The 230686-nt window shown below is 53.9% G+C and carries 184 protein-coding genes and 28 pseudogenes (1 of these 212 running past the window's edge); 101 read left to right on the top strand and 111 right to left on the bottom strand.

From position 1 onward, the window contains the following. Nucleotides 1–57: 57 nt before the first annotated feature. The 3 genes from KRAC_RS60485 to KRAC_RS60480 form a co-directional block, all read right to left on the bottom strand. On the bottom strand, nt 58–1209 hold the full coding sequence (locus tag KRAC_RS60485; protein WP_007903886.1) for an ATP-binding protein: 1152 nt from the start codon (nt 1207–1209) through the stop codon (nt 58–60). Nucleotides 1210–1973: 764 nt separating this feature from the next. Further along, a complete protein-coding gene (locus KRAC_RS01310) occupies nt 1974–3152 on the bottom strand; it encodes an RNA-guided endonuclease InsQ/TnpB family protein (protein ID WP_007903885.1) in 1179 nt (392 codons plus the stop codon). 168 nt (nt 3153–3320) lie between these two features. After that, the gene (locus tag KRAC_RS60480; RefSeq protein ID WP_007903884.1) at nt 3321–4193 is read right to left on the bottom strand and encodes an aminoglycoside phosphotransferase family protein; all 873 of its coding nucleotides are present in this window, start codon (nt 4191–4193) and stop codon (nt 3321–3323) included. Nucleotides 4194–4522: 329 nt separating this feature from the next. Here KRAC_RS60480 and KRAC_RS79175 point away from each other — a divergent pair. Then, nucleotides 4523–5729, top strand: a pseudogene (locus KRAC_RS79175) (RNA-guided endonuclease InsQ/TnpB family protein). A 114-nt stretch (nt 5730–5843) separates the two neighbouring features. Continuing rightward, the gene (locus KRAC_RS01295; RefSeq protein WP_052567839.1) at nt 5844–6548 is read left to right on the top strand and encodes a GH25 family lysozyme; all 705 of its coding nucleotides are present in this window, start codon (nt 5844–5846) and stop codon (nt 6546–6548) included. Nucleotides 6549–6942: 394 nt separating this feature from the next. Here KRAC_RS01295 and KRAC_RS79170 read toward each other — a convergent pair whose 3' ends face one another. After that, nucleotides 6943–7308, bottom strand: a complete 366-nt coding sequence (locus KRAC_RS79170; RefSeq protein WP_420795788.1) for a DUF7694 domain-containing protein — start codon at nt 7306–7308, stop codon at nt 6943–6945. On the opposite strand from KRAC_RS79170, the pseudogene KRAC_RS01285 reads away from it, so the two are divergent. Both KRAC_RS01285 and KRAC_RS01280 read left to right on the top strand, forming a co-directional pair. Further along, nucleotides 7210–7737, top strand: a pseudogene (locus KRAC_RS01285) (transposase); the annotation flags it as partial. The gene KRAC_RS79170 and the pseudogene KRAC_RS01285 sit on opposite strands and share 99 nt — an antisense overlap. Before the next feature lie 90 nt (nt 7738–7827). Next, nucleotides 7828–8877, top strand: coding sequence for a leucine-rich repeat domain-containing protein (locus tag KRAC_RS01280; protein WP_007903882.1), 1050 nt, complete (start codon nt 7828–7830; stop codon nt 8875–8877). On the opposite strand, the gene KRAC_RS75185 is transcribed toward KRAC_RS01280, so the two are convergent. From KRAC_RS75185 to KRAC_RS01260, 4 genes are all read right to left on the bottom strand, one after another. Continuing rightward, nucleotides 8871–9308 carry a hypothetical protein gene (locus tag KRAC_RS75185; RefSeq protein ID WP_007903881.1) on the bottom strand — a complete coding sequence of 146 codons (438 nt, stop codon included), beginning with the start codon at nt 9306–9308 and terminating at the stop codon, nt 8871–8873. The genes KRAC_RS01280 and KRAC_RS75185 overlap by 7 nt on opposite strands. Then, nucleotides 9302–9673, bottom strand: coding sequence for a hypothetical protein (locus KRAC_RS01270; RefSeq protein ID WP_157506252.1), 372 nt, complete (start codon nt 9671–9673; stop codon nt 9302–9304). Before KRAC_RS01270 ends, KRAC_RS75185 begins: the two co-directional genes overlap by 7 nt. Continuing rightward, the gene (locus KRAC_RS01265; protein WP_040441713.1) at nt 9639–9959 is read right to left on the bottom strand and encodes a hypothetical protein; all 321 of its coding nucleotides are present in this window, start codon (nt 9957–9959) and stop codon (nt 9639–9641) included. Before KRAC_RS01265 ends, KRAC_RS01270 begins: the two co-directional genes overlap by 35 nt. Before the next feature lie 572 nt (nt 9960–10531). Next, complete coding sequence (locus tag KRAC_RS01260) at nt 10532–11548, bottom strand: synaptic vesicle VAT-1 family membrane protein (RefSeq protein ID WP_007903879.1); 1017 nt, start codon at nt 11546–11548, stop codon at nt 10532–10534. 417 nt (nt 11549–11965) lie between these two features. On the opposite strand from KRAC_RS01260, the gene iscB (KRAC_RS01255) reads away from it, so the two are divergent. The 3 genes and pseudogenes from iscB (KRAC_RS01255) to KRAC_RS65030 all read left to right on the top strand — a co-directional run. Further along, the gene (gene iscB, locus KRAC_RS01255; RefSeq protein WP_007903878.1) at nt 11966–13282 is read left to right on the top strand and encodes an RNA-guided endonuclease IscB; all 1317 of its coding nucleotides are present in this window, start codon (nt 11966–11968) and stop codon (nt 13280–13282) included. Nucleotides 13283–13319: 37 nt separating this feature from the next. Then, entirely contained in the window at nt 13320–13472 is a 153-nt protein-coding gene (locus tag KRAC_RS73530; RefSeq protein WP_169460841.1) for a hypothetical protein, read from the top strand. 234 nt (nt 13473–13706) lie between these two features. Beyond that, a pseudogene (locus tag KRAC_RS65030) lies at nt 13707–14051 on the top strand (helix-turn-helix domain-containing protein); the annotation flags it as partial. Nucleotides 14052–14064: 13 nt separating this feature from the next. On the opposite strand, the gene KRAC_RS01250 reads toward KRAC_RS65030, so the two are convergent. Then, on the bottom strand, nt 14065–14424 hold the full coding sequence (locus KRAC_RS01250) for a YciI family protein (RefSeq protein WP_007903876.1): 360 nt from the start codon (nt 14422–14424) through the stop codon (nt 14065–14067). 599 nt (nt 14425–15023) lie between these two features. Between KRAC_RS01250 and KRAC_RS01240 the strand changes: the two genes are divergently transcribed. The 4 genes and pseudogenes from KRAC_RS01240 (at nt 15024) to KRAC_RS01235 (ending at nt 20432) form a co-directional block, all read left to right on the top strand. After that, complete coding sequence (locus tag KRAC_RS01240) at nt 15024–18689, top strand: PAS domain S-box protein (RefSeq protein ID WP_007903873.1); 3666 nt, start codon at nt 15024–15026, stop codon at nt 18687–18689. A gap of 412 nt (nt 18690–19101) precedes the next feature. Then, a pseudogene (locus KRAC_RS79165) lies at nt 19102–19275 on the top strand (WD40 repeat domain-containing protein); the annotation flags it as partial. A 30-nt stretch (nt 19276–19305) separates the two neighbouring features. Continuing rightward, nucleotides 19306–19635, top strand: coding sequence for a WD40 repeat domain-containing protein (locus tag KRAC_RS79160; RefSeq protein ID WP_420795787.1), 330 nt, complete (start codon nt 19306–19308; stop codon nt 19633–19635). 137 nt (nt 19636–19772) lie between these two features. Continuing rightward, entirely contained in the window at nt 19773–20432 is a 660-nt protein-coding gene (locus KRAC_RS01235) for a DUF1963 domain-containing protein (RefSeq protein ID WP_007903871.1), read from the top strand. 6 nt (nt 20433–20438) lie between these two features. On the opposite strand, the gene KRAC_RS68800 is transcribed toward KRAC_RS01235, so the two are convergent. Continuing rightward, nucleotides 20439–21540 (bottom strand): IS630 family transposase gene (locus tag KRAC_RS68800; protein WP_085954384.1). Its coding sequence is split into 2 segments (ribosomal slippage): nt 20439–21126 and nt 21125–21540, totalling 1104 coding nucleotides; the frame shifts between segments, so codons are not numbered across the junction. 58 nt (nt 21541–21598) lie between these two features. Further along, nucleotides 21599–22366 carry a hypothetical protein gene (locus KRAC_RS01220; RefSeq protein WP_007903865.1) on the bottom strand — a complete coding sequence of 256 codons (768 nt, stop codon included), beginning with the start codon at nt 22364–22366 and terminating at the stop codon, nt 21599–21601. A 276-nt stretch (nt 22367–22642) separates the two neighbouring features. Here KRAC_RS01220 and KRAC_RS75180 point away from each other — a divergent pair, with 276 nt between their 5' ends. From KRAC_RS75180 to KRAC_RS01200, 6 genes are all read left to right on the top strand, one after another. Beyond that, nucleotides 22643–22888 carry a hypothetical protein gene (locus tag KRAC_RS75180; RefSeq protein ID WP_052567837.1) on the top strand — a complete coding sequence of 82 codons (246 nt, stop codon included), beginning with the start codon at nt 22643–22645 and terminating at the stop codon, nt 22886–22888. A gap of 10 nt (nt 22889–22898) precedes the next feature. Next, nucleotides 22899–23345, top strand: a complete 447-nt coding sequence (locus KRAC_RS75175) for a hypothetical protein (protein WP_244421914.1) — start codon at nt 22899–22901, stop codon at nt 23343–23345. A 582-nt stretch (nt 23346–23927) separates the two neighbouring features. Further along, nucleotides 23928–25724 (top strand): group II intron reverse transcriptase/maturase, encoded by a 1797-nt coding sequence (gene ltrA, locus KRAC_RS01210; protein WP_007903864.1) that lies wholly within the window; start codon nt 23928–23930, stop codon nt 25722–25724. Continuing rightward, complete coding sequence (locus KRAC_RS01205) at nt 25717–26151, top strand: IS200/IS605 family accessory protein TnpB-related protein (RefSeq protein ID WP_040441709.1); 435 nt, start codon at nt 25717–25719, stop codon at nt 26149–26151. Before ltrA (KRAC_RS01210) ends, KRAC_RS01205 begins: the two co-directional genes overlap by 8 nt. Then, complete coding sequence (locus tag KRAC_RS75170; RefSeq protein ID WP_244421913.1) at nt 26130–26303, top strand: hypothetical protein; 174 nt, start codon at nt 26130–26132, stop codon at nt 26301–26303. The genes KRAC_RS01205 and KRAC_RS75170 overlap by 22 nt, the downstream gene beginning before the upstream one ends. Nucleotides 26304–27045: 742 nt before the next feature. After that, complete coding sequence (locus KRAC_RS01200; RefSeq protein WP_007903862.1) at nt 27046–27984, top strand: LLM class F420-dependent oxidoreductase; 939 nt, start codon at nt 27046–27048, stop codon at nt 27982–27984. Between the two features lie 34 nt (nt 27985–28018). On the opposite strand, the gene KRAC_RS01195 is transcribed toward KRAC_RS01200, so the two are convergent. Next, the gene (locus KRAC_RS01195; protein WP_007903861.1) at nt 28019–29038 is read right to left on the bottom strand and encodes an RNA-guided endonuclease InsQ/TnpB family protein; all 1020 of its coding nucleotides are present in this window, start codon (nt 29036–29038) and stop codon (nt 28019–28021) included. A 28-nt stretch (nt 29039–29066) separates the two neighbouring features. Between KRAC_RS01195 and KRAC_RS75165 the strand changes: the two genes are divergently transcribed. The 3 genes from KRAC_RS75165 to KRAC_RS75155 all read left to right on the top strand — a co-directional run bounded on the left by KRAC_RS75165 (nt 29067) and on the right by KRAC_RS75155 (nt 31952). Next, nucleotides 29067–29597 carry an RNA-guided endonuclease InsQ/TnpB family protein gene (locus tag KRAC_RS75165; RefSeq protein WP_075164134.1) on the top strand — a complete coding sequence of 177 codons (531 nt, stop codon included), beginning with the start codon at nt 29067–29069 and terminating at the stop codon, nt 29595–29597. A 571-nt stretch (nt 29598–30168) separates the two neighbouring features. Beyond that, nucleotides 30169–30945: a reverse transcriptase domain-containing protein gene (locus KRAC_RS75160; protein ID WP_244421912.1), complete on the top strand. Its 777-nt coding sequence runs from the start codon at nt 30169–30171 to the stop codon at nt 30943–30945. Next, complete coding sequence (locus KRAC_RS75155; protein WP_052567831.1) at nt 30900–31952, top strand: group II intron reverse transcriptase/maturase; 1053 nt, start codon at nt 30900–30902, stop codon at nt 31950–31952. The genes KRAC_RS75160 and KRAC_RS75155 overlap by 46 nt, the downstream gene beginning before the upstream one ends. A 553-nt stretch (nt 31953–32505) precedes the next feature. Here the strand turns inward: KRAC_RS75155 and KRAC_RS65005 are convergent. The 3 genes from KRAC_RS65005 to KRAC_RS70525 all read right to left on the bottom strand — a co-directional run bounded on the left by KRAC_RS65005 (nt 32506) and on the right by KRAC_RS70525 (nt 33619). Then, nucleotides 32506–32733, bottom strand: coding sequence for a hypothetical protein (locus KRAC_RS65005; protein ID WP_007903857.1), 228 nt, complete (start codon nt 32731–32733; stop codon nt 32506–32508). Nucleotides 32734–33145: 412 nt separating this feature from the next. Next, the gene (locus KRAC_RS01175; RefSeq protein ID WP_040441705.1) at nt 33146–33394 is read right to left on the bottom strand and encodes a hypothetical protein; all 249 of its coding nucleotides are present in this window, start codon (nt 33392–33394) and stop codon (nt 33146–33148) included. Nucleotides 33395–33451: 57 nt separating this feature from the next. Further along, nucleotides 33452–33619 (bottom strand): hypothetical protein, encoded by a 168-nt coding sequence (locus KRAC_RS70525; protein WP_157506249.1) that lies wholly within the window; start codon nt 33617–33619, stop codon nt 33452–33454. On the opposite strand from KRAC_RS70525, the gene KRAC_RS01170 reads away from it, so the two are divergent. After that, nucleotides 33612–35219 (top strand): recombinase family protein, encoded by a 1608-nt coding sequence (locus KRAC_RS01170; protein WP_007903844.1) that lies wholly within the window; start codon nt 33612–33614, stop codon nt 35217–35219. The two genes, KRAC_RS70525 and KRAC_RS01170, sit on opposite strands and share 8 nt — an antisense overlap. Nucleotides 35220–35384: 165 nt before the next feature. Beyond that, nucleotides 35385–38384, top strand: coding sequence for a Tn3 family transposase (locus KRAC_RS01165; protein ID WP_007903842.1), 3000 nt, complete (start codon nt 35385–35387; stop codon nt 38382–38384). 338 nt (nt 38385–38722) lie between these two features. Here KRAC_RS01165 and KRAC_RS01160 read toward each other — a convergent pair whose 3' ends face one another. The 5 genes from KRAC_RS01160 to KRAC_RS60450 all read right to left on the bottom strand — a co-directional run bounded on the left by KRAC_RS01160 (nt 38723) and on the right by KRAC_RS60450 (nt 44685). Further along, complete coding sequence (locus KRAC_RS01160) at nt 38723–42055, bottom strand: PAS domain S-box protein (protein ID WP_007903841.1); 3333 nt, start codon at nt 42053–42055, stop codon at nt 38723–38725. Nucleotides 42056–42388: 333 nt separating this feature from the next. Continuing rightward, complete coding sequence (locus KRAC_RS01155) at nt 42389–42619, bottom strand: cupin domain-containing protein (RefSeq protein ID WP_007903840.1); 231 nt, start codon at nt 42617–42619, stop codon at nt 42389–42391. A 172-nt stretch (nt 42620–42791) separates the two neighbouring features. After that, entirely contained in the window at nt 42792–43823 is a 1032-nt protein-coding gene (locus tag KRAC_RS01150) for a zinc-binding dehydrogenase (protein ID WP_007903839.1), read from the bottom strand. Between the two features lie 85 nt (nt 43824–43908). Continuing rightward, nucleotides 43909–44127, bottom strand: coding sequence for a hypothetical protein (locus KRAC_RS01145; protein ID WP_007903837.1), 219 nt, complete (start codon nt 44125–44127; stop codon nt 43909–43911). 48 nt (nt 44128–44175) lie between these two features. Then, nucleotides 44176–44685 carry a DUF302 domain-containing protein gene (locus KRAC_RS60450; RefSeq protein ID WP_007903836.1) on the bottom strand — a complete coding sequence of 170 codons (510 nt, stop codon included), beginning with the start codon at nt 44683–44685 and terminating at the stop codon, nt 44176–44178. Nucleotides 44686–45173: 488 nt separating this feature from the next. Between KRAC_RS60450 and KRAC_RS01135 the strand changes: the two genes are divergently transcribed. The 5 genes and pseudogenes from KRAC_RS01135 to KRAC_RS01115 all read left to right on the top strand — a co-directional run bounded on the left by KRAC_RS01135 (nt 45174) and on the right by KRAC_RS01115 (nt 49364). After that, entirely contained in the window at nt 45174–45755 is a 582-nt protein-coding gene (locus KRAC_RS01135; protein WP_007903835.1) for a CGNR zinc finger domain-containing protein, read from the top strand. A 395-nt stretch (nt 45756–46150) separates the two neighbouring features. Further along, nucleotides 46151–46873 (top strand): hypothetical protein, encoded by a 723-nt coding sequence (locus tag KRAC_RS01130; RefSeq protein ID WP_040441703.1) that lies wholly within the window; start codon nt 46151–46153, stop codon nt 46871–46873. Between the two features lie 420 nt (nt 46874–47293). Beyond that, a pseudogene (locus KRAC_RS75150) lies at nt 47294–47620 on the top strand (recombinase family protein); the annotation flags it as partial. Further along, nucleotides 47590–48936: an IS701 family transposase gene (locus KRAC_RS01120; protein ID WP_007903831.1), complete on the top strand. Its 1347-nt coding sequence runs from the start codon at nt 47590–47592 to the stop codon at nt 48934–48936. The pseudogene KRAC_RS75150 and the gene KRAC_RS01120, both read left to right, overlap by 31 nt. Nucleotides 48937–48995: 59 nt before the next feature. Next, nucleotides 48996–49364, top strand: coding sequence for a recombinase family protein (locus tag KRAC_RS01115; protein ID WP_244421911.1), 369 nt, complete (start codon nt 48996–48998; stop codon nt 49362–49364). On the opposite strand, the gene KRAC_RS01110 is transcribed toward KRAC_RS01115, so the two are convergent. The 5 genes and pseudogenes from KRAC_RS01110 to KRAC_RS01090 all read right to left on the bottom strand — a co-directional run bounded on the left by KRAC_RS01110 (nt 49354) and on the right by KRAC_RS01090 (nt 53239). Then, complete coding sequence (locus tag KRAC_RS01110) at nt 49354–50316, bottom strand: tyrosine-type recombinase/integrase (RefSeq protein WP_007903829.1); 963 nt, start codon at nt 50314–50316, stop codon at nt 49354–49356. The two genes, KRAC_RS01115 and KRAC_RS01110, sit on opposite strands and share 11 nt — an antisense overlap. A 175-nt stretch (nt 50317–50491) precedes the next feature. Beyond that, nucleotides 50492–50716 (bottom strand): asparagine synthase-related protein, encoded by a 225-nt coding sequence (locus tag KRAC_RS78035; protein ID WP_274532073.1) that lies wholly within the window; start codon nt 50714–50716, stop codon nt 50492–50494. A gap of 130 nt (nt 50717–50846) precedes the next feature. Beyond that, nucleotides 50847–50978, bottom strand: a pseudogene (locus tag KRAC_RS78030) (asparagine synthase-related protein); the annotation flags it as partial. A gap of 180 nt (nt 50979–51158) precedes the next feature. Then, nucleotides 51159–52667, bottom strand: a complete 1509-nt coding sequence (locus KRAC_RS01095) for a YncE family protein (RefSeq protein ID WP_007903823.1) — start codon at nt 52665–52667, stop codon at nt 51159–51161. 86 nt (nt 52668–52753) lie between these two features. Next, on the bottom strand, nt 52754–53239 hold the full coding sequence (locus tag KRAC_RS01090; protein ID WP_007903821.1) for a DUF305 domain-containing protein: 486 nt from the start codon (nt 53237–53239) through the stop codon (nt 52754–52756). A gap of 1178 nt (nt 53240–54417) precedes the next feature. On the opposite strand from KRAC_RS01090, the gene KRAC_RS01085 reads away from it, so the two are divergent. After that, nucleotides 54418–54993 (top strand): IS4/Tn5 family transposase DNA-binding protein, encoded by a 576-nt coding sequence (locus KRAC_RS01085; RefSeq protein WP_007903818.1) that lies wholly within the window; start codon nt 54418–54420, stop codon nt 54991–54993. 97 nt (nt 54994–55090) lie between these two features. Here KRAC_RS01085 and KRAC_RS65000 read toward each other — a convergent pair. Both KRAC_RS65000 and KRAC_RS01070 read right to left on the bottom strand, forming a co-directional pair. After that, nucleotides 55091–56401 (bottom strand): annotated as a pseudogene (locus KRAC_RS65000) (RNA-guided endonuclease InsQ/TnpB family protein). After that, a complete protein-coding gene (locus tag KRAC_RS01070; RefSeq protein WP_007903817.1) occupies nt 56361–56990 on the bottom strand; it encodes an IS607 family transposase in 630 nt (209 codons plus the stop codon). The pseudogene KRAC_RS65000 and the gene KRAC_RS01070 overlap by 41 nt, the downstream one beginning before the upstream one ends. A 1069-nt stretch (nt 56991–58059) precedes the next feature. Between KRAC_RS01070 and KRAC_RS01065 the strand changes: the two genes are divergently transcribed. Then, nucleotides 58060–58860: an inositol monophosphatase family protein gene (locus tag KRAC_RS01065; RefSeq protein ID WP_007903814.1), complete on the top strand. Its 801-nt coding sequence runs from the start codon at nt 58060–58062 to the stop codon at nt 58858–58860. A gap of 192 nt (nt 58861–59052) precedes the next feature. On the opposite strand, the gene KRAC_RS01060 is transcribed toward KRAC_RS01065, so the two are convergent. After that, on the bottom strand, nt 59053–60057 hold the full coding sequence (locus KRAC_RS01060) for an aldo/keto reductase (protein WP_007903806.1): 1005 nt from the start codon (nt 60055–60057) through the stop codon (nt 59053–59055). A gap of 518 nt (nt 60058–60575) precedes the next feature. Here KRAC_RS01060 and KRAC_RS01055 point away from each other — a divergent pair. From KRAC_RS01055 to KRAC_RS01015, 9 genes and pseudogenes are all read left to right on the top strand, one after another. Beyond that, nucleotides 60576–61190, top strand: coding sequence for an IS607 family transposase (locus KRAC_RS01055; RefSeq protein ID WP_007903805.1), 615 nt, complete (start codon nt 60576–60578; stop codon nt 61188–61190). Next, a pseudogene (locus KRAC_RS01050) lies at nt 61162–62079 on the top strand (RNA-guided endonuclease InsQ/TnpB family protein); the annotation flags it as partial. The gene KRAC_RS01055 and the pseudogene KRAC_RS01050, both read left to right, overlap by 29 nt. A 151-nt stretch (nt 62080–62230) precedes the next feature. Then, on the top strand, nt 62231–62932 hold the full coding sequence (locus KRAC_RS01045; protein WP_052567827.1) for a transposase: 702 nt from the start codon (nt 62231–62233) through the stop codon (nt 62930–62932). 582 nt (nt 62933–63514) lie between these two features. Then, a complete protein-coding gene (ltrA, locus tag KRAC_RS01040) occupies nt 63515–65311 on the top strand; it encodes a group II intron reverse transcriptase/maturase (RefSeq protein WP_007903803.1) in 1797 nt (598 codons plus the stop codon). Beyond that, on the top strand, nt 65304–65885 hold the full coding sequence (locus KRAC_RS01035) for an IS200/IS605 family accessory protein TnpB-related protein (protein WP_052567826.1): 582 nt from the start codon (nt 65304–65306) through the stop codon (nt 65883–65885). Before ltrA (KRAC_RS01040) ends, KRAC_RS01035 begins: the two co-directional genes overlap by 8 nt. 40 nt (nt 65886–65925) lie before the next feature. After that, nucleotides 65926–66270: pseudogene (locus KRAC_RS64995) on the top strand (zinc ribbon domain-containing protein); the annotation flags it as partial. A 303-nt stretch (nt 66271–66573) separates the two neighbouring features. Beyond that, nucleotides 66574–67863, top strand: coding sequence for an RNA-guided endonuclease IscB (gene iscB / locus KRAC_RS01025; RefSeq protein WP_007903802.1), 1290 nt, complete (start codon nt 66574–66576; stop codon nt 67861–67863). A gap of 32 nt (nt 67864–67895) precedes the next feature. Beyond that, on the top strand, nt 67896–69500 hold the full coding sequence (locus KRAC_RS01020) for a UxaA family hydrolase (protein WP_007903794.1): 1605 nt from the start codon (nt 67896–67898) through the stop codon (nt 69498–69500). Between the two features lie 290 nt (nt 69501–69790). Continuing rightward, nucleotides 69791–70612 carry an IS5 family transposase gene (locus KRAC_RS01015; RefSeq protein ID WP_007903793.1) on the top strand — a complete coding sequence of 274 codons (822 nt, stop codon included), beginning with the start codon at nt 69791–69793 and terminating at the stop codon, nt 70610–70612. On the opposite strand, the gene KRAC_RS01010 is transcribed toward KRAC_RS01015, so the two are convergent. After that, nucleotides 70602–71270, bottom strand: a complete 669-nt coding sequence (locus KRAC_RS01010) for a Type 1 glutamine amidotransferase-like domain-containing protein (RefSeq protein WP_007903790.1) — start codon at nt 71268–71270, stop codon at nt 70602–70604. The two genes, KRAC_RS01015 and KRAC_RS01010, sit on opposite strands and share 11 nt — an antisense overlap. 974 nt (nt 71271–72244) lie before the next feature. Continuing rightward, a complete protein-coding gene (locus KRAC_RS01000; RefSeq protein WP_007903789.1) occupies nt 72245–73042 on the bottom strand; it encodes a DUF899 family protein in 798 nt (265 codons plus the stop codon). Between the two features lie 914 nt (nt 73043–73956). Between KRAC_RS01000 and KRAC_RS64990 the strand changes: the two genes are divergently transcribed. Beyond that, nucleotides 73957–74703, top strand: coding sequence for a reverse transcriptase N-terminal domain-containing protein (locus tag KRAC_RS64990; protein ID WP_244421910.1), 747 nt, complete (start codon nt 73957–73959; stop codon nt 74701–74703). A gap of 522 nt (nt 74704–75225) precedes the next feature. Here the strand turns inward: KRAC_RS64990 and KRAC_RS79155 are convergent. The 3 genes and pseudogenes from KRAC_RS79155 to KRAC_RS00990 form a co-directional block, all read right to left on the bottom strand. Beyond that, a pseudogene (locus KRAC_RS79155) lies at nt 75226–75360 on the bottom strand (recombinase zinc beta ribbon domain-containing protein); the annotation flags it as partial. A gap of 118 nt (nt 75361–75478) precedes the next feature. Further along, nucleotides 75479–76321, bottom strand: a pseudogene (locus tag KRAC_RS79150) (recombinase family protein); the annotation flags it as partial. Beyond that, nucleotides 76314–76517 (bottom strand): hypothetical protein, encoded by a 204-nt coding sequence (locus KRAC_RS00990; protein WP_007903786.1) that lies wholly within the window; start codon nt 76515–76517, stop codon nt 76314–76316. The pseudogene KRAC_RS79150 and the gene KRAC_RS00990, both read right to left, overlap by 8 nt. Between KRAC_RS00990 and KRAC_RS78025 the strand changes: the two are divergent. The 3 genes and pseudogenes from KRAC_RS78025 to KRAC_RS00980 form a co-directional block, all read left to right on the top strand. Beyond that, nucleotides 76516–76938, top strand: a pseudogene (locus tag KRAC_RS78025) (reverse transcriptase/maturase family protein); the annotation flags it as partial. The gene KRAC_RS00990 and the pseudogene KRAC_RS78025 overlap by 2 nt on opposite strands. Before the next feature lie 90 nt (nt 76939–77028). Beyond that, nucleotides 77029–77739: a group II intron maturase-specific domain-containing protein gene (locus tag KRAC_RS75135; protein ID WP_244422079.1), complete on the top strand. Its 711-nt coding sequence runs from the start codon at nt 77029–77031 to the stop codon at nt 77737–77739. 126 nt (nt 77740–77865) lie between these two features. Further along, complete coding sequence (locus KRAC_RS00980; protein WP_007903785.1) at nt 77866–78432, top strand: recombinase family protein; 567 nt, start codon at nt 77866–77868, stop codon at nt 78430–78432. Between the two features lie 230 nt (nt 78433–78662). Here KRAC_RS00980 and KRAC_RS75130 read toward each other — a convergent pair whose 3' ends face one another. From KRAC_RS75130 to KRAC_RS75120, 3 genes are read right to left on the bottom strand one after another with little or no spacing between them, the layout of a single operon-like run. After that, nucleotides 78663–79307, bottom strand: a complete 645-nt coding sequence (locus KRAC_RS75130) for a transposase (RefSeq protein ID WP_040441691.1) — start codon at nt 79305–79307, stop codon at nt 78663–78665. A 13-nt stretch (nt 79308–79320) separates the two neighbouring features. Next, a complete protein-coding gene (locus KRAC_RS75125) occupies nt 79321–79713 on the bottom strand; it encodes a hypothetical protein (protein ID WP_244421909.1) in 393 nt (130 codons plus the stop codon). Beyond that, entirely contained in the window at nt 79688–79993 is a 306-nt protein-coding gene (locus KRAC_RS75120; protein WP_040441687.1) for a hypothetical protein, read from the bottom strand. The genes KRAC_RS75125 and KRAC_RS75120 overlap by 26 nt, the downstream gene beginning before the upstream one ends. 106 nt (nt 79994–80099) lie before the next feature. Here KRAC_RS75120 and KRAC_RS00960 point away from each other — a divergent pair, with 106 nt between their 5' ends. Then, nucleotides 80100–80387, top strand: a complete 288-nt coding sequence (locus KRAC_RS00960; protein ID WP_244421908.1) for a hypothetical protein — start codon at nt 80100–80102, stop codon at nt 80385–80387. Nucleotides 80388–80504: 117 nt separating this feature from the next. Here the strand turns inward: KRAC_RS00960 and purD are convergent, their stop codons facing one another. The 6 genes and pseudogenes from purD to KRAC_RS00935 all read right to left on the bottom strand — a co-directional run. Further along, entirely contained in the window at nt 80505–81776 is a 1272-nt protein-coding gene (gene purD / locus KRAC_RS00955) for a phosphoribosylamine--glycine ligase (RefSeq protein ID WP_007903776.1), read from the bottom strand. A gap of 425 nt (nt 81777–82201) precedes the next feature. Next, entirely contained in the window at nt 82202–82372 is a 171-nt protein-coding gene (locus KRAC_RS73515; protein ID WP_169460831.1) for a hypothetical protein, read from the bottom strand. A gap of 6 nt (nt 82373–82378) precedes the next feature. After that, nucleotides 82379–82582, bottom strand: a pseudogene (locus KRAC_RS79145) (IS66 family transposase); the annotation flags it as partial. Continuing rightward, nucleotides 82557–83684, bottom strand: a pseudogene (gene tnpC / locus KRAC_RS00945) (IS66 family transposase); the annotation flags it as partial. The pseudogenes tnpC and KRAC_RS79145, both read right to left, overlap by 26 nt. 288 nt (nt 83685–83972) lie before the next feature. After that, nucleotides 83973–84281, bottom strand: coding sequence for a hypothetical protein (locus KRAC_RS00940; protein ID WP_007903775.1), 309 nt, complete (start codon nt 84279–84281; stop codon nt 83973–83975). 583 nt (nt 84282–84864) lie between these two features. After that, nucleotides 84865–85167: pseudogene (locus KRAC_RS00935) on the bottom strand (IS5/IS1182 family transposase); the annotation flags it as partial. Between the two features lie 127 nt (nt 85168–85294). Between KRAC_RS00935 and KRAC_RS00930 the strand changes: the two are divergent. Further along, nucleotides 85295–86911 (top strand): ISL3 family transposase, encoded by a 1617-nt coding sequence (locus KRAC_RS00930; RefSeq protein WP_007903774.1) that lies wholly within the window; start codon nt 85295–85297, stop codon nt 86909–86911. Here the strand turns inward: KRAC_RS00930 and KRAC_RS00925 are convergent. From KRAC_RS00925 to KRAC_RS00900, 6 genes and pseudogenes are all read right to left on the bottom strand, one after another. Further along, complete coding sequence (locus tag KRAC_RS00925; RefSeq protein WP_007903773.1) at nt 86908–88068, bottom strand: aspartyl protease family protein; 1161 nt, start codon at nt 88066–88068, stop codon at nt 86908–86910. The genes KRAC_RS00930 and KRAC_RS00925 overlap by 4 nt on opposite strands. Before the next feature lie 196 nt (nt 88069–88264). Beyond that, nucleotides 88265–88600: pseudogene (locus tag KRAC_RS70110) on the bottom strand (transposase); the annotation flags it as partial. A gap of 273 nt (nt 88601–88873) precedes the next feature. Then, nucleotides 88874–89683: an ABC transporter permease gene (locus tag KRAC_RS00915; RefSeq protein WP_007903771.1), complete on the bottom strand. Its 810-nt coding sequence runs from the start codon at nt 89681–89683 to the stop codon at nt 88874–88876. Further along, nucleotides 89680–90639, bottom strand: coding sequence for an ABC transporter ATP-binding protein (locus KRAC_RS00910; protein ID WP_007903770.1), 960 nt, complete (start codon nt 90637–90639; stop codon nt 89680–89682). Before KRAC_RS00910 ends, KRAC_RS00915 begins: the two co-directional genes overlap by 4 nt. Nucleotides 90640–90939: 300 nt before the next feature. Further along, nucleotides 90940–91602 carry a response regulator gene (locus KRAC_RS00905; RefSeq protein WP_007903769.1) on the bottom strand — a complete coding sequence of 221 codons (663 nt, stop codon included), beginning with the start codon at nt 91600–91602 and terminating at the stop codon, nt 90940–90942. A gap of 7 nt (nt 91603–91609) precedes the next feature. Beyond that, nucleotides 91610–93109 (bottom strand): sensor histidine kinase, encoded by a 1500-nt coding sequence (locus KRAC_RS00900; protein ID WP_083814460.1) that lies wholly within the window; start codon nt 93107–93109, stop codon nt 91610–91612. 1624 nt (nt 93110–94733) lie between these two features. Between KRAC_RS00900 and KRAC_RS00895 the strand changes: the two genes are divergently transcribed. Both KRAC_RS00895 and KRAC_RS00890 read left to right on the top strand, forming a co-directional pair. Further along, on the top strand, nt 94734–95714 hold the full coding sequence (locus KRAC_RS00895) for a WD40 repeat domain-containing protein (protein ID WP_211221228.1): 981 nt from the start codon (nt 94734–94736) through the stop codon (nt 95712–95714). A gap of 548 nt (nt 95715–96262) precedes the next feature. After that, a complete protein-coding gene (locus tag KRAC_RS00890) occupies nt 96263–96982 on the top strand; it encodes an alpha/beta fold hydrolase (protein ID WP_007903766.1) in 720 nt (239 codons plus the stop codon). Nucleotides 96983–97313: 331 nt separating this feature from the next. Here the strand turns inward: KRAC_RS00890 and KRAC_RS00885 are convergent, their stop codons facing one another. Then, complete coding sequence (locus tag KRAC_RS00885) at nt 97314–97934, bottom strand: VOC family protein (protein WP_007903765.1); 621 nt, start codon at nt 97932–97934, stop codon at nt 97314–97316. A 729-nt stretch (nt 97935–98663) separates the two neighbouring features. Here KRAC_RS00885 and KRAC_RS00875 point away from each other — a divergent pair. Further along, nucleotides 98664–99077, top strand: a pseudogene (locus KRAC_RS00875) (reverse transcriptase N-terminal domain-containing protein); the annotation flags it as partial. Between the two features lie 60 nt (nt 99078–99137). On the opposite strand, the gene KRAC_RS64980 reads toward KRAC_RS00875, so the two are convergent. Beyond that, a complete protein-coding gene (locus tag KRAC_RS64980) occupies nt 99138–99743 on the bottom strand; it encodes a hypothetical protein (protein WP_211221227.1) in 606 nt (201 codons plus the stop codon). Here KRAC_RS64980 and KRAC_RS00870 point away from each other — a divergent pair. Beyond that, entirely contained in the window at nt 99685–100554 is an 870-nt protein-coding gene (locus tag KRAC_RS00870; protein ID WP_157506246.1) for an IS110 family RNA-guided transposase, read from the top strand. The two genes, KRAC_RS64980 and KRAC_RS00870, sit on opposite strands and share 59 nt — an antisense overlap. Further along, nucleotides 100514–100882, top strand: a complete 369-nt coding sequence (locus KRAC_RS78020) for an IS110 family transposase (protein ID WP_075164130.1) — start codon at nt 100514–100516, stop codon at nt 100880–100882. Before KRAC_RS00870 ends, KRAC_RS78020 begins: the two co-directional genes overlap by 41 nt. A 227-nt stretch (nt 100883–101109) precedes the next feature. Here the strand turns inward: KRAC_RS78020 and KRAC_RS00865 are convergent, their stop codons facing one another. Beyond that, on the bottom strand, nt 101110–103113 hold the full coding sequence (locus KRAC_RS00865; protein ID WP_157506245.1) for an NACHT domain-containing protein: 2004 nt from the start codon (nt 103111–103113) through the stop codon (nt 101110–101112). Between the two features lie 338 nt (nt 103114–103451). On the opposite strand from KRAC_RS00865, the gene KRAC_RS00860 reads away from it, so the two are divergent. Then, on the top strand, nt 103452–104780 hold the full coding sequence (locus KRAC_RS00860) for an integrase core domain-containing protein (protein ID WP_007903757.1): 1329 nt from the start codon (nt 103452–103454) through the stop codon (nt 104778–104780). A gap of 132 nt (nt 104781–104912) precedes the next feature. Here the strand turns inward: KRAC_RS00860 and KRAC_RS00855 are convergent, their stop codons facing one another. Next, complete coding sequence (locus tag KRAC_RS00855) at nt 104913–105221, bottom strand: hypothetical protein (protein ID WP_007903753.1); 309 nt, start codon at nt 105219–105221, stop codon at nt 104913–104915. Between the two features lie 195 nt (nt 105222–105416). Between KRAC_RS00855 and KRAC_RS00850 the strand changes: the two genes are divergently transcribed. Continuing rightward, a complete protein-coding gene (locus tag KRAC_RS00850) occupies nt 105417–106313 on the top strand; it encodes a transglutaminase-like domain-containing protein (protein WP_007903752.1) in 897 nt (298 codons plus the stop codon). Between the two features lie 529 nt (nt 106314–106842). Here the strand turns inward: KRAC_RS00850 and KRAC_RS00845 are convergent. From KRAC_RS00845 to KRAC_RS00810, 8 genes are all read right to left on the bottom strand, one after another. Beyond that, entirely contained in the window at nt 106843–107526 is a 684-nt protein-coding gene (locus tag KRAC_RS00845) for a TetR/AcrR family transcriptional regulator C-terminal domain-containing protein (protein ID WP_007903751.1), read from the bottom strand. A gap of 179 nt (nt 107527–107705) precedes the next feature. Next, nucleotides 107706–108476, bottom strand: a complete 771-nt coding sequence (locus tag KRAC_RS00840; RefSeq protein WP_157506244.1) for an NAD(P)-dependent oxidoreductase — start codon at nt 108474–108476, stop codon at nt 107706–107708. 55 nt (nt 108477–108531) lie between these two features. Next, nucleotides 108532–109443, bottom strand: a complete 912-nt coding sequence (locus KRAC_RS00835; protein ID WP_007903749.1) for an SDR family NAD(P)-dependent oxidoreductase — start codon at nt 109441–109443, stop codon at nt 108532–108534. An 18-nt stretch (nt 109444–109461) separates the two neighbouring features. Next, a complete protein-coding gene (locus KRAC_RS00830; protein ID WP_007903748.1) occupies nt 109462–109899 on the bottom strand; it encodes a MerR family transcriptional regulator in 438 nt (145 codons plus the stop codon). A 247-nt stretch (nt 109900–110146) separates the two neighbouring features. Beyond that, the gene (locus KRAC_RS00825; protein ID WP_040441678.1) at nt 110147–112750 is read right to left on the bottom strand and encodes a PAS domain S-box protein; all 2604 of its coding nucleotides are present in this window, start codon (nt 112748–112750) and stop codon (nt 110147–110149) included. Between the two features lie 268 nt (nt 112751–113018). Beyond that, entirely contained in the window at nt 113019–113417 is a 399-nt protein-coding gene (locus KRAC_RS00820) for a response regulator (protein ID WP_007903746.1), read from the bottom strand. Nucleotides 113418–113426: 9 nt separating this feature from the next. Next, complete coding sequence (locus KRAC_RS78985) at nt 113427–113762, bottom strand: ATP-binding protein (protein WP_040441677.1); 336 nt, start codon at nt 113760–113762, stop codon at nt 113427–113429. 3 nt (nt 113763–113765) lie between these two features. Then, on the bottom strand, nt 113766–114941 hold the full coding sequence (locus KRAC_RS00810; protein WP_338010096.1) for a PAS domain-containing protein: 1176 nt from the start codon (nt 114939–114941) through the stop codon (nt 113766–113768). Between the two features lie 430 nt (nt 114942–115371). On the opposite strand from KRAC_RS00810, the gene KRAC_RS00805 reads away from it, so the two are divergent. Further along, nucleotides 115372–118188, top strand: a complete 2817-nt coding sequence (locus KRAC_RS00805; protein WP_007903745.1) for a winged helix-turn-helix domain-containing protein — start codon at nt 115372–115374, stop codon at nt 118186–118188. A 153-nt stretch (nt 118189–118341) separates the two neighbouring features. Here KRAC_RS00805 and KRAC_RS00800 read toward each other — a convergent pair whose 3' ends face one another. Then, a complete protein-coding gene (locus KRAC_RS00800) occupies nt 118342–119892 on the bottom strand; it encodes a hypothetical protein (RefSeq protein WP_007903739.1) in 1551 nt (516 codons plus the stop codon). Nucleotides 119893–120401: 509 nt separating this feature from the next. On the opposite strand from KRAC_RS00800, the gene argB reads away from it, so the two are divergent. The 3 genes from argB to argC all read left to right on the top strand — a co-directional run bounded on the left by argB (nt 120402) and on the right by argC (nt 123730). Then, nucleotides 120402–121268, top strand: coding sequence for an acetylglutamate kinase (argB, locus tag KRAC_RS00795; protein WP_007903738.1), 867 nt, complete (start codon nt 120402–120404; stop codon nt 121266–121268). A gap of 62 nt (nt 121269–121330) precedes the next feature. Continuing rightward, entirely contained in the window at nt 121331–122488 is a 1158-nt protein-coding gene (argJ, locus tag KRAC_RS00790) for a bifunctional glutamate N-acetyltransferase/amino-acid acetyltransferase ArgJ (RefSeq protein ID WP_007903737.1), read from the top strand. Between the two features lie 153 nt (nt 122489–122641). Then, the gene (argC, locus tag KRAC_RS00785; protein WP_007903736.1) at nt 122642–123730 is read left to right on the top strand and encodes an N-acetyl-gamma-glutamyl-phosphate reductase; all 1089 of its coding nucleotides are present in this window, start codon (nt 122642–122644) and stop codon (nt 123728–123730) included. 824 nt (nt 123731–124554) lie between these two features. Here the strand turns inward: argC and KRAC_RS00775 are convergent. Next, nucleotides 124555–124962: a VOC family protein gene (locus KRAC_RS00775; protein WP_007903730.1), complete on the bottom strand. Its 408-nt coding sequence runs from the start codon at nt 124960–124962 to the stop codon at nt 124555–124557. A gap of 475 nt (nt 124963–125437) precedes the next feature. Here KRAC_RS00775 and KRAC_RS75115 point away from each other — a divergent pair, with 475 nt between their 5' ends. From KRAC_RS75115 to KRAC_RS75105, 3 genes and pseudogenes are all read left to right on the top strand, one after another. Then, a complete protein-coding gene (locus KRAC_RS75115; RefSeq protein WP_052567823.1) occupies nt 125438–125644 on the top strand; it encodes a sigma factor in 207 nt (68 codons plus the stop codon). A 12-nt stretch (nt 125645–125656) separates the two neighbouring features. Then, a pseudogene (locus KRAC_RS78015) lies at nt 125657–125887 on the top strand (sigma factor-like helix-turn-helix DNA-binding protein); the annotation flags it as partial. Nucleotides 125888–125920: 33 nt separating this feature from the next. Beyond that, nucleotides 125921–126340 (top strand): sigma-70 family RNA polymerase sigma factor family protein, encoded by a 420-nt coding sequence (locus KRAC_RS75105; protein WP_052567822.1) that lies wholly within the window; start codon nt 125921–125923, stop codon nt 126338–126340. 392 nt (nt 126341–126732) lie between these two features. Here KRAC_RS75105 and KRAC_RS70505 read toward each other — a convergent pair whose 3' ends face one another. From KRAC_RS70505 to KRAC_RS00740, 3 genes and pseudogenes are all read right to left on the bottom strand, one after another. Then, nucleotides 126733–127134: a hypothetical protein gene (locus KRAC_RS70505; protein WP_157506243.1), complete on the bottom strand. Its 402-nt coding sequence runs from the start codon at nt 127132–127134 to the stop codon at nt 126733–126735. Nucleotides 127135–127175: 41 nt separating this feature from the next. Next, nucleotides 127176–128716, bottom strand: a pseudogene (locus KRAC_RS64970) (nuclease/transposase family protein). Nucleotides 128717–129206: 490 nt separating this feature from the next. Then, nucleotides 129207–130088 (bottom strand): sigma-70 family RNA polymerase sigma factor, encoded by an 882-nt coding sequence (locus tag KRAC_RS00740; RefSeq protein WP_007903726.1) that lies wholly within the window; start codon nt 130086–130088, stop codon nt 129207–129209. Nucleotides 130089–130395: 307 nt separating this feature from the next. On the opposite strand from KRAC_RS00740, the gene KRAC_RS78010 reads away from it, so the two are divergent. The 3 genes from KRAC_RS78010 to KRAC_RS00730 all read left to right on the top strand — a co-directional run bounded on the left by KRAC_RS78010 (nt 130396) and on the right by KRAC_RS00730 (nt 131430). Further along, the gene (locus KRAC_RS78010; protein WP_274532072.1) at nt 130396–130524 is read left to right on the top strand and encodes a hypothetical protein; all 129 of its coding nucleotides are present in this window, start codon (nt 130396–130398) and stop codon (nt 130522–130524) included. Between the two features lie 410 nt (nt 130525–130934). Then, the gene (locus tag KRAC_RS00735) at nt 130935–131171 is read left to right on the top strand and encodes an NAD(P)H-binding protein (RefSeq protein ID WP_040441665.1); all 237 of its coding nucleotides are present in this window, start codon (nt 130935–130937) and stop codon (nt 131169–131171) included. Further along, complete coding sequence (locus KRAC_RS00730; RefSeq protein ID WP_040441664.1) at nt 131161–131430, top strand: SDR family NAD(P)-dependent oxidoreductase; 270 nt, start codon at nt 131161–131163, stop codon at nt 131428–131430. Before KRAC_RS00735 ends, KRAC_RS00730 begins: the two co-directional genes overlap by 11 nt. Here KRAC_RS00730 and KRAC_RS00725 read toward each other — a convergent pair. Then, a pseudogene (locus KRAC_RS00725) lies at nt 131424–132780 on the bottom strand (RNA-guided endonuclease InsQ/TnpB family protein). The gene KRAC_RS00730 and the pseudogene KRAC_RS00725 sit on opposite strands and share 7 nt — an antisense overlap. A gap of 116 nt (nt 132781–132896) precedes the next feature. Between KRAC_RS00725 and KRAC_RS00720 the strand changes: the two are divergent. The 3 genes from KRAC_RS00720 to KRAC_RS00705 all read left to right on the top strand — a co-directional run bounded on the left by KRAC_RS00720 (nt 132897) and on the right by KRAC_RS00705 (nt 136117). After that, complete coding sequence (locus tag KRAC_RS00720) at nt 132897–133511, top strand: SDR family NAD(P)-dependent oxidoreductase (protein ID WP_083814457.1); 615 nt, start codon at nt 132897–132899, stop codon at nt 133509–133511. A gap of 425 nt (nt 133512–133936) precedes the next feature. Further along, nucleotides 133937–135313 carry an FAD-binding oxidoreductase gene (locus tag KRAC_RS00710; RefSeq protein WP_007903723.1) on the top strand — a complete coding sequence of 459 codons (1377 nt, stop codon included), beginning with the start codon at nt 133937–133939 and terminating at the stop codon, nt 135311–135313. Between the two features lie 357 nt (nt 135314–135670). Beyond that, complete coding sequence (locus tag KRAC_RS00705) at nt 135671–136117, top strand: YybH family protein (protein WP_007903721.1); 447 nt, start codon at nt 135671–135673, stop codon at nt 136115–136117. On the opposite strand, the gene KRAC_RS00700 is transcribed toward KRAC_RS00705, so the two are convergent. The 7 genes from KRAC_RS00700 to KRAC_RS00675 form a co-directional block, all read right to left on the bottom strand. Continuing rightward, entirely contained in the window at nt 136107–136349 is a 243-nt protein-coding gene (locus KRAC_RS00700) for a hypothetical protein (RefSeq protein WP_007903720.1), read from the bottom strand. The genes KRAC_RS00705 and KRAC_RS00700 overlap by 11 nt on opposite strands. Nucleotides 136350–136413: 64 nt before the next feature. Then, entirely contained in the window at nt 136414–137199 is a 786-nt protein-coding gene (locus KRAC_RS00695) for a hypothetical protein (protein ID WP_007903719.1), read from the bottom strand. 235 nt (nt 137200–137434) lie between these two features. Continuing rightward, nucleotides 137435–138691 (bottom strand): MFS transporter, encoded by a 1257-nt coding sequence (locus tag KRAC_RS00690; protein ID WP_040441661.1) that lies wholly within the window; start codon nt 138689–138691, stop codon nt 137435–137437. Between the two features lie 210 nt (nt 138692–138901). After that, nucleotides 138902–139078, bottom strand: coding sequence for a hypothetical protein (locus KRAC_RS70500; RefSeq protein ID WP_007903717.1), 177 nt, complete (start codon nt 139076–139078; stop codon nt 138902–138904). A gap of 66 nt (nt 139079–139144) precedes the next feature. Next, the gene (locus KRAC_RS00685) at nt 139145–141184 is read right to left on the bottom strand and encodes a prolyl oligopeptidase family serine peptidase (protein WP_007903716.1); all 2040 of its coding nucleotides are present in this window, start codon (nt 141182–141184) and stop codon (nt 139145–139147) included. Nucleotides 141185–141287: 103 nt separating this feature from the next. Then, nucleotides 141288–141887: an SMI1/KNR4 family protein gene (locus tag KRAC_RS00680; protein WP_007903715.1), complete on the bottom strand. Its 600-nt coding sequence runs from the start codon at nt 141885–141887 to the stop codon at nt 141288–141290. Between the two features lie 179 nt (nt 141888–142066). Further along, complete coding sequence (locus tag KRAC_RS00675) at nt 142067–142333, bottom strand: hypothetical protein (RefSeq protein WP_007903712.1); 267 nt, start codon at nt 142331–142333, stop codon at nt 142067–142069. A gap of 279 nt (nt 142334–142612) precedes the next feature. Between KRAC_RS00675 and KRAC_RS00670 the strand changes: the two genes are divergently transcribed. Next, entirely contained in the window at nt 142613–143143 is a 531-nt protein-coding gene (locus KRAC_RS00670) for a DinB family protein (protein WP_007903711.1), read from the top strand. 68 nt (nt 143144–143211) lie between these two features. Further along, nucleotides 143212–143652: a GNAT family N-acetyltransferase gene (locus KRAC_RS00665; RefSeq protein WP_007903709.1), complete on the top strand. Its 441-nt coding sequence runs from the start codon at nt 143212–143214 to the stop codon at nt 143650–143652. A gap of 210 nt (nt 143653–143862) precedes the next feature. Here KRAC_RS00665 and KRAC_RS00660 read toward each other — a convergent pair. Together KRAC_RS00660 and KRAC_RS00650 are read right to left on the bottom strand one after the other, a co-directional pair. Further along, nucleotides 143863–145264 (bottom strand): annotated as a pseudogene (locus tag KRAC_RS00660) (ISKra4 family transposase). A 255-nt stretch (nt 145265–145519) separates the two neighbouring features. Further along, entirely contained in the window at nt 145520–146929 is a 1410-nt protein-coding gene (locus tag KRAC_RS00650) for an ISKra4-like element ISKra2 family transposase (protein WP_007903706.1), read from the bottom strand. Nucleotides 146930–147628: 699 nt separating this feature from the next. Between KRAC_RS00650 and KRAC_RS00640 the strand changes: the two genes are divergently transcribed. Next, a complete protein-coding gene (locus KRAC_RS00640; RefSeq protein WP_157506241.1) occupies nt 147629–148012 on the top strand; it encodes a pentapeptide repeat-containing protein in 384 nt (127 codons plus the stop codon). Nucleotides 148013–148033: 21 nt separating this feature from the next. Beyond that, nucleotides 148034–148273, top strand: a complete 240-nt coding sequence (infA, locus tag KRAC_RS00635) for a translation initiation factor IF-1 (protein WP_007903704.1) — start codon at nt 148034–148036, stop codon at nt 148271–148273. Between the two features lie 90 nt (nt 148274–148363). Here the strand turns inward: infA and KRAC_RS00630 are convergent, their stop codons facing one another. The 10 genes and pseudogenes from KRAC_RS00630 to KRAC_RS00585 all read right to left on the bottom strand — a co-directional run bounded on the left by KRAC_RS00630 (nt 148364) and on the right by KRAC_RS00585 (nt 165328). Then, entirely contained in the window at nt 148364–148564 is a 201-nt protein-coding gene (locus tag KRAC_RS00630; protein ID WP_420795772.1) for a hypothetical protein, read from the bottom strand. A gap of 1 nt (nt 148565) precedes the next feature. Beyond that, complete coding sequence (locus tag KRAC_RS00625; RefSeq protein WP_007903699.1) at nt 148566–149951, bottom strand: IS701 family transposase; 1386 nt, start codon at nt 149949–149951, stop codon at nt 148566–148568. 101 nt (nt 149952–150052) lie between these two features. After that, the gene (locus KRAC_RS00620; protein WP_007903697.1) at nt 150053–151831 is read right to left on the bottom strand and encodes an ABC transporter ATP-binding protein; all 1779 of its coding nucleotides are present in this window, start codon (nt 151829–151831) and stop codon (nt 150053–150055) included. Beyond that, complete coding sequence (locus tag KRAC_RS00615) at nt 151828–153621, bottom strand: ABC transporter ATP-binding protein (RefSeq protein WP_007903688.1); 1794 nt, start codon at nt 153619–153621, stop codon at nt 151828–151830. The genes KRAC_RS00620 and KRAC_RS00615 overlap by 4 nt, the downstream gene beginning before the upstream one ends. A gap of 661 nt (nt 153622–154282) precedes the next feature. Then, entirely contained in the window at nt 154283–156157 is a 1875-nt protein-coding gene (locus KRAC_RS00610) for a glycosyltransferase (RefSeq protein ID WP_169460836.1), read from the bottom strand. Between the two features lie 326 nt (nt 156158–156483). After that, a complete protein-coding gene (locus tag KRAC_RS00605; protein WP_007903686.1) occupies nt 156484–157971 on the bottom strand; it encodes an ArnT family glycosyltransferase in 1488 nt (495 codons plus the stop codon). Nucleotides 157972–158186: 215 nt separating this feature from the next. After that, nucleotides 158187–159293 carry an endo-1,4-beta-xylanase gene (locus KRAC_RS00600; protein ID WP_007903684.1) on the bottom strand — a complete coding sequence of 369 codons (1107 nt, stop codon included), beginning with the start codon at nt 159291–159293 and terminating at the stop codon, nt 158187–158189. A gap of 56 nt (nt 159294–159349) precedes the next feature. Then, nucleotides 159350–160657 (bottom strand): annotated as a pseudogene (locus KRAC_RS00595) (RNA-guided endonuclease InsQ/TnpB family protein). A gap of 617 nt (nt 160658–161274) precedes the next feature. Then, nucleotides 161275–162510, bottom strand: coding sequence for an MFS transporter (locus KRAC_RS00590; RefSeq protein ID WP_040441654.1), 1236 nt, complete (start codon nt 162508–162510; stop codon nt 161275–161277). A gap of 442 nt (nt 162511–162952) precedes the next feature. Then, nucleotides 162953–165328, bottom strand: coding sequence for a xanthine dehydrogenase family protein molybdopterin-binding subunit (locus KRAC_RS00585; protein WP_007903679.1), 2376 nt, complete (start codon nt 165326–165328; stop codon nt 162953–162955). Nucleotides 165329–165611: 283 nt separating this feature from the next. Here KRAC_RS00585 and KRAC_RS00580 point away from each other — a divergent pair, with 283 nt between their 5' ends. The 16 genes and pseudogenes from KRAC_RS00580 (at nt 165612) to KRAC_RS00505 (ending at nt 182296) form a co-directional block, all read left to right on the top strand. Then, nucleotides 165612–166310, top strand: coding sequence for a FadR/GntR family transcriptional regulator (locus KRAC_RS00580; RefSeq protein WP_007903678.1), 699 nt, complete (start codon nt 165612–165614; stop codon nt 166308–166310). 53 nt (nt 166311–166363) lie between these two features. Beyond that, on the top strand, nt 166364–167245 hold the full coding sequence (locus KRAC_RS00575; protein WP_007903677.1) for an NAD(P)-dependent oxidoreductase: 882 nt from the start codon (nt 166364–166366) through the stop codon (nt 167243–167245). Nucleotides 167246–167263: 18 nt separating this feature from the next. Then, on the top strand, nt 167264–168277 hold the full coding sequence (locus KRAC_RS00570; RefSeq protein WP_007903676.1) for a thiamine pyrophosphate-dependent dehydrogenase E1 component subunit alpha: 1014 nt from the start codon (nt 167264–167266) through the stop codon (nt 168275–168277). Further along, a complete protein-coding gene (locus tag KRAC_RS00565; protein WP_007903674.1) occupies nt 168270–169277 on the top strand; it encodes an alpha-ketoacid dehydrogenase subunit beta in 1008 nt (335 codons plus the stop codon). The genes KRAC_RS00570 and KRAC_RS00565 overlap by 8 nt, the downstream gene beginning before the upstream one ends. A 24-nt stretch (nt 169278–169301) precedes the next feature. Continuing rightward, entirely contained in the window at nt 169302–170603 is a 1302-nt protein-coding gene (locus KRAC_RS00560; protein WP_007903670.1) for a M24 family metallopeptidase, read from the top strand. Nucleotides 170604–170683: 80 nt separating this feature from the next. Next, nucleotides 170684–171991 (top strand): dihydrolipoamide acetyltransferase family protein, encoded by a 1308-nt coding sequence (locus KRAC_RS00555; RefSeq protein ID WP_007903669.1) that lies wholly within the window; start codon nt 170684–170686, stop codon nt 171989–171991. A 192-nt stretch (nt 171992–172183) separates the two neighbouring features. Next, nucleotides 172184–173434 carry an amino acid ABC transporter substrate-binding protein gene (locus tag KRAC_RS00550; protein WP_007903668.1) on the top strand — a complete coding sequence of 417 codons (1251 nt, stop codon included), beginning with the start codon at nt 172184–172186 and terminating at the stop codon, nt 173432–173434. A 173-nt stretch (nt 173435–173607) separates the two neighbouring features. Beyond that, nucleotides 173608–174486, top strand: a complete 879-nt coding sequence (locus KRAC_RS00545; protein WP_007903667.1) for a branched-chain amino acid ABC transporter permease — start codon at nt 173608–173610, stop codon at nt 174484–174486. Continuing rightward, nucleotides 174483–175544 (top strand): branched-chain amino acid ABC transporter permease, encoded by a 1062-nt coding sequence (locus KRAC_RS00540; protein ID WP_007903665.1) that lies wholly within the window; start codon nt 174483–174485, stop codon nt 175542–175544. The genes KRAC_RS00545 and KRAC_RS00540 overlap by 4 nt, the downstream gene beginning before the upstream one ends. Beyond that, nucleotides 175541–176272 (top strand): ABC transporter ATP-binding protein, encoded by a 732-nt coding sequence (locus tag KRAC_RS00535; RefSeq protein ID WP_007903664.1) that lies wholly within the window; start codon nt 175541–175543, stop codon nt 176270–176272. Before KRAC_RS00540 ends, KRAC_RS00535 begins: the two co-directional genes overlap by 4 nt. Before the next feature lie 4 nt (nt 176273–176276). Then, nucleotides 176277–176999 carry an ABC transporter ATP-binding protein gene (locus tag KRAC_RS00530; RefSeq protein ID WP_007903661.1) on the top strand — a complete coding sequence of 241 codons (723 nt, stop codon included), beginning with the start codon at nt 176277–176279 and terminating at the stop codon, nt 176997–176999. Nucleotides 177000–177042: 43 nt separating this feature from the next. Next, nucleotides 177043–177713: pseudogene (locus tag KRAC_RS64960) on the top strand (RNA-guided endonuclease InsQ/TnpB family protein); the annotation flags it as partial. Nucleotides 177714–178680: 967 nt separating this feature from the next. Further along, nucleotides 178681–178863: a hypothetical protein gene (locus KRAC_RS00520; protein ID WP_007903656.1), complete on the top strand. Its 183-nt coding sequence runs from the start codon at nt 178681–178683 to the stop codon at nt 178861–178863. Between the two features lie 787 nt (nt 178864–179650). Then, nucleotides 179651–179806, top strand: a pseudogene (locus KRAC_RS75100) (RNA-guided endonuclease InsQ/TnpB family protein); the annotation flags it as partial. Nucleotides 179807–179840: 34 nt separating this feature from the next. Then, a complete protein-coding gene (locus tag KRAC_RS00510; RefSeq protein WP_007903646.1) occupies nt 179841–180905 on the top strand; it encodes an alpha/beta hydrolase family protein in 1065 nt (354 codons plus the stop codon). A gap of 143 nt (nt 180906–181048) precedes the next feature. Continuing rightward, nucleotides 181049–182296 (top strand): NAD(P)/FAD-dependent oxidoreductase, encoded by a 1248-nt coding sequence (locus KRAC_RS00505; RefSeq protein ID WP_007903644.1) that lies wholly within the window; start codon nt 181049–181051, stop codon nt 182294–182296. Nucleotides 182297–182471: 175 nt separating this feature from the next. On the opposite strand, the gene KRAC_RS00500 is transcribed toward KRAC_RS00505, so the two are convergent. After that, a complete protein-coding gene (locus KRAC_RS00500) occupies nt 182472–182939 on the bottom strand; it encodes a CBS domain-containing protein (protein ID WP_007903643.1) in 468 nt (155 codons plus the stop codon). A 123-nt stretch (nt 182940–183062) separates the two neighbouring features. Continuing rightward, the gene (locus tag KRAC_RS00495; RefSeq protein ID WP_007903642.1) at nt 183063–183887 is read right to left on the bottom strand and encodes a 3-keto-alpha-glucoside-1,2-lyase-like domain-containing protein; all 825 of its coding nucleotides are present in this window, start codon (nt 183885–183887) and stop codon (nt 183063–183065) included. 292 nt (nt 183888–184179) lie between these two features. Between KRAC_RS00495 and KRAC_RS00490 the strand changes: the two genes are divergently transcribed. Further along, a complete protein-coding gene (locus KRAC_RS00490) occupies nt 184180–185256 on the top strand; it encodes an alcohol dehydrogenase catalytic domain-containing protein (protein ID WP_007903641.1) in 1077 nt (358 codons plus the stop codon). Here the strand turns inward: KRAC_RS00490 and KRAC_RS00485 are convergent. Both KRAC_RS00485 and KRAC_RS00480 read right to left on the bottom strand, forming a co-directional pair. After that, nucleotides 185165–185812, bottom strand: coding sequence for a TetR/AcrR family transcriptional regulator (locus KRAC_RS00485; RefSeq protein ID WP_007903640.1), 648 nt, complete (start codon nt 185810–185812; stop codon nt 185165–185167). The two genes, KRAC_RS00490 and KRAC_RS00485, sit on opposite strands and share 92 nt — an antisense overlap. Nucleotides 185813–185943: 131 nt before the next feature. Next, a complete protein-coding gene (locus KRAC_RS00480) occupies nt 185944–186588 on the bottom strand; it encodes a ThuA domain-containing protein (protein ID WP_007903639.1) in 645 nt (214 codons plus the stop codon). Between the two features lie 154 nt (nt 186589–186742). Here KRAC_RS00480 and KRAC_RS00475 point away from each other — a divergent pair, with 154 nt between their 5' ends. The 3 genes from KRAC_RS00475 to KRAC_RS00465 are packed head-to-tail and all read left to right on the top strand — an operon-like array spanning nt 186743 to nt 190788. Further along, nucleotides 186743–187777, top strand: a complete 1035-nt coding sequence (locus KRAC_RS00475) for a Gfo/Idh/MocA family protein (protein WP_007903638.1) — start codon at nt 186743–186745, stop codon at nt 187775–187777. A 30-nt stretch (nt 187778–187807) separates the two neighbouring features. Then, complete coding sequence (locus KRAC_RS60410) at nt 187808–188380, top strand: LutC/YkgG family protein (protein ID WP_007903637.1); 573 nt, start codon at nt 187808–187810, stop codon at nt 188378–188380. 53 nt (nt 188381–188433) lie between these two features. Further along, complete coding sequence (locus KRAC_RS00465) at nt 188434–190788, top strand: LUD domain-containing protein (protein WP_007903636.1); 2355 nt, start codon at nt 188434–188436, stop codon at nt 190786–190788. 55 nt (nt 190789–190843) lie between these two features. Here the strand turns inward: KRAC_RS00465 and KRAC_RS60405 are convergent, their stop codons facing one another. After that, a complete protein-coding gene (locus KRAC_RS60405) occupies nt 190844–191338 on the bottom strand; it encodes a class I SAM-dependent methyltransferase (RefSeq protein WP_274532097.1) in 495 nt (164 codons plus the stop codon). A gap of 989 nt (nt 191339–192327) precedes the next feature. Between KRAC_RS60405 and KRAC_RS60395 the strand changes: the two genes are divergently transcribed. Both KRAC_RS60395 and KRAC_RS00450 read left to right on the top strand, forming a co-directional pair. Continuing rightward, nucleotides 192328–194016: a DEAD/DEAH box helicase gene (locus KRAC_RS60395; protein WP_007903634.1), complete on the top strand. Its 1689-nt coding sequence runs from the start codon at nt 192328–192330 to the stop codon at nt 194014–194016. Nucleotides 194017–194228: 212 nt separating this feature from the next. Next, on the top strand, nt 194229–194963 hold the full coding sequence (locus KRAC_RS00450) for an HAD family hydrolase (protein WP_007903633.1): 735 nt from the start codon (nt 194229–194231) through the stop codon (nt 194961–194963). A gap of 16 nt (nt 194964–194979) precedes the next feature. Here KRAC_RS00450 and leuA read toward each other — a convergent pair whose 3' ends face one another. Beyond that, nucleotides 194980–196662: a 2-isopropylmalate synthase gene (gene leuA, locus KRAC_RS00445; protein WP_040442612.1), complete on the bottom strand. Its 1683-nt coding sequence runs from the start codon at nt 196660–196662 to the stop codon at nt 194980–194982. 676 nt (nt 196663–197338) lie between these two features. On the opposite strand from leuA, the gene KRAC_RS00440 reads away from it, so the two are divergent. Both KRAC_RS00440 and KRAC_RS00435 read left to right on the top strand, forming a co-directional pair. After that, nucleotides 197339–198184 (top strand): helix-turn-helix domain-containing protein, encoded by an 846-nt coding sequence (locus tag KRAC_RS00440; RefSeq protein WP_052567816.1) that lies wholly within the window; start codon nt 197339–197341, stop codon nt 198182–198184. Nucleotides 198185–198273: 89 nt separating this feature from the next. Next, nucleotides 198274–198672: an ankyrin repeat domain-containing protein gene (locus KRAC_RS00435; RefSeq protein WP_007903624.1), complete on the top strand. Its 399-nt coding sequence runs from the start codon at nt 198274–198276 to the stop codon at nt 198670–198672. Nucleotides 198673–198754: 82 nt separating this feature from the next. On the opposite strand, the gene KRAC_RS00430 is transcribed toward KRAC_RS00435, so the two are convergent. Next, nucleotides 198755–199996 carry a coiled-coil domain-containing protein gene (locus KRAC_RS00430; protein ID WP_007903622.1) on the bottom strand — a complete coding sequence of 414 codons (1242 nt, stop codon included), beginning with the start codon at nt 199994–199996 and terminating at the stop codon, nt 198755–198757. A 234-nt stretch (nt 199997–200230) separates the two neighbouring features. Here KRAC_RS00430 and KRAC_RS00425 point away from each other — a divergent pair, with 234 nt between their 5' ends. Then, nucleotides 200231–200872, top strand: a complete 642-nt coding sequence (locus KRAC_RS00425; protein ID WP_007903620.1) for a hypothetical protein — start codon at nt 200231–200233, stop codon at nt 200870–200872. Between the two features lie 657 nt (nt 200873–201529). On the opposite strand, the gene KRAC_RS00420 is transcribed toward KRAC_RS00425, so the two are convergent. The 15 genes and pseudogenes from KRAC_RS00420 to vanH form a co-directional block, all read right to left on the bottom strand. Next, nucleotides 201530–202768, bottom strand: a complete 1239-nt coding sequence (locus KRAC_RS00420; protein ID WP_007903615.1) for an IS110 family RNA-guided transposase — start codon at nt 202766–202768, stop codon at nt 201530–201532. Between the two features lie 463 nt (nt 202769–203231). After that, nucleotides 203232–203863 (bottom strand): annotated as a pseudogene (locus tag KRAC_RS78005) (Tn3 family transposase). Beyond that, nucleotides 203856–204905: a Tn3 family transposase gene (locus KRAC_RS78000; RefSeq protein WP_052567813.1), complete on the bottom strand. Its 1050-nt coding sequence runs from the start codon at nt 204903–204905 to the stop codon at nt 203856–203858. The pseudogene KRAC_RS78005 and the gene KRAC_RS78000 overlap by 8 nt, the downstream one beginning before the upstream one ends. 13 nt (nt 204906–204918) lie before the next feature. Continuing rightward, nucleotides 204919–205425: a DUF4158 domain-containing protein gene (locus KRAC_RS60380; RefSeq protein ID WP_052567812.1), complete on the bottom strand. Its 507-nt coding sequence runs from the start codon at nt 205423–205425 to the stop codon at nt 204919–204921. 222 nt (nt 205426–205647) lie between these two features. Continuing rightward, nucleotides 205648–207033 carry an ISNCY-like element ISKra7 family transposase gene (locus tag KRAC_RS00405; RefSeq protein WP_007903612.1) on the bottom strand — a complete coding sequence of 462 codons (1386 nt, stop codon included), beginning with the start codon at nt 207031–207033 and terminating at the stop codon, nt 205648–205650. A 270-nt stretch (nt 207034–207303) separates the two neighbouring features. Continuing rightward, nucleotides 207304–208271, bottom strand: a pseudogene (locus KRAC_RS75090) (UDP-N-acetylglucosamine 1-carboxyvinyltransferase). A 26-nt stretch (nt 208272–208297) separates the two neighbouring features. Beyond that, nucleotides 208298–208672, bottom strand: coding sequence for a helix-turn-helix domain-containing protein (locus tag KRAC_RS74305; RefSeq protein ID WP_075164123.1), 375 nt, complete (start codon nt 208670–208672; stop codon nt 208298–208300). 187 nt (nt 208673–208859) lie between these two features. After that, complete coding sequence (locus KRAC_RS00390; protein WP_007903594.1) at nt 208860–210008, bottom strand: D-alanine--D-alanine ligase family protein; 1149 nt, start codon at nt 210006–210008, stop codon at nt 208860–208862. A gap of 31 nt (nt 210009–210039) precedes the next feature. Further along, nucleotides 210040–211413, bottom strand: coding sequence for a transposase (locus KRAC_RS00385; RefSeq protein WP_007903593.1), 1374 nt, complete (start codon nt 211411–211413; stop codon nt 210040–210042). A gap of 126 nt (nt 211414–211539) precedes the next feature. Further along, complete coding sequence (locus KRAC_RS00380) at nt 211540–212964, bottom strand: UDP-N-acetylmuramoyl-tripeptide--D-alanyl-D-alanine ligase (protein ID WP_007903592.1); 1425 nt, start codon at nt 212962–212964, stop codon at nt 211540–211542. Between the two features lie 733 nt (nt 212965–213697). After that, entirely contained in the window at nt 213698–214144 is a 447-nt protein-coding gene (locus tag KRAC_RS00375) for a GNAT family N-acetyltransferase (protein ID WP_007903588.1), read from the bottom strand. 18 nt (nt 214145–214162) lie between these two features. Further along, complete coding sequence (locus tag KRAC_RS00370; protein ID WP_007903587.1) at nt 214163–214597, bottom strand: GNAT family N-acetyltransferase; 435 nt, start codon at nt 214595–214597, stop codon at nt 214163–214165. A gap of 18 nt (nt 214598–214615) precedes the next feature. Then, a complete protein-coding gene (locus tag KRAC_RS00365) occupies nt 214616–215608 on the bottom strand; it encodes a dipeptidase (protein WP_157506238.1) in 993 nt (330 codons plus the stop codon). A 31-nt stretch (nt 215609–215639) separates the two neighbouring features. After that, nucleotides 215640–216686: a D-alanine--(R)-lactate ligase VanA-Sc gene (vanA-Sc, locus tag KRAC_RS00360; RefSeq protein WP_007903585.1), complete on the bottom strand. Its 1047-nt coding sequence runs from the start codon at nt 216684–216686 to the stop codon at nt 215640–215642. 15 nt (nt 216687–216701) lie between these two features. Beyond that, on the bottom strand, nt 216702–217700 hold the full coding sequence (gene vanH / locus KRAC_RS00355; RefSeq protein WP_007903583.1) for a D-lactate dehydrogenase VanH: 999 nt from the start codon (nt 217698–217700) through the stop codon (nt 216702–216704). A 261-nt stretch (nt 217701–217961) separates the two neighbouring features. On the opposite strand from vanH, the gene KRAC_RS60375 reads away from it, so the two are divergent. Together KRAC_RS60375 and KRAC_RS64935 are read left to right on the top strand one after the other, a co-directional pair. Further along, the gene (locus KRAC_RS60375) at nt 217962–219074 is read left to right on the top strand and encodes a M15 family metallopeptidase (RefSeq protein ID WP_007903582.1); all 1113 of its coding nucleotides are present in this window, start codon (nt 217962–217964) and stop codon (nt 219072–219074) included. Between the two features lie 47 nt (nt 219075–219121). Then, a complete protein-coding gene (locus KRAC_RS64935) occupies nt 219122–219838 on the top strand; it encodes a C39 family peptidase (protein WP_007903580.1) in 717 nt (238 codons plus the stop codon). 121 nt (nt 219839–219959) lie between these two features. Here KRAC_RS64935 and KRAC_RS00335 read toward each other — a convergent pair whose 3' ends face one another. Together KRAC_RS00335 and KRAC_RS79140 are read right to left on the bottom strand one after the other, a co-directional pair. Beyond that, nucleotides 219960–221495 (bottom strand): zinc ribbon domain-containing protein, encoded by a 1536-nt coding sequence (locus KRAC_RS00335; RefSeq protein ID WP_007903578.1) that lies wholly within the window; start codon nt 221493–221495, stop codon nt 219960–219962. 210 nt (nt 221496–221705) lie between these two features. After that, nucleotides 221706–221819, bottom strand: coding sequence for a glycosyltransferase (locus KRAC_RS79140; protein WP_083814451.1), 114 nt, complete (start codon nt 221817–221819; stop codon nt 221706–221708). A gap of 100 nt (nt 221820–221919) precedes the next feature. Between KRAC_RS79140 and KRAC_RS00330 the strand changes: the two genes are divergently transcribed. From KRAC_RS00330 to KRAC_RS00315, 3 genes are all read left to right on the top strand, one after another. Then, nucleotides 221920–222600, top strand: a complete 681-nt coding sequence (locus tag KRAC_RS00330; RefSeq protein WP_007903577.1) for a response regulator transcription factor — start codon at nt 221920–221922, stop codon at nt 222598–222600. Then, nucleotides 222597–223700 (top strand): sensor histidine kinase, encoded by a 1104-nt coding sequence (locus KRAC_RS00325; RefSeq protein WP_007903576.1) that lies wholly within the window; start codon nt 222597–222599, stop codon nt 223698–223700. The genes KRAC_RS00330 and KRAC_RS00325 overlap by 4 nt, the downstream gene beginning before the upstream one ends. Nucleotides 223701–224595: 895 nt before the next feature. Continuing rightward, the gene (locus KRAC_RS00315; protein WP_007903575.1) at nt 224596–224835 is read left to right on the top strand and encodes a hypothetical protein; all 240 of its coding nucleotides are present in this window, start codon (nt 224596–224598) and stop codon (nt 224833–224835) included. 583 nt (nt 224836–225418) lie between these two features. Here the strand turns inward: KRAC_RS00315 and KRAC_RS00300 are convergent. Together KRAC_RS00300 and KRAC_RS00295 are read right to left on the bottom strand one after the other, a co-directional pair. Next, nucleotides 225419–227659: a PAS domain-containing sensor histidine kinase gene (locus KRAC_RS00300; protein WP_040441641.1), complete on the bottom strand. Its 2241-nt coding sequence runs from the start codon at nt 227657–227659 to the stop codon at nt 225419–225421. 601 nt (nt 227660–228260) lie between these two features. After that, nucleotides 228261–228670, bottom strand: a pseudogene (locus KRAC_RS00295) (carboxymuconolactone decarboxylase family protein). A gap of 77 nt (nt 228671–228747) precedes the next feature. Between KRAC_RS00295 and KRAC_RS00285 the strand changes: the two are divergent. From KRAC_RS00285 to KRAC_RS60370, 3 genes and pseudogenes are all read left to right on the top strand, one after another. Then, a pseudogene (locus KRAC_RS00285) lies at nt 228748–229910 on the top strand (IS3 family transposase). Nucleotides 229911–230015: 105 nt separating this feature from the next. Further along, complete coding sequence (locus tag KRAC_RS00280; protein WP_040441639.1) at nt 230016–230570, top strand: hypothetical protein; 555 nt, start codon at nt 230016–230018, stop codon at nt 230568–230570. An 11-nt stretch (nt 230571–230581) separates the two neighbouring features. After that, on the top strand, nt 230582–230686 hold the beginning of the coding sequence (locus KRAC_RS60370) for a GGDEF domain-containing protein (RefSeq protein ID WP_169460835.1). Its footprint extends 954 nt past the window's final position; only the first 105 of its 1059 coding nucleotides appear in the window; its start codon is at nt 230582–230584; its stop codon lies beyond the right edge, outside the window.

Raw genomic sequence — 230686 nt, 5'->3', positions numbered from 1 at the left:
GAAAGTAGAGTGCACATCTGGCTCGTTGAAGTCAGGCACCCATGCTGGAATGGTCTCCTACGTGGCGGATACGTGCAAAGGAAGCGAAACTGAGAAGATTGATCCTTTCCCCTCCTCACTGCTCACCGTGATTTCTCCTCCATGATGCTTGATGATCTCACGTGCAATGTATAAGCCCAGACCGAGTCCGGGAACATCGTTCTGCTTGGACGTATCAACACGATAGAAACGCTCAAAGAGTCGGTCCTGGCGCTCCTTGGGAATGCCAATCCCAACATCTTGGATGCGCACAAAAGCTCCATCTTGCACGGTCTCCAGGGAGATATCCACATGGTCTGCCTGAGGGGAATATTTGATGGCGTTGCTCAACAGATTGATAAAGACCTGTCCCAGTTTGTCCCGGTCCCCACTAATTGTCGCATGCGAGGCTCCATGAATCATTAACCTATGGCCTGGGCTCGTCAGTTGTGCCGTTTCAACAATCTCGTTGATCAACGCATCCAGATCAAAAGGTTCTTTGGCATAGCCCAATCTCCCTGCCTGTATTTTGGAGACATCTAACAGATCATTGATCAAGCAGGTCAACGTTCGCACCTGCCCTTCCATTCGTGTGAGCATTTGTTCTGCCATGAAACTATCGTTCTCAGTCAGTTTCTTTCTCAGATGAGAGGATAAGAGCGTCAGGGCAGTCAATGGAGATTTCAACTCATGGCTGGCGATACTGATAAATTCATCTTTGCGTTGCTCCAACTCTTTGCGCTCGGTAATGTCGATATGGGCAACCACCGCCCCTGCATTTCCTGGAAGAGGGGTGACGCTCATCAGGTACCAACTCTGCCGCGCTGACGAAAAACAGGGGTATTCTAAAGTAAATGAGGATTGTCTTCCTCCCAGGACCGCCTCAATACCTGCGAAAGCTTCTGGAGCCTCTTCAGCAGATGTTCCCTGTGCGTGTTTACACACGTCCAGGTAATTCATCCCTATCCCGGTACGTGCCAGTTGGTCAGGTGAACAGGATTCTCGCGCCTGGCGTCTCCATGCTTCATTGACAATGTGAACTCTTCCGTTGGTATCCAGAACTGCCATCATGACCGTCACTGAGTCTAAAATGGCTTGGGCAAGAAAGTCACGAGCTTCCTGGTTCTTGGCAAAAAGACCATCAAGACGTCCGAAACGTTGCTGGCTTTCCCCATATGGTTCATGCAGCATGCAACTACCTTCCTGGATAAAAAGGGATGCGCTTCTGTCTCCATCAATCTCTTCCCCATTGTAAGATGCATCTCTTTCCACTCTTAGTACTATAGGAGTTCCATTATAGGAGTTCCATCCAAGCTGAACAGAAGCTTCAAAAAAGGAGGCCATTCCAGCATGGGTGCCTGGCTTCAACGAGAGCGAACATTATTGTTGGTGCACACCTACTGATGCGTTGGGTTTCGCTTTTGCCTCTTACAGATGGTTTTTTGCTACAAAGTCATCTTATGCCTGGCTCAAAAGAAACTCTCTGGCATGAGTATTCGATGGTTCGTGCAACGGTCTTTGTATGAACTGTCGAACATTTCCTCTCCTCACGCTCGTTTGCGTTCGAGGGATGGTACAAAATACCAAGGGCACCGTTGTCAGACTCTACATATGAGTATGTGAAGTGGTGGTGACGAGTATAAGAACATGCAGTTTGCCTGCTTGTCGCGCTTAGAAGCTACACGTACGAGTCCCCTTTGGGGGTGACAGTGTTGAGAGGGAGCAACAATATAGCCAGGCGTTATCACTTCTCGTGTTACCTCTGAACTAATTGTTCATTGAAGGTTTGCTTTCGCTGTTCCTCCCGTCGGGGTCCTTCACAGTTTTAACAACAGCTTGAGAATCCCTCTGCTCCGATTAATGTAGGAAAACGTATGCACGCATAGCTCTCCCACAGCTTTCGTTGTTGCTGCTTCACTCGTAGGTGCCTCAACGTGACCAGCACATTTTTGGTCTTACCCCGCGTCCACAGCCAAGTTTGCGTCTTCGTCCGAGCCAGTACCGGAGACGGCTTGATCAATCAGCCCGATCAAGCGGAGGGCTTCACGCAGGATATTCAACGCTGCGTTATGATCTCTCTCCTGCCCGAATTGATAGTACGCACATGTGGGGTTCTGGCAGAGGAACACGCGGTCCGACAACTGCATGTTTTCCCACTTCCAATCGCAACCATGGCAGGTTTTACTCGATGGAAAGAAGCGATCCACTTTGATCACCTGCCCGCCTCGCTGCTCCATTTTGCTGGTAAGCAGAGAACGCAGTTTGCCTAACGCCGCATCCGAAAATGACCGAGCCAGCGTGCGATTCTTGAGCAACCCTTTGAGGTGGAGATCCTCAATGCCAATGATCCCGTAAGCATTGGCAAGCTTGGTGGTCAGCTTGTGGAGCACATCATCGCGTAAACAGGTAATCCGATAATGCAGCCGTGCTACCTGTCTGCGTGCTTTCTCTCGGTTCTTTGATCCGAGTTTCCGACGATGCAGGCGCTTGTTTGCCCGACGCAATTTCTTGAGCGCTGTTTTGAGGAAAGCTTGGTTCTCAATTCCCTCACCGGTACTCAAGGTTGCCAAGTGGTTGAGTCCGACATCGATGCCACACGCAGCCGGTTTCTTCGCCGGGATCGCATCTGGGAGCTCGACCTGGATGGACACAAACCACCAGTCTGCCGTTTTGGTAATACGCGCGCCTATCACGTTGCCCACAAAGCGCAATGTCTCTGCCATATTCACCCAGCCGAGTTTGGGTATCCAGATCCGATGGTCCCCAAGCTCAAATTGATCATTGGCGAGATAAAAGCTCAGTTTGCTTTTCTTCTTGCTCTTGAATGTGGGCCGACCGGTCTTGTTTCCCTGTTTCAAGCCGTCAAAATACGCGGCCCAGGCTTTTGCCAGGTCGAGGAACGGCTGATCGGAGGCATTCTTGGTAACCTCCCAGGTCCAGGGGTACTCTTGCCGTCGAATCTGGTTGAATTGCTTCTTCAATTTCAAAGCGGTTGGGTTCTCGCCCGCTTGATACTGTCGGTTCCATTCTGCCAGTGCCCAGTTCCAGGTAAATCGAGCAACACCTGCAGCTCTGACAAAATAGCCTTTCTGCTCTTCTGTTGGATGGAGGCGTATCTTATGCGCGCGAATCATTGCCCATCTCTCCTGATAGACGTCAAAACCCCTTATTTCTTCTAGCATAGAACATTTTTTCACATCTGTCTATGAGAAGGTCCTTTCTGGGCATATTGCCACGCTTTACCTCCATTCTCCTCTCTTTTTGAGAACTGTTGAAAACTCTTTTCCCAACAAACTGAACATTTAGCGAGCAGAATGAGAGCGGTATGCGATCTCCTGAAGTAGCGCGTGTCCTCTGGTGATGTAGCGCTCACTCGTTGTTTGATCATGATAGCGCAGTGACCAATCCACCTGGCGAAGGATCAGGTGAGCCAGATAGATGCTCAGAAGTTTGAGCGAAGCTCGCTCTAAGGCGTAATTCCAAAGTCGCTCACGCACTTCAACACTCTCGTAGGAATAAAATAACAAGGTGGCAATATCAAAGACGCAATCGCCTGCTCCAAAGCCATCCCAATCAACAACCCCGCTGATCTGTTTCTCCTCAATGAGAATGTTCGCGTGCTGGAAATCCCCGTGGACGATATCAGTCGTGTGGTGAGGCTCATCTTGATGCGACATTACCAGGGCTTGAAGTGTTTGCAGGAGTTCAGCAGTACCAGATGAATGCTGCTGCAAGGATTCGTGAAGACAGTATCCATCTCCACCCCAAAGCACGGTATTGATCACTTCCTGGTGCCAATCTTTCCGACCGGGGATGGCTCGCCCTCTCTGGAGTTCATTGAGCTCAAGCAAGCGAGGCAAAAGCGTTGATGGAAGCTGGCGTACAGGAGAGCCGGGGAGAGCGCTCTGAATACTGTAGATGCCTTCAGGGATGCTTCCAATGAGCAGATAGTATGGTGCTGGATAGCCGAGGCTTCGTAACAGATCTGTGACTGCTTTTGCTCCTTGCATCCACTCTACGTTGTCAGCCCCTGGTGCCCATTTGAGCACCCACCGTCTGCTCAGATGATCCGTCACGGCAAAAGCTCCCTGCTCGCCGTCTGGATATTTTTCAAGGAATGTAAAGGTTGTCTGGTGGAGTGCGTTCATGCGTTGAAGGAGTTCTACTGGCTTCATGGTATCTTCCTTCCTCTTTTCTAGCTCATTCAAGCATATCATGGCTCCCTGGAACTCGACAACATTTCTTCTGTTTTTTCTCTGCTCACGTGCGTCTACAGCGAGATGTCCATAGGCATGGTATACAGCGGCGCACAGAAAGATCGACCCATTGTGATACTATGCATTTGTATGCTTTTTTATGCCTCGGTGGACTCAGGCAGCAGATCAAGACGATTCGTGTGTTAAAATCTTTCCTAAGAAATAGTGCCATAAATTGTCAAATATTGACATATACTGGCATTTATAGTACAATACAGGGGAAATAAAAGGAAAAGAGGTGCTGTAGGATGCAACTCGTTGAGCGGCATATCATCTGCAAAGGTGATTCTCGGTATACTGCCATCGATGCAGCCTCCTTCGCCTCCAAAAACCTCTATAATCTCGCGAACTACCACATGCGCCAATCCTTCATCCATACGGGTACGTACCTCAGTATAGCTGAGGTCTATCATCTGGTGAAGGACACCCAAGCCTACCAAGCCTTGCCGCGTAAAGTGAGCAATGATGTCCTTCGGCTTCTTGAGAAGAACTGGAAGTCGTTTCGTAAAGGGCTTGCAGCGTGGTTTGAAGATCCATCGAAGTTTCAAGGTCGTCCTAAGCTGCCTCGCGTACAAAGACAAACAAAAGGGGCGCAATATCCTCATTTACGATAGACAAGCTCTCTCGAAGAAAGCCCTCAAGAAGCGAGGAATGATTGCTCCATCACAACTGGGAATCGAGATTCCTACCAAACAGAACAACGTCAAACAAGCTCGTATCATTCCTCGTAGTGGGTTCTATATTATGGAAGTGGTCTACGAACAAGAACCCAAACACGCAGGAGTTGATCCTTTGCTCGTCGCTGGTATCGATATTGGATTGAACAACGTAGCAACGCTAACATCAAACAAAGCAGGCTTTACGCCTCTGCTGGTTAACGGGCGTCCGCTGAAGCACATCAACCAATGGTATAACAAAGAATGTGCAAGGTTACAGTGCCATCTCAGCAAGCACAAGCGTCATACCTCCACTCGTTTAGAACGCCTTACCCAGAAGCGCACACGCAAAATTGATCATTACTTGCACACCCAAAGCCATCGTATCATCGAGCATCTCGTTGAGGAAGGTATAGGAACAGTCGTAATCGGGAAGAACGATGGGTGGAAGCAAGAAATCAACATAGGGAAGCGCAACAATCAACAGTTTGTGCAAATTCCCTTTGCTCGCTTCATTGATATGCTCAACTAGAAAGCAGAATTGGTGGGAATACATGTGATCCTCCAAGAAGAAAGCCACACCAGTAAGTGTAGCTTTCTTGATCTTGAGCCAATTTGCCATCATGAGCACTACCTGGGCAAACGCATCAAACGCGGCTTGTTTCGTACCAGTACTGGCAGGCGTATCAATGCCGATGTGAATGGCAGCCTCAACATTATCCGAAAAGCAATCCCTGACTCCTTCGGGCAAGGGATCGTGGGCGTGGCAGTCCGTCCAGTGGGTGCTCCCACATACTGAGCAATGCCTGTCATTGTTTAGGTGAACTGTTATCATCTCTATAGATACATCCCATCGGAGGTGACATCCTTGAACAAGACACGGGAATTTCTGAGAAGAAGAGTATGGCGAGTTGTGCTTGTCCTGTTTTGTCTGCTGATAGTGGCCATTTTGTTGTATACGGGGATCATCTGGCCGAACTCCTGGTTTGTGTCGAAGAACAATGTGCAGGGCCTTGATGTGTCGAGCTATCAGAAGCAGATTGATTGGAAACGCGTTGCCCAAACAGGCAGATACACGTTTGTGTTCATTAAAGCGACCGAGGGCAAAACGTATCAGGACGCCTATTTTCGGGCGAACTGGCGTGGGGCAAAAGAGCAGGGGCTGCTTCGGGGTGCATATCATTTCTATACAGCGTCCTTGAACGGTGCTGAGCAGGCAGATAATTACATCAATATGGTCCCCAAAGAAGCCGGGATGCTGCCACCCGTGTTGGATCTGGAAGTATCCGGTAAGGATCGCCAGGCGATGCTACAAGAAATCAACGTGTTTCTTCAGCGGCTGGAACACCACTATGGTATGAAACCCATTATTTACACGGATCTCACTCGATACGCAGAATATATCAAAGGGCATTTTGAGGATTATGTCATCTGGATCGGTGAAGCCCTTTTCCCGATCCAATGGAGCAATGTCACCAATTGGGCGTTCTGGCAGTATTGTGATCGTGGACATGTCCCCGGAATATCGGAGCCTGTTGACTTAAATGTCTTTTCCGCAGGAAGAGACAAACTTCTTGAACTCGCATACCAATCCATCTCCTACAGAGGTTTGCAGTGAGCATTGAGCCGTGCAGTAGCTACAGAGGCCCACGCACAAAGGATCAACCTTTCGGTATACTTTTGTAGGTTGTGCCTGACCGCTGGGAAATAGTGCGATATTTAGCTTGTAGTAGTCAACTGAGTGCGTGTTGCTCGCGCTCGGTGTTCACTTTGCTTTCTTGTTAGGAAGGCTCGTCAGGATGGATACCAGAAATGTCCCGAAAGCTTCTTCTTACGTCTCAAGCTTGCCGCATCTCTCTAAGTCACTAAAATTTCTTCAGAACCTTAAATTACCAAAAATTTGTATTCTGCTATTTGTGGAATTGGCATGCGTGTTTCGAAACACGCATGCCAATTCCTCCGGGTGTCACGCTCTTTAGAGCCTGTATCCGGAGGAATGTCGCATTATACGTTCAGGAACGCCTACGTTGTTCTTTTTGGAGAAGTGCTCTCATTTCTTCTTCGGAAAGACAATCAGCCGGGCGTTCATTGGCCGGCCATGGCTCTTGTCGCGCGTCACCAATGGTTACTTCGGTGACCAGGCGCCGGGTAAACCCAAATGGGAAGCGGAACGCGGGATCATCGATGGTCCACAGGTGGTAGTGATTCGCGGTGTCTACTTCCCGTGAGCGAGCGGGAAACAGTTCGACGCCTTCACATTCAGGCCCCACGAGTTCATCTTTGATGCGCACAAACAGGTCAAAGGCCGCAAGCGCCACATTCTGGTGGATAGACTTGGACCACTGCTCTCTGTCTATATTACTCCTGCAGATGTGCATGATAGTAAAGGGGCTCGATGCTTGCTCGCTGGACTCGCCCCAGTGCTGCCACGTCTGACAAAGATCTGGGCCGATGCGGCTTATCGTGGACAGGATTTGGCGACGTGGTGTCAAACTGAGGGGGGATGGGATCTCGAAGTCGTGGAACGTGCCCCTGGCCAACATGGGTTTAGCATCCAGCCTCGCAGATGGGTCGTAGAGCGTTCATTGTCCTGGATTTCCCACAACAGAAGAATGAGCAAAGAGTACGAACGAAAAGTCCCAACGAGTGAAACCCTGATCCAGGTGACGATAATTCGCCTGCTGCTCACTCGTCTAGGGGCGCAAAAGCGGACTAACTCTCAGCATGCGTCTTCAATCTCTTTGCAACACACACCTTCACTGGAAGACGCATTCCTCATTTCTTTGAAAGTAAGTCTTTTTAAGTGATATAGTGGAGTGTAATACACTATGAGGATTATTTACATTTCATAGAGATAACGATGAATTATTGAAAGCAATACCGAAGTGAGGACATGTATGGAAAATAGTTCAGGTGATCAGGCTATTGTTGAGTTGTTAATTTCTATCTATAAAGTTATCCCTAATGATGTAAAGTATGACGATCTGGGAAACCTTATTACTTTAGATATTTCAGATAAAGGTCTTACACAGGTGCCAGCAGAACTGGGGCAGTTGCGTAGCCTGCAAGAGCTCTATTTGTTCGGGAACCAATTGAGAGAGGTGCCAGCAGAACTGGGGCAGTTGCGTAGCCTGCAAGAGCTCTATTTGGCCGGGAACCAACTGAGGGAGGTGCCAGCAGAACTGGGGCAGTTGCGTAGCCTGCAAGAGCTCTACTTATCCGGGAACCAATTGACGGGGATACCAACTGAACTGGGGCAGTTGCGTGGCCTGCAAGAGCTCTACTTATCCGGGAACCAATTGAGAGAGGTGCCAACTGAACTGGGGCAGTTGCGTGACCTGCATATGCTCGATTTATCCGGGAACCAACTGAGGGAGGTGCCAGCAGAACTGGGGCAGTTGCGTGACCTGCATATGCTCGATTTATCCGGGAACCAACTGAGGGAGGTGCCAGCAGAACTGGGGCAGTTGAGTCGTCTGGAAAAGCTCTATTTGGCCGGGAACCAACTGAGAGAGGTGCCAGCAGAACTGGGGCAGTTGCGTGGCCTGCAAGAGCTCTACTTATCTGGGAACCAATTGAGAGAGGTGCCAACTGAACTGGGGCAGTTGCGTGACCTGCAAGAGCTCGATTTGTCCGGGAACCAATTGACGGGGATACCAACTGAACTGGGGCAGTTGTGTGGACTGCAAGATCTCTATTTGGCCGGGAACCAACTGAGGGAGGTGCCAGCAGAACTGGGGCAGTTGCGTGACCTGCATATGCTCGATTTATCCGGGAACCAACTGAGGGAGGTGCCAGCAGAACTGGGGCAGTTGAGTCGCCTGCACGCATTTTGCATAGAAGACAATGACCAACTTTTAACCCCGCCGTCTGAAATTGTTTCGCAAGGAACAATTGCTATCCTTACATTTTTACAGAGAATGTGGCGAGAAAGCCCCGGTCATTGATGCCTGACACTTATACACAAATCATGAAGGATGGAGACGGGCGGCGAGATGAACGCCCTCCAAGACGTCCATGACCCGCATCCATCCTTTCCATAAGGTCTGCCATCCTGGTGGTCCATCACTCTTCCGGTCGAGGTAGCCCCCAGACGGGCAATCGCGCGCCACAAGTGCTTGGCTGTCACAATGTTGCGGTGACGGTGATCCAACAAGATCACGGCCTGGATGGCCTCTTGAGAAACCACATTCTCCGCAGGGATCTCGGTGGCTTGCTGTGCCGCTTGTCGTATTAGCAACAGGCGCAAGGCAATGGGAGTGAGGATGGCTAACAGGTTCCATTGGGCCTGCATGCTTTGCAGATTGTGCTGCTCCATCCGACAGCCAGTTTTGAGTGCCTTGTGGAAGTCCTCCAGTAGCCAACGCCAGCCTACCATTGCACCACCTCCCATGCCTCGCTTGGGCAAGTGATCGGCAGCGTGGTCAACAAGATCCATTCTAACGGTTCTTGCCCTTGCGGTGGGGACGGTTCCCAAACCCGGACGACCCAGGCGACAATCTCCGTTTTGCGCAAACAGGCTCCGTTCACAGGTGGCTGTACTCGCACCTTTTGAAAATTCATCTGTAAGAGTGCTTCTCGCTTGGGCTGAGAATGCTGGGCAGGAATGTGCACCAGATGGGCATCTCCACCAGGGAGGGCACGAGCCAGGATTTTGAGATGCCCTTCGTCGAGCCCAGCTTGCACATCCTCTTGGGAAATCTCCACGTTACGATCCTGGGCCACTCGCAACACACGCGTCATACCCGAGATCCTCACACGTCTGCCAAAACGTGTAGACATCGCTGCCGCTATCGCTTACATAGATCCATTGGTGATGCTCAGGCACTCGTCCGATCTGTCGCACACTCTCTTCCCAGACATGGGATTCTCGCTCTCTCTTTTTTCGCTCTACTTTGGTTTCCCCAACGGGAGCAAGCTGACGAATGAAGGGTTCCAGGGTCATACATCCCAAGATCTGCTGGTTGTGCGGATTCATTGCAAGCACGGTGTGCAAACTGAAGCCAATATCTTTTTTACTATTGCCCATCGGCCCTCGTCCTTTGAGTGCGTCGTGGATCCCCCAATTCGGCTGCTCCGAAGGTCTGGGCGGCCCACGTCGGCATGCTGCAAAGGTTCTTGTCCCATGAGCCTTCCTCCTTGGCTTTTTCACGCTTTTCTTTTCAGCACGCCAAAACTTGTGTATAAGTGTCAGTGCTTTAGCATGGGGAGTCTTCAGCACTGTCTGTTCGATGCTGGGCAAGCAAGCTTGCTGGGTGGGTCGATCAACGTCGCTATGTGTTGCGTTCCTGCCTTGATCCAGTCAGTCATAGTTATGTGATTGAGGTAAGGGAACGTGATACTCCGGGAAATTCCTGGCTCTTGGAGGATGCAGATCAGATGCTTCGATGGATGCGATGGTATCGTTCTTCTCAGGTCGAGCAACGATCGCCATAAAAACGAGCATGAGGCGTTGTGCCAGACCTATGGATTTCGTATAGACAATGTGTCCGCATTCATGGTAAGGGCATAGTTGCGAGAGAGCCGAAAAACAGAGTGTGTCCTTACCCCAAAGGACTGAAGGAGATACATACCGGGTAGAAACAGTGCCATCTTCTCCCTCTATGGCTCCAGGAGAACCTTGCCGATTGCCTTGCGGTCGTGCAGATACTGGTGAGCAGCCGGCGCCTGGGCAAAAGGAAAGGTGCGATCGATCTGAGGTGCAAGCTTACCCTCTCCATACCAGGCAAGGATCTGTTCGGCCCAACCACGCACCAGGTGAGGCTTGTGCCAGAGATGCCCCACATTCACCCCAAGAACCCCCTTGTTTTCGTCCATCAAGCGCAGAGGCGTGAAGCGTGGCATGGTCAGCACCAGGCGCAACAGCGACGGGAGGGAGCGGCGATGTCCGGGGGCGAGGCTGCTGACACCAAAGGTCAGCAGTCGTCCCGTGGGGGCGAGCAGGCCATAGCTTTGTCGCCAGGAGGGACCGCCCTGAGAATCTAACACGATCTCTACGCCCTCACCCCTGCTGATCTGTTGGATCTCCTTGAGCACTCCTGCACTCCGAGAGTCGATGGCGTGATCTAGCCCACGGGAACGCAACCACGCATGCTTGGTAGCAGATGCTATCCCAATGGTTTCCGCGCCGTAGATTCGGCAAATATCCAGTGCAGCCAGCCCAATACCGCCGGCAGCGCTCTGGATCACGACGCGGTCCCCCTGGTGGAGCGAACCCATGACGACGAGCAGTTGATAGGCGGTGACATAGTTGACGAGCATTCCTGCCCCCACTTGCGCACTCATCTGTGGAGGACGCGCAAAGGCAGTGAGAGCAGGTACACAGACGACATCGGCATATCCGCCGAAGTGCGTGAGAGCCAGGACATGCTGGCCGATCTGAAACTCCGTGACCCCTTCACCCAGGGCATCGACCGTCCCGGCCACCTCATAGCCGACGACACAGGGGATTTTGGGCGCGTCGGGATAGAGGCCCATCCGCGCCATCAGGTCGGCGAAGTTGATGCCGCTGGCTTCCACCCGAATACGCACCTCCCCGGGCCGTGGAGTGGGATCAGGCGCCTCGCGCACCTGCAAGACTTCTGGTGGACCAGCTTTGGTAATCCAGACCTGTCGCATGGAATTCGCTCTCCTCATATGGTTGCCTTTTTCCGCTTTCTGCTCTAGTATAACACCTGGAAGCCTTCAGGCGTGTCAGCGACCCCACCGGGAAACCGGGGGGCTTGTGGGAGACTTCCCTGAGTGGTCTTGGCTGCAAGCCCCGATGCTGACCAGCCCCCGGTGTGCTTGCACACCGGAGCCGTTCAGAAGGAGCGCGAAAAAGCAGACCCTGGAGTGGCTTTTCCAGCTCCCGGCTCTTTAATTGCTCAGTTAAACAGGTTGATGGGGTGTCCAAAGCCAGTGCTGAGCAAAGATCGCCGCTTCTGACACCCGGGCGAGGAAAACATTACCGTTCGTGTGTGCTGGACAGGAAGGCGCACACCAACGCGATGCCTCATTACGAGGCCCCCGCAAGGGGAGAACAGGAACAAAACCATGTCGCGTGTATTGATTGTGGATGCAGAGCGCAAGCCGCTCATGCCCTGCACTCCTGCCCGCGCCCGTCTTCTGCTCAAGGCGGGCAAGGCAGCCATCTTGCGTCGCTTTCCCTTTGTGCTGATGTTGCGCGAGGCGAGGCCGGAGGCAGTGGTGGAGCCGCTGCGCGTCAAACTCGATCCTGGGGCCAAAACCAGCGGCATTGCCGTGCTCCATGAACAGTCAGGGGAGGTGATGTGGGCGGCGGAGCTGACTCATCGAAGCCCGCAGATCCGCGAGGCGCTCGCGAAGCGGCGTGCTGTGCGCCGATCTCGACGCAGCCGCCATACCCGCTACCGTGCGGCACGGTTTGCCAATCGGAGGCGGCCCAAAGGGTGGCTCGCGCCCTCGCTTGAGAGCCGCGTACTTCACCTGCTGACCTGGGTCAAGCGCCTGTCGCGCTGGTGTCCGGTTGGCGCGCTCTCCTTGGAACTCGTGCGCTTTGATCTTGCGTTGCTGCAGAACCCTTCCATTGAGGGGATCGAATACCAACGCGGAACCTTGTGGGGAACAGAAGTGCGCCAGTATCTGCTCACCAAATGGCAGCATCGATGCACGTATTGCCAGGCGAGCGAGGTGCCATTGGAAATCGACCATGTGTCTCCCCGTTCGAAAGATGGATCGGATCGCATCGCAAATCTCGTCATCGCGTGTCGGCCCTGTAACCAAGCCAAAGGCGATCACCCCCTTGAGTCATTTCTGGCAAACCGGCCAGACGTGCTCACTCGCGTGCAGGCGCAGCGTCGCGCCCCACTGCATGATGCAGCGGCGGTCAATAGCACGCGCTGGCAGCTGTATGAGCGCCTCAAGGCCCTTGATTTGCCGGTCGAGACGGGGTCTGGCGGCCTGACCAAGTGGAACCGACAAAGCCGAAACCTTCCTAAGACCCACTGGATCGATGCCGCATGCACAGGGCGATCAACGCCAGAACGCCTCCAGATCCGGCATGTTCGTCCCTGGCTGATTCAGGCACAGGGGCGGCAGGCTCGTCGCATGGTCAATGTGGATAAACGGGGGTTCCCACGAGGAAAAGCCAAAGGACCCAGCTGCATCTGCGGATTGAGGACAGGCGATCTGGTTCGTGCGGTGGTCACGAAAGGCAAGAAGATCGGCACCTATGTCGGGCGTGTGGCGATCAAGTCGGATGGGTACTTGAAACTGAGAGGGCGTCCGTTCGGCATGGTCGAGGGAATTCACGCACGATATTGTCGGCCGGTCCATCGCAACGATGGCTACGCTTACGCGCAAGGAGAGGCGGCACTTCCTCCCCAGGCGTGAACGCCGGGGCTTCCGTGCCGCCGTTTGGTGAAGAGACGTGGTCTCCTCGATCCAGCGCTTTCTCTTGAAGCAACAAGGGCTTCAAGCGGAAAACCAGGAAGAGCAATACTCCGCTGACGACATATGTGCCACCCTGAACATTGAGAAGGAGTACCGGCCCGAGGCGGTTGCCCAATGCGCCTGCGAGTAGCATTCCGACTAGGCTCACCATACCATTGGCCGCCAGCATCGCGCCAAAGATGCGGCCTCGCAATGTATCCTCGACCAATGTTTGAAAGAGTTTTCAACAGTTCTCAAAAAGAGAGGAGAATGGAGGTAAAGCGTGGCAATATGCCCATAAAGCACCTTCTCATAGACAGATGTGAAAAAATGTTCTATGCTAGAAGAAATAAGGGGTTTTGACGTCTATCAGGAGAGGTGGGCAATGATTCGCGCGCATAAGATACGCCTCCATCCAACAGAAGAGCAGAAAGGCTATTTTGTCAGAGCTGCAGGTGTTGCTCGATTTACCTGGAACTGGGCACTGGCAGAATGGAACCGACAGTATCAAGCGGGCGAGAACCCAACCGCTTTGAAATTGAAGAAGCAATTCAACTAGATCCGACGGCAAGAGTACCCCTGGACCTGGGAGGTTACCAAGAATGCCTCCGATCAGCCGTTCCTCGACCTGGCAAAAGCCTGGGCCGCGTATTTTGACGGCTTGAAAAAGGGAAACAAGACCGGTCGGCCCACATTCAAGAGCAAGAAGAAAAGCAAACTGAGCTTTTATCGGTCATGGAGTGCTACTCCTCTACCATGGGCCAGATCTCGACCACCGGGTGGCCTGGCGTGTGGACAGACCATGTCTTGGCGAGTTGCAACGCTTCATCAAGATCGGCCACCTCAATCTCAGCCAAACCACCAATCACTTCTGTGCCCTCAAGGAAGGGGCCATCAGTCACGAGCGGTTGACTGCCTGCGCCAAAATGGACGCTGGTGACGGTATGGGGCAGATGGAGTCCATAGCTCTTACGAATCTGAGCGCTGTGTTCGGCTATCCACTGACTGGCCTGCGCACGCTTGTAGGCGCGAGCCTCATCAGACAGCGCCTGCCATGCTTCCAGATCCTGGGAAGCTGCGCAAAACAAAAGCACGTATTTCATGATATTATTCTTTCCGTTCTTGACGTTTCTCTATCAAAGGGTGCTAAGCATTCCGCCTTTATACATACGACGAATAGGCATGATCTAAAAAGGACATCCTTCCAGCGAATTGGCGCAAGATCCGTCGACAAGAAGCGATAACACCAGATCATGTGCTCTCGCGTACTTGCTACTCATCACAAGCTGGATTTTTTGCACACTGCAGATCTCCTTCAGCTCAGGAAGCAGGCAGTAAACCCCCAAAGTGGGCATCAGCCTGATAATGTTGGGGTTTACACCCAGGCCCGTGAGAAAGAACGGAACGACCAACAACACGAAGCCACCACTGACGCTCGCAAGAACGTTTTTCTCTAAGAGAAGAAGCAAAAGGAGCAGCGTTCTCAGCACTGTTTCCTCACGTTTCGAGGATGCTCTGCTTCTTGAGCGTCTCTCGTGGTTGCTCGTTCTCTTGTTCTTTCGAGACCTGGTACTGGAGTCCAGTCCAGCTTGCTTGTTTCTCACAGATATCACATCATTTCACTAGACGTGCTTTCGGTTCGAGCAGGAATGCATTTTCGTTCTCAGGGATGGGGGGTACGTGAAAGGGAGGCTACCACCGTATGTCCAATGCCAAGCAGACCAAGCGTGTCACTCCTGGGTCGCGTGAGACGCTCCTCCACATGCTTGAGACCCTTCCTGATGCCGTATTTGTCGTCGATGACACTGAGACCATTGTCTATGCCAATGCGAGCGCCCAGACGCTCTCCAGAACCACGCGAGAGGAGGTCTGTGGCACGTCCTTGTGGTGTGGCGCGCCCCACCTGGTCAGCCCGTCGCTCTACCAGGCCGTCCACAAGGCCAAACAGACTCGCGAACCAACCGAAGTGGAGTATGTGTCTCCCGCCACCAACAGCTGGCTGCACGTCTCTCTCTCACCGACAGACGAAGGACTCGCGCTCTTTTTCCATAAAAACCTGGAACCACCACACTTCCAGGATGCTTTGAGCCGGAACGAACAGATGTATCGGGATCTCCTGGAAAGCTTCTCTGACGGAGTCACGATCGTGACTCCTGACGGACTGGTCCTCGACATCAATCAGCGTCCTCTGGCCGATGCGCACCTCCGACGGGAGCAGGTGGTGGGCACACCGTTGACCGACCTGCCTGCGTGGTCTTCTGACCTGGTGGTTCAAGAGCACTTGCGCGCAGCCATTGCCAGAGCCAGGCAGGGAGAAATTGTGCGCTTTGAGGCCAGAATCCATCCACGAACTGACCTGTCCCTGGACATTTTGATGACGATTACCGCCCATCGTGATGCCAGCCAGCAGATCGAGTATCTCATCTGTGCAGGTCGGGATATCACCGAACGCAAACACGCCGAAGACGAACTACGTGTCCTGATCGATGCCATCCCCCAACTTGTCTGGATGGCACGCCCCGATGGCTCGCGTGAATACAGTAACCGACGCTGGTGTGACTCTACCGACATGACCGCTGAACAATACCAAGGCGACGGCTGGCTCCAGGCCATCCACCCCGATGACCAACAACGCATCCTGGAGGTGTGGCAGCGTGCCGTCCAAACCGACAGGCCCTATGAAACAGAACTGCGCCTGCGCCATGGCACGACCGGAGCCTATCGCTGGTTCCTTGTCCGAGCAATGCCTTACAAGGATGATCAGGGGACGATCCTGAAATGGTTTGGCACCTGCACTGACATCGAGGAGCAGAAACGAGCCGAGCAGAAGCTCAAAGAAAGCGAGGAAAACTGGCGCGTGCTGGCCGAAACGGTTCCACAGTTGGTGTGGACGACCTCGCCAGATGGATCGGTGGAGTACTGGAATCAACGGTGGTATGACTATAGTGGTTCCTCCCCCGAACACGCATTGGGCCATGGATGGAGCCAGTTTTTACACCCGGACGATCTTGAGCACACCTTAACGGTCTGGCATCATGCGCTTGCCTCGGGTGAAGCCTATGAGATCGAATATCGTCTCAGGGATGACCAAACGGGAGCCTATCGCTGGTTCTTAGCCCGCGGCACGCCGGTGCGCGATGAAGCAGGTCAGATCGTCAAATGGTTTGGCACCTGCACCGATATTCATGACAAAAAGCAGGCCGAAGCAGAACTGCGTGTCCTGATCGATGCTATCCCCCAATTTGTCTGGATCGCAGGACCTGATGGGTCGATCACCTACAACAATCAACGCTTGATCGACTTTCTGGCAATGACCCACGAACAGGCCGAAGGAGCTGGCTGGATGGCGGGTGTGCATCCTGATGACCGACAACGAGTATGGGAGGCGTGGCAGACCTCCATCGAGACAGGGGTGCCCTATGAAGTGGAACATCGCTTGCAAGACGGCACCAGTGGAGCCTATCGCTGGTTTCTGGTCCGAGGCGTGCCGCAGCGTAATGCCCAGGGCACGATCCTGCATTGGGTTGGCACCTGCACCGATATTCATGACAAAAAGCAGGCTGAAGAGGAACTGCGTGCCCTGATCGATGCCATCCCCCAGCTGGTCTGGACCGGGCGACCGGACGGCTATCGTGACTCGTTTAATCAACGCTGGCGCGACTATACTGGCCTGAGCACCGAAGGGGCCCAGGGGGAGGGATGGCTCCAGTGCCTCCATCCTGAGGACCGGCAACGCGTCCTCTCCGTGTGGCAGCGCGCCGTCCAGACCGGCGGGGTGTATGAAATAGAACTGCGCCTGCGCCATGGCACGACCGGGGAGTATCGCTGGTTCTTAGCTCGCGCCATGCCAGTGCGTAATGAATCCGGCCAGATCCTCAAATGGTTTGGCACTAGCACCGACATTGAGGAGCAGAAACGAGCCGAGCAGCAACTCAAAGAAAGCGAGGAGAACTGGCGCGTGCTGGCCGAGACGCTGCCACAGTTTGTGTGGACCATGTTCCCCAATGGCCGTCTCGATTACTTGAATCAGCGCTGGTGTGACTATACCGGGTTCACGCCTGAGCACATGCAAAGCGACCGATGGGCTCATCTCCAGTTCATCCATCCCGATGATCGCGAAGGCAACCGAGCGCTCTGGCAGCAGACCCTCGAAACAGGTGAACCCTTTGAGAGCAAACATCGTCTCAGAAATGGTCAAACGGGAGCCTATCGCTGGGTCTTAGCCCGCGCCATGCCAGTGCGTGATGAAACCGGACAGATCGTTAAGTGGTTTGGCACCGGCACCGACATCGAGGACCAGAAACGGATGGAGGAAGCCTTACGCCAGAGTCAGGAGCGCGCGAGCGTCCTGATGAATTCCAACATTATCGGGATCTTTCTCGCAGAAGGTGACCAGATTGTGGATGCCAACGATAGTTTCCTCCGCATGACCGGATATACACGAGAAGACCTGCGTACCGGGAACATGAGTTGGATACGCATGACGTCTCCAGACTATCTGGCTCGCACCAGGCAAGCACAACAGGAACTTGACACCCAGCAGTATCTGGAGCCCTACGAGAAAGAGTATCTGTGTAAAGATGGCAGCTGCTTTCCTGTGCTTGTGGGTAGCGTCGCCTTCCAGCATAACTCGCGCCAATGTATCAGCTTTGTGCTGGATAATTCGGCCCGCAAGGAACTGGAACAACGCAAAGATGACTTTATCAGTATGGCCAGCCATGAACTGAGGAACCCGCTCGCAGCGTTAAAGATGCAGACCCAACTGGTGCGAAAACGCCTGGAAAAGCAATCCCATCACGAGGCTGCCACAGCGCTTTTCAGGATGGAGGGACCCGTCAAGCAACTTGAACGCCTGATTGGCGAGTTATTGGATGTCTCCAAGATCCAGGCGGGCAAACTGGAGTATCGGCAGGAGACGGTCGATCTCGATGCGTTGCTCCACGAGGTGGCCGACACGATGCAGCAGCTCAGTACGACACATGCCATTGTGGTGCGTGGTGCGGCCCCCTCCTCACTCGTCGGGGACAAAGACCGGCTCGGACAGGTCTTCACCAACCTGATCAGTAATGCTATCAAGTACTCTCCCGGCGCAGAAATGGTTGAGATGGACCTCGACGCCTCCCCAGAGACGGCCATCATCCGTGTGCACGATCATGGCCTGGGCATCCCACAAGAACAGTGCGACAAGATTTTTGAGCGGTTCTATCGGGCCACTGGTCCCAAGCAGAAGGCGATCCCCGGCCTGGGCATGGGGTTGTACATTGTGGCGGAGATCGTCAAGCGTCATGGGGGAGCCATTACGGTGGACAGCGAAGTCGGGAAAGGATCGACCTTTACGGTGACCCTTCCCTGCAAGTGCGATGCCTGAGCAGGGAAAGCACACGACGCGCGTCATCGGGGGTTGTGGTGCAGCGGAACAGGAACGTGGTTGAAGGCCAATTCGAGCGCGAGAGCGTCTCGGAGAAGCGGTAATACATGTAAAAAAGAGCAGAGAGAGGGCGAAATCAGCGATCCAACGCTTTTTCTCTGTGTTGTTCACCCGCTCTGTAAGCCAGGCCAGAGCTTCGACCACGTTTCTGTTCCGCTGCACCACCTACCCCGTTCACTCCTTTGAGGAACGCAACACTCGTTGCGCGCGACGTCCCAATGTACAAGATGTCGATGGAAGAAGCGACATGGGGAGTGGCATTGTCAGGATGACGAACACCGCTTCCCATGATTCACGTCAATTTCCCATCCTTCAGTTCAAAATCTGACCACCCTTGAGTTAATTTACCAGTAGTCATGATGGGACCTTGCTTGCCAGTGGTGGAGAGGATGGCGCTACTCGCATATGGAATGCAAGTACAGGTGTTGTTCTGAGAGAACTGCATGCGCATATGCAAGGGATTCGCGCGTTAGCTTTTAACGCGAACAGCTTGCTTTTGGTAAGTGGAGGAGAGGACCAGACGCTTCGCCTGTGGGATAGCAAGACAGGCGATTGCTTGAAAGCGATCCAGGGATACACCAATCGTATCTGGTCCATCTCTTGCAGTCCGGATGGGAGCATGGTTGTCAGTAGTAGCGAAGACAAGAGTATCCGTCTCTGGAATGTTGAAACAAGGGAATGTTTGAGGTCAGTCACAGACCAAGTGCATTGTGCTAGAGATGTGGTATGGAGTCCAAATCAGAAGCTGCTTGCGAGCTGTGGAGAAGATCAGACGGTGCGTCTCTGGGATGTGCGAACGGGGCAATGTGTAACTTTACCCATAGGTTTTGCAGAATCTGCAAAACTATGCTTCCGTTTACTAGTGGTCGGTCTGCTTAGCTTTTGAAGTTCCAGGCAACTGTACTCCGACTTCTGGAGCAAGGTGAGGATCGACACGTTTCTTTCCCTTGTTGTATAACAACTGGAGAATAGGAGAGAAACGCAAGGTAATCTTCCTGTAAGCTCTTTTCAAGGAGAAAATCGATGAGATCCAAATATACTTTCTTCTTTGAAGAAGTACAACAGCCTATCACGAAGCTTGTGACGAAATTTGGCGGTCAACCCACCTGGCTTACTACTCCTCAGTGGCCTCTCTCTCGCCAAACCGGCAAGCCCATGCGCTTTGTTTGCCAAATTGCTTTAGATCCGACGCTCTTCGGCGAGATCCCAGGGCGCATGGCGTATCTGTTCATCACCCATGAAGAGGGGAAATTCGTTGATGATACCTATGATCCCGATGGCGGGGAGAACGCTGTCATCATCCAGCCGGGAACCCCTCCTCTCCTCACGCAACCATTGTTGACAGGCCCGAGCCTGTACAAAAGGGGAAGAGCAGGAACCGTTCGTCTTCCGTGTGAATGTGCGGTACAGCTCTCTGCTGGTTCTGATCCAGACGAGATGTACGATCCAACAGTGGAGGGGCCAAACGATGCTTTCTGGGAAGAAGTTGGCATAGAAAATAAGATCGGGGGAACCCCTGTCTTTCTGCAAATGCCAGAGTATCCAGCAGGAGGCCATTGGCGGCTTCTCTTGCAATTGGAGGATTCGACTGATCTCCCTTTTTACGTCAATTTTGGGGGTGGGGTGGGATATGCTTTCCTTTCTGAAGACGGAACGTCCGGCAAATTCCTCTTTCAGTGCTGAGAGAGATCAGTCCAACATGCGTTCTTTGACTGGATACAGTCGTTCGAGCTTAACGCGGGCATCACGCGAGGTGAACTGCCAAGCAATGCCACGTCGTTGTCTGTTGCGCTCCGTTTCGACCGCCAGCACTCGGCACAGGCGGCGCGAGAGAGCATTGCGCTCCAGAATCGCGATTTCGATTTCCGCCATATTCAACCAGCTGCCATGTTTGGGTGTGTAATGAAACTCGACACGTTGCAAAATGCGGCGCGCTTCACTTGGTGGAAAGGTCTCATACAAGGCAGCAGACGTATGGGTATTAAGATTGTCCTGGACCAGGCGGATGTACTCGGCATGCGGATAGACCTCATCTACCAGGAAGCGTACCACCCTGGCATAATCCTGCATAGTGCGTTGCATGGTCACTTCGACGTGCCGCCACCCGGCGAGCGGTTCCACCATCACAAACAAATTGCGAGTGCCTTTGCGTTCGTACTCGTAATCGATCCGCTCTGGCTTGCCTGGTTCAACGGGAACGGGTGGGTGGACATCAGCATGCAGGATGACCGGTTTCTCATCCAGGCAAATCGTTGGGTACTGCGGATCATAAGGCTCTTCATAGAGGTCCAGCACATCTTCCATGGCCGCGACGAACTCTCCTCCCACCGAGGGCAGGCACCAGTGTTCATGCTGCCACGGCTTGAGTTCATTTTTTTAGCATTTCGTGAATAGTATTGGGTGAAATGCTTGTCACAAAGCCCAATTCCACGGCTTTTTGTGCCAGGAGGCGCACCGTCCAATGGTCGTGGGCATCGGGTGAGGGGCTACAAGCGATCGCAATCAAATGAGCAGTTTGTAGGCCAGAGAGCGCGCTACGCCGATGCTGCTGGACTTTATCATGCAAGACAGCCTCCAGTCCTCCTTGAGTGAAGCGCTTTCGTACATTCGTAACCGTCGCTTCGCACACATCGAATGCGGCGACCAGGGCTGAGGTACTCCAGCCCTCCGCCGATTTCAGGAGAATACGAGCACGTGTGAGAGTACGGGCATTGGCTTTGCCCCGATGGATGAAGGTCTCCAGAGTTGTTCGCTCGTCATTGGTCAAGGTCACGGTTAGCTGGTGTGGCATACACATCCTCCGTTTTGGCTGAGTATACCACCTCTGGAAAAGCTAAACGGACTGACCACTAGTGGTCAGTCCGATGAGATTTTGAGAGGCGTTGGCAGTCTACGTGGCTCCTCATCCTCCCCACCAACGCACCCACCCATCCGGCCAGCAGCGCCAGGATGATCTGGGAGTAGACGGAAAAGAAGCTGTTGAGCAGGTAGAGGTAATAATACTCTAACCTTTCATACAAGGGAAACTGTGTTGTCTGCAAGACCCAAGGAAGGTCACGTACCAGGCCAATCAGGAATGCAAGTGAGAGTGGGACAAAGATACCCGCGAAAAAAGCGCCCTCCAGGCTATAGACTATCCTACCAGTGCGCCGCATAAGCTGGTAGCCAAGATTGCCATACAGGAATATACAGAGAACAGTGAGCAGAACGATGAGAAAGTTCCAGGGAAAATCAGCAAAAATGTAGCCAGGGTTCATCGGGACATAAATTGGTACGAGGACCATGAGCATAATCCCCAGACCCCGCCAGTTCTGGCTCAGGCCAGGCCACAGTAAGGCGGCTCCAATAAGCAAGCCGATGAGGAAGGCGGTGCGTAGAGCATAGCGCAGCATCAGCAGGCGCACAGGTCGATGAGTAGTGATGGTGTGGATGGCAAACGCAATATAGCTGAGCAGAAGTAACAGGCTGGCACCACGATCAGCCTGCCACCAGGAGTGGCTAAGAGGCCATAAGAGCGAAATGGAGAAGCCAATGCAGGCGAGTACAAACATGGGGAGGGCCATGACCAGGGCAAGTGTACCCTCCCAACTACGGTTGGAATTGGGATCGTTTTGCATACGTTTAATCCTCCTGATTCATAGAAAAGGCTATACTCATCAATGATAGTCTAAAGCCAGTTGTACTCAGGAGTGTTATCTGACCCATTTAAAGTCAAAGGGCAGAGATTAGCTTTCGTGGGGTGTGATAAACGTTTCCAAGGAATCATGCCAGATATTGACAAATGAAGGCGTCTCTGGTAGAGTTCTGTTGGAAAGAATGTTCTTCAATCAAAGAACAAGAGAGAGAAACATCGACTCGAAGGACGTGTTGTTGGAAAAGGAGGAGGCCACCAGATGCAGTTGGTCGAACGACATCTCATTCGTCTCCATGATGCACGCTTTGCGGTCATTGACCAGGCGGCCTTTGCCTCTAAAAACCTGTACAACCAGGCCAATTACCAGATCCGACAAGCCTTCATTCACGAGGGAACCTACCTGCCCTACGCTGCCATCTTCCATCGCTTGAAACACCATGAGGCCTATTGTGCCCTCCCTCGCAAAGTCAGTAATGCCATCCTCATTCAGCTCCACCACAACTAGGTCAGCTTTTTTGCGCGTGATGGAGGCTTACCGCGAAGACCCCTCTCCCTTCACGGGACGCCCCAAGCTTCCTGGCTATCAAGACAAGACCAAGGGCCGTTTCCTGCTCATCTACGAGAAAAAAGCCCTGGGCAAGAGGGTATTCAAGCGCACGGGCAAGCTGGTCCCATCAGGACTTCCCATTGAGATCGCAACTCAGATCACCTGGGAAGCCATCAGGCAGGTTCGCATCGTTCCACGCGCTGATGGCTACATGCTGGAGGTCGTCTATGAGCAGGAGATCCAACCGGCTGCGGTCACCCCGCAGCTTCGAGCCGCCGTGGATGTAGGTGTCAACGTGCTCGCAGCCATCACCAGCGACAAACCTGGTTTTGTGCCTCGTCTGGTGAGTGGCAAACCCCTCAAAAGCCTCAATCAGTGCTACGTGCGATCCGTTCAGCCGAAACTTGCTGGATAAGTAAGGGGAAGGCTGGCAAGACATTGATCAATGTCTTGATAACTGATTATCTGACGTGAGGTGCAATTCCTCACCTGTGAAGTGAGCACGGAAAGACGATGCCCTACGGTAGCGACTGGTCCTCAATCCGTAAAGCGGGTATCCAGGAGAGGAAACTGCTAGTCTGAAGCAGACCCATCTCCGAGTCAGGCGGCTATGGTTAGCAGTTCATTCAACAGAATGAATAACGCGAATGTGCAACGGAACCATCGTTAGGTTGAACAAGTCAAACAGGCTGATAGACTTGACCAAAAGGTAAGGTACCAATCTGCGAAACAATGGAGAAAGTGAAAGGGTAGTGTCGTGATACCCTGCCTCACTCACTAGCGTACCCGGTGGATAGCACAAACCTACGGCAGCGCAAAACAGATAATCGGAACGGAGTAACTCGAAGGTACGCTCTCATTGGAGGTCGATACGATGAGCAGGAAACCATCCGCAAGCTGCCTCCGAGAAGGATTGCCTAAAAAGCCAATGCCTGGGGTAATGCCCAGGATATGCTGACGTAGGCACGGTAACATGGAATGAAGAGAAACGAGTAGTATGGTGAAAACGAAGGCACCCAAGATCAAGCTACCACCTGACCCTGAGAGTGAAAGTTGGAACAAGCTGCCCTGGCGCAAGCTCGAGCAGCATGTTTACCGCCTACAAAAGCGCATCTTCAAAGCCGAGAGCCGTGGCAACACAAGAGCAGTCCACAAACTACAGAAACTTCTGATGAAATCCAGAGCGACAAGGCTTTTAGCGGTTCGACGAGTGACCCAAGACAACCAGGGAAAACGCACAGCAGGCATTGACGGAGTAAAATCAGTCAAACCGGCCCAGCGTTTCACTCTGGCTGAACAAATCCACCCCAAGCAATGGTCTCAATACAAACCCCAACCAGTGCGAAGGATCTATATTCCCAAGCCTGGAAAGGATGAGAAAAGACCCTTGGGGATTCCCATCATGCGAGATCGCTCGCACCAGTGCCTCGTAAAGTTCGCTTTAGAGCCACAATGGGAAGCCAAATTTGAACCCAATAGCTTTGGTTTCCGCCCTGGACGTTCCTGTCATGATGCAATTCAAACCATTCACACCAATATCTGCACACAGGCAAAGTATGTCCTGGATGCCGATATTAAAGGAGCATTTGATCATATTGATCATCAGGCACTTCTCGCCAAACTCGACACCTATCCCGCAGTAAGGCTGCTTGTGAAAGCTTGGCTCAAAGCGGGAATCATTGATAATGGCATATTTGACGAGACCCGGAAAGGAACCCCGCAGGGGGGAGTCATCTCACCATTACTTATGAATATCGCGCTTCATGGTATGGAAACGGACTTGATAGCGGCCTACCGGTGGAAGGAGGGACGACCCAAATTTGTCCGCTACGCCGATGATCTGGTGGTTTTCCATCCCAAGCTCGAAGGCGTCGAAAAAGCAAAAGAAATCCTTTCGGAATGGTTACAGCGCATTGGACTAGAACTCAAGCCGAGCAAGACACGGATCATGCACACCTTGATGGAATATCAGGGAAAAACGGGATTTGATTTCCTTGGTTTCACCATACGCCAGTATCCGATGGGGAAAACACACACCGGAAAGCGGCCTAATGGTCAACCACTTGGCTTCAAGACACTCATCAGACCCAGTAAGGAAGCGATTGCGCACCATGTGAAAGAAACGCATCGTCTGGTAGCAGAGCACCGGAGCATGAAACAGGAAAAGCTCATTAAAGAGTTGAACCCGGTCATTTACGGATGGGCAAACTACTACCGAAGCATCTGTGCAAGAAGGGCATTCAAGCACTGCGACATGGTACTTTTTCGACAACTGGAAAGATGGGCGAATCGCAGGCACCCAAACAAAAATCGACACTGGATTATGCAAAAGTATTGGAAAGTGGATGAAGGAAAGGGATGGATCTTCCGAACCCCCGACCTACAACTACGAAACCACCAACAAACATACATCCGGCGTCATGTAAAAGTGAAAGGAACTGCCAGCCCATATGACGGAAATCTTCTTTACTGGAGCCAGCGACTCAAGAAACACCCGCTTCTTAACGGAGTTAAAGCAAAACTTTTACAGAAGCAAGAGGGAAAATGCCGTTGGTGTGGACTGTACTTCAAAGATGAAGACCTCATAGAGATCGATCACATTACCCCGAAAAGTGAAGGAGGCGGAGAGGAATTGAGCAACAAGTTCGCTCTCCATCGTCATTGCCACGACGAGCGCCACTCGAAAAAGGCCAACGGTACCTACGACAAAGGCCATGTTACTGAGGAGCCGTGTGACGGGAAACTGTCAAGCACGGTTTTGAAGACGAGTAGGAGTGGTGACACTCATGCTTAGTTTTAACAACAAAGAGCGCGCCAGGCAGCAGCAACGCCTCGCGCATGAGAACCGATACACCTCGCGCTCTCTGGATCGTGTGACGACGAAGCGCAATCGCCGTGTGGATGCGTATCTGCACACGGCCAGCCGTCGGATCATTGATCTGTTGGTGGGCGAAGGCATCGGAACGCTGGTGATTGGCAAGAATCCCTTGTGGAAACAGGAAGTGACCATGGGGCGCAAGAACAACCAGCAGTTTGTGCAGCTTCCCCATGCTCGCTTTATTGAGCAGTTGACCTACAAAGCGCACCTGGTTGGGATCAGGGTCATCCTTCAAGAAGAAAGCTACACCAGCAAGGCCAGTTTTCTGGACGACGACCCCATCCCATCCCAACCTATGAGGCCAACGCTGCTGAGAAGCCGGTGTTTTCAGGCAAGCGTGTGACTCGCAGTTGGTATCGCGCCAGGGATGGACGCCTCATTCATGCCGATATCAACGGATCGTACAACATCTTACGCAAAAGTAGCTCCGACCCTTTGCAAGTGGGGCGAGGAGTAGCGGGAGCCGCAGTTCTCCCCAGACGGCTAGCCGTCTGAACGGATGACCTCTAGGCATAGTGGTCATCATTTTAAGATACTGTAAGGGAAACGGATAAGAGACTATCCCCTGCAGGTGTCTGTCACTGTTGCTTGGCAGATATCGAAGCCTGCCATAATATCCTGATATGTCCACCCATCAGCTACTTTCAGTAGCACCCTCCTCTGTGGGTCCTTTGAGTTTGAGCCTATGTCATCAGAACTAGCACAAGGGCTCTATCTTCCACTAGATTATATGGAACTGCTCTTACAATCTCCAAACACAATCAGTCCACGTGGCGGCAAAGTAATTACGTATCCAGGTACCACAGTTATTTCATAAAGATCCTTCAAAGGGATGACCCGCTCATGCTTAAGGGAAATGGTACAATTGGGAAGGTGAGAAGAATCTGCCTTCTCCATACCGGGTAATAGGGAGGAAGCCTTTCTCAGTTGTGGTCCTCATATGGAAGCGCGAATTTTCGGACAATTCGGACGTGAACGGGGGGCCCGTACGTTCGTCCGAACCTCCATCTGCCTGGTGCAATCGTTCGTGTCTCTCGGAGTGGTGCTCGATCTTCGCCCATGCGGGAGTCCCGCGTGGTGAGTGTGGGTACGCTCCTCGAAAACCCGACGACAGATGACCTGAGAACAGTTGCTGGTTCCACTCGCTGCATACGAGGGTTTCTGACTCCGCTCCGTTCTTCCCGTCAGAACGCTCTGCGTGCGCTGTGGATCATCTCTTCAAGGAAAGAAGGAAAGCATGAAGTATAGTGTTGAAATTCCCAACGGCTGGAAAATGAACCTGGCGATGATCAAGGATCCCGTTGCAGCATACGAAGCGATGACGAATGTGGCCAAGGCAGCCGATGAGGATGGGTATGAGTCCATCTGGATGGTTGATCACTTTCACACCGTTCCCACGCCATCGCAGGAGGTCACCTTTGAGACCTGGATGTCGCTGGCGGCCATGGCACGCGACACGCGACGCGTCCGCATTGGCCAGATTGTGACCTGCAATAGCTATCGCAATCCCGCCTTGCTCGCGAAAATGGCCAGCACCTTCGATGTCCTCTCCCATGGCCGCTTGAATTTCGGCATTGGGGCGGGGTGGTACGAGCACGAGTATCGAGCGTACGGCTATCTCTATCCTGATGCCCCGGAGCGCTTACGCATGCTGCGAGAAGCACTCCAGGTCATTCTCGCTATGTGGACGCAGGAAGAGGCCACCTTCGAGGGCACGTATTACCAGATACGTGGCGCCATCAATCAGCCCAAGGGGGTGCAGAAGCCGCATATCCCGATCCTGATTGGCGGCGGTGGAGAGAAGGTCACACTGAAGTTGGTCGCGCAGTATGGCGATGCCTGCAATGTGCTTGGTGACCTGGAGACAATCCGGCATAAGCTCGCCGTGCTCAAAACACATTGTGAGACGTTGGGACGCGACTTCGCGACGATCCACTGCACCACCGGCGCTGTCTGCTCCATTGCCGAGGACGATGAAACGGCGCTTGCTTTGCTTCCCCCTTCTGTGAGAAATCAGCTCAGAGATACCTCGCTAGTGGGCAGTCCGCAGACAATCCGTCAGCGTATCGCGGCACTAGAGGATGCTGGCATTCACGAGCTGATCCTCGATTTCCCCACGAGCGCAACAGACCTGACCCCCATCCATCGCTTTGCCCGGGAATTTATCGCTCATTGACACTCCCCTGGATACATCCAGGGGGATTCTTCTTTCATCCAGCCCGCTTGCCCGCTCTGGCCTTGCGACCAGAACGAGTAGAGGCGGTCTGTCCGGAAGCGTTCGGTGGGGCTTGCGCCTCACCCATTCCTGTCTGCCCGACAGTACGATAGGCTTTCTCTAAAATGTTAAGCGCGGCGTTGTGGTCGCGGTCAAGCACGAAGCCACAGGAGGGACAGATATGCGTCCTCACACTGAGCGACTTCTTGACGCGTGCCCCACAGGCGCTACAATCCTGGCTGGTGAAAGCTGGTTCTACCGCAATCACTGGTATGGTGTGTATCGATCCATAGGAGTTGAGCCACTGGAGAAAGCGGCCCCAGGCGGCATCACTGATCGATTTTGCCAGCGTGCGGTTTTTTACCAAATTGGCTATTCTCAGGTGTTCATAGGCAATCAGATCGTGAGAGGTGATAAGCGCGTTCGCCGTCTTTCTGGCGAAATCTTCACGCTGCCTCTGGACCTTGAGATAGCCTTTTGCAAGTTTCTTCCTGGCCTTCTTGCGGTTGGCTGACTTCTTCTGTGTGCGAGAAAGGCGACGATGCAACCGCTTGAGCTTGCGTTCGGCATTTCTCAGATGGTGCGGGTTGGCGACGGTGTTGCCTTGGGCATCAGTCAAGAACGCTTTGAGTCCTAGATCGATGCCAGTATGCTTGCCTGTTGGCACATGCTCTACATGCCTCTGAGCTTTGACAAGAACTTGAGCATAGTAGCCATCTGCACGCTTGAGGAGACGTACCCGCATCATCTGTGGAAGAGGGCACGTCGCCAGATCACGACAGCCTATCAGACGTAGTCGCCCAATGCCACAGCCATCGGTGAAGATGATATGCTTTCCATCAGGCTCAAGCCGCCATCCGGTTTGTTTGTACTCCACACTGCGGCAATCGTGCTGAAATTGGGGATAGCCTTTCTTGCCTGGCTTTTTGTTGTGGCAATGCTCATAGAAGCGAGAGATCGCAGCCCAGGCGCGATCAGCAGCCGATTGCCATGCCTGTGAGGAAGCCGTTGGCATTGACGTTGGCCTCCACACCTTTGCCTACTTGAGCACCGGAGAAGCCATTGCCAATCCCCGCTTTTTCCGCGAAGACCAAGCCACACTGGCGAGGGCTTCCCGCAAGCTCTCCAGGGCTGCCAAAGGCTCTAAAGAACGCGAGAAGAAACGCAACATCGTGGCGCGCATCCACGAACGCATTGGCAACCGGCGCAAGAACTTCATCGAGCAAGAAGCGAGCAAGCTGGTCGTCCGCTTTGGGTTGCTGGCGATCGAGGCGCTGGTCGTGGGTACGCTGGTGAAAAAAACTCACCTCTCGAAATCGGATTGCCGATGCCTCGTGGTCGATGTTCTTCACCCGTCGAGCCGCGCCAAAGCGGAAGAAGCTGGACGGCAGGTGGTGCGAGTGAACCCGGCGTACACGAGCCAGACCTGTTCCGCCTGCGGGCATCGCCAACCGATGCCGTTGTCGGTGCGGGTCTATGAGTGTTCCCACTGTGGTCTGGTGATCCACCGCGACCACAACGGGAGTCGCAATATTTTAGCTGATGCGCTTCAAGCCTGTGGACGAGCAGGCTGAGTCGTTGTGCGCCGTTGCGCCTCCATGGCCCTTACTGGAATATCCAGTGTTACTAGGGCAAAAGTAACTAAAGCACCACCTAACTTTCGCCCCGAAAGGGAAGAGGGGACTGTAGCATGGTGGGTCAAAGGCAAATGAGGGAAAATGTCCATCCCCAAGATGATTGTCAGCTAGGCCGTATATGGTTAGACCTAAGGGTCGAACTCTCGGTGAGCCGGGTCTGTCGGCCACCCCTCTCGCAGGGACATTGTTGCTAGAGACACAGGATTATCAGCTCAGGAATGACGAGTGGATAAATGCCCTTCCTGTGGGCGCTCGCAGGGAGCGAGGAAACCACCCAAGAGAGGACCTAAGTACGGAGCAGGACCATGGAGGAACTACGGGATCGCCTAAACGCGGAGACGCGCAGGGCGACGGAGGAGTCATACTACTCAAACGCTCATCGTAACGGATGAGACACGGGGAAGGACTCTAGAGAATACATTCCACTTGAAAGGGGTTGACTTGGATGAGTCAAAAGATCCCAGAGAGACTGGAAACTTTACGGAAAATCAATAGCACCAGACAGTGGGTGAATGATGATCTCTATAGGCTGATGTTCAAGGAAGACTTGTACATCATCGCCTACGAACAGATCAAATCAAAACCTGGAAACATGACTCCCGGAACGGATGGAGAAACCCTCGATGGCTTCTCTCTCGAAACTATTAGAGAGATCATCGAAGCGATGAGATCTGAGTCATTCCAATTTCAACCCGTACGCCAGAGTTTTATCCCAAAGGCCAACGGAAAAATGAGGAAACTCGGTATCCCAAGCGCAAAAGATAAAATCGTACAACAAGCTATCTACATGATCTTGGAGGCGATCTATGATAGCTCTCACACTCCTTACTTCCGAGAAACCAGTCATGGATTTCGGCCAAATCACAGTTGTCACACGGCGCTACGAGAGATCAGAGAAACATGGTCGGCAGTCAACTGGTTCATCGAGGGAGACGTTCGCGCCTGCTTCGATGAGGTGGATCACCAGATCCTGGTATCCATTCTGCGCAAGAAGATCAAGGATGAACGGTTCCTCAACCTCATCTGGAAACTCCTAAACGCAGGATACATGGACCTCCATGGGACCAGAAAGGATAGCCTTGTAGGAACTCCACAAGGCTCGATTGCCAGCCCGATCCTCGCAAACGTGTATCTCCATGAACTCGACGAATTTGTGGAAACGCTACGCACGAAGCGAGAAAACGGCAAGGTAAAAGCCCGAAATCCTCTCTATCACGCACTCTCTGAAAAAAACGGAGAATGGCAAAGCAAGGCAGAACCAAGACCCGCGAATTCAGAGAATTGACCGCACGTCTGCGAACGCTCCCCTCAGTGGTAGTGGACGATCCACATTTTATCCGTCTCAAATACCTGAGATATGCCGACGATTGGATTATTGGACTCTGCGGAAGCCAGAAGCTGGCAGAAGAAATCAAACAGGAAATCAAGCACTTCCTGAAAGAAGCACTCAAGCTCACTCTCAGCGAAGAGAAAACTCGCATCACCAACGCCAAAGCCGAAGAAGCGTTCTTTCTGGGAACGATCCTCAAGATCGGAAACGGCGGAAAAGCTAAGGTAACGCTCTCCACTAGTCGGTCAGGAAAGAAAGTCAAACGTCGATCCACCGGCTGGGAAACAATCATGGAAGCTCCTCTACCCAAACTCATCAAGAGACTGAGCGAACGAGGTGTCTGCACAGCAGAAGGTTTCCCCATTGCAAAAGCAGGCTGGGCCTACCTGGACACAGATCAGATCATTCACCTGTACAGCAGCATCAATCGAGGTATACAGAACTACTACGGATTCGTAGACAACTGGTCCAAGCTCAGCCGCATCCAATACATTCTCAGATACTCTCTAGCGAAAACCCTGGCAATGAAGTACAAAATCTCACTTTCCAAAGTCTTCAAACGCTTTGGAAAGAATCTCACCATCGTCATCAAAAGGAAAGAAGGCAAGGAAGACAAAGAAGTCTCCTTCTACTCTAACCACGACTGGTCGAAGGACAGAGATGCCTTCCAAGGCAGCTCTGTTTCAAATGTAGAACGGGTACGAATGACGATACAGATGAGAACACGCTCCAAGCTAGGGCTACCGTGCTGCATTTGCGGAGAAAGTGCAGAGCAAATCGTGATGCACCATGTCCGGCACATACGCAAGCTCTCTCACCGACGAGAACCAACGGGCTTCAACCGGATACTCCGAGCGATCAATCGAAAGCAAATCCCTGTCTGCGGAAGCTGCCATGGAAAAATCCACCGAGGCGAATACGACGAGGTAAAGCTGACGGACCTGGCATATATTCCAAGCTAAAGACGACCAAAAGGTGTTCTTGGCGAGCCGTGTGCATGGAAATCGTGCCCGCACGGTTCTGAGGGGGACCGTTGGAAAAGGGCTCTATTCAGTTGTTCATGTACAAGTGAGTAGGGCACCTCGCTGGCGGTCTACCCTACCCAGAAGCCCCCGGCTTGCAGCCGTGGGGAGTCGTCACCAGCAGGGCACCGCGCAAGAAACAGGAGGCATGGATGGATGCTCTGTTTCAGCTTTTCCTCCTCCACGCGCGATGTGCAATGAGTCGGGGCCACGCTCCATTTCTCAGCACATCGCGTACAGAAGAGAGGCAGAAGAAGCCGCTGGTCTGCGCGACCATGCGGAGTGTCACGGTAAAGAAGAGCTGACAAACATTTGATGAAAAGCTCAGGCTTGGCAGCCCACATCTGATGTTGCTTCTCCTACACCTATGTTACAGGTGTAGAAAAGACAGGCCTCAAGGCAGCGGTATCCAGAGACCGAGAGGTACGATGAAAAGCAGGTATCCGGGAAGGATACCTGCTTTCTTTTGTTTCTTTATAACAGTGCGATGAGGCTAGTGGCGCCAGCCACGGTTATAATCCCAGCCGTGGTTATAACCCCATCCCCCGCGATGATAATCGTCCCGGTCATGATCATGATCATTGCGGCCACGGTCATAATCGTGGTCGTCGCCATGAGCACCTACGGCCTGCTCCAATTCCTGTTCGGTGAGGTCGTGGATCCCTGGTTGCTCTGTAAGAGAGGAAGCACGTGTGATGGGGGCGAGTGTATGAGATTTCATAAGTTCGTTCCTTTCTCCATTCACAAACTGTCCTACTGAAAAAAATGTTGTACTTTTCGAATATCTGAAAGATATCAATAACAACATTTTTAATTGTAATCTGACATATAGTATGTTTCTCTCTTTTATTATACTTTTAATGTTAAATAATAACTATCTATGCTATTTAGCTCTTTTTAAAAGGAAAATCTTTAAATTTTATTTTTTTCATCTGAAGAGTATTACGCATGTTGATTGGTGAAAAATGAAATATCGTCTACCGCATCTGGGCTATCTGAGCCCCATGGACTTTGAATGGGTGAAAAACAACCAAAATGAGCGCATCTTTTACCCAATAAAATCCTTTTTACTGTAATTTTACTGTTGGTTCTGATGCGCTTAAAATTTTTTGCAACACGACCCAATGCGCTGCCTAGAGAGCCAGCGTGATCTGGTATGTGTCGAGCCATTCGTTGATCTGGATGAGGCGTTCGGGCAGGGATACGAGTCCTCTCCCTGGTACCCCGGCGTCCATACTTTCCACCAGCGCCCGCACAACCTGTGCATCAAGGGGTGAAATGCGCGAAGCTGTCATCAAATGGTATGATAGCAAATGACAAATTCTGTATGAGCCGTCATACTCAGCTTCATCTTTCTCATTGGCGCTTGGCACATCACCCATGATAGAACGTTCTTTGTTCCCTCCTCGTATCTTCTCAACAGAGAAAGAAATCATTGGTTAGCGTCGTGGAGGGGACTGATGAAGCAACGCCACTGGAAGTGCCGTCGGCAAGGAGTTGAGCATATTCATGCCCTCTCCCGCTGGGATCAGGCCTACCAATGCCTTCTGCGATGGACGAATGCCCCGCAACAGGGGCCAGTCAGTCAGGAGGAAATCGATGAACATCGCAGCATATGTTCGTGTCTCGGGTCAGCGTCAAGTTCAGACACAGACCATCGAGCAGCAATTGGAACGATTACAGATATACTGCCAGTGTAAGAACTGGTTCTGGGAAGACGTCCAGATTTTTCGGGATGATGGCTACAGTGGAGCCAGTCTCAAACGACCAGGGTTAGATCGGTTACGAGATCAGGTGGGAAGAGCAATTTTTGATCGGGTTCTCATCACAGCGCCCGATCGTCTCGCCCGCAAATATGTGCATCAAGTCCTCCTCGTTGAGGAATTGGAGCGAGGAGGCTGTCAGGTGGAATTTGTGGAGCATCCCATGAGTCAGGATCCTCATGATCAGTTATTGTTGCAAATCCGAGGAGCGGTAGCCGAATATGAACGTACCCTCATTGCTGAACGGATGCGTCGAGGTCGTCTGCAAAAATTTCGAGCAGGGACGATGCTTCCCTGGAGTCGCCCCCCTTATGGGTATCGCTTAGATCCTGATCATCCACGGGATCCATCAGGAGTCCGCCTTCAAGAACCTGAAGCGATCCATGTGGCAGAAATCTTCGCGTATTATCTGGAAGAAGGGCATGGCTTGGAGCAACTCGCCAAGCACTTACATCAGCTAGGGATTCCAACCCCCAATGGAAAGTCGTATTGGAGCCTGACGACCTTACGTGACATGTTGAGGAATCCGGTCTACGCCGGAACCGTGTATGCTGGTCGAGAACGTGTTGTCGCGAAACATCGTCGTTTTTCCCCTTTGCAACCTATTGGGCGTCGATCCAGTACACAAGAGACGCCCTCTCAGGAGTGGATTGTGGTGGGACAAGTGCCAGCTATCGTTTCACAGGAGCAATTTGATTGGGTCCAGGCAAAACTGGCAGACAATTTGCACTTTGCCCGTCGGAACAATACCTCTCATCAGTACCTGTTGCGTGCCTTGGTCAGTTGTGGTCTGTGTCACCTTTCCTGTTTGGCTCGGACGAGTTCTGGACATGCCTACTATGTCTGCCGAGGAAAGCAGGGGCCCATCCGTTCTCGACGAGAGGAATGCTGTCATGCACGTTTCATTCCAGTTGAGCAGTTGGATACACTTGTCTGGCAGGACCTCTGTGAGGTGCTGCAACATCCAGTAGTTATTGAGCAGGCGTTGCAGCGAGCACAAGCGGGCGCTTGGCTTCCGCAAGAACTTCAAGCTCGCCGGACACAGGTCCGCAAAGCACGTAACACGCTGTGCGGGCAATTGGAACGACTGACTGAGGCCTATCTTGCCGATGCATTTCCTCTAGGAGAATACAAACGGCGGCGGCAGGACGTAGAACAGCGACTGGTGGCAGTGGAGATGCAGGCGAGCCAGATTGAAGCGAGTGTCCAGCAGCACATGGAATTAGCCAGCATCACTGGTTCGATCAACGAATTTTGTCAACGTATGAATCGCGGCCTCTCTCAGGCCACCTTTGAGCAGAAACGGCAGTTGGTAGAATTGCTCGTCGACCGTGTGGTCGTCACAATGGATGAGGTGGAGATCCGCTATGTGATCCCCACCTCACCGCGCAATGAACAGGTTCGTTTTTGTCATTTGCTTACGGACTATTCAGGTGCAAAGTAGCCTCAGAGCATATCTCTTTATTTCTTGTTGCGATACCTCTTCGTCCCTCTTCTCTCTTGCCTCGAACGGCTTTTTCTGTTGGAATGACTCGTACTAGAAATCTCGCATTAGATACTGAGATCTAGTACAAGTTTATCAGAAGAAAAAGAGGCATGAGAGCAATCGATGAAACGGCAATGGGATATTGAAGAGTTAATCGAACATTTCACCTTGATTCAAGAAGATCTGGATCTGCTCACCAATAAGTCTGGTCCGACACGACTGGGCTTTGCTCTATTACTCAAGTGTTTTCAGTATGAAGGGCGTTTTCCCCATGGCAGGCATGACATCCCCAAAGATGTGGTGAACTATGTAGCTCATCAGTTGAAGCTGAATGCCAGCATCTATGCCCAGTACGACTGGGAGGGACGCACCATTAAAGCCCATCGGGCGCAAATCCGAGAACAACTGGAGTTTCGCGAAGCCACCGTTCTTGATACCCAGGAGATGACCCAATGGCTCATCACAGAACATTTGGCGTCGGATCAGCACCTGGAACATCTCAAAGTGCTGGTGGCCAAGCGCTTTCGGGCTAGCAAAATAGAACCCCCAACCAATGAGCGGATGGAACGACTCATCCGCTCCGCATGTGTCACCTATGAACAGCAGTTATTTGAAGACGTGCTCACCCGGATTCCCCAGGCCACCCGTCACTACCTGGATGCCTTACTCGAACGTGAGGAAGCATCGGCTTTCCAGGAAACCGAGCTGCTGGATCAAGACGAACCGAAGCAGGCAAAGACGCGCCCAGACCGCGTGCAGTGGAGCGATTTAAAAAACAGTCCAGGAGCCATCGGGTTGGAGAGCATGCTCTTTGAGACGGATAAGCTGCGCGTCTTGTCCCAGTTGGCCTTGCCTGCTGACCTGTTTGGACACGTCTCTCCCTCCGTCGTCCGGCTGTACCGGGACCGCGCTGCGACCGATACGCTCTATGAACTGCGCCGTCACCCGGACGCCACCCGTTATACCTATCTGGCAGCGTTCTGTCAACAGCGGCAAGCAGAGATCATTGATAGCCTGATCGAGTTATTGATCCTGGTCGTCCGCCGCATCGAAACAACGGCGAATAAGCGGATTGGCAAACAGGTCGTCGAGGAAATGCGAAACAAGGTGGATAATAAACCGCGTCTGCTCCGCCGCGTCGCTCAAGCCTCCTTGAATGGGCCAGAGAAGACGATTCGCGAGGGCATTTATCCCGTGATGAGCCAGAAGCAATGCGAAGCGATTGTCAGTGAGAAGGAGACGAAGGACACCTTTCACGACCGGGTCTACCTTCGGATGCGCTCCTCGTATCGGGATCACTATCGGCGGATGATGCCTGGATTACTCCAGATGCTGGAATTTTGCTCCAATAATGATGCTCATCAGCCGGTCGTCGAGGCGATCGCCTTTCTCAAACGCTCGCTGGGGACACCAGGAGTCTGGTATCCTGCCGAAGAACATCCGCCTCTGGACGGAGTGGTTCGTCCGTTGTGGCATGATTTGGTGGTCGAGAAGGATGCGCAGGGAGAAGAGCGGATCAACCGGATCAACTACGAATTGTGTGTGTTAGAAACCATGCGTGACCAGGTGCGCTGTCGGGAAATCTGGGTCGTGGGAGCCGATAAGTACCGTAACCCCGACCGCGACTTGCCCGCCGACTTTGACGCCAAACGCGAGGAATATTACCAGGCACTCTCGGTCCCTCGCGAAGCGAAAACCTTTGTCGAAGCGCTTCAGCAAGAGATGACCCAGGCGCTCTCGTCGTTTGATCGTGCCTTGCCAAAGATCAGTGACCAGGTGCGCCTCTTGCCGAAAAAAGGGGGATGGATTCATCTCTCGCCTCTCAAGCGCCAGGCGGAACCGCAGAATCTCGGGAGGCTGAAAGCAGAAATCCGCAAGCGCTGGGGAGGAACGCCTTTGTTGGATATTCTGAAAGAAGCTGCTCTGCGTGCTGGCTTCCTCACCTACTTTCATAGTCCTGGTAGGCGCGAAACGCTGACCCAGGAGACGCTCCAGAAGCGTTTATTACTCTGTTTGTATGGCATGGGAACGAACATCGGGATCAAAGCGGTCAGTGAGGGAGATCATGGGCAAAGTTACCAGGAATTGTTGACCACGCGCCGACGGTATATCCATGTTGATCAATTGCGTGCGGCCATTGTGGATGTGACCAACGCGACCTTCCAGGCCCGTTTGCAACATATCTGGGGGGAAGTCACGACGACCTGTGCATCTGACTCGACCCAATTTTCAGCATTTGATGAAAACCTGATGGCAGAATGGCACTTACGCTATGGAGGAAAAGGAGTGATGCTGTATTGGCATGTCGAAAAGCATGCCGCCTGTATTTATTCGCAACTCAAAACGTGTTCGTCTTCTGAGGTAGCAGCGATGATCACAGGGGTATTGCGGCATTGTACCCAAATGAAGGTCGAAAAGCAGTTTGTGGATACTCATGGCCAGGATGAGGTAGCGTTTGGTTTCTGCCATCTGTTGGGCTTCCAACTCATGCCACGGCTCAAGAATATTGGTGGACAAAAACTCTACCGCCCGAAAGCCGGAGAACCCGACGCGTACTCCAACCTCCAACTGGTGCTGACGCGCCCGATCAATTGGGAAGTAATCACGCAGAACTATGACCTGATAATCAAGTTTGCCACAGCTATGCGCCTGGGCACAGCCGAGACAGAGGCCATCCTGCGCCGTTTCACACGCACCGGGCCACAGCACCCCGCCTATCTGGCCTTCTTAGAGTTGGGGAGAGCGGTCAAAACAATCTTTTTGTGTCGTTACCTGGAATCAGAGGAATTGCGACGTGAAGTTCATGCAGGACTCAATGTGATTGAGAACTGGAATGGGGCAAATGACTTTATTTTTTATGGCAAGCAAGGGGCATTTACGACCAATCGCCTGGATCAGCAAGAGCTAAGCGCATTATCTCTGCATCTCTTGCAAAGTTGTCTGGTCTACGTGAATACGTTGTTGATTCAACGGGTTCTGGCCGAACCAGAGCAGTTCCAACGGATGCAGCAAGAAGATCTGCGGGGACTGACACCTCTGATCTATAGCCATGTGACACCCTATGGAATGTTCCGCTTGGATCTTTCCGAACGCATTGAGATTGAGGAGCCATTGTCAGCATAATCCCTCTGTGAAGAGGCTGTCCAGTGGACACTGGCAGATGGATAGGCAACCCTGGTCCAGGGCTCCCGACATTTTCTTCCCCCGATTTCCCCTCTAAGCATGAGAGGAAATCGGGTATTCGAGGAACATCTCAGGAGAAAAGATGGTTCTTGAAAGCATCCCCGGGCTATCCAGAAACCAAGAGAAGCGATGATCTTCTCAAACCGAAAGGCTCAGGCAAGCTTCTCGACGTTTCTTCCGCCAGCACCTCACGTGAAACCCTTTATCCCATCTTCTGCATGAATTGCTGCCTGCTTAGAGGGAAAACCGGGGGAAGAAAATGTCGGGAGCCCATCTGCTCAGGCATCCCTCTTCTTGGGAAAGGTCACGGTAAAGGTCGATCCTTTTCCGACCTCGCTATCCACCGTGATGGTTCCCCCATGGCCCCTGACGATCTCGGCCACAATGTAGAGTCCCATGCCCAGACCAGGGATCGCTCGTTGCCTGGGACCAGCGACCCGATAGAAGCGCTCAAAAATCTTGTCGCGCTGCTCGCGCGGGATGCCCAGACCATGATCGCGGACACGGATCGTGACCGTCTCAGGGGAGGCGGAGAGATCCATCTCGACCGTCTCTGTACCCGGAGAATACTTGATGGCATTGCTGAGCAGATTGGTGAAGACCTGTCCGAGCCAGTCTTTGTCTCCGACGAGTGTGCAAGAAGTTGCGCCACGTACCACAATGGTATGCGTCGTAGAGATCTGCTGCATGGTGTCGGCCACCTCATGGAGCAACGCATCCAGATTGACTGTCTCCCGGATGTACTCCAACCTGCCTGCCTGGATCTTGGAGACGTCAAGCAACTCTCCGACTAGGCGTTCGAGTTGCTTGACAGGTCCCTCCACCTTGGAAAGCGCTGTGGCAGCCTCGTGATGAGCTTGCCGTTCCAGTCGTTTTCGTACCAGTTGGGTCTGCATCTTTAAGGCGGTGAGCGGTGTCTTGAGCTCATGGCTGGCCATGCTGATAAAGTCATCCTTGCGTTGTTCGAGCTCCTTGGGGGCCGAGTTATCCAGCACAAAGGCGATCCTCTGGAAGGGGTGATGCTGTAAGACGTCCCCGCACACGAGCACGGGAAGGCGGCTGCCATCTTGACACACGTACTCTTTCTCATAGGGCGTCAACGACTGCTGGGCGGCCAATTCCTGATGGGCCTGCCGGGTCTGAGCCAGATACTCTGGAGGGGTCATGTGCATCCAGTTCAGACGCCCGGCGTGTAGGTCTTCGCGGGTATAGCCAGTCATGCGCAGAAAGGTGTCGTTGGCGTCCACAATCTGCTCCCCTTCGTCGACAAAGATCCCGATAATGTTGGAGTTCATCAGGACGCTCGCGCGCTCCTGACTCTGGCGTAAGGCTTCCTCGATCCGCTTCTGGTCCTCAATGTTGGTGTTGGTGCCAAACCATTTGATGATCTGGCCTGCTTCATTGCGCATCGGCATGGCACGCGTTAAGAACCAGCGATACTCCCCAGTTTGAGCATGTCTGAGACGCTGTTCGTACTCAAACATGGCTCCCGTGTCCAGGGCACGCTGGAAGCTCGCTCGGTGGCCTTCCTGATCATCAGGATGGATGAACTGGAGATGAACCCATCGGTCGCTTTGTATCTGCTCAAGCGTCAACCCGGTGTAGTCACGCCAGCGCTGGTTCGTGTATTCGTGCTGGCCGTCGGGTCGTTTCACCCACACCAGTTGCGGCACGGTTTCGGCCAGCACGCGTAAGCTCTCCCGGCTTTCTTTGAGCTGCTGCTCCGTCCGTTTCTGGTCCTCGATATCGGTGCACGTGCCAAACCACTTGAGGATCTGGCCGGTTTCATCGCGCACCGGCATGCTGCGGACTAAAAACCAACGATACTCCCCGGTCTGGCTATTTCTGAGACGCGCTTCGTGCTCAAACATGTCTCCCATGTCCCGGGCCTGCTGCCACTGAGCTCGGTTGCCTTCCCGATCCTCAGGATGGATGAACTGGAGATACACCCAGCAGTCGCTTTCGACCTGCTCAAGCGTCAATCCGGTGTAGTCACACCAGCGCTGATTGACGTATTCGTGCCCGCCGTCGGGTCGGGTCGCCCATACCAGCTGCGGCACCGTTTCGGCCAGCACGCGCAAGCTCTCCCGGCTTGATTTGAGCTGCTGCTCGGCTCGTTTCTGCTCGTCGATATCGGTACAGGTGCCAAACCACTTGAGGATCTGGCCTGCTTCATCGCGCACGGGCATGCCGCGGGCTAAGAACCAGCGATACGCGCCCGTTTGGCCCTCCCTGAGACGATATTCGATCGCATAGGGTTCACCCGTTGCCAGCGAGCGGTTCCGGACTGCGCACACGTGGTCATACTCCTCTGGATGCAGGAACTGACGCCAGCCATACCCTCGTAATTGCTCTGGCGTCGCCTGGAAATAGTCCGCATACCGTTGATTCCAGTCTTCCGTCAGGCCGTCCGGTCCTGTGGCCCACACCAATTGCGGCAGCGTTTCGACCAGCACCCTCAAGTGTTCCCGGCTTTCTTTGAGCCCCTGCTCGGCTCGTTTCCGGTCCTCAATATCGGTGCAGGTGCCAACCCAGTGCAGGATCGTACCCTGGGCATTTCTCTGCGGCACGCCTCGGACCAGAAACCAGCGATAGGCTCCGCTGGTGCCATCTTGTAAGCGCAGTTCCACTTCATAGGGCACGCCTGTCTGGATGGATGTCTGCCACGCCGCCCGTACCCGTTGCCGGTCATCCGGATGCACACCCGCCAACCAGCCATCCCCTTCGGCCCGTTCGAGGGTCATCGCCATATAGGCGATCAAGCGGTGATTGTGGTAGGTGAGCGACCCATCGGGTCCTGCGATCCAAACAAAGTGGGGGATGGCATCAACCAGGGGACGCAGTTCGTCTTCGGCCTGCTTGCGTTCGGTGATATCCCGACCTGCACAGATGAGATATTCGACCTGCTGGCTGGCATCCCGATGGCAGGTAATCGTCATCAACATGTCCAGAGACAGGTCGGTTCGGGGATGGATGTGAGCCTCAAAGCGCACGGTTTCTCCCTGGGCGGCTTGTGCAATGGCTGCGCGCAAGTGCTGTTGGACTGCCGGGTCAGAGGACCACGCAGGCAGGTCGGTCAACGGTTTGCCTATCGCTTCCTCCCGCCGCAGGTGGGCATCGGCCAGGGGACGCTGATTGATGTCCAGGACCAGCCCCTCGGGGGTCACGATCGTGACGCCATCAGCGACGCTTTCCAGCAGCTCCCGATACAGCTGTTCGTTCCGACTCAAGGCATCCTGGAGGGGCAGTGGTTCCAGCTGTTCCTGGAACAAGAGCGCGAGGCCTTTGTCGGTCGGAGTGAGCGAGACGTGCAGCCAGTTGTTGGTAACGGGAGACACATACGCCACTTCGGTTGGTTCGCGGGTCTGCCTGGTCTTCCGAACGGCCTGGTAGAGCGGCGTGCTGACCAGGTGGGGAGCACAGTGCCACAAGGACGTGCCACAGACTTCCTCTCGTGCGGTGCCGATGATGGCCTGCGCGTTTGCATTGGCATAGACAATGGTCTCCGTGTCATCGACGACCAACAAGGCACCAGGAAGCGTCTCAAGAATGGTGAGGAGCGTCTCACGCGACGCAACAGTGACACGCTCGGTCTTCTTTGCATTCGACATACTGCGGTAGCTCTCCCTTTCACATGTCCCATCCCTGGTGGCGAAGATATGTTCCTGCTCGAACCTTAAACAAACAGAGTGAAATGATTGTAAATGCGAGGATTCGATGAGGTACTTTTTGGGGCATTATCTGAGGTAATCTTTTCCCTCTCTCATGAGGAAAAACCGCTTCATAGGCCATACAAACCCTTTTTCTCCCTCAGATAATTGTACAATTTCATCATCATCGAATTCGCGTATTTACACCCAGAAGGCCCGATGAGCAGCCATTCCGCCTCGTCCTGACTAGTATTTTCGATCTGATGGAGTGTTTGGCCTGGAACAATCAAGGTGTCACCGGGGGGCAACTTCCACCCGCTTGTCCCCAACGAGAGCGGTGATTGTTCCCGCCAACAGCACGATGACCTCTTCATGGTGGTGATAGTGCAAGGTAAGAGTGGTTCCTGGTTCCTGACGTTGGTGGATAACCGTGACCTCGGTTGCCCCCAGACGAGGAGTGGCCAGGCTCCCAGCAAACATTCCAGGGAACCCACTCTCAGTGATCTTTACATTACGAATAAGCATCAAAGAAATCTCCTTTGCGTGAATGAAGCACAGACCTGTGCTCTACTAGTAGCAAGTCACCTGACCAAGGTGTTGTTCCAGTTCTGACAGAGCCCTTGATGAGGTTCTGTCAGAACTGGAAGCCTCATGCCAGGATGCTGGATGGCAGGAAGAGCCAGGCGACTCAAGCGTGTTACGGCCGAACCATGACTTTGATGGCTTGGCGCTGATCCATAGCGGCATACCCTGCTGCCACCTCAGCCAGACTTACGGTGCGATCCAGAACAGACGAAGGATCAAGCCTGCCTGCCAGGACCTCTGCCAGGAGTTCGGGCAGATATGCTCGCGCTGGTGCCAGTCCTCCACGTAAGCCAATATTGGAGGAAAACATGTGTCCCAGCGGAACCTCCTGGCCATGGGGCGCACCGACAAATCCAACCGTCCCACCGGGACGGCTGAGAGTGACCGCCATCTGGATGGTTTCTTTGGCTCCTACACACTCCAGGACCGCTTGTGCGCCTCCTTGCGTCATCTCAAGCGCCTGCTGGACAGCCTCGTCCCCATTGCTGGTGATGATGTCGGTGGCCCCAAATTGGCGTGCCAGAGCCAGACGTTGGGGTTGATGGCCCAGCACTATGATCTGTTCGGCGCCCAGGCGGCGGGCCGCCAGCGTGGCGCACAGGCCCACCGCCCCATCTCCGATGACCGCCACACGTCCGCCCGCTCGGACGTTGGCACTTACCGCTGCGTGATGGCCCGCTGCCATGACATCGGTCAAGGGCAGAATGGCCTTGAGCAGGGCCTCATCTCCCTCCACCTCGGGAGGTACAACGACCAGGGTGGCATCGGCAAAGCACGCCCGAATAGCCTCGGCCTGCCCGCCTTCGTGTCCAAAGCCCCAGAGACCACCCTGCACACAGGCGCTATCGAGTCCCTGGAGGCAGAACTCACAGGTTCCATCACAGAAGTCATAGGAGGCAATTACGCGGTCCCCACGTTTGATAGTGCGGACCTCCGAGCCGATATCCTGCACAATGCCCATCCATTCGTGGCCGATTTGCCAGCCTGGCTGGTAGGGTCCCTGACCGCGATAGGGCCAGAGATCGGTGCCACAGATACAGGCATGAGTAATCTGCACCACGGCGTCGGTTGGCTCAAGAAGAGCCGCATCGGGGATCTGCTCTACCTGGATAGCAAAGGCTCCGCGAAAAATGGCTGCTCGCATCGTTGGTTTCTCTTTCTTCTTTTCTCAATCTCATGAAGAGGAGAAGTGGAGACTCTTCCGCATCTCTGTAGACACCGACAAGGTACTATTTTGCGAAATTGACATATCTTCTTCCTTCAGGGGAGGGGAAATGGGGGTGAACCCCGGCATGGTGCCCTCGCACAAAGAGCAAATCTGAGGGGGTGATCGGACTGGCCAGCATGCGAATGCGCACTTCCCCTTTCCCGGGTTGCGGCAGAGGACACTGCTGAACCGTCAGCACCTGGGCAGGCTCCCCATACTGCTCGAAGCGGATTGCTTTCATCTTTCCCCTCTCTTTTCTTCTGCAAGGTCGTGTCTCTAAACACCTCTCTCACTGGGTCACTGCGGAAAGGAGCGCTTCCAACTTGTGCTCCACCTCCTGGGCCACCTGGGTGATTTCCTCGCGCTGGTACTGGGCGAGCAGGGAGACAAAGGTGTCATAGGCCACAAAGGTCTTGCCTGCCTCATCCTCGTACACGACGAAGTGCAGGGGCGCATATAAGGCTACTTCTGGCAGGAGTCTGCTCATCTGATTGGCGAGCAGCGGATTGCCAGCCATATACTGGATGGCTCGACTGGTTTTGCCTGCCAGAGTGTGAAAAGGGGTATGCTCGACCGCCTTAAAGATGGTAAAATCGCTCGTTCCGAGTTGCCTTTCAATCGCCTCCTCTGCCTGCTCCAACGGGGCCTGAGCGGCAGCTAGGGTCTGGATACGTTGTTCCGTTTCCCGCCAGCCTTCCTCTGAGCCGAGTCGGCTCTCAAGCCCCTCAAGGACCTTCTCATACGGTTGGTTCGACGCAATGATCGTATGTTCAATGGTGATCGACCTGGTCGATTTCATCGGTTTCCCTTTCTTGTTCGCTCTCTTTGTTGAGCGGAGCACGAGGTGTCGTCACGGTCTTTCCCCGATGGATCTCCTCGGTTTTCTTCCCAGCACCGAAAAAACTCGAGAGTTTCCGCCAGAGCAGGGCGAAAAACGCGGTGCGGCTTCTTGTTCCGACCGGCCTGGAAAGACTCTCCCCTGGAGGAGCGCATCAAGAGCGCGGTCCTTTGACTGATCGGTTCCATGAACCAGTTCGCTCGTCAAGCATGGACCTCAGTGATGACACCTCCCGTTTTCGCATGCCTGACGCGAAGCGAAGAGCACTCACGTCGATGGACGCGCGTGTCGGTTCTGGATCGGGTAGCATGTTCGCTTCTCTGTGTCAGTATACCTCACAAAAAATCACCAGTCAATATATTTTAGTAGTGATTTTAAGCCCTTTCCCTCTTGAAAATTTACCGTCATATATGGTATACTGGTGATAACCCTCGAGAAGGAGGAGCAAAATGATGACTCTGCAGGAAGAGCAGAGCAAAGCGGCGCCGGGAGCGCTGGCTGTGGTGCAAGCGCTCGTGAACACCCAGTATGGACAGGGGCGACGTGCACACCGGGAACTGACGAGTCCAGAACAGCTTCGCGTCTGGTTGGTGGCGCATGGTCTGTTGGCCGAGGGCGCACCGGTCACGCAGGGAGATGTTCGTCGGGTGTTCCAGTTGCGCGAGGCGCTGCGCAGCCTCTTGCGTGCAAACCAGGAGACAACCATGCTGGCGTCATCGATCGAGGTCTTCAATCGCTACGCCCTCGACGCCCCGCTCACAGTGCACCTGCACCCCGACGGACCTCCCACCCTCGAACCGGATCTTGCTGGCGTGGATGGAGCGCTTGCCCGTCTCGTCGGGATAGTGTTTACCGCCATGACGGACGGCACCTGGGCCAGGCTGAAAGTGTGCCGGAATGAGCGGTGCCAGAAGGCATTCTACGATACATCCAAGAATCGTTCCGGGGCGTGGTGTTCGATGGCCGGGTGCGGGAGTCGTCTGAAGGCGCGCGCGTATCGACACCGACGCGCCGCACACCCCGAGGAATGACGAGAAAAGAGCGCCACACGTGGGGACAAGAAGCACAAAAGGTCGCCTTTTTGTAGCACTCGTGGGGAGATCTTCTTTCTATCAGCTGGCCGTGTTCTGAGTTCTGACATTTCCGCCCTGTAAATACGCGAATTCGATGATGATGAAATTGTACAATTACCTGAGGGAGAAAAAGGGTTTGTATGGCCTATGAAGCGGTTTTTCCTCATGAGAGAGGGAAAAGATTACCTCAGATAATGCCCCAAAAAGTACCTCATCGAATCCTCGCATTTACATTCTGGGATGCAGTTCTTCCTTCCAAACGGGGAAGAAGTCGTGACGGAGTGGGCCAAGTGAGGTGGTCTCTTTGGAGCAACAACATGGTGCATTTTTTCAACCCAATCACAGAGGAACACATGAATGATCTGCTTGCACGGGCCATTGCCGCACATGGCGGCCTTGATCGCTGGAACACCTTCAACAAGGTGACCGCTACGGTCGTCGCTGGCGGGGGCTTGAGGCCGATGAAAGGCCTCGAAAATGATCCCAATCCCCGGGAGAGGACGGTCACGCTGCATGAGGAAACGACGTTTATCAGCCCGTTCGGCCAACCGGACTGGCGCATGGCTTTCACGCCCGACCGGGTCGCGATCGAAACCAGCACGGGTGCCGTCGTCAGCGAGCGCTCCAATCCAAGGGCCGCTTTCGCTGGCCACGTTTTGGAGACGGTGTGGGATCCGCTTCACAATGCGTACTGGAGCGGCTACACGATATGGACCTACCTCACAACGCCATTCTTGATGGCCATGCCTGGCTTCCAGGTCGCCGAAATCGCGCCGTGGCAAGAAGATGGGGAGCTTTGGCGCGGGTTGCGTGCGCGCTTTCCAGACGCAATCGCCAGCCATAGCCAGGAGCAGGACTTCTACTTCGGCGACGATTTCCTTCTGCGTCGGCACGACTACCACCTTGATGTGGCGGGCAGCGTTCCGGTGGCGCAGTATGTCCACGACATTGTGGAGGCCGATGGGTTCCGCTTTCCGACCAGGCGCCGTGCGTACGTGCGTGGGCCAGGTCGGAAACCGATTCGCGACCTGCTGCTGATCTCGCTCGATCTGAGTCATTTCCGGCTCACGACCTAATGCATTTTTCAGTAGGCCCTTTGGTGTATTCTTAACGAAAGAATACATTCTGCGAGAGAAGTAACAGTTTTGTGCTTATATAGCCTTGCTTTTTCTCAGACGACAAACCGCCAGTAGAGCAGCTTGAGCCAAGCTAGGCAAAGTAAAATGAGCGGGAAAGCATGATGTAAGCGCTACTTGAGGGATCTCCCGGAAAATGAAATGGTAGGAAATAACGAACGTTTGTTCCTTCCTTCCTGTTGGTGTACAAAAGCGGCTTAGGCATACTTAACAGGCTTCTATGCACCCAATTTTGTTCATCTTGAATGGGCCTGAGAAGCTGACTCGTGGGCTCTTTCCTCTTCTTTCGTTTTCCGGGAGATCCCTCAGGTTCGTCTGTACGCGTTTGTGCTTGTCTTTTAAACGACCGCGCTCCAGGAAGATGCCATGCGGCAAGAGCAGTGCGCACGAACCTTTACCGACAAAATGACGGGCAAACGATTTGACCGCCCAGAATTTCTCCGCATGCTTGATATCGCACGTGAGGGCGATGTCATTGTCGTCTGGAGGCTCGACCGCCTCGGACGCTCGCTCAAAGACCTGATGGCCTGTCAGTGCGAAACTGACGAAAAGATACCTGGACTTTGCACATTTTTACTGAAGAGCCTTTTTGACCTCTGCCAGTACACTGCAAGGAATAGTAGTGTCCGTTGTGCGAGAAAAGGAGGTTTCTTCCAGTGTTCCCACATCCTCTTGCGAGCCTTTTAGCTCCATTCCGAGGAGCTTTCACGAGGCCGACCTGGCAAAAGGTCGTGCAACTTATTGAAGGAACGCTCCTGACGCATGGACGCAGGACAGTAACAGCAGCGCTACGAGCGGCAGGACTGCAAGAAGAAAGGCATTTCAATCTCTTCCACCATGTCCTCAGTCGCGCTCGCTGGTCTCCTCTTCGAATCAGTCGCCTTCTATTGCTGCTGCTCGTTCAGACGTTTGTTCCCAAAGGGGCAACAGGTGAAATCGTAGCAGATGAAACGTTAGAGCGGCGATGGGGGCCACATATTACGAAGTGTGGATACTACCATGACCCTGTGCGCTCGTCAGAGAAGCATAAGAGGATCAGTCGTGGTTTGAGGTGGCTTTGCCTGATGCTCATCGTCACCCCTCCGTGGACGAGCCGACCCTGGGCACTTCCTTTTCTCTGTGTCTTGTTGACTTCCGAGGAGGTCGATATGAGGTTAGGGCGCCGGCATAAAACCGTTCCAGACTGGACTAAACAACTCATGAAGCTCGTACGCCGATGGCTCCCTGATCGAGCTATCAAGCTTGTTGGTGATGGCGCATATAGTGTTGTAGAGTTGGGAACGGCCTGCCGAAAACAGCAGATCACGCTCATCGCCCCGTTGCGTTTTGATGCCTGTCTCTATACGCCTCCTCCAACACGTCAACCACGCCAAATGGGGCGACCACGCCTGATAGGCCAACGCCTCCCGCAGTTTGATCAGGTGCTCTTTGACCCACATACTACCTGGCAGCAAGCCTGGGTCACATGGTATGGACAAGGCAAACGGCGGATCGAATGGTGCAGTGCAACGGCACTGTGGTATCGCGGAGGTCAAACGCCTTTACCTATCCGATGGGTTTTGAACCGTGATCCCGAGGGGAAACACGAGCCACGAGCCTACTTCTCGACTGATCAAACCCAATCTGGCCTCTCTATCATCACCGATTTTATGAAACGCTGGTGTGCTGAAGTCACCTTTGAAGAGAGCCGGGCACATTTAGGTGTGGAGACACAGCGACAATGGTCAGACAAGGCGATCGAACGGATGACGCCTTGCCTCTTTGGGCTCTACAGCTTGGTCGCGTTTCTTGGTCACCACCACCATCCCACAGGGGATATTCCATTCCAACAAACAGCGTGGTACCGAAAGCGCCAGGCGACGTTCGCCGATGTGCTTGCTGTTGTGCGGCGTCATCTGTGGAATGATTTCCGTTATTCGACATTGCCCCAAAAACCTAATGTCATTTTACTTCCGCGCTCAGACCTCTCTCGCTTCGCTGATATCGTCTGTTCCTCAGCTTAAAATGTGCAAAGTCCAGGTATCTTTTCGTCAGGATCACACTGACAGGCCTGATCGAAACGGTGCAGGCCCTGGAGCAGCGGGGCATTGAGTTAAAGAGCCTCAAGGAAAACATCGACACGACCACACCCACTGGCAAACTCATGTTCCACATGATGGCTGCCCTGGCCGAGTTCGAGCACGATGTGATCCGCGAGCGCACCCTGGCCGGACTGGATGCTGCCCGTGCCCGTGGACGCACAGGAGGCCGACGCAAAGCCAGCGAGACGCTGCGCCCTGAGCAACTGGATCGCGCCAAACAACTCTACGCGGCCCGGCAGAATAGCATCGCCGAGATTATGGCTCTCACCGGTTTCAAGAGCCGGGCTACGTTCTATAAATATGTCGTTAATGCTGAGAAATCAGCAGAAAACAAGCCATCTACCCTCTGAGCGTGTGCAGCTTTTCCTTGACCTGTGCTCGCGTCGTCTGCGTATAGCGCAACGTGGTCTGGAGCGCAGGGGTCCCGCTCTTCGTCACATGCCCCAAATAGTAGGCGACCTCCTCCAGGGTCCACCCAGCCAAAAGTGCTCGGTGAGCAAAGTCATCGCGCAAATCATGAAAGCTGATATCGGCGATCACTGCGTACTCTTCTGGAGTCGCTTGCTGTTTGAGAGAACGAAACCAGTGATGCAGACCAGCCTCGGAGAGTCGTGTGCTTCGCTGCGAAGGAAAGATATAGGGACTCGACTCATCACGCGCTCGCTTCTGAAGGTAGGCATACAGGGCACGGCGTGCTTCATTCACCAGGTCGATATCCCGAACCCTGGAGGAGGGTTCTCCCAGATGGAGCCATCCACTCTTTCCTCCAACATGCGTATGCTCCATGAGAAGGTGGGTGAGGTCAGTGACGCGGCAACCCGCCCAGTAGCCAAGTGCAAAGAGTGCCTGCCCACGCAAGTCACCTTGCTTGACGAGATTCTGAAGGATGCTCCGCTGTTGAGGAGACAGCGTGCGGGGAGGCGTCGGCTCAGATGCAGAAGATCGGGCAAGTTTCACGCCGCGTGCAGGATTCTGAGGAAGCATTCTTTGCTCATCAACGAACCATTGACAGAAGTGCGTGATGACTGACTTCACGCGTTTGCAGTGGGCGTAACTGTATCCCTGGCTTGAGAGATCGAAGAGATAGCGTTCAATCACTGGGGCAGTGAGATGGTCAGGGTGAAACCCTTCTTTTTCCTTTGCTCTCTCCGCAACCCATTGGGTGAACTGACGGAGAATACTCATATACACGGCCCTCGTGCCTACCGGGAGATGCATCAGACGTGTCTGTTGATAGGTCTCGATCCAAAGAAGAGCAGGATCTTTGGGAAAGGCGAGGATCTTTGATGGCTCCGATTCCATGTGTGCGACGCTTTCTCTTTCTCTCAAGCACGTTTTCCAAATAGCTCGTACTAGAACCACGTATCTATGATGAGATTTCTAGTACGAGCTATTCTACCGTAAAATGCTGCTCAAGGCAAGAGGGAAAAGGCCTGAAGAGGAAACAATGAAGAGATGATATGAGCTCCCTACGAGGCTAGTTTGCCCCTGGTGACAGCTTCGCGCATTTCACCTCATCAAGGAGGGGATGAATTGGCGCGTTCGGATCGTGCAGAATATGCAGGGCCCATTCGCGAGTCGCTTTCTCGTAGAGAGGATTTTGCGCATTTGGATAGGCGCTCTTTTTGCGCCTGATCACATCTTCAGGCAACACAGATGCAAAGGCGCGACGCAGGATACCCTTTTCGATGTCATCGGCCATTTTCATCTCCTACTGCTGCGTTCCTCATTGGTATGAATAAAACGCTGAATCAAGGTCTAGGGCTAAAGCAGGCATGCCTTACCCATAGGTTTAGCTAGCAGGAATGTCAGCGCCAATGAGGAACGCAGCAGTAGGGAACATTCCAGACATATTCAACCAACCGATAATCGCAGAAAGGGACACGTGCTTCAAAGCCTGTCGCCATACTCATGCGATCCTTGCGCTCCAGCAGAAAAGGTAGGAAGTGGGTCTGATTCAGGTAACTCTGCAATTTCCGAATCACCAAACCTGACGGAGATCCGCTTATTTCCACTATTTACAGGCCAGTCAGAAAACGCTTAACGGCTCCAAACAGCTTCCGTAAAGAGCAGGTAACTTCATCTGGCCCACCAATGCGATTTTTGCGAAAAAGTCTGGCGTACCAGAGAACAACGTTTCTTCCTCATGGCGCCTGGACCTGAACAGGAGCACTCTGCTGTTGAACAGTCCCGGGAACGATGACAAGGTAGCGGCGTGTCATGTTCTCCTGTCCCTGTACGACTTGTCGGATTGGGCCAACGGTGTTGACAATGGCAGCGCCTGCCTGGTTCGTCGTGAATGCCTCCAGCGGCTCGAGAGTACCATTGCCGTTCGGATCAGAGGAGAGAGCAAGCACATAGGAGTGCTTGGGGGCGAGCCCGGTCACTGCTGCCTGCAGCACTTGCACCTGCCCTTGATCAAACAGCGAGACACTGGTGGGTGCCTGCTGGCCGGATTTCAGCTGTGCCGGTTTGCCGTTCTCTCTTGGCACGAGCGAGAGATGCGTGGCTTGCTCGGCGATGCCAAGCGAAGTGAGTCCCTGCGTGCCCGCGCTGCTGGGCACGGCATTGGGCACATACGTGATCGCCTGACACGCTTGACCAATCGGGCTTGTCCCTAGCACCTTGTTGGTCAGTGTATTGATGGCGACAAGGCTATCGCCGTTCTCAAGCCCGGTATAGATCCGTGTTCCATCGCCAGACGGCCAGATCCCATGCGGCAATGCACCAACTAGAATGGTCGCAACCTGGGCGAAGTTGTCGGTGCGGAATACCTTGACCTCATTGAGTCCACCAATTGTGATATAGGCAAACGTGCCGTGGGCATTGTGGACGATGTTGATGTGGTTGGTAATCGGTCCCGTATCGAGCGTTTTCAAGATGGAAAAAGGCGGATGGGCATCAAACACCTCCGTCTTGCCAGTATCCTTCAATGTGAACCAGACCTGTTTGCCGTCCGGTGTCGCCGCAATATTGGGGCAAAACGGGCTTGCCTGGGTGACCCGCCCAACAATCTTGTGGTCGGCAACAGTGATCACATCGGTTTCAGGCGTGAAGGAGGAGCAGACATAGCCGTATTTGCCATCCGGGGAAAAAATCGTCATGCCTGGTCCATTTGGCACGGTAATGCGCATTTTCTCTTGATAGCTGGTGCCATCAAGAACGGAGACGTAGTTCTCGCCACGGACGGTCACCCAGACCTCCTTGCCGTCTGGCGTGTAGAACGCTTCATGCGGCGAGCGTCCAACATAGGTGATGTGTTTCACGGCATTGGTTGCGGTATCGATGAAGGCCACTGAATTTGAGCCAATCGAGACGACCAGGAGAGTGCGATGGTCGGGCGAGAAGCCCATACCATGCACCAACACTTGCCCAGAATACAGGGGGCTGAGATTGGCTGGAGTCGTTTCTCCAAGGCGGATGACACCCAGGAGCTTGTTGTCGACTGGATCAGTGACGGTAACGGTATTTGACCATTGATCTGCTGTATAGACGCGGTCTCGATGGCTGATGGGGATATCTGGAGAGGTAGCTGTCCCAAATGGGACCTGTCCCGCCCGGGCGGTCGTGGTGGTCACGAAGGACACAGGAATGAGCAATGCCATGACCAGAGTGATGGTGATCGGCATGACAACGAAGACTTTGCGTTTCATATGGATGCTCCTGTTTCTTGCGTAGGCGTCCAATACGAAAATATCCATGGTACAATGGTCAAAGAGAGCTAGCCCAGACGGAGGGGTTATCCCCTCAAAGCGCGCTGCATCGCTCCGATTTCCTGCTGCTGGGTAGCGATGATGCCCTGGGCCAGCCTGCGCAGAGGCTCGTTGTGACCGTAACTCAACTCAGCTTTTGCCATGTCGATAGCTCCCTGGTGATGTGGCACCATCATGGCGACGAAGTCCTTATCGACATTATGAGATGGCTTGATCTGCATGGCGGCCATCATCCTGGTCATGGCCGCATCGCTCTGAGCCAGGAACGACATTTCCTCAGCATTGGAAGAGGGTGTCGTGTTTTTCTGTGCGATACCCACGATGAGAGCACTGGCAAGCAATATCACCCCTAGACTGAACAGTATCCATCGAAAGCGAGACGCTCTGTCTCTCAGTGTGTACATGACTGTTGGATGTGGGGTTTCATCACGTTGCTTGTGTGCTCGTAGATGTGCTTCTAGTCGCCGCTGTACGCGAGCACAAAAGATGCCAAGCGATCGTCTCCTTCTCATTGCGCTCTCCTCCGAAACTTACAGATCTTCGATGTACCAAATCACTTGCTTGGCTTCGCACAGCAAATGTGAAAACGCTTGCATATGGGAAAAGAGATATCAAGTTATCATAGTGATACTGTCTCTTCCTCTCCTTCTATAGCTACCCCTGCCAGCAGAGGAGGTCTTTAGTCAGAATAGTTGACGAGAGCAAGAGATATACCACCCGATTGACGTGATGCATCGCCCAAGCCTATGAAGTCATAGGAACGCGTAAAATCATTCTACTCCCCTGAAAATAGCGCTATATGTATGTAAATGTCCCCAATACCACTATTTTCATAGGCCCTGGCGCGTCTACGACGCATGAACTACTGGTGGCGAAGTCGATTTTTGCGCTTGATATTTGGCGAGTTCAGGCTCAGTGTGCGTGCCGTTTTTGACTTTGCCACCTGAGCAGCAGCCGCTTAATTCCAACATGTACACGATGATCTCACCCATCTACGATTGTATAGGCTTCCTCGTCTCGACCACTTCGATGGGTGTGTCTCGAATAGTTCAGCATGTTTACGCAAATGTTAGCGTACTGGCTTAGGTTCTTCGTGAACCATAATCTGGCTCATGGACTCGTTTGGTGATAAGAAATGGAATCGGATCAGCCTGGAAATAGGGAAGGGCCATGCTGATTCCTCTCCATGCTCTCGAAGATGTGCGAGGGCTTGGTGCGCTCTTGCATGCGCAATCCGTATCACCAAACGTGTCTATGAGCCATAATCTGCCGAATTATCCATATTGTGGCAGTGAAATCGATCCCTGAATTTGTTTTTTGACGTGAATTCGTGTGAACATCCTCACTGCCGCCATATGGATCACAAATTTGAATCACTGCCAATATATGGCTTCACTTTCAACTTTATCTCTGCAATATACATTAAGGAAAAAAGCCAAGTGGATCGGCATAATATGCTTCAAGGAAGAGCCAAATTATGGATAAAATCGCAGTTTGTTCTTCTCCATACCTCTTCATGGTTGTAATTATACAACACTATGAGCACAAACACAAGGACAGAGTTCTCCCCAACCACCCTATCCACCGCAAAAGGAACGCGCCTTCTCTCCCTAGGGCTCAAGCCTGTCACTTACACAGAAGTGTTGGCGTGCTGAAAAGAAAAGCAAGAACAAGCGAAGGAGGAAGGCTCATGGAACAAGAACCTTTGCAGCATGCCGACAAATGGGCCGCCCAGACCTTCGGAGCAGCAGAACTGGGAGATCCGCGTCGTACTGATCGTTTGATCAAGATCGCGAACGCCCTGGCAGAGAACCCATCAGCCTCCTTGCCTCACGCATTAGAGACCTGGGGGGAAACGCAGGGGGGATATCGTTTCTTGAGCAATCCCGCCTACGGGTATGAAGATCTCTTGCTCCCCCACTGGAGCCAAACCTACCACGCGGCGACCCAATGTTCTCGTACGTTCCTGTTGGCTGACACGACCGAGTTTGACTTCACGACCCATAACGCACTCAAAGGACGGGGACCAGTGGGCAACAGCCGAGAAGATATCGGTTTCAGTTTGCACACTGTGCTTGCGATGGACCCCCAAACGCAGGCGATCTTGGGATGCATGATGCTCTCCCCTTTTATTCGTCAGCTTGCTCCCATTGGGGAAACGCGCGTCGGAGCGCAAAAAGCGGGTGCGGGAATCGCGTGTCTGGGAAGAGAGTGTGCAGCAGATTGGGCGGGTGCCAGAGCATCACCAATGGATCTATGTGAGTGATAGCAATAGCGATGTGTACACATTTTGGCAGGCGTGTGAGGATCTTGGGTATAACGCGCGTGTTGCGAGTGGCCCAGGATCGTAACGTGGAGGTTTCTCAAGAGGATGAGCAAGCCGAGCTTGACGCGCGTGCATCTGGGGACCCTGGCTCGTGCTCTTCCTGGGGCGGATGCTCATCTGGTGAGTATTCCAGCCCACAGGCCACGCACTCATAGGTGCGGTGTTTGAGCGGCATGCGCTTTTTGACCTGCCCACAGCACGAACAGCGTTTGGTCGAGGGGAACCAGCGCGAGGCGATGAAGAGCTCGCCCCCGGCGTTGGCCACTTTGGTCTTGAGGAACTGCAACAGTTGCCCCATCGCGGCATCAGCCACGGCACGCGAGAGCTTCCGGTTGGCCATCATCTCCACGATGTTGAGGTCTTCGATGCCGATGGCCCCACAGGTTCGCGCCAGTTCGGTCGTGAACTTGTGCTGGACATCCCGCCGGATGTTGGCGATCTGCTGATGCTTGCGCGCGACCTTGAGTCGTTGCTTCTCATGCTGCTTGCTGAACACGGTTCGCTTGGTTTGAGGGTCTTTCGTCTTCTGTTTCTTTGACAGCTTGCGTTGCAGCTTGCCGAGTTTCTTGAGATGGAGCGCCAATGGCCTTTGGTTCTCAAGCCTGCGCCCATCGCTCACCACAGCAGCGTGCTTCAAGCCTACATCCACCCCCACCGCTGGTTCGGGAGCGCCTCAACGCTCCCGCGTGATGTCTCCTTGAACGGAGACGTACCAGTGGCCCGCCTCACAGCTGACGGTCCCCCCCAGAATTTTGACTCGTTCGCACACGACGTGCTTGCGTTGGTTGCGCTTCTTCCTGGGTGTGGTGGCCGCCCCCTTTTCGACGAAGCGCAGTTTTTCGGCGAGGTTCACCGTCCCCAGTTTGCGTAAGAGCTTGCCTCGGTCCTTCTTCGTTTGGCGTTGATCGAGGATGAAGCGACCAAGCCCGGGGATCGAGATCCAATGGCTTCCCAAGGTGAATTTATCGTTGGAGAGATAAAACGACTCGTGCGACTTCCCCTTTTTCTTGTACTGCGGGTAGTTCGCTCTGCCTGCAAAGAAGTTGTCATACGCTTTCTTGAGGTCGTCGAAGGCACCCTCCACCACACATTTCGTGACGTCATAGGTCCATGGGTACTCGTGTTCTCGAATCGCATTGAAGTGCGCCTTCAGCGCAAGGGCATGTGGCGGTTTGAGCAGGCGCTGCTCTTGGGGAACGGTTTCCTGCTCGGCTTTGTACGCCTGATACTGCTTCTCCCATTGTTCCCGTCCCCAGTTGTAGATAAATCGCCTCGTGCCACAGGCTCGTTTGAGATACTCCACCTGTTCAGGGGTGGGGTTCATCCGGATCTTGTGCGCGGTTTTCATCCTTGAGCGCTTTCTCTAAGGCTTTGCGGTAATTCCTGAGGCCGTACAAGCGTGAACTAAAACCGTGGACAATACTCATCAAGTCCTGCACTACCTCTTGTTCGGGCGAGAGCGTCTCGGTGTTCATCACGACCAATTCCGTGCGGTGCGTCTCGCACAGATGCTTGAGCAGAGCAAAGCCAAAGCGAGCCAGCCGATCCTGATGGGCGATGAGCAGGCACGAAACCTCTCCCTCGACAATGGCGTCTACGAGCCTGAGAAACTGTGTGCGCTCAAAATTGAGGCCGCCCCCGATTTCCATGATCCACTCATCCACCACCAGCTGCTTGGAGACTGCATAACGCTCTAAGGCGGCCCGTTGGTTCTGTAAATCCGGTCGTTGAGCAGGGCTCGACACCCGGCAATAGGCCACCATTCGGCGGATGGCTGGCCGTTGAGGAAGGTTGAGCGCCGTAGCCAGATCGGCCTCATCATAGTAGCGCCGCCCAGAAAGGGTTCGTTTCGCTTTGAGACGGCCTTCCCGATCCCAGCGCTGCAAGGTTTTCACGCTGACACCCACCTGCTTGGCAAATTGTGCGATTGAGTACATGTAATGATTTTAATTCACTTTCGTTCACTTTGTCAATACCTAGTACAGATCTCCTTCTAAAAAACTGAGCGGTTGTCGGCGGAATCGGATCACGAGTTTGCTGAAGATGAGCGCCAAAGGAGTGATGTTGAGGGGAGCATTGCAAAAAAATTAAGCTTACCAAAATGGGCCCTGCGTAAACGTCGTATCAGGGCGAAGCGCGCAAAAAAAAGAAGACTGGCACGTCGGAGCTCAAGATGGATGTGGGGTGGGAAGCTTGAGTGTTCACTTCTCTGTTTGTGACACTCCACTTGGGCTAAAGCCCAGTGGCTTCTTCTGCCTCTCCTCTGTACGCGAGAAGCTGAGAAATGCAGCGTGGCTGCTACTCATTGCCCTTCGTAGTGGAGGAGGAAAAGCTGAGAGGACGCACCCATTCATGCGTGGTCTCTCTTGCGCGGTGCCATGCGCGTTGCTGCTCTCATGCCTCTCGAGAAGGGAAGAATGGCCCACAACTCTCGTTTTCGGCAACCTGGAGAGAAGCAACACCCGCCTCTTTCGAGGCTCATTCCTGGGGAATAGACCCGCCAGGCTGGAGGCTTTTCCTAAGCTATTTTGTCCTAGCTGCTCCACTTCCTAAAGCCGTGGATTGGCTACCCGTGCCTTCGCAGCAGCAAATAGCTTGCACATTGGTTAACACGGTAGTGTTTTTACCCGTAGCCCTTCGCTACGGAACCCGTACACCATTTAGTTTTCAAGGTACTACCGATATATTCTCACAGAGGCGCAAAAAAGTGGAAATGCACGAGATGCAAGGGTTAAAACCAGGACCGCTAACCACTGGGTCTAAAGACCCGTGGCTTGCGCGGGCTGAAGCCCATTTTCTGTCATCTGTTCTTTCCAAGAAGGCTTTTTCAGCTATTTTGCAACATCACCTTGTTCCAGGTGTAGAAAAGACAGGCCTTCAGGCAGAGGTCTTACGCGCCCCGCAGACACATGCCTCTACATATTGACAAGCATCATTCGCATGCTATACAACAAGAATGGCTGTGCATTCAATCATGTATTCATTGGAAGGATGAGCTTGCAACGTATGACATCAACCACTTTTGTATCCCTATCAGAGGTCCCTGCTCTCATCAAAATTGCAGAGGAGGCTAGTCGCGAAGCTGGAAGGTATCTTCTTGAGCATCTTGGTCAGGCACAGGTACAACATAGGAAGGCCTACAAAGATGACCTCCTGGATGTAGATCTTGGATCGGAGAGGATTATCCTCTCTGTGTTGCAACGGGAAGCTCCCTCTATTGGTGTCCTTTCTGAAGAAGCTGGCGTTCTTGGAAGGCAAGACCAGTACTGGACGATTGATCCAGTGGATGGTTCCGCTAATTTCCAACATGGTAGCCCTTCCTTTGGGATCGCTATTGCCTTGATTGCGAACCAGGAAACGGTAGGAGGAGTCATCTACCTCCCCACAAGAAACGAGATATTTACAACGATACGGGGCCAGGGAGCCTATCTCAATGGAGAAAAAATCAGCGTCTCACAGGTGGCTACCGTCGAGAATGCATTAGTCCATGTTGGGGATCTCTCCTCGTCTCGCGATCCTCGCGTTGTCGAAGAAGGACTGAAAGACTTTGCTGCGATAACTGCTCATGTCCACCGAACACGCATCGTTGGTTCCATTGTCACCGAACTTGCAGATGTTGCCTGTGGGAGAGCAGATGCACTGGTAAGCCGTACATCGAATCCATGGGATATTGAGGCTGGAAAACTTCTTGTGAGAGAAGCTGGGGGCAAGATCACGACCATCACAGAGAACAGAACCAAACCGTTGTACCTCTACAGTAATGGCATCATTCACGATACATTTCAGAATCTATTCCTTGAGCAATAGAGCATGCTGTGCTACTGTCTCATTCCAGTTTGGGATATTGGCCCCCAGACGAGTTTGAGTTGTTATAGCTCAGGGTTTGCTGGAGTAATTACAGGCATGGCGGTTCCCTCTTCTATACAAGTGGGATACGCTCAGAGTGCCGTCGAAGCCTTTGCTAGCTAGCAGCAAAGGCTTCTGCTCTCTATCCATGAGCTAACGGAAGGCGACATCTCGATTGCGTTCGCGCGGAAGTTGATACCAGACATCATCACATACTTCTCGCATCTGTTCATCGAGGACCAGATCAACCGCCGGGAGGGTCTGGTCGAGTTGCTCTGGTTTGCTCGCGCCCACGATGGCCGACGTAATTGCAGGTTGAGAAAGGACCCAGGCCAGCGCGAGTTGCGCCACCGAGAGATGGCGTTCCTGGCAATACGACTTGAGCCTTTCCACCGCTTGCATCTGCGCATCTTGCCAGTATCGGGCTTGATAGAGCTTCCCAGCACTGTCGAGCGTGAAACGTGTCCCCTCGCTCGGTTGTTGCCCTGGTTGATAGCGTCCTGTCAGGACTCCTCCGGCCAGAGGATTATAACTTATTATCCCTATTCCCTGGTCAAGCGCAAGTGGGAATAACTCGGCTTCGATATGGCGGAATAAGAGATTGTACCGCGGTTGCACGCAGTCAAAGCGAGCCAGGCCCAATTTACCGCTGGTCCAAAGCGCCTTCGTCAACAGCCAGGCTGGATAATTGGAGCAGCCAATATAGAGCACTTTGCCGCTGTGAACCAGATCGTCTAGAGCGCGCAATGTTTCATCAAGGGGCGTTTCCAGATCAGGAAAATGCATCTGGTAGAGGTCGATGTAGTCCGTTTGTAAGCGACGCAAACTCGCCTCTACGGCCTGAACAATGTGCTTGCGTGATCCGCCTTGCTCGTTAGGTCCCTGACCCATCTTGCCAAAAAACTTGGTCGCCAGGACAATCTGTTCTCTGCGACCTTTGAGCCAGCGTCCGATGTATTCCTCGGTACGCCCAACTGTTTCCAGGGACCCTCCCAGCGGGTACGCATCGGCGGTATCAAAGAACGTCACTCCTGCGTCAAAGGCTTTTTGCATAATGGCACGCGAGGTTGGCTCATCACATTGGTTGCCAAAGGTCATGGTACCCAGGCAAATTTCAGAGACATGTAGTCCTGTGCGGCCCATGCGCTTGATTTTCATTATTGTATTCCTCCTGTTCCTCACATAAGGAGAGATGGGATTCTGGCATTTCTATCCCCCTCTAAGAATTCTTTGGGGTGATGTGGCCTTATTGTACTTCTTTCGTTTGAGAAAGAGCAAACCATCGATGAAGAAATTTGCTCTCTCATGGTCCAAAAACGCTGTTTTTCTATGCCCATATCAATGATGTGTTAGACATACCTGGAACAATGCGATGGCTCGCAACCTGTTCCTAACAAGGTCTCTTTTTTCATTGCTACCTTCATTGGTCACAATGAGCCTGGTAGTACTGCGAGCCGCACTGTTGGTGGGCGCAAACTTCACGCAACTCTTGCCCCATCTTGCCTTCCAGTTCGTCTTGACTGACGTTGATTCTGTTTGCTCTCGCGGTCTAGGCGTTCAAATGTGGCGAGGAGCACGCGCGTCGCATAGGCAACTCCTCGCTCTTCTCGCATCGTGCCAACATGGAGAATTAAAACAGTTTTGACATAAGCACTCAATTGTGTTAAAATGTGCTTATGCAGAACATATATGATATTCAAGCGTTTGGCAAACTTATTGGCAAGTCCACCAAGACACTGCAAAAATGGGACCGTGAAGGGAAGTTAGTTGCCCATCGTTCCCCACAATCAAACAGGCGCTATTACACGCACGATCAGTACCTTGAGTATCGCGGGTTGAAAGCGCCAGAGCAGGGACTTACCATTGCTTACTCGCGTGTCTCTGGGATTGTCCAAAAGCCTGATCTGGTCAATCAAACCAAAGCGTTAGAAGCCTATTGCCACCAGTATTCGCTCGAGGTCGATGAATGGATGTCGGATATTGGCAGTGGGCTCAACTACAAACGCAAACAGTTTAATCGTCTCATGGAGATGGTGGAGCTTGGTCAAGTGCGGCGTATTATTCTTGCCCATCGGGATCGGTTAGTTCGCTTTGGCTATGAATACTTTGAAGCTTTTTGCCAACGGCACCATACTGAACTTATCGTTATCAATGGCGAAAACCTTTCTCCTGAGCAAGAGCTTGTACGCGACCTGATTGCCATAGTGACCGTCTTTTCGGCACGCCTTCACGGCCTGCGCTCCTACAAGAAAGCGATCAAAGATGCTGCTTTGCAAAAAGATCAGGATTGATCTTAGTGAACAAGATGTTGCCACCCTGGAATTCATGCAGGGCAAGTGCCGTGGATTGTATAACTGGTGGGTACTCAAACTCCGTGAAGGCGAAAAGTGGAATCTCTACGAAGCCAAGAAGAGCCTGCAAGAAAGCAAGCTGCATGATCCTGAGCTGATTCAAGTGTATGGCAAACTCCTTCAGGAGGTCTACTATCGCCTTGATGGTGCGATGAAAGCGTTCTATCGCAGGGTCAAAGCAGGAGAAAAGCCGGGATTCCCGCGTGTACGCCCGCGTCACTGCTTTTTCACGCTCTGCTATCCGGCAATGTACATCAAGATTGAAGGCGATAAGCTCATTTTGCCTACTGGTGGCGGAGGGAAACATGGTGCAAAGGTTTACCCCAACATCGTCGCACGTCTGACAGAGACACCGCCAGAACACTTTAAAGAGGTTGCTATCAGTCGAGATGCCAGAGGCAACTACTATGCCTCTTTTGTCAGAGAGCGCAAAGAGAAACACTGCGAGACTGATGGAACGGTCGCCTTTGACCTTGGCATCAAAACGCTGGCAACAGGCGTCAACGAGCAAGGCAGGGTCTATACCATTGGCGGCTTCAAGGGGGCACGTTGGTACAACAAGCAGCTTGATAAGATTCGATCAAAGCGTGACAAATGCAAGAAAAAATCACGTCGGTATATCCACTTGAGCAAGGTCTACAAGCGCGTTTCCCAGAAGAAATGCAACAAACAACGGGATAGTCTCCATAAAGCGTCACACTTGATAGCCCACAAACTGGTTGAGAGAACCGTTGTGGTTGGCGATCTTTCCCAGCGGCAAATGGTCATGAAAGAGCATCGAGAGCGCAACAAACACCTCAATCGGGCAGTCTATAACGAATGGGGGGTGTTAAAAACGTTTCCAGGCAATTATGCCAGATGTTGACAAATGAAGGCGTCTCTGGTAGAGTTCTATTGGAAAGAATGTTCTTCAATCAAAGAACAAGAGAGAGGCACATCGACTTGAAGGACGTGTTGTTGGAAAAGGAGGAGGCCACCAGATGCAGTTGGTCGAACGACATCTCATTCGTCACCAGGATGCACGCTTTGCTCTCATTGACCAGGCGGCCTTTGCCTCAAAAAACCTGTACAACCAGGCCAATTACCACGTCCGGCAAGCCTTCATTCACGAGGGAACCTACCTGCCCTACGCTGCCATCTTTCATCGCTTGAAACACCATGAGGCCTATTGTGCCCTGCCTCGCAAAGTCAGTAATGCCATCCTCATTCAACTTCACCACAATTGGGGCAGCTTTTTTGAAGGGATGGAGGCCTACCGCGAAGACCCCTCCGCCTTCACAGGACGCCCCAAGCTTCCTGGCTACAAAGACAAGGCCAAAGGCCGCTTCCTGCTCATCTACGAGAAAAAAGCCCTGGGCAAGAGGGCATTCAAGCGCACAGGCAAGCTGGTCCCATCAGGACTGCCCATCGAGATCGCAACTCAGATCACCTGGGAGGCCATCAGGCAGGTACGCATCGTTCCACGCGCTGATGGCTACATGCTGGAGGTCGTCTATGAGCAGGAGATCCAACCGGCTGCGGTCACCCCACAGCTTCGAGCAGCCGTAGATGTGGGCGTCAATGTGCTGGCAGCCATCACCAGCGACAAACCTGGTTTTGTGCCTCGTCTGGTGAGTGGTAAACCCCTCAAAAGCCTCAATCAGTGCTACGTGCGATCCGTTCAGCCGAAACTTGCTGGATAAGTAAGGGGAAGGCTGGCAAGACATTGATCAATGTCTTGATAACTGATTATCTGACGTGAGGTGCAATTCCTCACCTGTGAAGTGAGCACGGAAAGACGATGCCCTACGGTAGCGACTGGTCCTCAATCCGTAAAGCGGGTATCCAGGAGAGGAAACTGCTAGTCTGAAGCAGACCCATCTCCGAGTCAGGCGGCTATGGTTAGCAGTTCATTCAACAGAATGAATAACGCGAATGTGCAACGGAACCATCGTTAGGTTGAACAAGTCAAACAGGCTGATAGACTTGACCAAAAGGTAAGGTACCAATCTGCGAAACAATGGAGAAAGTGAAAGGGTAGTGTAGTGATACCCTGCCTCACTCACTAGCGTACCCGGTGGATAGCACAAACCTACGGCAGCGCAAAACAGATAATCGGAACGGAGTAACTCGAAGGTACGCTCTCATTGGAGGTCGATACGATGAGCAGGAAACCATCCGCAAGCTGCCTCCGAGAAGGATTGCCTAAAAAGCCAATGCCTGGGGTAATGCCCAGGATATGCTGACGTAGGCACGGTAACATGGAATGAAGAGAAACGAGTAGTATGGTGAAAACGAAGGCACCCAAGATCAAGCTACCACCTGACCCTGAGAGTGAAAGTTGGAACAAACTGCCCTGGCGCAAGCTTGAGCAGCATGTTTACCGCCTACAAAAGCGCATCTTCAAAGCCGAGAGCCGTGGCAACATAAGAGCAGTCCACAAACTACAGAAACTTCTGATGAAATCCAGAGCGACAAGGCTTTTAGCGGTTCGACGAGTGACCCAAGACAACCAGGGAAAACGCACAGCAGGCATTGACGGAGTAAAATCAGTCAAACCGGCCCAGCGTTTCACTCTGGCTGAACAAATCCACCCCAAGCAATGGTCTCAATACAAACCCCAACCAGTGCGAAGGATCTATATTCCCAAGCCTGGAAAGGATGAGAAAAGACCCTTGGGGATTCCCATCATGCGAGATCGCTCGCACCAGTGCCTCGTAAAGTTCGCTTTAGAGCCACAATGGGAAGCCAAATTTGAACCCAATAGCTTTGGTTTCCGCCCTGGACGTTCCTGTCATGATGCAATTCAAACCATTCACACCAATATCTGCACACAGGCAAAGTATGTCCTGGATGCCGATATTAAAGGAGCATTTGATCATATTGATCATCAGGCACTTCTCGCCAAACTCGACACCTATCCCGCAGTAAGGCTGCTTGTGAAAGCTTGGCTCAAAGCGGGAATCATTGATAATGGCATATTTGACGAGACCCGGAAAGGAACCCCGCAGGGGGGAGTCATCTCACCATTACTTATGAATATCGCGCTTCATGGTATGGAAACGGACTTGATAGCGGCCTACCGGTGGAAGGAGGGACGACCCAAATTTGTCCGCTACGCCGATGATCTGGTGGTTTTCCATCCCAAGCTCGAAGGCGTCGAAAAAGCAAAAGAAATCCTTTCGGAATGGTTACAGCGCATTGGACTAGAACTCAAGCCGAGCAAGACACGGATCACGCACACCTTGATGGAATATCAGGGAAAAACGGGATTTGATTTCCTTGGTTTCACCATACGCCAGTATCCGATGGGGAAAACACACACCGGAAAGCGGCCTAATGGTCAACCACTTGGCTTCAAGACACTCATCAGACCCAGTAAGGAAGCGATTGCGCACCATGTGAAAGAAACGCATCGTCTGGTAGCAGAGCACCGGAGCATGAAACAGGAAAAGCTCATTAAAGAGTTGAACCCGGTCATTTACGGATGGGCAAACTACTACCGAAGCATCTGTGCAAGAAGGGCATTCAAGCACTGCGACATGGTACTTTTTCGACAACTGGAAAGATGGGCGAATCGCAGGCACCCAAACAAAAATCGACACTGGATTATGCAAAAGTATTGGAAAGTGGATGAAGGAAAGGGATGGATCTTCCGAACCCCCGACCTACAACTACGAAACCACCAACAAACATACATCCGGCGTCATGTAAAAGTGAAAGGAACTGCCAGCCCATATGACGGAAATCTTCTTTACTGGAGCCAGCGACTCAAGAAACACCCGCTTCTTAACGGAGTTAAAGCAAAACTTTTACAGAAGCAAGAGGGAAAATGCCGTTGGTGTGGACTGTACTTCAAAGATGAAGACCTCATAGAGATCGATCACATTACCCCGAAAAGTGAAGGAGGCGGAGAGGAATTGAGCAACAAGTTCGCTCTCCATCGTCATTGCCACGACGAGCGCCACTCGAAAAAGGCCAACGGTACCTACGACAAAGGCCATGTTACTGAGGAGCCGTGTGACGGGAAACTGTCAAGCACGGTTTTGAAGACGAGTAGGAGTGGTGACACTCATGCTTAGTTTTAACAACAAAGAGCGCGCCAAGCAGCAGCAACGCCTCGCGCATGAGAACCGATACACCTCCCGCCACCTGGATCGTGTGACGACGAAGCGCAATCGCCGTGTGGATGCGTATCTGCACACGGCCAGCCGTCGGATCATTGATCTGTTGGTGAGCGAAGGCATCGGAACACTGGTGATTGGCAAGAATCCCTTGTGGAAACAAGAGGTGACCATGGGGCGCAGGAACAATCAGCAGTTTGTGCAGCTTCCCCATGCTCGTTTCATTGAGCAGTTGACCTACAAAGCGCACCTGGTTGGGGTCAGGGTCATCCTTCAGGAAGAAAGCTACACCAGCAAGGCCAGCTTTCTGGACGGCGACCCCATCCCACCCTATGAGGCGAACGCTGCTGAGAAGCCGGTGTTTTCAGGCAAGCGTGTGGCTCGCAGTTGGTATCGCGCCAGGGATGGACGCCTCATTCATGCCGATATCAACGGATCGTACAACATCTTACGCAAAAGTAGCTCCGACCCTTTGCAAGTGGGGCGAGGAGTAGTGGGAGCCGCAGTTCTCCCGAGACGGCTGGCCGTCTGAACGGATGCCACATAGGCATATGTGTCATCATTTTAAGATACTGTACACCTTCATTCAGATGCTCACCTACAAATGCCAGTTGTACGGGAAAGAGCTTCACTTTTTAGATGAGCGCAACACCTCCAAGCAGTGCAGTGGCTGTGGGAATCTGCAAGCGATGCCACTGTGGAAGAGAACGTATTGTTGCGTGGAATGTGGACTCGTCATGGACCGCGATGAAAACAGTGCGCACAATATCCTGACGAGGTACTTTGCTCGGCGAGAGCCACACGCTCAGGCTCGTCCTGAGTGCGGTGTGCTGTATGCGACCCAAAGCGGCGTAGAAGTCATGGGGACTTCCTGTGAGGGGCACGTGCAGCAATTGAATCTATTTGAGAGTGTGTGAGCACTTTTGAGTAGAGTTAGAAAGGCAGGAGAATGTGTCAGGTACCCCATGCCTAAAGGCAGGGGCTTGTGAAAGCAAGCCCGGACCTGTCCAGACTTAACCAGAATCTTCTACTTCGGTAGGAGGTTATCAGGCTACGATAGAGGTGAAGTGTTCAAGTTCCTACCTACGGGTGCGTGCCAGCCGGTAGCTCTAGAATCTCTGAGTTAAACAGTCATACGGGGTTGAAGACAGTGCTCAGGGAAAAGTACCGCCCTCTATCATTGTCGAGGCAAACATCACCCTGGAAACAGGAGGCTCACCTTGAGCAATGTTTTTGTGATTGATAGTGACTGCAAACCATTAAATCCGGTCCATCCAGGACACGCGAGGCGCTTGCTCAAGCAAGGCAAAGCAGCCGTGTATAGGAGATATCCTTTCACGATTCTCCTTCGCCGGGTGGTCGAGCAGCCAGAGGTACAGCCATTGCGCTTGAAACTCGACCCTGGTAGCAAAACGACAGGGATTGCCTTGGTGAACGATGCCAACGGTCACGTCGTCTTCGCGGCTGAACTTGAGCATCGAGGACACGCGATGAAAGACAGCCTGGATAGTCGTCGTGCAAGTCGCCAGGGGCGTAGGCAGCGTAAAACACGCTACCGCAAGCCGCGATTTGACAATCGACGGAGGAAGAAGGGATGGTTGCCACCATCGTTAGAAAGTCGCCTTGCCAACATTCTGACGTGGGTAGCTCGCCTGTGTCGATATGCTCCCATTGCCGCTCTCAGTCAGGAGCTTGTGAAGTTTGATATGCAATTGATGGAGAATCCCGACATTGCAGGTGTGGAATACCAGCAAGGAACCTTGCAAGGCTATGAGGTCAGGGAATACTTGCTGGAAAAATGGGAACGCACGTGTGCCTATTGTGGCAAACAAGATGTCCCGCTTCAGGTAGAGCATATCCATCCACGTGCCCGCAGTGGTACGAACAGGATGAGCAATCTTACCTTGGCGTGCGAACCATGCAATACTGCCAAAGGCACTCAGGAGATCGAAGTCTTCTTGAAAAAGAAACCTGAAGTGCTCAAGCGTCTTCTCGCTCAGGTCAAAAAGCCACTCAAGGATGCCAGCGCTGTCAATAGCACACGATGTGCTTTGCTCGAACGGCTGAAAGCTATCGGCTTGCCTGTCGAGTGTGGGAGCGGTGGATTGACGAAGTTTAATCGTACCACGCGAGGACTCCCCAAAACCCACTGGCTCGATGCAGCTTGCGTAGGCAAGAGCACACCTGATGTGCTTTTGCAGAAGGGAGTCATCCCACTGCGAATCAAAGCGACAGGGCATGGGAGGAGGCAAATGTGTGTGCCTGACAAGTATGGATTCCCCAAGCAGCACAAAGAGCGCAAAAAGACATTTCTTGGGTATCAAACGGGTGATCTGGTCAAAGCCATCACGCCCAAAGGAACATTTGAAGGACGGATAGCCATTCGTCATCGGCCTTCATTCCGACTGGAGAAGGTCGATATTCACCCCAAATATATGCGTTGTGTGCAACGATCCGATGGCTATGAGTATACACAGAAAGGAGTGCGCCATGCTCCTCCCCATGGCTAAAGCCAGGGGTCCCCGTATGGCGCAATTTTTAGATGGACAAGCCATTACTACCGCGTTTGCAAATACAGGGAAGTGCTTTCCCTCATGACAAACCCATCGACCTCCAGGAGGCTGCTGTCCTTTTGCAGGCAGGCGATGATGTTGCTATTGCTCGCCTGCCATTGAGCAGGGGCCTTGTTCTGCGTTTGCCTGATGGCCGTTTGCTTGAGGTCGGACAGCGTATCCAGGCAGGTCACAAACTGGCGTTGAGAGGGATTGCGCAGGGTCAGCCGGTGCTCCGCTATGGCTCGATCATCGGTTTTGCGACTCAAACGATCGCAGCAGGCTCTCATGTGCATACACATAATCTCGCGGTGGGTACACTCCACCAACAGTATACGTATGGGAGCGAGCTACGCCTGGTCGACCCTGTCCCGCTTCACCAGCGGCGTACCTTTCTGGGCTATAAACGACCCGATGGCAGGGTTGGCACGCGCAACTACTTGGCACTGATTGGCACCGTCAACTGTTCTGCTAGTACGATCCGGGCTATCCAGAAGCGTTTTGGGCCAGAGATACTGCGCCGCTATCCTCAAATAGATGGAATCATTGGTCTAACCCATAAAAATGGCTGTGCGATGGGACGTCAGGGGATCAAAACGCTGCAGCGTGTGCTGGCAGGTATGGCCTCCCATCCCAATGTTGGTGCCTACGTGCTGGTGGGCCTGGGCTGCGAAAGTAATCAGATTCCTCACCTGATCAATGAGATGGGGCTGAGTGCAGGGAGGCAGTGGAAGGAACCACTCTCGCTCACCCTTCAGGAGCATGAGGGCGTTGCGCAGACCGTTGAAGAGGGAGTGCGCCTGATCAGTGAACTGCTTCCACAGGTGAATGAAGTGCGACGTGAACCAGTTCCCATCTCCGAACTCACGCTGGCGCTTCAGTGTGGTGGGAGCGATGGTTGGAGCGGTGTTACGGCGAATCCTGCGTTGGGTTACTGTGCTGACGAATTGATCAGACAGGGGGGGACCGCCGTCCTGAGTGAGACGCCTGAGATCTATGGAGCCGAGCACGTGCTACTACGACGTGCGCGTAGCCAGGAGGTGGGCGAAAAGCTGCTCGCGCGGTTACGCTGGTGGGAGCAGTATGTGGCAATCAACGACATGGAAATGGATAATAATCCCTCTCCTGGCAACAAACTTGGCGGCTTGACGACTATTTATGAGAAGTCACTGGGAGCGATTGCAAAAGGGGGTTCCTCACCATTGAATGCCGTGTACCAGTATGCCGAGCCAATTGCGGAACGTGGCCTGGTCGTCATGGATACGCCAGGATATGATCCTGTCTCCGTCACGGGCCAGGTCGCAGGAGGAGCAAACATTGTGGTCTTTACCACCGGCCGTGGCTCCTGCTTTGGCTTCAAACCTGCTCCCTCTATCAAGGTCGCGACGAATACTCCTCTGTATGAGAATATGCGCAATGATATGGATCTCAACGCTGGCGTCATTCTCGAGGGCGAGGGGGTGGGTGCGGAGGAGATTGGACGGCAAATTCTCGAGGAGGTGATTGCCGTGGCCAGTGGCAAAAAGAGTAAAAGTGAGGCGCAGGATATTGGTGAAGAAGAGTTCGCTCCCTGGATTCTGGGGGCAACCATGTGACGACTCCCCACGGCTGATGCGTATGGGATCTTGGCCAGGAAAAGAAGAGTATGTGGAGGTGTCAGCGCCGGTAAAATTCCGAGTCGATTGAGGGTGTTTTGCCTCAATGGCTGTGCGAGTGTAGCATGCTTCTCACGCGCTATCAAGGTCGCTGCGCTTTCCCTTGACAGCGCGTGAGAAGCATGCTCAGAGACATGATGTGCCATTGAAGCGAAAAAATGATCACTCTTTTCTCTCTTAGAGCCTGTTTTGTTAATCACGAAGATGGCCTCACATGATAGACTGAAGGAATGAATACGAGCTATCCCAGCAATCTTTCTGATACAGAGTGGGCGTGTCTGCAATGCCACTTACCCGCTGTGTCCAAACGTGGCAGACCACCAGCACACCCGTTGCGAGCCATCTTCAACGCGATTTTTTACGTCCTGCGCACTGGCTGTCCCTGGCGTTACCTGCCAGCCAATTTTCCGCCGTGGCAAACCGTTTTCTACCATTTCCGGCGCTTGCGCCTGAAAGGCATCTGGTTTCGGCTACTCACAGCGCTACGGGAAGCCGAACGTGAGCGGGTTGGGAGAAATGCCCAGCCAAGTGCGGCGATCATGGATGCGCAAAGCGTCAAAACCGTTGAAGAGTCTGCTGCGATCTGTGGTTTCGATGCCCATAAATGCGTCAAAGGACGCAAGCGTCATATCCTCGTGGATACGCTTGGCCTGCTCCTGGCTGTGTATGTCACTCCCGCTGATTTGCCCGATGGGAAAGGTGCCCGATGCCTGCTTGCTGGACTTGCTCCACTGTATTCCCGTCTCAAAAAGATCTGGGCCGATGCAGCGTACCGTGGTCAGGAGTTGGCTGCCTGGTGCCAAGCACAAGGTGGGTGGGAACTGGAAGTCGTCGAGCGTGAACCAGGCACGCGAGGATTCAGCATCTTGCCCAGGCGATGGGTAGTGGAGCGCACGTTCAGTTGGATCTCTCGCAATCGAAGAATGAGCAAGGATTATGAACGGAAAGTACAGACCAGCGAAACCCTGATCCAGGTGGCAATGATCCGGCTGCTTCTCGCTCGTTTGGCGCGCAAGAACGAACCAGTTCCCACACACACCATTAGGGAGTAAACCGTTTCCAATGGCCCTCGGAGATAACTTCAACGACGCCATCGACCACTTTGATGGCGGTCTGATCGTCGATCGTATACGCCGGTACTGGTATCCCGGCGGCCCATTTTTCTGCGTCGGCCATGGAGTTGTCCGGCAGATAGTCGGCATCCAGGTGCGGAAGCAACGTAAAGTCAACCAGTCCCAGCATTCTGTCGCTGCGGCTCTCCGTCAATTGAGGGTCGTCGTAGGCTCCGATGGGGGGGGTGACCACCATACTCCCACCGCTCAGCCCCACATAGACTGCCTCGCGCCGCAGCGTCGGCAAGAGGTCTGCTAATCCCGATTGCCACATCCAATAGCACAGATAAAACACCTCACCGCCTCCAACCAGCAAGGCGTCAACCTCTTGGACCAGAGGAACCCAATTCTCTTTCTTGATACTGGGGAGAGCGGTGAGTTCCAGCACTCCCAACGACTTCCAACCCAATTCGCAAAAGGGACTCTTGGCCACTCCGTGGATCAGTTGGTAGACTCCGGCAAGACCACCAGGGTAGGCGTACCACGCAGTGGGAATGACGAGGGCACTGGACTCGGCAATGGGTTTGCCCAGCAGATCAACCAGAGCGTTGCGAATGCTGTCGTTGGAAATGCCAGACGAGGTGAGAAGATACTTCATAATGTCTTTCCTTGCTGATTGAATGGGAGCCGAAAGGCTCCTCCAGTCCTTCTCTTTGAGACTGAAGCAGAACGACCCCAGAACGGAACAACTGCGTTTCTCTCAACGTGAGTCGTCTGCTCTCGTTGTCAGTCTTGAAACAAAGCTCTCCCGCTCTCCAACACCACAGGAGCCACAAACAGCCAAATTGCCTGCAAGACATTCTACTATCTTGCAAAGTAAAAAACTTCTCCAATCTTGCCCTTTTGGCCATCCAGCATTCGCGAATTTCAAAACAGGCTCTTAAAAAAAGATGTCATTTCAACCTTAAACCAGCGCGTAATGACGTTGGCGCGAACAGGAGGAGGAAAACGGCGATCAAAGCTCTGGTGGGAGAGGCAAGGAACTGCCGATGCGGCGCACCCATTCATGTACAAGGGATCAACCCAGATGCGTATGAGGGGTCCTGCACGCATCGCCCAATCAGCCGTGAGGGGTCTACCCAAAAGCCGGGCAGGGGTCTTCAGTTCCCTGGAACGAGGGGAGCTCCCCCTCGCTGCCTCTCCATTGGTATCCTACAACACGCTTTTCATCTCTATCAAGATTCCGTACATAAAGCCGGGGGCTTCTCAGCAAGCCGAAGCGCGCCTTCAGGCTCCGTCCGAGCCAAAACGTGTTTGCTCTCTTGTGTGAAAGGCGGCTTGTGAGCTCTTAAAGACCTTTCGAGAGGTACAGGAACACGTGTACGCAAGCATTTTTACCTGTTTTTTGAAGAATAGGCGAACAGTGAGTAGATGCTGTAGATATTATACCAAATCCGGTTGAACTCTGATTGTTAAATACCTCGCTCTTTGTTCCCAGAAAAAGAAGATCAGGGTTCCTGGAAAAAGCTCAACTGTTTATGCCAAAATCGTTGGAAAGGTGAGACCCAAGAGGGTGCAACGAGCTGGAGGGTCACTGAGGCGGTGCACCAGCTCGTTGCTTTCCCGCGCGTGTCACGGCTCGTTTTGGCAGCAGTGTGGGGCGGTGGCGGCAGCACCAGTGCCGAGGTCGTCGGAGCGTCCGGCGGCAAGCCGGGACCATTGGGCGGTGGGACGTCCGTCCGTGCGGAACTGCGCGCCGGTGTTTGCCCAGTGTTGCGGCCAGCCGGCGGGCGAGTCTTCATGGGTCTCCTGCCGACCGTACACGGTCATGTCCAACAGCCCGTAACTGGAGCCCATCACCTCCGTGCTGCGCCAGCTGTTCCAGTAGGTTTCGAACACGCGGTCGCCGTGCCGCAGGTAGCACACCAGCATGCCGAAGCCGCGCCCGGCGATCAGGGCGTCGGCGGAGTCTTGCGCCGAGTACCATGGGACGTCCCACCCCATGAAGTCGCGGTAACGGGCGCTCTCCTCGTACGGGCCTTCGCAGAACGTGGCGTAGGTGACGTCGCGGGAATGCAGGTAGGACAGCTCGCGCACTTGGCCGGTGAAGAAGGTGCAGCCCTCGCACTGGGCTTCGGCGGGTTGACCGGTGTGCCACATGTGAAAGTAGACGATCAACTGCCTCCTGCCCTCGAAGACCTCCAGCAGCGGGACCGGTCCGTGCGGGCCGATCAGCGTGATGGTGGGGTCTACCTCCACCATCGGCAGCCGTCGGCGAGCCGCCGCGATCGCATCCCCGGCGCGGGTGTGCGCCTTTTCCCGAACCAGCAGAGTGTCCAGTTCTGCCTGCCAGGTGGCCCGGTCGACCACGGCAGGCAGCGCAGAAGTGTCGCTGCCGGTGGTGAAATTGTGCTGATCAGGTGTATTCATAGGTGTCTCCTTCTTTCTTCTCCCTCTTGCATTCAGGATGACTTATGGCGAGCAGAGATGAAATTACATTTGCAAGTATACCTATACTACTGGCAGAGAAAGAAAAAAACTTCTTCGATCTTGCTCAAATCCTCGGTCCGCTGCCGAAAGCCTGGGCCGGGTATGCGGCATGCTTTGTGGACAGAAGTGGTGAAGAAGATTCTCGAAATCGACCGTTTCTTGAGACATTTGGTTCTGCTTTTCTAGAAAGCGGCTCATTATCTCCGCAAGCACGTCCTCGGCTCTTACAAAATCTCAAAACCTATCTCATAATCAGAATCTCAAAGTGCGGCACGAGGCCGCTTGTGCTGAGTGGAGCAAAGGCTCCCTGTCTTGTATCCGGGACTGTCCTCAATCTCTCTCTGCGTCGCTGGTAACGATGACGTGGAAAGCGAGAGATAACGCCCAAGAGAGCTTCAAGCCGAATGAGGCAATCGGGCTAGAGGAAAACTGGAAGGATGAATGGAAATGAACCTTTGATGAGGCTGCGTTATTTGAGGTCATCGTAACTGGCTGAAACGATGATGAAAGGACAATGGCCCCCATAGGCTTTGAGCTATGGAACAGGATACCCAGTCCTCGCAGTATAGAAGGCATCCTCCCCAGTTGTATCTCACACATGTGGAACGTGAAAACCCCAATGAAGTCTCAGGAGCGGTCGATAGCCTGAGTAAGCCGACCGTAAGGAAAGCAGAACTCTTTAGTGGGAAGAGGAGGGGTCAAGAAGCGAATGCTGCCAGCCGAAAGGCAACAGAAATCCATAACTGGGCAGATAGGGCCGGAAACGGAGATACCCACGCTGAAAGGCGGCTGACGTGATCCTGGTGCATCACCCAAAGACCGATGTGAAGGTTACTCATCGAGGGAAAAGTTAGATGCAAGCATCACGCTTAGCAAACGGAGCCGAGAAGCAGACCGACTGGAACGCCATCAACTGGCGTAAAGCCAACCGGACTGTTCGTAATCTGAGACAGCGAATCTTTCGGGCAACACAAGAGGGCAACCAGAAAAAGGTGCGCTCGCTCCAAAAACTCATGCTGAAAAGCTACTCCAACCGACTGGTGAGTGTTCGGCGGGTAGTGCAGATTAATGCTGGGAAAAAGACGCCTGGAGTGGATAAACTGGTGATCAAAACGCCAGCCGCCAGAGGGAAAATGGTCGACATGCTTGCCCACTACTCCCTCTGGAAAGCCAAGCCAGCGCGCCGCGTCTACATTCCAAAGGCCAAGAACAAGCGGAGGCCGCTCGGAATTCCCGTTGTGACGGACCGCTGTCTTCAGGCAATGGTCAAGAACGCCCTTGAACCTACTTGGGAAGCTCAGTTTGAGGGCAGTAGCTATGGGTTTCGACCAGGCCGAAGCTGTCATGACGCTATCGGGAAAATCTATCTCTTGGCATGCCCCAATAAATCCAAGAAATGGGTTCTCGACGCCGACATACGCGGAGCCTTCGACAACATCTCGCACGACTACCTGCTCAAGGCAATCGGTCCAGTTCCAGGAAGAGAACTGATTAAGCAATGGCTCAAGGCAGGATATGTTGAGCAAGAGGTATTCCATGCGACTGAGTGTGGAACTCCGCAAGGCGGAGTCATCACTCCTCCCGCAATAGTGCAAACATAGCGAGTGATGGTCCGAGGGAAAAGGAGGAGTCTGAGGTCCAACGCGAAAGATCACATGGACCTGCTCCTCATCAATCTCCACCCGTTTGACAAGGGTTCGGATAAGCTCCCGACGCGTCAGCCAATCAGCGTCATGTAGCCCCTCTTTCACCTTCGCAGCAAAGGTTTCCAGCCGTCCAAGGATGAGTCGAAGCTCCTGTTCCAGGCTGGCCTCATCTTGGATCTGTCGAATATGCTCTTGCACCTGTGCGAGCCGTTCTCGCATCCGTTTGATCCGCGGTTCAAACTCTGCCTTCTCGATGGTGCCCTCCGCATAACTGTCAATCAAGCGAGCAATCCCCTGCCGGAGCCTCCCCTGACCTGCCAGGAGCCCTCTCAGTTCTGGGGATGGCTCTTGCTCCGAAGTCTGCAGTCGTTGCCGATACTCTTGCTCTAAGCGCGTTGGATCCTCTAGCAAGGTGCACACCTCGTTCCAGACAGCCTCTTCGAGCAGATCTGTCCGGACTTGCTTGTTCCAACAGAGCCGGACACCACCGAAACGATAGGCATCCGCCCCAATACAGCGATAGTACGCATAGGCTCGTGGATGGCCTTTTCGCGCACTGGGACTGAGTGCTTTCCCATAGAAAGCATACCCGCACCGCCCACAGACCAGCAAGCCCTGCAGCAGATAACGCGCTCCTCGTTGTCCAAGACGTGCCCGTTGCTGGTTGCGCGCTCAGTTGCTCTTGCACAGCGTCGAAGAGCGCATCATCAACGAGGGCTGGAACAGGAATACTCAACCAGGCGGAAGGAGGCATATCGTGTGTGGAAACGGCTCGCCGCGGCTGCAGGGGCCGCCCTCGTTGCGCACGGAGTCGTGGTCGCAATGGCTCCAGACGTGTCTTGCCGAAGGCGGCTGCCCCTTTGTAAGCTGGATTGTGGAGCATATCGCGGACCGTGGCACGATCCCAGACCGTTTTGCCCGTTCTGGTGTGCTCTTTGGCCGCAGTGAGTCGTCGGCAGACCTCCCCAATGGAACAGCGATCGCGTCCCACCCAGATAAAGACCTGCCGAACCACACGGGCCTCCTCTGAGAGGACGTCAAAGCGAGCCTCTCCTGCCCCATCGTGTTTGCTGACATAGCGATAGCCGTAGGGAGCCCCGCTCAAGACGCTCACCGCTCCCAGGTGCGCCGCATGCCGTTTCCCGCGGCGGCTACGTTCCAAGATCTTCGCGCGTTCATATTCGGAAATCATGCCTTGCACTTGCAGTAACAGCTGATCTTCAGGGGTTTGCCCTACTTCTCGATTGAGAAAGACGACCTCGACGCCAGCATGCAGCAATTCTTCGAGCAGAAGAACCTGATGGGCATAGTTGCGTGCGAGCCGATCAGGGCAGTGGACAAAAAGGCGGTTGAGCCCTCCTGCAGCCACCACATCACGCAATCGCTCTAACGCAGGACGAATGAGCGTTGCCCCACTGTAGCCATCATCAATGAATTCATGCTCAGGAGGAAGGGACAGACCCAACTCAGCCACGCGAGCACGCAGTTCACTGACCTGGCTCTCAACGGTCTTGGCATCACTCTGCTGATCTGAAGAGACGCGGGCGTAGATGCCCACCTGCACATCATCCATGACAGTTTCCTTTCTCCGACATCAGTCGGTTCTGGAAAACGTGCTCAGTGATGACTGGCTGAGCAGGAAGTTGCCGTCGAACAAGAGGCACAAGAGAGCGATAGGCTTGGTGCAGAACGGCCTGCTCAAGGCGATTGGGCTCAAACATGACCTGCACCTCCAACACGAGGGGAGCCTGGTAAGATCGCTTGGTCATGATGTGCTCCTTGATCCCGCGTCTGTACACCTTCAGCCAAACGCCCAGTGCCATGAAGTGGGGCTCCGTGAAAACCGTCTCCATAGCTCGCATGAAGGTGGCTACGCGGGATCACTACTTGATACACGAACCCCAGAATCAGTTTTGCAACATTGGGGGAGGCGTAATCTCGCCGCTGTTGGCAAATATCGCACTGCACGGAATGGAAGAAGCCATTGGCGTCAAATACAGTTCCCAGGGTTCTCTCAAGGGAGAACGTGCAGTGGTGAGGTACGCAGACGATTTTGTCTGCTTTTGCGAAAGTAGGGACGATGCCGAACAGGTGCAAAGAATCCTTGTGGAATGGCTCAAAGAACGAGGTCTGGCCCTATCTGAGGAAAAGACCCGCATTGTTCACCTAACAGAGGGATTTGATTTTCTAGGTTTTAACGTTCGACAATACCCTGCCCCGCAGACTTCGCGGACGGGATGGAAACTCCTTATCAAACCCAGCAAAGAATCAGTCCAAAACGTGCAGAAGAAGCTCAAAGACCTCTGGCACAAGGGGCAGGGAAACAATGTGCTCAGGGTCCTAGCAAAACTCAACCCTGTTATTCGAGGTTGGGCCAACTACTTCCGCACGGTTGTGGCAAAAGAGACCTTCCACAAACTGGATAGCTGGATATTCCACAAAACAGTTCGCTACACCAGACACATGCATCCGACGAAATCCGCAACCTGGCGATACCACCGATACTGGGGTCGTCTGAATGTGGATCGACTCGACAACTGGGTCTTTGGGGACAAGCAAACAGGAGCATTATTACTCAAGTTTAGTTGGTTCCCGATAGAACGGCATGCGCTGGTCAAAGGAAGGTTCTCACCTGATGATCCTACCCTTCGAGACTACTGGAGGGAGAGGCAAACCGCAAAAGCACGCGATCTGACGTTTTCAAAACAGAAGCTCGTCAAGAGACAGAAAGGTCGATGCCCAGAATGTGGCGAATCCCTCTTCAATGAGGAAGAATTACAGGTTCACCATCTCCTGGCTCGGTCTCTGGGAGGCAAGAATGCCTATGACAATCTTGCGCTGGTTCATCTGCTCTGTCATCAGCAGATTCACGCGAAGACCGAACGGGCCATGCGTGACTGCCAGCAATTCAATGACCGGGAATTGACAGAGAAAAACACAGTCGCCGTGCGATCAAAACAGAACGAGAAGAAGGAGCCGTGTTGTTCGTGATGTGCTCAAGCTGTGTGCGTTGAGAGGCGCATGCACAGTTTCAAGGGGAGGAAGTCACAGCAATGTGGCTTCCTTACCCGCCAGGTCAGGCTGTCAACGGAAAACCTGAGATAAATGGAGGAGATTATGAAGATTGGCTATGTGCGCGTCTCCAAAAACGAACAAAACGAGGCACTCCAGATTGATGCTCTCAAAGCGGCGGGATGTGAAAAATGGTTTGTGGACAAGATTACCGGATCAAAAGCCGAGCGCAAGGGACTGAATGAAGCGCTGGCATATGTCCGACCAGGTGACACTTTCATGGTCTGGAAATTGGATCGGGCAGGACGCTCCTTGAAGCATCTCATCGAACTCCTCAAGAGTCTTCAGGAGCGAGGGATTGAGTTTATGAGTTTGACGGAACAAATTGACACCACCACACCCGGCGGGAAGCTCGTCTTTCACCTCATGGGGGCCTTGGCCGAATTTGAGCGTGACCTGATTCGGGAACGGACCAATGCAGGGTTATCGGCGGCCAGAGCGAGAGGGAGAGTTGGTGGGCGACTCAGGAAACTCAAGACCAATGGGAAAGTGGCTTTGGCTCGGCAGATGTTTGCTGATCAGAGTCACTCCATTCCAGAAATCTGTGCTGCCCTGAGAATCTCCCGTGCCACCTTGTATCGCTATGTCAAAGACGCTGAACCACTCACCTAATTGTCAAAATTACCGCTCACGGAATGGGTCTTCCGCGGGTTTGGTGAAAGCTCTTCACTAGGACAAGAGCGAGGTTCTGGTTCTCTGTTCAAAGAGCACAGGGTTTTTGTTCAATAAGCTCATCCTTCACCAAAGGAGCGGAAGACCCACGGAATTCCAAAATTTACAACAAGAGACCTCTAACTTCTCCCAATATGGGGGTTTTTGCATATCCCCCCATACGCACCAACTTAAGGACCAATGGACCAGTTTAACCCATCTTTGAGGAGTTGGGCCGCATTCGGATGTGTGTGCCGGGTGTTCATGGAGCATCCGGCACGCATGCGTTGCGCAATCGAGCGCAAGGCCGCCGCAAACTCGCGCTGACCAGCCAGAGCTTCCATCAGCGTCCAAGCAGTATCGCGTATCACCTGGGCCAGTTTAACCAAGCTGCGCTGCGCATTCTGCCAGGCCAGCAGGACGATGAGCCAGTGTTGAATCAGCATGCCGATCAGCTTGGCATACAGTTCGCACAACACCCGCCAGGAGTGTGTCGTGTGCCACTCATCAATGTGCCCGTATTGCTTCCAAAGCTTGAAAAGCCATTCGATTTGCCAGCGTTCTCGTAGGAGAACCAACGCTTCCTCCAGCCGCAAGCGTTTGGATGGGACATCGGTTAACAGGATCGTCCAATCCGCCAATGTCAGAGCACGCGCGGATGCTGGCTGTGCGCGTCGCGACGCATCCTTGAGCAGATTCTGGCGTCGCTGCTCGGCAACGTCTTTAGGCACACGAACCATTAACAGCCGCATCGGATACCGCTGCTGCTTCCCAACCAGCACATGCAGCTCTTTGGTTTGTCCCACTCGTGGAGGCAAAACGGTCTGCAAGTGCAAGCGCCGACCTTGCTCAGTGAAGAAGGCCGTGTTCGTTCGTGCTCGCGTGAGGGTGAAGCTCCCGGATTGCCGACGCGCGCATGGCTGCCTCGATATCAAAATAGCCCAGATCAGCGATGTACAAGCTTCCGGTGGGCAGGGACGCCTCATGGAAAGGACTGCATTGATCGGACACCCGTCCATCGGTCAAGCAAGGACCTGAGATTTGACCACGTGTCAGGTTCCAGCGCACATGCAGTTTGACAGCTGCCTCTCCTCCTCCCGAGCCTCCACCGCTGCCTGCCCAACAGTCCGCCAATTCCTTTGGCAGAGTAATACTGCTGCTCTCTTCAAGCACCACGCTCTTGAAACGGTGCAATAATTCGAGTGGCACTGGCTGTTCAGCACACACCAGTACAGCGACCATTTCTTCGAGCACCGATAGCCGCGAACCGAGCACAAGACTCCGTGAAGCGCTTGTGGACTGCTGTATCGCTCACCTCCACTTCTCGGATGGTCGCCATCGAGGCCAGCGTTTCCAAACTCGCATCGGGATGGGTCAGCCAGCCGAAGACAAACGTCTGAACCAGATCGGCTCCGCTGAATTTTCTCTGCCGTTTAATACACCCTGTTTCGCAAGCCAACACATTGGCTCGCTCTTCCAATACCTGTTTCAGCGATAGCTCAATCGGTGATACCTTTTCCATGTCACTGCTCCTTCTGAGATGATTATCACGTTTTTCTTGTTCCTAGCATCGCAGATGGAGCGTCTTTTTGCCTCAGCCGTTCTTAAGTTGGTGCGTATGGGGGTTTTTGCATATCCCCCCGAAACGGTGTACTCGTTTCGGGGGGATATGCAAAAAAAACCATATTGAGCGGGACCTGATCTCGCAGCGGACTACCGAAGCTCTCCAGGCACGCAAGCAGCAGGGGATGCCACTGGGTCGCCCCAAAGGCGTTGGCAAAAGCAAACTGGATGCCTATCAGGCAGAAATAACGGCCCTCCTCAAGAATGGCGCGACGAAGACCTGGATTGCCAGGAAGTACGGAACCACGCGCCGCAACCTGAGTCACTGGATGAAGCAGTATGGGATAGCATAGACCAAGCTTAGCGGGGAGAAAACCAGGCAGAATCGTCCCCCAAAATCCTTAGCGGGGATTTTGAGGGGTAAAAATGTCGGGACCCCCGTTTCAAAAGGTGACGACATACGTTTGCCTCTACTCCACTTCCAGGCCGCGATGCGCGATATCGTGGCGATAGAACATGCCCTCGAACGAGATCAGCTTCGCGGCCTCGTAGGCACGGTTGGTGGCTTCGCGCAAGGTTGCGCCGTGCGCGGCAACGCTGAGGACGCGCCCGCCAGTGGTGACGAGCTGACCGTCCTGCATGGCCGTCCCGGCGTGGAACACGTGGACACCGGGCAGGCGATTGGCCTCCTCGATTCCATGAATAGGCAGACCTTTCGGGTAGTTGCCTGGATAGCCAGCAGAAGCCAGCTCCAGGCTCACGCCGTAACCAGGATGCCAGAGCGTCTCGCGCTTCACCGGCAGCGTTTCAGCAAATTGCACGACATTCAACAGATCCTCGCGCAGCAACACCATCATGGCCTGCGTTTCGGGATCGCCAAAGCGCGTGTTATGCTCGACCACCATCGGGCCTTGCGCGGTCAGCATGATGTTTGTATACAGAATACCAGTGAAGGGAATACCCTTCGCCTGCATGGCCTGGAGCGTCGCGGCAGTAATCTCGCGATACATGCGCTTCTCCGTCTCCGCGTCCACAAACGGCACCGGCGTGTAAGCACCCATGCCGCCAGTATTCAGGCCCTGGTCATTGTCGAGCGCGCGTTTGTGATCCTGGGTCACGGCCAGGGGCAAATAGTGTGTCCCATTGCACGCGGCAATGACGCTCACTTCGTCGCCTTGCAAATAGTCCTCGATCACCACGATGCGGCCAGCCGCGCCGAAGGTATGTCGGACCAGCATCTGTTCCACAGCATCGCGCGCGGTCTCCAGATCCAGCGCTACGATCGCGCCCTTGCCAGCCGCGTTCCCGCTGGCCTTGACCACGACCGGCGCGCCATGCTCCTCCAGGTAAGCCAGAGCGGGTCCGGCCTCCAGAAATGTGCGATGCTGCGCGCTGGGAATACCAGCCGAAGCCATGAGTTCTTTGGCAAACGCCTTGCTGCCTTCGAGCGCGGCCCCGGCTGAATCGGGACCGAAGACCTTCAGGCCGCGCTGGCGAAAAATATCGACAATCCCTTCGATCAAGGGGATCTCCGGTCCAACCACCGTTAGATCGATGCCGTTTTTTTCAGCGAACGTGGCTAGATCGTCAAACTGAGACATCGCCAGCGGCACACACTCGGCGCACTCGGCCATGCCCGGATTGCCGGGAGCCGCGTAGAGCTTCGTGACCTGGGGACTCTGGGCCAGTTTCCAGACCAGCGCGTGTTCGCGTGCCCCCGAACCAATAACCATTACTCGCATAAAGTGAAGAAAACCTGCCTTTCCAAAATTGCACCCTACCACGTTGTCGGCCCTCACTATTATATCCCATAAACAGGTGGTAATAAGTGTGAAATCAGCACACATTTAGAGGTGAAATTGGCAAAATCAGCGCGAAATCAGCACAAAATGTGGAGGCAATGCGAGTCAGGAAGCCCTATTGCACCATCAGCGCCCTGGTATGTGGGGGTTTTTGCATATCCCCCCGAAACGGTGTACGCGTTTCGGGGGGATATGCAAAAAAAAACAATATAACAAATTGCTTTATGATAGAAAAAGCGTAACTATTCAGTAGGGTAACGTGAAAGACTCATTTTATGCAATTGTCGTTGCATTCGTAGCTGCATCAAGCTCAAGAACAAAAGGGTATGCATGGTTTGCATCGTCTACGTGGGCCTTCTGAACAGTTACGAAAAAGCGGGAAGAACGGGATTGCCCGCCAGCGTCTGCTCCAGTGCAGAAAGCAGTTTCATTCCTTGCTTGCGCAACGTGGAAAGGTAACTGCGAATGCGACAAAACATGGCAATGCCTTCTTCGGTGCGAAAGCTCCCTGAGATCTTTTGCTGAACTTTGATCATGCGAAGATCCCTTTCCGCTTGATTGTTGTCAAAAGGGACGGCAAAATCGTGGAGAAATCGCAGGACCATCCATTTCCCCTGAGCGAGCCGGTCGAGGAGGTTGCGCGCCGGAGTTTGCTTGGCCCGTCCTGGTTTTCGCTTCCCCCTGTTCAGATTTCTTCGGCGGTGGGGGAGGAGGATTGGCCCGATAGCCTTCAGCGAGGATCTCATCATAGCGCCGAAGGAGGCGTGCGAGCACCAGGAGGTCCACTTCCTGCTGTCCTGACACTTTGGCTTGCTCTACCTCATCTTTCATCGAGAGGAGGAGCTCTTTCATCTTGCGTCCCCACTCTTGCTTGAGTTCCTCTTTAACAAAGGTCAGTTCGCGCAAATGATGCACATTGCACCAGGCCTGGGTAAAGCTGTAGCTCTGGTAGCTCTTCAACCCATCATGCACACTGGTGCCTGCAAATGCAGGAGCAATACCAATGGCATCGAGGGCTTTACGCCCTCGGCTTGGATGCGCAGCATAGTGCGTGAGCCGATCCGTCGAGCACACATGAACCCACCAGCCCGTTTTGCCGACGCGCATCCCGGTTTCATCCTGATGGATCACCTTTGTTTTTACCAACGCTGCTTTCAGGTTCGTTTCGACTTCAGCTAACTGCTGATGACAGGTTCGAACGAAGGTGGCGATGCTGCCGGCTGAAAGCTGGACGCCGAGCAGTTCCCGTAAGAGTTGACTCGCCCGAGCGTAGGGGACGGCCTGCCCCTCGACCAGATAGGCGGCCAAGGTTTGAATACCGGTCCCATACTGCGCAGGAGCCGAAACGTTTGTGGGGAAGGGCGCTCGGGTAAGATGATAGCACACCGGGCACTGCTTTTCTTGCACACGATGTTCTCTCACCCAGAGCCGCTTGGCAGGCAGATCGATGACCTGGCGCCGCTCTGGGATGACAGCCGGTTGCAAGCTAAGATCGTGATCACACTGTTCACACCGTTGCACCGGGTGAATGAGAATCTCATCTGGCGCCTGCACTTGTTGTAAGTGATGTCCACGATGTCCCTTTTGGCCACCAGGTTTCTTGCCACTGGGCTCTCGTAAGCTCTTGGGAGGACGCACAAAACGATCAGAGGATGGGGGTAAACTGCTATTATGGCTATCTTTGGCAAGCTGGCCTTCCAGCATGTTGAGGCGCTCCTGCTGAGAAGCGATGAGTTCTTCAAGCGTCTTGATGTGCTCCTGCTGCGATTCAATGGCTTTGATTGCTTGTCTGAGCCCTTCACGCAAGTCCTGATTTGCTTGACGTAGCTGGCTTACTTCCTCATCCATTCTCATGCATCTACTCTAACAGATGCAAGGTGTTTCCGCAACTGCGTGGCCCTTCTGAACAGTTACGTCTGCTTTGAAGACATTTCTGACAGTAGTGATAAGCAAAATGTGATTTACCACCGGTCCTGACCGATTCGGACGGGTTATCGTTCAAAGACAGGCTGGACGGTTTATGGGTCAAAACGGTAAAGTAGTCCATCAGCCAGAGAAGGCGTCTTAGAAAGTTGAGATTATTGGGTTTTCTCATCTCGGTTAGAGTAATTGGCCCTTGAGGATGAATGGGCCAGCCTACAGAAACCAACCAACGAGCAGCAAACACACGCCGAGGACAGCATAAGAAGAAAGTTTCCACCATCCTGTCCACCAGGCACCTTCCTTGCGGAAGAAACGCTCGATTGGCCAGATCAAGAAACTCAGCAGCATCAGGAAGAGGCCTATCAAGATCAAACAACCAAAATCGTCATTCTGGCGCGCTTGCCCTCTCGGAGCAGATGCGTATGTGGACTTGAAAGACATCAGATAAAGGCCTGCCAGCACGTACAAGAGAAAAATGATGCCAAAAAAGAGAGAGAGAACCTTGAGAATGGGTAGATACATTCTTGCCTCCTTGTGAATAGTGGAAAATGCTCGCTATTGAACAGCTTCCTTTCAGAAGTATAGAGCGGCCCTCTGCTCCTGTCATGAGGCAGATGACCTATTGGCCCAACCATCATTTCTTTATCGGCTTTGAACGATGTCATGGCTCATGTCCGGTTTAACCCATATCCTGACCGCGTAGTCCATGCCAACCAGGGTTACATGAGCCATATCAGCGCCAATGGACCAGAGGACACTTGATCGGTCAAAAATGATGCCACTGGTCAGGTTATCGATCAAAAGCCGAACGATTACGAGTTTTGTCGGTGCTCGCAACTGGCTTCTGAGGCCAGGCGCTGGACAAGATATGAGTCAACGGCTAGGGTAAAAACGCTGTCAAATCACACAAAAACAGGTCGATTTTTGCAGCATAACTTTTCTTCTCCCTATGAAAAAGGCTGTTTGCGCTATCTCGACAGCAGGGAAAATGTGAACTTCACTGCCAAGAAAAGTTATGCTGCAAAGTGCGCCTGTTCTGCCTTTTCTGTGTCTGGCACCTTGAAAAGATATTCTTCAAACGGAAAAAGAATTAGTTCAAATGACAGAGGACCGCTTTCAGACTTGAGCCGCAGACCATTTCTGCTCCTGCCTCATGACCGACGTCAGCCACCATCTCTCCTCGTTGTTTCGCAACCAAGCGTAGCGCTTTTTTGAGCGCGTGTCCGATGAGATTGAATGTGTCCTCGACGCGACCAGCTCCCCACAACGGGCTACTGTCTAAGGCGGCACGTAAGGCTCGTGCTCCAAACTCCTGAGTGTGGCTGGCCAGCTCAATTGTCCGTTCGATGAGACGTCGGTCCATCTGAGCGTCAATCAGGCGTTTCCGAAAGGCAACGAATGTTCCTTGGCTCTGACACAGCTTTGGGGATAAACTCATCTTTTCTTCTTCCCAGCGATGAGCAAGAGAGTGGAGACAGTCTGTTGGGTGGTTCGTTTTCTCTCTCAAAGAGTGAGAGAAGGAGAACCACCCAGGAATGGAGACGCCTCTGTTTTTCCCGTTAGGCGAGGGACTGGAGTTGACCCAGATGGAAAGGAACGAGGAGCAACTGGTGCTCCATATCATCGCCACCTCAACCAGCGCTCTGTGTCCGTTGTGTGCCCAGCCAGCCACCCGCCTGCATAGTCGCTATCGTCGGATCGTGAAAGACCTGCCCTGTGCGGGGCAACAGGTTCGACTCATTCTGCACGTCCGCAAATTCTTTTGTGACACCGTTGACTGCGTGCGCAAGGTGTTCGCTGAACGGCTTCCCCACCTGGTAGCTCCGTGGGCTCAGATGACCACTCGCTTGACCCAGGCATTGCAAATGGTCGGGTTGGCGACCTGTGGCAGACTCGGCGCTCGTCTCGCCTCACATTTGGGAATCACCACGTCCTGGATGACGATTGTGCGCCGGGTGATGGACCTCCCCACCCCAAAAGCCCAGCGCGTGACGTGTCTCGGCCTCGATGACTTTTCCTTTCAGCGTGGCAGAACGTTCGGCACGGTCGTGGTCGACCTGGACGCTCATCAGATCATCGACCTGTTGCCTGACCGGCAGGCCGACACCGCTGCCGCGTGGATGGCTACCCACCCAGAGATCACGCATGTCAGCCGTGATCGAGGCGCAGAGTACGCCAGCGCGGCCTCAACTGGCGCACCTCAAGCAATTCAAGTGGCCGACCGCTTCCACATTTGTAAGAACTTGTCAGAAGCGGTGCAGAAGCTCCTGGCACGGGTTCTTTCCGAGATAAAAACGGCAAGCCAGGAAGCGGAAAGAAAAGCAAAAGCTCACGAAGACACGTCCGCCCCCGTAGAGGAATGGCGTCCAGACCCAGGAGCGCACGTTGCGCGGACCATTGCGATCCGCCGCGCTGAGCGGGAGGTGCGCTATCAGCAGGCCGTAAGCCTGCGCAAGCAAGGTCTCTCGCTCAAGGAGATTGCCCGGCAGCTTGGTACCAGCGAACGAACGGTGCGGCATTGGTTTGAGCGAGGAGTGGCCCCTGATACGCGACCACGGCGCAAGCGGCAGAGCGACTTTGACCCGTACGCTCCCTACGTGCTCCAACGGTGGCAGGACGGGGAGCACAATGGCTCTCGTCTCTGGCAGGAAATCGCGGCCCAAGGCTATCCAGGATCACAACGGATGGTCTACCGTTTCCTGAAAACCCTCAAAAAGACAGAGGTGAAAACCCCTATAGGAACGCGTTGTGTGCTCCATTACACCTCAAGCGCCGCGGTGCGTCTCTTCATGCGGCATCCAGGCGGCCTGGACGAGGGCAAACGGGTCAACCTGGATGCTCTTCGTCAGGCCCATCCAGCCCTGGAGACGGCCTATCACTTGACTCAAGACTTTCTCTTGATGATGCGCAAGCGGGAAGGGGAGCGGCTGGACACCTGGCTCATCCAGGTGCAAGAGAGCGGTCTTCCCGAACTGCAAAGCTTTGCGCATGGAGTGGAGCGGGACAAAGCCGCTGTGCAGGCCGGGTTAACGCTGCCCATCAATAACGGTCAGGTCGAGGGCCATGTGACCAGAGTGAAGCTCATCAAGCGCATGATGTACGGGAAGGCAGGCTTTGCTCTTCTGCGCCAACGCGTGCTCCACCGCATTTAGAGAATGCGCCTAACAGGAACCTGTACCTCTCTACGTTGGCCTGCACGTTCCAGTTGCAATGTATGCATCTGACTCGGCACACCGCGCAATGCATCCACAGCGCTAGCCAGCGATAGGCCGCTAATCTCCTGCTGATTGACGTGCAGAAGGATATCACCTGCCTGGATCTGCTCAGAGATCTGGGGAGCGTTGCCACCCGTTGCTATCTCCAGGACACGATAGGAGCCATCTATCTGAGGCAGCAGAGTGAGTCCAACCAGGTCCATGTCGTGGGGAGTGGGCGTGGCATATTGCTCCAGGTATGTTGTTTGCCCGGCATAGTCGATTTCGACCCGAAAACACCTGAGTATATTGCCACCGAGCGCGCCAACGATTGGACCTGCCATCCACGTAGACATACGCTCCTCAAACACGCCAGGATCTCGTGAGACGACGCTGACATCGGCAAGTTGATATGGTCCCCATGTGCACTTTGCCAGGCGCAGCATGCATTTCTTTGTATCTGCTTGCTCGTACCCCATGTTAGCGGTGCCGACGGCTCCATTTGCGCGTGGCCAATCGGGATGCGCCTCCGTTAACGTATCCAGTAACATACGTGAGATCATGGTATGTGAGGCACCGGTATCGAGCAGCATCCCGTACGTTTGCCCATCGATCTGTACCTCAAGGCGAGGAAAACCCGATTCCGGGTGAATAGGCGTGGCCAGAGGTGTGCCCTGAGATGTTAGGGTGTCAGGTGTTGCCAGTGTGAATTGGTGGTGAGGATAATCAAAAATGACATGATACTGTGCGAGAAGGTTTCCGCATATCTGCCCATCGGCAAAGACTCCAGGTGTCATATGCACGGACTGACCGAGGATAACAAGAGCCTGGGTATGCTCAAGACGTACTGGCATACCAGCGAGGCTGAGCGCTGGTGGCGAACAAGGGGCAAAACGGCTCCCATCGCTTTCTATCACCTCTTCCCACGACATTCCAAGTTTCCGTGCCAAGGCTTCGGTGATGATAAAAGCGCCGCCCCCTGTATCGATCCAGAAGCGAGCTGTATGAGTACTGCCATCCGCCCCCTTCACTTCAAAGTCCACAAAGGGACGATTGTGCTCGATACGCAGCGGTACAGTGACATGCTGGGAATGCCCGTTAGTAGCTTGTGGCATAGTATATCTCCAAATGCGATTTGCTATCAGTTATGAGGTCTGGCTAATCTCACAAATGGACCATTATCTTTGCAGAAGTATAGATGAGAATCCAGAGGTTGTCTATATGGGAGAGATGAAAGTAAAAGGAAGAACCAGCGGATGAGAGCATTGGTCAAAGTATTGATCAGCTTATCCCCAAAGTTGTGTCAGAGCCTGTTCCTTTGCCGAATGGTGCCTGATCGGTATCCAGACAGTCCAGTACTAACTGCCAGCGCCGATCCATGAGCGTCGCCTCGATCACCTCATCGTCGGAAATACCCGTATACGCTTGCACAATGACCGCCAAGGCCAGTTGCGCTGGAGGAATGGGCGGATGCCCTCGTTTGCTTGGCTGGTACAACTCCGCCAGTTCCTGTTGGAACGGCTCATCGAACAATGCATGCCGGTGATGGCGAAGAAACACGAACAATTTTGCTCGCCGTATCCGGTCCACGATCTGTTGTTCCTGCTTCGAGAGAGCGATTGAGGGTTGCCAACGTGGTGGTCGCATCAGAGTCTTCTCCTTCTCCAGAGCGGCATCTTCCTGGGAGGCATAGGCGTGGGTAGATAGACAAATGGAAAGATCCACGCGCTTGTCGCTCCAGTCCCGTCGCATGATCGATGATCCTGCTTGCCGAGACGCTGTGTGACCACACCGTCGTTCCCGGATGCAGCACAGCAATCAGCCATGAAGCAGTGCTCCTGATGGCGCAAAGGCGCAAGCGAGTAGATGCTCCTGCGCCGTCAGCACTGATGGTACCAACGGCGCAGGAGCATCTACTCGCTACGCAAGAACATCCCGGCGTCGGACGACGACGGCACTAATCACCAGGAAGCCAACCATCCACAGGAGCGCTACCAGGACATCGGAGCCGTATCCCATCGGCGGTGCGGAGGCGCCAGTCCCTCCAGCCACGGTCACGCTGTTCGTCAAGTAGCCAAAGAGGTGGACGGGAAGCCACTGGGCTCCGTCCGGCCATGCCGCCCCAATCAGAACTTCCCCAACCAGGGCGTAGGCGAGCGTGATCCCCACAGCCGCCGCCGCAGAACGCGTCAAGACCGCCGTAAGCATCCCCAAGAAGCTGAGGCCAACAATGCTGAACAAGGAATAGCCAAAGAAGCTGAAAAAGGCCGTCATGCCCTCGGACGACGTCCAGGGAGTGATCGAAAGTCCGTGGGACTGGGCGACGAGCAGGGCCACGGCAGAACCGATGAGGAGCGCCAACGCCTCGCAACTGATCGCGTAGAGCAGCAGCGCCAGCATTTTTCCCGCGAGCAGACGCAAGCGCCTGGGTTCGCGCACCAGCAGATTGCGCAGGGTTCCTTGGGACCATTCTGCTGCCACGTTGGCTGCCACGAGGATGATCGCAATGGTCGTGGCAAATGAGGCCGAGACGGCGAGCATGGTGGTAAGCCCTTGCGCCGTGGAAAGGGTTTGGAGAATGGCGAGGGTCTGCGCCGTCTTCGCGCTAGAGGTCACTCGAATGAGGGAGAAAGCGGCATAGGCTGCGGGAACGATGATCATCGCTGCCCCTCCTGCGAGCACGCTCCAACGACGGAGCTTGGTCAATTCACTACGCAACGCACGCATCATTGGTGTGCTCCTTTCAGCATGGCCAGAAAGCTCTCTTCGAGGCTGGCCTCTCTCACATGGACGGTGATATTCGTGGCACCAGTTTCCTTCGCACGTTTCTTCAGTTCTGTGGCCCAGTCAACCGGGCAGGTAATGTGCAGAGAACCGTCTTGCTGGGTCACGGAGTAGCCTTCCTCGGTGGCAATCCTGGCAACCAGATCACGCTGGATTGTGTCTGCTGCCTCAACGATCAGCGCGCCGCGATGCTCAACAAGCGTACGCGCCGGGCCACTGAACACCGCCTTGCCCTGGTTGAGCATGACGAGCCAATCGCTCACCTGTTCCAATTCTCCCAGCAGATGGCTACTGAGCAGGATCGTTTTGCCCTGATCACGCAGCGTTCGCAGTTGGTCACGTAACTGGATAATGCCAAGGGGGTCCAGGCCATTGGCTGGCTCGTCGAGGATGAGCAGTTCCGGGTCGGGCAGCAGCGCCATGGCGACACCGAGGCGTTGCTTCATGCCCAGCGAGTAGCTCCTGACCAGATCCTTCCCACGATCGTTCAGCCCAACAAATTCTAGGACCTGTTTGACCCGCTGGAGCGGATGGCCACCCAGATGGGCCAGCACCTCCAGGTTCTTGCGTCCACTCAGGGTGGGGTAAAAGGCAGGAGACTCGATGAGTCCACCGATGTGTGGGAGATACATGTGGGGATGGGAGATCCCTTTCCCAAGAACTGTGGCAGTGCCTTCTGTGGGCCGAATCAGTCCCAGCAGCATGCGAATGGTGGTCGTTTTGCCAGCGCCATTGGGACCAATGAACCCAGCAATGACCCCACAAGGGACGCTGAAGGTGAGTCCATCGACAGCTTTGCGTGCTCCAAAGTGTTTGCTCAATCCCTGGACATTGATTGCCAGGGAATCCTCTGAGATGTGTGCTCCAGGCTCGGGCCGGGTCGCTTCCGTATGGGGAATCATTGCCACCTCCAGGAACAGTGTCCGAGATCAACAAACCATGACATAGGGTGTGCTCCTTTGTACGAGAAAGATGGGAGCCGGATCTTGTATTGAACGATCCGGGTGAAAGGAGAACGGCCAGAAGAACAGCGCACACCAGCACCCTATCGGTGCGAGGTCAGCTCGCAGAGGGGTTTGGATGTGCTTTCAAGCACGTCTCTGAGGAAGCAGTATAGCGGCTGGAATGGGGGAACACATCAAGACAAAGGGTAAAGACCGTTGCCCTTTCGGGCAATCGTCTTGTGGGGAAAGAAGCGTGGCTTAGGGTGGTGATGGTGGTGCAAATGGAATCAAGCGTTCTTGCAAGGCTTTCGCGACCGCTTGGGCACGGTTCGAGGCCTGCAATTTCTGAAACAGAATCGTGGTATGGAACTTGACGGTCCGCTCGGCGAGATGGAGTTCTTGCCCGATCATCTTGTTGGAGAACCCCTGAGCCATATAAGTCAGGATCATCCGTTCGCGTTCGGTCAGCATCTCCGCAATGCTTCCGCTCCGCAGCAACTGTTCCATTGATCCAAGCAACCGTTCAGTCACGGCAGGCTCCAACAGAGAACCGCCTGCGGCAACCACACGCACGGCGTGCAACACTTCGTCCAACCCCGCTCCTTTTAACAAATAGCCGTGTGCCCCCGCTCGTACCGCGTCCAGGATGCGCTGATCGCTGCCATAAGCGGTCAAGATAATGGTGCGGATAGAGGGAAGATCGGTACGCACGCGCTCCAATACGCTCACCCCATCCAATCCGGGCATCTCCAGGTCCAGGAGGAGAATATCAGGGCGCACCTCTCCCATCCGGGCAAGGGCTTCGTCTCCTGTGCTCGCCTCACCCACGACCTGCATATCCGCCTGGGTCGCCAGCATGCTCGCGAGGCCCTCACGCACAATCCGATGATCATCCACCAGGAAAAGACGAATGAGTTGCATGTGCTTCTTACCTTCCCTTCACCTCTGCTCCTTGGATCTCGCTGACGGGGATCATGGCGGCGACTTGTGTCCCTGCGCCTGGCGCACTGATGATGTCCAGGCGGCCATGCACCAGACGCAAACGTTCGCGCATCCCAATGATCCCAAAATGGCCGCAGGAGTTGTCAGAGGAGAGGGTATCGGGATCGAAGCCGTCTCCGTTGTCCGTAATCGTCAGGCACAGGTCCTGTACTTCGACGCTCAATTCGATCTCAACAGCGGTCGCGCGCCCATGCCGGGCGGCGTTTGTCAGTGCTTCCTGCGTGATCCGGTAACAGGCCAATTCGACGGCAGGCGAGGGCGTCAATGCACGCACCTGTGCACTCTCATGAAAGACTGCCTGGCCTCCCCCAGGAGCCTCGGAACGCCAGGCAGAGGCAAGGGAGGCCAGCGCTGCTGTGAGTGATTGCCCAGAGAGCGCTTCGCTCCGCAGGTCCAGAATCACGCTGCGAGACTCTCGCAAGTGGGCGCGGGCAAGTTCACGTGCCCGCTCCAGATGGTGGAGGGCCAGGGCAGGCTGGCCCTCAAACGTGACGACGCTCGTATCTAAGTGCATGCTCATCGCGGCAAAACCCTGCGCCAGTGTATCATGGATCTCGCGAGCCACGCGGGCCCGCTCACGCATCATGGCCAGTTCTTCCGCAGAGATGGCATAGGCACGCAGTTGCTCCTGGGCAGCGGTCAGCTCTCTCACCAACTGCTCACTCTGCCGACGCGCGGCGCGTTCCTGGACCCCCAGGCCACAAAGTGTCTGGATAAAGACCAGGCCAGTCAGCCAGACCAGATACTGGAGCAAAGTGGGCGAAAACGAAGTATTGCCCAACAGGGCCTCCTGAAATGCCATACTGACAAGAATCCCCAGAGCAATGGTGCTGCTGGTGATCCACCCACCCCGCTGCCCGTGTGAGACACGCGCATAGGCCACCAAACCATAGGCCTGAATCCCCAGGCGAAGTTGCAGAGCCAGGGTTACATGCAAGCCAATCAGACTAGTCCCCCCAAGAAGCAAAGCGAGGAGCAAGACGGAAAAAGACCACCTTCGCCATCGGCGCTCATGCAAACGGAGGGAGATAAGGAGCAGATAGAGCAGGCACGCACAGAACGTGGTAAATACGAGCAGGAGAAAGGACACGCTGCTGAGGGCGTTGCTCAATTCAGGTAAGGGCGCCCACTTCAGGACTTGCCAGGTGGGCGCTGAGAGACCAGACGCGGGTCCCGTCAGTGTTTCCAGCAACGAGACGCTGATGGAGACCGCAATCAAATGAAGCAAAACCCAATTGGGAGAGACGAGATCATGCGTTCTGGCCCACAACCGGGGCACCCATGCATGTTCCACTGGCCAGGCCAGCATGCGTTGCCAACACGTTTGTGCCCGTTGAATCAGGTGTGTCTGCTTGCTACTCAGCTTCATCTCCGTCTCACTATCAGTGTCTTCAAGGGAACTCTTCATTCCTGCGGACGTGCTCATCCCCGGTGAGAGCGCTTCTCTGCTTTGTTTCTATGTGGGATATGGGCATCCAGCAAAACCGCTGTCCTCGTGTCCCTCTATCATACGCTGATCTCTCCTTTTGGAGCAAGAGGCGTGAGAGAGATTGGCCGGAGGGTGGCTCTCTTTTCTTGTTTCAACTGAAGTAGAAAATGGGTTGCGCGCTTACCACAAGGACAGGAAAAGCACAACATTTTCATTACCTGACCGGTTCTCTAGGCTCGCACATCCCAATGGAGCCTGTTAAAGATCAACTATCTCAGTACTCATCGACTACTTTAGACTTGGGGTCATAACATTTTTTCCTGCTGTTTTTCCCGCTAAGAATAGGGAAATTCATGCAAAAGATGAGAAAGAGGCATATTCAGCCAGGATTTGCCCAAGGACCACCAGAAAATCGGTTCTGGTCTCTCGTTTTCCCAAACAAATCTTTGTGCTCAGCTTTCCGATGAGTGTACGCGCTCTATAAAGAAGCATCTCTTCCTGGAAAATACTGCTGAAACGTCCTCATTCTTCTGTTGCTTAGCGGGAAAAACAGCAGGAAAAAATGTTATGACCCCAACCCTGCGACCTATGCTGACGCGAGGAACCTCTGTTTGAAGCGTCGTTAGGGAAAAGAAGTGCAATCGGTTGAGTCACTTCAGCCAAAAGGCGACGGTGTTGGTCTCATCTGCTGTAAATTCAGATGGGAGAGTATCTCGATGTGTGATTTGCCAAAGATTTTAGCCTAATTGGACAGGATATGGTTCAAAAAACGAATGGGCAAGATATGGTTCAATTTGCAATTGTAGTCCATCTTCTGTGCTCGAGTATTAACCATGCGAAAAACCACGCTAAGTACTACAGTACCACTTAAAACGTGAGGTGGCTCCACAGGCTCACTGCCACATTACAAGTCTTCTACAAAGAAGGAGCCTAAGAAGTCACTTCGTAACATATATACCTCGCTAAGTGGTGCTGTAGTATAATAGCCCGTTTGGGAATCGGGAGAGTGATTGAGTGATTATATGTCCAAACACCTTCAGAGTGCGTGCTATTGAGGTGTGCCTGTGGCAAACAAGGACTAAGTCGAATGTGTTGTCGAATGTGTTCCTGCTGCCCGGAGGCACTAAAATTTCCTCTACAAAGAGAAAATCCGTTTTAGGATGTATTTGGATTTTTTGCTAAATTTTATTCATCCCTTCTTGTCCTTGCCTCAAACGCCCTCTTGCTCCTATAATCTGAGCAAGAGATCAACTATTGAGAAACGATTTCGAGGTATGCTGGACATATGAAGCACTCCCCCCTTTTCTGTCCAAAGTGCGGCAAGAGGAATGAAGCCACATGTACTCACTGTTCCGCATGTGGAGCGCCTTTGGCAATTGAGCAGAAGCAGCCCGCTTATAGCAGCGTGACGTTGAACAATCCTAGAACAAAGGGCAGGGACAGTTCCTCCCTTTCCCATCAACGAATCAGGCGGCGTAATGAGATTTCTCTCCAAGCTGATGCTGTGGTAGATCGCCGCAAAATGCTTTGGCTGACTGGTGCCACTACATTTGGAGCAGGGATGAGTCTGCTTACCTTCGGAGCCCTTTGCTCTCAAGTGGCACCTGCGGTAAATTCATGGGTGCATGATCTTAAAAATCCTTCTCAAAGTCCTCTCTATGATATCGTAGGATTGAAGAGTCCAGTGTATGGCATTGCCTGGTCCCCTGACGGAAAACACATCATTTCAGCAGAGAACAACAGTACTGTAACACTCGTTGACACGTTTCATGATCCTGATGCCCCCAACAAAACTTACTTTGGCCCCTCTGATACCTATTTAGACCATTCGGGGCCAGTCTATGATGTTGCCTGGTCTCCTGATGGAACACGCGTCGCTTGGGCTGGTCACGATAAGATAGTCGTGGTTCTATCTGTATATGATGGGGTCCCGACATATAATAGGAACAGTATTCTCACCTATGGAGGCCATAACGCTGCTGTGCATGCGGTTGCCTGGTCCCCAGATGGGACGCGCATTGTTTCGGCTTCAAGCGATGGCACCATTCACATTTGGAATGCTCAGACTGGAAAGACGCTTCTCACGAAAAACCAGGAGGGGGAGATCCTTGCCGTTGCCTGGGCACCATTTCCGCGAGGGGAGCACATCGCCTCGGGTGGCACTCACAAAGCAGTACACATTTGGGATACGACAGATGGACACATCATCAACACGTACCAGAAACACACTGGGACAATCTTTAACCTTGCCTGGTCCTCCGGCGGCTCACCCTATATCGCCTCTGCCTCTGCCGATGGCACAGTACAGGTCTGGGATGCATACGACAAGCATGCTGACAAGAAAAATATTCTTACATACACTGGACACCGAGATGCGGTACATTCTGTCACCTGGTCCCCTGATGGGAATAGCATCGCTTCGGGTTCCACAGATGGAACGGTGCACATATGGAGCACCAAGAACCCAATGAAGGAATCTTCGACCAGTCTCTATCAGGTGGGCTCGGCTGTGAACGTCGTCGCCTGGTCTCCTGATGGTTCATATATTGCCTCCGGCTCCGACGACAAGATCATGAACATATGGAAAGCCCCCAAATCATAGATTTATCCCTCTCAATATTTGCGCTCGGCTCTCTTTGGACAAAGGATGCGATTTGAGGCATCATCTCCGATAGCAGAGTGTACCAAATTGGTGCCTCTATGCATTCACAAAACACGCTCTAAGAGCTTATAGAGGCGAAAACGGACATTATCACGCCATCAATTTGGCACGTGATATGGTGCATAAGGCATATACAAACTGTGTATGCCTTATGGGGATATAGAGGTTAAGAGAGAACACTTTTGCTTAGCGTGGTTTTTCGCATGGTTAATACTCAACCCCCTAATTCGGCAGATTATGGTTCACAAAGGATCGAGCCAATACCACAGCATTAGGAATCTTCGTTGGATTGTTAAAAAATTGGACAATTCAATGAGTAAGCAAGCTTGTGTCAGGAAAGAGCCTGTGGAGCCATAAGAGATATTTTACTCATGATTGCTATCATTTTCTATCCACTCTTACCCGTTTTCCCCCCCCCACTTAATGATCCAATTTTCGCCCATAGAATAAAATGATTCATATCCAAAAAGTCGAAAAAGGAGGCAAGCATGGCAACATTTGTGCTGGTGCACGGGGGATGGCATGGAGGCTGGTGCTGGCAGAAGGTCATCCCTTTCTTAGAAGCTGCTGGCCATGAGGTGTATGCACCCAGCCTCACTGGCCTGGCTGAGCGTGCATTCGAGCTTTCACCCGAGGTCGGATTAGATACCCATATCCAGGATATCGTCGGCTTGCTGGAGGAAAAGAATCTGCATGGGGTCATCCTGGTGGGTCACAGTTATGGCGGGATGGTAATCACCAGCGTGGTTGATCAGGTGCCGGAGCGCATTGCGCACCTGGTCTATCTGGATACCTTCGTGCCACGTGATGGCGAATCGATGGCCGATATCTCGCCGATGGTCATCCGTCTGCTCCGCAAACAAGCACAGGCCCACGGTGATGGCTACAGAGTCGATCCTCAAGGCACCTACGGGATGACGACAGAGCCAGATCTCAGCTGGGTGCGCAGATCGGTGACGCCACAACCCCTGAAGACGTTCGAGCAACCTCTTCATCTGAAGAATCCAGCGATCGTGTCAACGAAACCCCGTACGCACATTGACTGCACCGGCGGTGGTTTCTTCTTCTCACTCATGCGACATCTCGTGGCGCGAAGAGCGCTTCCTCCAACGGAAGCGGGGTGGCGTCTGCGACAGTTGCCAACCGGCCATGATGCGATGATCACGATGCCGCGAGAATTGGCCGGTCTCCTTCTGGAAGTTGTTTGACAAAAGGTGCGATTTCACCCATGTTATGGCAAAAATCGTGCAGCATATTCTGGCAGTGCCTCTAGGTCAGAAGCCAGTTTAGAGTAAGCAAACATTAAATTGATTCAAACGATTTTGTAGCATATCCTGGCAGTGAATCGAATTTGTGAATCATAATGCGGCAGTGAATATGTTTGCCTGAATTCACTTTGTAAAACAGAACTCAGAAGCCAGATTCACTGCCATATTATGGGTAATTCGGCGGATTATGGTTCACAAAGAACTTGAGCCAACGCCACGGCGTCAGTGTGGACATGTTCAGCAATACGTTGTAGGCATTACCCTGAGCTGATCACCCTATTGGGAACGGAGCGGCTCCTTCGGCAAACTCGCCCGCGTAGGAACGTTCGTGTAACTCCGTGAGTGTTGCTCCCGCTTGCCAGGCTGCCAGGAATGTTTCCGGGTTCACCATGACCCCGAGGGGATTGGAACTTGTCTGGAGCGCGCGCAGTGCTTCCAGACCCTTGCGCAAGTCGGGTCCATAGTTGTCGATTTGGAGCTCAAGCATATTGTTGTCAGGATCTCGGTAATAGAACGATGTATTCGGACCATGATTCATCGCCATGTACGGCAGCAGGCTCTTGTGCTTCAAACGCTGGTACACCCGCATGAGATCGTCAAGGCTGTAGATAAATGCTACATGATGCATGCCCGCGCTGGTGAGCACCTGCTCGGTGCATGTGGGATCGTGAAAGAGGACCAGGCGATGGTGAGCCAGATCGAAGGTGTAAAAAACCGCGGTGCCCTCCACTTCGAGGACCGGGTGGACGCCGAGGAAGGTGCGATAGAACTCTCGCATCTCCAGAAACCTGGCAGTTTTAAACGCAATGTGATGCAGTTGCGTGGGAGGAATGCCTGCCTCGTCGAGGCGGTCTTCCTCATTCTGTGGAGTTCCCATCATCTGTCTTGACATAACATATTTCCTTTGCTTGTTTGGATTTTCCTGCGCAACGTTAGGTGCCAAAAGGGGGTTCCGGTATTTTTTCCTCCCAAAATCCCCGCTAAGACGCACGGTTTGGAGGAGGACGTGCGACACGAGGCCGTATGAATAGCTGTGAGACTTGAATGAACAGGATTTCACCTGGGGTTCTGCCCCCAGTACCCTACCAAGACATGCGGTTGGAGTAATCCGGTGGTGTGAAGCTCTTGGAACAATGGATGCCTCGCTTGCAAAAGCGGTAGTGAACCCGCGAGGAGTTCACTACGACTGCTAGCATCAAAGCGGTCGGGAACTAGGGTTGGATCGTATGGTTAACAGATGTGAACTGCTCAAAACGTCGTCACCGAAAACAAGCCAAAGATGCTGATAGGCTTGAGCCAAAAGGCAGTGTGGATTGGTCCAGGGGGTGTCCCCTTACCCTGGCGCAGACGCTGTATCCACCGGCGCAGAGGCAGAACCTACTCGATCCGGGTATGCATACGGAACGTGGTAAACCCGTAGTCCTCCCGAAAGGGACAGCCAACCGCAAGGACGGCCCATGGGAGTGCGGGCAAAGGAAAACGGAGAAAGCGAAAGCCACCTGTAATGGGGTGGATAGGGATGACGTCAAAAGACAACATGATCCCGCGCGAAAGCGAGCAGACTTCCGTTTGGTCTTTCTTGACGAGAAAACTTGATTAACGAACACAGGAGGCAAAGCAGATGACAGCGAACACGTTTGCTGGTGCAGCCTCCCACAACGAGGTGAAATGGCGCCAGATCAATTGGACAGCCGTTCACCGCAATGTGCGTCGGCTCCAAGCGCGTATCGTCAAGGCAACACAGGAAGGCAAACGGGGCAAGGTGAAAGCCCTGCAACGCTTGTTAACCCACTCGTTCAGTGGCAAAGCGCTTGCCGTCAGACGAGTGACGGAAAACCAAGGCAAGAACACTCCTGGAGTAGATAAAGACATCTGGAATGCTCCAGAAAAGAAGGCAAAGGCCATACAATCGCTCAAGCAACGAGGCTATCATCCTCAACCGCTGAAGCGGGTGTATATTCCAAAAAGCAACAACAAACTGAGGCCCCTGTCAATTCCGATAAGGGCAGCACACTGCCTCTCTTTCCAGGCGATGTTCGGGATTTCATGTGTCCTCCTCCTGGTGGATCAAATCTTCCGATCCACCATCATAGTATTACTTTACCACAGGCTGCTTCCCCCTTTGAGCTTGGTGCCGCTTCCACTTCCGCTTGATGGGCTTGCGTAGCGCGGAGATGATCTCAGGGGTGAGCGTGACCCAGCGCGGTCCCAGAGGGGTAGAACGAACGCTTTCCAACCGCCCCGTCTTACACCACTCGGCAATGGTCGAGACATCCACGTTGAGCAATTCCGCAGCCGCTCGCGCCGAGTAGCGCCCGTCTCCCCGCTGCCCAGTTGGAGCTGCCCTCGGACGTTCTGGACATCCGGTAGGAATGTGATAGGCATAGCGAATCCACTCGATTTTGCTCGTCGTAAACGAGCCTCCCATTCCAGCTCGCTCTCCTTCCTCATTGAGCTTGGCTGCAATCTGCGCATTGGTATGGGGCGGCGACAACTCTCGTACGCGAGCTACCACCTCTTGGCTGGTTTGACGTTCCTCCCACGATTTTTTGTGACGTGGGATGGCTAGGCGCGTGAGGGCCTCGGTTTGCCAACGAATAGCTACATCGATGACGTTGCCACGCTTAGAGAGCGTCACATCCTTGATCAACCATCGCAACAGTTGTTTGCGCTGGGCAAAGGTCGTTGTCGGAGCGGTCAATCCCTCCCAGCAGGTGGTCCTTTCCCCACGCCGAGTCGATCTGGATGATTTCCTTTCCTGGAGCCAACAGCATCTTTGCTTGACGGACGCGGTTGTGTTGGAAGCTACCACCAATGCTTGGCATCTCTGTGACCAGCTCCGTCCCCTGGTTTCCTCTGTAACAGTCGCTCATCCCAACCTTGTGAAACTCATTACCACTGCTCGCGTCAAAACCGATGCGCGCGATACGCTGCACCTGGCGCGACTCCTGGCCGCAGGTCTCATTCCTGTGGTGTGGATTCCTCCCCAGGACGTGCGTGAGCTGCGAGGTCTCATCGCGCACCGCGCTCGTTTGATTCGTCAGCGTACGCGGGCCAAGAACCGGTTACGCAGCACCTTACATCGTTACAACATCGCTCCACCAGCCGCAGGGCTCTTTCTTCGGGCTCAGCGCCCCTGGTGGGAGAACCTTTCCCTCTCAGCGGTTGAGAAGCTACGCATCCGCCAGGATTTGAGCTTGTTAGAGAGCTTAGAGCCATTGATTGGAGAAGTGGAAACAGAACTGACTCGCTTAAGTGGGACCGAGCCGTGGGCGAGTCAGGTGGTTTTTCTGCTCCAGGTGCCCGGCATTGGGGTCATCAATGCCCTCATTCTCCTAGCCGCTATCGGAGATATTATGCGCTTTCCCAGCGCGAAACAACTCGTGGGATATGCTGGTCTGGGAGCGAGTGTCCACGCTTGCAGTCCAGACCTACCAAACCGGGCATATTACCAAACAGGGGCGAAGGGACATGCGGGCTGCATTAGTCGAAGCAGCCTGGATGGCGGTTGAGCACCATCCTCATTGGAAAGACCAGTTTGAGCGACTGGCGATGCGGATCGGCAAGAAGAAAGCCATTGTAGCTATTGCACGCAAGCTGCTCGTGATCATCTGGCATGTGCTTTCCAAACAGGAAGCTGATCGGCATGCTGACCAGGCGATGGTCACACGGGCGATTATGGAATGGGCGCGAAACAAATCGACCGCGACGCGACAAGGGCTTTCTCGTGTCGAATTTGTGCGCCGCGAGCTGGATCGGCTCGGGATCGGAGCTCATATGGACAGCTTCATCTTCAATGGTCGGACCTATCACTTACCCGCATCGACTCGTTCCGGTTGAGCCCGCCCAAGTAGACCATCAAAGAGGTTTTTCATCTGGAAGGCCCCAGAGCCTTTTCGGGGTCAGAGAGATTTTTGCGTGTTTTTCTGGTTTTCTTTCTACTTGACAAGGGTACTTCATCGGTCTCTGCAAAGATCGATCACTGGACCTATTTCTTCTCGAATCAGTGATGCGCTGAGTGACGAAGATGCCTCCCCGATTCGCGGCAGCGCATTTGGCGGCAGCTTCTACTGTACTGGATGGGCAGGGGGCGATGTGGAAGATGATGTGGTATCCAGATCAGCAAAGTATTCGAGTAATAGGTGATGGGTGAAGCTATAGCCTCCTCCAACGCGCCTCAACAGTATACGAGCTGTAGCGTCCTCAAAAAAGGGGGTAGCCCTCCAGGGGAACAGGCGCAGATACCAGAGAAAGATACGGAGGATGATGCGTCGAATGACGATGCCCCATCCGAAGACCAGTCCAATGAGGAGTCCGGCAACCCCTCCTATGGTGAGACCAGCCTCCCATCCCCACCCGATATGTCCTCCGTTCTGTTTCACATCGCGTAGTGTCCAGGCAGCCCACCGCACATCGGGGTCCGAAAACATTACTGTGGGGTCCGATGCCTGCTTGACGACCGTATCGCTAATATTTTTGCTATCGATTTGTGGTCCGAAGACGAGCACCAGGAGCAGCCCGATGGCGAGCGCCATTACCAACCCTGCGAGCAACCACGTATGATTGATGGACAAATGCCGCCTGTTTTCAGATCGTGGTGCTTTTTTCCAGGCTGGTTCAAATAGGTTGTCCAGTTTTCCGACGATGGTTATTCCCATCAGGATTGATCCAGCCACTAGCCCGGCAATCGGTTCCATGAGCAGCCCGCAGAGCCACCCGAAGAGGAGACCCAAAAGCAGCCCAATGATCAGCCTGGCACACCAACGATAGATGATGGCGGATGGGCGAGGAAGAGCATCTGGTTGCAGATCTTCGGGAGAAAAGATGGTGAGGTTGTGCTTCTGCATGTATCGGGCAAGCCACCCAAGCCAGGTAGTAGTGCGGTCGAAGGGATAGTGTGTAGCATCTCCCTTGTGCTGGACCATGTGCTGGACATACGCCGTCCAGATCTGTTTCTGGAGTTCTGATGCTTTGTGTGAAAGCTGTCGCACGGTTGTTCCATGATACGTTAAGATGAGGATTTGGAGCATCAGGGGTGTGGTCGCCAGCGTTGCCAATGCGGGATTCTTCTTGAGAGTGGTTCGTAACGCCGCCAGTGGCTTGCCCAGTGTGGTCAGGTAGGTATCCACCTGCACTCGTGAGAGCGGTTGCACCACCACCGCTGTATGAAGCATGAGCTTCTCTTGTGTTGCCGCATGATCATACTCACTGGTCCGACTACAGACAATCAGAGGGGACATGTGATCACGATGGTAGGCATTGATGGCAGCAATGCAGGTAGGACGCGCAGCCTCCTCCATTTCGTCAAGTCCATCAAGCAAGGGGAGCACGAGTCCGGCCTGAATCCATCGCTGACTCACGTTCCGAGAAATATCGTAGACAGATGCGAATTGCTCAATCATCCAGTTCTGCAACGGTGGACGGTGGGTCGCCCAGGTGGAGAGTGGTAAGTACACAGGCAAGGGGTGATCGTGCTCCCGCTCGGCCTGCTTAATGAGATGGTGTGCTAATTCGAGCAGCAACGTCGATTTGCCTGCTCCTGGCTCTCCCAGGACAAGGAATTCCTGCTGTGCGAGATTGTAGGCATCGACAATGGAGGTATGAAGAGGAAGCGCTTGGTCAGCCTGTTCTGGGAGACGCAGCGCGAGAAGAGCTTCATTGTGAATGGCAGTAGGTCTCTCTACCAATCCGAGTTCGATCTGGACCGCTCCCTGTAAGGACTGAGAGCGTATCTGTTTATAGCGTACAGAAAGTCGTCGGATTATATGCTTACGCTCTCGTAGCGTAATGGCACCAGCGATGGCTTTCTCCAGAAAGCTTCTGTGACTGATGGTCCAGAAGAGCGCGGTCAGAAAGACCAAGCCCCCACAGACCAAAAGGGTGATAGGCCAATCCGTCATCAAGACGCTCAAGGGGGAATCGTTAGGAAACATCCCTTTTGGTGTGGTGAGCCAGGTCGATGCGACATTGACGGCCAGAGATAAGACGACTGAGGTGAGAAGGAAGGCAGTAATCTTCCACAAGAAACGACAAAGCCAAAGCCACCATGGCACCATATCCTCGTGGTTCACAGAAGAAGTGTCTCCTTGCTGTTGCCAGGACATAAAGTACATTCCTTCCTGTCCAATCATTTCCTACAGTATAGAACGCAAACTAATCTCTAGCAACAAATGAGCCTGCAGTCTAGCACGAATTCATGGTATGCTCCACTTGTGGTAATAAGCGCGACGAGTAGACAGATTTTAGGGTGAAGAGTGATCAATCGGTGTATGACTTTGCGTCATCGTCACTTCAGCGCGGTAGCGACTTCGTGTCCATCTCATCCAGGAGAGGGAAGAGAGAACGTGGAGGAAAGGGGTAGAATCAGCACAGAAACTAGTTTCGAGACTCCTCATCTTGGAGGAAGAAAATGATGGAAGAAGAATGGATGCGCGATCGCGCTCGCTTGCGCGATGTGCTGATGCGCTACCCCGATTGGAGGGTGCAGGACTACGCCCAGGCCGTCGGACGGTCGATCAGTTGGGTCAAGAAATGGCGCAAACGCTTGCGCCAGGCCGATCCCCATGATCTACAGGTCCTCTTGTCCCGCTCACGTGCCCATCACGCTCCGTATCCGTCCTGGGACCCACGTGTGGAGGAGCGCATCGTCGAGATGCGCCAGACTCCTCCAGAGCATCTTCATCGCGTGCCAGGACCACGCGCTTTGTTGTACTATCTGCAGCGTGATCCAGAGTTGCAAGCCTTGCACGTGCTTTTGCCGCGCTCAACGCGCACCGTGTGGAAGATGTTGCACAAACATGGTTGCATCCTGGAGCACCTCACGCCCAAGAAGCAGCCTCTGGAGTCAAGAGCGCCGCTCGAAGAGATCCAGATGGACTTTAAAGATGTCAGCACGGTTCCCAGCAGTGAAAGTCAGGAAGGGAAGCGGCAACACATTGTGGAGGTGTGCAACTTTATCGATGCTGGCACCTCGGTGCTGCTTTGCGCTCAAGCCCGGGAAGATTTCCATGCGCAAACCGCGATGCAAACTGTCATCGGCTTCTTGCGTGAGCATGGTCGACCGCCGATGATGTCCTTTGACCGCGATCCCAGGTGGGTTGGAAGCAGCAGCGGACGGGATTTTCCCTCTGCCCTTCGTCGCTTGCTGCTCTGTCTGGGCATCCAGCCCAATGTGTGCCCGCCTCACCGACCAGACAAAAATGCGTTTGTCGAGCGGTATCACAAGAGTTACGGGCAAGAGTGTCTGCACGTCCAACGCCCCGGTACCTTGCAAGAGGTTCGAGAGGTCACCGAAGCCTTCATCCAGCACTACAATTGGGAAAGGCCACACCAGGGGTGCGCTTGTCGCAACGTTCCGCCACGGGTGGCCTTCCCAACGTTGCCGACGTTGCCTGCGCTTCCGCAGATGGTGGACCCCGATGCCTGGCTTCAAGCCATCGAGGGACAGATCTTCGTTCGTAAAGTGGGAGCAGATGGGTGTGTGAACGTGGATCTGGCCCCCTACTACATCAGTCAGCAGGTCGCAGGGCAATACATGGCCCTACAGGTGGTGGCGAGCGAGCGAACATTTCTGGTCTGGCATGGCCCCACCATGCTCAAAACAGTGCCCATCAAACATCTCTACGGGCAACAGATGCCCTTGGAAGACTATTTCGCCCTCATGATGCAGGAAGCCCTGGCCGAGGAGCGTCGCCTCTCGGCGAGCGAGCGCCATTTTCGGCAACTGGCGCTCTGGTGAAGCGGAGCTTGGACGACGAACACAACGGAGACGTTCTCTGACCTGTTCAGCTCTGCGGCTGAACGGTTGGAGCCGTATGGCCAGCGACGTCCTCTGCACATCACTTCCCACCACGTCCACACTCTCTCAACCTCAACCATCCACACTCTTTTTTCCGCTTTTCATGAGCAGGGACATATCATGTTCAGGTCTGTTGCTTCTCTTCCCTGATGTGGTTTCAATGAGGCTACTTGGTTGGGGAGACGATGACGCAAAGTCATACAATCGGCGCGAAGAATGATCACTGGTGATGTAGCCGCCTGGAAAACCGCTAGAGAAGCGGATTGCGGCCCAACGTTTTTGTAAATTCGAGAGGTCAGCGCGGAGTACATCCCAGGCCAAATCATTACCAGGGAGGTCCAGTGTTGGTGAATGGCCTAAGATATGCTTGCCCTTGAGCATAAAGCCATTCCTTCTTGAGCTGGAAAAAGCCATTCGCCCTCATCTTGTTAGAGCTGTCTCTTCAGTTGGCAACTCTAAGGAGGAACCTGACACTAGGTGTCAGGTTCCTCCCTCTATAGTCTTGGCAGGGAAACATATCGAGCGATGAAGCACAGTAATGATGTTCCTACAAGGCTAAAAAAGGGGGCTAGTAATATGAAAGACGAGATCCTAGCGTTTTACCGTAAACAGAGTCCAATTACCCAACCTGGGAAATACGTTGCCTTCTACAAAGATCTTCCAGAGGGCATTGAAGCCCTCTGCACGATTGTTCAAGGTCTGATCATCCACTATGCCTGTGGTGATTTGTATGGCTGCCAGATAACGGCAGAGCGCGAACGCGAGCTAGATACGCGCTACGTGGAGCTGATGTTGGCGCGGATGCTTGGGCTAGATGCGCGTCCTTTGAGTGAGGCAAGAAAGCCGCAGCAGCGCTTGGTAGGGTGTTGCCGGGACTTCTCGGTGCTGCTCTGCTCAATGCTTCGCTATCAGGGAGTTCCCGCACGCGTTCGTATGGGCTTTGCCGGCTATATCAGTCCCTGGCCGGGCTTCTTTGTCGATCACGTAGTTGTGGAATACTGGCACGAGGGACGCTGGCGCATGGTTGATCCTCAGATGGACGCCCTCTTGATCAAGCATAATGGCATTGATTTCGATGTGCGGGATATGCCCAATGGGCGTTTCTTGACAGGCGGCGTGGCGTGGTGGCGCTGTCGCATCGGTGAGGTGAAGCCAGAGGCCTTTGGCATTCATCCTGAGAACCAAGAGATACGTGGCTGGTGGTTGGTACGTGACAAAGTGTTGCAGGATCTTGCTGCCCTCAACAAGGGTGAAATGCTTTGCTGGGACGCGTGGGGCATGATGCTGAGGAAAGAATTTAGCAATGAGGAAGCCCACCTGCTTGATAGCATCGCTGACCTGACTGAGAACAGTGACATAGCCTTCGCGGAACTGAAGCATTGTTTTACGCAGAACGCTTATGTGCGCCTGGATGGTCATGTGTGCAGCAGTAGTCCAGCACTGGGGTTTCACGAAGTTCTGCTTACGCTCTAGCGTGAGGATACGAAGAGGGGCGTTTTTGTCTTTTGTAAGAACGTCCTTCTCTCACCTTGCGCTTGTGATGATTTGGCGGGGGATTGTACTCTGCGCTGACCTCCCGAATTTACAAAAACGTTGGGCCGCAATCCGCTTCTCTAGCGGTTTTCCAGGCGGCTACATCACCAGTGATCATTGGGCTTTGCCCACAGTAGGAACAGAAAGTTGGAATAGAAAAACAGTCCAAAGAGGCTATCCAGGAGGGTAGACGAAGGTCCTGACGATTTTGTGCAGGAACGCAATTTGCTCTATTGCATGGCCTTGAACGACGTCAGTTGTCGTTCAAGGCCATGTGGCGTTGTTGGCCCTTGAGTATGAATGGAACGAAAACAACGCTAAGTGATAGGACGGCTTCCCTGGCTCATTTTCATATGGTAGCGAACGAGCTAGGAAACCAGGGCTGCTTTTTCAGTCAGGCCACGGTCGCTAGTCCACCGTCAAGCTCATCAATCACGAAGATGGTGAGCCACATTTCTCCGATGAACGCTCAGGAGTTCTCTCCATTCAGCTTGTTTGAGCGTTCCTGGGCAAAATATGCACGCAAGCCGTCCAGAAACAGTGACAATCCTGTTTCAAACTGTGTGGAAGCCCAGGGAGATGAGTAAAGTGCAGGGGTGTGAAGAAAAGCAGCAACGTTGGGAAAGCGTTCTTTATCGAGAGAAAGCCTCAAGGCAGGCAGATGTTTCTCGTCCGCGTCAGATGCAAGAGAAAAGGGATGGGCTTGTACTTCAAAGGCATTGCCCAGAACATAGTTCTGGAGCGTTATTATTCCTATGGCGGCCTCGTTTCCATCAAAGCCAGCATGCCGCAGCACATTCAGTGCCCATTCGAAACCCTCGAAGAACGTGCACCGCGACGGATCGGCTTCCGCCACGATTCGTGCTCCATCGCGGTGCGCAAGCATTATGTTGCGCAACTGGCGGGCATATATGGTCAGCCAATCAGCCCAGTCCTGGTCTGGCTCTGGCTCGTGCAGTTCAGCAAAGAAATCAGTCAGCATCAGTTCGGCCATACAGTTAAGCAGTTCTTGCTTGTTCTTAAAGTGCCAGTACAACGACGGGTTTTGAATATCCAGGTGCGCAGCAAGACGACGTATGGTCAAACTGTCCAACCCAACCTCATCCACTAAATGCAGAGCGGCACGCGCCACTGTTTCACGTTGTAACGGCATTTCTGGTCTCCTTCTTTTCGTGTCTTGCCTTTGTTCTGCCCAGGCACCCCTGGTCAGAGATATCTATCGCGCTTCTGCCAGGGATGCCCTTGCGAGTAAAGAGAAGAGGCAAATATCTTAGTTGGTACGAGAGCGGGATTGGCTGCGTACCAACCGGGATATTTGTCTCAATGATGGTGTTAGGCCAAAAATTCGCGGGCGAAGATGCGTAGCGGTTCCAGTTCGAGCACATTGGTGAAGATAATGATGAGTTCCTGGACACCGGCTTGTTCCAGAGCTTCGAGCGCGTAACTTCTTGCGGTTCCCGCACGTAGCACATCTACAAGAGCAGGGATTGCGAGACCAACGTGTTCCCCGAATTGGAGGATGTCTTCAATATTCTTCTGATTCATCATCAACAGGGCATTATTGATCAGCTTGGCCATCTGCCCTGAACCCGCCGATCCCATGTACGCGACTTTCTTTGAAAACGTTTCAAACACAGGGCGACAGCGTTCCGCCACCTCAGGCTCTCCTCCAACCATCGTCAGAAGCTGCTTCGCAACTGCAGCTGGATGGCCGCCGCTGACCGGGGCGTCGATCACGTTGACCTGGTATTCAGACGCGATGGTGGTGAGTTCGGCGGCAAACGCGGGGAGACCTGTCCCATGGTTGACCAGCACAGATCCCGGCTTCATGTTCGCCAAAAGGCCACCGTCAAGGGCAACGTGCCGGATATCGGAGTCTTCGGTGAGGCAGAGCCCCACCACGTCACTCGCTGCCGCCATCTCACTGAGAGTGTCATAGGCTTGATACTTCACTCCTGTCAGCGCTTCGAGCGACTGTGGACGTCGCGCCCATACATGCAGCTCATAGCCAGCTTCAGCAATGGCGCGTGCGATCGGAGCTCCCTGGTCCCCGAAGCCCACGAAGCCAATTGTCATGGTCATGTTCGTTCGCATAGTGCTCATGGCATTTCCTTTCCTTCAGTCAGAAAGAGGTCAATTGGAGAGAGGAACAGCAGTATCAGGCAAGGAGGCGCAATGATGCTTCCCAGAGGCGATCAGCGTTCTCGGCATTGAGAGCGTAGGGTGCCACGCCACTCGCGTAGCCATTGCCATTCGTCACCACGAGAGCCTCGTTGCAGTCCTCGAAGTATCGTCCACTCACGCCCTGAAGGAGCGGCGATGTGGCCAGTAAAACAGAAGTGGCCGCCCCCTGCTGTGGCGTTTTCCGTCGCTCTGGTGGGGTCCGCAGACCTCCGACGTAACGCTGGAGGTTGGTGGCGATCGCCCCTGGCATCAAGGCATTGGTGGTAATACCATCGCTTGCCCAGCGAGTAGTGGCTCCGACTGCAAAGAGGATGGTCGCAGTTTTGGACTGTCCATACGCAATCCATGGATCATAGGGGCGGAAGGCAAAGTGCAGATCGTCGAAAATCACTGGTGAGATCAGATGTCCAGAGGAACTGACCATGACAATGCGTGCGTTCCCCGTAGCGGCCAGTGCGTTGTGAAGACCGAGGGCCAGGGCAAAGTGTCCCAGGGAATTGGTGGCGAACTGCATTTCCCAGCCCTCAGGTGTATGTTGTTCTGGCATGGCCATGACACCAGCGTTATTGATGAGGACATCCAGTGGTCTGTTCCACCCGGCAACAAACTCGGCGATTGATGCTCGATCAGCTATGTCGAGCCAGGCGACATGAACATGCTGGTTCCCCGTGGTGGCGATGATGTCTGCTGCAGCCTGCTCCCCTGCGTCGGTATTTCGCACAGCGAGCGTCACCTCGGCTCCAATGTGGGCCAGCGTTCGTGCCGTTTCCAAGCCGATCCCCGATGCCCCTCCGGTAATCACCACCTGTTTGCCTGACAAATCAATGCCTTCTGCCACTTCATCAGCAGTAGAGGAAAATCCAAAAGGCGTCGTAATACGTTCCATAATCGTTCCTTTCGTTCGCTATGTAAGCTTTGCGGCAATACGATGATTTTCTTCAGTTATGCGCTGGGCCGCCTCGGTATCTCCCCGTTCCAAAGCATCCCAATAGGCAACTTTTCCCTCAAGATACTGTTTTCTGATTTGTAAGCGCTCGATCTGGCATTCGAGTTCTTTGGCATGAGTATGAAAGAGTTCCTTTTGTTGTGTAGCGCCCTGCGTTCCTTTCTCGAGCAATTGCAGATACGTTCGCATATCTTCTATGGAGAGACCACTGGCGCGAAGGCAAGCAAGTGCATTGACCACACGCACGGTATCGGCAGGGTACCGTCTGTGACCGCTACTTGGATCCCTCGGAACAGGTTGTATGAGGCCAATCTTCTCGTAGTATCGAAGCGTAGGCTCAGGCAGACCACTCTGATGAGACAATTCTTGAATCGTGAATGATTCCGACTTTGACATGGTTGGTGCAATTCTCATGGCTCTAGTATAGAGAACTTAAAGCGCTTTAAGTCAAGAGATCAAAGTCGCCGCGCTGCATCAGCCGCACTTGCAAGCTGATGGCGTCACCACACGCACCTGCATCCCGATCCTATTTTCCAGTTCTGAGCGGGGCAAACGAACAGCGAGCAGGCAAACCAGCATGCTACCCGCCTATTGAGAACAGTGCGGGAGGTTTCCTCATGCCTGATCCTGGCGTTCTGTGGCTTCATTGCTTACCTCTCTGTTTCTCTCTATCTATCCAGGGACTTGACAGAGAAGTTCTCGTGGGAAGGGTGACCGTAAAGGTCGAGCCTTTCCCAACGGCGCTGTCCACCATGATGGTTCCCCCATGAGCCTTGACAATCTCGGCCACAATGTAGAGCCCCATGCCCAGGCCAGGGATCGCTCTCTGCCGGGGACCCGAGACCCGATAGAACCGATCAAAAATCTTGTCGCACTGCTCGCGCGGGATGCCCAGACCATGATCGCGTACACGGATCATGACGATCTCAGCGGAGGCGGAGAGATCCATCTCGACCGTCTCGGCATCGGGAGAATACTTGATGGCATTGCTGAGCAGATTGGTGAAGGCCTGCCAGAGTCGATCTTTATCCCCGACCAATGAGCAGGGGACCGCGCCACGTACCACAATGGTATGCGTCGGAGAGAGTTGTTGCATGGTGTCGGCCACCTCATGAAGCAACGCATCAAGATCGACCGTCTCCTGCAGATACTCCAGCCTGCCCGCCTGGATCTTGGAGACATCCAGTAACTCGCCAATCAGGCGTTCAAGTTGCTTGACAGGTCCCTCCACCCGGGAAAGGAGGGCGGCAGCCTCGTGATGGGTTTGCTTTTCCAGGCGCTTTCGCACCAGTTGGGTCTGCATCTTTAAGGAGGCAAGCGGGTTCCTGAGCTCATGGCTGGCCATGCTGATAAAGCTATCCTTGCGTTGTTCGAGCTCCTTGCGGGCCGAGTTATCCAGTATAAAGGCGATCCCCTGGAACGGGTGATGCTGTAAGACGACCCCGCACACGAGCACGGGAAGGCGGCTGCCATCTTTACACACGTACTCTTTCTCATACGTGATCGACTGCTGGGCGGCCAGTTCCTGATGGGCCTGCCGGGTCCGAGCCAGATACTCTGGAAGTGTCATGCGCATCCAGTTCAGACGCCCAGCTCGCAAGTCTTCGCGAGTATAGCCAGTCATGTGCAGAAACGTGTCGTTGGCGTCCACAATCTGCTCCCCTTCGATGATATTGATCCCGATCATGTTGGAGTTCATCAGGACGCTCGCGCGCTTCTGACTCTGGCGCAAGGCTTCCTCGGTGCGCTTCTGCTCCTCAATATCGGTGCTGGTGCCAAACCACTTGACGATCTGGCCTGCTTCATCGCGCATTGGCACCCCGCGAGTTAAAAACCAGCGATACTCCCCGGTCTGGCCATTTCTGAGACGCCCTTCGTGCTCATACATTGCTCCCGTGTCCAGGGCATGCTGCCAGCGAGCTTGTCTGTCTTCACGATCATCAGGATGGAAGAACGGGAGCTGAGCCCAGCGGTCGCTTTGGATCTGCTCAAGCGTCAACCCGGTGTAGTCACACCAATGCTGGTTTGTGTACTCGTGTTGGCCGTCGGGTCGTGCCACCCACACCACCTGTGGCACCGTTTCGGCCAGCAAACGAAATCGTTCTTCACTCTCTTTCAGCTTTTGCTCCGCCCGTTTCTGCTCCTCAATGTCGGTGCTGGTGCCAAACCATTTGATGATCTGGCCTGTTTCATCACGCACCGGGAGGGCGCGGACCAAGAACCAGCGATATGTCCCAGTCATGCCATGGCGCAGGCGCTGTTCTGTTTCAAAGGGCATGCCTGTTTTCCTGGACATCTGCCAGGCGTCCTGGATACGTTGCCGGTCATCGGGATGGAGGCACTGGATCCACCCATCACCCTGTGCTTGTTCGATGCTCAAGCTGGTATAGTCGAGCCAGCGTTGATTACAATAGTCGAGATAGCCGTCCGGTCGTATGGTCCAGACTTGCTGGGGGATCGCATCAACCAGGGCATGGAGTTCCGCTTCGGCGCGTTTGCGCGCGGTGATATCCCGGCCTGCGTAGATGAGGTACTCGACGTGTCCGTCTGCATCCAGATGCGGGGTCATCGTCACTGTAAGGTCCAGATACCACCCCTCTTGAGGGTGTATCCTGGCCTCAAAGTGCACGCTTTTCCCCCGGCTGGCTTGTTCAATCGCAGTGTGTAATTGCTGCTGGACCGCCGGATCATACGACCACCAGGGGGTTTCGATGAATGGTTTGCCGACTACCTCTTCTCGCTGGCAGAGTGAGTCTGCTAAGGGACGTTGATTGATTTCCAGGACCAGCCCCTCAGGGGTTAAGACTGCCATCCGGTCAGAGACGCTCTCCAGCAGGTTCAGATATTTCTGTTCACTCTGACGAAGGGCATCCTGGAACCGCTTCGGTTCCGTGTTTTCCTGGAACAAAACCGCGAGGCCCACTCCGGTGGGCAAGAGCTGTGCATGGAACCAGGTCTGGGTCACCGGGGAACGATATTCCACTTCGGTCCATTTCCGCGTCTGCCTGGCCCTGAGCACAGCCTGATAGAGCGCGGTGCTCACCAGGTGGGGAGCGCCACTCCACAGAGGCTTGCCACAGACGTCCTCTCGTGTGGCTCCGGTGAGCGTCTGCGCGCTCACATTGGCATAGACAATTGTCGCGGCGTCATCAATGATAAACAAGGCACCAGGAAGCGTCTCAAGAAGTGTGATGAGCGTCTCACTCGAGGAAGGGGTGAGGCGCCTGATCTGCTTTGTATCCGACATAGTGCGATAGATGTCCCTTTCACATGTATGTCCCCATCCCTGGGAGCGAAGATGCGTACCTGCTCTGACCTCAAGAAGTCTCTTGAAATGATGTGATAGCTTCGAGAAGGAAGTAAACTGTACAATTGGATGCCAGTAAAATTGCTCGTCCACCTGGCGATCATGTGGACATCCCGCGCCCTCGCGAACGCATCGGCATACGTGGGTCCACATGAGGCAAGCAGATCCGCTTACCGCAAAACGACCCCAATGTATCGCCAGGACCACCCTATGCCCCTGACACCAGCAGTTCAGCGACCGATTGCAACAGTGTTTCCAGTTCAAAGGGTTTCCCCAGCGTTCTGAGATGCTCTTTGCCGCGGGCTTCTCGTGGTACATCCGCACTCATCAGGAGAACAGGGATGTGCGCCCACTTTTCCTGGCTCCTCAGCCAGCCCACCAGTTCCAGACCGTTCATCCCAGGGAGATGATAATCCAGCAGCACTAACGTGGGAATAATCGTTTGCAGGGTGGTCAGTGCCATCTCTCCACTCAGGACATGCTGCGCCTCATAGGTTTCCTGCTGGAGGGCTTCCAGCAGGAGATCGCCCAGGAGAGGATCATCGTCGACGATGAGAATATGTATGCGGTACACCTGTTCACATCCTGCCTGCTGGCTCTTGTCCATCGCTCTTCCTCACTCTCTGCCTCGGGAGATCTCGCCCCGCGAGGTGGTAAGGGGGAACGTGAGGTGAAAGGTTGAGCCTTTTCCCTTCTCGCTTTCGACCCGAATCGTCCCCCCATGATGCTTGACAATCTCCGCGACAATATACAAACCCATCCCGAGCCCTGGAAAGGCGCGCTGCTGGAGCGAGACTGCCCGGTAAAACCGTTCAAAGACCCTCCCTTGTAGCTCTCGTGGGATGCCAATCCCCTGATCGCGCACACTGATCGTGGCTGCCGAGGCTTCGGTGGTGAGCACCACGTCGATCAGCGGGGCATCGGGGGCATATTTGATGGCATTGCTGAGCACATTCTAGAAGACTTGTGCGAGCCGATCGCGATCTCCGTCCACGATAGCGGGAGATGCAGCATGTTGGACCACAATGGTATGGGTTGTGTGCATCCCCTGAACCACGTCCACCACGTCCTCAAGCATCTCGTCCAGATCGACCGTGTCTTGAGCATATTCCAGTGTCCCGGTCTGGATATGCGAGATATCGAGTAACTCGTCGACCAGGCGGGTGATAGCATTGAGCTGTGCGTCTATGCGCGCACACACCACCTCCATATTGGGAAGGTCTTGTTTCCCGAGCTTCTTGCGCAAGAGTTGCGTTTGCAGCTTCAAGGAGGCAAGGGGCGTCTTCAGTTCATGGCTGACCATGCCCAAAAAGGCATCTTTGCGCTGTTCCAACTCCCGGCGGGCGGAATTATCCAGCACAAAGCCGATCGCTTGGTGTGGGTGATGCTGGAAGAGGACCCCGCCCACAAGCACCGGAAGGCGACTGCCATCTTTACACACGTACTCTTTCTCATATGTTATCGCCTGCTGGATGGCAAGTTCCTGATGGGCTTGCTGGGTGCGAGCCAGATAGTCTGGGTGCGTCATGTGCAACCAGTTCATGTTCCCGGCTCGCAGGTCTTCGCGGGTATAGCTGGTCATGCACAGAAAGGTGTCGTTGGCGTCCACGATTTGCTCACCTTCGATGATATTGATCCCAATAATGTTGGAGTTCACCAGGGCGCTCGCGCGCTCCTGGCTCTCTCGTAAGGCTTCCTCCGTCTGTTTCTGGTCATCGATATCTGTGCAGTTGCCCAACCACTGGACTATTTGCCCTGCTTTATTGCGAAGTGGCACATGCTGTGAGAAGAACCAGCGATACGTTCCTGTATGTCCATCCCTGAGGCGATACTCAAACTTGTAGGGTTCACCCCTTATAAATGCCTGGCGCTGCAGTTCCAGGACACGCTCTTTATCCTCAGGATGGAGGTTTTGAAGCCAGATCTCTTTCTCAGAGGGGGAGTCTGCGTGGGGCAGCATTCGCTGCCTATCCTGAATGGGTTGGCAGTCATCACGCTGCTGACGCGCAAACCCCTTCTGTTCTCCAGCGTGTTGAGACAGTGGATGGCTATAGTCGCGCCAGCGTTGATTCGTGTAGATGAGAGAGCCATCAGGCTGCATGAGCCAGACAAATTGGGGCAGGGCATCCATGAATGTATAGCACTCTTCTTTTATACCTTGATAATCCGTTTTTCTAATTCTATGAGTCATGATATTCTTTCCCATCTCACGTGCCTCCATCCCTGAAGAATCTCTCCTGCTTTGATTGGGCAAATGGTGTCATTTATCACCTATCGTCAAGCGTTTTTCCTGACGAATGATCGCAGACTCGGAGTATACTAGAAGAGCAAAGGGAAAGTCATGGGTAGAAGGAGACATTCTCAGGGAGAAGGAACAATTGGCACCCGGCCTGAAAGGTATATTACTTTGTTGACGTCCTTTGTTGGCGAACGCGAATACGCAGGGGCAGAGGCAACGAGGAAAAACGATCCCACCGCAACGAGTCATAGGGGGAACGTGTTGACCTCCTTCCTATCCGCACAAGGGCTAACGAGGGTTCCTCCATACAGGAGAAACGATTATGGACCATACGAACCAGAAACTTCAGAGCAACGCACCCGAACCCGAACCCACCTCGCGCTTGTCTCCTGATTCGCTGCTTGCGACCAAGTTCCTTCCTCCGGCCTCCTCCCATGAGATCATTGCTCGCCCTCGTCTCCTGGCCTTGCTCAATGCTGGCCTCCACCAACACGTCATCCTTGTCTCTGCCGCCGCAGGCTTTGGAAAGACCACGCTGCTCGCCAACTGGGTACGTTCGTTTCCTCCAGGTCACCTACCAGTGGCCTGGGTGTCGCTTGACGCGGGCGACAACGTTCCCGTTCAGTTTTGGACCTATGTGCTGACCGCGCTGGAGCAGTGTCATCCCGGACTCTCGCGTCTCCCTTTTGCTGCACTCCACGAGACACCACGCCCCTCCTGGAAAGCGATGCTCGCAGCTCTGATCAATGGCTTGTCCCGGCACAATGAGCACCTGGTGCTGGTACTGGACAATTATGAAGAGATTACGGACCCATCCATCCAGGCCCTACTTTCCTCACTGTTTGAGCACCTGCCACCAACCCTGTGTGTGGTCTTAGCGACACGGACGGATCCTCCCTTTTCCCTTGCCCGGCTGCGCGCTCGGGGACAAATCCTGGAATTACGCACCGAGCAATTGCGCGCAACCAGAGAGGAGATGATCGCCTTTCTGCGCGACGTAATGGATCTCCGGCTTTCCGTGCAGAACATCCAAGACGTGGACGCACGCCTGCAAGGTTGGTGGGCGGGTATGCAACTGGCAGCGCTTTCCTTGAAGGGGAAGGCGCTGCTCGACGATCTGCTGCAAGCACTCCAGGGAACCCAGTCCGCTCTGTTCGAGTACCTGGTGCAGGAAGTGCTGAACCGCCAGCCAGCGCAGGTGCAGACCTTCCTGCTGCGAACGTCCATCTTACCCCGCCTGTGCACCTCCCTGTGTAATGCGGTCCTGGAGCAGCAGAACAGCCAGCTCTTCCTCGAGGAAGTCGAACGGGCCAATCTCTTTCTCAGTCCCCTGGATGAGCAGCGGCAGTGGTATGTCTATCACCCCCTCTTTGCCGAGGCTCTGCGTGCTCGGTTGGAGCAGACCGCTCCCACCGAGGTGCCCGGCCTGCATCTGCGGGCCAGTCGGTGGTATGCGGCCCATCAGGCGCGTGGCGAAGCGATCCAGCATGCGCTGCAGGCGCATGAGTGGCCCTGGGCCGCGTGGCTTCTGGAACAGATTCCCTCTCAGCACGCTTGGAACTGGAGCGAGAACGCGTTGCCTTCTCGCTGGATAGAGCAACTTCCCCGCGAGGTCGTGCGCGAGCGACCTCGTTTGTGTCTGGGCATGGCTCAGAGCCTATTCTGGACCACTCCGCCAGACGTCGCCGAAAGCTGGGTTCATGATGCCAGACGTGCCTGGACACGTGCCCATCAGCGGGAAGAACAGCGACTCATGGCGCAAGATGCACACGAACCAGAGGCGCCACTCCATCTCCTGGGGGAGATCGCCGCCTTGCATGGCTTGATTGCGAGCTTCTATCAAGGTGATGCGGGTGCGGCCCGAGCGTTCTGTCAGGAGGCGCTCACCCATCTGGAGGAACAACAATGGGCGACACAGGTCCAGGTGACGTTTGCCCAGGCTCGGGCGAACGTCGCTCAGGAACAGGTACCGTCCACCATGCAGCAATTGCAGGCTGCATGGCGCTGGATCAAAGTGGAGGGGGATCGAGCGCTCGAGAGTATCTACTGTTGCGAGCGCGCATGGGAAATGACCATAGCAGGGAAATTGCACCAGGCATGGCAATGGAGTCAACAGGCGATCCACGCGCTCCAAACCATTGAGGGGCACCAGCCAACTCACTTATGCTGGCCCTATACCTATCAGGCCAGGATCTTGCACGAGTGGAACCAGTTAGAGGAAGCCCACCATCGCGCCGAACAGGCGATCCAGTTGGGCGAACAGGCCGAAATCCTGGCGATTTTACCTCTCGCCTATGCCCTGTTGGTGCGGATTGCCCTCTCGCAAGGGAGATTGGAGGAAGCCCAAAAAGCCTCACAGCAGCTGGAATATACCTGGAGAGTCATGTCGTCGCCGTATCGCACAGCGCTCTTGAGCTGCGTCGATCAGATGCGTTTCTGGCTGGCATGTGGCGATCTGAAACAGGCACGACGCTGGATGAGCGATCTGGAACAGGAAGAACCGCTGGTTTCTCCGCTGGCGCGGGAACGACAGCACATTGCATACGTTCGCCTACTGCTGGCCGAATCCGAACCGGACTATGCGTTGAAGCTGCTTACCTCTCTGGTCAAACGAGCAGTGGCCACGCAGCGATGGGACCATGTGCTGGAAATGTGGCTCTTGCAAACGCAGGCGTATCAGATGCTCCAGCGACAGCAAGATGCGTTGGCACAGCTTGCGCAGGCCGTGCATCTAGCCGCACCAGAAGGCTACATCCGTTCCTTTGTGGACGAAGGGCCCTCTCTGGCTGCATTACTCTCCCAGCTCAGAAAACAGAAACCCCTGGCGAAAGATCTCCCGTATCTGGAGACGCTTTTGCGTGCGTTTGACCAGCAACCGATACCCCAGCCGACTCAGCTGGAAAAAGAGCCATCCTTGAGCCTACAACCGCTCCTGGACCCCTTGAGTGCACGTGAACAGGACGTGTTACACCTGCTCGCACGCGGTGCCTCGAACCAGGACATTGCGGAAGCGTTGGTGGTCACACCTGGCACAGTGAAGCATCACATTACCCATATCCTCAGCAAACTTGAAGCCACCAATCGCACGCAGGCGGTCGCGCGAGCACAGGCTCTTGGTCTCCTTTCCCAGGGAGAGTAAGCCTTTTTGTAACACAACGTAGGCGGCTGCGCTCTTCTACGCGGAGCAAAGCGGAAACCGAGCAATGATGGTATAGCAAACACATGTTTCGTGCGCTTCGTCCATCGATAGTCTTGCTGGGCAGCAGTTTTCGTACGTGGTGGTCGTGGTTCCTCAGGAACAGGCAGACGTGCTCAGGCAACGAAGCTGATGGTGAAGGCATACATGCCGCCTTCTAGCCTCACATTGAAGCAGTGCCTGAATGATGGCATCCATTTCCTGCCACGCCTGCTGTACGTTGCCCACATAGATCAGGCCCATAGGGTTTTTCGCCATCCGGCAGATGATGCGCAGGCCCCGCTGTTGCCATTCATCGTCACACTCAACGAGACGCTCACAGATGCTGGCCGGGTCGAGCTGCTCTGGGAGAGGCTGTTTATCAAGAGTAACAATCCCCTCCCGGATCACACTCCGCATATTCTGAATCGTGGCCACTCTTCTGCTGGCTCCCAACACCGTCATGATGGCATCCGTATAATTGGTCCAGCGTGGATTGCATTCGGCGACATACAACGCTGGCGATTGCTTGCGCTGCTGTCTCAGATAGTGCTCACGCGCACCGGGAATCATGAGGTCGATATTGGCGATACCACGGAGGGCGTTGAACGGGATGCCACAGAGAGCGGCTGTGTTGAGCAACACATCGAGAAAGAATGTGGCTGCGCGTTCCTCGTACTGCTCTTGCACGCGGCGTAACGCCGCCGTTTGTGGATGATAGGCACTTGTTCCGATGCAGGCGGTATCTCCTGCTCTTCGCGCTCTTTGGAGCTGGCTGTTCCAGCCAAGTGACGCTCCCTCCCCACCCATGATGACCATCGACATGCCGGGTGAGTCCTCTACATCGAGATAGCGACTGATTACCACCCTGTCTTCCTTGTCCGTGTTCATCGTTGCCACGAGTCCCTGCTGCGCACTGTGAAGAGCATTAGCCCAATGCGAAAAAGAAGCGGAATGTCCGGCCCCTTTGGCTTCGCCATGCTGGATGACTCTGATGTGTCCAGCCTTTTCAACGACGAGACAAGAACTGCGGTTGCCTTCCGATTCGGCGGCACGCATAACCAGACCCAGTGGGTATCTCCCAGCGAGCCCTGCTTGCCTATAGAGTGCTTCGATCTCGGGTAGGAAACAGAGGGCTACTCTCGCCAGAGCATCGATGGTGGCGATCCGATAGTCCGGTGCCTGGAACGCATCCGAGTGGAACACATCGAGGAGGTGGTAAAATTCGGCCTTGTTTTTGAGGAGGTGGACCATCTTGCCTGGCAATCCCCACGTCTCGGCCCCCAGTGTCTCCTGGATTAATGTCTCCGCTTCGGGGACATTGATATACGGAATGATCAATGCCTTCTGTCCAGGTATGTCCTGCTGGTGCGCCAGCGCGGCTGTCCGGAATGTTGCAAAGCGCATTGGTTCAATCTCTTTGCCGAAGAGGTAACTGAGGTATGCGAGCTGCCTGCATATGTCCAGGGTGGGTACTTCGAGAAGCAGCCCAACCGTCCTGGCATGCAGCGGTAGGTGACCGCAGCGCCCTGCATAGGTTGCCTCAGCCTCTTTGGCAACGCCTTCGTTGGAGGCACGCAAGGAGCCAGTGGCACCAACGTTATGAAACCCCACTCCTATCTGGCAGGGCCGATCTGACGTGAAGAGTGGGATGTGAAGGATGCTCATACACCTGTCCTTCAGAATGTTAGAACTTGTGCCTCACTACGACGTTCTCCTATCAATGCAAGGCTTCCTCACCAGCTAGCTAGTCGCCTTTCTCCTCACGACATGATCATGCAGTACCCTATTCCCTTGAAGGCGATGGATTCTGGACCCGATCGAGTAAATGCTTCGCAGCGGCTGATACATGATCTCGATTAGGCTGGTTCTTGGTGGTTACTGGTCGGGTTGCTCTTGTTCATAAGGGATATTCCTCTCTTGATATTCCTCTCTTATAGAAGCGAAGGACATTGCACTTTCGTTACAGATACCCTCTTCTGTTCTTGGCTTCCACCGAATAGGGGCAACTCCAGGCAGGAGAGGGTACCGCAAAATTCATTGATGAACTCTTGATACCCTCCCCTGTCCTCTATACAGTTTTTTGATGGCTTATGAGGTAGATTTATAGAAAGAGCCTGGAGCAGAGTCTCTGATTGAACAACATTTGAGATGAGTATGTAAGGAAGTAGTTTAAGATGGTTACTTCATCATTACCAGCAACAAAGCAGCCCCTCTGTGAAAATGATCTCTCTTCCACAACAAGCGCAAGGAAAAGCAGGCGTACGTTCTCACGCCTCAAAGGCAAAACGTTTGTCGTGAAGTTGGGGGGAAGTGCGCTGGAGCATCAGCGTACGGTGATACAGGATTGCATCTGCCTACATGCGCTGGGCGCCAGCATCGTCCTGGTGCATGGTGGTGGACCCGTGATTAATGAATGGCTTACAAAGTTACATGTCCCCATTCGTTTTGAGCACGGATTGCGTGTCACCGATGCCCAAACGCTGGAAATCGTGCGCATGGTCTTGTGCGGTCAAATTAATCAAGAACTGGTGGCCATGGCAACGCAACTTGGTGGAGACGCGGTTGGCCTTTGCGGAACGGACGGAAATATCGTACGGGGGCATATAGCGGACGAAAGCCTTGGATTTGTTGGTGAAATCGACGCCATTCATCCCATGCTGGTGCGGCAGGTACTCGATGACGGCTATATTCCCATTATCGCCCCGCTGGGACTGGGACCAGATGGAAGCAGTCTGAATATGAACGCGGACCTGGTGGCTTCACGTCTCGCCGCGGCCTTGCAGGCATCACGCCTGACGTTTTTGAGCGATATCGATGGCATTTATGGCTCGGATGGTTCTCTCATTTCAGAAATGAACGAGGCGGAGGCCCATACACTCATCGAGAGAGGCGTTATCAAAGATGGTATGATCCCGAAGGTGAATGCGTGCCTCCATGCACTGGAAGATGTCCCCTGCGTCCAGATTGCGAACGGCTGTACCTCGCATGTGCTTCTGCATACACTGGAAGATCTGCCACTCGGGACCAAGTTTGTGCGTTAGAAGAGATGAGATTGCTCACAACAGTTTAGAGAGAGAAAAGCGCTAAAGGGAAAGATAGACACATGCTAGATGAACAACCACGAGGATTTCGCACCTGTGCGAAAAATGTTGGGATTAAGGACACAACGCTGGATTTTACAGTGATTGCCTCAGAAGTCCCTGCTTCGGCTGCCGCGATGTTTACGCAGAATCGGTTTTGTGGGGCCGCTATTCACGTCGGTCGCGAACATGTAGCGAATAAGCAGTTGCAGGCTTTTGTCATCAATAGCAAGAATGCCAATGTCGCAACCGGCGAGCAGGGGCTCGCCAACATTCGCGAAGTTGTGCGGCTCGTCGCCGAGGAACTGGCTATTGCTCCTGACAACATTTTGCCCTCATCTACAGGGGTTATTGGACGACAATTACCAATGCCGCAGATCCGTCAAGGTATTCGAGGGATTGCGCAAGAAATGCGATCCGGTCAGCTTGAGCGAGCAGCCCGTGCCATCATGACAACCGATACCCATCCGAAAATGCGTAGCTGTCGCATTGGCGACGCAGTGCTTGTGGGCATCGCCAAGGGAGTTGGCATGATCGAACCCAACATGGCAACCATGCTGAGTTACTTCATGACTGATGCTCAGATTGAGCCTGAACTGCTGCACCAGTACCTACAAGAGGCCGTGAATATATCATTCAATATGGTCAGCGTGGATACAGATACCAGTACCAGCGATACAGTCGCAATTATGGCGAATGGTCTGGCAGGGCACGTAGACCATGAGGCTTTTCGGCAGGCATTACAACGAATGGCTGTCGAGTTAGCGAAAGAACTGGCACGTGACGGAGAGGGCGCCACAAAACTGATAGAAGTAACGGTTGCGGATGCCGAGTCGTTTGTGCAGGCGAAACGTGTCGCGAAATCTGTCGTCAATTCCCCGTTGGTCAAAACAGCCATTTTTGGCGAGGACCCTAACTGGGGTCGCATCGCCATGGCTATTGGCAAGTGTGAGGAGCAAACCGCTATTGTCCCTGAGAAGGTCTCCATCGCTTTTGGAGATGTTCCTGTGTACCTGGGCCAGCCTCTTCGTGATGAAGATCTTGCGCACGTCAAAACCTACTTAAGCAATGCCGAGATCTGTATTCACATTTCCCTTGGGCTGGGCAATGCCTCTGCACGAGTCTGGGGATGCGATCTCACAGATGAGTATGTTGCTATTAACGGCAAGTATACGACCTGAGGGGATGGCGAGGGGAAGGTGATTTTCTCCCCCGGCCTCAGGCCTTTGCGCGTGATTTCACCTTCTAACCTGGCCAGCAGGCACAGTACAGAGGAAAGAAATATAACACGAGCACCGTTGCTCCGGTTGTGCGTAGAGATGAGAGGGGCGCAGATGAAAACCGTTTCGATTGTCAATATTACAAGCTATACCGCATTGGAATTAGTGCGCTTGCTGGCCCAGCACCCTGAGTTTAGGGTCGTCTCGGTGACTGGGCGTAGTGCAGTGGGCAAACGTTTGGAGGAGATTTTTCCGCACCTGCGGGCGATCCTCCCACCACCCGACCAGAAAACGCCCGCCGTAGATCCTGCTCTTGTCGTCACCGAAGAACCTGCTCAGACTGAGCTAGCTTTCGTGTGCCTCCCACATGCAGCAGCTGCGACAGCAGTGGTGAGTTTGGTCGAGCGTGGAATCAAGGTGGTCGATCTGTCTGCGGATTTTCGCCTCCATGATAGCAAGGTCTACGAGACGTGGTACACCCACCCCCATCCTGCTCCCGCCCTCTTGGAGAGCGCGGTCTATGGCCTGTGTGAACGCTATCGTGAGCAGGTGCGCCTCGCGCCACTCGTTGCTAATCCTGGCTGTCACTCAACCGCCGCAATCCTGGCACTCACTCCTGCTTTGGCGGCTGGCATTGTTGGCCCCAACATAATTATTAACTCCATAACCGGTATCAGTGGGGGAGGGCGTACTCCCGTACTCGCCTACCACTATCCAGAAGCGAATGAGGATGTGTGGGCGTATAACCTGGAGGGCCATCGCCATCTGCCAGAAATCGTGCAAGAACTTGAAGCCGCTGCTGCAATCGGTGGTCATCCCGTCGAGGGTGGGCTACGGCTGACGTTTGTTCCGCATATTGCGCCGATGACGCGTGGTATCCTCTCGACAAGCTATGCTGAGTTGCGTGCAGATGAACGTGGGCAGGTTCCAACAAGCGAGAAAATTTGTGCACTGTATCAAGGCTTCTATGAGAATGAGCCGTTTGTGCATGTGGTTGATCAAGCTCCACATACCAAGTGGACCGTTGGAAGCAATCATTGTTTTCTCCATCCAATCGTTGATAGACGCACACAGCGCTTGATTGTTGTCGCTTGCCTGGATAACCTGGTCAAGGGTGCCTCGGGCCAGGCCATTCAAAATGCCAATTTGCTCTGCGGACTCCCGGAGGCACTAGGATTAGCTGGCCTGAGCATGGTTCCTTAGCTGGTGGTGTCGCAAAAATGTTGAGTTGAGAGAATGGAGCAGGTAATGACAGCACAAGCATCATTGTCACAGCGAAAAATGCATGCTCTCTACCTTTTACAGAAAGTTGGGCTTGAAAGCCCCCGCGATTCCATCCGGGGGATAAAAAGCCGCTCCTTGTGTCACAGCGAAGGTACTCTCGGTCGGGTCGATTTCGAGCTATCCGAGCGGAAGACCAAACAGTGCAGGAAGCAAGTACAAAAGAATTGAACATGTAGTACATGATACTAGAGCTAATACAATTAGCAATACCCCTCTTTGAAATCCCTTCCCAGATTTCTTTTGTTTCTTATCAGGGACATTATCCATACGTAGTCTCTCCTTCAATTAGTGTCTGAAAAGTATTTTAAGAGAAAGAGAGGTAATACTTAAAGCACCTAAATACAGAAATACAAGCACTTAGGTGCATAATGAAATCTTCTGCCTTATGCGCATTCTCATGATGATGGAATGTCAGACAATCTCATTGCACATCCCGTGGGACAGTGATGGTAAATAAGGCGAAGAGCGAGCAGGTTTTGAGGCGAAGAGTGAGCAATCAGCGCGAAGCATGAGCACTGGTGCGCGCGTTACTTGGGAAAACCGCTCCACATCCAGTGGGCAGGAATGGAAAGTTGTAAATAAAACCCATACTCGCGGAAATATAGAGGAGACGAAGAGGGGTGTGACTGAGGGCTCAGGTTTTTTTTTGAGTCTCCCCAATGAGACTCAAAGAAAAACCTGTAAGGCTTCGGGTCCTGCCAGCCTTGCTGCGATGACCAGAAGGCGCCACGGAACGGCTTTGCCTACTCCTCTGGCTTTGATTCAATGGGCTGGTTGATCTCCCAGAGGTTGCCTTCGGGATCAGCAAAGTGTGCCGTGCGCTTCCCCCAGGGCTGGTCGGTTGGGGGTCTCCTAAACGTGACTCCCTTAGCCGAAAGCTCCTCGTAGGCGGCGTCGACATCCTCAACCTCAGCGGCCAGGAGTCCCCGAGGTCCTCCCTCGATCTTGGTCTTGAGCTCATCTTCCTCTGAATCGATCAGGCTTGCGGCGGCTGAGGAATCCAGCAGGAGGAAATAGATGTCTTTCATTTTGAAAGCGGCAGAATGGGCATCGCTATTTTGCATCTCAAGCCCGAGCGTATCTCGATAAAACGTCAGGCATCTGCCCAGGTCTCGGACAAACAACACAGATGCAATGATATCGCGAACCATGGTGTACACCTCTCTTCTTTCTTTGTCGCGTCGGAACGAGAGTCCATGCGCATACGCGAGTTAGGCCCCTTGTCACTCGTTCTGGCGCAGAGCGCATCTGTTCTCGACATGGCACAGTGTAGCACAGTAGGAGGGACAAAACTTCTCGTATCTTGCTCGTTCTTATTTCCATCTCTTAGGAGAAGTAGACCAAGTGTGGAGCGGCCTTCCCAGGCATTCTCCCATTACTGCTCATGCTTCGCGTTGATTGCTCACTCTTCGCCTCAAAACCCGCTCGCTCTTCACCTTATTTACCAAGTGAATCCAAGAGCACGGCAGGAAAATATCTGGCCAAAGTCTTACAAGCACATCTCTGGGGTTTTGCAAAAAAACTTGCTGCACTCTTGCGCTTGAGCAAAATCTTTTTGCCTCATCGCCAGATGCAGGGATTATAATAAATAGATAAATACACTAAGGCGAAGGTCCCAACGGCACCATGGAGCATTTTCAAGCATACCGTCCACTCTTGTTCTCAATCGCGTATCGTATGACGGGGAGCGTGAGTCAGGCCGAAGATATTGTTCAAGATGAGTATTTGCGTTATCAACAGGCAGAAACGGCTACTATTCAGTCACTCAAATCATTTCTCACGGCCATTGTTGTCAATCTTTGTCTCAACTATCTGAAATCTGCCCGTGTTTAGCGGGAGGAGTATATTGGGATATGGCTCCCTGAGCCGCTACTCACCTCATCAAATGAAGAGTCTCCGGAAACAAAGTTCGAGCAGCAGGAGTCCGTTTCCCTTGCCTTTCTCGCTCTGTTAGAAGCCTTGACCCCGCCAGAGCGCGCCGTTTTTCTACTTCACGAGGTTTTCGATTACTCATTTGCTGAAATTGCCGAAATACTTGAAAAAACACCAGAAAATTGTCGCCAACTCTTCCATCGGGCGAAAAACCATGTTGCGAAGAAACATCGGCGGGTGACTGTTTCGCAAGAAACCAGCCGTCGCCTCGCGGAATCTTTTCTCGCGGCGTGCCAGTCTGGAAATCTCGCCTCTTTGACCCAACTGCTGGCTTCTGATGCGACGGCCTGGGCGGATGGTGGTGGCAGGGTTCGCGCGGCTCTACATCCTATCTCTGGACGAGAGACCCTTGCGAAACGGTTCCTTTTCTGGGCGAACCAGATACCCGCGAATCACATTCAGTCCATTGAAGAGATCAACGGGGCACCAGCCCTCCTATCCTGGGGTGACTCCCAACTCAACATAGTTTTGACGTTTGATATTATCGACGGTAATATCACAGGCTTGCGCTGCATGATGAATCCTGAGAAGCTGGCTTTCCTTCAACGCCAACTAGAGAAGCGGCAAGAGCGGCAAAAACTCGACGAATTGATGTAAGCTCACTATTAGCAAAGAGCATCAATGAAAAGCTGGGATTGTGTGTTCGCAAAATTGGATGCCACCCAATTTTGCGAGCACACGGCGTGTCCTCTGTTTTAAAACGTGCATTGTCATAGGGCCAGCGTCGCGTGTAGGTCTGTACCAATTCTACCGTATCTACCTCTGTCGCTGTCGTCATAATGGGAATCAGCTTTGGCTCCATCGGTGGTGCAGGGAAAGGAGTGGCCTGCCAACTCTCATCTAACCAGTACTCGTGGGTTCCATCGGGTTTCTCATCCCACCGTAGGGGCCGATCTTCCTCTTCTGATGAGGGAGCATTGGGAACCAGACGACGCCAGTCACGGATCAGCGCCACCCACACTTCCAGTTCTTGCCCTGGGTGTGGAGACTCATGACAGACCGAAACGTGCCAGCGCTACCTTCCAGATGATTTTGCCCTGTCGATTCGCTCGCAACGGAACAAACTCTTCTCCCTCCCGGAACGACTCCAGCCTTGTATATTGGTCGGTGCGCAGTACCGTGACCACTGTCCGCCCTTCGCCTGCCAACTCTGCCAGGAATTCCGCCGCCATGCCCTCGCGATCTACAACAATGCGTTTGAGGCTCGCCAAGCCAGCCGCTTGCTCATAGTGCGCGAGCATGACTGGCAGCCCTATCGTCAGGTGCTGGTCTCCTCGATGAGTGGTGAAAAGCCTCGGATGACCTTCCTGATCATGCAAGACGACCAGAGCAAACGAAACCTCGCCACATGGTTTACAAATCCTGGTAGTGACGATGACTGATAGCCTCAACTGAAACCTCCCCGGCATGAATGCGCGGGGGTTCCTGTTGCTCACCCACCGTTTCCTTGCTCACCTGACGGAGAACAAGGCTCTTGGTGGGGATAAGCAGGACTTTCGAGCCGACGCGCTCCGGCACGGACAGCTTTCCCAGAAGCCAGCACGCCCATGCTTCGGGGCAGCACTTGCCCCTCATTCGCACGTTGTTGCAGCCCCTCCATCACGGCTCGCAGGCGCGGCTCCGCACCTTCCCAGACGTGCTGGGTGACAGAGGGGATGGTGTGTTCCGGTTCCAGGTGGGCCAGCAAAAAGGCCGAGTACAAATCGCGTTGCACCGGCCCCAAGCCACAAGGGCAGTGGTGCCAGCGTTGTGATCTGAGCTTCTTGACATAGGCTCCGCAGGCATGACAATATTGACTCAATTTGGTCTTGAAGGCAGAGACTTCACTCAGGGTGCCGCCAGTTTTTGCAACTATGCGGGCCAGATGCGCTACAAACATCCCTGGGGCGCGAAGTCCGATGCTTTTCCCATACTGCTTCTGCCATCCTTTGAACGAGGTTTTTTCGATGGTGATGGTATTCCCCACCTGGGCAATGCGATGCGCGAGGTTGCCATGGAGACTTTTGCGGTGCGCGGCGAGTCTGCGCTCCAGGTTGGCATGCTGTCTCCTGGTTGTTTGATACCTCTTGCTCTCTTTCCAGGGCAAGCGTGTTTTGCCCTGTTTCTTGATGCGTCCCATCTCGTCGTAGTTTCCTGGATTGTTTGCACGACGCTGTCGTTCCATCCTGCGTTGCAAGCGCCGCTTTTGTTGAGCATCAGGAACCAGACCCTCACAGAACGCCACAAGATCGGCGTCGCCATCGCGCGGGACAATCGCCAGCGTGGAGGGGCCAATATCCAAACCAATCGTATCGGTTCTTCCCTCCATGTGCTTGGGCTTGACGAACGCATGACCCTCTCGCGACCAGTTGCACGACATAGCGGTTGCCGTCATGGTCAGCGCCCTGTGCTCGTGGAGAGGAGGCTTTGCGGCGGACCAGGCGCACATACTTGATGGGGTGGTGCAGACCATGCTGGACAACAGGATCACGCCAGTCGATGATCGCCGGGATCACTTCTGTATTCCAGAGGAGAAAGCCTCCATCGCCCACACCTGGGTCAAGGAGAAAGCGCAGGCCAACATCGTTGCGCTTGCCCTCGACGCTATCGATGCCGCGCCCTTGACTGCGAAAGCGGACTCGTTTGGCTTTGCCCACACAGACGCTACTCTACCGCGTGATACGCCCGGCTTGCCAGTGTTTGGGCCATGGTACTGTCAATGTGATCAGCGATCCAGGAGGCACGAGCACGTTTCGCGTACTCATGCAGGGCGTACTCCGAAAAGTGATGCTTTGTGCGCACATGAGAAAACGCCTGAGTTCGTTCTTGCCTGTGAGTACGAGGAATGGCACAGGCTTTGCTCCAGGCAGGATCGTTACGCATCCGCCTGAGTCGCTTGTTGGCTTCTCCAAGCAGTGCGTTATACAGCTGCCGAGCAGCCTCCAAGTGAGCGCGCAAGCGCTGCTCCTGGCTCCAGTCCACGCGCAGGGGCACTTCGAGGAGAAATGTTGGGGTCGCGGGCTCGCTTCATGGGTTGCTCAGCCTCTCTCTATCTTTTTGCATGGGGTGCACATGCAAAAGCTCACGTCCCCTGCCATCTGCGCAAAACGATCGCATCCCGGCCCGATCAGCACCGTTTTCGCCTCATCGTCCAGTCTCGCGTTCCCACAGGGGGAAGACGAGGTTCTCTCGTCCGACTCACCCCCGCATCAGTCCCGTCGCTGGGAATGTCGGCCACCGACGAGAGCGCGGTGCCGATCACGGCAAGCTAGAACAAGTGTACTACAACCAGCGGCTCCTGTCAAGTTTGGAGAAACCATCCTCAATTGCTCCCCCACCTACCCCCCAAACAAGGAACGGCTTTTCATCCCCCGGATGGAATCGCGGGGGCTTTCAAGCCCGACTTTTTGTAAGCTCTCCATTTTGTCTCGCTTCCTCACCTCACATGAAGGAACAGATACTCGCGGCAGCCAACTGTGGCTCGTCAGTCGTGCAGGATCGCAAGGCGCGACTGGTGCAGGTGTGCAGGATCGGTGACCGCATCGATGGCGACGATCTTGCCGTGCCTGATGGTGAGACGCAGCAGTAGCCACCCACGCGGGGCCATAACGATTCCCACCGCTCCGTCCACGAGCACCGGTTGTGCGAACGGGATACGTCCCAGGAGATGCCTGGCTCCCCTGGCTACGGCCTGTGCACCACGGACCTCCCTTACCGCGCCTCGGGACACGGCTGCGTGGTCGGCTCGGAACACGATATCTGGATCGAGCACTGCCAGTAGTGCGTCGAAGGAACCTTCGCGCGAGGCGGCGAGGAAGGCATCAACGACTTCTCGCTGGTAGGCAAGATCGGCGTCTTTCCCCATTGCCGACCCTCGCACGCGGCGGCGGGCACGGCTGGCAAGTTGCCTTGTCGCCATCGGAGAACGTTCCACAATAGGAGCAATCTCATCGAAGGGCACGGCGAAGATGTCGTGCAGGACGAAGGCGAGGCGCTCGGCGGGAGAAAGCGTGTCGAGGACCACCAGCAGAGCCAGACCCACTGCATCGGCAAGCTCCGCTTCTTCCTCGGGGTCGATCCCGCCCTCGCGGCTTGTGATGGGCGCGGACACGGACGCTTCCAGAGACTCCTCACGCCGCGACGTACGCGCATGGAGCATGTTGAGGCAGACTCGTGCCACCACCGTCGTCAGCCACCCGCCCAGGTTCGAGACGTTACTCGTGTCGGAACGGCTCAGATGCAGCCAGGCCTCTTGGACGGCATCCTCCGCCTCGGCGAGTGAGCCGAGCATGCGGTAGGCCATCGCTCGCAGGCGAGGACGCTCCGCCTCGAATTGCTCCGCCAGCCAGTTGTGTGTCTCTATCATCGGTCACATTTCCTCGTTTCGTTTTGTCATAGGAGTAACGAAGGAAATCTGGCCGATGTAATCGGAACGGCTCAGATGCAGCCAGCCAGTTGTGTGTATCCATCATCGGTCACATTTCCTCGTTTCGTTTTGTCATAGTAATGACAAAGGAAACCTGGCCGATGTGACAGGGAGACTCACTCCCGCGCACAAAGCGCCGACTGGGCGACCCGTCAAGATCAACCTGAAAAGTCAAACAACGGATGAGGTCCTCATCTGGATGTAAAGGTATCCTGATGTACCTGACGTCATCCAAAGAAGATGGAACATGCAAACACGAATGAGCAACCCCACAACGATTCTTCTTGCTGCCACGCAGGGCTTCCAAGCGCTGCTCAAGGCGACTTGTATCTCGACCTGTATCTCAAATATGCCCTGGTGCATGATCGGGAATTGATGCAAAAAGGAATGCTGGGGTAAACGTACATGCTCAAAAACTTCTTGATGAATGGGCTGCTGATCTCACCGCGTGCGGTGATCAATGCCCCTGCGTTTGCTACCTTACTCGCTGTGGGAGAAGCTTCTGAAGCTTCAGAGGAATAGCAACTGCTGGCAGAGCTTCTTCAGGGCTATCCTCAACGCTTCGAGGCGATCCTCGATGAGATCATTCCTGACTTCTCCTTGTCGTTTGAGGATCTGCAAGCGTTCGCACCAGGGAAAGAAGTTCTGATGCCTCAGGAGTCTCATCCTGTGTGAAATGAGACTCCCTGCAAGGGGCTTCTCAGAAGCATGATACGGTCAATGTTCATTTATAGAGTTTCGTAGCTGGGGTCCCGACATAGCACAGACTAGAACGAGAATAAAAACATGAAAGCATTCGTCACCGGCAGTACTGGCTTGCTCGGCAGCAACCTCGTCAACGCACTGGTAGCAGCCGGTTATCAGGTCAAGACCCTGGCCCGTTCGCGCGAGAAAGCAGCGCAACTGTTCTCTCATCCGCAAGTTGAGATCGTGGATGGAATGCGTTTCAGTTTCCAAGATTGGAGAGACATCTATCATGGCAGTAATGAACATGCAAGGAAAAGTTTGTCTGGTGACAGGTAGCAGTTCGGGTATTGGTAAGGCGACAGCCAGAGAACTGGCCAGGATGGGCGCGACGGTGGTGATGGTCTGCCGCAACCGCGCGAAAGGTGAAGCCGCACAGGCAGAGATCAAAGAGGCGAGCGGAAATGCGCAGGTGGACCTGATTGTCGCCGACCTCTCTGAGCTTTCCCAGGTGTGCCGCGCCGCTAGCGAGTTTACACAAAAATACACGCAGCTTCACGTGTTGATCAATAACGCAGGGGGGGTGAAGAGTCAGTGACCCCATCGCTGAAGCGAGGGGCTTGCGTCTGGACTCCACCGCAACTCGGCATACCTTGAGAGGCGTGCCGCTTTGGCTTCGCTGTCCGACGTATCAGGGGCTACCGACAACAGCCCCGTTCTGGCCCAGTCTTGCCAAACCAGAAGCGTTCGCAGCACCAGATTCCTCGCTCCCACCAGATCCGCATGGAGCGTGTAATGGCAGTTCTGACAGACAAAGACGAGGCCCTTGCCTGGCCGATTGGCCCGCGCGGTGTGCCCGCACCTGGGGCAAGCCTGGCTGCTGTAATCGGCATCGACTTTGATGGCCACTGAGCCGGCGAGCATCGCCTTGTAGGCAATCATGGCCTGCAGTTGGGCAAAGGACCATTGGGAGCGCCGCCGGTTTTCCCTGCGCTGCTTGGGGGAGACCAGCTCGCTGCTTTTGCCTTGCTTTGTGCGCCGGTGCCTCTTTGGCTTGGTGCGCTCTCGAATGTCTGTTAGCTCTTCCAGCCCGATGAGGGACGCGGGGTGCCTGTGGATGATGCGCTTGGAAATGCAGTGGTTGGTCTCAGCTTTCAACCGTCTCTCTCGCTGCTCAATCGCACGCACTTTGCGCATTGCGCCGCGAGTGCCTTTCTGCTGAAGTCGTTTTCTCAGGCGGGTGTAGTGGTCAGCTTGGGCAACCGCCTCTTTGCCCAAAAAGAAGAGAGGATCACCCGAGCCAGTAGTGGTCGAGGTCACCGCCAGGTACCGCCGTCCGACGTCCACCCCAACCACTTGGGGGAGGTCGCCTGGCTCGGGGTCGGGCAGTTCCAGGGAGAGCGCCACCAGCAAGTAGAAGCGCTTTTTCCGCTGGTCATACCACAACTGCGCCGTACCGATGGAGGTTCCCTGCTCGATGAGGGGCCACATGGCGCTCGTAGCCGCTGTAGGGAAGGATCAGCCGACCGGAGAGGGTCAGGACCGAAACGCGCTGCTCGGTTTTGAAGCCGTAGTCCCGGCCCTGCTGATAGGTCACGGTGGGAGAGAGATAGCGGGGCGGCTGGTCGAGTCCTTTGTAGCGTTTCTTGGTCACCCCGGCCTTGCGGCTGGCGGCATGCTTTTTGTATTTGGTCCACAAGCCCTTGTAGGTCGCTCCTACCTGGCGAGGGACAGAACAGGCCATCTGCGCCGGCAAGGCGTAGAGCACCCGAAGCTCTTGATAGGTGCCCTCCTGCAAGCGCCTTTTGCTGCTCATTTTGCCATGTTCGAAGGCGTAGCGGCTGACATAATTCAGCGCGTCGCGATAGGCCAGCTGCAGATTACGAAGCTGGGCGAGCTGCTCGCTGGTGGTGTGCAACTTGAGTTTGGCAATGATGGTTTGTTTCATAGTCTACTTTTCTTTTTGCGGGGCAGCGAACCGGAAAGGCTCCCCCTCCGTTGCCCCACTCCGACAAGGAACGCCTGCTTCCTCCCCGCGTTTGAAAACGGGGGCATCCGCAGGCGATGTCCGGTGAATGGGAAGTGACACCTGACGGATTGGAGTACGCCTTTGCCACCAATTACCTGGCTCCATTCCTGCTCACCGAACTGCTGCTGGATACTCTCAAGGCCAGCGTCCCGGCGCGTATCATCAATGTCAGCTCCGCTGGGCATACCCTCGGGAGAATCGATTTTGCTGATTTGCAAGGCGAACGACGGTATAGTCCCTCAAAAGCCTATGCTCAGTCCAAGCTGGCGCAAATCTATTCCACCTACGAACTGGCCGACCGGCTCAAAGGTACGAGCATCACCGTCAACGCGCTCCATCCAGGGCTGGTAGACTCCAACTTCAATGATGGCCTGACAGGCTTTGTGCGTTTAATCGGGACGCTAAACAGTTTGTTTGGAATAAGTGTGGAGAAAGGAGCGCAGACGACGCTCTACCTGGCAACCTCGCCCGAGGTTGAGGGAGTGAGTGGGAAGTACTTCTCCAAGAGCAAGGAGACACCTTCCTCCAAGCTTTCCTATGACGTGGCAGTGCGCAAACGTCTCTGGCAAGTGTCAGAGGAGTTGATTCGGCCATATGCTCAATCAGCAGCGAATGAAGTACGACCTCGTGGAGAGACAAGGAATGTGTAATGATGATCAAAGTCGGTGATCAACGGAAATTAGGAGCGTCGGAGCTCGTTGTTCCAGTTCTGGGGACGGTATCTGGAGTTGGGGAGATAAGAGCGTCTGGGGTTGTGGTCAGTTATACATGCGCAATGATGTATTCCAGGCGTGCCGCACCTGCCTGGATACAGGAACGGAATTTTACAAGCCCATGATCTGGCTCAGCTCCGCATCTCTCCAAAAAAAGGAGAAGAATGACCACTATCGCTTGTTCTGCGGTGACGATTCAGCCGTCACACTCCTTCATTGCGTTCCGTCATAGGAGTGAAAGGTCAAACCCGGCTAATAGGCCATAAGGCTGAAAGAAAAAAGTGCAGAAGAAATGCTGTCGTTCTGATGATTAGAAGACCTAATGATCGTAAGACAGCAATCTGAGAAAGGACACTTCATCAATGAATCCTCAAATACTAACTGAGCTTGTCGCAGGAGAAGTGATCGTACCCGAAAGTCAGGATTATGATCAACTGCGCAATGTCTTCAATCAAGCAGGAAACCCGGCAATGATTGTACGGGCCCAGAATAATGATGATATCGTAACGGCCATCCGCTTTGCGCGTGAGCAAGATTTAGCATTATCAGTGCGCAGCGGTGGTCACGGTTTGAGCGGACAGGCGACCAATAACGGAGGCCTGGTTCTCGACCTCACCGCCTTCAACAAAGTGGAGCTTCTTGATGCAGAAAGCTCCCTGGTCCGTATTGGTGCTGGTGCCCACTGGGGCGAGGTAGCGAAAGCTCTGGCAGAATATGGTCTGGCCATTTCATCTGGCGATACCAACCAGGTTGGGGTGGGCGGTCTAACTCTCGGCGGAGGCATCGGCTGGATGGTACGCACGCATGGCCTCACTATCGATAGCCTGCAAGCAGCCGAACTCATAACGGCGGACGGTCGCACCCTGCGCGTCAGTGCTGGGGAGCATCCCAATCTGTTCTGGGCTATTCGTGGCGGCGGCGGCAATTTTGGGGTCGTCACCTCCTTTGATTTTCGCGTCCAACCCCACACAACGGTTGTCGGCGGTTCAGTGATCTATGATATGGCCGAAGTGGAAACCGTGCTGGCCGCCTGGACCAGTTCTATGCGCGAAGCGCCGGAGGAGCTCAATTCTACCATCGTCCTCTTTCCTGGGTTTGGTCCGCAAGCCGTCCCCCAGGTTATGGTACTCCTCTGTTACGCCGGAGACGACGAGGTGGCGGCCAACAAAGCTATCGCACCCTTCCTGCAATTAGGTACCGTGAAAGTACAAAATATCCAAAAGAAGCCGTGTTACGCGATGCTGGAAAACGCAGCGCTTCCTCCAGGACTCCAGATGATTGCTCAAGACGGTTTTCTGAAAACCTTGAGCAAAGAGGCTCTGGGAGTCATTGCAGCCAATTATGGGAAGGTGGGTTCGCCCATTATACAAATTCGTAGCCTTGGTGGAGCTATGGCTCGCGTCAGCCCGCAGGCCACTGCTTTTGCCCATCGTGAGAATGAAGCGCTTGTGATAATGGCGGCATTTGCGCCGTCAGCCGCTCCAGAAGAGCAAGTTCGTCACATCAGGCAGGCGGCCTGGCGTCCGCTCGAACTACTGGCGACTGGTGCTTACGCCAATTACTTAAGCGATGCTGGCGAGGCGAGCGTGGCTGCCGCCTATCCGAGCGCCACCTACGCTCGCCTCGCCAGCATCAAGGCCATCTATGACCCTGACAACGTTTTCAACCAGAACCAGAACATCAAACCGGCGGCCAACACTCAAGCCGGGAAGACAGATCCACAGGATGCGCACGATTGATGCGAGGGGAGAGGCTGAGGGGAAGCATCGTCATCCAGTTCGTGCGTCCTTGGGTTTGTCCCAGGGGATGACAAGAGAAACCCGCGCCGCCAGTGACAGAGAGATCGGCTCTGCTGGAAGCACCAGGTGGGCAGTTCCGTCAACAATCAGAGGAGTGTCACATTCTGCCTGTGCTTTCTCGTCTCCTGTCCGAACCGAATGCGAGAGAGGCATGCAAAGCACAGAGCAACACGAAAGGAGAGCACATGATAACCCACCTGTAAATTTTGACATGAAGCTGTTGGCTTCTTGACAATTAATCTGTTGATCAAAAGATGCTCTTCCTTAGTAGGATAGGTGTTTTCCCAGGAGGAAACTATGGCAGTCGAAGAACACAAGAAAAACGATGAAGCAGCAATCCAAAGACTCCTAGACGATTGCATCAGATCGCTTCATGACAAGAACATCGAAGGCATCATGTCTCTCTACGCGCCGGAGGTCGTGTCGTTCGACATCGTGCCCCCGCTACGATACATAGGAGCAGATGCATTCAGGAACGTTTGGGAAGAGACGTTCTCGTCGTTCCAGGGTCCGATAGGCTATGAAATTCACGACCTGTCTATCACTGTGGGCGATGATGTTGCATTCACCCACAGCCTCAACCGGATAAGCGGAACCATGAACACTGGGCAGAAGACCGATCTCTGGCTGCGTTGGACCGCCTGCTTCCGTAAGATCAACGGCAAGTGGCTGATCGTGCACCATCAGAACTCGGTGCCTGTCGATTTGGAGCATGGCAAAGCGGTGCTCTCCCTCAAGCCATAGCCATTGCATAGGATGTTTCGGCAACAGCCTCGTCCTCAGTCAAACATCTTGTTGACAGGGAGAGATGTGGCTCCACTTCTCTTGACTTATCTGGCGTATCCAGATGCGCAGAGTCGTGGAGGACACGTCGCTCCTGAGAACTGAGCAGTTCAAGCACATTATCGCCGGTAGCTAATGTTGTCGAAGATTGAACCGTGGGAAAGCCACGCAGCAACGTGCGTAAAAAAGCCATCTAGAGGGGCTCACGCGCCTCGGATACTATTCCCTTGAGCATCGCAGCCATCTCCTCGGCACCTTCATCGAGAAAGAGGCGCTGATACCCTGCGCTCTGCGCTAGTGTGAGCGCTTCTTTTCATATGAGAGGTCGCCAGCAGGAGCAGGGCCGTTCCCTGGTTGGTGCGATCATCCCCGGCGCTGCCGAGGACCTGGCGCATGAGCAGAACTGCCTGTTCCAGGTGGCCTACCCCAAGCGCAAGATAGCCTTGCTGGAGAAGCGCACCACGCCTGGCATAACTCCTCTCGGAGGGGACTGGATTGAGCTTCCAGGCTTCGTGTATGAGCTGTCGTGCCTCGCTCATCCTGCCCGCGACAAGCGCAGCCATGCCAAGCAGAGCCAGGGCAAGACCCCGCCAGAACCGTTCCTCGTCCGGCAACATCGTGAGCGCTGATGTCGCGCAGCGGACCATAGTCGTGTAATCGTCCACGTGCTTGCTCAGGAGGGCGTGCAGCGTCAATACTTCTCCCAGACGAGGCAGGTTGCCAAGGGCTTGCAAACACTGTTCGGCCATCTGGAGATACTTCTCAAACTGTGGCTTTAAGGCTGAGGTACGTCGCTGCGTCGTGAACAACAGCACCATGGCATAGGTTTGGCTGAGCGTAGGTGATTCACGCAGGATCTCTTCAGGAAACTGTCTGAGCCAGCGCAAAAAGGTATGCCATTCCTGGTGGCGCAAAAAAGGTTGTGACTCAACAATACGTGTCATCAGCGCGGCAGCTCGTGTCAGTTCGCGCGCACTTAGCGCAGTCTCAACTGCATCGTAGAGATCATTGCGCAAGCGTTCCCCAACATCTAAAAGAAGCATCTTCAGACGCCACCGACCAGGCGCAAACTCGGCCGGTAATGTCCGAGAATAGTCCCATCAATTTTTCTGAGCTATACCCCATGTTGGGACTGGTGAATTCGGCTGTGGAATAAAAGTCGAACTTTTCCTGGAGAGTCCACACAAGCGCCACAAACGCTTCAATAAGAGAAATAACCTCTTCCAGAACAGCAAAAGTGTTGCTTGGAATTATGAGACTCAAGGGATGTGCAACGAGTTAATGAGATCCCTCGACCTTTTCCTCCTTTGGCCCATATTCTTTTCGCTGGCTTATTTCGCTGCTCACAGGGGCAGGATTGCGTGGCATCAACAGGAGCAGACCGAGGAGAGAGGCGGCGCAGAGGACTGCAGCCACTAGAAATATTCCACTGCCATGTAGTCGTTCATAGAGTGCGCCAAACAGGTTGGTGCTCGCCCAGGTACCCAGTCCGAAGCTTGTGCCATAGAACAATGTCTGCCCCGTTGTCCGCAGGTGAATTGGCACGTACCGATCGATAAAGGTCACCGCGGCGATATAGAAGCTAGCAAACGAGACGCCATGTAGCAGCGTGAAGGCGAATAGTACGCTATAGTCCGTAAAGATCGCATAGGCTAGCCAGCGCACAACCGCCACACTCAAACCGATCAGCAGCAGCCATTTAACGCCTAATCGTTTCATCATGATGCCGGAGAGCATCATGGTCGGCAGTTCGCTCAGGCTTGCCATTCCCGATGCCAGGCCGATGGCCCTGGTGCTCACTCCAAGCCCACGCAGGTAGAGGCCAAAGAAGGTATTATAGGCGGCGAAGGTACCATAGCCCACCATACAGAGCAGCAGGAACAGAAGCAGCGTGCGATCTTGAAGCAGTACCATCAGCTCACGCCTTTTCACATGTGCCATGCTTACCTTACTCTGGGCAGGCACGAAGAAGCTGGCGAGAAAAGGACCACAAAATACGACGGCTAGCAGCAGGAACAGCGCGGTGATGCCAACTTCATTCAGAACGCTCCCCGCCACAATGGCCGCGACGAGAAAACCAATAGAACCATAAACGCGGACCGTTCCATAGCTGCCACCACGCTGGCCGATCCATTGAAGCGTAATAGCATCGGCCAGCGGAATTACTGGACTGAGTGATATTGCCAACACAATAACACATAGGAGTAGCACAAGAAAGGAATGAGCCGTCAGCCAGAGCAGAAGCGAGGTAATTACCGCGCCTAGTAGCGTTACGATCAACAATTGTTTACGCCAGCTATAGCGGTCGCTGAGCAAACCCCATATTGGTGGCATCACCACGCCCGCCAGAGGAAACATCGAGGCGGTCAAACCTATCTGTGTACCAGATAGTCCAACGGCTCCTAGATAGAGACCGAGGTAGGGCAGGTAAATGCCCATTGCGGAAAAATAGCCGAGGTAGAAGAGTTTCATGCTCCAAGGTCCAGCAAGCACACTGGAGAGTCGGTCCCCTGATAGAACCAGTTTGTTGAACATACGATAAAAACTTTCCATATTGTTTTAAATAACGTTTGATTTAGAACAACCAGACAGCAATGAGCTATCATAGCGTGACCGGGCTGTATGATCTATTGGACACGCAGAACGCATTCTGTCAGAATGGTCATAAATTCGCCACTTTTGGCGCTTTACCAGAACTCCGTCAACTTTGATGATCAGTGTTCGCTTGCTAAGAGCGCACTCTGCTCAGTTGGTTTCCCACTTCTGCATCCACCACTCCACATGAGGCATTCCAGAACGCGCTCCAGCATGCAAAACAGCGGTTACATCCAGTGGAATATGGCGCAGATCAATGCTGAGGCGACCGGATTCAAGGTTGAGCGTCCCGTACTCAGCCCAGTGAACATGATGGTTGCTGGTCAACTCTGGACTTCCTGCATTGACGCCAGGCAGCCCTACACTGCAGATTTTCTGTAACTGGTAGCAACCCTATTGCATGGAAAAGGTCTGGAATAAGAAGGCTAATATGTCACTCTCCTCTTCAATGATCTTCGCAGTTGGTTTCCCCATTCCATGCCCAGCCTTCAGTTCAAAGCGCAGCAAGATCGGATTCTTTCCCTGGTATGCGTGTTGGAGTGTCGCGGCAAACTTCCAGGCGTGGGCAGGGACAACGCGATCATCCGTATCCGCTGTCATAATCAAGGTCGGAGGATATTCAACCCCTTCCTTCACGTTGTGTAATGGCGAGTACGCGTACATGAATTTAAAATGCTCTGCGTTGTGCTCGGCATCACCATACTCTGAGATCCAGTAGCGCCCGACAGTGAACTTGTGGTAGCGCAACATATCAATGACTGGCACGCGGCAGATGACCGCTCCATAGAGCTCAGGGCGCTGGACCATGCTCGCGGCGACAAGGAGCCCTCCATTGCTCCCGCCTTCAATAGCGATGCGGGTGGAATTACTATATTTGTTCTCAATCAGCCACTCAGCAGCCGCGATGAAATCATCGAAAACGTTCTGTTTCTTCTCAAGCATTCCAGCCTTATGCCACTCTTCGCCGTACTCGTTGCCACCGCGCAGGTTTACTGTTGCGTATATCCCTCCACGCTCAACCCAGAGCAGTGGGGTGATGCCAAAGTTGGGCGTCAAACTGATATCAAAACCACCATAGCCGTAGATCAGAACGGGATTATTGTTATTAAGCACAAGCCCTTTCTTATGGGTAAGGAACATGGGGACACGTGTGCCATCCTTTGAGGTGAAAAAGACCTGCCGGGTCTCATATCCAGATGGATCAAATGTATGTGGTGTCTCCCACAACGGTTTCAATTCGTGACGTTCAAAGTCATAACGAAAGACGGTTGATGGGTAGAGAAACGAGGTAAAGCTTAAAAAGAGTTCATCGTCATCTGGCTCGCCACTTATACCCATGATTGAGCCGAGGGTGGGAAGCTCGATTTCACGTAAGAATGTGCCTGTTTTGTTGTAGAGCTTCACTTGGTGGTGCGCATCATGCATATAACCGAGCACAAACTGCTGATTGACGATCAACGCAAAATCCATCACGTCACTCTGTTCAGATACGATTTCACGCCATTGTGTACGCTCTGGCTTTGTTGTATCAATTGCGATGATTCTTCCTCGAGGAGCATCCAGGTTTGTTTGGAAGTAAAATAGCGCTCCATCATTTCCCACAAAGGTGTAGCTTGCATCGGCCTCGTCTAGCAAGCGTATGAAGGGCTCATCGCTCGTTACCTCTCGGTAATAGATGCGATTCTTCGGATCAGTTCCGCACCACACGTTGAGAAGCAGATAGGCTCCGTCGTTTGAGATGAACGGTGAAAAGCTTAACTCCTTGGCTTCTGGCCGTTCAAAGACGAGTTGATCTTCTTCTTGCTGGGTACCAACCTTGTGCCAGTAGACCTTACTATAGTTGGTCTGATCCTCTCCAGGTACTGTCCCCGGTTCTGGCAATCGATTGTAGTAGAAACCCGTGCTATCATGTCTCCACGCGATCGAGGCGAACTTACAGTATCGAATCACTTCATCATAGTCGCGGCCATCGTCCACACGGCGAATGCGAATTTCCTGCCAGTCACTACCACTCTTCGACGTTCCATACGCCAGTAACTTCCCATCCTCGCTCATCGCTTGATTGGTAAGGGCGACTGTGCCATCTGCGCTGAGAGCATTGGGATCAAGCACGGCCTTCATATCCGCGCGCAGAGCAGATTGAGTATAGAGCACATTTTGATTCTGCAACCCCGTGTTCTTAGAGAAGAAGTATCTCTCTCCCTTCTTGTATGGAGTTGAGTAGCGAGAATAATTAAAGAGTTCACGGTAGCGCTGCTTGATCTGGTCTCTATCCGGAATGGCATCTAGGTATGTGCGGGTAGCGCTGTGCTGCTCCTGAACCCAGGCCTGTGTTTCCTGAGTCGATACCTCCTCTAGCCACCGATATGGATCGGCGACAAGGGTTCCATGATAATCTTCAACAGTATCTTCACGACGAGTAGCTGGTTGCAAAGTTGTACTCCTTTACATGAAAGCGCATTCGCGGCATCGAATTACGCGTGTATTGGGCACTTGTTGCCCCTTTGGCCTCGTTGAAACAAGGCAGGTATACACCCTACCACGAGTTCCTCACGTCTATGTCTCGTTCCGTCCAACGCCTCCTGACACTGAAAAGGATACCATATTCCGGCGCTTGCGCCTGCTTCTCCTGCAGTTTTTCAAAGCCGGAGAAATGCACTTCTCGTTGGGGACCATCATAGTGATCCCAGCCAATGACCTGTCCCATTTTTCCTCCGGCAGCAGGAGCCAGATCAAGGCAGTAGACATAATCAGAACCATCGCTTGCGAAATCGATCCATCCTGGATGCCAAAAGACTGGCTGAATGTCTGCTGCAGACAACACGGAAGGCTTGACTCCTGGTGCGCGATCGTTGGATTTACCTTCCTGCCAGGCAAAGCGTTTGGAGTCCCATATCCGCGTGATCGAATGCAGATCAAAAAATTGAGACATCTCGTCAATGCCATTCATGAACGAGCTACATCCGTTGTGGATGCGATAGGAGGTTTTAAAATCTTCAGGGAGGTCCTGATCAAAGAGGTGTTCCGCCTCCAAAAGCCCTTCCTCAGTGCATCCTGGCAGATACGTTTTCCAAGCAAGGGGAGCATGCTGTAAGAACCAGGCTTCAATTCGTTCCCAATAGTGCGTGACAAGCATGAGAGAACCATCCTTTCATCTCTTCTATCCTGAGGTAATCCATGCTTAACGTACCAAGTTCTCCTCGTGTTTTCAAGGTTTTACCCCCAAGAGGTCACTGCAAAAATACGTATCCTATGTGTTGAGTAAGCTCTGCTCATTCATAAGAAGAGAGAATGGGTTAAACGCCCGAGTGGGCCTCAGCTAAGCGCTCTTGCTATGTGCTCGACGGCCGTGCGTATGGCTTGCGGTTCCACACCCGCGTAGCCGAGGACCAAGCCGCTACGTTGCGGAGGAGCAAGGTGGTAGGCCGAAAGCGGCGGAGTATCGACTCCCTGGCGTTGAATATGTTGGCTGGCGAGACGATCGCCCCTGCGTGGCGGCAGCCAGCCCACGACGTGTAAGCCGGTTGATAGGATGGCCTCGCGCAGGCCGGCGTAGAGCTGGCGAAAGAGCGGTGTCGGCAACTATCGATCCAATACAAGACAGAGAGAAGCGACAATAGAGGCAGATTGTGTCAAGGCCTTTCCTTTCCTGGTGGTATGCACAGATGCAGCATTGGTCCTCTCACTTTAGCACAAAATGGCCCTGGTGGGGAGATCAATCTTAGGGTACCATACTCTTACCAACATCCCGCATGAGCATGCGAGGGAAAGGTGTCAGAAAACACATCTACATATCCCCTTTCGTATAAGCGTAGATACCCGTTCTTTCAGTTTTTTGGGAAAAAGCACACGGAGGTTCTCATGAATACTATGTTAGAGTGCGTACTTGCGGTCCTCTCCACCACTCCAGAGCGTTGGCAGCGGCTGGTCAGTACGCTTCCCGGTGAGCTCCTGACGCGTCCGCCAGCCGCAGGGGAGTGGTCGGCACGCAGTTGCTTACAGCATTTGGTGGATGCGGAACGGGTGCTCTTTCCTGTGCGCTTCCGCGCTCTTCTGGCGGGCCAGGACTTCAGCGATTTTGATCCCAACGAGCCACACCCAGATCTTGCTACTCAGACGCCTGAACAGCTTGCGGCTGCGTTTGCACAGCATCGTCAAGAAAGTCTTGTCCTGATTCAGCAAGTGAAGGATGAGGATCTGGAGCGGACTGTCCAGCATCCGAAGTTTGGTACGGTTACCCTGGCAGAGTTCCTTCATACATGGGCGGCGCACGATTTGAATCACACTATCCAGGCAGAGCGGGCGCTCATGCAACCCTTTATACTCGGCTGTGGCCCCTGGAATTTCTTCTTCCGGGATCACGAGATCTCTGCCCCCGACAAAGAAGTGTGATCGCTAGCTTTTCGCGATCCTCTTTTTAGGGCTTGAATTCCTTTCATACATAATCAGGAGAGTGTCACATGGTCAGTATTGATAAGCTCACGCCATCCGACAGGGCTGACTGGGAGGTCCTGTTCCGCGCCTACATCGACTTCTATCAGCGGGTTGAGCCACCCGAGATGTACGACCGGGCGTGGCGCGAATTCCAGGTGGATACGAGCCTGCACGCCTTCGGTGCAAAGCTGGATGGCAGGCTTGTCAGTATCACCCATTTCCTCGTCCATCCCAGCACATCGGGACCGGATGTCTGCTATTTACAGGACCTCTTCACCGCCTCGGACATGCGCGGAAAAGGCGTGGCTCGCGCGTTGATCGCCGCTGTGGTCGATTGGGCCAGGGATCACGGCTGTTGTCGTGTGTACTGGACCACCCAGGCATCCAACACCACGGCACGGTACCTGTACGATAAGGTGGCCGAGAACCGTGGTTTCATCCGGTATCAGATCGAACTGCCGCGTTAGTGCAGCCTTACAGACGCTACCTTGTAGGGTTCATGCCGGCATGAACCCTACGCTTCACACTACGCCGCAACATTCTTCACGTCATTGGGCAGTTCTTGTGGCGAATAAAAGAGAGACAAAACAAGCTGAGCCCTCTTTAAAGGGAGGGCATGGCACATTCTAAGCACATCTTTCCCACTGGCTGGTCATATGCACATGGGAGGGTGCGACTCAACATTTTGCAAACTGCTTTGGACGACAGACTGCTCCACGTTTCCAGGGATGATGGGCAGAAGGCCGCGAAGTGCCGGGAATCATCGCAGGAAGACCAGGAGGAAGAAGAGAGGACAATGGACCTTTGGGGACAGCCTCAACAGGCTTGCACTCCGTAGAAGCGGAGAGGGTGTTGAGTCGTTGTGCGGCCCGTTGACGGCGCTGATGCTTACGCTCTTTCGACGCTGAGAGCTTGCCAGTTGCCAGGTTTCCTGCCACCGCTCATTACAGATCCCATTGCGCAATGCCAGCATGGGATTCACATTGTGGCGCTCCCAACGCATCCCTGGCCCTTTGAGGCGCCTTTCTACCACGAGTTTGTTGGCGCTCTCAACCATGCCTGAGCCAAGAGGCCATCCTGCCTGTCGAAAGAGAAGATACTGCATCTGTGAGCATCGCTTCTGCAAGTAGCCCAGATGCTCTCGAACCTCTGGCTGGGAGACCTCTTCCTCGCTTAAACCAGCAGCCATCTTGGCTAAAGCCGCCGGTCCCCGCTCTTTGAGCACGTGCAGACACCGTTGCAACAGATTTTCAGGAAAGCACGTTCCCCACGCACTCAGCGCTTCCAGCAGCTTCGCTACATGTTCTGCGGCATGGGGAAAATCCAGAATACGCACCGCATCTGGCCGATGCATGTCGATCATCCCTTGCAACCACTCAGCCCCATCCATCACCGCGCACACCTCTTGGGCCTCAACAAGATGGCGTCGGCGGGTTTCGACCTCTGCCAGATCAGTAAAGGTTGCGGCATCACTCAAACGGGAGAAGTAGGACAACTTGCCAACATGCACCATCGCTGCGGTGGCGTTGGTGGCACCAGTCGCAGGAACCTCTCCAATGGCCAGGGTACGCACCTCAGCCCATTCTCCCCCAACCAAAGGGACCATCGCGCCATCGGCACTCATGGCCAAGCGAAGGGCCTTGAATCTCATGATGGCCTCTTGCTTGTCAGGAAGATGGGCCTCTTTGGTTTGGACGTGCTCCACATGTTTGCCAGCCTGCTCGGCTACCGTCTGCGGGCCGTTTCCCCACTTACATAAACGCCCAGCAGATCGCTGAGGATGCTGCTGGCATGCTCAAAAGGCATGACACTTGCCAGATGGACGAGATGTTCCTGTTGCCTGGGAGCCAGTGATCCAGGAAGCAACGCCAATTCTTCATCGAGGGGGAAAAAAGCTTTCCCCGCACTTGGGACAGGTTCCATAGGTTCGCGTGAGGGTCACCGATTCTCCCCCATTGCCTTGCAAGGTTCGTGAACGTTTGCCTCGTGCTTGTAATGACACGTGACAGGTGGGGCAAGTCGGTGCTGGCTCAGAGCGGTCTCTTCCCCATTCTCGACTGCTGCTCTCAAGAGCTGCATCTTGCAGGAGCTGGGCTTCTAACTGGACCATACGCCGATGAACTTCATCTTCAATTTCCACAAAGGTGGCTTTGGGGTGAGCTTTGCGCCATTCTTTGACGTCAGATAAGACCTTTTCACTCATACTGAGCCATTCATTACGTTCCATGGCTTGCTCCCTACTTTTTCTTTTGCTACGACGATCTTACCTGCTTTTCTTTTTCCTGTCTATCCCTTTTGCAAAATGTTGAGTCGTACCCCATGGGAGGGTGAGCGTCATCTTTTTGCAATGGATTTGGGACGACAAGCCAACACTCGTTTCCATGGATGATGGGTTGAAGGGCGTGAGGAACCAGGTAAGGTGGCAGCAGGTGCCATTGGACGAGGGGGAGGGGGAAGTGGCTTGGGAGTAGGGGAACGAAAGCGAAGGAGCGAGAGCATCAAGGAAGAGACCATCTGCTCAAGACGAGGTGTCGCTCGCTCGTTGCGACGCTGCTCCCGTTGACGGAGTTGCTCCCGCTCAATCTCTTGCCAGCAGAGATCCCATCGCTCATTACAGACGGCGTTGCGTAAGGTGAGCATGGGATTGACATGACTGGGCTCCCAATGCATACCTGCTCCTTTGAGGCGGGCTTGCACCACCACTTTATTGGCGCTTTCCACCATCCCTGACCCAATCGGCCAGCCTGCGGCTTGAAACTGGGGATACTGCATCAAGGCTTCGCGTTTGAGAAAATAGCCGACCTGTTCACGCACCCCTTCCTGTTGGGCGATCTGAGCTGGTAAACGAGCAAGCAGCCAGATGAGCAAACGGGGACCTCGATGTTTGAGTCGATGGCAGGCACGCTCCAGCAGGTCGTCAGGCAGAACGAGGCCGGCTTGTTGGAGCGCTTGGATGAGCAGATGGAGATGCTCTGCTGCATGAGGAAAATCCAAGATGCGCAACGCTTGGGGACAGTGGAGATCGAGGAAGCCCTGCAACCACTCGGCACCATCAGTGACTGCTCCGATTTCTTGAGCCTGCCGGACCCCTCGCTCTCGCATCTCCACATCAGCCAAGGTCGCAAAGGTCTGAGCATCACACATGCGAGAAAAATAGGAGAGATGACTGACCGTGACCTCTTGTGCTCCAGCCGGACTGGTGGAGGGTTCGACTTCTCCAAAAGCCACCGTTCGAACCTCTGCCCACTGCCCTTTGAGCAAAGGCACATAGGCCCCATCGGCGCTGATGGCCAGGCGCTTGGTAGGCTTGCTCACAGATGGTGACGAGGCGAAAGGTTCCGAGGCCAGAACCGTTTGCACCGCCAGGGCCAAGGCACCTGCCTGCTCACTCTGTCGACGCGCGCTCGCTTCACTGACCTGAACCCCGAGCAGACGTTGCATCATCTCAGCAGCTCGCGCAAAAGGCATCCAGCTCGAAAGATGGACCAGATGCTCGTGTTGCAACGATGTCAAGTTCCTCCCTCTTGGGAGAGCTAACTCCTCATCGAGGGGGAAAAAGCCCTGTCCCACACGTGGGGCAAGTTCCGTACGTTCTGCTGAGCGTGATCTCTTGTCCTCCTGCTCCTTGCAGACGGCGGGGTCGTTTCCCACGGGCTTGCAGTGGGGTGCCACACACGGGACAGATGGGGCGCTCTTGGGCTGAGGTACCACTCCAGTCACGTTGCGCACTTGCTTGAGCTGCATCTTGAATCACTTGGGCTTCCAGTCGACTCAGGCGCTGATGCACTTCCTGTTCAATCTCACGTAAGGTCACCTTGGGATGGTCTCGCCGCCAGGCTTTGATATCAGTGAGAATCTGTGCGCTGAGTTGTTGCCAGCCTTGATCAGTCTCTTCGCTCATGTTTTTCCCTTCCCCTCTTGAGAATGAACACATCTTCGCAGAAGAGGGGGCTTTTGTCTAGCCCAATTGCAAAAACATGACGCTCACCCCCCATGGGAGTAGCTCTTGTGAATTTTGCTGATGGCTGCTATACTCTAGTTACCTGTTCAGCCAATGATGCCTTTGTATTGTTTCAGGCTGGATGCTCATTCAGCCAATTAGGAAAGGAGACAAATTGTGTTAGCACATGTTTTAGAGCATGGGCAGCAATACACGATGTGCCTCCTGGCCTTGCACACCCAGCAGGATATCGTGTAACAGAGCCACTATCAATCTTCCTCTTTTGCTGCACCACCTCTCTGTGCTCTTTCTGATCATTCTTACTCCGTGCGAGCCACACCTTTTCTTCGGATCGAACGAACGCTTGAAGACGTTCTTCTTGCTCGATTTGAGGGGAGTGAGCGTTTTTTTGCTCGCTCGCCTGGAGAGAAGTTACATTCCAATCAAGCTGAATGGGCTGGATCATCATGCGTGTAACAGAGACACATTTGGAGGTAAACCAATTGGCGAATCAGCAACATCTTGACCTTCTCAAACAGAGTGTCCACACCTGGAATCAATGGAGGCAAGAGCATTCGGATATTCGGCCTGATCTCAGCGGCTCCGATTTAGCCTGGGCTTGTTTGAGCAATGCCGACTTGAGCGGAGTAGATCTCAGCGGCGTAGACTTCACCTGGGCCGATCTCTATCGGGCCAACTTGATCAGAGCCAATCTCAGTCAAGCCAATCTCAGCGGCGCGGACTTGAGCGGCACCCATCTTTGTCGCGCGAACCTGTGTGGGGCAGACCTCAATGGGACGTTGCTGTATCGAGCAAACCTGCGCGATGCGGACCTCAGCGAGACGAATCTGCAGAAGGCGGTTCTTGAAGAGACCGTGCTGAACTGAGCATGGCAAAGGAAGGATAGTATGGCAAAAGAGCGAGATGACATTCTAGTCGTTGGGGAAGTGGTTGAGGTATTTCCCAACGCCTTGTTTAAAATCCAAATCGATGAGCAGCATCATGTATTGGCAGTGCCTGCCGGACGTTTGCGGCTGTCAAATATACGTCTTGTGGCGGGTGATAAGGTGCGAGTTGCGCTCTCGCCCTACGACCTGACACGAGGCCGGATCACCTGGCGCATCAACGAAGGTCGTGGTCCCCGCTAAAACACAACCGAACTTGGCCAGGCTTTCAGATTTTTCTGAAAGCCTGGCCAAGTTCCTTCCCGTGCGATACCCTAGTATTACAACGAGACTTTACCAACGCAGCCCCTGCAAGTGGGCAAGAAGCCGCTTCCGATGAGAGCAATAGGCGGCGTAGTTGTGGCGTTGCTGATAAGAGATCAACGTCAGGACTGCAGGCACATCCAGCACAGGTTGGGGCAAGACAACCTGCAAGAGCAAGCGTACCTGAGCGACGCTCAGTGGCAGAGAGGCATGCGCGTCCAAGCTGGGCACCTCATCTGGGGTGGGCAAGGGACGCGTAGTCGCCGGGCGCAGGATCCCCCTCTCTCTGGTTCAGGTGTTGTTGCCACCGAACCAGGAAATGATGGGCGAGAATGACCATGGTCATGTGATGGTGCCACCCGCGCCAGAATCGCAGCTCGTAGTGGTCCATGCCCAGTTCCCCCTTGCATTCGGCAAAACAGGTCTCGATGGGCCAGCGCATCCCACTCACGCGCACAAACGTGGCAAGCGGCGTCTCTGGAGGAGCATTGCTCAGATAAAATTTCCATTCCGGCTCCTCTGCCGAACCGCTCACTTTGCGCCGGATCACGACCCAGATTTCTGGGCCTGGCAGGCGATCAAGCGGCAGGATAGCGCGAAGGACGAGAAAATCGGCAACCAGCGGGCCTTTGTGTCCCTCTAGCAATCTAAACCGTTGCCAGCGCGAGGCGGGCCACTGTTTGGCCAGTTCCTCCACGGTCACTTTGGCGGGGGAGTCGGGATGCAGGCGGGCGCGTCGGGGAGCAGGTCCTTTGCGTGAAGAGACCTGAGGCCGAACCCAACTGCTCGGAAGCGCTCGCTTCGTTTGCCCGTCCGTTTCCAGGAGCGGCCAGACCTTGGTGTCTCGCGGGATCTCGGCCAGATACCACAAGCCCACCGCATCCAGCCGTTGCAGGAAAGCAGGGGAGTCGCCGTACCCTTCGTCACAGGCGACCCACTGGGCTTGGAGACGACCCGAAGCCCTGATGCCCTCGACCAGCTGCGCCGCTAACTCATGCTTCGTTTGAAAGGTGATCTCATCGGGAATCTGGCAGTCCTGCCACCGCGTTTGGTGGTCCTCAGCGAACCAGGATTCCGGCAGGTAGAGACGCCGGTCAAGTAAGGTGGCTCCCTTGCGACTGGCATAGCCTACGAAGACGCCGGCCTGGCAATTGTCCTTTTTGCCGGTGTGCCCGCACCATTGAGGCGCCACGCCTGCTGAGTGATCCCCATGTTTGGGAAAGTCCGAGCCATCCACGATGAGCACCCCATCCGCTTCGCCGAGCGTCTCGTTCACCAAGCGCTGGTGTTCGGCCAACAGCGCGTCATCGTCCCACTTGCCCTCTCCAATGAATTGTTGGAGCGCGCGCACGTGCCGTTCCGCATGTGGCCCCACCCCTAACAGGCGCAGGGCCATCGCTTCGACATTCTTCCGGGGAACATTCGTGGTGAGCAGCCCGCGCAAGTACAGCGCCGCCCACTCGCGCTGCTCACGTCGGTAGAACAACGGAGCGAAGTGCTGGTGGTAAGCCACCAGTTCTTCGGCCAGAGAAGCTACCTCTTCCGGAGTCCATTCCTGCACCGCCAATTGGCCCGTAAGAAGCGGCTGATCGGCGGTGACATCGAGCATAAAAGACATCGGATTTCACCTCCAGGAACAAACTTCCTTTCAGTATACCCTAAAAAGTCTCGTTGTAATACTAGCAGAGCGTATTCCGGTAATGCTTCAGTACCTATTTGTTATTCATATGTCTTCCCATCGTCTTCTTGCCAGAGCCTCCTCATCTCCTCACTGGTTGCGAGCAGCTCGTCTAGTCTTCCTTCAGCGTCGACATGGCCATCCTTGAGCAGGATGATGTGATCGGCACGTTGCAGGGTGGCGCGTCGGTGCGTGACGACCAGGCAGGTCGTATCTTCGCGCTCAAAGATGCGTTCCCAGAGGGTGCGTTCGGTTTCGACGTCCAGCGCGCTGGAGAGGTCGTCGATTACCAGCAACTCGGCGCCGCGCACCAACATACGCGCCGCCGCCGTGCGTTGCATCTGTCCCCCCGAGAGCTTGACGCCGCGAGTACCCACTGGTGTCTCCAAACCTTCCTCCAGTGCCTGCACATCGCGCTCTAAAACAGCGCCCCGCACGGCAGCGGTCAGGACCACAGAGTCGTCTGGTAGCCCTAGAAGGATGTTCTGCCTGAGCGTCTCGCTGAACAGGCGTGGCACCTGCGCCGTGTATGCCGCACGGGGCGGCACAAAGAAGGCAGCCGCGTCCTCCACGATGTCGCCGTTCCAACGGATCTCGCCTGCCTCACTGGGCAGCAGGCCCAGGAGTGTCTGGAGAAGCGTTGTCTTGCCCGCGCCGACGCGCCCTGTTACCACCGTCAGGGTGCCACGCGGCAGGCAGAGGTCTACCGCAGAGATACCATGCTCCGACTGCGGATGGCGATAGGTTAGCCCTCGCGCCTCCACGAGGAATAACCTATCAGTCACACTGCGCGCTGGGGGCGGGACCTCGGGCAAAGGTCCGCGCAAGTGCAGCGGGGTGTGCTCGACCAGTGCCGTGGGCGGCGTCTCACCCAACAGGGCACTCATGCGTGTAAAAGCGACGCCGGTCTGCTGGTAATGGGCGATGAACTTGCCAAGGCTGGAGGTAAAGCCGGCGATAAAGCTCAGGTAGGCGACAAAGAGGGCAAAGTCACCCACTGTCATACTATCGCCGTGCAAGCTGCCAGCAGCCAGCAGCATGATCAGGCCTGTGCCTATGCTCACCGTGTTCTCGGTGATGGCGTCCAGGGCCTGTGTCGCCAGGCGATCTGCCAGCATCGCTGTCCGGCGCTGCTCATTCAGTCGGCGGAAGCGCGCCAGGATTCGCTCTTCGGCGCCCGTGGCCTGCACGGTCTGTACCGCCGCCAGGATATCGCCGATGGCGCCAGTGACCTGGCTGGTGGCCTGGCTACTGGCTTCACGGTAGCGACCGAGCTTATTGCTCGCCCAGCGCGCGACGATTGTCACGACCACGAGAGGCAGCGTAGTAATCAGGGCCATACGGGCGTCGATATGCAGGAGCACTAGAAATGCCACTACGGCGAACAGGCCCGAGACCGTAATCTCGTCGCTCCAATCTACAGCATCTTCACCCTGATAGGCATCGTCGCGAAAGCGACTGATGGTCTCGCCGATGGAGTAGGGGAGCGCATTGGCTCCTGGCCGCTTCAAGATGTGTCGCAACAGGTTGCGTCGTAGTAGCCCACTCATCGTGAAGCGCATCATAATTTCAACAAAACCAGCGGTGAGCAACAAGGCCACACGGCACACGGCGATCACTACCAGCAGTATGATCAGTCCCGCCACCCCACCAGGCAGGTGAGCCTGTCCGGTGAGCGTATCGAAGAAGAAGCGAGCGATCAGGCCCACCAGCAGCGCCGACATGTCGAAGGTGCCCCATAATGCCGCGTGCAGCAGGTAGAGCCAGGGCCGATAGCGAACCATTTGCATCAGGTAACGCCAGGTTGGGAGTTGCTTCATTGATAGACCTCCTCAGTGACAACGCTTAACAAGCCTGCAAAGCGCGAGGTGGGATCGGCAGCGAGGGCCAGTCGTGGCCCGTACTCGCGTACCTGCCCGTCCTCCAGGACAAGGATGTCATGAGCGTATGCGATAGTGGCCAGCCGGTGGGCCACGATGATGCCGGTTCGACCTTCAAGTAGCCGCTCCAGTGCTGTATGTACCAGCCGATCCGTGGCCGGGTCCAGGCGCGAGGAGGCCTCGTCCAGGATGATCAGATCTGGATTGAGCAGCAAGATGCGGGCGCACGCCAGCACCTGGGCCTGTCCGGAGGAGAGCCCTGCCCCATCGGGCAAGAGCTGGGTATCCAGCCCACACGGCAGTTCTTGTAGCCAGTTCCCCAAACCCAGGGTATCCAACGCGGCGCGAATTTGCTCATCAGGCACACTGTCATCAAAGAGGGTCAGGTTGTCGCGTACGCTGGCATGGAAAATGTTTACCTCCTGCGTGACCAGGCCAATGCGCGAGCGCAATGCCGAGAGATGAACCTCCCGCAGGTCCACGCCACCCAGGCGCACTGTACCCGCCACAGGATCGTAGAAGCGCAGAAGGAGCCGCGTCAGCGTTGTTTTCCCGCTACCCGTGCGTCCCACCACGCCCAGCACACGGCCCGGCGCCAGTGACACGTTAACGCCACGCAGGACTGGCGCATCCTCCGCATAACTAAATGAAACATTCTCGAATTCCACCGCCAGCGGACCTGGCGGTAGTGCCACGCCAGGGCCATCGATCACGCGTGGCCTGGTATTGAGGAGCGCCTCGACACGCGCCATGCTGGCGTCCGCCTGTTGTAGATCCTGTACTTCGTTGCGGATCTGTTCGGTCGGCTGGCGCAGCATCTCGGTACACTGAAAGATCAAGTAGACCGCGCCAATGGTCAGTGTGCCGGATGTAAACAGCATGGCGCTTAGGGCGAGCGCGGCCGCCGTGCCCAGGGCAAACAGCCCCTGGCTGGTGGCGCCCAGGCCATAGCCCCACATCTGTGCCTTACGGGTGATGGCCAGCCACGAGCGCATCACCTCGGCACAGCGGCGCAGGACAAACGCACCTGCCCCGCTGGAGCGGATATCTTGCAAACCAGACAGGTATTCACCCAGAAAACCATAGAAATCAGCGCTGGCCTGGCGCTCCGCGGCCCAGGAAGGTGTGGCAACGGCGCGGATGCGCAGCATACCCGTCAGGGCCAGCACCACAAAGACGCTCATTCCCAGGCCTACCCGCCAGTCCACGTGATAGAGTAGACCGAGGACGCCTATCAGCAAGATGCCGTTGCCAAGCACATACACCACAAAGCGGGAGAAGAAGCGAGCCAGGGTAGCGACATCACCATCCACCCGCTCGATTAACTCGCCCGGCGTATGGGCCGTGTGAAAAGAGGCATCCAGCCGGAGCAGGTGAGCCACAAGGTCGGCACGCAACGCGTTGGTGGCCGTCCAGCTCACATTTTCGGCCACGTAGGTCTCGGCGACAGCCAGGCCCTGCCCCGCCAGCGCCAGAACCATAGTCAACAGCGCCAGAATAATCAGGTTACGCAGATCCCCGCCGGAGGTCGCCTGGTCGATAAAGTAGCTTGCCACTAATGGTGTCGCTACCTGTACAGAGATGGTGCCAACCAGGATCAGGGCCAGCAGGACCATGCGCAGCCACTGGGGGCGCAGATAGCGGGCCAATAGCCGCCAGTAACGATTTAGAGCATGAAAGAGGTAAGTGGTCAGGAAGCGCCAGTAGCGTCTTAACTGAACGTATATCAAACTTGTTTCTTCCTTTCGCTCAAGAGCGTTGAGGTGCGCGTTGCAGAACATGAGGATACACGGTATGCGCGTGCAGCATGTTCAATGCGCGATATGAACAGAGGATAGCCTACAATACGGGAAGGCTATGTATGGTGGGGAGTAGTGATGCTGAAAGGAGACAAAATGCAGCCGCGTACTATGTGCGGCCAAGCAAAATGAGCCCTACGAGGCGAAGTGGGCTGGTTCTGAAACGTGAAAAAGAAGTCTACAGAAGAGAGGAATACCTCTCTGTAGCCTTATCGAAGAGGGTATGGTCATACAGTGAAGTGCGAAATCATCGCAATGACCCGCATAAAAGCGACCTTACCTAGTTGCAGACACAGCTCACTTCGTTTAGCAACACCTTAGCTGTGGTTAAGTGCATGGTGGATTGTACCTCCAAAAATATGATAGATGCATCATAACCCATGTCTGCCCGAAAGTCAAGCCGAAAATGAACGGCGGATCAAAACACACGCTCATCGAGGCGCTGCTCTCTTGGGAGTGCGCGACCACCTCGATGGGCGCGTGTTCAGGCACTGAGTCCAGATGGTCTACTTCATCAATTGGGCTTGCTCGAACTGAAATTGTGGCTTTCTGTATCTTTAGCCGTGCCGCACCATAATGACTTTACAAGAAACTATTGCCTCTTCACCCTGATTCTGTAGCCGAACCAGCTTCGACGAATGATGCCTATCAGGAGCAGGATGAAGAATACGGCCCATAAGATGGAACCAAGATCGCTATCGCGCAAGAAACTGGTGTGATGAATGGCAAGATTATAAATAATAGCCATCAGTAACAAGAGGCAGACAAACACTTGCATCGAGACTTCGCGCAAATAAACACCCGCTTCTTGCGTTTTTCGCGTGACCTTATATGTAGGCTTTCTATTTGGGCCATAGATGAGCGCCAGGATACTGGACTTGATAAAAACAAAGGTCATGCCCAACCACATCTGCCTGGCGCGCCAGATTTCTTCAAACGAGGTTGAGTCGCTCATATTGGCCAGTAGGAGTTCGATGCAGAGTATGAAAGGCCAGAAGTGCAGAACATAATCGAGATTACTGGTTGTAAAAGGATAGATCCCAGTACATAGGCTAATAACAGGGGTTAAGACAAAGATAAGCAAGGGATAGCTGAGCAAATAGAAGAGGGAAAGCTCTGTAAATTGCATGCGCTGTTTGAAGGTGAGACCTTTGGCAAGCCAGGGATTCTTCCAGAAAAAGATGCGACAGGTGTCCAGAGCCCATGTGCCTAATTGTTTATATACGTTGGGTATATCTTCTGGTGATACCTGACCGACAGCGCCGACGACCGGGAGATAAACACCTTTTAAGCCGTGTTGCATCGCCACATAGCCAGAATAAAGATCCTCAACCAGATTCCAGGTTGGGAAGCCACCAATAGAAGCTAACTTTTCTTTGCGCCAGACCAGGCCACTCCCACAGGGGAAGACCGAATTGGAGGCATTACGAGCGAGCATCACGCCACGATAGAAGAATGTTTGTCGATTACCAAAGGGATCGCCCTCACTGACTAACGTATCCTTGATTGTCTGGACATAGGCGACATCTTCGTTGCGTTGAAGATGGCCAATAACATAACGGAGAAACTGTGGAGAGCCAACGACATCGTCGGCATCACGAGTTTCAATATAAGCAATATCTGGATATTGCTGGGTAACATACGCGAGCATGGAATTTAAATTGCCATCTTTCGCGCTTCCTCTGCGTTCTGGGGCGCCTTTGCGTGGTGGCTCGTGATAGACAATGCGCGCACGGGAGAACGTGTTTTGAAGAGTGGTAACCATCTCCTTCATCTCCGGTCGATGGCTATCATCACCAACAATAATGAGCAGCTTCTGATGAGGCCAGTCCTGGCTCAGGACACTCTCAATGGTTATTTGTACCATTGTAGGGGTTTCGCCGTAGGTGGGTATGCAGACAGCCACTATTGGTTCCTGTCCGCCTGGCAAGCCAACGAGTTCTGTGACAACACGCGTCCAATTATTGTAGACAGTGAGGCAAACGATCAGAGTAAGATAGCACATCGCCAGGAAAAAGGGCAGAGATAGCCAGGGTGCCTGAAGATTGAGGATGGTTGCCAACCAGAACAGATAGAACGTTGCGACAAGCATAAAGAAGATTCCTACCAGGCGCAATTTTGTATTGCTTATTTTCTGCTCCCCATTTTTGAGTCCCTGAACGGCTGCGGCGGGGACTGTTGCGAACTTATCAAGCTGAGAAATTTTTTTGATGGCAGGCATGCGGTGGGTGGTAATTGAGCGCAAGGCTTTACCTGGTAGGAGCGCAAGCATTTCTAGCGTTGATGGTTTCGCGCCCATCTTGGCAGGCAACAAAAGATGCCTAGAGGTGAGAGCAGGTTCGACAGCAGGTGTAGAAATGGTAGGCAGTGCGTCGATATCGATTGCAGAAGGAGCAAGCGTAGGAGTCGCCTTTACATCGACAGTGCTGCGTGCAGGAGTATCTATGATGGCGTGGGGTGACGCCAATCTAGGTCTTGCAGGAAGGCGAAACTGAGGTGATCTTAGAACCGGCAAAGGCGTGAAAGGAGGAACATCTCGGGAAATGTGCTTCTCTTCGTCATGCTGGACAGATGGTTCTTCTGTCCGCGAAGACAAAGGGGGAAGTGGCGTCGCTTGAAGGCTTTCGGCCTGCATGCGGTGCGATTCTGATGTATAAGAGCGAAAGAGTTCTTCTTCTTGTTCTACTGGTAATAGAGAATCGCTCATTGAAGTTCACTCCTCTTCTAGAGTATTTGGATAAGCCTTTTCTGCGGGCGTGATATCTATATTTTTGGACGCTGGAATGCGATCTGTTATCTGTTCGCGTGCACATTTATATAGATTGTTGTGACGACTGGATATTGGACATAGTGAAGATCGCTGGTCAGACCAATTGCATTGCTTGTATAGTGGTAGACCGGGACAAAGGTATGGCAGGCACGTAATTGTTTGAGAAATGTCTCAGACCATGGGTAGCTTCCTTTTTCATCAATATACCAGGTAAAGTTACAAATGCTCGTTGTATTTTCATGATTGCTAATGCGGTTATTATCATAGACTTGCCAGGGCGTAGCTATTTTCTGATTTGCATAGAGATACATGGTATATGGCCAGGCGTCATTAATGAGTAACAAATCGCCAGGACGGGTGTGAGCAACCAGATAGGCAGACGGTTCTCGAACATCGGGCCAGGAAGGATCAAGGACCATATATTGAAAAACACCAATGTATGTGCACGCAAGGCAGAGAAGGCCAATAAGCGGTTTGCCAAACCATTTTTTCTGCCAAACCTGGGCAAAGAAGAGTCCAAGCAGGGGATAGGTGAAGAGAAAACCAAAGACCACGTGCTTGTTATCGCTGACCGGGTTTGAGGAGAGAATGTGATAGGCAGGCCAGATCAAGCCGCAAAGCAGCAGTACCAGGGCTTCTTTCTTCCTTGGCGCCAGCAAAAAACCGAGAAAGGCAAGAATGAAAGAGGCCAGGCCAAAATAAAGCTGAGCACCTACGATGGTGAGCATGGTGGCCCCAAACGTAGGTTTATTCCGTATGGACCAGAAGAGCCAATCGCCTACCTGGTATTGAACTGGCAAAAAGAAGGCAAAAAAGACGCCGACGAAGACAAAGAGAAAAACCCCGAGATCAGCCAGAAATTTTTTCTGGCGAAAGGTGAAAAGCAGGCCCAGGATGGGTAAGATCATTAAGGTTATCGGGTATTTTGACATCGCGGCCAGCGCCAGGGCTATTGCGCTCAAACAGAGCCAGGCGCGATGATCCTTCTTTTGTAACTGTGTAACGCACCAGAGGCTGATGGCGGTAAAGGCTAAAGCTGGCGAATCATAGACACCTAGGTGAGCCAGGGCCAGAAAGTTGCCATCGAGGATCAGCAGGAGGGCCGTAAAACAGGCTGCCTTCACACCAAAGAGGTTTTTGGCAGTCGCATATGACATCCAGAGGGCGATACTCGACAGCAGAAGAGCGATAATGCGAACACCAATGAGTCCATTGAGAAGATAGCCGATGCCAGCCATCAAAGGCCATAACAGCGAACCCGCGAACCAGACCAGGTACCCATCAGAGACGCCTTTCCCTTGCCAGGCACGCAGCCCTGCTGTGATATAAATGGCCTCATCATAGAATGCCCCGGTTCTCTGCGTGAAGATGAGGTAGAGTTGACCCAGCACAAAGGTGAGCATCAACAGGTAGCTGACGAGTGTATAAAATCTTGTATATGACTGATGTTGGGAAAGAGGAGTGCCTCCCTTTACCAGTGGCACCCTCTTCGTGGGAGCCATAATATGCATTGGAGCAGCACCTGGCACTTGAGGCTGAAGTGGAGAGTACTGCAATGCACGTGGCTTAAGAGTATTAGTAGCTTGCCCTGTTTTTTGTTTCATTGACGTTATTCAATCTATTCTCTAAAAGCATAAGCATAATTTCGGTATTCTGCAAAAATTGTGTGATCTTGACCAATATATGGGCGAACAATCATGGCAGCCGCAACGTACGCAAAAGGCACTTACTGTTTCCCCAGGAGGGCATTTTGAACGGCATAATACGCCGCTTTTGGCCGATACTGGTCATCAAAAATGAGTGGTACATCGGTGCCATGCGTTCCGCTATTAATCCATGTATAGCGATCAGTAATGCCCCATATAACGATCCCATCGCAGGCTTTTACTGCCTGGCAGGTCGAGATCATCATTGCATATAAACGAGCCTCTTGTTTGAGTTTTTCTGCCATAGAAGCCGTCAAATTCTGCGTTCTGACATCAACTTCGGTTATCTCGACTTGCACTCCGAGGTCGGCAAATCGTTGTAGGTTTGCAATCATTTGCGATAGATTATATGCACGAGTAAGGTTTAAATGGCTTTGAGAACCAACACCACTGACTGGTACCCCTTGGCTTATCAGTTCCTGAACGAGATGATAATAGCGATTGGTTTTTGTGCCAGGCATTTCAATACCGTATTCATTGACATACAATTTCGCCTGGGGATCGGCTTCATGTGTCCAGCGGAATGCATTTGTGATGTAGTCAGGACCAAGCATTTGTTCCCAGAAGGACGTTTCTAGCGGCTCATTTACGACAAACCAGGATTTTATCTTGCCTTTATAATGCCCTACAACGGTTTGGATATAATCCTTCAGAATGCCAAGAAGTTCCTGACGTGTATAGCCCCCGTGGGTTATCCAGTCGGGAATCTGATCATGCCAGATGATACTGGAGCCTTCGATCTGCATGTGATGTGCCTCTGCAAAAGCAACGAGTTGGTCGCTTTTAGAGAAATCGAATGTATCAATGTCAGGATGGATGGTATCCATCTTCAGCACATTCTCTGGCGTAAGCAGGTTAAACTCCTGCCCCAGCAGTTTCTTATACGTTGCATCCGTATTGAACGCATCCATATTGGCAGCTGTACCAATGAGGATATTGCGCTTGGAGGAGTGCGCAGCAGCGTAACGAAGCGTTTGTGATGAGCTTTCTGATACTTCCGTGGGTACTTGCGAAACTGGCGTATTCGTTTGATCCGTCCTGAATTGAGGAAAAAAATCGCAAGCGGTTAGAAAGAGCAGAAAAAATGAGCAAACAAATAAGGACCCGGGAAGGTATTTCCCTTTCATATGTGATGCCTCTTATCATATCAAAATATGTTATTACAAAGGTCAGTACCCTACGGCTAAAGCCGAGGGCTTGGAGTTGTGTCTGAACTCCACCGCAATTCAGCATACCTTTTCAGGCGTGCTGCTTTGGCTTCATCGTCCGACACAGAAGGCGCGTACTGACAAGAGGCCCGTTCCTCTCCAGTCTTGCCGGATAAGAAGCGTTCGCATCGCAATGTTTCTTGCACCAACCAGATCGGCATGGAGCGTGTCTGACAATTCTGACAGACGAAGAGCAATCCTTTGTTGGGTCTATTCTCTTTGCAGGTGTGCCCACATTTGGGGCACGCTTGCGAGGTAGAGTTGGCATCGACCTTGATTGCCATACTTCGATGTAAGAGCGCTTTATAGGCAATCATGCTATGCAACTCAGCGAAGGACCATTTGGAGAAGGTACGATTGGCTTTTCGCTGTTTTGCATTTTTGCCTTTGCGTCGTTTGGTACGCTCTCGAATGTCTGTCAGATGCTCCAGTCCAATCAAGCTTTGAGGGTGCTGTAGGACAATCCGCTTACTCACGACATGATTGGTATTCTGCTTCAACCGTCTCTCTCGTCCACTGATGGCAACGAGCCTTCTTGTCGCTGAACGAGTGCCTTTCTTTTGCAGACGTTTTCTCAGTCGTGCGGAGTGGTTTGCCTTGGGGACAATCTGTTTGCCTGAATGGAAGGTGCAATCCCCTTGCATCGTCGCCGTGACGGCAAGGTATCGCATCCCCACATCCACGCCAACGACTTGCTTGTGTGTTTCAGGTGTAGGATCAGCCGTCTCAATTGCAAGAGAGACAAGGAGGTAAAATTGTTTCTTGGGCTTGTCATACCAGAGTTTCGATGCACCAATCTCCGCTCCACGCTGGATCAATGCCACATGCTTATTGTAGCCAGTATAGGGCACGATAACACGTCCCTCAAGGGTCAGGATGCTCACCTGCTGCTCTTTCTTGAAGGTGTAGTCTTTCTTGTACTGATAGGTCAACGTGGGGGAGATGAACTTGGGAGCCTTATCAAGCCCTTTGTAGCGTTTCTTGGTCTTCCCTTCCTTACGATGAACAGCATTGTTCTTGACCTTTGTCCAGAGGGTTTTATACGAGGCACCAACTTGGCGAGGAACAGAACAGGCCATTTGCGAAGGCAGATGAAAACGGAGGCGGATCTCTTCGTAGGTGGCATCTTGCAAACGAACAGCATTGCTCATCTTGCCATGCGCAAAGGCGTACTGGCTCACATAGTTGAGAGAATCCCGATACGCCAGTTGCGTTGTACGTAATGCCTTGAATTGCTCGGGCGTTGTATTCAATTTGAGTTTCGCTGTTAATACCGTTTGCATACGCTAAATTATACCATAGTTTTCATCTGACTGTCAACAATACATGAGCAGATGAGAGAATGTCTACGGCGTATTCCACCCAAGCCACCGACAAAGGAACGCCGCATTCCTCCCCATGCCTGAAAGGGCAGGGGCATCCTGCGGCGTTTTGGGTGAAAAAGCAGATGCAGCACAGCGGATACCTTTTTCTCCGCCTGAATGCTGGCTTGCATAGAAATTAGAAAGTAAAGGGGCAAAAGGTTTTTATTGTGTATTTATCATATGGATCGTATTCATCTTGGGTGACGAAAGCATGTCCGCTTTTCATAGAGGAGAGGAGATGTAGCGCGACGCTGCCTCATGCATCCCCGCTTTTCGCAGAAATAGGGTTATCTTGCTAGCAAATACTAAGAGCCATGCTCCTGCAGTATACCAGTGAGCAGCATTGTTATACAATGTTGAGCTAATTTTTAAGAAGAAGTACTATGCCTGCTAGTTCCCCTTCCTCATACAGATCATAGAGAAGAAAGCTCCTCTTCAGATCAGCCCTTCGCACCTGTGCACTCACAGATCAGGGGATAGGGATGGGCGACAGGCAACTATCTGTCGCCCATCCCTATCCCCTGATACGCTAATTTTTATGCAGGTAGCGAGGCCTGGCGAACTCGCTTATTCAGGGTGGTCGCGATGGCAAGGAGGATCAGCCAGCCTCCCAGTAGTAATGCGCTCACCTTGGCGCCCATGCTTTGAATAAGCAATCCACCGAGAATGGCTCCCAGGGATTGCGCGCCCCGGGTCATCAATTGCACGGTGCTGCTCATGCGGCCCCGCATGGTATCGGGGGTCGCCGTGAGACGGTAGGTATCAAGCGCGATGGAGTAGATGGGGGCAACCAGCTCTTCCGCGGCGGCGATACAGCCCATCACAATGGCATTTGGTGCGATTGCGTAGAGGGGGAACATCAAGGCTTCGAGCCAGAGCATACTGATCGCGATGGTGCCGAAGGAGAAGCTCCGGCGTACCCAGTTGCTGGCGAGATTCCCGATCACCGCTCCAATCGCTGCCGCCGTGAAGATTGCCCCAATCCCGCCAGGGGAGGTATGAAGCTCCTGCGCCAGGATAAGGATCACCAGGTATCCGGCGCCATAGCGCAGGCTGTCCGCGCCGTTGACGAGGGTGAGGAACCTGAGCAGGGGCTGGTGCCACAGCCAGGAAAAGCCCTCGGCGAGGGACTGGTGCCATGGAAGCCGCGCCCCCTCTTGTTGACTGCTCTGGAAATTTCCGCGCATGAGGCGCAATGAAAAGACCGATACGCCAAAGGAAAGGGCATTTGCCAGGAAAGGGAAGGCGCTCCCCAGGCTATAGAGCGTTCCCCCAAGGAGCGAGCCAAAGGTGCGTATCCCCGAGTACGCCGCCTGGGACTGGGCCAGGGCAGCGGGAAGCTGCTTCTGCGTTACTACATTGGGCAATGAGGCCGCGTTCGCGACACTAAACAGGGTTCCAAGCACGCCTGCCAGCGTCACCATGATATAGATGTGGAGCATGGTCAGCACATGGAACCAGAAGGCCAGGGGAATACTCAGGATCAAGAGCATGCGCCCGGCGTCGCAGAGCAGCATGACGCGTTTACGGTCCCAGGTGTCCACAAGCACGCCCGCGATGGGGCCGACCACCAGCATGGCTATTGTGCTCAAGCTTACGGCGATACCAGCCTGGAGGGCCGAACCAGTGAGGGCTAAGATCAGCAGCGGGAGCGCGATAAATTGTTGCTGATCGCCAACAAACGAAACAAGCTGACCACCCAGCAAGAGCAGGTAGTCACGATTGCGCCAGAGAGGCTGCGTGGAGGTCACATTCTCTTTCTGAGAGAGCATATAATAAAACTCCATTCTCACGATATGGGGCAGGGAGGTACCCCTATAGGGGGCGTTCCCTGCATAGAAAAAGGCCGTGGGCAAAGACATATGGCTCGCCCATGGCCTTGATATTGCTGAGGAATGGAAGAGAAAAGCCGTGGGCGAGACCTGTGTGTGTCGCCCACGGCTTGTGCATTTGACGTTCTGGCTAGTTTCTTTCTCTCCAGCTTCGTGTCAATGGCTCCCTGGAAAAGGGCATAGTGAGGCCCTGGGCGACACGAAACGCGTTAACACACGCGTAACGAGAGCGAAAGCACCACGCGCTGGTGGGCTGTATCGTCGCGTTAGCCATCAATATCCCTTTCTGTGCTTTGCTACTGGAGTTGTGCATTGAGATAAGGCGAATGATAGCATATCTCAGCCTGGCAGTCAAACAAGCTCCCCTGCTGAAAGGCGAGACTTATATGTCTCTCTGGCGCCTGGCATAGAGCAAGGCCCAGATCTTCTCTGGTGTAAGCGGCATATCAATGGTGGTAATACCAAGGGGCGAGAGTGCATCCAGCACGGCATTGACGATAGCTGGTGGCGCGCCAATACAGCCTGACTCAGCCACGCCCTTGGCCCCCAGGGGATTAAACGGTGAGGGCGTCTCGACAAAATCGGTGATAAAGGCAGGGAGCATATGCGCAAGGGGTAAAGCGTAATTCAGGAGTGTTCCGCTGAGAAGCTGTCCATCCTCATCATAGACAACTTCTTCGTATAACGCCTGCCCAATACCCTGGGCTAGAGAGCCATGGACCTGTGCCTCCGCCAGCTCACGCTGGAGGATACGCCCACAATCATCGACGGCAACATAATTGAGTATCTGTATCCCACCAGTATCGGGATCAATCTCCACGACAGCGAGATGCGCCCCCGAAGCATAGGCCGCACCAGCGGGACTATACTCACGCCATGCGGCGAGTCCCTCAATCGCTGTCCCATTGGCGGGATTGGGGGCTTCACGTTCGATCAGTTCAGGCTGTTCCTCAACCTGGCGAGCCAGATCTCCAAGGGGTATAGCCCGTGTAGGTGTCCCACGAACATTGAAGCGCCCCTCCTCCAGTACCATGTCGGCTGCGGAAGCCTCCAGGAGACACGCTGCGCAGTGGAGCGCTTTGTCTCTAACGGCTTCCGCAGCCAGCAGAACGGCCGAGCCGGTTACCTGGGTAATGCGGCTCCCAAAGGTCCCCACACTATAGCCAGGCAGGCTACTATCATTCATACGTACCTCTACCTGCTCATCTGGCAACTGGAAGACCGTAGCCGCGATACGGGCAAGGGTGGTGAAGTGACCCTGACCATTATGGGCCACGCCGCATTGTACCAGGATGGTACCATCGCGCCTGATGCGTACAGTGGCGGCTTCGTGTGGTATATGGGCGGGAGGAGCCATGCTATCGCCCGACAGTTCGATAAAGGAGGCGAGGCCGAGGCCCAACAACCTGGGGTGTGCACTGGCTCGAGACGCTCGTTGCCTGGCGCGCCAGCCTGGGTAATCGCCCAATTCCAGGACACGCTCAAGGATGGCCTGGTAGTTACCGCTATCATAGACAACACCTGTGACTGTGCGATACGGAAAATCCTGGGGGGCGATAAAATTACGACGGCGCACCTCCGCAGGATCGATATCCAGTTCGTGGGCAATGCGATCCATGACGCGTTCCACAATATAGGTCGCCTCGGGTCTGCCTGCACCCCGGTAGGGAGCAGTGGTGGCTTTATTGGTAAACACTCCGATGACCTCGCTCTCAACCGCCTGTACCCGGTATGGTCCGCATAACATGAGCGGAACACGTGTAGGCACCATCGTTGTAGTCGCAACGAGAAAGGCGCCCAGGTCGGCCAGGGAACGCAGTTTCAAGCCAAGCAATATTCCATCTGCCTGAAAGGCGGCTTCGATATTGTGTATCTGCCCCCGCCCCTGGGACTGAGCATGCAAATTCTCATCACGTTGCTCAATCCATTTGACCGGGCGCGCGTGCGCCATCGCCAGGTAGGCGGCAATCACTTCCTCACCCAGAAAGACATTCTTGGCTCCAAAGGCGCCCCCAACCTCGGCATTGTGTACGAGAATCTTCCCGGAATTCAGCCCCAGGAACATGGCCAGTGTCTCGCGGACACGAAAAATTGCTTGCGACGAGACCCAGGCTGAAAGTTGTCCACTGCCCGGGTCAAAGTCAAACATACAAGCCCGCGACTCAAGAGAACTAGGCGCGAGCCGCTGATTCTCCAGGCGCAGGTGTAGGACATGATCGGCACGCGTAAAGGCTGCCTCGCTCTCCCCGCCACGCAGGTGATGTACAAAGGCCACATTCGACCCAAGATCCTCGTAGAGGAGAGGCGCCTCCGCCTCCAGGGCTTGCTCTGGATCAACTACGGCTGGCAGCACCTCGTACTCCACATCAACGAGGTCGCGCGCATCCTCTGCGATGGGCAGGGTCTCAGCCAGGATAACGGCAACGGGATCGCCAACGTAGCGCGCGCGCTCTACCGCCAATGGATGCCGCCCGGGATCGAAGACACCCGGCATCGGGCCAATAGGCAATGTAGGCATCGCGCGCACCAGTTCAGCGCCCGTAAAAGCGCCCACGACCCCAGGCAATGAACGAGCTTCATCCAAATGGATGCGCACAATTCTGGCATGAGCATATGGGCTGCGCACTACCAGCATGTGTAGCACCGGAGGACGTCCTACAGGTGATCTAAGGTCATCAACATAACGGGCGTTACCTGTTAGCGCCCTGTAATCCTCTCTGCGACGCCCCGCATGAAATGGTTGAAAAGGTTTCTGCATAGCGCCCTCTTTTTCAGCGGGGTAGGCTCTATTACTACCCCGGGAGACTCTCTGGTGTTGTCCAGCACCAGGCAACAACCATATTGAACTGCAAAAACAGAATATCCTTTGCTTGCTTAGCATACCTGATTGGAATTCTATATCCTTATTGGAGTATAAAATATATGTAAAGCTGTTTAGCATTGACTTTTGTTTATATAGTTAGTATGATGATTATATCATCCTATCATTACAAACTTGAGTAGCATATATTTCTAGGAGCTTTTCAGGAAAAAAAGCGCTTATGTATGAACCCATTCAAACGGCTAAAGTTTTCAAGCAGATTGCTGAACAAATTGAGCAGCGCATCCTCAATGGCGAATTGCGCAACGGAGATCGACTACCGACAGAGCTTGAGCTGGCGAAACAGTTTCATGTCAGCCGAACCGCCGTGCGTGAAGCCATGAAAATGCTGGCTCAGAAAGGGTTGGTGGATACACGACCGGGGCGCGGAACAATTGTCATTGATGGCGCGCATACCGCGCTCCAGAGCTCACTTGGGTTGGTCATGAAGTTGAAATGGGGGGAGATGGGAGGGTCAGAGAATCTCTTGGAGGTACGTGAAATCCTGGAGACAGAGATCGCTGCAATCGCCGCGGAGCGTGCCACAGAGAAAGAGATTACAGCGATGCGTGAAGCAATAGCAGTCATGGACGCATATATGCACGATGTCAACACGTTTATTGCCGCAGACAATCGTTTCCACGAGGCCCTGGCACAGGCCACACAAAATATTTTAATCCTACTCCTGACCAACTCGATTGTGAACCTGCTGAGTGAACAACGCAAACAAATATTCTCCGTTGCGGGAGGTCCTCAACGCGGGCAAATCCATCATAAGCGTATTTTTGACAGCATTATCAGACGTGATGCGGAGGCCGCGCGTGCAGCCATGCGTGAGCATTTACGCCAGGTCCGCGAGGATAGTGCTGATCCTGCATAGTAGGTTGTCTTGTATGATCCTGTTTACGCTGTGTGTTGCATTTGGAGGACGTTATGGCTCATCTTGGCTTTATCGGGCTAGGGGCAATGGGAGGCCGTGTCACAAAACGGCTTCTGGATGCCGGGCATACGGTGACCGGGTACAATCGGACCCGGTCGAAGGCACAATGGCTTCTCGATGCTGGCATGCGCTGGGGTGACTCTCCGCGAGCGGTGGCTGAGGCAGCAGATATTTTATTTACTATGGTCACCAATACCAACGCATTACACCAGGTATTTCATGGTCCCGATGGCATTCTGTCCGGCCTGAGCACTGGAAAAATCTACATTGATATGAGTACGGTTAGCCCCTCAGCATCGCGCCACCTGGCCTCTCAGGTGGCCGCAAAGGAAGCTCATATGCTCGACTCACCCGTGTCTGGGAGTGTCATTACGCTTGAGCAAGGGAAACTCTCGCTGATGGTTGGGGGCGAGAAAGCTATTTTTGAGCAGGTGCTGTCGATCTTGCAGGATATCGGACCAACCGTCAACTATGTTGGCGGAAATGGCCTGGCGGTCTTGATGAAAATCGCTATTAACCTGAATTTGCAGGTACAAATAGAGGGTTTCTATGAAGGCTTACTCTTAGCTGTAAAGGGAGGTATTCCCCTGGAGACGGCGCTTGAGGTCATGCTCAATAGCGTCGTTGCCTCTCCCTCTCTCAAGTATCGCACCCCCTTTATCCTCAACATGCCTGAAGAGGCCTGGTTCGATGTGAACATGATGCAAAAAGATATGCTGTTGGCAGAAGAACTGGGGCGACAACTCGATGTGGCGCTTCCCAGTGTCGCCCTCAGCAATCAGTTACTGACGGCGGCCCGCGCCCAGGGCCTGGCCAAGCATGACTTCGCCATCGTCTACAAGGTTTTGGCTCGTATGTCCGGCATCGATCTGTAATAGCTGCGGGAGAACGCCATGTTACAGCCAGAAGCATCCAATTCCGTCCATCCAGAGTACACGCAAGGAGATGAGGAGCAGGCTCGTTGGCTGGCTATGTATGAACAGATGCTCAAGATTCGCGTCTTTGAAGAGCACGTCAATGAGCTCTATCGCACCGCCAGGATGCCTGGCCTGGCACACCTCTACAGTGGAGAGGAGGCGATAGCGGTCGGTGTCTGTCAGGCCTTACGACGCGATGACTATATCACCAGTACACATCGGGGACATGGTCATTGTCTCGCCAAGGGGGCCAGAGTCGACCGCATGTTTGCGGAACTGCTGGGTAAAGAAGCGGGCTATTGCCGAGGCAAGGGCGGGTCCATGCATATCGCCGACCAGGACACAGGGAATCTGGGCGCCAATGCCATTGTCGGTGGAAGTGCTGGCATCGCCACGGGTGCCGCGATGTCCAGTAAGATGCGGGAGAGCGACCGGGTCGCGGTCTGCTTCTTTGGCGACGGTGCGCTCGGGCAGGGACTTCTCTATGAAGTCATGAATATGGCGTCCTTATGGAAGCTACCCGTGATCTATGTCTGCGAAAACAACCAGTACAACGAATACACGCACAATGCTGAAACCACGGCAGGCGAGATGGCGCAGCGGGCCAGGGCCTTTGGCCTTTTGACTGAAGAGATTGATGGGCAGGATGTGCGCGTTGTCTACGCAGCCGCGCACCGCGTGGTTGAGCGAGCGCGCCAGGGCGAGGGGCCTGCCTTCCTCCTGTGTGATACCTATCGCTACTTTGGACACCATGTCGGCGATATTCAGCGCTCCTACTACCGAGCGAAAGAAGAGGAGGAGCACTGGATACAACACCGAGACCCTCTCAAACTCCTCGCCGAATGGTTGAGCACAGAGGGCTTCGTGGGACATGAAACGTTGACGCAGATCGAACAACGCGTGAGAGCCGAGGTTGCGGAAGGCGAGCGGTTCGCACTCTCTGCACCTTTTCCCCAGCCAGGCGAGGTGGAACAAGATGTCTATGCTTAGCACTACATCCAACCAGAAGGTCCAGGAGACCACGCTTGGCCAGGCGATTCGTGAGGCCCTGGCCGAGGAGATGCGTCGGGATCCGCGTGTCTTCATCATGGGTGAAGACGTAGCCGAAGCCGGGACGCCATTCAAAGTCCTCTCTGGCCTCGTTGAGGAGTTTGGGCCCGCGCGTGTCATCGATACTCCCATCTCGGAGGCTGGAATTACAGGCATGGGTGTTGGTGGCGCAATGACCGGTATGCGCCCCATCATCGACATTATGTTTGGCGACTTTATTACCCTCGCGCTTGACCAGATCGTGAACCAGGCGGCTAAGGTTCACTATATGTCCGGTGGGAAGCTCAAGGTCCCCCTGGTCGTACGCACTACCCTGGGGGCGACCCGTCGCACCGCGGCCCAGCATAGCCAGAGCTTGCACGCCTGGGTGAGTCATATTCCTGGTTTAAAGGTCGCCCTGCCATCCACGCCATATGACGCGAAGGGGCTGCTCAAGACGGCCATTCGCGATGAGAACCCCGTCATCTTCTTCGAAGATAAGATGATGTACCAGTTGAAAGGCCCTGTACCCCAAGGCGACTATACCATTCCCTTTGGGGTGGCGGATATCAAACGCGCTGGAACCAATATTACCCTGGTCGCGACCAGCAGCATGGTCCAGGTCGCGCTTGAGGCGGCGGATAATCTTGAGACGCTGGGGATAAGCGTGGAGGTGGTTGATCCGCGTACCACTGTTCCCCTGGATAGCGCGACCTTGATCGAATCAGCCAGAAAGACCAGTCGTGTGATTGTAGTCGACGAAGGGTACGAACGCTATGGCGTAACCGCGGAACTTGCCGCAGTCATTGCCGAGGGCGCGTTCTACTACCTGGATGCCCCGGTCAGGCGCATGGGCGCCATGAATGTGCCGGTACCCTTTTCTCCCGTCCTGGAAGATCTCACAGTCCCTACCGCTACCGCGGTGGTAGATGTAGCCAAAATGTTATGTGGTCGTGTCTAGACATTTCCAATGAAGGAGAGAGATATGGCGATCAAAACCTATGGCTTGATGGGCGTAGACTGGGAGGAGCGCGCGAATTTTGAGCGCTTACGCACCGCGCGCCTTGCGCGGATCAAACATCTGCTGAAAGCATCGGAGATGGGGGCGCTCCTCTGCTTCGATATGAATAACATTCGCTACATTACGGCAACCCACATTGGAACCTGGGCCATGGATAAGCTGGCCCGTTTCTCTCTTTTACCCCAGGACGATGAGCCGATCATGTGGGACTTCGGCTCAGCCGCGCGCCATCACCAACTGTATGCGCCGTGGCTAAGTGAACGTTCGCGCGCGGGTATCTCCACACAACGCGGAGCTATGTCGCCAGAGTCTGGCCGCGCTGAAGATGTCGCGCGCAAAATTCGTATCGAGCTAGAGGAACGTGGACTCCTCCACGAGCCATTGGGAGTGGATGTGGTCGAATTACCAGTGCTCTTCGCCTTGCAGGCCGAGGGCATTCAGGTGGTCGATGGACAGCAATTGCTGCAACAGGCGCGCTTAATCAAGACGGAGGATGAGATTACGCTCCTGGCAACGGCCTGTATGATGGTCGATGCGGCGTATGACGAGCTCTATCGAGCGCTTAAACCGGGCATACGCGAGAATGAGTGCGTTGGGCTGGTCAGCAAAGTGCTCTATGATCTGGGTTCGGAACATGTTGAGGGTGTTAATGCCATCTCGGGCGAGCGATGCAGCCCCCACCCGCATGTCTATACGGATCGCGCCTTGAGACCGGGCGATCCGGCCTACTTTGATATCTTGCATAGCTACAACGGATATCGCACCTGTTATTATCGTACCTTTGTCGTGGGGAGCGCCTCCCAGGCCCAGGTCGATGCCTATAAACGGTGCCGGGAGATCCTGGATCGAGCCATCAATGCCATTAAGCCTGGTGTTACCACAGCTGATATCGTCAAGCTCTGGCCCAAAGCCGAGGAGTTCGGTTTCCCCAACGAAGAGGCCGCATTCGCACTCCAATATGGGCATGGAGTCGGACTCTCGATCTGGGAGAAGCCTATTTTCAGCCGCCTGGTCTCGCTTGAACATCCCGAGGTCATTGAGGAAGGGATGGTTTTTGCCCTGGAAACCTTCTGGCCCGCTTCAGATGGCTGGTCCGCGGCGCGCATCGAAGAACAACTGGTAGTGACCCATGATGGTTGTGAGGTCATTACACGTTTCCCCGCGGAACAATTGCTGGTGGCTGGAGCGCACTACTACACTGCGACAGGCCCCCTCGCTGCTATACGTGAATCCCAGTCCAATCTCAATGCCCAGCTGAAGCAGTGAACACATGCGATGTCCAGTGAGAAGAAAAGGGTGTGTATGTGCCTATAAAGCCCTCGCTTCCCACGCTTTCTAGGAGGTCCATGGTGACGACACAAGTTATCTTACCAGCACTGGGAATGTCGCAAGACACGGGGAAGATCATTACCTGGCTCAAAGCTAGTGGCGAGCAGGTCACAAAGGGAGAACCCCTGGTAGAAATCGAGACCGACAAAGCCACGGTCGAGATCGAAGCTCCCGCCGATGGCATGCTCGACCAGATCATAGCCGGGCCTGGCGAGGAGATTCCGGTAGGGCAGGTCATTGCCACGATCCTTGCTCCAGGTGAAAAGGCGACCAGCGCCGGAGAGGCAATACACGTCTCGCGATCTTCCCCGGGAGAACACACGCGCCAGCCATCCTTGTCCGCTAGCCCTCTGGCGTCGCGCATCGCCGCTGAACACAACCTGGATCTGAGCCTTGTTCAGGCCGAGGGCAAACGCATTCAAAAGGCGGATGTCATGACCTATTTGCGCAATCAGCAGGTAGCACATAAGCAGCAACCTAACACTCCAATAGCCCAGACGACACCGCGTTTAACGATGGCCTCGCCCAAAGCACGACGATTAGCGGCAGAGCAGGGAAAGAATCTTGCGCAGATCAAAGGGAGTGGACCAGGAGGGGCCGTACTGGCGACAGATGTCGTATCTATGCCTCAAGTTGCGGCAGTACATGAAAAGCAGGACCTGCCATTGAGCACCATCTGGCGCATCATGGCTGAGCGCACAACCCAGAGCTGGACGAGTGTGCCTCATTTTTACCTGGTGCGCGAGGTCAATGCCAGTCGCTTAGAGGCCTGGTATCAACATAGGCGCAAGCACACAGCCGAGCAGCCAAGCTACACCGATCTGCTGGTAAAAATTGTGGCGCTGGCGCTACGTACCTCGCCACGGCTCAATGCCTCATGGAGCGAAGGAACGTTGTATCTAGAGCAAGATATCCATATAGGTCTGGCCATGGCTACCGAGCATGGGCTGGTTGTGCCCGTCATTCACCAGGCAGATACATTGAGTCTGCAAGAGATTACCCGGCGACGCAGAGACCTGGTAGCCAGGGCCCTGGCCAGAAAACTGCGACCAGAAGACCTGCGTGAAGCAACGTTTACGATCAGCAACCTGGGGATGTACAACATTGACGCGTTTAACGCCATTATTCAGCCGCCACAGGTTGCGATTCTGGCAGTAGGCCGTATCGCGGAACGCGTTGTGTCTGTGCAAAAACAACCCATGGTTCAACCTACGATGATGCTGACTCTCTCATGCGACCATCGCGCCGTCGATGGCGCGCTGGGAGCAAAATTTTTGTCGCTGCTCGCGGATCTCATTGAGGAGCCGCTAGGACTGTTGCAGTAATGCTTCCTGGCGTCCTCATACAGTAGGCTCGCGAGGCATGAAAGGAGGGAAAGCAAGCGGACATACAATCCACCACTTGTCATTCATCGCACATACCAATTGCGCATGATAACTTCCACAATGTCAGGCAAGGCGCTAGCGTCCCCCTGGCAATCTTTTGACGATTATTTTGCAGTACTAAGGAGAACACCCGTGGTAGGACGACACACTTTCTGGCAACGCAACAGGCTTCCACTGCTGGCGCTCTTGATGGTAGTGTTGCTGATGTGCAGCGCCTGCACGCAGAATAATACAGCCACGAATACCCAGTCTCAGGCGCCCATCAAAATCGGCGTCTCTGTCTCGCTCTCAGGCGACTTCTCCGCCGATGGCAAGGCGACCGAGCAAGGCTATCAGTTATGGGCCGATACCGTGAATAAAAATGGTGGGCTGCTTGGGCGCCAGGTAAAGCTGGATTTTCTCTCTGATGGGAGCAATACAACCCAGGTTGTTACCAACTATCAGAAGCTGATTACCAATAACCATGACGACCTTGTCTTCGGCCCCTATTCAACACTCTTAACCAAGCCAGCATCCGTGGTGGCGAATCGCTATGGCTATGCCATGCTGGAAGGCTCTGGTGGCGGTCCCTCGGTCTTTACCCAGGGCTTACATAATATTTTTGATGTCACCGCCCCTATTGTGAATCAGATGGATAGCTTTGTCGAATATATCCTCTCGCTGCCAGCTGACCAGCGACCACAGACAGTGGCCTATGCGACGGAAGACGATCCTTTTACACAGCCCATGATCGACCGGGCGCGCCAGCTACTGGAACAAGGGGGCGTAAAAACCGCTTCGTACCAGGTGTACCCGGCAGAAACCACCGACTTTACTCCCATCGCGCAGAAGATCATCGCCTCTAATGCGCAACTCGTCGTGTTAGGCTCGATGCTCCCCGACGCGACCGCGTATGTGCAGGCCTTCAAGCAGCAGCACTTTAACCCCAAGGCTATTGTTGCATCCGCTGGGCCTGACCAGGGAGCGCAATTTACCGGCCCCATAGGAGGCGCCTCCGTTGCGGAAGGCATCTTCTTTCCAAATGCCTGGGCTCCAGGGCTGACGACCTATCAAAATGCGCAGATGGTCCAAGACTATATCGCTAAATATGGCGGGACAGCTGATCAGATCAGCGCCGATACGGCGGAGGCCTACGCGGCAGGGCAGGTCCTGGCACAAGCCGTGAACAAGGCTCATAGTATCGACAATAAGCAATTGCTCGCCACATTGCACGCGGGCAACACCTTCCAGACGCTGCAAGGGGATGTAAAGTTCAACGACGTAGGCGAGAACGTCGATGGCAAGGGCTTTACCTTCCAGTGGCAGGGTGGGGCCGTGCAGCGTGTCTATCCGGCCAGCATTGCCACGGCGAAACCTGTCTATCCTAAACCGAACTGGCCCTAGTATGCTGTTCCTGCCAGACGCGTCGTTGCGTCTGGCAGGAGTGGCGCCTGCCAATCTTCCGAGTACTGAACAGATGGCAGGCGCGCTCATCTCTACAGATGCTTTATCCCCTGATAACGCTTGCGCTAACAGGGGAGGGATTACCCATCTTCCAGCCCATAGAAGGAGGCTGTATGGTCGGCATTATTATAGAGGCCATCATTACGGGAATTTTAACGGGTGGCGTGTATGCCTTAATGGCATCGGGGCTGACATTGGTATTTGGTGTGATGGATATTATCAATATCGGGCAGGGGGCGCTTGTGATCCTGGGAGCGTACCTGAGCTATGTTCTGGAGCAACAGCTACACATCGATTTATTCCTGGGCTTACTCATCACGATGCCCTGCCTGTTTCTCCTGGGCATCGTGCTTGAGTGGCTCTTTATTCGCCCGATCAAGCGGGATCGCACCATGTTGTCTATCCTGGTAACGTTTGGCATTGCCCTCATCATCGAAGGCATCCTCAACCTGCTCTTCTCAGCGGACTATGTCCAGTTACATGCCTGGTATGTAACTGCATCTTTTCGTATAGGCAATTTCTATCTCTCCTACATTTATGTGTTTGGCTTCCTGCTGGCGGTGCTGCTGCTGGGAGCGCTCTATCTGCTGCTCTACCGTACGCGCTTTGGACGCAGTATGCGCGCGGCTATGGAGAACCGGACAGCGGCTGAACTGATTGGCATCGATGTCGAGTACGTCTCGATGATTACCTTCGGCATTGGGATCTCGCTAGCTGCCGCCGGGGGCATGGCCTTTGGCGCGACCAATACTTTCAACGCAGGGAGCGCCTATGACCTGATCTCGCGCCTGCTCGCGATTATTATCTTTGGAGGGATGGGGAGTTTAACCGGTGCCCTTGCAGCCTCTGTCGGCATGCTGGTGATCGAGGACGTTACCGCCGTCACCTGGTCCCCGGTGTGGGCCAATACCGTCTTCTTTCTCCTGCTGGTGCTCATCCTGGTGTTGCGCCCCCAGGGATTGTTTGGACGAAGGGAAGGAAGAAAGCAATGAGGATCGCCACGTTTGTGGGAGGGGGGATACTCCTGGTCTTTGCCTGTGCCTTCCCACTCCTCTTCTCTGATCCTACCGTGACTACAATCGCGGTCTTCACGCTCATCTTCGCGGTCGCAACCAGTGGGTGGAATATTCTCGCCGGGTATACGGGCTATATTGCCCTGGGCCATGCCGCCTACTTTGGCCTGGGTGCCTATACACTAGCTATCCTCTGCCAGGATTGGCATATTGCCGGTGGTTACGAACCCTTTCTCCTGGTCCCCCTGGCAGGGGTCATTGCGGCATTGATTGCCATCCCCCTGGGCTGGATTGCATTACGTGTACGGCGCCATACCTTTGTGGTGATCACGATTGCCATGTTTTTTATTATCCAGTTACTGGCCTTTAACCTCTCCTGGCTTACGAAAGGCTCTACGGGTCTCAGTCTCCCCATTCCCCTCGATTGGGGCGGTGATTTCTTTAATATTCCCTTCTACTATGTCACACTGGCGCTGCTTCTGCTAACGCTGACGATCTCCTGGGGAGTACGCCACTCAAAATATGGGCTGGGCCTGCTGGCAATTCGCGATGACGAGGATCGCGCGCTTGGCCTGGGCGTAAAGACTGGAATATCCAAGTTGCTCGCTTTTGCGCTTGCCGCGTTGATCGTTGGGATGGCGGGCGCCATCTGGGCGTATTTTGTCGAAGCGGTCTATCCCGCGACGGCCTTTGATCCCATGTTCGATATTGCCATCGCCTTGATGGCTTTTCTCGGGGGGCTGGGCACCATTACGGGTCCGCTCCTGGGGGCCTTGATCCTGGAACCAACGCAGCAATATTTTGCGTTGGCGTACGGGCAAAACGGCTACTATCTGATCGTCTATGGCGCACTCTTCCTGGTGGTGATCCTGCTTTTGCCCCAGGGCATTGTCCCCTCGCTCCAGGCGCGGTGGAGCAGATTTCAGGCCGTGCGAGCGCAGGAACGAGATCGCACGATGAGCATAGCGCGTCATAGGCCTACAGCAGGGGAAGATGGAAGCCCGGAGGTGGAAACGAAAGAGGGAGCCAATCTATGAATTGCTTAGAAATCCAGGATATGCACAAAGCCTTTGGCGGCATTCAGGCCCTGGACACGTGCTCGCTCTCGGTGACGCAGGGGACGATTACCGGGCTGATTGGTCCCAATGGTTCAGGAAAGACCACGTTGTTTAATATTATTACTGGCTACGAGCGGGCTGACAGTGGGCAGGTGCGTTTCCAGGCCCAGGATATCACGAATAAAGCACCTGACACTATCTTTCGCCTGGGGATAGGGCGCACCTTTCAATTGACGCGTATCTTTCCGCGTCTCACGGTGCTTGAAAATATGCACGTGGCCGTGCAACGCACAGATCTCAGGGGAATGTTTCGCTGGTGGAGCGCATCTCATGAGCGGCAACGCGCACTCGAACTGCTGGAGTTTGTGGGCTTGCACACGCTCAAGGATTTGCCCGCGGGCAATCTGTCCTTTGGGCAACGGAAATTACTGGAGTTCGCCTTTATCCTGATTGCAGAACCACAGGTAATTCTCCTGGATGAGCCAGCAGGAGGAGTCAACCCCACCATGGTCAATTACCTGGCCGATCGTATTCGTACCCTCAATCAACGAGGTGTTACTTTCCTGATCGTCGAGCATAATATGGAGTTCGTGATGGAATTATGCCACCGGGTTACGGTCATGCACCGTGGAACCAGCATTGCCGAGGGAACGCCAGCGGAGGTGCGAGCTAATCCCGACGTTCTACAAGCCTATCTGGGAGACTAAGAAGATGCTACTACAACTTCGTGATGTCTATGCTGGTTACGATGGGGGCGACATTCTCAAAGGGGTTGATATCGCTATAGAGCAAGGAACTACGACCTGTATCGTCGGGCCAAATGGCGCGGGAAAATCGACGGTCTTGCGGGTACTTAGTGGCCTGTTGAAGCCACGGAAAGGTGCTATCTCCTTCGATGGGCGCTCGCTTGTAGGCCTCTCGCCACGCCAGATCCTGACTCTAGGTATCGTACAGGTCCCACAAAGCCATAGCCTCTTTCCCAGCATGACCGTGCATGAGAACATCGAACTTGGGGCCTACCTGCTCAAGGATGCCCGGCTAATCAGGAACCGCCTGCAAGAAATTCAAGCGTTGTTTCCGCTTGTCAAACTGCGAGCACGTGAGAAGGCTGGGAGCTTATCGGGAGGGCAGCAACGCCTGGTTGAGTTCGCGCGTTGCCTGATGCTTGATCCACGCATCATCCTGCTGGATGAGCCATCGATGGGCCTCGATCCCCATACCTTCAAACACGTCATCGAGACGATTCGCCTCTTACAGAGCAACGGCAGGACAATTGTGCTGGTAGAGCAGAACGCACGCACTGGCCTGAGCCTGGCGAATCAGGGTATTGTGCTGGAAAACGGGCAAGTGCGTTTGACGGGAACACACACCGAAGTCCTGAACAATCCCGAAATTGCGCGCCTGTACCTGGGCGGGACTCTTTCGAATACCTGAGCAGACGGTGCTGGCAAGCGCATACATAAAGGAGCGTGAGATTCGAGAGGTAGCCATTAGTCGCGATGGCAGGGGTAACTACTATGCCTCCTTCAGCTATCGAGAGCCTGAGGAAGCCAAACGTGATGGCGATACCGTGGCCTTCGATCTGGGCATCAAGACGTTGGCAACTGGCGTCAATGAAGAGGGCCGAACCTATCATATTGGCGGGTTCAAAGGTTCACGTTGGTACAATAAACAATTGGATAAACTTCGCTCAAAACGCAGTAAGTGCAAGAAGAAATCTCGTCGCTACCTTCATTTGAGCAAGGTGTATAAACGCGTTTCGCAGAGGAAGCGTAACAAAAAAAGGCATCGCATCTTATCGCACGACGATTGGTTGAGAGAACTGTCGTAGTAGGAGATCTTTCCCAACGACAAATGGTCATGAAAGAGCATCAGGAGCGCAAGAAGGCCCTCAATCGGGCAGTGTACAATGACTGGGGCTTGTATGCCTTTGTTCAGATACTCAAATATAAATGTCAGTTGTATGGGAAAGAGCTTCAATTCGTAGACGAGCGCAACACGTCCAAGCAGTGTAGTGGCTGTGGGAATTTGCAAGCCATGCCACTGTGGAAGCGAACGTATACATGCGCGGAATGTGGACTCAGCATGGATCGAGACGACAATAGCGCCGTCGTGCGCCGTTTCGGCACACGTGAGATCCTCCTTTGAAAGGAGTGAGGCTGAGAGTAATGCCTCAAGGACACCCAACCTACCTAGCGGGAAAACTCAAAGGGGAAAGAAGCATGTTGGGAACGCGGTTAAACGTGAAGGTATGTAACGTGATGCACCGCAAGTCCTGTGCGTATGGTGAAACCTGTATTGGCTGAACCCAAGTTTCCAGTGGTCTAACTATTGGCCCGTCACACCATACCTGTAGTGACGCTGCTTGGATTACGTACTTCATTGACGGCGAGTACGGAAGCTCTCTCCAGCAGACGACCAGTAAGGAACTGGTTGAAGGAAACGAAATGGGCACCTAAACGCACTAAACGTCTCATGTGCGCAAATACGGGATCGCCTAAAAGCCGAGAGGCTCAAGGCGACGGAGTTTTCATAGTAGTGGTGCGCCCATGTGGCACAAGAACCTCTCTCACCCGTCGGGGTGAGTCCACTGAAGCGAAGTGGATAAACCAGCAACTTACCTTCAGTCGAAAGATATGAGGGGACCGTAGCATGTTGTCAGGAAGGTCGGTGAAGTCCCAGTACCAGGGGCCAGAGGCCGATCAGGTAAGTCGTGTATGGTGAAGACTGATTGTCTGAAGCCCAGTCAAGGCGGAATTGGGGCAGCCCACAGGACACGGTACTAGCGCCTGTGTTCGACGTTGCCGGGAACGGTACTACTTCCCTGCAAAGCTTCCGTCGAAGCCTACCCGTACGGAACGGGAAAAGACGTAAAGGACACCTGGAGCACGAACTGAGATTCTTGGAGGCAACTTGGGGTTGCCCTAACCACCGCGAGGTGTATGGGTACAGAGGGACCGAAGTAGTCGCGGAAGTCACGCTCCGCCGGGGCCTGTGAGAAAGACACAGACAGGGCGAAGGGTCCCAGGAACTCGTCTCAGCGGCAGAGGTTGGCCTGGATGGGCCACACGATCTTTGCGCAACGAGGCAAAGGGTTCTGGAGAGCTACAGTGCCATGAAAGTGGCCCGCTGGGTTCGGGAAGAGACCGTTGGAAAAGGGCTGAGTCCAGGAAACCACCTGAAATATCAGGCAGGTCGGGACAGCATCAGTACCTCGCTGGCGGTCTACTTCATCGCCTTTGTGCCACAAATGTCTCCCTTACCCGTCGGGGTAAGCTCACTAGAGCAAGGTGAGTAACACAGCGACTTACCCGTTCTCATAGAGAGCGGGGACACCTTCACCCGAAAGGCGTGGGGGGAAAATAGCATGTCGTGTCAAAGGTGAGTGAAGCTCCAGTCCCAGGAGCCAGAGGCTCATCAGTGAAGCTGTATAGGGTGAAGTCTTGATTGGCTGAATTCAAGTCACGGCGGAAATGGAGCAGCCCACAGGAGAAGGGACTATCGCCTGTGTCCAACGTGTAGGGGAACGGTACTACTTTCCCTACAAGCTCTCGTTGGAGCCAGCCCTCACGGAGAGGGAAATGACGAAATGGGCACCTACGTACAGACTGAGACATTTGATGGAACTAAGGGATCGCCTAAACCCCGTAAGGGGCATGGTGACGGAGCGACCATACGAGTTGGGTATGTACCCAGCAAAGGGTTGCAGGAGGCCACACTCAAAAATGGTGGTTGACACGGATGTGTCAGAAGACCACTGTGGGAGTGGTGTTGAAAAGACACTGGCCTCTGGAGAGCTTCATGCATCGAAAGGGTGCACGTGGAGTTCGGAGGGGAGGGGTTGATGCTCCCGAGCAATCGGGACTTGGCCTCTTACCCTACCTCAAACGCTCAGGGTAATGCCTGAGACATGGGGAAGGGAAACAGGGAGTACTACTGTGAACGGAGTGGTACGCGAGATGCGTAATGCCTACCTCCACGAAGCAGTAAGAAACTGGAAAGCCGTGTGCGGGGAAACTCGCAAGCACGGTTTGGGGAGGGACGGCAGGAAAAGGTCCGCAAGGAACCTCGCTTACCGTCTACTCTACAACATCTTGATGAGGTTCCTTGCCCGGCGAGGGCCACACACTCAGGCTGGTCCTGAGTGCGGTGTGCTGCAGGCGACCCAAAGCGGCGTAGAAGTCATGGGGGCTTCCTGTGAGGGTCAAGCGCAGCAATTGAGCCTATTCGAGTGTGTGTGAGCACATTTGAGTAGTTTTAGAAAGGCAGCGTGAGATGGAGAGAGACGCACGCGTTCAAAGCGCCATTACAAACTGGGCGCCTCGCTTTGTTGCCAATGGCATTGACGTCAATGATTTCACACGGGTTACGAACAGTATTGAGAGATGGGATGCGTGGTGTCAGACATGGGCCGACTGCGGCGCCATACACGAACAATTGGGCGCCGACGCTGAAACCAGAGGATATTATGAGACAGCAGGTGAGCACTATTTCCGAGCGGCCATGTGCTATCACTTTGGGAAGTATCTCTTTGTCCAGGATACGCGACAACTGCGGAACGCCCATGAGCATGTGGTGCGTGACTATCAGCACGCGTTGCCATACTTCCTCTTTCCCGGCGAGCGGGTCTCCATTCCTTATGAGGGTGGCGCCACGATGTATGGTATTTTGCGCAAACCCTGGTATGCGCCTCACCCTCCTGTTGTCATTTTGGTGCCAGGTCTGGACTCAGTGAAAGAGGAATTGCATGTTTACGGCGAGGACTTCCTGCGACGCGGGATGGCGGTCCTCGCCATTGATGGCCCTGGTCAGGGCGAGATGGAGTTTGAGCACGCCATGCGTCATGACTATGAGGTACCCATTCGCTATGCGATTGATTACCTGGAGCGTCGACCAGATGTAGACGCCAGGCGTGTGGGCTTGATGGGAGTGAGTTTTGGAGGCCATTACGTTGTGCGGGCCGCGGCCTTTGAAAAGCGCGTCAAGGCGACAATTGAAAATTGTGGCGCCTACAATCAGCTTGAGAACTTTCGCGGACGCCCACAGCTCAGTCGCGATGCCATGGTTTTTCGTCTCAAAGCAGCAAGCGAGGAAGAGGCAGTCAAAAGACTGGAACAGTTCTCCCTGCAAGGAGTTGCGGAACGCGTGCAATGTCCATTGCTCGCCATTCAGGGAGGGCAGGATGGGCTGGTTTCTCCAGAACATGGAAAGCGTATTGCGGCCGAGGCCGGAGCAAACGCCGAACTCTGGTTCTTTGCGGATGGGAATCACGTCTGCAACAACATCCCCTATAAGCATCGCCCACAGCAGGCGGACTGGATGCGGAAGCAGTTGAGTTAGCGGGGAGGCGCGTATAGAACAGTGTCATCCATCATACCGGTTGCACCTTCCCTTGACGAGGGGGCGCTAGTGCCATATGCTTGTGGCATGATGACTGTTGATGAGTCAGAGCCGCTCGCGCTCATGAGGAAGGAGTAGGCCGCTTGCAAACCCCAGTGGACCCCGAACACACATCTATTTCCTATTGGCAGCAAACTGTAGAGGCGCTGCCGCTTGAGAGTCAGCTTCCTGCTGATGCTGATATCGTAATTATTGGAGGCGGCATCGTTGGCGTCGCGCTCAGCTACTGGCTGGCAAGGGCAGGCAGAGCGCCAGTGTTGCTGGAGCGCGCGCACCTGGCTTACGGCGCGACGGGTCGCAATGGGGGTATTGTCGCCATCGGCCTCGCGGAAGGCTATCCCTCCGCTATCAAGCGCCATGGCGCTCAGGTCGCGCAGGCGATTCTGCGCCTCACCCTGGAGAATCAGGCGCTCTTGCGCCAGGTCATAGTCGAAGAGCAGCTTGATTGCCAGTACCGTGAAACTGGCCATATCGGGCTGGCATTGAGTGAGCAGGAATTGGAGGGCCTGGTACACGCCGCCGCTACCAAGGAGGCCGATGGGTACGAGGTACAGGTGTTGACGCGCCAGGAGGTACAGGAGCGTATCCACACACGCCTGGGTGAGCGTATTTTGGGAGGGACCTTGTGGGCGCAGGGTGGGCTGGTGCATTCGGCATGCCTGGTGCATGAACTGGCGCGAGCGGCGCAACGCCACGGGGCACGCTTCCTCCAGGCCGAGGTTGAGCAGTTGGCGAGCGAGGGTGAAGACGTCGTGGTACGGGCGGCACCGGGAAGCATACGTACCCGGCAGGTGGTCGTGGCGACCAACGCCTGGGTGGGCGATCTCTTGCCCGCATTCCGTCCCTTGATTACACCGATTCGCGGGCAGATGCTGGCCTATGAGCCGGTTCCCCAGCGCATTTTTGAGTCTGGGATCTTTGCCGCGTTCACGCCAAGCGAGGAATATGGGCAGCAGACCCTGGATGGGTCTATCGTCATTGGCGGCTGCCGGGCCGTAGCACCTGGACGTGATGTGAATGTACGTGAGCAGACGACCTCGCCCGAGGTGCAGGGCGCCCTTGAGCAAGTGATTCCTACGCTCTTTCCCGACCTGGCGCACCTGCGCGTAGCGCAGCGCTGGGGCGGAACGATGGCCTTTACCCCAGATTACATCCCCATTATTGATCAAGAGCCAGCTCTGCCCAGTGTCTGGGGGGTAGGTGGCTTTACAGGACATGGTATGCCCTTTGCCATGCGCGTGGGCCAACTCCTGGCGGAGTCGCTCGGTCAGCCACGGCGTGCCGCCGCGCTTGAGCCTTTCCGCCTGAAGCGCTCGACGCTTCTCTCCTGAGCAAAAAAAGAGCATCCGTGGCAAGAGTCTTCACCACGGATGCGTTCTATATGCTATACATGGAGTACAAAATGCGCCTGACTATAAACAATACCTCGTGGCTGTGACGCGATGAAGGCGTGATGAAACGTGTGAGCTTCGGCTTTTCGAAGCCGTTCGAAGCCGTTCGAAATCGTTAAAAGCCGGGTGCTACCGGTTCGGTCATACTGGCATATGCCTGGGCGCCACAGCGCATACAGGCTGTAGGTGGCTCAAGCGCGCGCATGACCTCGCCACAGATGGGGCAGAACCAGTGTGCCGCGACAGCCTTGACCAGGTCCACACGACTGATGATGCCCACCAGCCGCCCTCGACTCACAACCAGGAGGCGACGAATGCGCTCATGGACGAGAATCCGACTGACCTCTTCCAGTTCGGTCTCCTCACTGACGGTAATGACGCTTCGCGTCATGATATCGCGCACCAGTTGCCCTTTTCTGGCAATAACATCAAACTCCGTAACGATTCCCACGATAACGTTGTCGCTGTTTACCACAGGCATCCCACTGATTTTGTATTCAGACAAAAGGTGAGCTGCCTGTTGCATTGTCTGGTCTTCATTGACCACAATGACATCCCTAGTCATTACATTGCGAACCTTCATCGATGTTTGTCTCCTTCTGGTAACCCATCGCGAAACAGCCATCTCTTGTTTCTATTGTAACATGCCGCTGAGTTTTTTCGCGCCTGCGTCGCTCTTCAGGGTGTTTGGCAGCGTGAGCACCTCTTAGGGAGTGGGGGTTGGGAGAGGAGGTAGGGGGTCCACGACGACCTTGCTAAAGAGGGCGCGCGCCTGTGACGAGGTTGCGCCGTTGTGGACGAAGAGTGCAATCTGCCCCTTGGTATAGCTTGCATCTTCAATCTGCTCCACCTGGTTACCATTGAGTGCCAGGGAGAGGGAAGAGCCTTGCAATGAGACGGTCAACGTGTTTTTGCTTCCCATGGGGTGCAGGTGAGGGCTTACCTTATCTGGAACCAGGTAGTCGTTGTGTGCGCTCTGGCTTTTGGTATCCCAGGATTCCTTGACGATGCTATAGGTGGCATTCCCATGAATGTCAATGCGATAATCATGATCTAGATTTCCATCACCGCGCAAATAAATGCCGATGCTGTCGTCGGCGTCCCCCTGTTGAAACGTAAACTCGGTTGTCAATTGAAAATCATCAAAATTGCGGCTGGGAGGCAGGCTTTCTATGAGGACCTTGTGATTGAGCGCAGTCAGGCTCAAGCCCTGTTGCCCAATTTGCCGCTCATAGTCCTGCGTCGAACCTGTGAACCAGTCTTTGTAGGTGTTTTTATCCGTAAAATCATCGATAAATAAATGGCGTGACGCCATCGCGGTGGCAGTGAGTTGGGCCTGTGAGGGGGAGGGCGTCGGGGTCGGAGTTGGCGCGCTTTGGGTATGGTTGCCTGCGGGAAAGAGATACAGGCCACCTACGGTGAGCAACAGGGCCAGGCACAAGATACCCATCAGACCCGCGATAGTGAGCATGTGTCTGCGTCGTGTGTTGGAGTGCGCTGTCTGCTCTTGTTGAGTTTCTTCGCCTATCATGTCTCTCTCTCTCTGTAACGGCATACTCACAACCTGCGCGCAGGAAGCTGCGCGACTCCTTTTTTATCAATCTTGTAGCCTGTCTCTTTGCCAGGTGGGGGGACTGGCTCCAGTCCATGGGATTCTCTCAACGTGCATATATAAAGACGTATTGTAGCGCAGATTGTTTCGTATTTTTGGCTAGTAGTAATTTTTTCGTATGTGCTTCCCCCTTGAGATGGAAGGTGCTGGTGCCATATGATAGAAACATACACCTCTCATCAAGAGCCAGAGAAAGTCGAGTGATACACTCATGTTGGCAGCCATGTTTTACGCGCCGGGCGATCTACGCCTGGAGGAGCGTCCCATTCCGCAGCCAGGGCCAGGCGAGGTCCTGCTCCAGGTCGCGGCAGCCACGACCTGTGGCACCGATCTCAAAACCTTTCGCCGGGGACATCCCCTGCTCTTTCGTCAGACGCCGGCAGGCTTTGGACACGAAGTCTCTGGCACGGTCGCCGCAACAGGCGCCGGTGTGACAAAGGTGCGTGAAGGTGGCGCCGTCGCAGTGGCCAACTCGGCCCCCTGCTACCAGTGTTTCTATTGTAAGCGTGGTCGCTATAGCCTCTGCGAAGACCTGCTACTCCTCAATGGCGCCTACGCCGAATACCTGCTGATGCCAGCGCGCATCGTTGAGCATAACCTCTATCCCCTCCCGGCAGGGACTTCATTTATCGCGGCGGCCCTGGCTGAACCCCTCGCCTGTGCTCTCCACGGCGTTGGAGCCAGCGATATTCACGCGGGAGATACCGTCATCGTATTGGGTTCAGGTCCACTTGGCCTCCTGCTCTCCGCCGCCGCGACGCTATGTGGCGCGCGAGTTGTACTCACGGGCCGGGGTGAGGAGCGTTTGCGCCTGGGAACCTATTTTGGCGCCGCATGTGTGATCGATGTCACTGGCATGACGCCGCAAGAGCAATATGAAGCGGTACGCGACCAGACGGAGGAGCGGCGAGGTGCCGACGTGGTCATCGAGGCCATTGGCACACCCGAGACCTGGCAACTGGCGGCCCGGCTGGCACGCCCTGGCGGCCTGGTCAACCTCTTTGGGGGGTGTGCCTCGGGCACCCAGGTGGCCCTGGAAACGCGTCCCCTGCACTATAGCGAGCTTACCATCAAGGGCGTCTTTCATCATACCCCGAGCTACTACGCACAGGCACTGCACCTGATTGCTGAACGTCAGATAGATGTGGAGGCCCTGGTGACCCGGCGCCTGCCCCTTCATGCTGCCCTGGAGGCTATCAATCTCCTAACGCAGAAGAAGGGGGTAAAGTATGCACTGATTCCTCCAGCCTTCGCGTCCCTTCTGGATGGAGCAGTAAGCCCTGACTGATGATCTGGTAGTAAATATCAATGACCTGTTGCACGCTCAGGCGTCCTCCGGGGTGAAACCAGGACGAGACCTGTGTACACATGGCGATAACAGCATAGGATGTAACCTTGGTATCGCTGGGACGAAAGACACCGCGCTCCATCCCATTCTGGAGCATGCCCTGAAGCAGGTGATCATAGATATCGCGTAGCTCGACAATGTGCGCCCGCTGCTCGCCCTCCAAGGAACGAAGTTCGGTATCAATGATAAAGAATTCGGCCTTGTTGCTGGTATGCAGGCGGATATGATTGGCGATGGCCTCACGCAAGCGCTCACGGGGATCATCATAGGTACGCAGGAGCGTCTCTAGCTGGCTGTTCAGACGCTTCATATACGTCTCCATAATCTCAACCAGCAGCGATTGCTTATTGGGATAGTGATGATAAATACTGGCCGCCTGAATTCCCGCCAGGCGAGCGATATCGCGCAGGGGCGCGGCGTGATATCCATACTCGGCAAAGAGTTGGACCGCGGCTGCGAGAATATTTTCGCGCATCGAGCGCCCTTCGACTGGCATAGGTAACACCTCTCTTCCTCTTCGGCTACAGGGTGATTGTATCAGAAAAAGGCCTGGGTGTGCTACTGACGTACGCGCCTACGCCTCTGGGCCAGAGGCGTAGGCGCGTACGTCAGTAGCACACCACCGCTTTAGCGGCTGGCCCAGAGCATGCCGCGTTTCATGATTTCGAGAACCTCAGGCACCTCAAAGTCACTGACAACATGTCCTAGAGAGGAGTAGAAGACGCGTCCCTGGCCCCAGCGTTTCTTCCAGACCACTGGCACGACGCTGCCCGCGATCCAGGGGGCATGCTCGCCGCTAAAGGTGGTTGTGGCCAGAACTTCATTGATGGGATCAATGTGCATATAGTACTGTTCTGAATGCATGTGAAAATCTTGCAAGCCGGCAGTAATGGGATCCTCATGGTGAGTGATGTTGACTTCATAGTCAATGATATTGCCGGGATGCGCGACCCACTGGCCGCCAACCATAAATTGATACTCTGTGCTGTTGCGGAAGGAGTCGGCCATGCAGCCATGCCAGCCCGCGATGCCAACGCCACTCTGGACGGCACGTAACAGGCCCTGTTCCTGTTCAGGGGTAATCGTTCCCATGGTCCAGATAGGTACAATGAGATCGAGTTGCTGCATTTTGGCTTCGTCTAAATATGCATCCAGCGTGTCGGAGACCTCAACCTCGTATCCCTGCTCGCGCAGGAAGGGCGCGAAGAGGGCCGCGCCCTTCTCTGGCTCATGACCTTCCCATCCACCCCAGACAAGTAATGCTGATTTCATTAAAGAAGTCCTTTCTTATGGTCCGGACTCTGACCTGGTACAGATCAGAGCCTCCACATTTTGACGTGTTACTGCTATTATGTCCCGAGAACCCCTGGGCAAGCAACCTGTAGAGAGGATATAATTGCAAGTAAAAGGGAGGAAAGGAATCGTCATGGAGCAGAAAGATATGTTGCGCATTGTGCTGGTCGGATGCGGTGCCATGAGTCGTGCCTGGCTCCAGACCGCGACCGAGCTTGCTGACGTCGAGGTCGTAGGACTGGTCGATATTTATGAGGAGGCCGCGCATGCCAGGGCGCGCGAATTGCAGTTGACACAGGCTTTGATTGGTACGGATCTGGGCGAGGTCCTGGAGCGTACACGCCCCGATATTGTCTTTAATTGCACTATCCCGGAAGCTCATCTGCAAACAAGCCTACAGGCGCTAGAGGCAGGTTGTCATGTGCTGAGTGAGAAGCCACTGGCCGCCTCACTAGAGGCAGCGCGCACCCTGGTGGCGGCCGCGAAGCGCGTTGAGAGATATTTCGCGGTTATGCAGAACCGGCGCTATGATGCGAATATCCTGCGTGTACGCCACGCTCTGGCCTCGGGCGAGTTGGGAGCGCTTACTACGGTCAATAGCGATTTCTATATTGGCGCGCATTTCGGGGGCTTTCGCGACCAAATGCGCCATGTCCTGCTCCTGGATATGGCCATCCATACCTTTGACGCGGCGCGCTTCCTGACCGGGGCCGATCCCGTCTCCGTCTACTGCCACGAGTGGAATCCTGCCGGCTCCTGGTACGATCATGACGCCTCCGCAATCGCCATCTTTGAGATGACAGGCGGATTGATGTATACCTATCGTGGGAGCTGGTGCGCGGAAGGCCTGGCGACCACCTGGGAGAGCGACTGGCGTTTGATTGCCCAGCGTGGAAGCATAACCTGGGATGGAGGAAAAGACGTACGGGTCCAGCAGGTCCAGGAGACAGGGGGCTTTCTCTCCACCTTTCGCGATGTCGAGCCAGACCTTGTAGAGCGCACAGAGCGGACACAAGGACACTCCAGTGCGATCAGGGATTTTGTCGCCTGTGTACGCGAGGGACGAGCGCCCCAGACCAGTGGCACAGATAACATAAAAAGCCTGGCAATGGTGTTTGCCGCCATTGAAAGCGCTGAAAGCGGCAAGCGTGTCGCCGTTTCCTGGTAGCGCAAGAAGGTAGCCAAAGAAGAGGAACGCATGCAGATTCAAGAGCAACAAACTCTCTACAGCCAATTTGAGCGTCGCCTACGCGCGGCAGGCGGCGAATCACACTATGCAGGCTCTCTCGAAGAGGCCGCCCGCCTGATCGCGGAGCATCCCGCGCTGACTGAGAAGCTCATCATGCTTCCTCCAGGCTTCGCACAACGTGAGCCATGGGGATCGCTCCTGCCTCTGTTAGAAGCGCGAGGGATCACCCTTGAAGAGGCGGAGGGACCTCGCGAGATCGCCGACGCGCCCGCCGGACTCTCAGATGCCCACCTGGCCATTGCCGAGACCGGTTCGGTGCTGGTCGCCGAGAACAACCTGGCGGCGCGTGCTGTGACCATGTTGACCATCGCCCATTTTGTCCTGGTGCAAGCACGAGAGCTTTATCCCATGCTGGAGAGCGCGGGCGAGCGCCTGCGTCAGCTCTCTACTCCTGGAAGCGGGCAGCAACACCATATGACCCTGGTCACCGGCCCCAGTCGAACAGCCGATATCGAGCGCACTCTCACAATAGGTGTTCAGGGACCGAGAGTATTTTGTGTCTTGTTCGTTGAGAGCAACTAACGATTGTCTTTACCACAATGATGTGGGTGGTCACAGATCGGAGCAGCGTTTTTATGGAGCAGCCACAATCGTCTTCTCAACAGGATACCCTTCAGCCAGCGCCAGCCGCGCTGATAGGGACGCTCACACCGCAACAGGTCGTGACCGAGGAGCAGGCCAACGCAACCCACGAGCACCAGCCATTTGAAGAGCGCCTGACCCATGCCCTGCACGACACCAACTTGCAGGGCGCGCTCAAGCGCTTTGCTCCCAACTGGCGCGCCTCGCGTCTGCAAGTTTTCCAGCAAGAGCAAGAGGCCTATGGCGATGAGTTTAGTTTCGCGAACCTGCGGACACAATTGCGCCAGGCCAAAGACGACGCCATCGAGCACCAGGAAGAACTGCTCGCACGCTTTACAAGCCAGGCCGAGGCGGCAGGTGCCGTCGTGTACCAGGCGCGCACCGCCGAGGATGCCAACCGCTATATTTACGAACTCTGCCAGCGTCAAGGAATTGAACTGGTCGTCAAAGCCAAGACCATGGCCAGCGAGGAGATCGAACTCAACGCCTATTTAGAGGAGCGAGGCGTCACAGCTATCGAGACCGACCTGGGAGAGTGGGTCGCGCAGCTCGACCACGAACGTCCCTCCCACATGGTCATGCCCATCATCCATAAAACGCGCCAGCAGGTAGGCGAGACTTTGACCAGGGCCACCGGACGCGAGATCTCGCGTGATGATGTCGCTGAGCAGGTTGCGGTCATTCGCACTGAGCATCGCAAGTCCTTCCTGACCGCGGGCATGGGGGTGAGCGGAGCCAACGCCCTCATCGCGGAGAACGGAACCGTGATGATGACGACCAACGAAGGCAATGGGCGCCTGGTGACTTCGCTCCCGCCGGTCCATGTCGTCATCGCAGGCTGCGATAAACTCCTGGGAACCTTCGCCGACGCCATGACCCAGCTGCGCCTGCTGGCCAGAAGCGCGACCGGGCAGGCCATGACCAGCTATTCAACCTTTATCACCGGTCCCTCGGCTCCCAACCAGGAAATGCATATTGTCTTGCTGGACAATGGACGCAGCGAGATGCGCGCCGACCCGCACTTCAAAGATGCCCTGCGCTGTATACGCTGTGCCGCCTGCGCCAATATTTGTCCGCCGTACCAGCAGGTGGGGGGGCATGCCTTTGGCCATATCTACAGCGGCGCGATTGGCCTGGTCGTCACCCCGTTCCACCATGGCCTGGAGGCGGGCGCAGGCCCGCAGAGCCTCTGTGTGAGCTGCAATGCCTGTGAAACCGTCTGCCCGGTTGAAATTCCCTTGCCCAGCCTCATTCTGGATGTACGCCATCGTGTGGCTGAGAAAAAGGGTCTGCATCCGATAAAGAGGGTTATCTTCGAGGCCATGGCGCGCCCCTGGCTCTTTAACCTGGGCGCACGCCTGGGAAGCTGGGGCCAGTTACCCCTGACCTGGGGTAGCCATTTTGTGCGCTCGCGCTACTTTGGTCCCCTGGGTAAGCTGCCCTTCCTCAAGGGGGTCGCTGACCAGGCGCGCTGGCGCAGCCTTCCGGCCATTGCGCCACGCCCCCTGCGTGACCGGGTCAAGGCCCGCAGTGAGTCTTATAGTCATGGTGCACTCCTCGATACTCAGGGTCAGTTGCATGTGACGGTGTCCTACTTTGCGGGGTGTATGACCGACCGCCTCTATCCTGAGATGGGGGAGGCCGTGATCAAGGTCCTGGAGAGCATCGGCGTGCATGTCGTGTTCCCCCAGCAGCAGAATTGTTGTGGCCTGCCCGCGCTGAACTCCGGTGACCGGCGCAATGGCCTGCGTATGGCCAAGCAGACCATTGCCACGCTGGAGCAATCGCTGGAGGAGAGCGGAGCCGACTATATCCTCAGTGGCTCGACCAGTTGTGTCGTGACCATCATTCAGGATTACCTGCGCCTCTTCGAGGACTTTCACGAGACAACCTGGCTCAAACGGACCCAGGCCCTGGCAAATCGCGTCATCGACTTCGCGGGCTTCATGGATCGCGTCGTCATCCCCAGCGGCGTGCAACTCCCAGTACGCGAGGAGAAGGCGAGCGACGTCGTGGTGACCTATCATGACTCCTGCCAATCCTGCAACTGTTTGGGCTTGCGTTCTGAGGCACGCCATGTCTTGCAGGACCTCCTGCACGTTGACCTGCGCGAGATGGCCCAGTCAGATGTCTGCTGTGGCTTTGGCGGCACGACCTCAATTGAGCAGCCCGAGGTTGCCGAACGCCTCTTAAACAACAAACTGCAGAATGCGGAAGAGACGGGGGCCGCGATCCTCATCGCTGATAATCCCGGCTGCCTGATGCACCTGCGTGGTGGGGTTGATGCCAAGGGGAAACACCTGCGCGTCCTACACCTGGCCGAGGTCGTCGCCGAGCGTTTGCAATAAGCTACAAGGCGTATTGGGGGAGAGTGGATCAACATTCCTCTCCCCTGGCATGTTCTTATTTCCGTTCAATCTCGATATAGACAATATTCTGGTACTCATCTACATAGAGCGAGAGCGTGGCTATCTGTTGCTCGGGGAGGGTCTCCGTGCATTGTAAAAGCTCGTCCTTCGTGCGATAGATCAACCACCAATCCATGCAAGCCTCCATGTAGCCCGCCATGCGTATACCAGGCAAGAAGTTCGCCAGGATCAGGTGTCCTCCAGGCTGAAGCATCGCAAAGAGCTTCTCGGTAAGGCGCTGCGCAATCGGCAAGGCCAAGTAATCATACAGACTTGCCGCATAGACAAAATCGAAGCTGGTAAAGATGGCTTTGCCAGTAAGCACGTTGCGTACCGAAGCGTTAATAGCCTCAACTCCGTACATGCCGACTTCACGTTCGACAACGGCCAGGCTCTCCTGGTCCTGGTCCACAGCCACAAAGCGCCCTACTACCTTCCCCTCACGCACGACCTGGCTGTCTTTGGCCTCGCGTAGATGTCCACAAGCCAGAGAGAGGATGCGTGGACGTTATGCGCTGCGATTGCATCTATTTTCTGCGCGAGCAGATGGCGGCGTGTATACACAGCTCTCCCAGCCTCTGACAAGGCGATATAGGTATGAATAGTCTGAGCTATGGTCGCATTGGGTAGAAGTGAGGCGTCATCGGGTACATCATACAGGTAATCCAGCATAACGGCATCGCCTGCATACCCCCGGGGCTTCAGATAGGCTCTCTGCGAAAGGGGGATTCTGATGTACGTTCCTAAGGATGTTATGTGTACACATATTGTACTCAATAAATGTTTTCCAGGCAATAGGAGAAAGGGTTGTGTGCAGTGATTGCAACTCACTCACCAGGTTATCCAGCGATTCCCGCCTCTGCCCCTGCCTGAGAAGCCGCGTAGAAATGCTATCAAGGAAGGTTGTGTCATACAGACTTGTCTGGCTCAAAGGGTGGTCATCCTTTCTGCTTATACTATGATGCAATGAATGCTTCATCTCGCTTGTTCAGAGTATACGCACTTACTCAGGCAAAAGCGCCTGTAGTATTACGGGTTCTCGTCAGCAGACAGACCCGGTAAAAAGGACAGGTCAGCTCTCGCACTGGGACGAATGTGCTGTCGGACTTGACTAATAAGGATAGAAGAGGTACACTGCAAGGGCTATAGCGATGGGACAGGCCGCTCGTATATCCTGTTCCCCAGCAAGGACGCAGAAGAGTTCTCCGCAATCCTCTTTAGATTTTTCTTCCTGCACACACGTTTGATTTGATATCAGCAAGCAGCCCTGCTTTTGTATCCTACGGCTCGCTCCTGGTACGTTTTAAAGACACCGTGACTTCAGGGAGTTTAGAAACACCCACGAAGTGGAGCATTACCAGGCTCAGGGGAAGGCACAGGAGGTAGATCCTCCTGCCGGGGTGGGGACCTCTCACAACATTTTTTTCATGACCTGAGTGAGTACACTACGAAGTAGCGTAGTGGCCGAAAGGATAAAACATGCCTTCTTTTCAAGACCTTCCTTTGCAGCCCGCAACACGTGCGGTGCTGGCATCAATGCAGATTACAGAGCAGACCCCTATTCAGGCCGAGGCGATTCCAGCCCTGCTGGCTGGTAAGGATGTAATAGGACAATCCGCGACTGGCTCTGGCAAGACGCTTGCCTATGCCATTCCCCTGATCGAACGCCTGGCAAAAAATAAACGCGTGGCGCAGGCGCTTGTGCTGGTTCCCACACGCGAACTGGCTGTGCAGGTCAATTCAGTCCTCAGCACATTTGCCGCGCCCCGGCGCCTGACAACAGCCCTGCTGGTGGGTGGGCGACGCTATGAGAAACAGATTTCCGCCCTCCGCTATGGTGCGCAGATTATCATTGGCACCCCTGGGCGTATCAAAGATCACCTGGAGCAAGGCAACCTGGTCCTGCGCGACATCCGCATCTGTGTGCTCGACGAGGCCGACCAGATGCTCGATAGCGGCTTTGGACCCGAGATAGAGCAAATCCTGGAAACCTCGCCTGAGGATCGTCAGATGGCGCTCTTTTCAGCGACTATGCCTACCTGGATCGCGAAGTTGCAGGAGAAGTATCTCAAAGACCCCGTCAAGGTAACGATTACCCCAGAGGCAGGCGTACAAAGCACGATTGAACAGATTGTCTACCAGGTGCCGCGGGGCAAGAAAGTAGAGGCACTCTGCACACTTCTGGCCTCCACACAGGGCGACATCAGCCTGATCTTTGGCCGTACCAAGATGGGCGTCGAACGACTGGGAGAACAGCTTAGTAATCTTGGTTTTGCCGTTGGGACCTTCCATGGCGACAAGAGCCAGCGCGCCCGCGAAGATGTATTGATGGCATTCCGCCGGGGCCAGGTGCAGATGCTGCTCGCGACCGACGTTGCCGCGCGTGGACTCGATATTCGTGGCATTACCCAGGTCATCAACTATGAGCTTCCCGACTCCGACGAACTCTTTACGCACCGCATTGGCCGTACGGGACGCATGGGACGCTATGGCAAGGCCGTCACGCTTCTCGTGCCCTCCGATATGAGCAAATGGCGACGTATGTCACGTAGCTTCGGGCAGCCCGTTGCCGTGCAAAAAATGGTCCTGAATGATGAGGCCGCCCTAGCCCGGCCTATGGTAATGTCAGAGGGAAAGCAGGAGCGCGATAGCGAGCAGGTCCTGCTGGAAGACGATGACACTCAGGTGGTGACGTTGAACGAGCGTCCCAGGCGGGAGCGCTCCAGATTCCAGGAGACGCAGGGAGCCTATACGAGAAAACGCCCGTATGAGCGGACGCGTAATGAGTTCTCCGCACGTAAGCCAGAGCGCAGCACTGACACCTTTGCCGACGCAGAGCGCCCTGCTCGCCCACGTGGCCGGCATACAGAAGTGTTTGTAGAGACCGAGGGACAGGCACACGCACGCACCAAGCGCGCAGAACTCTTTATTGAGCCTGAGCTTTCTGCTCGCAGACAGGAGCGCCGCGCAGCGACGTTTGAGAAATCATCCACAGATAAGACCCGAGAATACAAGAGAGGCACAGGAAAGCCCTCGAGCGTTGGAAAAGGTGAGGGCAAAGGCAGGAAGCCCGCGTTTTCCTCCTTTGATACACGCTCCGGGAAACGTACATCCGGGGGCGCTTCCAGCGACGCACGCCGCACGCGGGACCGCATCTCCAGCCGGTAAATCTTCTAGCATAGAGCTGGTAGCAATACGAGTGAGCTGAGAATTTTTCTCAGCTCACTCGTATTGCTACCAGCTCTATGCGTGCGCTCATCGACTCCTTGCTGGTGTGATCTCTCCCTTTTTTTCAACGACCTCTTGAAAGCCCATGTCTATCTATGCTACCATAGGCTTCTTTGCAGAGCTCTACCTGTAGTACAGCAAAGGATGCAACTATGGCAGCAAAACCCATTATTTTGTTGGACGATGGCGGTGTGATGAATGATAATCGCCTGCGTGGCCCACAGTGGCAACACCTGGTAGGTGAATTTTTCGCGCCCCGACTCGGAGGCACATCTGCCGCCTGGGCTGAGGCCAACCGCGTCTTGATGATGGACATCTTTGGGCCGGCAAACTGGCAGGCGCGAATACAAGCTGCAATCGATTATGCCAGCTTTGAGCGCACCTACTGGTGCGACTGGCTGGGCGGTATGTGCCAGCTCGCCAATGTGGCGGTTCCATCAGAGGAAGCGTGTATCGAACTGGCTTGCCAGGCCGAGGCCTACATCACCCCTCGGGTGCGCGCCACCTTTCCTGGCGTGATCGAGGCCCTCCACGAGCTACACACTCAAGGATACACACTGCATACCGCGTCAGGCGAATCCTCGCTTCACCTACATGGTTACCTGACGGGTATGGGTGTGCGCGATTACTTCGGACGACTCTATGGCGCCGACCTGCTCGGCATCCTCAAAGAGACGCCAGAATACTACGAACGCCTCTTCGCCAACGCTGGCATCGCGCCCTGCGATGCCTTGATCGTCGACGACACCCCACGCGTTCTTGCCTGGGCTAGAGACCTCGGCGCGATGACTGTGCTCATCAACACTGAACAGGAGGCGCCCAATGGAACATTTTGCCTCAATCATTTGGCCGCATTGCCCCAACTGGTGAGTCAGCTCACCAGCTAGTTCTTCAACTGAATAGCTAGCCCATCGTTGCCTGTACGCGGTTTACGGCATTGAGGACGGCCTTGATCGAAGCCTGTTCGATATTGGTTGCGATAGCGGCGCCGAAGAAGGTCCGTCCAGAAGAGGTCTCGATCTGGAGGTAGGCGACAGCACGAGCATCCGAGCCATGATTGAGCGAGTGCTCAGTATAGGAGCGTACAGTGAAGTTGGCCAGTGAAGCCTGATTGAGGGCACGGACAAAGGCATCGATGGGTCCATTACCGCTTCCGCTCAACTCGTAGAGTTCGCCGTTCAAGATCACACGTGCGCGACATACCACCTCGTCGGGAGAGCTTGCCCCAGCCTTTTCCGCATGGAAGGCCTCGAGCGAGAAGGGGCTGGTGCGCTGGAGATACTCGTGCTCGAAGGCATCATAGATCTGCTGGGGCGTCAACTCATCGCCCCGGGCATCGGCGATGGCGTTAATAATCTTGCCAAACTCGACACGCATGGCCTTGGGCAACTGGAAGCCAAACTCGTTCTCCATCACATAGGCCACGCCGCCCTTGCCCGACTGCGAGTTAATGCGAATAATGGCCTCGTAGGTACGTCCAATATCCTTGGGATCGATGGGCAGGTAGGGAACCTCCCACAGGGCATCCGGGGCACCATCCCAGGCCGCCATGCCCTTCTGGATCGCGTCCTGGTGAGAGCCAGAGAAGGCCGTGAAGACCAGTTCGCCAGAGTAGGGATGGCGTACGGGAACCTGCATGCGCGTACATTCCTCATACACCGCGCGAATCGCATCGATGTCGCCAAAATTCAAGTGAGGGTTGATGCCTTGCATATACATATTGAGTGCGACCGTAATAATGTCTACGTTTCCGGTACGCTCACCATTGCCAAAGAGGGTCCCCTCGACACGCTCCGCACCAGCCATCAAACCTAGCTCGGTTGTCGCGACGCCTGTACCGCGATCATTATGGGTATGCAGGCTGATAATAGCGCTCTTGCGGTCGCGCATGTGGCGGCAGAACCACTCAATCTGGTCGGCATAGATATTGGGGGTTGCAATCTGCACCGTCTCGGGCAGGTTCAAGATGATTTTGGCTTCTGGCGTGGGCTGCCAGACATCCACCACGGCCTCACAGATCTCCAGCGAGAAGTCGATCTCGGTGAGCGCGAAGCTCTCGGGCGAGTATTGGAAGATCACCTGAGTCTCTGGAATGGTGGGTACGAGATCCTTGATGAGCTGTGTCCCACGGGTGGCGATATCGATAATACCGGCTTTATCCAGGCCAAAGACCAGGCGGCGCTGGGCGGGCGAGGTGGAGTTATACAGGTGGATAATGACCTTTTTCATGCCCTGGATGGACTCAAAGGTGCGGCGAATGAGATCCTCGCGCGCCTGGGTGATCACCTGCACCGTCACATCATCGGGAATGCGATTTTCATCTACGAGCCGACGAATAAAGTCGAATTCGATCTGCGAGGCGGAGGGGAAACCAACCTCAATCTCCTTAAAGCCAACCGAGACCAGGAGATCAAACAGTTTCAGCTTCTCTTCAACACTCATTGGAATGGGTAGGGCCTGGTTGCCATCGCGTAGATCAACGCTACACCAAGTGGGAGCGGTGGTGATGGAGCGTGAGGGCCACTGACGCTCGGGCAGTTCAATTGGAGGGAATGCGCGGTACTTCATGACGGAACCCTGCTGCATCCCCCCGTGACGGTTGACGGCGGTTTTGGTTACCTGTGTGTTACGCATCTGATCCGAAATCATCGTATGCCTCCAAATGAAACATTGTGTCGTGCTTGTGCACCTGCTTCTCATAAAAAAAGTTTACTTCTTCTCCGAAAACCCTGAGCGCGAAGCGCTAGGCACGCCAGTGACGTTGGGTTTCGGAATAAGATCTTAGGAGGCAGGGAGAACATCCTTGAACTACCAGTAAGTCGTCATTGACTCACCTAATCTCTGCCTAAAAAAACAGCCGTGATCGTATCCATCACGGCTGTTTCTGCGTCTCTTTGTACAACAACAAAAAAGCCGTGGACGCTTTAATCTTCTGGTCGTCCACGGCCCTGGGATATGATTGATTCTACGGAGTGATCGTTGTAACCACTTACGACAGATGAACCATATGACCCTGGACGACCCGCATAAGGAGGAGGCCAAGCCCAGGGAGTGTAAGCTCATGTACTTTTAATTGTTGTGTGGCATCTGTCATGTGCAAAGTAGAATCCTTCGCTGTTTGTTTTCTTGCTTTAACTGTAACACCAGCACAAACATTTGTCAATAAAAAAAGAGCGCTGAGGATAGATGTGCTATAATGAGGAGCGTTTGGGACGTTTGTTCGCTAATAGTCAAGAGTATCTGGCAGACTGGTGGTAACTCTATGACGTTTCCTGGTGTCCTTTTGCATGAACAGGCGCGGGAGTATTATTGGGAGGGGCAGGGGAATGTATCGCTGAAATCCTTTTACGCGGGTCGTGCCCTATACACGCTCGGGCAGGGCTACTATGCCGTCGATGATACGTGTTATTTGCTCGTCAATCAGGATCAGCCATATACGATTGCCATCGAGGCCGAGCAACCAGTCGAGTCGTTATGTGTGTTCTTTGAGCCAGGTTTTTTGGAAGATGCTCAACGTGGCCTGGTTACTCCCATGAAGACGCTCCTTGATGAGCCAACCTGGCCTATTGATCGCAAACTCCACTTCTTTGAACGTACGCACACCCGTGATCAGCAAATAGCCTCTGCCCTGGCACGTTTGCGGCTCGCATCCTCAGAGCATGAGTTTTCATCCATAGACCTGGCCATGACGATGTACGACCTGGCAGTGAGCTTACTCCAGGTCCATATGAATGTCTATAAGGAGATGGAGGCGTTGCCTGCGGCACGCTCGGCAACGCGAGAGGAGTTGTACCACCGCCTCTACCTGGCCAGAGAATATATGCACGCCTTTTTTGATCGTCCCCTGGAGATTACAGAACTGGCCACGGTCGCCACCCTCTCCCCCACGCATTTTCTGCGCACCTTTAAACAGGTCTTCCAGCAGACACCGCACCAATACCTCATCGGTGTTCGCCTGGAGCACGCCCAGCACCTGCTTCTGCACACCGACCGCCAGGTGACTGATATCTGTTTCTCCCTGGGCTTTGAGAGCCTGGGGTCCTTTAGCTGGCTCTTTCGCCAGCGCCTGGGCTGTTCACCATCCGCCTATCGCCAGGCAAAAAGGTGATTTTGGAGAAGCATTCTGCCTCTCCGCTATGAGATACTGGCTTCACCCTGATCGGTATCAATAGATCGAAAATGATTGGAGAAGCACGAATGGAGAAGAGGCCCGCATTGTCCGCGGAGATGGTACATGAGTTTGTCGCGAACGCGCATGGCGGTTTGCAACGCGTCCAGGAACTCTTAGCGCAAGAACCCGCATTATTGAATGCCGCCTGGGATTGGGGCGGAGGTGACTGGGAGACTGCCCTTGGAGCCGCGTCCCACATGGGCAGGAGAGATATTGCCCTCTACCTGCTCAAGCATGGGGCACGCATAGATATCTTCGCGGCGGCTATGCTTGGGCAGGTAGAGATTGTGCAAACCCTCTTACAGGCCTTCCCTGGCATGGCCCAGACGAAAGGCCCACACGGTATCTCACTCCTGGACCATGCCAAAGCGGGAGGGGAAGAAGCGGCTCCCGTTCTGGCGCTTCTGCAATCCCTTAAAGCATAGAATCCCCGCCCGACGCTGCTGAAGCACGCGTCTACATATTTTGTGCCATGATATGTAGACGCGTGCTTCAGCAGCGTCGGGCTTACTGGTCTTCCAGTCTGTCTTGCAGGCGTGCGCTTGCCTCCAGGTGCTGTAGGCGTACATTCAGGCTCGCGATGACAGCCTGTTGCTGATTCAGCGTCTCCTGAAAGTGCTGCTGTTCCGTCGTGCGCTGCTTTGCCTCTTCCTCGTAGTGCCCGGTCAACTCCTGTACAATACGTTCGAGTTCAAGGTGGCTGACCACGACCTGTTCGCGGAGCAAGGCAAGGCTTTCATCGAGGGCCTGTTGCCGCTGTCGCAGAGCGTCCTCGTGGGCGCGCACCGCTTGCTGAAGCTCGTTTTGCAGTTCTGCCAGGCGCGTCGCGGTCTCTTGCTGCCAGGTATCGGCCTGCTCGCTCCAGGTTGCCAGGCTCGTGGTCAGATTCTGATATTGTTGCTGAACCAGTTCTCCCTGCCAGACAATCTGGGTGGAGAGCGTTTGTACCACCTCGTCAAGCTGCCCCGTACGCTCCTCAAGGTGCTTATGCTGTGTGGTGAGCTCTGTGAACAGGGTATGTTGTTCCTCCAGGAAGCGAAAGACCTCTTGTTGTTGCTGTGTTAGTTCCTGCTGAGCCTGAGTGGAGGTCTCCTGGTACTGTTCCACTGTCTCCCGAAGTTGGGTCGTGAACTGCTCCTGGGTATCCAGGCGCTGGGTCTGCTCCGAGATACGCTGCTGGACCTGTTCAAACTGCTGCTTCTGGCTGTCTAAGACATGGCGCAGTGTCTGGGCCTGCTCTTCAAGCTGGCCCAGCATCTCTTCTTGCTGGGTATCCAGGTGTTGCTCTACCTGGTCATGAAAGAGACTCAAGGCCTGTTGCTGTTGCTGAACTTGTTCCGCCAGGGACTGAGAGTGTTGTTTGCCCTGTGCTTCCAGTTCCTGGTGAAGCTCCTCAAGCTGCTGCAAAATGCGCTGGTGCGACTCACGAAGCGCAGCTTGCTCGCCGGGGATATTCGTCAGGTTTAACTGAGCCTGTTCGCTAGTAATGACCGCGGAGTTATCGATGATAGGAGTCAACTGAGCCAGATCGCTGGCTCGCACCTGGCGTGTGCGCTGATTGAGGCCAACATTCTGTCGACGTACGGGTAGCAAACCGCTCTTGACCCAGCGACGGATGGTCACATCCTGGCGGCGTGTCACACGCGCCGCATCAGTAAGCGAGAGCCAGTAGTCGTGCTCGTCAACCAATTCATCGACATAGCGTTCCTGTGAATCGAGAGCAGGATGCTCTAACATATCGTGTGTCACTTGTCTATATCCTTCAGATAGGAAAACACATTTCGCACAAAGAAGCTCGAAGTAGAAATACAGTCACAAGAGGCCATCGTACGTGTGCAAGATTGTGGTTTCGCCTCCATACCTGCTACAATCCTCTTGCAGTATACAGTATATCTGTGATATCGGCGAAGTCCTCGATTGCATGGCTGGGAAGGCGGATACGCTGGTACTTTTAGTTCTTCAAGCTATGGAGTATACAAGTATATGTCTACTTCTCAACGAAGGCAAGGACCGCAACAGCGCTGGCGCGTCCTCCTGCTTGGTGGTTCATCTGGAACAGGTAAGAGCAGCATTGCCAGGCAACTTGCAGCGCGATTGGAGATATCCTGGCTCCAGGTCGACGATCTACGCCTGGCCTTGCAAAACAGCCGCGTCTCCTTCCCCGAAAAGGCCCACACCGATGCTCTGTACTTCTTCACCCGACCAGGAATCTGGCACGGCTCACCAGAAGCACTCAGCCAGGCCCTGATAGCGGTCGGAGAAACACTGCGCCCCGCCCTGGAAATTGTGATTGCTAACCATATCGACATTGACGCCCCGGTGATCCTGGAGGGAGACGGCATTCTTCCATCATTACTGGAAAATCCATTAATGCACCAGCATAAGAACAGCGGGCGACTCCAGGCTGTTTTTCTCCAAGAACCCGACAAAAAGCTGCTTTCTAGCAATATAGCGCAGCGGGGGAGGGGAACTGCTGGCATGAGTGAGGAGGAATTGCGCACAGAGGCCGGGGCGAAATGGCTCTATGGGCAGTGGCTCGCGCATGAGGCAAGGCGCCGGGGTTTGCCAGTTCTGGAACCACAGCCCTGGGAGACTTTGGGAGCGCGTATTCTTGGGACTTGTTAGGCCCGGCGCTGCGTAAGCTGACATGAGCCGCAAAGTAGCGGGCATTATTCGGCTTGAAAAGTTTTGTATTGCTTTATTGTCAAGAATGGGGGTGGATCGCTCGCCATTTTGATCCAGGGCGCAGTTTCGCAACTCCGCGCCCCATTCTTTCTCTCATTGGTCCAGATCCTCGTGTGATTGCTGATGATATTTGGGCCAAACTGCTCTGAGCCGGACTCAATTTGAGCGAAGAGGATCTACCTCGTTGCGGCTCTTCATCTACTGAAAACAGAGGATGGCTTTTCTACCCACTTGAAATGGTACGCGCTATGGCTGTCGTATGGCTTTTTGCTGGGTTGCGTTCAGATGAGATCAGACGTTTGCACCTTGGATGCATTCGGTGGCAACAGGGAGACACCATCATACACGGAACAGATGAAATTCTTCCTAAGAAGGCTGTCTGCTTGCTCGATATCCCGATCAACAAAACGGGAAGAACAGGGATATGGCACCGATGTATCTACTTTGTCAAGAGGGCAAAAACAGCCTTTTTTGACCGTCAATCAGGCGTATCACCCAAAAACCGCGCAAGCTGATGCGTGTCAAGGCTGCGGAGCACCCAGAGGGTTGAGCCTTGACAGGTGGAAGCGGCGTGGTAGGCTCAGAGAAGCCTGATGGCTAGGTCTCCTTCCTTTGCTGCGCAGCGCGTATGAGCTTCTGCTTCGTTGACAAGCGATAGGTTGAGCCATAATAATCGACCTGCTCCACCTCTTCACTCAATCCGAGCCGATCAAGCTGCTCATACAAGAGGAGGAGCCGATCTCGCTTCTTGCCTGGAGTAGCCCCCGTGTGAGCAATCCAGTTCATCAGTTTGCGGGCGACAGCTTCGATGTGGGCATTGCTGTCAGCTTCCTGCTCGATCAGCACATGCCAGGTAGCTACCAGCAGCTTGCGAGCAACGGCCACAATCGCCTTCTGCTTGCCAATCCGATTCGTCAAACGCTCAAACTGAGCTTTCCAGTGAGGGTGATGCTCGACGGCGACCCAAGCGGCCTCGACCATCACTCCACGCAGATCGCTTCGGCCTTCTTTCGTAATGCCTCCTCCGCGATGGGTTTCCCCGGAATCGTGGATGCTGGCTCCCAACCCTGCGTAGCCAACCAGATGTTTGGCAGAAGGGAAACGGGTGATATCACCGATGGCGACCAGCACGCTCATGACTGAAAGGACGCCCAGACCAGGAAGCTGGATAAGGAAGGGCACCTGTTTGATCCAGGGGTGGCAGGTGGAGAGCCTACTGAGTTCGGCTTCACCCCCTTTCACCAATTCTTCCAGGGATTGATAGAGGCTCAGATCTTGTTGGAGGCGTAACTTCTCGGAAGCAGGAAGATCAAGGGAGAGCCACCATTCACGCTGATGGGCTGCGAAAGGCTTGCCTGGGGGCAAGGTGAGATTGTGACGATGCAGGACGCCATGAAGACGGTTTCCCGCCTGGGTGCGCTGCTGAACAAGCCGTTTGCGGTGAGCGACCAGAGCACGCAGTTCACGAACTGGGTGAGGGGGAACCCAAATCGCCGGGATGAGATTGGCAGCGAGGAGGCTCGCAAGCTTAATAGTATCGCGCGAATCCGTTTTTACACGTGCAGCAGAGATCAATTTTACTGCCTGAGGATGAGCAACGAGCACATCAGCGACGAAGGGCTTCACCTGGTCGTAGAGAAGCCAGGCATTGGCTGTGGCTTCCAACACCACAAGATCTGAGGGAGTCAGATGGGTTGGAGCCCACGCCTCAAAGGCTTCAAAGCCAAAGCGGCGAGGCGAGAGGACAACTTTCTGCCCAGCATCGACGGCTCCGACGACCAGATACTTTCGATGCACATCGAGGGCCACAAAACGGGTTGGGATGGATGTCGTCATAGAATCCTCCAATGAGAACGCTCATACATGAGCTGGGTGGATGAGGCACGTCATTGGGGCTTGTGGAAAATCACTCACCGATACGAGCTTGACCATCGTAGGCCATCTCAGTTAAGGTCATTCGGGCGGGCGACCAAACAAGGAAACGGGCTCACAGGTCCCATGCCATATTCCACGGTCGGCCCTAACACCACGCGCCACAGCGGCGTCCCCACCCCCTAACGAGAGCAGGGTAGCACGCGACGGGCCTCATGACAACATCCTAACAAGGATTCTTTCCCAGGACAGCCATATGAGCCGCTCAATCCGTAGAAGCTGGTTTTACATCCCATCTATGCTATTGTCTACGAGAAAAGCCTCATTTGACGAGCCGATTTTTTCTTTTTCTGCCTTGCCTTCGCCTTTTTCTGGGCCTCGGAGGCCACAAAACCAGCGGGTTTCTTTTTTAAAGAGCCGCTACCACCTACTCACCAATCTCTGCGCCTTCTTGATTGAGCTTCTGTAACGCCTCGCTGATTACATGGACATTGTAGAAGATCAGACAATTGGCTACCAAGTGATTGAACTTGACACACTTTCTTTGTTCTATTCGGCGGTTGTGCGTAATGACGCCCTCTCCGCCAAAAAACGCCCACCTGGCGAAGCCATTAAACGCCTCGCTTTTGTTCGTGGCAGATTGGATGGTTGAGCGTAACTCCGGGTCCGCAAGATACTGCATCAAAAAATGCGTGCGGATCACCCGTCCTAATTCCTGAAAGGCTTGATAGAGTTTGTTTTCCGGCTATAGGCCCCCAATTTGCGCAGGATAGTGGAGGGAGCAATCTTTCCGGCTTTGATGGACAGTGCGACTCGAATCATATCAGGCAAATGGGTGGCAATGAGGTCCCAATCAATGGTATCGGAGAAGAGACTGTCGAGGTGCGTATAGTGGACATCCGGGTCAGGACGAAAGAGCGTCAGATCTTTCCAGTTCTTAATCCTTGGCATGAGCGAAATGCCCAGCAAATGAGCTAACCCAAAGATCGTGGTACTTTGCGCATGAGTATCACCATGCACCGTTTCTGGTCGAATAGAGGCTTGCTCTTTTTCAAACATATCCAAAAATGTATGCCCCCTCATGCACCCCACAGGGAATGAAGCGGCTAAACAAGGCAATGTAGGTATCCGGCACATGGTAATACCCGATGCCGCCGTATCCACCGTATCGTATGTGATATTCTGCCAACAAGTTCTGTTCATACATTTCCCACTTGGTTCCATCGGCAGAGGCACGTTTTCCTGTTCCCCAGTACTTGGGTAAATGGGACCGATTATATGCCTCTGTGATACAACGGATTGCCTCGTCCAGTTTCTCTTCCGTGATATGATGCTGGTTGACCCAGGAGAGATCGCGGCGCTCTACTCCAGTGAGTGAGCGGGCAGTTTGAGAGGGGCCGAGATTACAGCCATAGCAAAACGTCAGGGCCACATAGCGGGCAACCGCATCCTCCAGCTTGGTAGCATGGCCGGAGAGTGGGCCGAAAAAACGCGACCAGTTGAGCCACTGTTCCGTCTGGGTGAGAACATCCAGCAGAGAGATAGGCTTGAGACGCTCTGCCAGGAATTGCTCCAGGGCGGAAAGCCGATCCTGAGGGGCTTGTTTTTCCAGTGGACGCAGGATGAGTTCTCCTTTTTCAAAACGCAGATACTCGTTTGAAGGAAACGCCTCATCTGTTTGCTTGATCCTGGCATGGAGCCAGTCACGCAAGTAGTTGACGAAGGCTTGCCCATCGGTGGGCAAGCCGACCAGCGTCCCGTAATTACTCACCTGCTGTGCGTACTCCTCCCACGAAATGAGTTCTTCGCGATAGTCAGAATACTGGTCGCTCCCCTCAACATAGAGATCTCCTGATTTGAGGTCCCACAGGATTTGAGAGAACACAGCGATCTCGAAATGCCGTCGAAGCACTTTGTCCGGGCAGGAGCTGCGTTTGCTGTACCCAGTCATAAATTTCCACCAGACATCCGAAGCCCAGGAAAGATCGATCAGCGGAAGACGTTGCTCTTCAGGGGTGTTAGGATTCTGAACCGTCGTTGTGACGAGCCAATCTCCTTTACTGCTTTCATGCGCTTTGAGAAAGCGCACCACCTCTTCCATGCTCTTATCCTGACTACTGGAGCAGAGCTGCATCACCGAAAGAAGACGGAAGAGTTGCGCCGATGATTTTTGTAGTAGGGCCAGAGAAACTGTTGGTAGTTATTGCCCATGTGAGCCAGATGTTCTTCACACGACTGCAAGACTTCGCTCTCTTTGCCGTCAATGACCGACGCCATCGCCGCCAGACGCTCATCAGTTGTCCCCTCTTTTCCAGCAGAATATGTCGTTGTCGTGTTCCACTCGTATCATAGGCAGCCAGATCGGAAACGTGGAGTTGAGGCTCAAAGGGTTTGGCAATATGCTCAATGATGGAGGAAGGGACTTCACTCAGGGGAACAAAGCACCCCAGGCGTTGATACGTTTTGAGTAGGACAAGAAACCCGACTTCGGCAACGCGACCTTTGGTAGAACGATGAGCGACCAGGCGTTCCCCAGGCGTGGGTGTATAGATTTCAGCAAAATCTTTGGCCGAGAGGATCTGCTTGAAGCGAGGATAGGCCGTTCGCTCAATCGCTGTCATCTAGTGCTGCGTTCCTCATTGGTATGAATAAAACGCTGAATCAAGGTTTAGAACCAATGCAGGCATATTTTATCCATAGACTCTGCCTGGCAGTAATGATAGCGCCAATGAGGAACGCAGCACTAGTACTAGTTTGCGGTGCGAAATGGAGAGAAGCGCATGAGAAGGGCGTTGAGAGCCATTGCTCTCGGTATCATGGATGAGGTTCTCTCTGGATGAGCCCTAGGCGACCGTGGCCTGGGCAATATGGCGCAGGTTACTGGAGATGATGCCCAGACCGATCCAACGTTGCATCCCGTCTTCCCCGTGATAGGCACATCTGCGCAACCCATAATCGCGGCGCAGGCTGTGAATGCGCCCCTCGATCCCCGCACGCCAGCGGTAGGCTCGTTTGAAGGCTCGTGTGTGTTCTTGGGCTCGTTGCTCCTGCGAGCGCTTGCCCTCCGCAGGGATCGCCACCACCTTGACCCCTGCGGCTTGCGCTCGCTCACGCGTCCCTGCAGCGTGAACCCCGCGATCGCCGACCAACCAGCGCGGAGGGTGCGCAAAGAGGGGCTGATGATGGGCAAGTGCTTCATCAGCCTGTCCATGCTCATGAGGAGCCTCGCAGATCTCAAAGCGCGTGACGATGCCCCCCTCTACCTCGTCGAGCACCACGTGCCGACCGAACTCCACCAGGGCCCCACCTTTGTGGCGAGGGATAGCACGGGTATGCGGTTCGAAGAGGCTGAGGACTTTCTCGCTGGCAGCCACCTTCTTGCCTTCCAGCACTCGGACGTGGGCTTGCGTGATGACCCGTTCGATAAGCGGGAGCACCTGCTGAGCTGAAAGAAGCAGTCGCTGGGCTGGTGCCTCCGCCTGGCAGCTCAGGTTCGCGGCAACCTGCTTGGCCTGCTTGACCATTTGCTGGGTGGTCGTGATCAACTTGTGGTAGAGCGCTCGTTGTTGCTCCTCTTTCTGCTCCCCTTTGCGCCGCAACAGCCGATGCAACGACTGCGCAGCACGACGCGCTGAGCGCACTCGGCTGCGGCAGGCTTGCTTTACCGACGTGAGCGTGCCCTCCACCAGCGGTTTGGCCCGTTGCACGAAGCGGGAAAGCACCCTCACGCCGTCCACCAGCAAGCCACTATCAGTGGGATGATGGATGTTGGTCTGCACACAGGTGGCATCGAGGCGCAGTTTGCGTCCGCTGGTGACCTTGGCCTGCCTCGCCAGATGCACCACCCGGTCGTTGAGGGTATGCACCGTCTCTGGGCGGATGGTGTGGGCCCAGCGAATGAGCGTGGTATCATCAGGGACTCGCTCAAAATAGACGCGGCAAAACCAGCGCAGCACCAGGCTGTCCTTGACGCGTTCCTCCGTTTCTTGAAAGCTCCACTGATACAAGTGTTTGCAGATGAGCATGCGTAAGATCACTTCCACCGGCGTCGAATGCCGCCCATGCACCAGCGTCCAGCGATAGCGCTTCCCCAGATCTCCACGGACGTGCTGATAGAGGTCATCATCGTCGAGTAACCCATCCAACTGCTTGAGGACAGGATCGGTTTGGGCTGCCACCTCGGGCACGCGGGCAAACACATCTTCTGGTTGGTAGCAATCGATGAGCATGGCCCTTCCTTTCTCTGCCTGATAAGCCCCTCTTGTTCATTCTACCACGCTCTTCCTTCGCTCTTTCTGCTCTCAAGCCGCTTCAGTGGCTCCATTTCGCACCGCAAACTAGTACTAGGAGAAAATTCCCTTCCCACACGGTATTTTTGGTGAAGTACATCAATTTTGATTCCAGAAAATGAGGGATGACTCTTGTAGACAGGGCCTTTACCATCTCCGAAGAGAGATGGTCAAACCAAGCTGCGAGAAACGACGGAGGACAGCACTGCATCAGCGTTCGATCATCTCTGCATTCTCGATGATAGTCTCGCCCTCCGCTGCGGCGCCTGCCAGCAGAAGCGCCTGACCAGCTCGCAGGTCATGGGCGTAAACGGTAGAACCCACCAGGCGGGCTGGACCTCGCACAACGGCAGTGTCCCCTTCGCGTTCGATCTGCGCGCCCATTTTAGCAAGCTCCTGCATGACGGAAAAACGCTCATTAAAAATAGTTTCGCGCAGATAGGAACGGCCAGCAGCCAGGCAAGTCAGGGCCATCATCTGTGGCTGGAGGTCTGTGGCAAAGCCGGGATAGAGCCAGGTAATCACGTTGATTGGGCGGAGAGGCAGGGCCGCGCGCACATGGATCACCGGCCCATCTTGCACAAATTCGACGCCCATCTGCTCCAGCTTGGCACGCGCGACTCCCAGATGGTCGAAGTTGGCGCCAACCATGGAGACATTTCCCTGAGTCGCTGCCGTGAGCATAGCAATGGAGCCAATATCCAGGCGATCTGGCATAATGGTATATTCCACCCCACACAGACTCTCTACCCCATCAATGCGCAACACTCCTGTGCCAACACCTGAGATCCGCGCGCCCATCAAATTGAGGAACCGCGCGACATCATGAGGTTCTCCGTCCCAGTATGACTGGGCGTATCCAGGTAGAGGTAAGTCCCCTGAGGAGCCTCTGGATAGTGGAGGGCGATGCGTTGCTCATCCTCAGAAATGTGTGCGCCCAGACGCGCAAAGCCCCGATAATGGAAGTCCAGGCCGCGCCTGCCCAGCTTGCAGCCACCAACCATAGCGATGGTTGTCTTGCCCATGCGAGTCAGAACTGGCGCCAGAAAGAGTACAGAGGCGCGAAATAGGCTGGTCAGCCGCTCCGGGAGATCATAGCCTGTAAGCTCAGAAGCATCGATGACCAGCACCAGGTCCTCCTCATGCACGGTAATTTTCGCCCCAAGCGCGCGCGCCACCTCAATGGCGGCGAACACATCGCGAATCAGCGGAACATTACGAAAATTGTCTGACCTTTCCTGGCCAGCAAAGAAGCGGCGATGATGGGCAGAACGGCATTTTTCGCCCCCTGCACGACAATTGAGCCCTCCAGTCGCTGGCCACCTTCGATACGATAGCGCACCGCCTGGTTGATGAGGGGTGCGGCCTCGACCTCTTTAATAAACTGCTGGGGAGCAATCTGGAGCCAATCGCAGACCGAGAGGAAGGTTTCAACGTCGAGCATCTTGCCATTTTCGATGCGTGAGAGGGTGGCAAGGCTAACATTGCCCATCTCTTGAGCAATTTCGCGCAGACCTCGTTGGCCACGCTTCGCTTTGAGCAGGGTTGCCAGTTGCTGGGTATCAAGTGAACTTGTCATGAACGTGCTTCTGCTCTTACGCTCCTTTGTTTTTCTATTCACGAGTGGCAAGCAGCACATTCTCTGCCACATAGAGTAGATCCACTATTCTCTTCTCCTTTTTCCCTGCTTTGGGTTATCATTTGTTGCCTGTGCTCGTACAGACACGAAAAAGAACCCGCCATGGCAATAATTTTGACGTTGAGTCTCATCGTCTCGTGCGCATGCGTTGGCGGTCCTGGTGACGCTCCAGTGCTAACTCGATCAGCCGATCAAGGAGTTTGGGATAGGGCAGGTTACTCGCGCTCCATAGCTTGGGATAGACGCTGTCCTGAGTAAAGTCCGGCATGGTATTGACTTCGTTGATGTAGATGCGTCCATCATTACGGTCAAGAAAGAAATCCACACGGGCCAGGCCACTCAAGTCCAGGACAAGAAAGGCTTGCGTTGACATGTGGAAGACTTCTTTAGCCAGCGGCCCGGGGATAGTAGCCGGGACATCAAAGTGGAAGCCAGGATGAAGGTACTTTGCGTCGTAATCGAGAAGTGTCATCTCCGTCACAAGTTCTCCAATGAGCGAGGTCTTCGGCTCTTCATTGCCCAGGACGGCACAGGAAAGTTCTCGCACATCCAGCCAGCGCTCAATGATGATTTTTGTATCATACTCCCCAGCCTGTGCAATGGCTTGCTCCAGGGTTTGACGATCCGCGGCCTTGCTTACACCAATGCTTGATCCCATGTTGGCAGGTTTCACGATGCAGGGATACCCAAGCTCTTGCTCGACTGCCAGCAGTATCGTTTCTGGCGCCTGCTTCCATTGCTTGCGGTGATATGCCAGGAAGGGGAGCACAGGAAGATGAATAGCTTGAAAGAGCATCTTCATCTTTTCCTTGTCCATGCCCAGTGCCGAGCCCAGGACGCCGCAGCCAACGTAGGGTACATTTGCCATCTCCAGCAGGCCCTGAAGGGCACCATCTTCGCCATAGGTGCCATGCATGACGGGGAAGATAACATCCAGGGCGCCATTATCGTGTAGCTGTGTGCCGTTTTGTAGAGGGATGAGGCGACGTACATTGGGGTCGCCGGTGAGAGTGACAGCGGTGGTTGCCTGCTGGTCGCTTTGCGCGCTATTGGGTTGAGCATCCGGCGAAGCCAGGAGTCGGGTTGGGTCTGTGCCGAGCAGCCAGGCGCCGGTTTTGGTGATACCGATGAGGATAACCTCGTATTTATCTTTATCCAGGTTTGCCATTACCGAGTTGGCCGAGGCGAGCGAAACCTCGTGCTCTCCTGAGCGGCCACCGAAAATGAGACCAATACGGATTTTTTGTTTATTTTCCTGTTGCTGTTCCTGTGACATGACCAGGGTCCTTTCTCTATATTTAGACTACCTAAGTTTCGCCCAAAATAACAACAATCTGGAAGGGAGCAAGCAGCTCCTGCAAGGGATAGAGGAGTGAGTGAGCCAGGGGAGCGTCCTGATTGAGCTCGATCTCAACCACCTGATGCAACGCATTGAAACGGAGCAAACCGCTGACATGAAAGACATCACGCACCATACGCAAGATGCCATAACGATGGATTTTTGGGCTGTTCAGCCAGCGACGTGCCCAGACCACCACGTTGTGAGCCAGTGAGCCGAGCAGCGCCAGCATGCACTGCGCCTCAAAGCGCTTCTTATTGCGTTTCGTCAGTCCCAATCCCTGTTTATCACCCTTGAAGGAGGTTTCGATGCCTCCACCACGCTGATCATAAAAGGTCACATAGGCCAAGAGCACCGCCGTGGGATCAGCTGCTTGCGATGCCTCCCATCCCAGAAGGGGAAGAACCTGCTCAATCGAGAGCGAACACATCAGAATGCCATAAGCAAATGTGCCATCTCTTCTGCGACAGCGTACCGCAATACGTCGCATGGGACGGACGTAGCCAGCGGCTTCCTCGCTCACCCAGCCAAAGGAACGTTCCGACCAGGTGGGGTCCTGGACCCATTCCTTGACCGTTTGAGACAGTCGCGTGATACGTCGTCCCGAGTATTCTTTCGCCATGACCTCGTAGCCTCGGGAGAGCAGCCAATGGAGGTCGTCCTCGGTTCCCGCACCTGCATCGACACGGATAATGGTCCGTCTGCGTTTGGCATCGTCCAATTGCAAGGTCGTCTCAGCAGTCTCTACCAGCGGTTGCAGAGCCTTGATCAGTTGGACATTGCCTGCAAAAAGCTGATCGACCACGACTTCTTCATACTGGGTCGCCAGCACACGACCCAATTGCCGCCCTCGGCGATGATAGAGTCCTGCAAAATAGCCGCGCGTGGCAAACGCCGCTTTTGGTCCACAAGGCATGCCCGTCAGGTCCACGTCCAAGAGTTGAAAAGCGGCCTGATAGTCATGATGAAAGCCTTGGCTCTGAGCGCGGTAGATCTCATCGAGCGCCTGATGCACCTGAAGGACATTTTCCTCAGCACAGGCAGAAAGCGTCTCTTGCACCACCGACTGCTCAGCACAAGAGGTTCGACCGAAGGCTCGTTGCAAGCCCGGATCGGCTCGCAGCCGACTGTTGATTTCTACCAGTCCATGGGCTCCAGCCAACAGACTGATAAACGCATCCATCAGCTTGTCGAGAGGCGTATGCTTGATGGTTTTCTGCCTGATCTGCACTCTCTTGCGGATCGGGCTCAAGACATCCAATTGCTGCAATTTGGCTCCTATGGCGGCCAGGATGGCGCATCCAGTGAAATGGTTCGTTGTTGTTGTGATAGACTCGTTCATGGTGATACTCCTTTTTCTAATGAAAGCTCCTTTGTTCCTTCATTAGCTATGGAGTATCGCTCTGCTTTTTGCAAGCTCTGCACTGGCTCGCTGGACTGTCGTCAATTTGGGCGAAACTTAGGTAGACTAGAGCATTGCAAGCATAGTTTCCATCCGCATGCCGCGTGATCCTTTAAGGAGTACGAGATCGCCGGGTCGTACCTCATGCTTGAGGAGATCGGCGGCGGCACGTTTGGCGGCTTCTAATTCCGCACTGTTGTTCACGTCAGCGCTAAAATAGTAGGCGTTCTTTTCTGGCATACCCGAGGCGATAGCGCCCTCAACGTAGAAACGGGCCTGATCACCTATGGCGATTAGATAGTCCACAAGACCAGCCAGAGAGGAGCCGCAAGTGGAGTGTTCGGCGCGTGCGTAGGTACCTAGCTGGAAGATATCGCCCAGAATGGCCCAGCGCTTCCCATTGGGAGCCTGGCTTGTATTGTGCATAGCGCTGGTGATGGCGATAATCGACTGGCGATTGGCGTTATAGCTATCGTCGATGAGGGTACTGTTGTTGGGGCCGGGCTTGATTTCGCAGCGTCCTGGTGCGGGTGAGAGATCTTCCAGAGCCGAGGCGATATCGTCCAGTGACATCTCTGCCGCGCAGCCAGTTGCTGCCGCAGCGAGGGCGATGGTGACACCGTGTTCGCCAGGAAGACGAAGCTGAACGGGCTGCTGTTGATCGTGATAGTGCAGCGTGAAGCTATGCCCGAAGAGGGTATCACCGCCGATATTGCTGGCACGTACCGTAGCACCTTCACCTGTGCCATAGTAGAGAATGCGCGCTTGCGTTTTCGCTGCCATAGCGCGAACAAGTTCATCGTCATAGTTGAGAATGGCGAAACCGTCAGGGGTGAGAACCTGCACCAGTTCGCTTTTGGCGATGGCGACGCGTTCCTGTGTGCCAAAGTATTCAAGGTGAGCGGCGCCGACAGTGGTAATGATAGACCAGTGGGGGCTGGCGATGGAATTGCAGAGCCAGGTTAGCTCGCCGACACATTGAGCGCCCATCTCCAGCACGGCGTAGCGGTGTTGTGGCTCCAGGTGGAGGAGCGTGATGGGATAGCCAAGCTCGTGGTTATATGATGCATAGGTTTTAAGGGTGGGGGCTTTATGGCTGAGCACGGCGGCCACCGCATCTTTTGTGCTTGTTTTACCATTGCTTCCGGTAATGCCTATGCGGACGGTGTCTTTCTGACGTTGAGTGCGTGCGCGTGCAGTGGCGTGAAGGGCAGTAAGAACGTCGGGGACGATGATCTGTAGGAAGTCGGGAGGCACGTCGTTAGCTGGTGTGCTGCAAAGAGCGGCCAGCGCGCCTGCACGAGCAGCAGCAGGAATGAAGTGGTGGCCGTCGCTGTTTGTTCCTTTGCGAGCAATAAAGAGGTCGCCGGGCGTGATCAGGCGGCTGTCATGATGGGCCGAGCGGAAGACCAGAGCGGGATCGGGAGTTGTGCTACTCTGGATATGGATCTGATCGGTGTTGCTTTGTACTATGTCGTTGAGAGTGAACATGTATAAGTAATATCCTTTCCATCTCTCCTGGTTTGAGATGTAAATTTGCTTGGTTGCGTGGGAGAGAATGTGCACATTGCGTGGGATTTCCCGCGCGACGGTGCATCGTGAAAGAGACTGAACCTCCCACGGAATGAGCGAAAATCCTCCCATATAACGAGCAAATTTACAAAATGATGAGCAGTCAAACGCTACAGCCGCGTAAGAAGCGGATAAAATCCGGTAGGCAAAATGCGCACTTCCGGCCAGGTTATGCCCAACTTTTGTACTTTCGGCCACTTTCTAGCGTTTTTGGCTGCATCTGAATCTCTTGCTGCACTGAGGAGATGAGTTGATCAACGCGAGGGGTTCGGGAACGCAGATCGGTAATGGCATGTCGCGCATCTCGCAACGTCGTGCGTGCGTCGGCGAGTGCCTGGCTGAGTACCTGTTGTGCCTACTGATAGTTCTTGCGATGCAGCTGAGCAGAAGTGACCTCCAATTGCATGATCATCCCAGCTATTCCCTGTGGTACGGCTGTTTGTGGAAAAGGCGATGCAACAGTCCACGAACATTCCCGGCTCGCCCTTGAACGCGCCGGACAGGTGGAGAAAAGCGAATGCGTGCAAGCAGATCAACGGTTGCAGTTTCCAAACTGCGTTCTCGACACCACTGCTGAAATTGCGATGGGTTCAACATCACTGCTCTCCAAAGACTCTCGATGTTTCAGTACTCAAACGGTTGGCTGCTCCTTTCACAAGGGCTTACAGAACACGGATGAAGTGACGATATCATATCCTATCTTGTGATAGAATTGATGAGCATCTGCGCGGCTGACATGCGAGCGTAAATAGATCGCCCAGCATCCCTGCTCGCGTGCCCACTGTTCTGCAGCCTGCATTAAGCGGTGTCCTGCACCACTGCGACGCGCGGCTGCATCCACCACCAGTCCTCCGATTTGCGCTTCCGGGTCCGTATGGACGAGGAAGCAGCGATAGACATGAACCCACCCGAGCAGATGTCCATCTGGTCGTTCTGCCACAAAGAGCGCATGATCACTTTGCGGCAGAAGGTTGGCCAGTCGAGGCGAGAGATGCTCTGCAGAAACAGGGTATCCTAGCTGTTCACACAAGTGTGCCAACTGTTCTGCATCACCCTGGGAGGCCAGGCGAATTGTTACTGATTTGTCGTCATTGCTCATCGTTTGCAGGTGTTTCTCCTACGCGAACGTTTTCACCAAACGGATTCCCGTTGCCTGGTAGCCGAGATGCTCATAAAAGCGATGGGCGGCCTGTCGATGCATCCCGCTGTTCACGATGATGATCTGGACTCCGCGCGTCTTGAGCCATCGTTCTCCCTCTGCGACTAACGAGGAACCAATATGCTGACCCTGGTGTGCTTGTTCAACAACGAGGGCAACGATCTGCCCATAGACGCCATTCTTCTCATAAGAGTGTCCAACGTGGAGGCCGATCATGCCGACGATGCGGCGGTTTCGTTCGGCCACCAACGTCTGGTAATCGCTCTGAGAGAGGAGGCCGGTGAGTCGCTCTTCCATCTCTTGTGTTTCTGTGGGATACCCTAGTTGCTCCATGAGCCTGGCTATGGCACTCGCGTCGGACAGGCTGGCTGGTCGAAGCGTCAGGTGTTCCATCGTCAATGTTTTCCTCTCTCAGGCTTCCCAAATGCTCTGGAAGACACGAAGGAAGTTTTTTCCAAGAATTCCGGCGATTTGAGGTTCAGTAAAACCTCGTGCCACAAGCCCTGCAGTCAGGTTGGGAACCTCGGTGAATCCACGAATATTTGTTGGCCAGACCCATGGAGGACGGGGATAGAAACGCTCGTCGTAGCCATAGTACTCATAGTCGTCCTCATCTTCCTCCGCAAAATCGAACCCCAGGCCGACATGTTCTGGTCCAACCAACTCACTCAGATACTCCGCATGCTGGAGCAGCAGATCCAGGGTAGGTTTGGCCTGAAGCGAGACAAAGGCAGGAAAGGCGCACAGACCAATCACTCCTCCAGAAGCTGCGACCGCTCGGATTTGTTCATCAGTGAGATTTCTCGGGGAGTCACACAACGCACGGGCATTGGCGTGACTCACAATGACAGGGCCTCCTGCTTCTTCGATAGCTTCCAGGCTGGTGCGAATGCCGCTATGGGCGAGATCAATGACGACCCCTAATTCCACCATCCGGCGGATAACCTGACGGCCAAAACGACTGAGACCGGTATTTGCAGACTCCAAACATCCATCGCCACTGAGATTACGCATGTTGTAGGTGAGCTGAATCACCCGGACTCCCAGGGTGTAATAGACATCGAGTAAGTGCAGACCGGACTCCAGAGGAGATGTGCCTTGAAAGTGGAGAATCACTGCAAGCTGTTTTTCCTGTTTCGCCTCTCGGATACCAGCCACTGTCCTGGCTAAGCGAAATGGCACTTGTTGGGAGCGCTCCAGCACCAGCCACCGTCCCAGTCGTTCCACAGCAAACTGGCAATCCTCAATAGATGCGACTGTCGCTAAAACAGCATCTATCCCTCCGTTTTGCATCTCCTTCAGACGTTTCGGAAGACGTTGAGGGGTAATGAGTGGAGCCGCTGCATCTAAACAGAGCAGGCGGTGGTGCAGGTCTCTGGTGTCAGAGTTCAGGGCCAAGGTCATGTGCGTGTGCTTTTCCTTTACAAAGACAAGATCATCGTTCATCGTCTTTTCCGTTCAATGCAAACGACACCATCCGGTCGATCACTTCGGCAAATGGCAACCCTGCGCCCGCCATCATTCGCGGATAACGGCTGTATGAAGTCATACCGGGCAAAGTATTAACCTCGTTAAGTACTACCTTTCCATCTTCCTTCAGGAACATATCCACCCGCGAAAGTCCCCTGCATCCCAAGGTGCGATATATGGCTTTTGCCGTCTGCTGAACGAGCAAGCGCGCCTCTGCCGAAATGTCAGCGGGAACGATTACTGTTGAGTTTTCGGAACCGCTTTCAGGGTTATTCTCCTGATGGATTCTGAAGAAGCCATGAGATAGACGAATTTGATCTACCTCGCCTACAATCACATCCAGATCGTTCCCTAATATCGCACATCCCACCTCGCTGCCGACGACAGCCTCTTCGATCAACACCTTCGAGTCATACTGTCTTGCGGTTTCCACCGCACTCAGCAATTCTTCTTTTCGAGATACCTTGCTGACGCCGAAAGATGAACCCGAACGGGCCGGCTTTACAACGACGGGATAAGGAAGCCGGTCAGCGTCAATATCCTCGTCCGCCGTGACAATCCAGAAATTCGGCGTGGCAATTCCCGCGTTTCTAACGACGATATAAGCAAGGGATTTGTCCATACACAGAGCAGAACTTTGGATATCGCAGCCTACATAGGGGATGCCGGAAAGCTCCAACAAACCCTGCATCGCACCATCCTCGCCGAGTTTGCCGTGCAGAACGGGAAGCACCATATCCAAACGGATCGTTTTGTATTGTCCCTGTTCCAGAACAAGCAATCCGTGTACGCTTCTGTCCGGTGACAGCATAGCCGGACGGCAATTGTTGTTTTCCCAATTTGCGCCAGGGCCGTCACACAACTTCCAAGCACCGCTCTTCGTAATCCCGATATAAAACGGTTCATACTTTTCGATATCGAGGTGTTTTGCGACCTCTTGCGCAGATTTAACGGAGATGGGATGTTCTTCGGAACAGCCTCCGAATAGAATTGCGACTTTCAACCTATCCATGCTATTTTCTCCTCTCTAAATGACCATTTTGGTGCTGGGTGGTGTCCCCAGACATGATGGTCTCCTTTCAAATTTCAGGCAATTGATAATAGTATTTTCAACAGTATCTCTCAGGGCGTGGTCTGTGTAATAGGCGGCGTGCGGAGTAATAAGCACATTCGGTAGTTTTTGTAACTGCAACAACAGTTTGCTTTCAATGGGTTTGTTTCTGTAGTCAGCGTAGAATATTCCTTCCTCTCCTTCGAGGACATCCAACGCCGCACCGCCTAATCTGCTGCTTTCCAACGCTGGAATAAGAGCCTCGGTATCAAGAAGTGAACCGCGTCCAGTATTGATAATGAACGCGCCGTGCTTCATCTGCTCGATACGTTGACGATTCAAGAGATGGTTTGTATCCGCGTTAAGTGGTGTATGGAGTGTTACAATATCGCTCTGCTGTAACAATTCATCAAGAGGAACGTAATTGGCAGAGGTTTTGGGACGATGGTCATAGGCTACTATGTGGCAGCCAAAGCCCCGCAGCCGGTCCATAACTGCTGCGCCAATGCGTCCTGTTCCAATTACCCCAATGGTCATGTCGCGTAATTCTTTCCCGCGTATGTCATTCAATCTGAAATCGTGAATGTCTGCACGGCTGATAGTGGATTTTGCATTTCGCACCACCATCAGCATCAGCATTAGCGTGTAATCAGCCACGCTATCGGGCGAATACACGACATTTCCAACAGAGATGCCAGCGCTTTGCGCGAAATCTACGTCAATATGGTTATATCCAGTACTTCTTGTGGAGATATACGCTACGCCGGCTTGGCTAAGCGCACGAAGAATGGAATTTGTGATTTGAGTTTTATGACTGACGCTGATGCATCGATTCCCAAATGCCAGTTCAATATTGGCTTCAGATACCGGTGCCGCTGTGATAGTTGGCATAACGCCAAAGCGAGGCGCCATCTCTCGGAACAAAACGGCCTCGTCCTGCCCGCATCCATAAATTGTAATTCCTATTTTTGCCATGATTTATGCACCCTGTTTAAAGCTTTCTTATTAATCTTTGCAATGGCAAGCGTAGCTGCAAGTTGTTAATCTTTGCAATGGCAAGCGTAGCTGCAAGTTGTGAAAATGATATGAAATTTGACACCATCCACAATCCGGGATGGTGTCTGAAATTTACGCATCAAGTACGGCTAAATGGAAATTTCATATCATTTTCACATTTAAACGGCATCCTAGTGGATAGAAGGAGCATACGTTTCATGGTTAAGGAGCATACGTTTCATGGTGACAGTCGAAAATGGAATATATCCAGCAATTCCTCTCGACGCCGGTCAGGTTCAAGGATGGAAAGATATTCCTCTCAGAGAGGACGACAGCCTCGATCCATTAATCCCATTAGGGCCATTATCGCAGGAGGCTGAAATTTTAATGACGTCCTCTCTCTATTTTGGTGAACATAGTAACTCACCTTATGCAGAGAATAGAAATAAATTAGAGGGTAGCCTGCTGACGCTTTTTGCCCGTCAGTCGGTCATTCATCGTTTATTAGTCGCGGAGCAACTCTTGCCAGCTGGTCATCATCTGCTAGTATTCGATGCTTACAGGTCTTATCAGGTGCAGAAATCGCTTCATGATTTCTATAAGCAAAAACTCAGAGAAAAATATCCAGGTATGGACAACGAGACACTGGAGTCTGAAACCCAAAAATATGTTTCGCTTCCATCGATGGATCCAACTCGACCTTCTCCACATAATACAGGTGGGTCGGTAGATGTAGCGATTGTAAAACTTGACCAGGCGCATGAAGAGGAGTTGCTTCAAATCCGTTCCCACCTTACCGATGTTCATCTAATTATCGCAAAGCGGGTTGGCATGGAAATGCGGCTATCAGCAACCATGAGACGCCATGCCAAAATGCTCGATTTTGGTACTGCATTCGATCATGGGGGTGAAAAGTCCGCTCTGGCATATTATGAGTCTAAAATTGCCGCCGGGGAGATCTTGACAGATAATGATATGCTGGCCTGCAACAATCGTCGATTGCTCTTCGGGATTATGACGCAGGCTGGCTTCCAGCCCTACTTTGCAGAATGGTGGCACTTCAACGCACCCGAGTCTCAAATGGGAGCAGCTACTGCCGGACTCGATTACGCAACCGTTGGGGCTGTGGGTCTTGATGAAAGCAATATAGCACATGAAAATACACGTCTTAAAATTCGTCAGGAGGCGCTGAAACTGCAAAGAGAAGGGGATCTGGCTGTTGCACGGACAGCCGGTCTGGCTATTGTGCGAACAGCCCTACGAGTTGAAATCTTGGCTGCCATTCGCGAAACAGGCGACCCAAAACTGGTGGAAGATTGGCCCGCAGAGATTATCGCACCACCAGAAGAATAGTCTTATTATCCCTAGAAAATAAAAGATGAGAGGTTGTAGCTTCAAAAATGGAATGGAATACGTTAGTTGGCACATTATCTGATGTGCCCTTATCTGGTAGGTATTGTTTTCCCGGAAAAATCTCTTATTCCTCACAATTTGCTAGTCCTGAACTCATTTATTCGTATTGTCATGAGCATTTTGATGGAAGACAAGATCCACGTTGGCGTGAGTTTGGAACTGAAGACGTTGAAGAGTATTGTTTTTGGTGCTCTCGGTCTTGCGCAATTGCTTGCTTGAAAATGTGTATTGAAACCCTAGCGAGGCCGAAACAACCTCCAAGCATGATTGAGCTTATTCAGCAAGGTCTTGCTGCAGGTGGATACATCATTCACAATGAACAGGGTGAGTTAGTCAACTTCGGATGGATCTATCAACCATTAGTAAAAGTAGGACAGTCCTATGGGATCAAGGGACAAGTTTATAAGACGCTCTCTATTGAGAATATCTGTTCTTTGCTTCTTACAGGAGCGCTCGTTATTGCTTCCGTTAGCGACGAAATTGGTGAACGCAATGACACTCCTATTACCCATAAAGGGGGACATGTTGTCCTTGTGCATGGGTTTGAATGGTCAAATCAGGAGTGTCAAACGCTTCTGCTTCACAATTCATCTGGAAGATTTCCAGAGCTACAGGAAAATGCCGTGATTCCCTACGACAGATTTGCTGCAGCCTTCGCCGGGAGGGGATTTGCATTTTGGTCGACAGATGAGCAAAACGAATGAAGTTCGATAGCAACCCGAATTTTACGACTAAAATATATCATGTGACACTCCGCATCGGCTAAAGCCGAGCAGCTCCTGACACTGTGCCGTAGTCGGGTTCGTGAGACAGGTGGCGTAGCCACTACTCAAAGTGAACCCGTAGTTGGGACGCAATATCTGGGAGAGGCGCGCCCATCCGGCGCCTTCTCCCCTGGGGGGTGCCATCCCCGTTGGCATGATCTCCACGCCTTGCCGCAGGGAGAGATGGTCCCATCTGGCGTTTGGCATCCTGGGAGATCCCAACACCTGAGTCTTTCGACTCCCTCTTCGCACGTTGCGAACGAGCATGAGGCTTTTCCTTCAAAGGTTCTTGCGTACGCTCGATCAAGCGTTGTCCGATTCTCAAACGGGCATTTCTGTCGGCATGATCGCGCATCTGGCATTGTGGGCAGAGACAGAGCGCGGCGCCGGGGGTATAGCCTTCCACAGGGTGTCCTTGGTTATAGCGAATGACAGCGGCGTGACAGCGATGGCATTCTCTGCTCGTATTGCGCGGATTCACACGGCTGGTGATGATGCCGCCTGCCTGCCAGGCTTTGTACTTTGCGTAGCGGAACATGCGCCCTTTCATCCAGTAGGCGCGTTTGCTATTGCTCCGGCGCGAATACGTGCCCTTCTCCGGTTGCAGGTTGCCCAGATGTTCAAAAACCAGGATGCTCGCCTTGTGCTCGCTCGCGAACTGGACAATGCGAGCGCTCACCAGATGCGCGATCTGTTCGTCCACGTGCCTGATTTTGGCCCAGAGGTCGGCATTGTCCTGTTCGTTCTCGGCAATGATGCCAGTCTGTGATCGGTTGCGTGCAATGCGTCCAAGCAGTTGCTTCCTACAGCCCGATACCGCTGCGCCATTTCCGATGAAGGAAGTAGCCAGGATGGTGCCGTCAACTGTCTGGACGCTGCACACAGCTACGCGATGATCAAGATTGAGGTCCACCGAGCAGATACGTGTCTGGGCGGTGGTGAGTTGCTCTACGACTTTGGCGGGAGTCTCGAAGGTCTTTTCGATGGGAGTATGTAGCCACCAGCGATCCCTGATGCGCACCAGGGAAGGGCTCCCCATCTCGAACCCTTCGGGCAGATCGCGTGAAAACGTGTGAACCTTGAGCCAGGACCAGCAGGAACCGGTCCAGACCTTGAGCATGAGAGAGTGATGATGGCGCTCACGAAAGATTCCCGCATAGAAGGGAGCCGACTTGTTCCATGATCGGGGCGGGACTGGTGGTCGCTCCTTGAATGGCTTCTTCTTCCCTCCCGATCTCGTCTGTTTGGCTTCGTGTTTCTGCTTCCGTGCTCGCCATGTTTTGAGGGAGGAGGAAAATGCGCGGGCCGAACCAAGGGCCGCATTGATGGCGGCACGTCTGAATATCGCCGGGATATCTGGCGCGAGATCGGTGAGTGGCATGATTGGATGGGGGTTCGCACCCGTTCCATGGGTGAGTTTCTCCAGGGCCGTGAGGCCCTCCTTATTGTTGAGGGCAAGAAGACCTTCGTGTGCCTGGATACAGTCGAAATAAAAGGCCACGACGCGATTGAAGAGGACCTGGTTTGCCACGAAGTAGGCAGCATACTGCGGCGGATAGTGCAACGCCTGCCTGATGGTTTTCGTGGCTTTTGCCATGTTTAGTACCTCCTCTCACACAATAGATGGTATCTCTCTTAGAGAATACTCTGCTGATGTGAAATTGTCAAACATATGTTCTATTAGTACTCTGTTTGAGAAGGGCTCAAGCCCAAGAACACGCCTCACCACGGTCTAAAGAACCGTGGCTTGCGGCGGGCTAAAGCCCTATCCTGTCACTTGAAGGAAGCATATTGTGGTACCGCGATGCTATTTACCACGAGGAATAAGGATTGTCGGTCTGGCTAGCGCACTCAGCTCAAGGATTGTGGTCGCACCGGCGCGGGAAACCACACTATCGGCGGCGCCTAACGATTGCGCCATCTCCTCGCTGTTGACAAACGGTACCACCGTTTCATATCATTTTCACAACTTGCAGCTACGCTTATCATTGTAAAGATTAAGAAGTTGGGACACGAGACATATGGAAGTTTTGGTTATTGAAGACGAGGCACCGATTCGTGAGTTTGAAGTGACGTACCTGCGTGATGCTGGATACGGAACAATCGAGGCGGCAGATGGTCAAGCTGCGGTCGAACTGTTTGTGGAGCATAAACCCGATCTCGCAATCATTGATATTAACCTGCCAAAAATGAGCGGGCTAAATGTATGTAAAGCGATCCGAACGACCTCCACCATGCCAATCCTTATAGTCACCGCCCGCGATAGTGATGAAGACGAGGTCAAAGGGCTCTCCATGGGCGCCGACGATTACATCAAAAAGCCATTCAACCCAAACGTCTTAGTTGCACGCGTGCAAGCGCTCTTGCGCAGACACGATAGGACAAGGCGACGACACTTTAAGGGTCTGGTTATCGATCCTGAAACCATGTCGGTTATGAAGGGTGGTACGTCTATCACGCTTACCACGACGCGCTTCAACCTCTTGCTGGCGCTTGCTTCCCATCCTCGCGCGGTCCTTTCAAGGGCGCAACTTGTCAACCAAATTTATAGCGACCCTTCAAGTCATTTTGTCTATGACCGCACCATTGATGCCCACATCAAAGCACTGCGCCAGTCGATCGAGACAGATCCGAAAAATCCACAATTTATAGAAACAGTATTCGGGAGCGGCTATCGCTTCATCGGAGAACCAGAGAAATGATCAGTCTAGGTTTCTACTTCTTCCTTTTATGTATCTTTACTATCGCTGTAATCGTCGCGGTCATCGTAATGGCGATCCTCGGAATCTTTAAAAGGAGCCCATATAACCGGTTAAGTACTCGTATTGCTGCACTTATACTTGCATCAGGGCCAATTACACTCATTTTAATCCCTGTTTCAAACGTACTTATCGGTAGGGTACTACTGAATGCCTTTACTACAAAAGGGTCCTTTGCTGCGCTTGCTATATATGTGCTGATTGCACTCGGCACCCCCCTAGTGCTTGGTGTGCTTGCGGCGCGTTTCGTACGGCGGCCGTTGCGCCAGTTTAATAACGCCATAGCCTCCTTGGAACAAAGCAATTATAAAGTCCAGCTCCGGTCAATGGGCATCCGCGAGTTTGATGAAGTCTTTACGAGGTTCAACAATCTCATACATCGATTACGGCACGAGGAAAAGCTCCGCAAAGACCTGGTTTCAGATACCTCGCACGAGCTGAATACGCCACTGACGACGATGATCGGGCAACTTACTGCTATGCAAGATGGCAAATATCCTCTGACGGAGGAACGAGTAGCCATCCTCAAGGATCAAGCTGAGCGGCTTGCTGAACTGGTACAACAGCTGGATGCTTATACGAGAGCCCGCATGCCCGTGACTTCCGAGCCCGAAGATATACACTTGAGGCAGTTCTGCGAAGAGCTCATGAATCACTTTAGTCTCGAACTCAAGCAAAAAGGAATAACTGCGAAGCTGCATATCGCAGAGGACTCTATAATCCATGCAAACCGTGGCGCACTTCAACAGATTCTTACGAATCTCATGAAAAATACCTTGCATTATTCACAGGCGACAGAAGTCACCATTGAAGCCACTGCACACAAACTTCTGTTTTCAGACAACGGGAAGGGTGTCCCCTCAGAAAGCCTGCCCTACCTGTTCGAGCGCTTTTATAGAGTAGATACATCTCGCAGCAGAACAACAGGCGGCCTTGGACTCGGCTTAGCAATTGTAAGAGAATTAGCCGAGAGCCAAGGTTGGGCTATAACCGCCGTAGCAGGCCACCCTGGCTTAAGGTTCGTACTAAAAATCAATGCATAGTTATCGTATCCAGTGACCTAGAGCAATGAAATCTATCAACTGTTTACTTATTCCTATGATAACCCAAAAGCTGCAAAACTATTTTCTTTCAGAAAAACAGCCAACTCCCCAAACGGCTAAAGCCGTTTACGAAGTTACAAATTATATCTTGTACTTGTTTTTTCGCTTCTCGAACGCTTCTTTGCCGCTGTCAAGAATGTCGATGGCGTGCTCTCTAATGCCACAAGTTTCGAGAATATATGCACTGTTGGGTATTGTCAACTTAAGCAAAATTGTAGAGATTAAACAAGAGAAACAGACCCCAAAGTGGGGATGACGCCCTTTTTCTGACCGTGTTTTCTAGAAAATCTTGGAGAATGTGGCATCGATGTGGTGAAAGCTCATCAACAAAATTTTTTAAGTTGACAATACGGGTCGCGCAGATGGAGCGGTTGCTCACACAAATGAAGCGGATTCTTGTGCTGAACCGGGGAGGCGTGAACTGGTGAGTAAGGAGGTCGTGGAAGCCGCGCGCGAGCACCTAGTCTTTGGAAAGGGAATCTGATGTAGGATCCCAGAATGAGTGCATTGGCCCAGCTCACCTCGTGTGAAAAATCCCTCTATTCATGTCATGGCTTCCCGAGAATAGGTCATTAGCCTCCAGAAATCCCACAAAATATGCCTTTGTCCTATGCAGATGCATGGAGACTGGTGTTCGAGCGAGGAGCGACAGGCCTCGCGCATTCATCTTCAATGGTTGTTGGCCAAATTGGGCCGGAACGTTGGCTGTGACGTGAGGATGGCGCTGGGATCGAGTTCAGAGGTGGCATGACGAGCGCGTGGATGATGTGAGCTTAGAGCCCTTGCTGCCATTACCGCTGGGAGAGCACGAACTGGCAGGGGAGATCTGTTGTGGGTGCACAAAACGGAATTGGTGGCAGCCTATCGAATAGCACAGACTCTGGAAGAAATGACGCTGTCCTTGCTGCATCTTTATGATCTGTCGCTTTGGCTGCCCAGGCGTGATGTCGCGCTGTGCATGATTATTTCGGATCTCAATGGGGCCTGTGTGCAATCGGCGTTCTCGCGGCCGCTCTATCAGAAGTATGGGCGCGTGAGGGCCATGTGGGGTGCTGTTGCGAGAACGGATATGTGAGCATGAGGAGCATATTGTACGGTGGGCAAGGACTCCAAAGGTGAGAGCCGATCTCACGTAGTATGTGGGTACAGGGGTAGAACAGTTCCTGTGTCTCTGATGCTTTTGGGGGCAAGGACTCCAAAGGTGAAAAGCCGTGCGTCGCGCAAAAAGAGCATGGGAGGGGGTGTTCTTGCGCAAGGAGAGGGAAAAGAGGAAAAAAAGAGAGAGCCCAACTGGTCTCTCAAAAAAGCTTACCTATCAAGTCTACCTGAAGAGCGGAGAAAAGTCAAGTGGTTCGTATAGCCGATTACAGCCTGCTTGTTGACTTTTGAGCCCATATCAGGTAGCCTGAGAGGCGGATAGAGAAATTTTGAAAAAACCAAAAAATCCACCTCTGAAGTACCCATCCTCCAATCATCAACTTCGCGGGAGAGCCAGGATTCACCACTTCCTGGCACTCGGGTCTGGCGATCCACTCCGCTTGTCCTGACAGGCGAGGAAGTGCAAGAAAAAGCCACAGGCGGGAAAACAATTCCTACTCCTCTCCATCTCGTCGTGCCCTCCCCAAAAACGATATGCGACAAGTCAGCGCTTTGCGCCATCATGTGACGAGGGGCAAGGTAAACCAGAAGGTGGAGCCCTCCCCTGGCGTGCTCTCCACACCCACTTCTCCCTTATGTTGTGCGATGAGCGTCTGACAGATATAGAGGCCCAGGCCCAATCCTTTCCCGGAACCACTCTGTACCGGCACTCCCTTGACCTGGTGATAGCGTTGCCACAGTCCCTTTTGGGCTTCTTCAGTGAGACCCGGTCCCTTGTCTTGCACCCAGACACGGGCCGTGTTCTCCTGGAGGGTCAGTCCAATGGTGACTGGCTGCTCTGAACTCGAATACCGGATGGCATTGGTCACATAGTTCGTTACCACCTGACTGATCCGATTCCTGTCGGCAAGTACCTTGACTATGATGTGCTCCGGCAATTCAAACAGAAACGAGCGTTCAGGTGCCGTCACCCGCAGATTTTCGACGGTTTCGCGTACAATGGGAACCAAATCACAAGGCTCCAGTTCCAGCTTCAAGGTCTGAGCGGTGATGCGCGAGACATCCAGCAAATCATTGATCAAATGGGTTTGCACATCGACTTGGCGAGCAGAAGCTGCCAGACGCTCCGAAAGGTCATTGAGGAAGGCACTCACTTCTGGAGACATGCGGTCGGCCTTCGTGCCAAGGCGTTTCGCCCGCCGTTGGAGCAATTGGAACGTCCCTTTGAGCGCGGCCAGCGGCGTTTTTAACTCATGGCTGGTCATGCTAAGCATGAGGTCTTTTTGCCGTTCGATTTCTTTGTGGGCGGTCTGATCTAAGACGAAACCAATCACTAACGGGGGCGCCCCTCCCCGATGAAAGAGCGCTCTCCCCACCAGGACTGGCACGCGCTTGCCGTTTTTCGTCATAAACTCTTTTTCAAACGGCTGAATCGTCCCCGTCGTCAACAGTTCCTCAGCCGCCTGGGCAGAGCGCTCCTGATATTCTGGAGGAGTTATAGTCTTCCACTGCATCTGCCCTGCTGCCATATCCTCCTGCGTATAGCCCACAAGCTTGAGAAAGGCCTCGTTGGCCTCCTGAATAGTTCCAGAGAGATCAGAAACAGTGATCCCAATAAGGTTGGACTCAACGAGCCCGCGAAACCGCTCTTCGCTCTGCTGCAAAGCTTCTTCCGCTTGCTTGCGCTCGGTGATATCGTGCAAATCAAAGGAAATCCCATTCGGAGTTGGATAGATGTGAATATCCAACCATCGCTGGAAACTCGGATGAAATCCTTCAATATGCCTTGTCTGCCGCGTCGCCATGGCTTCACGGTACACGTGCTCGAATGGAGTGCCAAGAAGCTCAGGAAGCAGATCCCAAAAGTATCGGCCCACCACCTCTTCCCGCTTTTTCCCGATCATCTTTTCCAGCCCGCGATTCACATAGGTGTAGCGCCATTGCGTATCAACATAGGAAAACGCATCGGTAATGCTTTCAAGAACGGTCGTGGCCCTTTCCTCCGCTTGCTTCTGGTCTGTAATGTCTCTGACCGTTCCAATCATGTGGGTTGGCTGGCCCTGGATATCAAAGCGGCCTCGCCCCCTGGCTGCCAGCCAATGCATGCTTCCATCAGGCCAAATCATGCGGTATTCTGTACAATAGTCGGCCTGCTCTATCAGAGCGCGTGCAATGAGATCTTCGACGCGCTCGCGGTCATCGGGGTGCAAGAATGCCAGGAAGCGCTCATAAGTTATCAGATCATCGAGCGAGAGACCAAAAAGCACTTTCCCTTGATCTGTCATCTGGATCTGATTCGTGACGAGATCCCAATCCCACGCGCCCACACCAGAGGCTTCTACGGCCAGTTTCACTTCTGCTTCGCTCATCTGCTCGGCTAGTTCCTGCTTCGTGATATCGGTGCCACAAACAACGACCTCGCGAAGAGCCCCGCCGATCGTGCGCACCGGGATCGTGCGTGCGCGTATCAGTCGGTAGGTGCCATCATACCGACGAATGTGGCACTCTATCTCTCTGGCTCGTCCAGTAGTGATCGATTGCATCACCATTTCTTCCATCTGTGGCAGATCTGCCGGATATACGGTATCTCGCCAACCTCGCCCAAGACCATCGTGCTCCGTTTGCCCGGTAAAGGCGTGCCAACTGGGGGAGATTTCTTGCATCTCGCCTGTGGGAGTGAGAATGCAAAAAATATCCGTACTTTCTTGCATTACCGCCAGGAAACGATCATCAGCTGCCTCGCGTCCCTGCGGTGACTGACTTCTCTTTTCCTGAGAAGGATGCTGTTTCGACAAAGACATGAGATGGCGTTCCTTCCTCACACTCACCAGGACAACCGAAGAGATACCTGTCGTGGACTCACCTTTCGGGTGAGAGTTCTGACACCATGTTGTGCGGCTGATAACGCTCTTATCCATTCAGCGGCCTAGAGAGGGTAGTTTTTCAGGGCGATTACCTGCTTTTCACTCACATCCATTGTAGAATGGATTGGCAAAGTCAACAACGGAGAAAAAGAGTGTGTTCTGCGTTCGCTTGCCAGGACAAGTGGAGTGGACTGCCAGGAAGTGGTGATCATCCTTTGCGTTTGGATGCAAGCGCGAAATGTGCATGTTGTAAACCTGCCTCCCAGGCTATCGAGGAACCAAAGGGCGGAGGTTCTTGCTGATAAAGTTTTAGTGTAATCGCGAATGCCCTTTGTCTGGTTTGCCGTTTTATGACATATGTTTTGTCGCGCTGTGTAAATGGTGAGTTTCGATAGTGGTATTTTTTGCCAATTATCTGAAGTAAGTCATGAGCGGGAAGAGGGGTACAATAGTCTGCTTATCTGTAAGGTGAATGGTTTTTTCTCCACCAGAGCTTCTTTGCAGTACGTCTGACGCGCCACATATGGCGTCGAGATCTTCACTGCCGGATTGGTGGCTGGTAGGTTCCAGGTACGGTGCAAAACTGATAGTCAAACGGTTCCAGCCATTGATAGCAACCATCGCCAGCGTCAGGTACACCAGTTCCTCCTCAGTAAAGTGCTGACCTACTCCTTGATACAGTTCGTCAGGGACATGCCCACTGGTAATCAGCGTGACCGCTTCTGTCCAGGCCAGGGCAGCTTGCTCCCCCTCTGTGTAGAAAGGCGTTTCCCGCCAGGCGTCGAGCGCATAGAGCCGTTGTTCGCTTTCGCCGTCTTTCCGCGCATCTTTCGTATGCATATCAAGCCAGTACGCACAGCCATTGATCTGGGAGGCACGCGTCTTGGTCAGATCAAGCAAAGACGGTTCCAGGCCGCATTGAGCCAGATACGCCTCCAGGTCACGCATGGCTTTTTGGTCTTGACCCAGAAAAGTGGGGAAAGTAAACTTCAAGAAGTGAACCCACAAAGAGAAGGGGAAAGATCATGCGAAAACCGCAGCGGAAATTCACCAAGGAATTTAAGGTAGAAGCGGTGAAACTCGTCCAATCTCGCCAGAAACCACTCGCCCAAATCGCACGAGACCTGGACATTTCTGACAGTGCATTGCACCATTGGTGTAAACAGTTTTCCGAGCAGAGAGAGCAAGCCTTTCCTGGCAGCGGTCACCAGACCCCTCAGGAGGAAGAAATCCGCCAGTTGAAGCGGGAAAACGACCTCTTGCGTCAGGAGCGTGATATGCTAAAAAAAGCACTAGGCATCTTTTCGCGCCCCCAACTCTGAGGTTTCAGTTCATTGCAGAGCACCAACACACCTACTCGATCACGTTGCTTTGCAAGGCACTTGACGTCTCTGAGAGCGGCTATTCTGCGTGGAAAACCCGAGAGGCTTCCCAGCATTGCCGAGAAGATGCCAGGCTAGCCGCCGACATTCAACAGATTTTCCTGGAGCATCGGCGGGTCTATGGCAGCCCACGGATTCATGCTGTCCTCAAAGAACGAGGAGTGCAAACCTCCCGCAAGCGGGTTCAGCGGTTGATGCGGCAGCTCGGGATGAGCGCACACGTCAAGCGCACGTGCAAGCCCACTACCAAGTGCGACCCCAAGGGACGTTTTGCTCCCAATCTTCTCAACCGGGAATTCGAAGTGGAGCAGCCCAATACGCGTTGGGTCACCGATATCAAAGCGGTCTCCACTGCCGAGGGTTGGCTCTACGTGGCCGCGATTGTGGATCTTTTCTCACGCCGGGTAGTGGGGTGGGCGATGGATGCCGTCGAAGATGGCGCTCTGGTGGAACTGGCGTTGCGCATGGCGGTCGCTAGACGCCAGCCGGAGGTGGGGCTGCTCCATCATTCAGATAGGGGAAGCGAGTTTACGTGTGAGCGTTATCAGACTGCCTTGCGTGAGCTGGGGATTGAGGTCAGTATGAGTCGCACGGCCAATTGTTGGGATAATGCGCCGATGGAGTCTTTCTTTGCGACCCTCGCCAAAGAGTGTACCAATCGCGTGTGTTTCCAGACCAGGCAGCAGGCCCGCTCAGCCATTTTTGAGTACCTGGAATGCTTCTATAACCCCATCCGGTTGCACTCGACACTCCAGTATGTCAGTCCACTTGCTTTCGAGCAAGCACATCAGTCGAAGAGGAGTTGATCTCCACATTTCAAGAGTCCATTTTTCTGGGTCAATTTCACCTATCTATCCCCTTCCTGGTTGGAGATGCCGTTTGGACAAGGGCTAGCAATGATGAGTATTTTTATGCTTTCTACAAGTATTGCCTGTATTCCCATGCGCTACTTGAGATATATTCTCCTGGGAGGCTGCTTCTTGACGTGTAGCCTCTATCTCATTCTCGGAGGGGCAGGAGTATGGTGGCTCTGGTCTGGACATGTCTTGCAAACAGCGTGGCATCCATTTCCCCACTGGTCTCACGGTGGATCGGTGTACGGTATCGTGATTCTCGCCTTGCTTGGCATCAATTATCCCCTCTTTCTAGGGAGGGAAATATCTGGTGGACAGGCTGGAATACACAAGGCTTCTGGCTATGTTTGGTGGGGAGTCTCAATCATGTTTTTTCTCTATCTCTTTGCAACCTTTGGTGTCATGGCAATGAAACCTTCAATCCATATCAGTGAGTATCTCCCTTTTATTCGAGCCATCACGACCGTATTTGGACCCACTCCCGCCATGCTTTTTGGTATCGCCTTAACCGTTGCCAATATCCTGCTTCTCGCTGCGATACAAGTCTTGTTTTCTCGTCTCCTCGTGAACTTGCCCAGCAGCAACGTCTCCCTCCAGCACTGGCTCTCGTGAACCGCGGCGGTGTGCCTCTCCGCAGCCTGCTTCTGCAAATGCTTCTCACCGTGCTCCTCATTCTGCTCACGTTTATGACGCTTCCATTTCTGCTGGAAGGGATTGCAAAACCACAA

Origin of the sequence: Ktedonobacter racemifer DSM 44963, assembly GCF_000178855.1 — a bacterium.
GTDB classification, from domain to species: domain Bacteria; phylum Chloroflexota; class Ktedonobacteria; order Ktedonobacterales; family Ktedonobacteraceae; genus Ktedonobacter; species Ktedonobacter racemifer.
This window is presented reverse-complemented; position numbering and strand designations above follow the sequence as displayed.

Coding starts and splice junctions, on each gene's coding strand:
- KRAC_RS00820 (WP_007903746.1), bottom strand. CDS start 113,417: ATGGACAAGAGCCAGCAGGCAGGATGTGAACAGGTGTACCGCATACAT.
- KRAC_RS01070 (WP_007903817.1), bottom strand. CDS start 56,990: ATGTACTCAATCGCACAATTTGCCAAGCAGGTGGGTGTCAGCGTGAAA.
- KRAC_RS01250 (WP_007903876.1), bottom strand. CDS start 14,424: ATGAAATACGTGCTTTTGTTTTGCGCAGCTTCCCAGGATCTGGAAGCA.
- KRAC_RS00860 (WP_007903757.1), top strand. CDS start 103,452: ATGATGGAAGAAGAATGGATGCGCGATCGCGCTCGCTTGCGCGATGTG.
- KRAC_RS78035 (WP_274532073.1), bottom strand. CDS start 50,716: ATGGCCGATGACATCGAAAAGGGTATCCTGCGTCGCGCCTTTGCATCT.
- KRAC_RS01160 (WP_007903841.1), bottom strand. CDS start 42,055: ATGTCGAATGCAAAGAAGACCGAGCGTGTCACTGTTGCGTCGCGTGAG.
- leuA (WP_040442612.1), bottom strand. CDS start 196,662: ATGCAGCAGGGTTCCGTCATGAAGTACCGCGCATTCCCTCCAATTGAA.
- KRAC_RS00590 (WP_040441654.1), bottom strand. CDS start 162,510: ATGCTCTCTCAGAAAGAGAATGTGACCTCCACGCAGCCTCTCTGGCGC.
- KRAC_RS00500 (WP_007903643.1), bottom strand. CDS start 182,939: ATGAAGGTTCGCAATGTAATGACTAGGGATGTCATTGTGGTCAATGAA.
- KRAC_RS00680 (WP_007903715.1), bottom strand. CDS start 141,887: ATGCTTGTCACGCACTATTGGGAACGAATTGAAGCCTGGTTCTTACAG.
- KRAC_RS00695 (WP_007903719.1), bottom strand. CDS start 137,199: ATGCTTCTTTTAGATGTTGGGGAACGCTTGCGCAATGATCTCTACGAT.
- KRAC_RS01065 (WP_007903814.1), top strand. CDS start 58,060: ATGACATCAACCACTTTTGTATCCCTATCAGAGGTCCCTGCTCTCATC.
- KRAC_RS00560 (WP_007903670.1), top strand. CDS start 169,302: ATGGCGATCAAAACCTATGGCTTGATGGGCGTAGACTGGGAGGAGCGC.
- KRAC_RS01150 (WP_007903839.1), bottom strand. CDS start 43,823: ATGCGAGCAGCCATTTTTCGCGGAGCCTTTGCTATCCAGGTAGAGCAG.
- KRAC_RS00890 (WP_007903766.1), top strand. CDS start 96,263: ATGGCAACATTTGTGCTGGTGCACGGGGGATGGCATGGAGGCTGGTGC.
- KRAC_RS01110 (WP_007903829.1), bottom strand. CDS start 50,316: ATGGAATCGGAGCCATCAAAGATCCTCGCCTTTCCCAAAGATCCTGCT.
- KRAC_RS75185 (WP_007903881.1), bottom strand. CDS start 9,308: ATGGTAGGCTGGCGTTGGCTACTGGAGGACTTCCACAAGGCACTCAAA.
- KRAC_RS60395 (WP_007903634.1), top strand. CDS start 192,328: ATGCCTTCTTTTCAAGACCTTCCTTTGCAGCCCGCAACACGTGCGGTG.
- KRAC_RS00915 (WP_007903771.1), bottom strand. CDS start 89,683: ATGATGCGTGCGTTGCGTAGTGAATTGACCAAGCTCCGTCGTTGGAGC.
- KRAC_RS75125 (WP_244421909.1), bottom strand. CDS start 79,713: ATGGTCGCTGTACTGGTGTGTGCTGAACAGCCAGTGCCACTCGAATTA.
- KRAC_RS01240 (WP_007903873.1), top strand. CDS start 15,024: ATGTCCAATGCCAAGCAGACCAAGCGTGTCACTCCTGGGTCGCGTGAG.
- KRAC_RS75120 (WP_040441687.1), bottom strand. CDS start 79,993: ATGGAAAAGGTATCACCGATTGAGCTATCGCTGAAACAGGTATTGGAA.
- KRAC_RS00900 (WP_083814460.1), bottom strand. CDS start 93,109: ATGAGCACGTCCGCAGGAATGAAGAGTTCCCTTGAAGACACTGATAGT.
- KRAC_RS00620 (WP_007903697.1), bottom strand. CDS start 151,831: ATGAAGCAACTCCCAACCTGGCGTTACCTGATGCAAATGGTTCGCTAT.
- KRAC_RS01035 (WP_052567826.1), top strand. CDS start 65,304: ATGCTTAGTTTTAACAACAAAGAGCGCGCCAAGCAGCAGCAACGCCTC.
- vanA-Sc (WP_007903585.1), bottom strand. CDS start 216,686: ATGGATAGGTTGAAAGTCGCAATTCTATTCGGAGGCTGTTCCGAAGAA.
- KRAC_RS00990 (WP_007903786.1), bottom strand. CDS start 76,517: ATGACCAAGCGATCTTACCAGGCTCCCCTCGTGTTGGAGGTGCAGGTC.
- KRAC_RS00700 (WP_007903720.1), bottom strand. CDS start 136,349: ATGGCTTTTTTACGCACGTTGCTGCGTGGCTTTCCCACGGTTCAATCT.
- KRAC_RS01310 (WP_007903885.1), bottom strand. CDS start 3,152: ATGATTCGCGCGCATAAGATACGCCTCCATCCAACAGAAGAGCAGAAA.
- KRAC_RS78020 (WP_075164130.1), top strand. CDS start 100,514: ATGCGGGCTGCATTAGTCGAAGCAGCCTGGATGGCGGTTGAGCACCAT.
- argC (WP_007903736.1), top strand. CDS start 122,642: ATGAAAACCGTTTCGATTGTCAATATTACAAGCTATACCGCATTGGAA.
- KRAC_RS01055 (WP_007903805.1), top strand. CDS start 60,576: ATGCAGAACATATATGATATTCAAGCGTTTGGCAAACTTATTGGCAAG.
- KRAC_RS00405 (WP_007903612.1), bottom strand. CDS start 207,033: ATGCTCATCGATTGCTACCAACCAGAAGATGTGTTTGCCCGCGTGCCC.
- KRAC_RS01130 (WP_040441703.1), top strand. CDS start 46,151: ATGAATGATCTGCTTGCACGGGCCATTGCCGCACATGGCGGCCTTGAT.
- KRAC_RS00385 (WP_007903593.1), bottom strand. CDS start 211,413: ATGAACGAGTCTATCACAACAACAACGAACCATTTCACTGGATGCGCC.
- KRAC_RS00710 (WP_007903723.1), top strand. CDS start 133,937: ATGAATCCTCAAATACTAACTGAGCTTGTCGCAGGAGAAGTGATCGTA.
- KRAC_RS75155 (WP_052567831.1), top strand. CDS start 30,900: ATGGCAAAGCAAGGCAGAACCAAGACCCGCGAATTCAGAGAATTGACC.
- KRAC_RS01015 (WP_007903793.1), top strand. CDS start 69,791: ATGAATACGAGCTATCCCAGCAATCTTTCTGATACAGAGTGGGCGTGT.
- KRAC_RS01205 (WP_040441709.1), top strand. CDS start 25,717: ATGCTTAGTTTTAACAACAAAGAGCGCGCCAGGCAGCAGCAACGCCTC.
- KRAC_RS00490 (WP_007903641.1), top strand. CDS start 184,180: ATGTTGGCAGCCATGTTTTACGCGCCGGGCGATCTACGCCTGGAGGAG.
- KRAC_RS00665 (WP_007903709.1), top strand. CDS start 143,212: ATGGTCAGTATTGATAAGCTCACGCCATCCGACAGGGCTGACTGGGAG.
- KRAC_RS00980 (WP_007903785.1), top strand. CDS start 77,866: ATGAAGATTGGCTATGTGCGCGTCTCCAAAAACGAACAAAACGAGGCA.
- KRAC_RS00810 (WP_338010096.1), bottom strand. CDS start 114,941: ATGGATGCCCTGCCCCAATTTGTCTGGCTCATGCAGCCTGATGGCTCT.
- KRAC_RS00365 (WP_157506238.1), bottom strand. CDS start 215,608: ATGACCTTGGCCCTGAACTCTGACACCAGAGACCTGCACCACCGCCTG.
- argB (WP_007903738.1), top strand. CDS start 120,402: ATGGTTACTTCATCATTACCAGCAACAAAGCAGCCCCTCTGTGAAAAT.
- KRAC_RS00805 (WP_007903745.1), top strand. CDS start 115,372: ATGGACCATACGAACCAGAAACTTCAGAGCAACGCACCCGAACCCGAA.
- KRAC_RS00300 (WP_040441641.1), bottom strand. CDS start 227,659: ATGTCTTTGTCGAAACAGCATCCTTCTCAGGAAAAGAGAAGTCAGTCA.
- KRAC_RS00440 (WP_052567816.1), top strand. CDS start 197,339: ATGACGTTTCCTGGTGTCCTTTTGCATGAACAGGCGCGGGAGTATTAT.
- KRAC_RS00435 (WP_007903624.1), top strand. CDS start 198,274: ATGGAGAAGAGGCCCGCATTGTCCGCGGAGATGGTACATGAGTTTGTC.
- argJ (WP_007903737.1), top strand. CDS start 121,331: ATGCTAGATGAACAACCACGAGGATTTCGCACCTGTGCGAAAAATGTT.
- KRAC_RS00555 (WP_007903669.1), top strand. CDS start 170,684: ATGGTGACGACACAAGTTATCTTACCAGCACTGGGAATGTCGCAAGAC.
- KRAC_RS00850 (WP_007903752.1), top strand. CDS start 105,417: ATGAAAGACGAGATCCTAGCGTTTTACCGTAAACAGAGTCCAATTACC.
- KRAC_RS65005 (WP_007903857.1), bottom strand. CDS start 32,733: ATGAAATCTCATACACTCGCCCCCATCACACGTGCTTCCTCTCTTACA.
- KRAC_RS75115 (WP_052567823.1), top strand. CDS start 125,438: ATGGAGCATTTTCAAGCATACCGTCCACTCTTGTTCTCAATCGCGTAT.
- KRAC_RS00650 (WP_007903706.1), bottom strand. CDS start 146,929: ATGCAGCTCAAGCAAGTGCGCAACGTGACTGGAGTGGTACCTCAGCCC.
- KRAC_RS00840 (WP_157506244.1), bottom strand. CDS start 108,476: ATGAGCACTATGCGAACGAACATGACCATGACAATTGGCTTCGTGGGC.
- KRAC_RS00690 (WP_040441661.1), bottom strand. CDS start 138,691: ATGTTCAACAAACTGGTTCTATCAGGGGACCGACTCTCCAGTGTGCTT.
- KRAC_RS00735 (WP_040441665.1), top strand. CDS start 130,935: ATGAAAGCATTCGTCACCGGCAGTACTGGCTTGCTCGGCAGCAACCTC.
- KRAC_RS74305 (WP_075164123.1), bottom strand. CDS start 208,672: ATGACAAGTTCACTTGATACCCAGCAACTGGCAACCCTGCTCAAAGCG.
- KRAC_RS79140 (WP_083814451.1), bottom strand. CDS start 221,819: ATGGCGCAATCGTTAGGCGCCGCCGATAGTGTGGTTTCCCGCGCCGGT.
- KRAC_RS00375 (WP_007903588.1), bottom strand. CDS start 214,144: ATGAGCAATGACGACAAATCAGTAACAATTCGCCTGGCCTCCCAGGGT.
- KRAC_RS00600 (WP_007903684.1), bottom strand. CDS start 159,293: ATGAAAGGGAAATACCTTCCCGGGTCCTTATTTGTTTGCTCATTTTTT.
- KRAC_RS01000 (WP_007903789.1), bottom strand. CDS start 73,042: ATGAATACACCTGATCAGCACAATTTCACCACCGGCAGCGACACTTCT.
- KRAC_RS00485 (WP_007903640.1), bottom strand. CDS start 185,812: ATGCCAGTCGAAGGGCGCTCGATGCGCGAAAATATTCTCGCAGCCGCG.
- KRAC_RS00390 (WP_007903594.1), bottom strand. CDS start 210,008: ATGTCACAGGAACAGCAACAGGAAAATAAACAAAAAATCCGTATTGGT.
- KRAC_RS00465 (WP_007903636.1), top strand. CDS start 188,434: ATGGAGCAGCCACAATCGTCTTCTCAACAGGATACCCTTCAGCCAGCG.
- KRAC_RS00605 (WP_007903686.1), bottom strand. CDS start 157,971: ATGCATATTATGGCTCCCACGAAGAGGGTGCCACTGGTAAAGGGAGGC.
- vanH (WP_007903583.1), bottom strand. CDS start 217,700: ATGGCAAAAATAGGAATTACAATTTATGGATGCGGGCAGGACGAGGCC.
- KRAC_RS00830 (WP_007903748.1), bottom strand. CDS start 109,899: ATGTCAAAGTCGGAATCATTCACGATTCAAGAATTGTCTCATCAGAGT.
- KRAC_RS00280 (WP_040441639.1), top strand. CDS start 230,016: ATGCTTTCTACAAGTATTGCCTGTATTCCCATGCGCTACTTGAGATAT.
- KRAC_RS00450 (WP_007903633.1), top strand. CDS start 194,229: ATGGCAGCAAAACCCATTATTTTGTTGGACGATGGCGGTGTGATGAAT.
- KRAC_RS01220 (WP_007903865.1), bottom strand. CDS start 22,366: ATGCAAAACGATCCCAATTCCAACCGTAGTTGGGAGGGTACACTTGCC.
- KRAC_RS01235 (WP_007903871.1), top strand. CDS start 19,773: ATGAGATCCAAATATACTTTCTTCTTTGAAGAAGTACAACAGCCTATC.
- KRAC_RS01280 (WP_007903882.1), top strand. CDS start 7,828: ATGGAAAATAGTTCAGGTGATCAGGCTATTGTTGAGTTGTTAATTTCT.
- KRAC_RS01060 (WP_007903806.1), bottom strand. CDS start 60,057: ATGAAAATCAAGCGCATGGGCCGCACAGGACTACATGTCTCTGAAATT.
- KRAC_RS64990 (WP_244421910.1), top strand. CDS start 73,957: ATGCAAGCATCACGCTTAGCAAACGGAGCCGAGAAGCAGACCGACTGG.
- KRAC_RS00530 (WP_007903661.1), top strand. CDS start 176,277: ATGCTACTACAACTTCGTGATGTCTATGCTGGTTACGATGGGGGCGAC.
- KRAC_RS00775 (WP_007903730.1), bottom strand. CDS start 124,962: ATGGTTCGCGATATCATTGCATCTGTGTTGTTTGTCCGAGACCTGGGC.
- KRAC_RS00370 (WP_007903587.1), bottom strand. CDS start 214,597: ATGGAACACCTGACGCTTCGACCAGCCAGCCTGTCCGACGCGAGTGCC.
- KRAC_RS60410 (WP_007903637.1), top strand. CDS start 187,808: ATGCAGATTCAAGAGCAACAAACTCTCTACAGCCAATTTGAGCGTCGC.
- KRAC_RS60480 (WP_007903884.1), bottom strand. CDS start 4,193: ATGAAGCCAGTAGAACTCCTTCAACGCATGAACGCACTCCACCAGACA.
- iscB (WP_007903878.1), top strand. CDS start 11,966: ATGTCGCGTGTATTGATTGTGGATGCAGAGCGCAAGCCGCTCATGCCC.
- KRAC_RS01090 (WP_007903821.1), bottom strand. CDS start 53,239: ATGAGAAGGAGACGATCGCTTGGCATCTTTTGTGCTCGCGTACAGCGG.
- ltrA (WP_007903803.1), top strand. CDS start 63,515: ATGGTGAAAACGAAGGCACCCAAGATCAAGCTACCACCTGACCCTGAG.
- KRAC_RS00845 (WP_007903751.1), bottom strand. CDS start 107,526: ATGCCGTTACAACGTGAAACAGTGGCGCGTGCCGCTCTGCATTTAGTG.
- KRAC_RS00495 (WP_007903642.1), bottom strand. CDS start 183,887: ATGATAGGCGAAGAAACTCAACAAGAGCAGACAGCGCACTCCAACACA.
- KRAC_RS60485 (WP_007903886.1), bottom strand. CDS start 1,209: ATGCTGCATGAACCATATGGGGAAAGCCAGCAACGTTTCGGACGTCTT.
- KRAC_RS79170 (WP_420795788.1), bottom strand. CDS start 7,308: ATGCACATCTGCAGGAGTAATATAGACAGAGAGCAGTGGTCCAAGTCT.
- KRAC_RS00740 (WP_007903726.1), bottom strand. CDS start 130,088: ATGATAGAGACACACAACTGGCTGGCGGAGCAATTCGAGGCGGAGCGT.
- KRAC_RS00720 (WP_083814457.1), top strand. CDS start 132,897: ATGTCCGGTGAATGGGAAGTGACACCTGACGGATTGGAGTACGCCTTT.
- KRAC_RS01010 (WP_007903790.1), bottom strand. CDS start 71,270: ATGAAGTATCTTCTCACCTCGTCTGGCATTTCCAACGACAGCATTCGC.
- KRAC_RS00520 (WP_007903656.1), top strand. CDS start 178,681: ATGAAAGTGGCCCGCTGGGTTCGGGAAGAGACCGTTGGAAAAGGGCTG.
- KRAC_RS00885 (WP_007903765.1), bottom strand. CDS start 97,934: ATGTCAAGACAGATGATGGGAACTCCACAGAATGAGGAAGACCGCCTC.
- KRAC_RS00575 (WP_007903677.1), top strand. CDS start 166,364: ATGGCTCATCTTGGCTTTATCGGGCTAGGGGCAATGGGAGGCCGTGTC.
- KRAC_RS00670 (WP_007903711.1), top strand. CDS start 142,613: ATGAATACTATGTTAGAGTGCGTACTTGCGGTCCTCTCCACCACTCCA.
- KRAC_RS78010 (WP_274532072.1), top strand. CDS start 130,396: ATGCAAACACGAATGAGCAACCCCACAACGATTCTTCTTGCTGCCACG.
- KRAC_RS01260 (WP_007903879.1), bottom strand. CDS start 11,548: ATGCGACAGGTCTGGATTACCAAAGCTGGTCCACCAGAAGTCTTGCAG.
- KRAC_RS00570 (WP_007903676.1), top strand. CDS start 167,264: ATGTTACAGCCAGAAGCATCCAATTCCGTCCATCCAGAGTACACGCAA.
- KRAC_RS73515 (WP_169460831.1), bottom strand. CDS start 82,372: ATGATCAAAGTTCAGCAAAAGATCTCAGGGAGCTTTCGCACCGAAGAA.
- KRAC_RS00540 (WP_007903665.1), top strand. CDS start 174,483: ATGAGGATCGCCACGTTTGTGGGAGGGGGGATACTCCTGGTCTTTGCC.
- KRAC_RS00335 (WP_007903578.1), bottom strand. CDS start 221,495: ATGGCAAAAGCCACGAAAACCATCAGGCAGGCGTTGCACTATCCGCCG.
- KRAC_RS00565 (WP_007903674.1), top strand. CDS start 168,270: ATGCTTAGCACTACATCCAACCAGAAGGTCCAGGAGACCACGCTTGGC.
- KRAC_RS75180 (WP_052567837.1), top strand. CDS start 22,643: ATGCAGTTGGTCGAACGACATCTCATTCGTCTCCATGATGCACGCTTT.
- KRAC_RS01095 (WP_007903823.1), bottom strand. CDS start 52,667: ATGAAACGCAAAGTCTTCGTTGTCATGCCGATCACCATCACTCTGGTC.
- KRAC_RS60450 (WP_007903836.1), bottom strand. CDS start 44,685: ATGAAATCGACCAGGTCGATCACCATTGAACATACGATCATTGCGTCG.
- KRAC_RS01200 (WP_007903862.1), top strand. CDS start 27,046: ATGAAGTATAGTGTTGAAATTCCCAACGGCTGGAAAATGAACCTGGCG.
- KRAC_RS00855 (WP_007903753.1), bottom strand. CDS start 105,221: ATGCTCAAGGGCAAGCATATCTTAGGCCATTCACCAACACTGGACCTC.
- KRAC_RS00835 (WP_007903749.1), bottom strand. CDS start 109,443: ATGGAACGTATTACGACGCCTTTTGGATTTTCCTCTACTGCTGATGAA.
- KRAC_RS01020 (WP_007903794.1), top strand. CDS start 67,896: ATGGACAAGCCATTACTACCGCGTTTGCAAATACAGGGAAGTGCTTTC.
- KRAC_RS01265 (WP_040441713.1), bottom strand. CDS start 9,959: ATGGGCAATAGTAAAAAAGATATTGGCTTCAGTTTGCACACCGTGCTT.
- KRAC_RS00585 (WP_007903679.1), bottom strand. CDS start 165,328: ATGCAGAAACCTTTTCAACCATTTCATGCGGGGCGTCGCAGAGAGGAT.
- infA (WP_007903704.1), top strand. CDS start 148,034: ATGGCAAAAGAGCGAGATGACATTCTAGTCGTTGGGGAAGTGGTTGAG.
- KRAC_RS00925 (WP_007903773.1), bottom strand. CDS start 88,068: ATGCCACAAGCTACTAACGGGCATTCCCAGCATGTCACTGTACCGCTG.
- KRAC_RS01085 (WP_007903818.1), top strand. CDS start 54,418: ATGGAACAAGAACCTTTGCAGCATGCCGACAAATGGGCCGCCCAGACC.
- KRAC_RS00910 (WP_007903770.1), bottom strand. CDS start 90,639: ATGATTCCCCATACGGAAGCGACCCGGCCCGAGCCTGGAGCACACATC.
- KRAC_RS00930 (WP_007903774.1), top strand. CDS start 85,295: ATGGAGACGCCTCTGTTTTTCCCGTTAGGCGAGGGACTGGAGTTGACC.
- KRAC_RS60375 (WP_007903582.1), top strand. CDS start 217,962: ATGGTGACAGTCGAAAATGGAATATATCCAGCAATTCCTCTCGACGCC.
- KRAC_RS00905 (WP_007903769.1), bottom strand. CDS start 91,602: ATGCAACTCATTCGTCTTTTCCTGGTGGATGATCATCGGATTGTGCGT.
- purD (WP_007903776.1), bottom strand. CDS start 81,776: ATGCGAGTAATGGTTATTGGTTCGGGGGCACGCGAACACGCGCTGGTC.
- KRAC_RS00380 (WP_007903592.1), bottom strand. CDS start 212,964: ATGTTCACTCTCAACGACATAGTACAAAGCAACACCGATCAGATCCAT.
- KRAC_RS01195 (WP_007903861.1), bottom strand. CDS start 29,038: ATGCCAACGGCTTCCTCACAGGCATGGCAATCGGCTGCTGATCGCGCC.
- KRAC_RS00330 (WP_007903577.1), top strand. CDS start 221,920: ATGGAAGTTTTGGTTATTGAAGACGAGGCACCGATTCGTGAGTTTGAA.
- KRAC_RS00325 (WP_007903576.1), top strand. CDS start 222,597: ATGATCAGTCTAGGTTTCTACTTCTTCCTTTTATGTATCTTTACTATC.
- KRAC_RS00510 (WP_007903646.1), top strand. CDS start 179,841: ATGGAGAGAGACGCACGCGTTCAAAGCGCCATTACAAACTGGGCGCCT.
- KRAC_RS00625 (WP_007903699.1), bottom strand. CDS start 149,951: ATGTCTTTTATGCTCGATGTCACCGCCGATCAGCCGCTTCTTACGGGC.
- KRAC_RS01155 (WP_007903840.1), bottom strand. CDS start 42,619: ATGCTTATTCGTAATGTAAAGATCACTGAGAGTGGGTTCCCTGGAATG.
- KRAC_RS60380 (WP_052567812.1), bottom strand. CDS start 205,425: ATGACAGCGATTGAGCGAACGGCCTATCCTCGCTTCAAGCAGATCCTC.
- KRAC_RS00425 (WP_007903620.1), top strand. CDS start 200,231: ATGTCTACTTCTCAACGAAGGCAAGGACCGCAACAGCGCTGGCGCGTC.
- KRAC_RS01045 (WP_052567827.1), top strand. CDS start 62,231: ATGCAGTTGGTCGAACGACATCTCATTCGTCACCAGGATGCACGCTTT.
- KRAC_RS01170 (WP_007903844.1), top strand. CDS start 33,612: ATGAACATCGCAGCATATGTTCGTGTCTCGGGTCAGCGTCAAGTTCAG.
- KRAC_RS00545 (WP_007903667.1), top strand. CDS start 173,608: ATGGTCGGCATTATTATAGAGGCCATCATTACGGGAATTTTAACGGGT.
- KRAC_RS78000 (WP_052567813.1), bottom strand. CDS start 204,905: ATGGAAGAGGTGGTGCGCTTTCTCAAAGCGCATGAAAGCAGTAAAGGA.
- KRAC_RS00535 (WP_007903664.1), top strand. CDS start 175,541: ATGAATTGCTTAGAAATCCAGGATATGCACAAAGCCTTTGGCGGCATT.
- KRAC_RS00800 (WP_007903739.1), bottom strand. CDS start 119,892: ATGAGCATCCTTCACATCCCACTCTTCACGTCAGATCGGCCCTGCCAG.
- KRAC_RS01145 (WP_007903837.1), bottom strand. CDS start 44,127: ATGAAAGCAATCCGCTTCGAGCAGTATGGGGAGCCTGCCCAGGTGCTG.
- KRAC_RS00580 (WP_007903678.1), top strand. CDS start 165,612: ATGTATGAACCCATTCAAACGGCTAAAGTTTTCAAGCAGATTGCTGAA.
- KRAC_RS64935 (WP_007903580.1), top strand. CDS start 219,122: ATGGAATGGAATACGTTAGTTGGCACATTATCTGATGTGCCCTTATCT.
- KRAC_RS01165 (WP_007903842.1), top strand. CDS start 35,385: ATGAAACGGCAATGGGATATTGAAGAGTTAATCGAACATTTCACCTTG.
- KRAC_RS00705 (WP_007903721.1), top strand. CDS start 135,671: ATGGCAGTCGAAGAACACAAGAAAAACGATGAAGCAGCAATCCAAAGA.
- KRAC_RS00825 (WP_040441678.1), bottom strand. CDS start 112,750: ATGTCGGATACAAAGCAGATCAGGCGCCTCACCCCTTCCTCGAGTGAG.
- KRAC_RS01135 (WP_007903835.1), top strand. CDS start 45,174: ATGATGACTCTGCAGGAAGAGCAGAGCAAAGCGGCGCCGGGAGCGCTG.
- KRAC_RS01175 (WP_040441705.1), bottom strand. CDS start 33,394: ATGGGTGATGTGCCAAGCGCCAATGAGAAAGATGAAGCTGAGTATGAC.
- ltrA (WP_007903864.1), top strand. CDS start 23,928: ATGGTGAAAACGAAGGCACCCAAGATCAAGCTACCACCTGACCCTGAG.
- KRAC_RS00475 (WP_007903638.1), top strand. CDS start 186,743: ATGGAGCAGAAAGATATGTTGCGCATTGTGCTGGTCGGATGCGGTGCC.
- KRAC_RS00940 (WP_007903775.1), bottom strand. CDS start 84,281: ATGTATCTACCCATTCTCAAGGTTCTCTCTCTCTTTTTTGGCATCATT.
- KRAC_RS00480 (WP_007903639.1), bottom strand. CDS start 186,588: ATGAAATCAGCATTACTTGTCTGGGGTGGATGGGAAGGTCATGAGCCA.
- KRAC_RS00420 (WP_007903615.1), bottom strand. CDS start 202,768: ATGACGACATCCATCCCAACCCGTTTTGTGGCCCTCGATGTGCATCGA.
- KRAC_RS01270 (WP_157506252.1), bottom strand. CDS start 9,673: ATGACGCGTGTGTTGCGAGTGGCCCAGGATCGTAACGTGGAGATTTCC.
- KRAC_RS70525 (WP_157506249.1), bottom strand. CDS start 33,619: ATGTTCATCGATTTCCTCCTGACTGACTGGCCCCTGTTGCGGGGCATT.